Origin of the sequence: Paracoccus sp. SM22M-07, assembly GCF_001887735.1 — a bacterium.
Classification (GTDB): Bacteria; Pseudomonadota; Alphaproteobacteria; order Rhodobacterales; family Rhodobacteraceae; genus Paracoccus.
Genome location: NZ_JPKW01000002.1, coordinates 169,696 through 345,199, shown reverse-complemented (window position 1 = coordinate 345,199; position 175,504 = coordinate 169,696). Strand labels below are relative to the sequence as shown.

The window sequence follows — 175,504 nt, the reverse complement described above, 5'->3', positions numbered from 1 at the left end:
TAGCTGTCGACGGCGGCGATCAGCTCACGGATCGAGTTTTCGCCGATCTCGGGGTCGCGGCCTTCCATGGCAGCAAGGGCCGAACCCTTGATGATCGGAATGTCGTCGCCCGGATAGTCGTAGGAGGACAGCAGCTCGCGCACTTCCATCTCGACCAGTTCCAGCAGCTCTTCGTCATCCACCTGGTCGACCTTGTTCAGGTAGACGACCATGTAGGGGATGCCCACCTGGCGACCCAGCAGGATGTGCTCGCGCGTCTGCGGCATGGGGCCGTCGGCGGCGTTCACGACCAGGATCGCGCCGTCCATCTGGGCGGCACCGGTGATCATGTTCTTCACGTAGTCGGCGTGGCCGGGGCAGTCCACGTGCGCATAGTGGCGCGACTCGGACTCGTATTCCACGTGCGCGGTCGAGATCGTGATCCCGCGGGCCTTCTCTTCGGGCGCGCCGTCGATCTGGTCATAGGCGCGGAAATCGCCGAAATACTTCGTGATCGCAGCGGTCAGCGTCGTCTTGCCGTGGTCAACATGACCGATGGTCCCGATGTTGACGTGCGGTTTGTTCCGTTCAAACTTTGCCTTTGCCATGGAATGGCTCCTTGTTCTTCAATTCAGGTCAGGAGCGGGGCCGTAGCCCCGCTGCAAAATCAGGCGTATTTCTTCTGGATCTCGTCCGAGATGTTCTGCGGCACAGCTTCGTAATGGCTGAACTGCATCGAGAACACCGCACGGCCCGAAGACATCGAACGCAGGTTGTTGATGTAGCCGAACATGTTGGCCAGCGGCACTGCGGCGTCGATGACGTTCGCGTTGCCGCGGCTGTCCTGTCCGCGCACCATGCCACGACGGCTGGTCAGGTCGCCGATGATCGAACCGGTATATTCTTCCGGCGTCACGACTTCGACCTTCATGATCGGTTCCAGCAGCTTCGCACCGGCCTTGCGCAGACCTTCGCGCATCGCGGCACGGGCCGCGATCTCGAACGCCAGGACCGAGGAGTCGACGTCGTGGAACGCACCGTCCGTCAGGGCGACCTTGAAGTCGATGACCGGGAAGCCTGCCAGCGGACCGGAATCCATGACCGACTTGATGCCCTTCTCGACGCCCGGGATGTATTCCTTGGGCACCGCGCCACCGACGATCTTGCTTTCGAACGAATAGCCTTCGCCCGGCTCGGTCGGGGTGATGGTCATCTTGACGCGCGCGAACTGGCCGGTACCACCGGTCTGTTTCTTGTGCGTGTAGTCGATATCGGCCGAGGTCGAGATCGTTTCACGATAGGCCACCTGGGGGGCACCGATATTCGCCTCGACCTTGAACTCGCGCTTCATGCGGTCGACCAGGATGTCGAGGTGAAGTTCGCCCATGCCCTTCATGATCGTCTGACCCGATTCCAGATCGGTTTCGACGCGGAAGGACGGATCTTCGGCTGCCAGGCGCTGAAGGGCGATGCCCATCTTTTCCTGGTCGGCCTTCGACTTGGGCTCGACGGCGATCTCGATGACCGGCTCGGGGAAGGTCATCGTTTCCAGAACCACCGGGCTGGACGGATCACACAGCGTGTCGCCCGTGGTGGTTTCCTTCAGACCTGCCAGCGCGATGATGTCGCCTGCGAAGGCTTCCTCGATTTCCTCGCGGTTGATCGAGTGCATCATCATCATGCGGCCGACGCGTTCGCGCTTGCCCTTGGTGGCGTTCAGCATCTGATCGCCTTTCTTCATCACGCCCGAATAGATGCGCGTGAAGGTCAGCGAGCCGACGAAGGGATCGTTCATGATCTTGAAAGCCAGACCCGAGAAGGGCTGGGAATCATCTGCACGACGTTCGATGTTGCGCGTCTCGGTCTCATCGTCGGGCGAGAAGCCCATATAGGGCGGGACGTCAAGCGGGGTCGGCAGGAAGTCGATGACCGAGTTCAGCAGGGGCTGGACGCCCTTGTTCTTGAACGCGGAACCGGCGGTGACCGGGAAGAAGGACAGCGACAGCGTGCCTTTGCGGATCAGACCGCGCAAGGTCGCCTCGTCGGGCTCCTCGCCTTCCAGATAGGCTTCCATGGCGGCATCGTCCTGCTCGACTGCAAGCTCGATCATGTTGGCGCGCCATTCGTCGGCCAGATCCTTCAGCTCGTCACGGATCGGCTGACGAACCCAGCTTGCGCCGAGATCTTCGCCCATCCAGACCCACTCTTCCATCTTGATCAGGTCGACGATGCCTTCCAGCTTGTCCTCGGCGCCGATCGGCAATGCGATCGGGCACGGGGTGCCGCCGGTGCGGTCCTTGATCATCTTCACGCAGTTGAAGAAGTCGGCGCCGATCTTGTCCATCTTGTTGACGAACACGATCCGCGGAACCTTGTAGCGGTCAGCCTGACGCCAGACGGTTTCCGTCTGGGGCTCGACGCCGGCGTTGGCATCCAGAAGGCAGATCGCGCCGTCCAGAACAGCCAGCGAACGCTCGACTTCGATGGTGAAGTCGACGTGGCCGGGGGTGTCGATGATGTTGAAGCGGTACTTGGTATCGGAAGTCCCTTCGGTGGTCGGGTCTTCCTGACGCTGCCAGAACGTGGTGGTCGCGGCAGACGTGATCGTGATGCCGCGCTCCTGCTCCTGCTCCATCCAGTCCATGGTCGCGGCGCCGTCATGCACTTCGCCGATCTTGTGCGACTTGCCGGTGTAGAACAGAATACGCTCGGTCGTCGTGGTCTTGCCGGCATCGATGTGGGCCATGATGCCGAAGTTGCGGTAACGCTGCAGCGGATAATCGCGTGCCATGGTCGGGATCCTTTCGCCTTACCAGCGGTAGTGGCTGAACGCCTTGTTGGCGTCGGCCATCTTGTGCGTGTCTTCGCGCTTCTTCACGGCGGTGCCGCGGCCGTTGACGGCGTCGGCAAGCTCGCCTGCAAGGCGCTCTTCCATCGTGTTTTCGTTGCGCTTGGCAGCCGCAGTGATCAGCCAGCGGATGGCCAGGGCCTCGCGGCGGATCGGGCGGACTTCGACGGGAACCTGGTAGGTGGCACCACCGACGCGGCGCGAACGCACCTCGACGGACGGCTTCACGTTGTCCAGGGCCTCGTGGAAGACTTCGATCGGTTCGCGCTTGAGACGGGTCTCGACGCGCTCCAGCGCGTTGTAGACGATCCGCTCGGCGACCGACTTCTTGCCGTCAACCATCAGGTTGTTCATGAATTTGGTCAGCACACGATCGCCAAACTTGGCGTCGGGCAGGACATCGCGCTTTACAGCGGCGTGACGACGGGACATTGATGCCTCTCCTTATTTCGGACGCTTGGCGCCGTATTTCGAACGACGCTGACGACGGTCTTTGACGCCTTGGGTATCCAGAACACCGCGCAGGATGTGGTAACGGACACCCGGAAGGTCTTTGACGCGGCCGCCGCGGATCAGCACGACGCTGTGTTCCTGCAGGTTGTGCTTTTCGCCCGGAATATAGGAGATGACCTCGAAGCCATTCGTCAGGCGGACCTTGGCCACCTTACGCATAGCGGAGTTCGGTTTCTTCGGCGTCGTGGTATAGACGCGCGTGCAGACCCCGCGCTTCTGCGGGCAGCCCTGAAGGTGCTGCGACTTGCTGCGCTGCACTTTCGGCTGCCGCGGTTTGCGGATCAGCTGTTGGATCGTAGGCATTCGGTTCCCCGTCTTGCTCTGTCAATACTCGCAACCGCTCGGTTGCGCCTCTTCTCGACGGTAAGTTGCGCGAATCGCAAAATACCAAGCCCGCCGCGCCGGAAACCGGGTGACGGGCATGATTTCAGAGGATCGGGGCGTATTTCGGCCCGGATCGTGACCTCATATGTTCATGTGCCCAAGACGGTTTCCCGCCGGGTAGCGGGGCTATAGGCGGATTCCGCCCTCCTGTCAACATGGCCCCCTGGCCCGTCATCCGGGCGTCATCCCCCAAGGCGGGCCAGTTCGTCCATGACCTTGCGTCCGAAACCGAAACGGCGCGGGATCAGCCGGGCCAGCGGCTCGTCCTGGGGCTGCCAGGCCGTGCCCTGCCCCATCGCCCCTGAATCGCTGTCGCGGTGGATCGAACGGATGAACATCACCGGCGTGTTGACCGACACGCCCGGCATCCATTTGCCCAAGGCGGCATGGTTGAAGCTGAGCGCACTCAGCCCCGCATCGGGCCGCAGGAAGATGGTCAGCGCGACGCCCATGTTGTGGCACAACCAGGGCGTGATCGACACCCGCCCCTGCGCGGCCTTCACCATCAATCCGCGGCCATAATCCAGCGACAGCCGTTCCTCGACGCGCCACAGATCCTGGACGCGGGCGAAATCGGCGCGGCTGCGTTCGACGTAATCCAATGCGACGGCGTCGTCATCGTCGTGGCGGAAATGGCCGACCACATCCGCCGCACCGTCCACATGGGGGGCGACGGCTTGCAGGCATGCTTCGCGGTGCTTGGCCATCGGCGGGACCAGCGCCAGCCGTAACTGGGGCACCCGGTCGCAAAGGGCCGCCAACCGCGACAGATAAGGTTCGGGAAGATCAGGGCCGGTCATGATGACCAGCGTAAAGTCGGGATCGGTCTGCGCCATCCAGCCCGGCATCGCCACCTGGATGAACCACTGCCAGCGCCGCTCCAGCCGGTCGGGATCGTAAAGATAGGCCCGCCGCGATTGGTAATCCTCGTGCTCGACCTGGAAACCCCGAAGCCCGACATAGGAAAACCGGCAGAGCCCCAGCATCTGAACCTTCATTCCCGCCCCCTTGCTGGTGGTCCCCAAGCGATAGCCCGCATGCCGGTCCGTCGCAAGTTCGCGGCGCTGAAACGACAAGGGCCCGGCGTGATGCCGGGCCCCTGCCTTGTCATGATGCCGGGATCAATCCTCGGGATTGGTCGCGGGCGCCTCGGCGCTCGGGCTTGCCTCAGCGGCAGGCTCGGGTGCGGCCAGGGCGGCTGCGGCCTCCGCCTCGGCGCGGCGTGCCTCGATCACTTCCGAGTCACGCTCGGAGGCGATGCGACGCACGCGGGCGGTCGCGCCACCGGTACCGGCCGGGATCAGGCGGCCGACGATGACGTTTTCCTTCAAGCCGACCAGCTTGTCGCGCTTGCCCTGAACGGCAGCCTCGGTCAGCACGCGCGTCGTTTCCTGGAAGGACGCGGCCGAGATGAAGCTGCGGGTCTGCAGCGACGCCTTGGTGATGCCCAACAGGACCGGTTCGCCCGTGGCCGGACGTCCGCCGCGTGCCTCGATCTTCGCGTTCTCCGCGTCGAAATCGTCACGCTCGACATGCTCACCCTTCAGCAGCGTGGTCTCGCCGCTGTCGATGATCTCGATCTTCTGCAGCATCTGGCGAACGATCACCTCGATGTGCTTGTCGTTGATCTTCACGCCCTGCAGTCGATAGACGTCCTGCACCTCGTCGATCAGGTAGTCGGCCAAGGCCTCGATACCCATGATGCGCAGGATGTCATGCGGCGCCGGGTTGCCGTCCATGATGTAGTCACCCTTCTGCACGAAGTCGCCTTCCTGCACCGGGATATGCTTGCCTTTCGGCACCATGTACTCGACGGGGGCCACGCCTTCCTCGGCGGCTTCGATGCTGATGCGACGCTTGTTCTTGTAGTCCTTGCCAAAGCGCACATAGCCGTCGATTTCGGCGATGATCGCGTGATCCTTGGGGCGACGGGCCTCGAACAGTTCCGCCACGCGGGGAAGACCCCCGGTGATGTCCTTGGTCCGTGCACCTTCGCGCGGAATACGCGCCACGACGTCACCGGGGCGGATCTCCTGGCCGTCCTCGATCGACAGGATGGCGTCGACGGACATCGGATAGCTGACCGGGTTGCCCTGGTCGTTGCGCACCGGTTCGCCATCGGCGTCCATGATGATGATCTCGGGCTTCAGGTCGTTGCCTTTCGGCGCCGACCGCCAGTCGGTCACGATCTTCTGGGTCATGCCGGTCGCATCGTCGGTCTCGTCGCGGACCGAGATCCCCGACATCAGGTCGACGAACTTGGCCACGCCGCCCTTTTCCGCGATGATCGGCAGGGTATAGGGGTCCCATTCGAACAGCTTGGCACCGCGGATGACCCGATCGCCTTCCTTCACGAACAGCTTCGAGCCGTAGAACAGCTTGTGGCTGGCGCGTTCCTGCCCCTGCTCGTCCAGGACCAGCAGCTGCATGTTGCGCGACATGACGACCTGTTCGCCATTGGCATTTTCCAGGATGCTCTCGTTGCGGAACTGGATCGTGCCCTCGTGCGAGGCGGCCTGGAAGGACTGCTGACCACCCTGGGCAATACCGCCGATGTGGAAGGTCCGCATCGTCAGCTGGGTGCCCGGTTCGCCGATCGACTGCGCGGCGATGATGCCGACAGCCTCGCCGATGTTGACCAGCGTCCCGCGAGCCAGGTCGCGGCCATAGCAGAGCGCGCAGATCCCGTCCTCGGATTCGCAGGTCAGCGCCGAACGGATGCGGATCTGCTGAACAGCCGCCTTCTCAATGGCATCGGCCTTGCGTTCGTCGACCACTTCACCCGTGCGGATGATGATCTCGTCGGTACCCGGAACCAGCACGTCCTCGGCCACGGTCCGGCCCAGCACGCGCTCGCTCAGCGGCGAGATGACCTCACCATCGTTGACCGCGGCCGAAGCCGTGATCGAATGCTCGGTTCCGCAATCATGCTCGCGGATGATGCAATCCTGGGCGACGTCGACCAGACGACGGGTCAGGTAACCCGAGTTCGCCGTCTTCAACGCGGTGTCCGACAGACCCTTACGGGCGCCGTGGGTCGAGTTGAAGTATTCAAGAACGGTCAGACCTTCCTTGAAGTTCGAGATGATCGGCGTCTCGATGATCTCGCCCGACGGCTTGGCCATCAGGCCGCGCATGCCGCCCAGCTGCTTCATCTGGTTGACCGAACCACGCGCACCCGAGTGGGCCATCATGTAGACCGAGTTCGGCTCCATCTCGGCACCGTTCTCGTCGATCTTCGTCGCCGAGATCGTCGACATCATGGCTTCGGTCACGCGATCGTTGCACTTGGACCAGGCATCGACAACCTTGTTGTACTTTTCGCCCTGGGTGATCAGGCCGTCCAGATACTGCTGTTCGAATTCCTTGACCTGCTCCTGCACTTCCTCGACGATCGTCCACTTGTTGTCGGGAACGACCATGTCATCCTTGCCGAAGCTGATGCCGGCACGGAAGGCCTCGCGGAAGCCCAGACCCATGATCTGGTCACAGAAGATCACCGATTCCTTCTGACCGCAGTAGCGATAGACGGTGTCGATGACGACCTGAACGTCCTTCTTGCGCAGCAGACGGTTCACCAGCTCGAACGGAGCCTTGGCGTTCATCGGCAGCAGCGCGCCAAGGCGCATGCGGCCTGGCGTGGTTTCAAAGCGCTGAAGAACCTCGTTGCCGTTCTGGTCGATCTGACGGATCCGGGCGGTGATCTTCGAGTGCAGATGCACTTCGCCTGCGGCCAGGGCGTGCTCGACCTCCTCGATATTGGCAAAGGACATGCCTTCGCCCTTCATGCCTTCGCGGCTCATCGAGACATAGTAGAGGCCAAGGATCATGTCCTGCGAGGGAACGATGATCGGTGCGCCGTTGGCGGGCGACAGGACGTTGTTCGTCGACATCATCAGGACGCGCGCTTCCAGCTGCGCTTCCAGCGACAAGGGAACGTGCACGGCCATCTGGTCGCCGTCGAAGTCGGCGTTGAAGGCCGAGCAGACCAGCGGGTGCAGCTGGATGGCCTTGCCTTCGATCAGGATCGGCTCGAAGGCCTGGATGCCCAGACGGTGCAGCGTGGGCGCGCGGTTCAGCAGAACCGGGTGCTCGCGGATGACCTCTTCCAGAATGTCCCAGACCTCGGGACGCTCTTTCTCGACCAGCTTCTTGGCCTGCTTGACAGTGCTGGACAGGCCCTTCGCCTCAAGGCGCGAATAGATGAAGGGCTTGAACAGCTCCAGCGCCATCTTCTTGGGCAGACCGCACTGGTGCAGCTTCAGTTCGGGGCCGGTCACGATGACCGAACGACCCGAGAAGTCGACCCGCTTGCCCAGAAGGTTCTGGCGGAAGCGGCCCTGCTTGCCCTTCAGCATGTCCGACAGCGACTTCAGCGGGCGACGGTTGTTCCCGGTGATGACGCGGCCGCGGCGGCCGTTGTCGAACAGCGCATCGACCGATTCCTGCAACATGCGCTTTTCGTTGCGCACGATGATGTCGGGCGCGCGCAGTTCGATCAGGCGCTTCAGACGGTTGTTGCGGTTGATCACGCGACGATAGAGGTCGTTCAGGTCCGAGGTCGCAAAGCGGCCGCCATCCAGCGGAACCAGCGGACGCAGTTCCGGCGGAATGACCGGGATGACCGTCATGATCATCCATTCGGGGCGGTTGCCCGATTCCAGGAAGCTCTCGACGATCTTCAGGCGCTTGATGATCTTCTTGGGCTTCAGCTCGCCGGTGGCGGCCTTCAGGTCCTCGCGCAGCTGCTCGGCAGTCGCGGCCAGATCGATATTGGCCAGCATGGCGCGGATGGCTTCGGCACCGATATCGGCCTGGAAGGCATCCGCACCATAATTGTCCTGCGCGTCGAGGAATTCCTCTTCGCCCAGCAGCTGGCCATAGGTCAGGTCGGTCAGACCCGGCTCGATGACGACATAGTTCTCGAAGTAGAGGATGCGTTCCAGATCGCGCAGCGTCATGTCCAGCATCAGGCCGATGCGGCTCGGCAGCGACTTCAGGAACCAGATATGGGCGACGGGCGCTGCCAGTTCGATATGGCCCATCCGTTCGCGGCGGACCTTCTGCAGCGTGACTTCCACGCCGCATTTCTCGCAGACCAGGCCGCGATACTTCATGCGCTTGTATTTGCCGCAGAGGCATTCGTAGTCCTTGATCGGACCGAAGATGCGCGCGCAGAACAGACCATCGCGTTCCGGCTTGAACGTGCGATAGTTGATCGTCTCGGGCTTCTTCACCTCGCCGAAGGACCAGGCCAGAATTTCTTCCGGCGAGGCCAGCGAGATCTTGATCTCATCGAACTGCCGCGTGGGGGCCAGCGGGTTCAGAGGGTTGGTGGCAAGTTCCTGGTTCATTTCCAATTCCTAATGAAGGGCACGGTGGAAGGGTGAGTGGGGGCTTGCGCCCTCACTCTTCTTCTTCCGCATCCAGGAGTTCCATGTTGAGGCCCAGACCCCGGACCTCCTTGACCAGAACGTTGAACGATTCCGGCACGCCTGCTTCAAAGTTGTCCTCGCCCTTGACGATGGACTCGTAAACCTTGGTGCGGCCTGCGACGTCATCCGACTTCACGGTCAGCATTTCCTGCAAGGTATAGGCGGCGCCATAGGCCTCCAGTGCCCAGACCTCCATCTCACCAAGACGCTGGCCACCGAACTGGGCCTTACCGCCCAGGGGCTGCTGCGTGACAAGGCTGTACGGGCCCGTCGAACGGGCGTGCATCTTGTCATCGACCAGGTGGTGCAGCTTCAGGATGTACTTCATCCCGACGGTGACCTTGCGGGCGAACTGTTCGCCCGTGCGGCCATCAAACACCACCGACTGTCCCGAGGTATCGAACCCGGCACGCGTCAGCGCATCGTTGATGTCGGCTTCCTTGGCACCGTCGAAGACGGGGGTGGCGATCGGAACACCCGTGCGAACCGTCTCGGCGTGTTCGCGCAGCTGCTCATCCTCCATGCCGTCGAAGGTCGAGGCATAGAGATCGTCACCATAGCCGTTCTTCATCGCGTCGCGGACCGGGGTCATGTCGCCATCGCGACGATATGCCTCCAGCGCCTCGTCGATCTTGATGCCAAGACCGCGCGATGCCCAACCCATGTGGGTTTCCAGGATCTGACCCACGTTCATGCGCGACGGCACGCCCAGGGGGTTCATCACCAGGTCGACGGGGGTGCCGTCAGCCAGGAACGGCATGTCTTCCATGGCCACGACCTTGGACACGACGCCCTTGTTGCCGTGACGGCCGGCCATCTTGTCGCCTGCCTGCAGCTTGCGCTTCACGGCGACGAAGACCTTGACCATCTTCATCACGCCGGGGGGCAGGTCGTCGCCCTGACGGACCTTCTCGACCTTGTCCTCGAAGCGGGCTTCCAGCAGCTTCTTCTGGGTGTCGTACTGGCCGTTCAGCGCCTCGACTTCCTTGGCGATGTCTTCCTCGCCCACGGCAAGCTGCCACCACTGACCACGGCTCAGCGTGCCCAGCAGCTCCTCGGTGACCTCGGTATTGGCCTTGACGCCTTTCGGCCCCTTGACGGCAACCTTGCCCAGGATCAGCGACTTCAGGCGCGCATAGATGTTGCGGTCCAGGATGCCCTGTTCGTCGTCGCGGTCGCGCGCCAGACGCTCGACTTCCTCGCGCTCGATCTGCAGGGCACGTTCGTCCTTGTCGACGCCGTGGCGGTTGAAGACGCGAACCTCGACGATCGTGCCATAGGCACCGGGCGGCAGACGCAGCGAGGTATCGCGGACGTCGGACGCCTTTTCACCGAAGATGGCGCGCAGCAGCTTTTCTTCCGGCGTCATCGGGCTTTCGCCCTTGGGGGTGATCTTGCCCACCAGGATGTCGCCCGGACCGCATTCGGCGCCGATATAGACGATGCCGGCTTCATCCAGATTGCGCAGGGCTTCTTCGCCCACGTTCGGGATGTCGCGGGTGATCTCTTCCGGCCCCAGCTTGGTGTCGCGGGCCGCCACTTCGTATTCGTCGATATGGATCGAGGTGAACACGTCGTCGCGGTGGATCCGCTCGGAGATCAGGATCGAGTCCTCATAGTTGTAGCCGTTCCACGGCATGAACGCGACGACCACGTTCCGACCGATTGCCAGTTCGCCCTGGTCGGTCGAGGGACCGTCCGCGATGACCTGGTTGGCCACGACCTTTTCGCCCACCTTGACCAGCGGACGCTGGTTGATGGTCGAGGACTGGTTCGAACGCTTGAACTTGCGCAGACGATAGATGTCCACGCCCGCGTCGCCCGCACCCAGATTCTCGGTCGCGCGCACCACGATACGCTGCGCATCGACCTGGTCGATGACGCCGCCGCGACGCGCCATGATGGCGGCGCCGGAATCGCGGGCCACGGTCGCTTCCATGCCGGTGCCCACGAAGGGTGCCTCGGCGCGCAGAAGCGGCACGGCCTGACGCTGCATGTTCGAACCCATCAGGGCGCGGTTGGCGTCGTCGTTTTCCAGGAACGGGATCAGCGCCGCAGCAACCGAAACCAGCTGCTTGGGCGACACGTCGATCAGGTCGATGGCATCGACCGGGTTCAACATGAAGTCGCCTGACTGGCGGGTGCTGATCAGCTCGTCGACGAAACCGCCTTCGGCATCCAGCGTCGCGTTGGCCTGGGCCACGGTGTGACGCATTTCCTCGGTCGCGGACATGTAGACCACGTCGTCGGTCACCTTGCCCTCGACCACCTTGCGATAGGGGGTCTCGATGAAGCCGTATTTGTTCACCCGCGCGAAGGTCGCGAGGCTGTTGATCAGACCGATGTTCTGACCTTCGGGCGTCTCAATAGGGCACATCCGGCCATAATGGGTTGGGTGAACGTCGCGGACCTCGAAGCCTGCGCGTTCGCGCGTCAGACCGCCCGGCCCAAGGGCCGACAGGCGACGCTTATGCGTCACTTCGGACAGCGGGTTGGTCTGGTCCATGAACTGCGACAGCTGGCTGGAGCCGAAGAATTCACGCACCGCCGCCGCAGCGGGTTTGGCGTTGATCAGGTCCTGCGGCATGACGGTGTCGATCTCGACGCCGGACATGCGCTCGCGGATGGCACGCTCCATGCGCAGCAGGCCGACGCGATACTGGTTTTCCATCAATTCGCCGACGGAACGGACACGACGGTTGCCCAGGTGGTCGATGTCGTCGATCTCGCCCTTGCCGTCGCGCAGCTCCACCAGGCCGTGGACGCAGGCGACGATGTCCTCGTGACGCAGCGTGCGCTGCGTGTCGGGGGCATCCAGGTCAAGACGCATGTTCATCTTGACGCGACCGACGGCGGACAGGTCGTAACGCTCGCTGTCGAAGAACAGGCTGTTGAACAGGTTCGACGCGGCCTCGACGGTGGGGGGCTCGCCCGGGCGCATGACGCGATAGATATCCATCAGCGCCTGGTCGCGGTTCATGTTCTTGTCGGCCGCCATGGTGTTGCGGATATAGGGGCCGACATTGACATGGTCGATGTCCAGAACCGGCACATCGTCGATGCCGTTGTCCAGCAGGACCTTCAGCAGGCCGCCGTTCAGCTCGCCGTCCTTGCTGTATTCCGCGGTGATCTCGTCGCCGGCCTCGGCATAGATGAAGCCGGTGGTGTCGTTGACAATGTCCTTGGCAACGAAGCGGCCGACGATACGTTCGAACGGCACCAGCAGGTTCAGCTGCTCGCCGGTTTCCTGCAGTTTCTTGACCAGACGCGGTGTGACCTTTTCACCGGCCTTGGTGATGATCTCGCCGGTGTCGGCATTGACCAGGTCGAAGGCCGGACGGGTGCCACGCACGCGTTCGGGGAAGAAGCGGGTGACCCAGCCCTGTTCACGACCGTCGCGACGCAGGGTATAGTTCACCGTCTCATAGAAGCTGTCCATGATCGCTTCCTGATCCATGCCCAGGGCATAGAGAAGCGTCGTCACCGGCAGCTTGCGGCGACGGTCGATGCGCGCAAAGACCAGGTCCTTGGCGTCGAATTCGAAATCCAGCCAGCTGCCGCGATAGGGAATGATGCGGCATGCGAACAGCAGCTTGCCCGAGGAATGGGTCTTGCCGCGATCGTGGTCGAAGAACACGCCCGGGCTGCGGTGCATCTGGCTGACGACGACACGCTCGGTGCCGTTGACGACGAAGGTGCCGTTCTGGGTCATCAGGGGCATGTCGCCCATGAAGACGTCCTGTTCCTTGATGTCCTTGACGGATTTCGCCCCCGTGTTCTCGTCGACATCGAACACGATCAGACGCAGGGTGACCTTCAGCGGCGCGGCATAGGTCATGTCGCGCTGCTGGCACTCGTCCACGTCGTATTTGGGGTGCTCAAGCTCGTATTTCACGAATTCCAGCGTTGCGGTCTCGTTGAAGTCCTTGATCGGGAACACAGATTGGAACACGCCCTGAATCCCGTCGCCATCATTGTGGCCGGTGCCTTCGCCCGAATTCAGGAACAGGTCATAGGAGGATTTCTGAACCTCGATCAGGTTCGGCATCTCCAGAACTTCACGGATGTTGCCATAATAGCGCCGGATACGCTTTTGGCCGACATAAGCTTGCGCCATGGGGTCTTGTCACCTTTCGTCTTCGCGCGCGTTCCGGGTCGGGGCCCCCGGAATACGGCCTACGAATGCAGGGGTGAGGTTCCATTCATGCCGCCCGTCCCACCGCGCGGCTCCCGAACCTCGAACATGCCCTGAAGGAATGTCCGCAACCGGACCGCCCTTCAAGACAGGTTCGGCAGGGACCGGGAAAACCCGGACCCTGCCTGTCTCTAACCGATCTTGCGACCGATTACTTGAGTTCGATCTTGGCGCCAGCTGCTTCCAGCTTTGCCTTGATTTCTTCGGCTTCGGCTTTCGAAGCGCCTTCCTTGACCTTGCCGCCAGCTTCCACCAGGTCCTTGGCTTCTTTCAGGCCCAGACCGGTGATGCCGCGAACTTCTTTGATCACGTTGATCTTGCTTGCGCCGGCGTCGGTCAGGACGACGTCGAATTCGGTCTTTTCTTCTGCGGCTTCGCCAGCAGCAGCGGGACCAGCCATCATGACGGCGCCACCGGCAGCCGGCTCGATGCCGTACTCATCCTTCAGGATGGTCTTCAGTTCCTGGGCTTCCAGCAGGGTCAGGCCCACGATTTCTTCGGCGAGTTTCTTCAGATCAGCCATTTTTCCGTTCTTTCCAGTTAGTGTTCCAACGTCGGGTTTCAAACCACCAGTCGGGGATAAGTTGCTTACGCAGCCTCACGCTCTTCCAAGGTCGTGAGGATGCTCGCGATGTTCGAAGCAGGCGCGCCAATGGCACCGGCGATGTTCGAACCAGGCGCACCGATGCACGATGCGATCTGAGCGATGAGCTCTTCACGCGACGGCATCGAGGCGACGGCTTTCACACCGGCCGGATCCAGGGCCGAGTCACCCATTGCACCACCCAGGATGACGAAACGTTCGTTATCCTTGGCGTACTTGTCGGCGATCCGGGCAGCAGCCACGGGATCTTCCGAATAGGTGATCACGGTCATGCCCGTCAGGTAGTCGGCGATGCTTGCGCAAGGCTTACCTTCCAGGGCGATCTTGGCGAGCTTGTTCTTGGCAACGCGAACGGAACCACCGGCTTCGCGCATGCGCGAGCGGAGATCCTGCATATGTGCAACCGTCATCCCCTCGTAGTGGGCAACCACCACGACGCCAGAGCTTTCAAAGATCTGGCCGAGCTCGTCGACCACCTGTTCTTTTTGTGCTCTATCCACGGTTTCACTCCAAGTTGGGGGTTTCCCCCCGGCTCTCACTTTCCTGCGCCCGGAACCGGGCAACAGGTCGGGTCCGCATCGGGGCAAGATCGCCCGAAGGACTGGCCTTCGGAAAAATGCTTCCCCGTCTCAGGAAGGACATTAAGCAGGCGGCTGCCTGCACCCTCCGTCTCGGACAGGACGGGGCAACCTTGGCAGCCCCGCCATTCCCGGCCCAAGGGCCAGGAAACTTGTCGGATGCGCCGAAACGCATCCTGAAAACTCAGTTGGCGGCTGCCGAAGCGACATCCACCGACACGCCCGGGCCCATGGTCGAGCTGATCGAGACTTTCTGCATGTATGTCCCTTTCGCGCCCGTGGGCTTCGCCTTGCTGACGGCGTCAACGAAGGCGCGCAGGTTCTGGGCCAGCTTGTCCTCGTCGAACGAGACCTTGCCGATGCCTGCGTGAACCACGCCGGCCTTTTCAGCCTTGAACTGCACTTCGCCGCCCTTGGCAGCTTCGACGGCCGATTTGACGTCCATCGTCACCGTGCCGACCTTGGGGTTCGGCATCAGGTTGCGCGGGCCCAGGATCTTGCCCAGACGGCCGACCAGCGGCATCATGTCCGGCGTCGCGATGCAACGGTCGAAATCGATCTTGCCGGCCTGGATGGATTCCATCAGGTCCTCGGCACCCACGATCTCAGCGCCGGCTGCCTTGGCTTCGTCGGCCTTGGGGCCACGGGCGAAGACGGCGACGCGGACGTCCTTGCCGGTGCCTGCGGGCAGCGTGACCACACCGCGGACCATCTGGTCTGCGTGGCGGGGATCGACGCCCAGGTTCAGCGCGATCTCGACGGTTTCGTCGAATTTCGCGGAGGCGGCCGACTTGACCAGCTTGACGGCCTCTTCGACGGTCAGGTTGGACTTGCCGTCAAAGGCAGCGCGGGCTGCGACTTTCTTTTTCGAAAACTTTGCCATGACTTAGCCTTTCACCTCGATACCGATCGAACGGGCCGAGCCGACGATGATCTTCATGGCCTGATCGATGTCGTTTGCCGACAGATCAGCCATCTTGGTTTCGGCGATCTCGCGGATCTGCTTGACCGTGACGGAACCCGCATTCATGCGGCCGGGCTTTTCCGAACCGCGTGCGCGGTTGCGCTTGCCGACCGGCTTCAGACCAGCGGCGCGCTTCAGCAGGAAGGATGCCGGGGGCGTCTTGGTTTCGAAGGTGAACGACTTGTCAGCGTAATAGGTGATCACGACCGGAACGGGGGCACCCTGCTCCATCTCCTGCGTCTTGGCGTTGAACGCCTTGCAGAATTCCATGATGTTGATACCGCGCTGGCCCAGTGCGGGACCGACGGGGGGCGACGGGTTCGCTTGGCCCGCCTTGATTTGCAGCTTCAGGCTGCCGACAACTTTCTTGGCCATGTGGCCTCTCCTTCATCATCATGCCCGCATGTGCAGGCCTTGACTTAGCGGTGCGGCTCGCGCCTCCCGCGGCTGATCACGAGGTCTTGGAGACCTGCGTGAATTCCAGTTCGACCGGCGTCGGCCGGCCAAAGATCGACACGGTGACCTTCACCCGCGACGAGATCTCGTCCACTTCCTCGACCATCCCCGAGAAGCCTTCGAAGGGGCCGTCGGTGACGTTGACCTGTTCGCCCACGTCGAAGCGGATCAGGTTGCGCGGCGCGGCTGCCTCGCCGTCGCTGGTGCGGTTCATCATCGCGTTCACTTCGTCGTCCCGCATCGGCATCGGCTTGCCCTGGGCACCCAGGAAGCCGGTGACGCGGTTGATCGAATTGACCAGGTGATAGGTCCGATCCATCATGTCCATGTGGACCAGAACGTAACCCGGCATGAAGCGGCGCTCGGACGTGACCTTCTTGCCGCGCCGGATCTCGATCACTTCCTCGGTCGGGACCAGCACCTCGTCGATCTGTTCTTCCAGACCCTTCTCGGCGACAGCCTGACGAATCGCCTCGGCGACCTTCTTCTCGAAGTTCGAGAGGACACTGACCGAATACCAACGCTTTGCCATGTCTCGATCGACCCCTGCTCATCTCGGGGGAATCACACGGAACCGCGCAACCCCTTGAATTCTAAATGTATCCGAAAAATTGAAATCGGCGCGCACGGAATTCCTATGCACGCCGCCTTCCGGACAGTCGTGGGCAGATACCGCCCCTGGCCGCGAATTGCAAGCCCTGATCAGCCGCTGATCAGTCGCAGCCCTTCGGTCAGACCCGTGCGAACGGCCAGATCGACCAGAAAGAAGAACAGGCTGGTGATCGAGGCGAAGATCATGACCATGATCGTCGTCGTGATGACCTCGCGGCGCGTGGGCCACGTGATCTTGGCGGCCTCGGCACGGACCTGGTTGATGAACTGGACTGGATTGGTGGCCACGACAGGCTCCTTCGCAAGTGCAGGCGCTGATGTAACGAAGCCGTCCGGTCGTGACAACCCTGCATGAAGCCCGTCCGGGCGGCGGCTGTCTTGAGCGGAAGGACCTGGCAGGGGCAGAGGGACTCGAACCCACGACCCTCGGTTTTGGAGACCGATGCTCTACCAACTGAGCTATACCCCTGAGGTCGGGCCTGATTAGAATTTGCCCGAGCCCCCGTCAAGCAGATAACCGGCGGTTTCGTGGCCGATCGCCATCGGACCCGCCCAGATTACAGAAATTCCGGGAATTCGATCTTGGGACAGCGGTCCTGCACGACCATGATCCCTGCTCGACGGGCCTTTCTGGCGGCCGTGTCGTCGCGCACGCCCAACTGGGTCCAGATCACCTTCAGGTCGGGCAACTGCTCCAGCGCCTCGTCCACGATCCCGGCCACCGCCGAAGATTGCCGGAAGATGTCGACCATCTGCACGCCCGCATCTTTTGGTATGTCGGTCAGACTTGCATAGACCTTGCAGCCCAGAATGTCGTGACCTGCGTGGCCGGGATTGACCGGGATGATCAGCTTGCCCTTGGCCTGCAGGTATCGCGCGACACCCCAGCTGGGGCGGGATTCGTTGGGCGACAGACCCACCACCGCGATCACCGAGACATTTTGCGCGACCCATTCGATATCGCGGTCTTCAACCTGCTGAACGTCCATTCCAACCTCCCTGCGCTGCACCCTGAAGTTGAGCGACCCTCTCATAGAAAAGGCGCCCGGACCACAAAGTGGCCGAGCGCAAGTCACGGAACGAGGGACAGTGATCTGAACATGACCGTTCCGGGGTCATGCTCCATGAGGTAAATGGGCATCACCTCCGAATGGTTCCACCCACATCACGACTTCGTGATTCCAACCGCGAATCGTCAGTCGTCGCGCCAAGCGGTCCGGGCATGCTTCAAGACCGTTTCGCTATTCTGCCGAAGCTTGCGTTCTGCCGCCCCTGATCGCAGCAGATAGAGATGACCCTTGATGATGGCAAAATACCGCGGATCACCGCGCTGCGGCTGCCCCTCGGACAGAGAGACCGGGCAGATGCCGTCGAAATCGGGCGCAAAGCTGCGGGGATCGGATTCGAACCGGGCGCGATTTTCCTCGGACGCGAAATGCCACAGCTTGCCCTGCCACATGGTCGCGATATCGCTGCGGCCCGGCACGGCGCGACCCGCATCGGCATAGCCCACGGGATCGAAGCCACCCAAGGCCCAATCCTGAGCCTGGACCGGCAGGGACGACAGCATCGTCAAGGCAAAGCTGAAAACAAGGTGGCGCATGGAAACCCGGGTCCTGTCAGAGGAAGCCTCTATGTGACAGCGCCCGGGCCGATTCTCAACGCGCGTGACATAAACGTCGCAGGGTTGTGATATTCACGCACCGCTTGCGGCGTAAAGGCCGATGGCCGCCGCGTTGGACACGTTCAGCGAACCGAAATCAGCGGCAAAGGGGATGCGGGCGACGTGATCGCAGGTCTTCAGCGTCAGTTCGCGCATGCCCGGACCCTCGGCGCCCATCACCAGGCAGACGGCGCGACCCTTCAGGTCATCCATCAGCTTGGGCAGCGATTCGGTGCCGGTGCCGTCCAGACCCACCAGGATGAAGCCCATCCCCTTCAGCTGGCTCAGCGCTTCGGCCAGGTTCGGCACGCGCAGATAGGGCTGGCGCTCCAGCGCCCCGGACGCGGTTTTCGCCAAGGCGCCCGTTTCAGGGGCCGAATGGCGATGCGGCGCGATGACCGCCCGCGCACCAAAGACCTCGGCCGATCGCAGGATCGCACCGATGTTGTGGGGGTCCGTCACCCGGTCCAGCGCCACCAGCAGCGGCCTGCGTTCGCCCGGCGCCTCACGCAGCGCGACCTCCGACAGGCTGCCCCATTTCAAGGGCTTCACCTCAAGCGCTGCGCCCTGATGCACGCTTTCGGCCGAAAGCGGAACGGCCTTGTCGAAGACGCGCGAATCCGTGACTTCGGGTTCCATCCCGTGCAGGTCGCCGAGCCGCGCCAAGGCGTTCTGTGTGACCACCAGCCGCAGCTTGACCCGGTCGGGATTGGCCAGCGCGTCGCGCACCGCGTGCAGACCGAACAGCCAGACGGTTTCGGCTGCGGCCGCGCGGCGGGCGCGTTCCTTGTCGATGACCCAGGTGGGCTTTTTCGAATTTCCGGTCTTCTCGGCCATTTTCAGTGTCCTTTCATGCCCACCCTCTCTGCGCGGGACGACGCAATCGCGCAAGCCCTGGAAATCTGCTTGACGCCCCCAGACGGGGAAGCTAATCACCCCCCACGCCGAAAGCGATCGGCGGGCGACGTGCTGCAAGGTGCGGCAGCGGACTGTAACTCCGCCGGGGAGACCCACGCCTGGTTCGATTCCAGGGTCGCCCACCACTTTCGATCTTCCACCCCGGAATCGAGAGTCGGTGACCGACAAGCCTGTCCGACAGGCATCCCCCGATCATGAAAATCTTCCATGGGTTCCGCGGGCTTGTGCGATCACCCGGGCTTTTGATTCGCGGCATCTGCGTCTAACATTCGATGCAGTGGAAAAGCGGCCGGGGTCATTGTGTCAGCACGCAGGAAGAAGCAGCCGAATCTGTTGATCATCGCGCAGGCCGGGCGTCTGCAATACGAGGCGATCATCTTCCTTGCCAGCCTGCGCGCCTCGGCCCCCGGATGGACGGGTCGCGTCATTGTCGCCGAACCGCGTGCCGAAGGGGCTTGGGCCGGCCATGACACGGTGATCGCGGATGGCTGCCGCGACCTGATCATCGGTTTCGGCGCCCAGATCGTGTCCTTCACCGCGACGCATTTCGGCGCCTCCTATCCGCAGGGCAACAAGATCGAGGCCCTGCAGGTCCTGCCGACCGGGGAGCCCTTCATCTTCTTCGACACCGACACGCTGGTGACCGGTCCGCTGGATCAGGTCGCCTTTGATACCCGCCGCCCCTCCGCCTCCATGCGGCGCGAAGGGACATGGCCCCTGCCCCCGCTTTACGGTCCGGGTTATGCCGCGATCTGGAAGTCGCTCTATGACCGGTTCGGGCTGGAATTCGACGGCACGCTGGACCTGACCCAGCCCGACGAACATTGGGAACGGTTTCTTTATTTCAACGCCGGCTGGTTCTTCGGGGCCGATCCCGCCGAATTTGGCAGACGCTTTCTGGAATGGGCGCTGGCCCTTCGCGATGATCCCAATGACGAGCTGGCCTGCCAAGCGATGGACCCGTGGCTGGACCAGATCGTGCTGCCGCTGGTCATCCACAGCCTGGGGGGCGGGCGTCCGGGGCCGGAGCTAGATGGCTTGGACGGGGGCATCACCAACCATTACCGCAAGCTGCCGCTGCTTTACGCGCAGTTCGATCATCACGCGATCGACGTCCTCGAGGACGCCGTCGCCCCCAAGCCGGTCAAGCGTGTGCTGCGGGATTGGGAACCGGCCCGCAAGCTGGTCTATCAGCAAAAGGGCCGGACCAAAGTCCAGCCCATCTTTGCCGACCGATCCCAACCGGTGAAGGAAAAGGTGATTCGCAACCAGCTGAAAAGCCGCGGCTGGTGGCTGATCTGATCGCGCGGCCGCCGGGTTGCCCCGGCGGCGGGACGATCACTGCCCCGCACCCTCGGACGATCGCGCCCAGATATTGACGTCGCCCTTGGCCGACAGCGTGTCGATCCGGGCGATCTCATCCTCGGAAAACCGAGTGTTGCCAAGCGCACTCACGCAATCGCGCACCTGTTCTGGCCGCGAGGCGCCGATCAGCGCGCTGGTCACGCGCCCGCCGCGCAGCACCCAGGCCACGGCCATCTGTGCCAGCGACTGACCACGTGCCTGCGCGATGTCGTTCAGCCCGTTCAGCCGGGTGATCATGTCGTCGCTCAGCCAATCCGGCGACAGGGACTTGCCCTGCGCCGCGCGGCTGTTTTGCGGAATGCCGTTCAGGTACTTGCCCGTCAGCATGCCCTGGGCCGGGGGCGTAAAGACGATGCTGCCGATGCCCAGATCGTCCAGCGTGTCCAGCAGCCCGTCGTTTTCAACCCACCGGTTCAGCATGTTGTAGCTGGGCTGGTGGATCACGCAGGGCGTCCCCAGATCCTTCAGGATCGCCGCCGCTTCGCGGGTCCGCGCGCTGTTATAGCTGCTGATGCCGACATAGAGCGCCCTGCCCGACCGGACGATGTGATCCAGCGCACCCATGGTTTCCTCCAAGGGCGTGTCGGGATCGAAGCGGTGCGAATAGAAGATGTCGACGTAATCCAGCCCCATCCGCTTCAGCGACTGATCGCAGCTGGCGACCAGGTATTTTCGGCTGCCCATCTCGCCATAGGGACCGGGCCACATGTCATAGCCGGCCTTGCTGCTGATGATCAGCTGATCGCGATATCCGGCGAAATCCTGGCGCAGGATGTCGCCGAAGGCTTCCTCGGCACTGCCCGGCGGCGGACCGTAATTGTTGGCCAGATCGAAATGGGTGATCCCCAGGTCAAAGGCCGTGCGGCAGATGTCGCGCTTGGTCTGATGGGGCGTGTCATGGCCGAAATTGTGCCACAGCCCCAGGCTGATCGCGGGCAGCTTCAGCCCGGAACGACCGCAGCGGCGATAATCCATCGCCCCATAGCGGTCGGCCGCGGGCTGCCAGCGGTTCTCAGTGACCATGGGACAGCACCTCGTCGCATCGGGCGCAGACGCCGGGATGGGCGTGCTTGCCGACATCGGGCAGGATCTTCCAGCAGCGCTGGCATTTCTTGCCCTCGGCGGTTTCGAAGACGACGCCGATGCCCGGAACCTCGGACAGGCGGAAGGCTTCGGACGGCACCGGGTCGCGGGTCAGCGACAGGTCCGATGTGATGCAGATATCCGCAAACGCCACCGATTGCAGCGCCGCCAGCGTTTCCGCATCCTCGACATGGATGACGGGGGCGGCCTCCAGGCTGGCGCCGATGGTCTTGTCGCTGCGCTTGACCTCCAGGGCCGCGGTGACGACGCGGCGCGCGCGGCGGACCTTGTCCCATTTGGCGGCCAAGGGCTCGTTCAGCCAGTCGGCGGGCGTGACGGCGAAATCATGCAGATGGATGCTGTCATCGTCCGATGGGAAGCGCGACAGCCAGACATCCTCCATGGTGAAGGGCAGGATCGGGGCCAGCCAGGTCACCAGGCGATGATAGAGCAGGTCCAGAACCGTCCGCGCCGCACGACGGCGTGGGCTGTCCGGCGCATCGCAATACAGCGCATCCTTGCGGATGTCGAAATAGAAGGCCGACATTTCCAGCGTGCAGAACTGGAACAGCGTCTGGAAGACGCCCTGGAAGTCGAACTGGTCATAGCCGCTGCGGACCTGATGATCCAGCTGCGCCAGACGGTGCAGGACCCATTGCTCCAGCTCGGGCATCTGCGCGGGTTCGACGCGTTCGGATTCGTCGAATTCCGACAGCGCCCCCAACAGGAAGCGCAGCGTGTTGCGAAGGCGGCGATAGCTGTCGGCCGTGCCCTTCAGGATCTCGGGCCCGATCCGCTGGTCGGCGGTGTAATCGGCCTGCGCCACCCACAGACGCAGGATATCGGCGCCATATTGTTCGATCACCTTGGCAGGGACGATGGTGTTGCCAAGCGACTTGGACATCTTCATGCCCTTCTCGTCCAGCGTGAAACCATGCGTCACCACATTGCGGTAAGGCGCGCGACCCTTGGTGGCCGATGCCTGCAACAGCGAGGACTGGAACCAGCCGCGATGCTGGTCGGTGCCTTCCATATAGACATCCGCAATGCCATCCGGCACGCCATCCTTGCGGTCGCGCAGCACGAAGGCATGGGTCGATCCGCTGTCGAACCACACGTCCAGCACGTCCATGACCTGATCGTAATCGTCGGGGTCGGCGATGCCTTCCAGCATCTGCGCCTTGAAGCCGTCGCGATACCAGACATCGGCACCCTCAGCCTCGAAGGCGGCGATGATGCGGTCGTTCAGGCGGGCGTCGCGCAGCAGGAAATCATCCGCCGTCGGCTGGACGCCCCTTTTCACGAAGCAGGTCAGCGGCACGCCCCAGGCACGCTGGCGCGACAGCACCCAGTCCGGACGGTTCGAGACCATGGAATGGATGCGGTTGCGGCCCGATTGCGGCCACCATTTCACCAGCTTGTCGATGCTGGTCAGGGCGCGGGCGCGGATGCTGTCGCCATGCTGGCCCATGCCGTCGTTCAACGGCTTGTCGATGGCGGCGAACCATTGCGCGGTGTTGCGATAGATCAGCGGCGCCTTGGACCGCCAGCTGTGGGGATAGCTGTGCTTGACCTTGCCCTTGGCCAGCAGCGCGCCGGCCCAGGCCAGCTGCTTGATGACACTGACATTGGCGGGGCCGTCCTTGCCGTCGGGCGCGATGATCGCCTGCCCGCCGAAGATCGGCAGGTCGGCGCGATAGCTGCCATCCGGTTCGACGTTATAGGTCATCGGCAGCTTGAAGCGCAGGCCCAGCTGATAGTCGTCATCGCCATGGCTGGGCGCGGTATGGACAAAGCCCGTGCCCGCATCATCGGTCACGTGATCGCCCGGCAACAGCGGCACGTCGTAATCCCATTCGCCCTGCCCGCCTTCGACGCCGCGGAAAGGATGGGCCAGCATGACGCCCTCAAGTTCGGCGGTGGGAACGTCGGCCACGCGGGTCCAGTCCTGAACCTTGGCCGATGCCATCACGCCCTCGGCCAGCGCATCGGCCAGGACCAGCATCTCACCGGTGGTGGCGGTGGCGTTTTCGGCGACTTCACCGACCTTATACAGGCCATAGGCGATATCAGGATTGAAGGCGACGGCGCGGTTCTGCGGGATGGTCCAAGGGGTGGTGGTCCAGATGACGACCGAGGCACCCTGCAGCGCATCACCCACCGGCTTGAACCGCACCCAGATCGTGTGGCTGGTGTGGTCGTGATACTCGACTTCGGCTTCGGCCAGCGCGGTCTTTTCCACGGGCGACCACATCACGGGCTTGGACCCCTGATAGAGCGAGCCGTTCATCAAAAGCTTCATGAACTCGCCGGCGATGACGGCCTCGGCGTGGTAATCCATCGTCAGATAGGGATCGTCCCACTTGCCGGTGATGCCAAGACGCTTGAATTCGTCGCGCTGGATGGAGACCCAGTCATCGGCGAAACGGCGGCATTCCTGGCGGAACTCGACCACGTCGACGGCGTCCTTGTCACGACCCTCGTTGCGGTATTTTTCCTCGATCTTCCATTCGATGGGCAGACCGTGGCAGTCCCAGCCCGGAACATAGCGCGCATCGCGGCCCATCATCTGGTGGCTGCGCACGATGATGTCCTTGATGGTCTTGTTCAGCGCGTGGCCGATATGCAGGTGGCCGTTGGCATAGGGGGGGCCGTCATGCAGCACGAAGGGCGCACGACCTTCCGCGCGTTCGCGCAGCCGGTCATAGATGCCGATGCGGGCCCAACGGTCCAGCCATTCGGGTTCGCGCTGCGGCAGCCCGGCCCGCATGGGGAAATCGGTCTGGGGCAGAAAGACGGTGTCGCGGTAATCGGGGGTATCGGCGCTGTTTTCGGCGGCCATCGGGGCGTTCCTTTGAAAGAAGTTCGGACAAGGCTGACCCGGCAGCGTGAAGGGTCACGCCACCGGGCTGCTAATTCGAGATCCGAACGCCGGAAATTCCATGGCACCCTCTATAGGAAGCGCGGCAAGGCGCTGCAAGCGGGGAACCTTGGCCGTGGCGGTCGCGCCCCCCGTAGGCTAAGCTGAGCCCGTTCACCCACGAGCGTCCCATGCACCCCGCCCCCCTGCGATCCCGCCTGTCCCGTCGCGACGCACAGCTGCGCCGCTTCGTGGCGCGCCGCTATGGCATCCGCGGCACGCTGGCGCTGCACCGCCACGCCTTCGGTGCCGATCTGCTGCGCGCGCCGGTGAACGTGTTGCTGGCCCCCGTGGCGCTGATCGCGCAGATCGCGGCGGCGATGCTGGGGCGTCTTGGGGCCGCACGGGCGGGCGCGCGGATCGGCGGCTGGCGGATCTTTCTGGCCTCGGACATGTCGCGCCACATCCACCGCGACCTGACCGCCCTGATCGCCGATCTGCAGGGCCAGGGCCTGGGCCCCGATGCCCCGCCCGCGCTGATCGACCGCGCCCTGCGGACCCACGTCGAAACCCGCAATGCCGTGGCCGAGATCACGACATCGCTGATCGTGCTGGTGTCGGGGTTCCTGCTGTTCCAGCGCGCGACACCGGGGCTGATCTCGCTGGCGGGTCCCTTGGCGCAGATGCGGGCGCATGAGGCCGCCCTGCGCGACTTCGCCTTGGGCGAAACGCTTGGCGCCGCGTGGTACTGGGCCTTTCCGGTGGAACTGTCGCCGCTTTACGTCGTGGCGACCGGGGTCGGGCTGGCCCTGATCGGGTCGGTCGTGACCACATTCGCAGGTGTCATCGCCGATCCCGTGCAGACCTGGACCGGCATCCACCGCCGTCGCCTGTCCCGCCTGATGGCCAGGATCGAGGCGCAGGCCGACAGCGCCGCCCCCGCCCCCGAACAGCTGATGGCACGGATGGGCGATCTGGCCGACACGCTGTCGCTGATCTGGCGGTCCTGGCGCGGATAAGGCGCGGGGTCAGCCGCGCCCGCGATAGGTCGGCACGCCCTGGTCGGGCAGCCACAGCCCCTGCGGCACCGCCCCCGTCTGCCAGAAGACGTCGATCGGCATGCCGCCCCGCGGATACCAATATCCCCCGATCCGCAGCCATTGCGGGTCCAGCAGGTCGGCGATGCGCTTGCCGATGCCGACGGTGCAATCCTCGTGGAAGGCGCCGTGGTTGCGGAAGCTGCCCAGGAACAGCTTCAGCGATTTCGATTCGACCAGCCAATCGCCGGGGACGTAATCGATGACCAGATGCGCGAAATCCGGCTGGCCCGTGATCGGGCAGAGGCTGGTGAATTCGGGCTGGGTGAAACGCACCGTGTAAAGCGTGCCGGGCTGCGGGTTCGGGACCCGTTCCAGCACGGCCTCTTCGGGGCTTTGCGGCAGCGTGGTGTTCGCGCCAAGCTGGGTCAGCGCGTCGGTGTAATGGCTCATGTCGATGGCTCCTGTTTTGACCGGGTGGGCTGCGACCGGAGCGGACCCGATACCAGCCCCGCGCCCCCGCGCCAAGAGGGTCCTAGCCGCGCGTCCGCGGGGGACGGGGCTTATAGACCGGCAGCTGCCATCCCCGGTGCAGGCTGCCCGCGCGCAGCACCCAGACCACGACCGAACAGGCGACCAGCGCCTGCCCCTGCGGCAGGCCCGCCCACAGCATCGCGACGGCCGTGACCGCCCCGCCGAATGCCGCGGTCAGGTACAGTTGGCCCTGTTTCAGGACCAGCGGCACCTCGTTTCCGACCACGTCGCGCATCAGACCGCCGAAGGTGCCGGTCACGACGCCCATGATGATGATGATGACGGGCCCGAATCCACCCTCGATGGCCACACCCACGCCCGCGGCCACCGCCACGGCCAGCGCGACGCTGTCCAGCCAGATCAGCCAGGTATAGCGGCTCTCGAACAGATGCGCTGTCCAGAAGACGACCAGCGCCGCCCCCGCCGCGATGATGACATAGGCGGGCTGGGCCACCCAGAAGACCATGTCACGCCCCAGGATCAGGTCGCGCAGCGTGCCACCGCCCACGGCCGTCAGGGCCGCCATGAAGATGAAGCCCACCGGGTCCAGCTGGGCGCGGCTGGCCACCAGCGCGCCGGTGATCGCGAAGATCAGCACCGACCCGTAATCCAGCATGGCGACGAAGGCTTCGGGCGTCATTTGAAGGGGGCCATGCCACCGCGGGCCAGTTCATCGGCGCGTTCGTTTTCCGCGTGGCCTGCGTGACCCTTGATCCAGCGCCATTCGACCTTGTGGGTCTTCTGCGCCTCGTCCAGGCGCTGCCACAGTTCGACATTCTTGACCGGCTTGCGATCGGCGGTCTTCCAGCCGTTGCGCTTCCAGCCGTGAATCCACTGGGTGACGCCGTTCTTCACATAGGCGCTGTCGGTGACGATCACAATCTGGCTGGGGCGCGACAGAGTCTCCAGCGCGCTGATGGCGGCCATCAACTCCATCCGGTTGTTGGTGGTGGCGGCCTCGCCGCCGGCCAGTTCGCGTTCCTTGACGACGGTTTCGCCATCCATGGCCCGCATCAGCACGCCCCAACCACCGGGGCCGGGATTGCCGCTGCAGGCGCCGTCGGTCCATGCGAACAGGTCAGGCATTCAGCACCCCCGGCAGGGCGGCGATGCGGTCCAGCCAGCGACAGACCGCCGGGAAACGTTCCATGTCGAAACCGCCCCGCGATCCGGCAGTGCAGGTGTACCCATAGAGGCAGAGATCGGCCAGGCTGACCCGGTCGCCTGCCAGCCAGTCCTGCGCGGCCAGGCGATCCTCCATGACCTGCAGCAGGGCGTGGCCGCAATCCAGCAGGTCGGCCAGACGTTCGGGCGTCGCATCGGCCGCACGGTGGGGATAGCTGACCAGCGCCTGGCGCACGGCGATGATGGGTTCGTGGTTGTATTGTTCCCAGAACATCCAACCCAGCATCCGCGCGCGGGTGGCCGCGTCGGACGGCACAAGGTCCGTCCCCTCGGCCAGGAACCACAGGATGGCATTCGATTCGCCCAAGGTCGTGCCGTCGTCCAGCACCAGCGCGGGAACCTTGCCATAGGGCAGCGCGCCATCCGCCTTGGCCTGCGCCAGCGCCGCCGAGCCGTATTCGCAATCGACGATACGGACGGGCTTGCCGGTCAGGGCCAGCAGGATCCGGACCTTCAGGCTGTTGCCGGAAGATGGCATGGAATAAAGCTGCATCATCGCCTCGTGCTTGTGCGGTGCCATGATCGGCGGACGGCGGATCAGGCGGGCTCGCGCAGCACGCGCGGCACCTTGAATTCCACGTTCTCGACGGCGGTCTCGACCACTTCCAGCGTCACGTCGAAGCGGGCGCGGAAGGCATCGACGACCTCGTTCACCAGCACCTCGGGGGCACTGGCACCGGCGGTGACGCCCACGGCCCGCGCACCGTCGATGGCCCGCCAATCGATCTGGTCGGCCCGCATCACCAGCTGGGAATAGGCGCATCCCTCGGCGCGTCCGACCTCGACCAGCCGTTTGGAGTTGCTGGAGTTTTCCGCCCCGATCACCAGCAGCGCATCGATCTTGGGCGCGACCGCCTTGACCGCCGCCTGGCGGTTGGTGGTGGCATAGCAGATGTCTTCCTTGGCCGGGCCCACGATGGCGGGAAAGCGCGCCTGCAGCGCCGCGACGATGGCGGCGGTGTCATCGACCGACAGGGTGGTCTGGGTGATGAAGGCCAGCCGGTCGGCATCGCGCGGCGCGATGGTCGCGACATCGGCCTCGGTCTCGACCAGGATCACCTCGCCCTCGGGCAGCTGACCCATGGTGCCCAGCACCTCGGGGTGGCCGGCATGGCCGATCATCACCATCTGCAACCCGGCGGCATGGTGACGCTCGGCCTCGACATGGACCTTGCTGACCAGCGGGCAGGTCGCATCGACATAAACCATCTGGCGGCGCTGCGCCTCGGCGGGGACGGATTTCGGCACGCCATGGGCGGAAAAGATCACCGGCCGGTCAGTGGGACAATCGTCCAGCTCCTCGACGAAGACGGCGCCCTTGGCCTTCAGCGAATCGACCACGAACTTGTTGTGCACGATCTCGTGCCGGACAAAGACCGGGGCGCCCCATTTCTGCAGCGCCATTTCGACGATCTTGATGGCCCGGTCCACGCCGGCGCAGAAACCGCGCGGCGCAGCCAGGTAAAGGGTCAACGGGGGCTTTTGATGTTCCATGCCCATCAGGTAGCGCGCGACAGGCGCTTCGTCCAGCACCCGCGCGGTCACATCTGCCATGCGTCAGCGCGCCACCGCCAGCAGGCCGCCGACATCCATATGGGTTTCCAGGTGGTCGGCCAGATCGTCCAGCGCCTGATCGACGCCCGCCTCGTATCCCGGTGCCGAAGGCGCACCCAACCGCGCCAGAAAGGCCGCCCGGAACCCGTCATCGGAAAACAGCCCGTGCAGATAGCTGCCCATCACCCGCCCATCCGCGCTGATCGCGCCGTCGGGGTCCGGCATCATCCCGAAAGGACGCGCGCAATCGGAACCGGTGGTGCGGCCAATGTGGATCTCGTATCCCCGGACCGGCTGGCCAAGCGCCTGCCCCGCGACCTGCACCACGCGCTTGTCCGGCGCCATCACGGTCCGCACGTCCAGCAGACCCAGGCCCTGCACCTGCCCCGCCGTGCCGTCGGCCCCTGCCGGATCGTCGATCACCTGCCCCAGCATCTGAAAGCCGCCGCAGATGCCCAGCACATGCCCGCCCCGCCGCAGATGCGCGGCCAGGTCGATGTCCCAGCCCTGCGCGCGCAGGAAGGCCAGGTCGCCGATGGTGGATTTCGTGCCCGGAATGACCACCAGGTCGGCATCGCCCGGAATGGCCCGCCCCGGCCCCAGCATGGTCAGCCGCACGCCCGGTTCGGCGGCCAGCGGGTCCAGATCATCGAAATTGGCGATCCGCGACAAGGTCAAACAGACGACATGCAGCCCCTGCCCGCGGCTGGCCCGCAGATCGACCGCATCCTCGGCTGGCAGGCGGTGGGCGCCCGCGAACCACGGGATGACGCCAAAGCCGGGCCAGCCGGTGCGTTCCGCGATCATCGCGTAACCATCGTCGAACAGACGCGGATCGCCGCGGAACTTGTTGATCAGGAACCCCCGCACCATGGCCGCGTCATCCGCATCGATCACCGCCTGCGTGCCGACGATCTGGGCGATGACGCCGCCGCGATCGATATCGCCCGCCAGCACGACGGGCACCCCTGCGGCGCGGGCAAAGCCCATGTTGGCGATGTCGCGGGGGCGCAGGTTCACCTCGGCGGGGCTGCCCGCGCCTTCGACGATGACCAGGTCGTGGGCGGCACTCAGGCGGCGAAAGCTGTCCAGCACGCCCTCCAGCAGACGCGGCTTCAGGGTGGCATAATCCCGCGCCTGCGCCCTTGCGATGGGGCGTCCGTGCAACAGGACCTGCGCCCCGGTATCGGTTTCGGGCTTCAGCAGCACGGGATTCATGTCGGTCACCGGGTCCAGCCCGCAGGCCCGCGCCTGCAGCGCCTGCGCGCGCCCGATCTCGCCCCCATCGGCGGCCACGGCGGCATTGTTGGACATGTTCTGCGGCTTGAAGGGGGCGACGGACAGGCCGCGCCGCCGCGCCGCCCGGCACAACCCCGCGACCAGCAACGACTTTCCGACATTCGAGCCGGTGCCCTGAATCATCACCGCAACCATGGGACACTCTTGCTTGCCATCATCCCCTGAGGTGACTAGATAGGCCCGTCCGCAAATGAAAGGCCGAAAGCCGTGGAAAACGTCATTCTGACCGTCCATCTGATCCTGGCAGTCCTGTTGGCCGGGGTTGTCCTGCTGCAACGTTCCGAAGGGGGCGGGCTGGGCATGGGCGGTGGCGGCGGTGGCGGCGTCATGTCCGGGCGCCAGGCCGCGAACGCGATGACGCGTTTGACCTGGATCTTTGGCGTGGCCCTGTTCTGCACCTCGATCGCGCTGACCATCCTTGCGGCACGCCAGGCCACGAACGGGTCGATCATGGACCAGTTCGGCGGCGCGGAAAGCCAGGAACAGTCCGAGGGCAACCTGCCCACGCTGCCGGCATACACCCCGCCGCCCGCGACCAGCGGCAATCCGCTGACGCCCCCGGCACCCGAAACCGAAGCGCCGGCAACCCAGGCCCCCGCGACGGCAGCCCCCGAAGTGGAAGCGCCCGCCGCAACCGCGCCGACCGAGGCACCGGCAGAACCCGCCGCAGAAACGCCAGCAGAAACGCCTGCCGCAGCGCCCGCCGAGACGCCTGCTGCGGAACCGGCCCCTGTGGCACCGCCGGCGGCCGAAGCGGAAGCCGAGCCCGCGACCCAAGACCAGCCCGCCAACTGAGGCTGTCACGACAATCCAAGGGCGGGTTCATCCGCCCGACACCAACTTGCGGTCCGTTGCGACCACGGGGCGAATCAGTTATTCCTCTGATCCCGTGATGCTGGTCGACGAACGGCCCGCAGCCGATCCGAACTTGCACATCACGGGGGCCATCCATGGCGCGTTACATCTTCATCACCGGCGGCGTGGTTTCGTCCCTTGGCAAGGGTCTGGCCTCGGCGGCGTTGGGCGCCCTGCTGCAGGCCCGCGGCTTCACGGTCCGCCTGCGCAAGCTGGACCCCTATCTGAACGTCGATCCGGGCACGATGAGCCCGTTCGAGCATGGCGAGGTCTTCGTCACCGATGACGGTGCGGAAACCGATCTGGACCTGGGCCATTACGAACGCTTTACCGGCGTCAGCGCGCGCCGCACCGACAGCGTCAGTTCCGGCCGGATCTACTCCAACGTGCTGGAAAAGGAACGCCGCGGCGAATACCTGGGCAAGACCATCCAGGTCATTCCGCACGTCACCAATGAAATAAAGGACTTCCTGGCGGTCGGCGCCGATGAGGTCGATTTCATGCTCTGCGAGATCGGCGGCACCGTCGGCGACATCGAGGGCCTGCCCTTCTTCGAGGCGATCCGCCAGTTCACCCATGAACGCCCCCGCGGCGAATGCATCCTGATGCACTTGACGCTGCTGCCCTATCTGGCCGCATCGGGCGAGTTGAAGACCAAGCCGACCCAGCACAGCGTCAAGGAGCTGCAATCGATCGGCCTGGCCCCCGACGTGCTGGTCTGCCGGTCCGAACACCCGATTCCGGAAAAGGAACGCGCCAAGATCGCGCTGTTCTGCAATGTGCGTCCCGACGCCGTCATCCCGGCCTATGACCTGAAATCCATCTATGAGGCGCCCCTGGCCTATCACCGCGCGGGTCTGGACCGCGCCGTGCTGGACGCCTTCCAGATCAGCCCCGCACCGCGTCCCGACCTGACCCGGTGGGAAGACGTCATGGACCGCCTGGACCATGCCGAGGGCGAGGTCCGCGTCGCGATCGTCGGCAAGTACACGCAGCTGGAAGACGCCTACAAATCCATCGCCGAGGCGCTGACCCATGGCGGCATGGCCAATCGTGTGCGGGTCAAGGCGAACTGGGTGGACAGCGAAAAGCTGGAAGGCGACGGCGCCCATATGCTGGACGGCTATCACGGCATCATCGTGCCGGGCGGCTTTGGCGAACGCGGCACCGAAGGGATGCTGGCCGCGGCCCGCTATGCCCGCGAAAAGAAGGTGCCCTATTTGGGGATCTGCCTTGGCATGCAGATGGCCGTGATCGAGGCCGCGCGCAATCTGGCCGACATGCCCGATGCGGGTTCCGAGGAATTCGACCACGAGGCCGGCAAGACCCGCTTCACGCCCGTCGTCTATCACCTCAAGGAATGGGTGCAGGGCAATTACACCGTCCAGCGCAAGATCGGCGACGACAAGGGCGGCACCATGCGCCTTGGCGCCTATACCGCCATCCTGGACGAAGGCTCGCGCATCTCGTCGATCTATGGCGGCGCCACCCAGATCGAGGATCGCCATCGCCATCGCTATGAGGTCGATGCCACCTATCGCGAACAGCTGGAAAAGGCCGGGCTGGTCTTTTCCGGCATGTCGCCTGACGGCAAGCTGCCCGAGGTCGTGGAATATCCCGACCACCCGTGGTTCATCGGCGTGCAATCCCACCCCGAGCTGAAATCCAAGCCCTTCGAGCCCGCGCCCCTGTTCGCAGGCTTCGTCCGCGCCGCGATGGAGGAAGGGCGGCTGGTCTGAGCACCGCCCCCGACGATCAGGCAGGGCTGGCCACGGCCCTGTCGCTGACGGCGCGTCGCTTCGTCCACGAACGCCAGCGCCCCTATGCGGGCAGCCCCTTTGCCCGCTTCTTTCGCCAGGACGTCGCCCGCATGGGCCGCGATCTGGTCGCCCCGCGCCCTGAACGCCTGATGGTCCGCGCCAGCGTCGGCGCACAGGGCTGGGCAAGCGTCCCTTGGCTGGCCTTCTTTGCGCCCCATGTGACGCGCAGCATGCGTCAGGGGCTTTATGTCGTCTTCCTGATCAACGCCCGTGACGAACGGGTCATCCTGTCGCTGCAACACGGCGCAGGTGCCGCCCTGACTCAGTTGGGGCCCGATCAGGCCGACCGTCATCTGCGCCATATGGCGGCGACCACGCGACGCGCCGTGACGGTCCAGCATGAATTCGACGAAGACCCCATCAAACTGGGCTCCACAGCAGCGCTGCCGCTGGCCTATCAGTCGGGCTGCACCCTGTCGCGCAGCTGGGCGGCGGATGACCTGACCGACGACGCCCTGTCGGCCGACCTGACGCGGATGTTGGACATCTATCGCGGGCTGGTGCCGCCCGCCTGACCGGACCTGCCTGCCCCTGAACGCAAAAAGCCGCCCCGGGGGGCGGCCTTTTCGCTGTCATTCCACTTGGATCAAAGTGGTGCCGGTGAAGGGACTCGAACCCCCGACCCCATCATTACGAATGATGTGCTCTACCAGCTGAGCTACACCGGCATCAGACTGTGAGGCGGCGGATAGCACTTTCCCACGGCAGGGGGAAGAGGCCCCAGGGCTTTTTTTGCATCCACCGCCCGACATCTCACTTGGACGGTTTCGACCAATCCTCCTCGTCTGCAGGCTGGGCGTCGGGGCGGACCATCACCGGCTCTGCCTCGGGCTCGGAGGGGCGTTCCGGCGCGGCCTTCGGCGGGTCCGTCCGGATCTTTTCGGGGTCCGCGGCAGGTGCAGGCTTCGGCTCTGGAACAGGTGCCGGTTCCGGCGTGGTCACCGTTGCCGATGGCTCGGCGTCCAGATAATCGCTCTCGCGCGGCACCATGCCGGGGGCGACATCAGGCTGCCGCTTTTCACGGGGCTTCGGGGCACTGACCTCCGGCTCGGCCGGGCCGGGCGGGTGGGGTTGCACGGGTTCGGACAGATCGGGAACCTCGTCTTCCGGATCGACATCCGCATGCTTGTCGCGCGGCGATCCCACCAGCAGCGGCAGCATCTCGGCGCCCGTGGGCGAGGTGCTGGCCGTGCTGCGCGCGCCTTCCGGTTCGCGCCAGGTCAGCGTGTCGAACCCCCCGCAGCTGTCGCAAACCGGGGCCCAGTCATGCATCACGTTCTGGCAGGTGTCGCAGACCCATTGCGGGCCGCGCGATGCGGTCAGCGCCCGCGTCAGCCAGCCGCGCACGACGCTGTCATCGGCGCCTTCGCCCCGTTCGACAGCGGCCATGATCGACAGCGTGCGGACGGTCGGATGCTTTTCGGCCAGATCGCCAAGCGCGCGGCGGGCACCGGGGAAGTCTTCCGCCGCCAGCAGCAATTCGGCCTTCAGCAGGCGCGTTTCCTCGTGGTCCGGGTTCTTGCGCATCAGCGCGTCGAAGCGGCGCAGACGGGCCGAGGGCGATTCGTCAGGCACGATTTCGGCATAGGTTTTCGCCAGGTCGGGATGCGGGCTCACCGACCATGTCTTTTCCAGAATGCGCGAGGCATTGCGGAAGTCCTTTTGCGCCGTATAGGTCCGCGCCGCCAGAACCGCCGCCGGGATCAGGTCGGGCGATGCCTTGGCCGCCGAGATCGCCGCTTCGCGCGCACTGATCGAATTGCCACCGGCCAGAACATCGCTGGCCTGCTGCAATGCCAGCACGGCATCGCGGCGCAGCGCCACGTCCTTGGGCAGATCACCTTGGTTGCGCTTGTCCTTCAGGGTCTGGCGCGCGCCCTTCCAATCGTGTTCGCGGGTCTGCAGCTCCAGCAGCGTGTCCTGCGTCTCCTTGTGGCGCGGCTTCAGCGAATAGGCCTTTTGTGCCAGCAGCAGCGCCTTGTGGGTGTCGCCTTGGGCCAGTTTCTGCCGCATCAGGCCGCGGATCCCCACGAAGCGGGTCCGGTCATCCTCCAGCAGCTGCTTGTAGACCGATTCAGCGCGGCGCGAATCGCCTGCGGTTTCCGCGGCCTGTGCGGCCAGCAGATTCGTCATGTGGGGCTGGTCCAGGTATTTGGCAGCCCTTGCCGCCTTGTCCTGCGCCAGCTTGCCCTCGCCCGAGGCGACGGCCAGCATGCCTTCGGTGAAGGCGGCATAGCCCTTGCGCTGCCGCGAGCGGGCGAAATAGCGGTTCACCGCCGTCTCGTCACCGGCCAGAAAACGCAACGTGGCCAGCAGCAGGCCCAGCAGCTTGAAGACCACCCAGGCCAGCACCATCAGCACGATCAGCGCCACGACCGCCTTGACCGGCGTCAGGGCGATCTCGGTGCCGCCATATTGGATGCGCAACATCTGACCGATTTCCGACAGGTGCATCGCGCCCAAAGCAAGCGCCAGGACCACGGCAAAGAAGAACAGGATTTTCAGCAGGGACAACAGCATCTTGCGGACCTCAATTCTGGCCGGAGGACAGATCGGTCAGGGCCGTCTGTGCCTGCGTATAGGCGTTTGCTCGGGCCAGCCAGTCGGCCATCGCAGGGGCGTTTCGGCCCGCTTCGGGCAGGGCGTCGATCTGGCTCAGCGCCGGGGCGATGCGACCGGCCTCGATCTCGGCATTGGCGCGCGACAGGACGGCGTCAGGGTCATCGCCCTCGCGCGCCTCGATCGAGCGGGCACCGGTCTGGGCGCGCAGGAAATTCGTCAGCATGTTGCCTTGGCCGCTGGCGCTGCTGTCGCGCAGAGAGGCGCGAAGGGCGGCCCGGGCGGCCTCGTCGAAATCGGCTTGCAGGCTGGTCAGGCTGGGAACCTCGGCGGCCAGCGCCTCGGGGGTTTCCAAACCGGCGCCTTCCAGCGCGCTGCGTGCGTCTTCCGGCGTCACGCCGCGATCAAGCGCGGCCTGCAGCGAGGCGATGGCCGCGACCGCTTCGGCGCGGCGGGTGCTTTCCTCGGCGGCCTGCTGCAGCTCTTCGGCCTCGGCACGGGCTGCTTCCAGACGGGCCTCGGCATCGGCGGCGGCGGATTCGATCTGCTGCTGCAATTCACCGACGGCTTCGGGGTCGAAACTGCCCGAATTGGCCAGCTGTTCCAGCCGCGATTGCTGTTCATCCAAACGCTGCGTCAGGGCCTGCAGCTGATCCGAAAACTCCTGTCCGCCCGACTGGTCGGCGGGCGCGGGGCGGTCTTCCAACTCGGTCAGGCGCGCCTCCAGATCGTCGGGAACGCTGGCCGGCGCGGGCATGGCGGCCAGTTCCTCGGCCACTGCGCTGCGTGCGGCCTGTTGGGCCAAGGCCGCGACGTCACCCTGATCGGCAGGAACCGTCTGTCCCGCAGGCTGCCATTCCGGCGGCAGATGCGGCAGGACATAGATCGTGGCCGCAGCCCCCAGACCGGCAGCCACGACACCGCCAAGGGCCACCGGCCAAAAGCCGGTCTTCTTGACGGGCCGGGCAGAGGCCGCAGCAGTTTGGGACGGGGATGAAGGGGGCGTGCTGGCCGTGGTCTTCGAAGCGGTACGGTCACCGGCCGGTTTGGGATCACCTGATTTGGTCACGGTCGACGTTGCGACACCCGGCATCATCGCACCGGGCGTCGTTGCATCGGCGGCCTTGGCGCCGGTGACGGTTGCACCGGCCTTGGCCGCAGCTGCGGGCAGTCCACCCTTGGCATCACCCACCAGGGTCGATTCCGCCGGGCTGATCGTGCCGGGCTGTCCGGCCTGAGCGGGCTTGCCCGCTTCGATCTGGCTGTTGGCCAGCGTTCCCGATGCGGCGGGCTGCTTTTTCGATGCGGCATCTGCCGGGTTCTGGCTTGCAGTGCTGGTGGCCGGTTGCTTGGTCTTTGTCTTGTCTGGCTGTTTCACGTCTTGTCCCCGTCTGGTGCCATGCCGGCATGGCCGCCTGTAAGCGCATGATACGCAGCCTAAACAGCGATGGCTCCGCGCTCAACCCGCCGTATTCAGCTTTGTTCCGCCCCCTGCGGCCGCAGCCGCAGAATGGCATCCCGCATCGCCTGGGCGTCCGGCCTTTCGGCCACGATCGCATGCCGCGCGGGGCCGGACCAGTTCCGCAATGCCGCATCGCTGATGGCAACGACCGTGATGGCCGCCCGCGCATCCGCAACCTGGGTCGACAGCACGGTGGCGGTTCTTGGCGAAAAGATGGGCAGGATCACGGGCCCCGGGTCCGCCAGCAGCGCCTTGGCCTTGGCGGACAGACCGACCGCCTTCTGGTCATAGACCACCACACCCGGCACGGGCAGCATCTTGGCCAGATGCCGGCCATGCGCGTGGATCAGGGGAACAGGGGCCCGGGCGATCAGCGGCAGCAGGCTGTCGGCGGTGCCCGCGCCCTCGGTCACGTCGAACCCCGCCGCCCGGGCTTCGCGCGCGGTGTGCGCCCCCACGCACAGGGCCGGTCGCCCGCGTCCGGGCCCCGCCCAAGGCACCGCATGGGCTGATGTGAAGACCAGCCCCTGCGCATCCCCAAGGATCGACGCGTCATGGTCGACCGGGACAATCCGTAAAATTGGAGAGATCACGCAGCGCCAGCCCCGCATCAGGGCGGCGAAACGCTTGGCCCCCGGTTGGGGGCGGGTCAGCAGAAGCGTGGGTCGCGGGTCCGCTGGCATTGGCTTATCCTTGCACCGGTGCTAGGGCGTTCAGGGGTAAGCCTCCGCATCCTTCAGGGCAAGAGCATGGATGATCTGATCTTTCTGGGCATCGAGAGCAGCTGCGACGACACGGCCGCCGCCGTCGTCACCGGCGACCGCCGCATCCTGTCCAGTGTCGCCAGCAGCCAGACCGATCTGCATGCCGATTTCGGCGGCGTCGTCCCCGAAATCGCCGCCCGCGCCCATGCCGAGCGTCTGGACCTGGCCGTCGAACAGGCGCTGGACCAGGCGGGGCTGGCCCTTTCGGACCTGTCGGGCATCGCCGTGACGGCGGGGCCGGGGCTGATCGGGGGTGTGATGTCGGGCGTCATGTGCGCCAAGGGGCTGGCCGCCGGATCGGGGCTGCCGCTGGTGGGGGTGAACCATCTGGCGGGACATGCCCTGACGCCGCGCCTGACGGATGGGATCGATTTTCCCTATCTGATGCTGCTGGTGTCGGGCGGACATTGCCAGTTCCTGCGCGTGGACGGGCCCGATGATTTTACCCGCATGGGCGGCACGATCGACGACGCCCCGGGCGAGGCCTTCGACAAGATCGCCAAGCTGCTGGCCCTGTCGCAGCCCGGCGGCCCCGCCGTGCAGGCCGAGGCCGCCTTGGGTGATGCGAAGCGCATCCCCCTGCCCCGCCCGCTGCTGGACCGGCCCGGCTGCGACATGTCGTTTTCCGGGCTGAAGACCGCCGTCCTGCGGCAGCGCGATGCGCTGATCGCGGATCAAGGCGGGCTGCGGCAGGCCGATCGGCGCGATCTCTGCGCCGCCTTCCAATCCGCCGTGTCGGATGTGCTGGCCGAGAAATCGCGCCGCGCCCTGACCGACAGCCCCGTTCCCGTACTGGCCGTCGCGGGCGGCGTGGCCGCCAACACCCAGATCCGCGCCGCGCTGGAACAGGTCGCAGCCGAGGCTGGAGCCCGCTTTCTGGCCCCGCCGCTGGCGCTCTGCACCGATAACGGCGCGATGATCGCCTGGGCGGGGATCGAACGGTTCCGCCAAGGCCATCGCGACGACATGACGCTGGCCGCCCGCCCCCGCTGGCCCCTGGACCGGCACGCGCAACCCATGCTGGGCAGCGGCAAGAAGGGGGCCAAGGCATGAGCGTTTCGGTCCTGGGCGCAGGTGCGTTCGGCACCGCATTGGCCGTGGCGCTGACCGCGAACGGCCCCGTGACCCTCTGGGGGCGCCGCATCGACTGGACGGGCGAAAACCCGCGGCTGCCCGGCGTCGCCATGCCGGACCGCCTGACGGTCACCCAAGATCTGGACGCGGCGCTGCGGGCCGACCTGATCCTGTTGGCCCTGCCCGCGCAGGCGCTTGGCGGGTTCCTGTCGCAGCATGGTGCCAAGCTGCAGGGCAAGCGCCTGGTCAGCACCGCCAAGGGCATCGACCTGGAGCGCCTGACCGGCCCTTCGGTCATGATCACCGAAGCCTGCCCCGATGCGGTGGTCGCCGTGCTGACCGGCCCGTCCTTTGCCGCCGACATCGCGCGGGGCCTGCCCACCGCGCTGACGCTGGCCTGCACCGACGACGATGCGGGCCGCGCCATGCAGCAGGCGCTGTCCACACCCGTCCTGCGGCTTTACAGCAGCACCGACGTGACCGGCGCCGAACTGGGCGGCGCGTTGAAGAACGTCATGGCCATCGCCGCGGGCACGGTCATCGGTGCGGGCCTGGGCGACAGCGCCCGCGCCGCCATCATCACCCGCGGCTTTGCCGAGATGACGCGTCTGGCGATCCATCTGGGCGCCCGCCCCGAAACGTTGACCGGCCTGTCGGGCCTGGGCGACCTGACGCTGACCTGCACCTCGGCGGGGTCGCGCAACTTCCGCTTCGGCGCGGCCTTGGGGGCGGGCGACGCATTCGACCCCGCCACCACGGTCGAAGGTGCGGCCACGGCCCGCGCCCTTGTCCGCCTGGCCGCGCGCGACGATCTGGACCTGCCCATCGCCACCATGGTCGCCCGCCTTGCCGAAGGCGCGGTTTCCGTGGAAAAGGCCATGGACCACCTGCTGAGCCGCCCCCTGAAGGAGGAATGATGCCCCTGTTCGCCGTGATCTGCCGGGACAAGCCCGGTGCCCTTCATATCCGCATGGCCACCCGCGATGCCCATCTGGCCCATATCCGCGACAGCGGCATCGTCACCTATGCCGGCCCCTTCCTGCAGGACGGCCAGATGTGCGGTTCGCTGGTGGTGCTGGACACCACCGACCTGGCCGCAGCCCAGGCCTGGGCCGATGCCGACCCCTACAAGGCGGCGGATCTGTTCGTTTCGGTCGAGGTGATCGAATGGAAGAAGGTGGTCGGCTGATGGCCTATTGGCTTTTCAAATCCGAACCCGACGTCTTTGGCTGGGACGACCTGGTCGCCAAGGGCGAGCAGGGCGAGGAATGGGACGGGGTCCGCAACTATCAGGCGCGCAACATGATGCGGTCGATGGCGGTGGGCGATCTGGGCCTGTTCTATCATTCCAATGTCGGGAAAGAGGCCGTGGGCATCTGCCAGGTCATCGCGCTGGCCCATCCCGACAGCACCGCGGCCGACCCCAAATGGGAATGCGTCGACATCAAGGCGGTGCGCAAGCTGCCCCGCGCCGTCAGCCTGGAGGAGGCCAAGGCCGAACCGCGCCTTGCCGAGATGGTGCTGGTCAACAACACCCGCCTCTCCGTCCAGCCCGTGTCTGACGCCGAATGGTCCGTCATCATGGAACTCTCCGGCGATCAGGGCTGATCCTTCCTGTTCCCCCCCTTCAACCATCAGAGGTCAACATGACACAACGTCTGCATTTCGTCTTTGGCGGCGAGCTGGTCGACCCGCAGGGCACCCAGTTCCGCAACCCCGACCAGATCCACATGGTCGGCATCTTCCCCGACTACAAGACCGCCTTCGCCGCCTGGAAGGCCGAGGCGCAGCGCACCGTCGACAGCGCCCATACCCGCTATTTCATCGCGCATCTTCACCGCCTGCGCGACGAGGAACGCGAAGTCAGCCCGACCGAGGAACTGGGCAACTGATGCCAGGGGCGGGGCTGGGCCGACTTGCGCTGTGGTGGCATCTGCGCACCCGGCACGGGCTTGACCCCGCCCTGCCCGTCATTCCGGCCGGCCAGACGCCGGGGCTGGTGCTGCACGTGTCCCCGGACGCCGTCCGCGCCGAGGCGCAGATCCTGCGCCGCCTGTCCCAGGCCGATCCCGGCCTACGCATCATCCGCATTCCCGACCCCGATGGCGACGATGTGGGCCTTGATGCCCAAGGGGCGGCCCAGGTGCTGGACCGTGCCCATGCGGCGGCGGTGCTGCTGATCGGATCGTCCCTGCCGCCCGCGCTGATCGCCGCCGCCAATGCGCGCGACCTGCCGGTGATCCTGGCCGAATGCCGCCTGCAGCCGCGCGACCTGGCCTGGGCCATGCCCGCCGCCATGCGCCGCCAGCTGCTGTCGCGGATGGACGCGATCATGCTGACAGACAGTGCCAGCCTGCAGATCGCGCATCGCATGTCGCTGGACCGGTCGCGCATCGCCATGACGGGTCCGGTGTCCGAAATCCGCGAACCCTTGTATTGTTCGGAGACCGAACGCGTCTCGATGGCGCAGCAGATGAACGGCCGCCACGCTTGGTTCGCCGCCAGCCTGCCCCGCCCGGAGGAAGCCGCCGTTCTGGCCGCCCATCAGGCGGCCTTGCACCATTCCCATCGTGCGCTGCTGATCCTGGCACCCCGCGACAGCGCCCGCATCGACGACCTGGCCCGTGATATCGAGGCCGCCGGCATGACCGTCGCCCGCCGGTCCGAGGACGAGGACCTGACCGACGAGGTTCAGGTCCTTCTGACCGATGGCCCGACCGAGATGGGCCTGTGGTACCGCCTTGCCCCCGTCAGCTTCATGGGCGGCACCCTGTCGGGCGAAGACACCGCCATGCGTCACCCGTTCGAACCCGCCGCCCTTGGATCGGCCATCGCGCACGGGCCGCAGGCGGGTCCCTTTGCCACCGAATGGCAGCAGCTGGACGGCGCGAACGCCGCCCGTCATGTCCGCACCCCCGAGGATCTGGCCGTCACCATCACCGAACTGACCCAACCCGAGATGATCGCCACCCTGGCCAGCAATGCCTGGACCGTCAGCACCGGCGGCGCGGACGTGGCGGTGACCATCGCCCGCGCCGTCCAGACCGCCCTGTCCCGATCCGAAAGGACCGTCCCGTGAATAAGGCCCCCGCCTTCTGGTTCATCCGCCCCCCCACCGCCAAGGCGCGCCTGCTGGCCCCGCTGGGGGCGGCCTATGCGGCGGCGACGGCGCGACGGCTGGCGCAGGGTTCGCGGGCGCGGGTCGGCGTGCCGGTCATCTGCGTGGGCAACCTGAACGCGGGCGGCACCGGCAAGACGCCGACCGTCATCCACCTGCAGATGCTGCTGGCGGCCCGCGGCATTGCGGCGCATGTCGTCTCGCGCGGTTATGGCGGCAGCGCCAAGGGACCGCTGCGGGTGATCGAATCGACCCATGACGCCGCGCTGACCGGGGATGAGCCGCTGCTGATGGCGGCCTTCGGGCCGGTCTGGGTCAGCGACGACCGGCTGGCAGGGGCGCGGGCGGCAGTCGCGGCGGGCGCGCAGGCGATCATCCTGGATGACGGGCTTCAGGACCCGTCGCTGGCTCATGACCTGGGGCTGGTGGTGGTCGACGCCGCCAAGGGATTCGGCAACGGACTGTGCCTGCCCGCAGGCCCCCTGCGTGAACCCGTGTCCCGCGGCTTGGCGCGCGCCGACCTGCTGCTGTCGATCGGGCCGGATGCCGCGCAGGCGGGCTTTGCCACGCCAAAGGACGCGCCCCCGCATCTGCGCGGGCAACTGGCGCCCCTGCAGACGGGCATCAACTGGCAGGGACATCGCGTCCTGGCCTTTGCGGGGATCGGGCATCCGGAGAAATTCTTCGCCACCCTGCGCGATCTGGGGGCCGTCCTGATCCGGTCCGAACCGCTGGAGGATCATCAGCCCTTCACCCAGGCCCTGCTGACGCGGCTGGAAACGGAATCGCGAATGATGGGCGCGCAACTGGTCACCACGGAAAAGGACGCCGCCCGCCTGCCGCGATCCTTCCGCATGAAGGTCATGGCCCTGCCCGTGCGCCTGTCGCTGGCCGATCCCGCGCCGCTGGACCGCGCGCTGGACGGGTTGTTCCCGCCCCAGGTTTGAAATCCGGCGCCGAATGCCGATATAGGTCCGGTGGATCACGCCCCGAAAGGATACCCATGTCGCGCAATGCCCAAGCCCGGCTCAGCTTCTATCTGCTGGTGATGCTGACGCTCTATGCCTCGGTCGTGGGGGTGGGGTAACGTCATGGCGGAACGTTTCGGCGGGCGCTTTTCGCCCGGGGATCTGCTGCGCAACAACCTGCCCGGCGGACCCGCACTTCCCCCAACCCCGCGCCACCCGCATGAAGGGCGGCCCAAGTGGATCACGCTGGCGGCCACGCCCTTCCTGCTGGGCGCCTTCTTCCAGGGCGCCACAGGGCTGGTCACCGACCTGGCGGCCTTCGGGCTGATCGCCAGCGGCATGTGGATGACCCGCGAAGGCCTGGTGGCCCAGGCCACCTACGAGGCCCGCCGCGTCGCCCGCCGCCCCGCCATCCCGCGCAAGCTGTTCGGCGGCATCCTGGGCGGCGTCGGCCTGGGCATCGGCGCGGTCGAACCGGGCCTGTGGGGCCAAGCGGCACTGGTCGGCGGCGCGGGTCTGGTCCTGCACCAGATCGGTTTCGGCATGGACCCGATGCGCGACAAGGGCCGCGAGGGCATCGACAGCTTTCAGCAGGATCGCGCCCAACGCATGATCGATGAAGGCGAGGGCTATCTGTCCCAGATGACCGATGCCATCGCGCGGGCGGGCGACCGTCGGCTGACGGCGCGGGTGGACATGTTCGCGGCGACCGTGCGGCACCTGTTCGACCGGGTGCGCGACAATCCGGGCGGGCTCGCCTCGGCCCGGCGATACCTGGGCGTCTATCTGATGGGCGCGCGGGATGCGACGATCCGCTTTGCCGATCTTTATGCTCAGACACGGGACGGATCGGCACGGGCGACATATCTGGCGTTTCTCGACGATCTGGAAAAAGATTTCATCGCAAGGTCGGATCGGCTTCTGGATGGCGATCGCGACGCGCTGGACATAGAGATGTCGGTTCTGCGCGACCGTCTGGCCCGCGAGGGGCTGACGGGGGCCGCCACCGCCGCCCCGCCCGAAGCCCCCCCGGCCCTGCAAAGCCAGGAAGCCCGGACCTTGGACGAATTGCTGACGATGCCCCAGAAAGAACCGCGCCGCTGATGCCCCGTTTCGCGCTGAAGATCGAATATGACGGCGCGCCCTTTGCCGGATGGCAGGCGCAGGCCGACCAGCCCACCGTGCAGGGTGCCATCGAACGCGCCCTGGCCAAGCTGGATGCAGGTTTCGCCGCGGGCGACCGCATCGCCGCCGCCGGGCGCACCGATGCCGGGGTGCATGCGACGGGCCAAGTCGCCCATGCCGACCTGCTGCGGGACTGGGACCCGTTCCGCCTGTCCGAGGCGCTGAACTGGCATCTGAAGCCTGCCCCCGTGGTGGTGCTGGCCGCAGCGCGGGTGGATGACGAATTCCACGCGCGGTTCTCGGCCCGCGAAAGGCGCTATACCTTCCGACTGGTCAGCCGCCGCGCGCCGATGACCCATGACCGCGGCAATGTCTGGCAGGTGCTGTCGCCCTTGGACGCCGAGGCGATGCGGCAGGGTGCGGCGCATCTGATCGGGCATCATGATTTCACGACCTTCCGGTCATCCATCTGCCAAGCGAAAAGCCCGGTCAAATCCATCGACCGAATCACTATCGAGGAGATCCCCGTCCCGCATGGCATGGAATACCGCTTTCACCTGCGGGCCCGGTCCTTCCTGCACAATCAGGTCAGGTCCATCGTCGGCACGCTGGAGCGGGTGGGCGCGGGGTCATGGCACCCCGATCGCGTGGCCGAGGCCCTGTCCGCGCGTGATCGCGCGGCCTGCGGGCCGGTCTGCCCCCCGCATGGGCTGTACCTGTCAGGGGTGGGTTACCCGCGTGACCCCTTCGGTGCAGCGCCGGAGATGCGCGGCGACGGCCCGACCGGCAGATAGGACTTGCCGCGCCGGCGGCGGCGCGGGCGTTCATCCTTGCGCAGGATGACGATTTTCAGCGTGCTCCACAGGATCCACAGATCCAGCCGCAGCGAACGGTGGCGCTGATAGATCAGGTCGATCTTCAGCTTGGCTGGCAGGCAACGGCGGTAATAGGCGGCTTCGGTCGCGCGGGCGGATTTGCAGCGGGCCAGAATTCGGTCTTCGTGGCGGTGATAGATCAGCGTGGCAAGACCCGTGACGCCCGGACGGCTGTGCAGCACCTGGGCATAGACGGCGGGGAAGCGTTCCACATATTCGCGCAGCGGCGGGCGGGGGCCGACAAAGCTCATGTCGCCCAGCAGAATGTTGAACAGCTGCGGCAGCTCGTCGATGCGCGACCGGCGCAGGAATCGCCCCATCGGCGTGATGCGCCAGGATTTATGCGCGCCGGTGGCGCCGAAATCGCCCTCCTCGCACAGCATGGTGCGGAATTTCCACTGGGTGAAGGGACGGTCGGGCGTCTTCATGCGATGGGCGGCATAGAAGATCGGGCGCCCCTGCAGGAACAGCAGGATCAGAGCGACGATGCCCATGACCACCGACAACGGCACCAGCAGAAACAGCGCAAAGCAGATGTCGAACATCCGCTTGGAGACAGGCATCGGGTTCACGCCGGGCGCAGACGCCTCGCCGATGAACCAAGCCATCTTGGGGGCAGTCAGCACATTCAGCTGCGCCGCGTCGGCCTTGTCCCAGTCATGGTGGATCGTCACGATACCGTCCGCTTCCAATGTTGCATGCAAAGAACCCTAGTTCGGCTAGCACAGCTTGCATACGATGAAAACGGGGCGGGCGGTTTCCCGCGCAATCACTTGCGCCAGCATGGCAGTTCGGCCACTGTTCGGGGGAAAATGACAGGACACATCCGGGAAGATGCGTAAATTTCTTGTCCTTCTGGACGACAGCAAGGAATGCCTGAACGCCATGCGATTTGCGGCGATGCGGGCATCGAACACCGGCGGCGCGGTCGTCATCATGTCGGTGGTCAACACCGATGACATCCAGCACGGATTCGGCGTGGCCGACCTGATGCGGGCCGAGGCGCGCGAGCGGATCGAGGCGCATTTCGAGGTTTTCGCCAAGTGGATGCGCAGCCGCGCCAAGATCGAGCCGGAACTGGTCATCCGCGAGGGTGACCCGGCCGAGGAGCTGCTGGCCCAGATCGCCGAGGACGGCCAGATCGGCGTCGTCGTCCTGGGCCTGAACAGCGACAAGAGCGGCCAGAACCCCGTTCTGTCGCGAATGCTGCGCGATGCGATGACGCTGCCCTGTGCCATCACGCTGGTGCCCGGCGACCTGTCCAAGGAAAGGCTGGAAGCGATCACCTGATCGCGGACCGCCCCACGCCGCCAACCTGGCCCCCCTGAGTTGCCCCCCGTGACTTGACCCAACGGTCGCCCATCGCCATATCAGCGTCAAAGGAGCTGCCCCATGTTCATCCAGACCGAGACCACCCCGAACCCAGCCACGCTGAAATTCCTGCCCGGCGAAACGGTGCTTGGCAGTGGCACGGCCGATTTCCCCTCGCCCGACACGGGCGCAAGTTCGCCCCTGGCGCGCCGCATCTTTGCGGTGGAAGGTGTCACTGGCGTTTTCCTGGGGCGGGACTTCGTCACCGTCACCAAGGCCGATGACCAGCCGTGGGATCACCTCAAGCCCTCGGTCCTGGGCGCCATCATGGAGCATTTCCAGTCCGGCGCCCCCGCCATCGAGGGCGATGCGCCCCAAAGCGCCGGCCACGCCGCCCATGACGGCCCCGACAATGAAATCGTCGGCCAGATCAAGGAACTGCTGGACACCCGCGTCCGCCCCGCCGTGGCGCAGGATGGCGGCGACATCACCTTCCACGGCTTTGACCGCGGCATTGTCTATCTGCACATGCAGGGGGCCTGTGCGGGTTGCCCGTCATCGACGCTGACGCTGAAGATGGGCATCGAGAACCTGCTGCGCCATTACATCCCCGAGGTGATCGAGGTTCGCCCCGTTGCCTGATCGACTGACCCTTGGGTTCGACACATCGGCCGCGCATTGCGCGGCCGCTTTGTTGCGTGGTGATGACGTCCTGGCAGAGCGGCAGGAGGAGATGATCAAGGGCCAGGCCGAACGCCTGATGCCGCTCCTGGAGGAGATGCTGGCCGAAGCAGGCCTCGGCTGGCGGGACCTGTCGGTCATCGGCGTGGGCATCGGCCCCGGCAATTTTACCGGGATCCGCATCGCGGTGGCGGCGGCACGCGGGCTGGCGCTGGCGCTGAAGATCCCCGCGATCGGCATCAGCGCCACCGAGGCCGCGGCCCATGGCCTGCCCCGCCCCTGCCGCATCCAGATCCCGACGCATGGTGACCAGGTCATCTGGCAGGATTTCATGGCGGAGGATCGGGACGGGGGCCGGCCGCAGCAAGCTGCGACCGGCGCGCTGCCGCCCGGCCCCGCGCCGGCTGCGCCGGCGGTCCCGACCGCCGTGGCCATCGCGCGGCTGGCCGCCGACCGGGCCGATGACGCTTCCCCACGTCCGGCGCCGCTTTACATGCGCCCGGCCGATGCGGCCCCTGCCCGCGATGCGCCGCCGGTGATCCTGCCGTGATGGCCCCCGATGCGCTGGCCGATCTGCATGCCCGGTGCTTTGCAACGCCGCGGCCCTGGTCGGCATCCGAGTTCGCCGCCCTGCTGGACAGTCGCGGATCTTTCCTACTGGCGGAAGACAATGGTTTTCTGCTGGGCCGCGTCATTGCCGACGAGGCCGAACTGCTGACCCTGGCGGTCGATCCCGATGCGCGTCGGGCAGGCACGGGACGCAGGCTGGTTGCCCGTTTCGCCGGCACGGCGCGCGACATGGGCGCGGTCGAGGCGTTTTTGGAGGTGGCATCCGACAACCTTGCGGCACGGGCACTCTATTCCCGCACGGACTGGGTGGAAGCCGGCGTCAGACGCGATTATTACGCCCCCGGAACGGATGCCATCGTGATGCGCCTGACGCTGCGTGCCGCCCAGAAAGGCGGTTGACCGGCACAGACCGATGCGCCCTAATCGCGCAATCAGCCGGGCTGTCTGAATCGCCCGCGAAAACAGGATGAGGTTACGAATGTCTCTGATCAAATCGCTTCTCGCGGGCTCGGCCCTGACGGCATTGACGGCGGGCGTGGCGTTTGCCGAACCGGCCCTGATCTTCGATCTGGGCGGCAAGTTCGACAAATCCTTCAACGAGGCCGCCTTCCAGGGCGCGCAGCGTTGGGTCGAGGAAACCGGCGGCACCTATCGCGAGCTGGAGATGCAGTCCGAGGCACAGCGCGAGCAGGCCCTGCGCCGCCTGGCCGAGGTCGGAGCCAACCCCATCGTCATGACCGGCTTTGCCTTCGGTGACGTGCTGACGCAGATCGCGGGCGATTACCCCGACACCAAATTCGCCATCATCGACATGGTCGTCGATGCCCCGAACGTCCAATCCGTGGTCTTTGCCGAAGAACAGGGCAGCTATCTGGCCGGCGTCATGGCGGGCATGAAGTCGGAAACCGGCACCGTGGGCTTCATCGGCGGCATGGACATCCCGCTGATCCACAAGTTCGAATGCGGCTTTGCCCAGGGCTTCAAGGCGACCCAGCCCGAAGGCAAGGTCGTCATCAACTATACCGGCACCACACCTGCCGCCTGGAACGACCCCGTCAAGGGGGGCGAGCTGGCCCGCGCGCAGAAATCGCAGGGTGCGGACGTGATCTATGCGGCTGCTGGCGGCACCGGCATCGGCGTGCTGCAGGCCGCGGCCGATGAGGGCATCCTCTCGATCGGCGTGGACAGCAACCAGAACCACCTGCATCCCGGCCAGGTGCTGACTTCGATGGTCAAGCGCGTGGACAATGCCGTCTATGACGCCTTCACCGCAGGTACCGACCTGGAGCCGGGCGTCAAGGTCATGGACCTGGCTGCGGGCGGCGTCGATGTCGCCGTGGACGATGCCAACAAGGAACTGGTGGACGCCGAAATGCAGGCTGCCGTCGACGAGGCCAAGGCCGGCATCGCCTCGGGCGAGATCAAGGTCCACGACTACATGACCGACAACACCTGCCCGGCATCCTGATGACCGCCGCAAGCGACATGATGGGGGGGCGGTCGGCCACGACCGCCCCCGCTGCAATCGAGCTGCGCGGCATCTCGAAGGCATTCGGGCCCGTCCAGGCAAACCGCAACATCAATCTCTCCGTGCCCAAAGGCACGATCCACGGCATCATCGGCGAAAACGGTGCCGGAAAATCGACGCTGATGTCGATCCTCTATGGTTTTTACAAGCCCGACAGCGGGCAGGTGCTGGTCAACGGACAACCCATCACCATCGCCGACAGTCAGACCGCGATCCGCGCCGGCATCGGCATGGTCTTCCAGCATTTCAAGCTGGTGCAGAATTTCACGGTGCTGGAAAACATCATCCTTGGCGTCGAGGATGGCGCATTGCTGCGCCCGTCCCTGTCCAAGGCGCGCGGCGTGCTGAAGCAGCTGGCCGCCGAATACCAGCTGAACGTCGACCCCGACGAGACGATCGAGAACCTGTCCGTTGGTCACCAGCAGCGGGTCGAGATCCTGAAGGCGCTGTATCGCCAGGCCGACATCCTGATCCTGGACGAACCCACGGGCGTCCTGACCCCTGCCGAGGCCGACCACCTGTTCCGCATCCTGGAAGGGCTGCGCGACGAGGGCAAGACCATCATCCTGATCACCCACAAGCTGCGTGAGATCATGGAGATCACCGACAATGTCAGCGTGATGCGCCGCGGAGAGATGGTCGCCTCGGTCAGGACGGCCGAAACCAGCCCCGAACATCTGGCCGAGCTGATGGTCGGCCGCAAGGTGCTGTTGAACGTCGAAAAGACCCCCGCCACCCCCAAGGCCCCCATCCTTGAGGTCCGCAACCTGACGATGACCGATATCGAAGGCGTCGAGCGCCTGCGCGGCATCGACCTGAACATCCGCGCCGGTGAGATTTTGGGCATCGCGGGCGTCAGCGGCAACGGCCAGACGACCCTGCTGGAGATCCTGGGCGGCTATCCCCCCAAGGGCAGCAAGCTCGGCGGAGAGATCCGCATGAACGGCGCCCCCCTGCCCATCGGCGGTCGCGGCTGCGACGCCGCGCAGCGCCGCCGCGCGGGCATCGGCCACATCCCCGAGGATCGGCAGGTCGAAGGCCTGATCATGGATTTCGCGGCTTGGGAAAACGTCGCCTTCGGCTGGCAGGACGCGCCCGAATTCACCAAGGGCATGCTGATGGACAATGCCGCCATCCGCGCCGACGCGGCCGCCAAGATGGAGCGTTTCGACGTCCGCCCCCGCAACCCGAACCTGGCGGCGCGCAACTTTTCCGGCGGCAATCAGCAAAAGATCGTCGTGGCCCGGGAAATCGAACGCAACCCCGACCTGCTGCTGATCGGCCAGCCGACGCGCGGCGTCGATATCGGCGCGATCGAGTTCATCCACAAGCAGATCGTGGCGCTGCGCGACGCGGGCAAGGCGATCCTGCTGGTCAGCGTCGAGCTGGACGAGATTCTGGCCCTGTCGGACCGCATCGCCGTCATGTTCGACGGCCGCATCATGGGCGAACGCCTGCCCGGCAACACCACCACGGGCGAACTGGGCCTGCTGATGGCGGGCGTCACCGATACCGATCATACCCCCGAAGACGCGGGCATCCCCCCAGGGGCCGCCCATGTCGACGACCTGCCGCAGGAGCCCGTCTGATGGAAAAGATGCCGAAATGGGCTGACGTGATCCTGACGCCGCTGATCTCGCTGATCCTGGCCATGGCGATATCGGCCCTGGTGATCCTGGCCATCGGGGAAAGCCCCTTCACGGCGATGAAGACCATGGTCGAAGGGGCGCTTGGTTCCAGCTATGGCTGGGGCTTCACGCTCTATTATGCGACGAACTTCATCTTTACCGGACTGGCGGTGATGGTCGCCTATCACGCCAGCCTGTTCAACATCGGCGGCGAAGGTCAGGCCGCGATGGGGGGCCTGGGCGTGGCGCTGGTGCTGCTGTACCTGCCGTTGCCGCATTGGGCCATCGCCCTGCCGGTCGCCATGATCGGGGCTGCGGCCTTCGGCGCGGCCTGGGCCTTCATCCCCGCCTATCTTCAGGCCAAACGCGGCAGCCATATCGTGATCACCACGATCATGTTCAACTTCATCGCCGCCGCGGCGCTGAACTATGTGCTGGTCAACAAGCTGCGCCCGGTGGGCAGCATGGACCCCGCATCGGCGCGCTTCCCCGAATCCACCAACATCCCCGCCCTGACCGACATCGCGGCGGGACTGGGGCTGGAATGGGGCAAGAACACCCCCGTCAACATCACCTTCCTTGTGGCCATCGTCGCCTGCCTGCTGATCTGGCTGCTGATCTGGCGCACAAGGCTGGGATACGAGATCCGGGTGCTGGGCAAATCCGAACCCGGCGCCGTCTATGCGGGTATCAGCCCGGTGCGCATCACGGTCATCGCGATGCTGATCTCGGGCGGTCTGGCGGGTCTGATGGCCATCAACAACGTCATGGGCGAATCCGAACGGCTGGTCCTGAACGCGGTCGAGGGGGCGGGCTTCATCGGCATCGCCGTCGCCCTGATGGGCCGCAACCACCCCTTCGGCATCTTTCTGGCCGCGCTGCTTTTCGGCTTCCTCTATCAGGGCGGGGGCGAACTTGCGCTGTGGACCAGCATTCCGCGTGAGCTGATCGTGGTCATTCAGGCTCTGGTCATCCTGTTCACCGGCGCGCTGGACAACATGGTCCGCATGCCGCTGGAGCGCCTGTTCCTGTCCATGCGGCGCACGACCGGAGGCGCGAAATGAAGTTCAAGGATTCACTGATCGCGCTGATCGTGCTGGGCATCTGCCTGGCCTGGGCCATCATCGACGGGGGCGCGGCATCCCAGGGGATCGGCAGCGCGCTGCGCCTGATGACGCCGCTGCTGCTGGCCTGCCTGGCCGGGCTTTATTCCGAACGCGCCGGGGTCTTCGACATCGGGCTGGAGGGCAAGATGCTGATGGCAGCCTTCACCGCCGCATCCGTCGCCTATCTGACCGGCAGCGCCTGGCTGGGCCTGCTGGCGGGCATCGGCGGGTCGCTGGCCCTGTCGCTGGTCCACGGGCTGGCCTCGATCACCTTCCGGGGCAACCAGCTGATCGCGGGCGTGGCGATTAACTTCCTGGCCTCGGGGCTGACGGTGCTGGTGGGGCAGAACGCCTTTGGGCTGGGCGGACGCACCCCCGCGCTGACAGGGGCGGGACGGTTTCAGCCGATCACCCTGCCCTTTGCCGACGCGCTGCGCGACGTGCCGGTGGTCGGGCCGATCTATTCGGGGCTGATCTCGGGAAACACCATCCTGGTCTATGTGGCGCTGCTGCTGGTGCCGGTCACGTGGTGGGTGCTGTTCCGCACCCGCTTCGGACTGCGCCTGCGCGCGGTGGGGGAAAACCCCGCATCCGTCGATACGGCGGGCGTTTCGGTGACCCGGCTGCGCTATGCCGCCGTGGCCATCTGCGGCATCCTCTGCGGGATCGCGGGGGCCTATCTGGCGACGGGCCTGTCGGCGGGCTTCGTCAAGGAGATGACCGCCGGTCGCGGCTTCATCGCCCTTGCGGCGCTGATCTTTGCCAAGTGGCGTCCGTGGCAGGCGCTGTTCGCGACCTTCCTCTTCGGTCTGCTCGAGGCGATCGCCAACCTCTATCCGAACCTGGACCTGGGATTCATCACGATCCCGTCGATGTTCATGAACGCCCTGCCCTACATCCTGACCGTGATCATCCTGGCGGGCTTTGTCGGCCGTGCCATCCCGCCGCGCGCCGGAGGAGAACCCTATGTCAAAGAGCGCTGAGCTGGCCGACCTGATCCGCGGCCGCGCCGGCCAAGAGGCACCGGAATACGGGCTGATCCTGGGGTCGGGCCTTGGGCATCTGGTCGACATGGTGGATGGCGTGACGATCCCCTATGACGACCTGCCGGGCTTTCCCCATGCGGGCGTGTCGGGCCATGTCCCCCGGCTGGTCATCGGCCAGCTGGAGGGGCGGCGCGTCGCCATTTTCGGCGGCCGGTCGCATTACTACGAATCGGGTCGCGCCGGTGCCATGCGCCTGCCGCTGGAGGTTCTGCGCGAACTGGGCTGCGACAAGCTGATCCTGACCAATGCGGCGGGGTCCCTGCGCGCCGACATCCAGCCTGGTGGGCTGATGATGTTGAACGACCACATCGCCTTTGCCGGCACGAACCCGCTGATCGGCGAAAAGACCGATGCGCGCTTCGTGCCGCTGACCGATGCCCATGACGTCGCCCTGCGTCAGGCGCTGACCGATGCCGCCAAGGCCCAGGGCGTCGACCTGCCCCAGGGCGTGTATTGCTGGTTTTCCGGCCCCAGTTTCGAAACCCCCGCCGAAATCAGGGCCGCGCGCGTGCTGGGGGCCGATGCCGTCGGCATGTCCACCGTCCCCGAGATCATCCTGGGGCGCTTCCTTGGTCTGCGTTGCGCGGCCATTTCGGTCATCACCAACATGGGGGCGGGGCTGTCCGACGAATCGATCAGCCACGACCACACCAAGGCCATGGCGCCGCTTGGGGCGGCCAAGCTGGAAAAGCTGCTGCGGCATTTCCTGCGCCACGCCGAAACCTGACAGGGCGCGCCGCCGGACCCGGTCCGGCGGCACCCCGTCAGCCCGGCATCCGGGCCAAGGCGTCTTCGACCGCCCCGGTTGCTGCCTCCAGATCCGTCAGGTCGGCTAAGCTGACCGCATGCCCCGTGCCGTCGTCGTGACGCGCACGGTGCTTGTCATAGCGGGGGTCGTAATGGTCGCGCAGCAGACCTTCGGACAGGGCCTGCCATTGCCGGGCCTGAAGAAGCCCGCGCCAGGTCTCGATCCGTTCGGCGGGATGCAGCGGCGTCAGCAGATCCAGGATATGGCCCACGCGGTCCGGGTCCTCGACCATGTCGTCATAGCTGTGAGCGGTGAAGGCCGCGCGGGCCCCGACCGGCACATGCATCTGCAGGCGGGGCGCGGCGCAGATGGCCTGCCACATGGCCTTGGGGACTGTGATCGCGCCGATACGGCTGCTTTCGGCCTCGATCAGGACGGGGCGCGCGGGGTCCAGCGATTCCAGCGCGATGGCCAGCCTGCCCTCGAACATCTTCTGGCTGGGCTGGCCGCCGGGCATGGCACCGAACAGGCTGCCCCGATGATTGGCCATGCCTTCCAGGTCGATGACCTGATGGCCGCGGGTCGCCAGGCGGTTCAGGATCTCGGTCTTGGCACTGCCGGTATTGCCGTCCAGCACGATGACGCGCGACGCGATGGGCCCGTTCTGCACGCGGTCGACCACCAGGCGACGCCAGGATTTGTAGCCCCCTTCGACGCGGCTGACCCGCCAGCCGATCTGGGCCAGGATGGTCGCGAAACTGCCCGAACGCTGACCGCCCCGCCAGCAATAGACCAGGGGCCGCCAGCCGCCCGGCTTGTCGGCCAGCGCCCCCGCGATATGGCGCGCGACATTGGCCGACACCAGCGCCGCGCCGATCTTGCGCGCATCAAAGGGCGAAACCTGCTTGTAGATCGTGCCCACGCGTTCGCGTTCGGCATCGTCCAGCACCGGCAGGTTGATGGCGCCGGGCAGGTGATCCTCGGCGAATTCGGCGGGTGCCCGCACGTCGATGATGTCGTCGAACCCCTCGAGCGAGGGGCCCGCGACCCTGTCCAGCGTCAGCGTCAAGTTCAGAAGACGTAGACGGGCGTGCCGACCGGCACCTGGTTGAACAGGCTGATCACGGCCTCGTTGCGCATCCGCAGGCAGCCGTTCGACACGGCCGTGCCGATCGAGCCGGGCTGCGTCGTGCCGTGGATGCGGATGGCCGTATCCTGGCCCTGCGCGTTGTACAGATACAGTGCCCGTGCCCCAAGCGGGTTCTGCGGACCACCGGGCATGCCGTCCTCGTATTGCTTGTAGGCGGCGGGGTTGCGTTCGATCATGTCCTGCGTCGGGCGCCAGCTGGGCCATTCGACCTTGCGGCCGATGGTGGCCTTGCCCTTCCAGACCAGCTCATCCTTGCCGACGGCCACGCCATAGCGGATCGCCCGACCCGGCGCGATGACGTGATAGAGGAAGAAGTCCTTGCTGACGACGACGATGCTGCCGACCTCGAAATCGTCGCGGATGGCGACTTCGGTGGGAATATAGGGGTCGGTCGCAGGCTTGGTCGCGACGGGGGCCTTGGGTGCGGCCTGAGCCATCACCAGCGACGGCGCGGCGATCAGCGGCAGGGCCAGCGAAATCAACTGACGGCGGTTCATGGCGGTATTCCTCGTCCGGTGGTTTTGGTCTGGATACAGGCAAAACGCCTGTTGCCGCAACTGATGACCGCATCACGGGTCAGGGATGGCTTGATCATGCGGCACAAACTTCACACATGAAGATGGTGGGTCACCCCCTGCGCCGCAACCCCGCCGCCCTGATGAACCATCCGAAAGCGACCGCCGACATGACAGCCCTTCTGGACCTGCCCGTTCCGGGCATGAACTGTGCATCCTGCGCGGGCCGCATCGAACGCGCCCTGTCCGCCCTGCCCGGCATCAGCGATCTTTCGGTCAATCCCGCCACCAGGCGCGCCCGGATGCAGACCCATGACCTTCCCTTGGCCCGGATCACCGAGGCACTGGACAAGGCCGGGTATCCCGCCCAGCTGACCACCACCCGCCTGCAGGTTCAGGGTATGAGCTGCGCGTCCTGCCAGGGGCGCGTCCAGCGCGGGCTGGCGCAGGCCCCGCAGGTCGCCTCGGCGCAGGTGAACGTGGCCACCGGGCAGGCGCAGGTGGTCCATGCCCCGAATCTGGAACCCCGGGCCGTGGCGCGGCTGGTCAGCGAACTGGGCTATTCCGCGTCGGTCATCACCGATGGGACGCAAAAAGCCGCCATTCCCGACGAAGCCGCCGTCCTGCGCCGCGATTTCCTGATCGCGCTGGCGCTGACGCTGCCGCTGTTCATCGTCGAAATGGGCGGCCATCTTGTTCCCGCCTTTCACGGCTGGCTGCACGGCATGGTGCCCATGCAGGCGCTGTGGGTCGGGCAGATGCTGCTGGCGCTGGCGGTGCTGGCGGGTCCGGGGCGGCGGTTCTTCAGGACCGGGTTCAGGGCGCTGTCGCGCGCGGCGCCCGAAATGAACAGCCTGGTTGCCCTGGGTTCGGGGGCGGCGTTTCTGTATTCGGCTGTGGTCACGCTGGCGCCCGCGCTGGTGCCGGACCCATCGCGACACGTCTATTTCGAAGCCGCCGCCGTCATCGTCACCCTGATCCTGATGGGCCGTTGGCTGGAGGCCCGCGCCAAGGGCCAGGCCGGTGCCGCCATCCGACAGCTGATGGATCTGGCCCCCGACACCGCCACCCTGCTGCGCGATGGCAGGCAGATCGTCCTGCCCATCGACCAGGTCCAGGTGGGCGACCTGCTGCTGTTGTCGCCGGGCCAGCGCGTTCCCTTGGACGGCATTATCACCGAAGGGGCGGGTCGCATCGACGAATCGATGCTGACGGGCGAACCGGCCCCCGTCGCCAAGATCACGGGCGACACGGTGACCGGCGGCACCGTGAACGGCAGCGCCGCCATGACCCTCCGCGTGACCGCCACGGGGGGCGACACCGTCCTGTCGCGGATCGTCACCCTGGTCGAAGGGGCTCAGAATGCCCGTCTGCCCGTGCAGGCGCTGGTCGACAAGGTGACCCGTGTCTTCGTGCCCTGCATCATCGCGCTGTCGATCCTGACGCTGATCCTGTGGCTGGTCTTCGGTCCGGGACTGGCGCAGGCGGTCGTGGCGGCGGTGGCGGTGCTGATCATCGCCTGCCCCTGCGCGATGGGGCTGGCGGTGCCGATGTCGATCCTGGTGGGGACAGGCCGCGGGGCGCAGCTGGGCGTGCTGTTCCGCCAGGGTGACGCGCTGCAAAAGCTGGCAACGGCTCGGATCGTCGGCTTTGACAAGACCGGCACCCTGACCTTGGGCCATCCGACCCTGACGGGAACCTGGACCGCCGGGATCGAGGCCGTCCAGGCCCTGCGCCTGATCGCCGCCGCCGAGGCCCGGTCCGAACATCCCCTGGCCGCCGCTTTTTTGACTGCCGCCACAGGTCAGGACCTGCCCGCCGCGCAGGCAGTCACTGCCATCGCGGGCCAGGGCCTGCGGGCGCGGGTAGAGGACCAGGACCTGCTGATCGGCAACCTGGCAGCGCTGGACGCGGCCGGGATCGCACCCGATCCGACGCTGATAACCCACGCGACCGGGGCCGCCGATCAGGGGGCAACGCCCGTTCACCTGGCCATCGACGGCACGCATCGCGCCAGCTTCGCGGTCATGGACGCCGCCCGTCCGCAATCGGCCAAGGCCATCGCCGATCTGCACGCCTTGGGCATCACGACCGTGATGCTGTCTGGCGACACGCCCGCGACCGCCCGCGCCATGGGGACCAGCCTGGGCATCGACGACGCCCGCGGCGGCCTGTCGCCCGAAGACAAGCTGACCCTGATCCGCGACATGGGCGATGACAGCGTCTTCGTCGGCGACGGGATCAACGATGCCCCGGCCCTGGCCGCCGCCCGCACGGGCATCGCCATCGGCACGGGCACCGACATCGCCATCGAAACCGCCGACGCCGTGCTGATGTCGGGCGATCCGGGTGGTGTGGCGCGTGCCATCGCGCTGTCGCGGGCCGTGATGCGCAACATCCGCCAGAACCTGTTCTGGGCCTTTGCCTATAATGTCGCGCTGGTGCCGGTTGCAATGGGCGTGCTGGTGCCCTTTGGTGGACCGCAGATGTCGCCGATGCTGGGGGCGGGGGCGATGGCGCTGTCCTCGGTCTTCGTGGTCGGCAACGCCCTGCGCTTGAGGAAGGCCGGATGACGCTGAACAGACGTGAAATGCTGGCCATGGTGGCGGCACTGGCTGCCGCAGGGCCTGCGCGGGCCCAGGGCCTGCCCAGGCTGCTGTGCCTGGGCGACAGCCTGACCGCCGGCTATGGCCTGCCCCGCGACCAGGGGCTGGTGCCACAATTGTCGCAATACCTGCAAGCGGCGGGACAGCCCGCACAGCTGATCAATGCGGGGATTTCGGGGGATACGACCTATGGGGGGCGGGTGCGGATCGGGCTGTCGATCCGGCGCAACGCCCCCGATGCCGTCATTGTCGAGCTGGGCGGCAACGACATGCTGCGCAAGTTCGACCCGCTGAAATCCGAACAGAACCTGGACGCCATCCTGTCCGAAGCCCGCGCCGGGGACCGCCCCGTGCTGCTGGTCGGCATCCATGCCCCAGCGGGCCAGGCCGATTGGCGGCTGGCATGGACTCAGATCTGGGCGCGGCTGGCCAATCGGCATGGGGCGCTGCTGTTGCAGGATCTTTATGCGCCGCTGGCGGATCTGCCGCCAGACCAGCGCGGTCCCTTCCTGCAGGGCGACGGGGTCCACCCGTCTGCCCTAGGGGTGCAGCGGATCGTCCAGCATCTGGGTCCGGCGGCCGCGCAGCTGGTGGCGCAGACCGCCTGAGGCCCGTCAGTGGCCGGCGTGGTCGCCGCCCTGGCCCATCTGGCCCATATCATGGCCCGCATCGGCGCGGGCGTTATCCACGACGGCGGTGGCTTCCTCGCGCCCGCAATCGCCGAAATCCAGCGTCAGCGCGACCTGGTCGCCATCCGACAGCTTGCGCGTCAGGCCCAGCAGCATGACGTGATCGCCGCCGCGCTCCAGCGCGTGGGTTTGCTGGGCGGGGACCTGAATGCCGCCTTCGATGCGGCCCATCTTCATGATGCCATCTTCCTGGGTGTGACTATGCAGTTCCACCCGTTCGGCCACGTCCGATTCGACGCCTTGCAGCGTGCAGGCCACGTCGCGGTGATTCTCCAGCGTCATGAAGATCGCGCCCGTCATGGGATTGGCGCTGCGGGCATAGGCGTCTTCGACATGCATGCCGTCATGGGCCAGGGCGGCAAAGGGCATGGCGACCGCAACGGCGGTCAGGATCAGGGTTTTCATCGGATTCTTCCTTGGAAAATTGTCAGGGTCGGTGAATCACGCGACCCCTGCCGGTGGGTCGCGGACCCGCCACGCCCGCCCCGGAACGGGAATGGCCACCCGCACCTGAACTGCCTGAAAACCCCCGACCTGTGCCACCCGCAGCGGCAGAACCGGCGCCGCGCCGCCGATCGCGGCCATCAGGGACAGCGCCATGTCGGGGCACAGATGCGCCCGGTCCTCTCCGCCCGGCAGGCGGGTCACCACGACGCCATGCCCGGTGCACAGGACGATCTGATCACCCTGACGCACCACGCCACGCGCCGCGCCCAGCCCGATGCCGGTCAGCATCAGGGTCAGAATCAGCGCAAGGCCGGCAAGGCGCGAAGGCAAGGACATGGGCGCGACCCTAGGCGAAGACCGCCGGGAAATCAGCAGGAAATCGGACATGCAAAAGCCCCGCGCAAGGGCGGGGCTGTGCGTTCGGAAACCCCAAGGGGGCTTGCCGGTCGAATCAGGCGGACAGGACTGCCGCGCCGTCCAGCTTGGCGATCTCGCGCTTGATCTTCAGCGCGCGGTCCGACAGCTCGGTGTCCTTGGCTTTTGCCAGGAAGGCGTCCAGACCACCGCGGTGATCGACCGAACGCAGGGCTGCGGCCGAGATGCGCAGCGAATAGCCGCGGCCCAGCACTTCCGACGTCAGCGTGACGTCGTTCAGGTTCGGCAAGAACCGGCGACGGGTGCGGTTCTTGGCATGGCTGACATTGTTACCGGTCATCGGGCCTTTGCCGGTCAGTTCGCAGACGCGCGACATGGTGTGTTCCTTTGTCTCAACTACGCGGGCGTTCCCGGCAAGGGGTCCGTCCCAATATGAAAGGGCGCCGCGAGGCAGCGCCCGGAATTCCGTTTGCGGGTGGTTACAGCGACACGAGGGGGTCCGTCAACCCTTATCGGGCCTTATCGGGCCTTATCGGGCGAAATCCCCGCCAAATCGCGGTATCCGGCCTCCAGCGCGATCAGCTTTTCCTTGCGCCACAGCCCGCCCGCATAGCCGGTCAGGGTGCCGTCGGCGCCGATGACGCGGTGGCAGGGCACGACCAGCGCCAGACGGTTCGCGCCATTGGCCCCCGCCACGGCCCGCACGGCACTGGGCTGGCCGATCGCCGCGGCCAGCTGGGCATAGCTGCGCGTCTGGCCTGCCGGAATCGCCTGCAATTCCTGCCAGACGCGCGTCTGGAACGCCGTGCCCGCCAGCCGCACCGGCACCTGCAACCGACCTGCGCGGCCCGCAAAGTAATCCTGCAGCGCGGCCTCGGTCATGTCGGTGATGCCCGTCCGCCCAAGACCGATGCGTCCGCCCGTCATCACGGACAGGCGGCGCAGCCCCGCGGGCAGCGCCTTGCGGTCCACGAATTCCAGCAGGTGCAGCGCTTGGGTATCGGCGATGGCGATCATGCCCCCCAGGGGCGTGTCCAGCCAATCGGCCCGCAGATCGGCATCCGAGGTCATCCGATGCGGCGGATGGCCGAAAAGCTGAACAAAGGCGCGCCGGAACCCCGAAGCCGAATCAAATCCCGAATCCAGTTGCGCGTCGATCATGCGTCCTCCTTGGTTCAACCGGCCCATGCCCTGGCGCAGCCGCGCGGCCCGCGCCATCTGCAGGAAGCTTTGCCCGAAATGCTGGCGGAACAGCCGCCTGACGGTCGAGGGGTCCAGCCCCATCCGCGTCAGGCACCCCTCGGACCAGCGGTGATCTGGGTCTTGCGCCAGCGCTTGCGTCAACCGGGCGATCACCGGATGCGCATCGGCCTGCGCGCCCTGCGGCCGGCAGCGCAGGCAGGCGCGGAACCCGGCCTGCATCGCCGCCTGCGCGCTGTCGAACCAGCGGCAGTTCCGCGCCAGGGGCTTGCGCGCCGGACAGGTCAGTCGGCAAAAGATCCCGGTGGATGTCACGCCCACCAGCGCCACCCCCTCGTATGCGGGATCGCGCGCCACAAGGGCGGCATAAAGACGGTCATGGTCTGGCAAATCACGCATGGGCTTTCCCTTCGCCTGTCAGTCTAGCCGATTCGCCGGACGGGCGGGGCGCGAAATCGGGCAGTTATTGCGACGGCCCGTCCAGCCAGTCCAGCACCTGCTGCGCGGCAAGTGCGGCGGGCAGCTGGCCTTTGGCGACCTGCCCGCCCAGATCCTCGATGCGGGCCTTGACCTCGGGGCGGTCCAGACGGGCCATCAGCCCGGCGCGCAGTTCGGCCCAGAACCAGTGGCGGGCCTGTTCGGCGCGGTTGCGGTCGAAATGGCCGTGCTGCCTGCGCCAATCGGCCAGTTGCCGCATCTGATCCCAGGCTTCGGGCAGGCCCAGGCCCGTGGCGGCCGATACAGGCATCGCCCTGGGAAAACCCTCGGGGTCCTGGGGGCGCTTGCGCAACAGCCGCAGCGCGCCCGCGTAATCCGCGACGGTCCGGCGCGCCGGCGACATCAGGTCGCCATCGGCCTTGTTGACCAGCACCAGGTCGGCCATTTCCATGATGCCGCGCTTGACGCCCTGCAATTCGTCGCCCCCCGCAGGCGCCAGCAGCAGGATGAACAGATCGGACATATCCGCTACCAGGGTTTCGGATTGGCCGACGCCGACGGTCTCGATCACGATGATGTCATAGCCGGCGGCTTCGCAGAGGCGGACGGCCTCTCGCGTGCGGCGCGCGACGCCGCCCAGCTGGGTGTTCGAGGGCGAGGGCCGGATAAAGGCGCGCGGGTTGCGGGCCAGATGCTCCATCCGGGTCTTGTCGCCCAGGATCGAGCCGCCGGACCGCGCCGAGGACGGGTCCACCGCCAGCACCGCGACGCTGTTCCCCTGATCGGTCAGATTCGTGCCAAACGCCTCGATGAACGTGGATTTTCCGACGCCGGGGGTGCCCGACAGCCCGATGCGCAGCGCCTGGCGGTCCGGCAGCCGGGCGATCAGATCCTGCGCCGCGCGGCGATGATCGGGGCGGGTGGATTCCACCAGCGTGATCGCCCGCGACAGGGCGCGGCGGTCGCCATTGATCAATGGCTGCAGAAGGTCGTCCATCAAGCCCCCGGTCGGATGTCGCAATGCCCCCGGCAATCTGGACCAGCCCTTCCGGGCGGGCAATCCCCCCCGGCCAACCTGCATGCAATCCTTGTCATGCCTTGGTGCAGTCCATAGCTTTGGTCAATGCCCAGAAAAAAGGAGCCGCCAATGTCCACAGTTTCCCGGCGCAAGACACTGGCGATCATGGCGGCCGCGATGATGCCCGGTGCGGTCCAGGCGGGCCAGACCGGCCTGAACTGGAACAGGCAATCGCTGCGCCTGATGATGGTCTCCGAAGCGGGATGCGAATTCTGCCGCGCCTGGCGTGCCCAGATCGCGCCCGGTTTCGACCGGTCGCGTCCCGGTGTCGCCGCTCCCCTGTTCGAGGTCGACATGAACGGCCCCTATCCCGACGGCCTGGCGCTGGCGGGCCGCCCCCGCGTCACGCCCAGCTTCATCCTGCTGGATCGCGGCGTCGAGACGGGCCGCATCGAGGGATATGTGGGTGCGCGCGATTTTTATCCCGTGCTGGAACGGATGATGACTCGCGCGGGTGCAGCCGTCCCCCGCATGGGGGCGTGAGGATGGCCAGACCGTCACAGGCCGAAGCGCCCGACAGGGCGATCGGGGACACCCGCGCCGATGCCGTCGCCCGCGACATGCCCGCCCGCGCGGCCGAGGCCAGTGCGCTGATGAAGGCCCTGGCGCATGAAGGCCGCATGATGATCCTGTGCCACCTGTCCGAAGGCGAAAAGACCGTGAGCCAGCTGGAACAGCTGCTGGGCCAGCGTCAGGCCGCCGTCAGTCAGCAGTTGGCGCGTTTGCGGGCGGAAAACCTGGTCGCCTCGCGCCGTGACGGCAAGGCGCGTCTTTACAGCGTATCCGACCCGCGTGCCGCCGAGGTCGTGGCGTTGCTCTATCGGTTGTTCTGCCCGGATTGATCGGCTTTGCGGTCCGGCCGCACAGGCAGGCTTTTGTCGGCACGCGCCTTGCGCTAGTCAGGCAGCGATCAATTTCCGCGAAGGTGGCCGACATGCATGATATCCGTGCGATCCGAGAAAACCCCGAAGCGTTCGAAGCGGCGCTGAACAAGCGCGGCCTCGAAGGGCTGACCTCGCAGATCCTGTCGCTGGACAGCGAACGCCGCGCGCGCATCAACGCCGCCGAGACCGCCCAGGCCGACCAGAACAAGGCCAGCAAGGAGGTCGGCGCCGCCAAGGCCCGCGGCGACGAGGACGAGTTCCAGCGCCTGCGCGGATTGGTGGCCGAAAAGAAGGCCGACATCGCCCGGATGCAGGCCGAGGCCGATGATCTGGACGGCCAGCTGCGCGACCTGCTGCTGGGCATCCCGAACCTGCCCCTGGACAGCGTGCCGATCGGCCGCGACGAGGACGATAATGTCGAACTGCGCCGTTGGGGCACGCCCCCCGCGCTGGATTTCAAGCCGGTCGAGCATTTCGAGATCGCGGGCGTCGTGCCCGGCATGGATTTCAAGACCGGCGCGAAACTCTCGGGCAGCCGCTTCGTCGTGCTGAAGGGCGCCGTCGCCCGCCTGCATCGCGCGCTGGCGCAGTTCATGCTGGATCTGCACGTGACCCGACACGGGCTGGAGGAAACCTGGACCCCCGTCCTGGTACTGGAAGACATGATGACGGGCACCGGACAGCTGCCGAAATTCGGCGAGGACAGCTACAAGACCCGCGAAGGATACTGGCTGATCCCCACCTCCGAGGTGACGCTGACCAACACGGTCAACGGCGATCTGATGGATCAGTCCGCCCTGCCCCGCCGCATGGTCGCCCACAGCCAGTGCTTCCGTTCCGAGGCGGGCAGCGCGGGCCGCGACACCACCGGCATGCTGCGCCAGCACCAGTTCGAGAAGGTCGAGATGGTGTCGATCACCGATGCCGAAACGGGCCTGGCCGAACATGACCGCATGACCCGCTGCGCCGAAGCCGTGCTGGAGGCGCTGGAGCTGCCCTATCGCACCATGATCCTGTGCACGGGCGACATGGGCGCGGGTGCGCGCATCACCCACGACCTGGAGGTCTGGCTGCCCGGTCAGGACCGCTATCGCGAAATCAGCAGCGTCAGCTATTGCGGGGATTATCAGGGCCGCCGCATGAATGCGCGCTATCGCCCGGAAACCGGGGGCAAGACCGAATTCGTCCATACGCTGAACGGATCGGGCCTGGCCGTCGGTCGCGCCCTGATCGCGGTTCTGGAAAACGGTCAGCGGGCCGATGGATCGGTGGTCCTGCCCGCCGCCCTGCACCCCTATCTGGCGGGCGCCACCACGCTGGATGCCGAAGGCCGGCTGGTCTGATCCAGCCCGAGAATGCTGCCGCGCAGAATAACGTGCGGCAGCCCCCTTCTTTGTCGCAACTGGTCCACGCCCGGCGGCGTTGACGAGGATGCAACGCATTGGCCCCCTCATCCAGCTGGCCTTCTCGATGATCCTCGTGATCTCGGGGCTGGCCTTCACCGACAAGGCGGCGCCGCTGCCCTTGTTGGTTCTGGACAGCCCGCGGTCCTCGGGTCCGCTGTTGCCGCCGCCGCTGCAGATCGACCCGGATGTCGCGCTGATCATCCCGCAGATGTATCTGGACCCGGTCAACATCCTGATGTGGGGCCTGCTGATCGTCGTCTGGGGGGTGCTGCTGCTGGACGGGGTCGGTCAGATCATCGACCCCTCCGACAGCAGCGGCGCACGGCAGGCCCATGGCCCCATCTGGCCGCTGATCAGCGCCGCGATGGCCGTGGCCGCCGCTTGGCCTTGGGTCTTTGGCCATACGCCCGAACTGATGTTGATCGGGACCGGGACGACGACCGTGCTGGCCACTGCCGCCGCGCGCCGGTCGGCAGGCCGCGACCGGCCCGCCATCAGCTTTTTCGCAGGCTGGACCACGGCGGTCTTTTCGGCCGCGCTGGCCGGGTTCGCCTCGGCACGCTTTGGTCTGCCCGTGCAGGCGCTCTCGGCGCTGGCCATCCTGCCCGGAGCGGCCATCGGCATGGCGGCCCAGATGTGGATCGGTCCCAGCATCGGCTATTGCAGCGCGATGATCTGGGCCTTTTGCGCCTTCGCCATCACCACCATGGGCAGCGACCCCGTCGTGGCGCTGGCGGCGGTCCTGGGCATTTCCGCCATGGCGACCGTGCTGGTCCGCGCCGCCAGCTGATCCCCGCATGAAAAGGGGGGCGCGATGCCCCCCTTTTCCTCAACTGCCCTTGGGCTTTTGTCGGACCTTGTGCTTGGACAGGGCACCCGACTGGCTGGTCTTGGCCTTGGCGGCCTTGGCCTTGAAGGGGTTGTCGCCCCCCTGATCGCGGAAGAAGATCCGGATCGGCGTTCCCGGCATGTCGAAATCGGTCCGCAGCCCGTTCACCAGATAGCGTTGATAGCTGGTCGGGATCTTGTCGGTATGCGTCGCCTTGACGACAAAGGCGGGCGGACGGGTCTTGACCTGCGTCATGTAGCGCAGGCGAATGCGACGGCCACCCGGCGCGGGGGGCGGGTGGCTCTCGATCATGGCGCCCAGCCACTGGTTCAGGCGCGCGGTGGATACGCGGCGGTTCCAGACCTCATGCGCCTTGACGACCGCATTGTGCAGCCGGTCCAGTCCCTTGCCGGTACGGGCCGACACCGTGACAAGCGGCGCACCCTTCAGCTGCGGCAGCAGCTTTTCGAAGTTCTGGCGCAGCTCGTTCAGCTTGTGCGGCTTGTCCTCTTCCAGGTCCCACTTGTTCGCGGCGACGACCACGGCACGGCCTTCGGTTTCCGCGAAATCGGCGATGCGTAGGTCCTGCTGTTCGAAGGGGATGTCCACATCCAGCAGCACGACGACCACTTCGGCAAAGCGCACGGCGCGCAGGCCGTCGGCCACCGACAGCTTTTCGACCTTGTCCGTCACCTTGGCGCGCTTGCGCATGCCGGCGGTGTCGAAGATCCGCATGGGCGTGCCCATGAAATTCGTGGTGACGCTGATGGAATCGCGGGTGATCCCGGCTTCGGGGCCGGTCAGAAGGCGGTCTTCACCGATGATCTTGTTGATCAGCGTGGACTTGCCCGCGTTCGGTCGCCCGATGACGGCCATCTGCAGCGGGCGGCTCTCGGACGGGCGCCATTCATCCTCGCCCTCGCCGGATTCGGCATCCTCTTCGGACAGCTCGATATCGACGGTGGCCTCGATGGGGGCCGGACGGGCGGCCTCGATCTGATCGGCCAGGGGCATCAGGACGCCATAGAGATCGTCCATCCCCTCCCCATGCTCGGCCGAGATGCGCAGCGGTTCGCCAAGGCCAAGCGCATAGGCTTCCATCGCGCCCGCCTCGCCCGCCTTGCCCTCGGACTTGTTGGCGGCGACGATGACGTGCTTGGCACGACGGCGCAGGATTTCGGCGAAATATTCGTCCGCGGCGGTGACGCCGATGCGGGCATCGACGACGAACAGGCAGATATCGGCCTCGTCGACGGCGCGTTCGGTCAGGCGGCGCATGCGCCCTTGCAGGCTGTCATCCTCGGCCATTTCCAGACCGGCACTGTCGATGACGATGAAGCGCAGGTCGCCCAGACGCCCCGCGCCTTCGCGCAGGTCGCGGGTCACGCCCGGCTGGTCATCGACCAATGCCAGCTTCTTGCCGACCAAGCGGTTGAACAGGGTGGATTTGCCCACATTGGGCCTGCCGACGATGGCGAGTGTGAATGTCATTTCAACGCATGCAACTGGCCGTTGCGTGCAACGACATAAAGGGTTTGACCGGCGACGACGGGGGCGGAGGCGGCGCCTCCGGGGATCTCTCCCTGACCGACCAGCGCACCGGAGGCGGGATCGAAGGCACGCAACATGCCATCACTGGAGGCGACATACAACCGCCCACCTGCAAGGACCGGCCCGTAATGTGCGTGGATGGCGTTCTGCTTCCTGACGCGCTCGGTGGTGAAATAGGGCATGGCCTGGCGCCAGATGACCCCGCCCGTGGCGGCATCAAGGCGCACCAGCTCGGCCTGTTCGTTCACGGCAAAGACCGATCCGCCCGCCACGACAACGGGGCTGTTGGCCCCTTCGCGCGCCGACCAGATCTGCTGGCCCGTCGCCATTTCGGTCGCCTCGATCCGCCCGGACGACGTGCCTGCATAGACCAGCCCCCCCGAGATCACCGGATCGCCGGTCACGTCGCGGATGACCGCGATGGCGCGCCCGATGCGGGTCCCGGCAATCTGGGCGGCCCAGTTGGTCAGCCCGGTCTGGCGATCCACCGCCAGCATCTGCCCCGAGGAGAACGGAAAGACCACCGTGTCGCCCTGGACGGCGGGCACCGAGACGCCCATCACGCCCGAGCCGGACGGGGTGCCGGATGTCTGCCACATGACCTTGCCGTCGCTGGCGCGCACGGCCCAACCCACGGAATTCTGCGCGGCGACATAGACCATGCCGTCCTGCACGGCCGGTCCGCCGCTGATGGGGGCATCGACGCGCTGGCGCCACTGAACGGCGCCCGTCGCCGCGTCCAGCGCGACAAGTTCGCCGAAACCGGTGGTGACGAAGATCCGCCCGCCCTCATAGGCAAGCCCGCCCCCCGAGGCGCTGTCGGGGTTTTCCAGCGCCGGCGTCACGTCCGTGGACCAGGCCTGACCGCCGTTCAGCGCGGTCGCCGTCACGCGGGCGCGGCTGTCCAGCGTGAAGACGCGACCGGCGGCCACGACCGGATCGGCGGTGATGCGGTGACGGCGGTTGTCGCCCTGTCCGATCGGGGCCGACCAGATGCGGGTCGTGCCCGCGCCCAGCTGCACATGGCCGGGCGCATGGGCGGCATTGCCGCCGCGATGCGTCCATTCGGCATTGGTGACCGGGGCCGCCAGCGACAGCGCGGTGCCGGACACGCCCGGTGCGCCTTCGACCGCGGGGCCATCGGGCGACATGACGGCCAGCGGGTCCAGCCGCTGCCCGGGCAGGACCTCGTCGCGGTCGCCACAAGCGGCAAGTCCAAGTCCAGCGGCAATCGCCAAGGTCAGTCGCAGCGTGGCGGTCATCCTCGCCTCTCCCCTCGTCCAGTCATCCTGCCGTGCCCGGTCACTTCGGGGCGGCCATCGCATCATTCGGTTCGGGCTCGATGCCCAGGGCGATCATCATCTCGGACAGACGGCGACGCAAGCTTTCGCTGAGGCCGTCCTTCTGCTGGATCTGGCGGATCAGGGTGATCGCATCCTCGGACCGCCCGGCGCCGATCAGGGCCACGGCCTTCTGTTCCAGCGCCAGCAGTTCAAAGGGCGCACCGGCGCGCGACAGGCGCGTCAGCATCGCGTCGCGCTCGGACGGGTCCATGTCCTGGCCTTCCAGCATCACCAGCTTCAGCTGGGCCAGATCGCGCAGCGTGGTGCCAACCTCTTCGTCGCCGGCCACGTCGCGCAGCGCGTCGGCAGCCTTGGCGCTGTCATCAGCCTGCAGATAGGCATTCGCGGCCAGCAGGTCGGCCAGCCCCTTGCGACCGGCCGAACCGGCCGGATCGATGGTGCGGATGGCCTCGGGGTCCTGATCCTCGACGGCGGCCAGAACGGCATCACCCCAGCTTTGCGCCGCTGCGCGGTCGCGCGACTGGCTGTATTCCCGCCAGGCGGCCCCCCCCACGATCAGCAGGATCGCAAGGATGCCGATCCAGCCGTAACGCCGAAAGGCACCATAGAGCTTGTCCCGGCGCAGTTCGTCGGTGACCTCGTCGATGAAGCTGTCGTTCTGGTTGGCCATGCCCGCCTTCACCCGATTTGTTCTGTCGTTGCAACGGTCTTATACCGCGACACGGGGAAAAGCCAATGCCGCCGCGCGGCCCCGTCAATCACGCCTGCGCGTCCCATGCAAAAGGGCCCGCCAATGACATGGCGGGCCCCTGCGTCACATGGCGCATCACATGGTGGCGGGGATCAGAGGCGCGAGGCCACGTTGTCCCAGTTCACCAGGTTGTTCAGGAAGTTTTCCAGATATTTCGGACGCGCATTGCGGAAATCGATGTAATAGGAATGCTCCCACACGTCGCAGCCCAGCAGGGCGGTCTGGCCGAAGCACAGCGGGTTCACGCCGTTTTCGGTCTTGGTGATCTCCAGCTTGCCATCGGCATTCTTGACCAGCCAGGCCCAGCCCGAACCGAACTGCGCGCCACCGGCTTCCGCGAATTTCTTCTTGAACTCCTCGACCGAGCCGAAGCTGTCCTTGATCGCGGTTTCCAGTTCGGCAGGCATCGGGCCGGGGTTCGGACCCATCATTTCCCAGAACTGGCTGTGGTTCCAGTGCTGGCTGGCATTGTTGAAGATGCCGTTCTGGGCGACGGCGTCCTTCTGATAGGTGCCCTTGACGATGTCCTCCAGCGACTTGCCTTCCCACTCGGTCCCGGCAACCAGCTCGTTCAGCTTGGTGACATAGGCGTTGTGGTGCTTGTCGTGGTGGTATTCCAGCGTCTCACGCGACATGCCCGCGGATTCCAGGGCGTCGTGGGCATAGGGAAGATCAGGAAGGGTAAAAGCCATTTCGCTGTCCTTTCAAAAGGTTTCGGTCTGCGATCGCGGCGCACGGTCGCGCATTCGCAGGGTCAACGCAAGGGTGCTTTGCCAGTTCCGGCGCCTGTTCAGCGGGGCGCCAGCTGGCTGCCGGGAATGGCGGCGTTCTGCAGGATCAGCCCCAGGTAATCGGCGGTCGATCGAAAGCCGATGACGCGGAATCCGCCGCCCTGACGCCAGATGGCGGCAGCGGTCTGGGCGGCACGGGTGCGGCGCAGATGTCCCTGGGGCATGGCCGCCGCATCGACGGGGGCCAGCTTGGCGATGACATCGGCGGCATGGGGTCCCGATACGTCGAAGACCGCGCGGGCATTCGACATGTCGACGACCAGCGCATGTTCGCCGGTCAGCGCCTGTTCCAGTGCCTGTTTCGCCTCGGCGACCTCTGATGCGGGCAGGATCAGCAGCAACTCGTCGGGGGACATCCATCCCAGGGCGCGACTGCCGTCACCGGTAATGCCGGTGACATCGGGGATCGCCAGGCCCGCGACCTCGGCGATGGCATCGCCCGCGCGGTCCAGGTCGGCCCGGATGGTGATCATGCCAAGCCCGGTCTGGCGGGTGACGGTGGCCATGGGATCAGCCATTCAAGCGGCCTCCTTCCTTGTCAAAGAACACCGGATCGACGATCCGCGCCTGCATCACCTCGCCCGAGGGCATGGGGAAATCCAGCACCTGCCCCATGCGGGCGGGACCGTGCCTGACCAGCCCCATCGCGATGGGCTTGCCCAAGGTCGGCGAATGATAGCTGGAGGTGACGCGCCCCTGCACCCGGCGCTGGCCGTTGGCATTGACGCCTTCGTCCACCGCATAGGCACCGTCGGGCAGCACGTTGTCGTCCAGGCTCTCCAGCCCGACCAGCTTCCAGCGGTTGCCGTCGGTCATGTGGCTGCGGCGTTGGGCGCGCTTGCCGATATAGTCGGCCTTCTTCTTCGAGATCGCCCAGTCCAGCCCCAGATCCTGCGGGATCACCGTGCCGTCGGTTTCGTCGCCGATCATGATGAAGCCCTTTTCGGCCCGCATGATATGCATCGCCTCGGTGCCATAGGGGGTGATGTTCAGGTCGTGGCCGGAATTGTGCAGCTCTTCCCACAGCTCGGGTCCCCGGTTGGCAGGCACCGCGATCTCATAGCTGAGTTCGCCCGAGAAACTGATGCGGAAGACGCGCGCGGGGATGCCCGCGATGTCGCCCTGCACCCAGGTCATGAAGGGCAGCGCGTCCTGGCTGAAATCGATGCTGCCCGGCAGGCGGTCCAGCAATTCGCGTGCCTTGGGACCGGCCACCGCGATCTGGGCATATTCCTCGGTCACGTTGGCGGTATAGACCTTCCAGTCCCACCATTCGCATTGCAGCCAATCCTCCATGTGCCCATGGATGCGGTCGGCCCCGCCGGTGGTGGTGTGGCACAGCCAGGTATCCTCGGACAGGCGTGCCACGACGCCGTCATCCATCAGGAAGCCGTTTTCGCTGCACATCAGCCCGTATCGGCATTTCCCGACCGCCAGCGTTGACATCATGTTGGTATACAGCAGGTCCATGAACCGCCCCGCATCCGGTCCCTTGACGATGATCTTGCCCAGGGTGGATGCATCCAGCGTGCCGACGCCGTTGCGCACGGCCATGATCTCGCGGTGGACGGCGGCGTGGCGATCCTCGGTGCCGCGCAGATAGGCATAGGCGCGGCGCCAGTGACCCACGGGCTCCCAGGATGCGCCGTGGCGTTCGTGCCAGTCATGCATCGGCGTCTTGCGCAGGGGCTGGAAGGCATCGCCCTTGGCCTCGGCGGCGATGGTGGCCAGGGTCAGGGGCGTATAGGGCGGGCGGAAGGTCGTGGTGCCGGTGGCCTGGATGGGCTGGTTCAATGCCCCCGACAGGACGGCCAACCCGTTGATGTTGGACAGCTTGCCCTGATCCGTCGCCATTCCCAGCGTGGTATAGCGCTTGGTATGTTCGACCGATGCATAGCCTTCGCGGGCGGCCAGTTCGACATCGGTGACCTTCACGTCGTTCTGGAAATCCAGCCACATCTTGGCGCGCAGCTTGTAGGGAGCCTTGGCGGGCATCACCCAGACGGGCTGCGTCGCGCCCTCGGTCCGTTCCAGGTCGCCCGCACAGCGCAGATCGCCATTGGCCGATCCCAGGGCGGTCACGTTGCCGGTGCCGTCCGCCCCCAGGGGCGGTCGGTCCGCATCGGGGCGGAACATGGCCTGCGCCTCGTCCCAGATCAGCTTGCCGCCGCAATGGGACCACAGATGCACGACCGGCGACCAGCCGCCGGACATGGCCACCGCGTCGCATTCGATGGTCTGCTTCGGCGCCCCTTCGCCCGACTGGTCGCAGATCGCCACGGCCTCGACATGGCGCGTGCCCTTGACCTTGGCGATGGCGCTGCCGGTCAGGACCGTGATCCCGGCCTGGCGCGCGGCATCGGGCAGATCGCCGGTGGCCTGCGGACGCGCGTCGATGATGGCCGGAACCTCCAACCCCGCAGCCACCGCCGTCAGTGCCGTGCGATAGGCATCGTCGTTGTTGGTCACGACCACGATCCGCCGCCCCGGCGCCACGCCGTAATCGGCGATGAAGTCGCGCATGGCGGATGCCAGCATCACCCCCGGCACGTCGTTGCAGGCAAAGGACAGCGGGCGTTCCAGCGCGCCGGTGGCGGTGATGACGTGACCGGCCCGGATGCGCCACAGCCGCTGGCGCGGCAGGCCCGCATTCGGGTCGTGATCGGCCAGAGCCTCGCGGGCGATCAGATAGCCGTGATCGTAAAGCCCCGTCGCCATGGTGTTGCGGCGCAGGGTGACGTTGTCGCGCCCGCGCAGATCGGCCAGCAGGGCGTCGATCGCGGCCTGACCGCCATCGTGGTCGGTCGGCGTGCGCCCGCCCCAATGGGCCGTCTGTTCCAGGACCAGCACCCGGTCGCCCGCATCGGCGGCGTCCCGCGCCGCCGTCAGCCCCGCAATGCCGCCGCCCACCACGACAGTTTCGGCAAAGCCATAGGCCTGTTCATAGCGGTCGGGATCGGGGTCGGTCGGCGCGCGGCCCAGGCCCGCGCTGCGGCGGATGATGGGCTCGAAGACATGCTTCCAAAAGGGGCGTGGGTGGATGAAGGTCTTGTAATAGAAGCCCGCCGGCAGGAAGGGCGCCAGCCAGTTGTTCACCGACCCGACATCCGCGTCTAGGCTGGGCCAGCAGTTCTGGCTGCGCAGCACCATGCCATTGGCCAGCGCCGTCGTCGTGGCACGCTGGTTCGGTTCGAACCGGCCACCCTGGCCCAGCCCGAACAGGGCGTTGGGCTCCTCGGCCCCCGAGGCAAGCGGGCCGCGCGGGCGGTGATACTTGAAGGACCGGCCCATCAGCATCTGGCCATTGGCCAGCAACGCCGAGGCCAGCGTGTCGCCCGTCAGACCGCGCAGATGGCGGCCGTCAAAGCGGAAGGGGACCTGAAACGCCCGGTCGATCAGGCGGCCGCCCGAAGGCAGGCGGAAGGGGGGCACATGGGTCATTTATCGGGTCGTCCAGTCGGGGTTCCAATCGGGGCGGGCCTGGCGGATCGCCGCCACGATATCGGCCGGCGGATGCGGGGTCTGCGCCTTGTAGGTTCCAAAGACCTGCAGCGTCGCGGTGCAGCGCGCGGCCAGGAACCACTTGCCGCAGCCATAGACATGACGCCAGCGTTCGAAATGAACGCCCTTGGCGTTCTTGCGGGCAAACAGATAGCCCTCGAACTCCTCATCGGTGCCTTGCGGGCCGACGCGGGTCAGATGCGCCTCGCCTCCGGGGTGCAGTTCGGTTTCCTCGGCAGAGATGCCGCAATAGGGGCAGGTCAGCGTCAGCATCGGGTGATCCTTGCAAGGGCCGGGGCCGGATATGCGAACGCGCCGCAACGGATGAACCGTGCGGCGCGCGTCTTGGACGATATAAAGGATGCGCCGGTCAGGCCGCGGGCGGCCTGAGGGGCATCAGTTTGCGGGCGCGGGTTCGGCCGGTTCCGCAGGTGCGGTTTCGACCGGTGCCGTCTCGACGGGCGCAGTTTCCGCGGGGGCATCGGGTTCCGCGTCGATGGTGACATTCGTATCGCCGCCGCCATCGGCAGGCGCGACATCGACGCCGTCTCCGCCCGACATGAAGAAGAACAGGAAGGCCACGACGACGACGATCGCGCCGACGATGAAATACAGTCCGTTGTTGTTGCGGTCAGCCATGGCAATGCCTCTTGGTCAGATCTGTTGTGATCCACCAATTCGCAGCCCGCCCGGTAAGTTCCCGCCCCCCATCGCATCGGCGCAACCATGCCTAATGCGCCACGCCGGCTGCGACGGATTCGTCGATGAACCGCCCCTCGCGGAAGCGGTTCAGCCCGAAGGCGGCGGCCAGCGGACCGGGGCTGCCCTTGGCGACCAGTTCGGCCATGGCCCAACCCGAACCGGGGATCGCCTTGAAGCCCCCGGTGCCCCAGCCGCAATTAACGAAGATGCCGCCCACGGGGGTGGTGGACAGGATGGGTGAACGGTCGCCCGTCATGTCCACGATACCGCCCCACTGGCGCAGCATCTTCAGGCGCGACAGCATCGGGAAAGTCTCGACCAGGGCGCGGACGGTTTCCTCGACATGCTGCCAGCTGCCGCGTTGGGTGAAATTGTTGAACCCGTCGGTGCCGCCACCGATCACCATTTCCCCCTTGTCGGATTGCGACAGGTATCCGTGGACGGTGTTGGCCATCACGACCACATCCATGCAGCGCTTGATCGGCTCGCTGACCAGTGCCTGCAGGGCGACGCTTTCGATGGGCAGGCGGAAGCCCGCCATTTCCGCAAGCTGGCTGGAATGACCGGCCACCACCATCGCCAGCTTGTCGCAGCCGATGCGGCCCTTGCTGGTGTTGACGGCGCGGACCTGCCCGCCCTCGGTCTCGACCCCCGTCACCTCGCAGTTCTGGATGATGTGCATGCCCATGTCCGAACAGGCGCGCGCATAGCCCCAGGCCACGGCATCATGGCGCGCCGTGCCGCCCCGCGCCTGATACAGTCCACCCAGGACCGGGTAACGCGGCCCGTCGATATTGATGATCGGCACCAGCTCCTTCAGGCGCTGCGGATCGACCCATTCGGTCGAAACACCCTGCAGGTTGTTGGCATAGACGGTGCGCTTGTAGCCCCGGATCTCATGTTCGGTCTGGGCCAGCATGATCAGCCCGCGCGGGCTGAACATGACGTTGTAGTTCAGGTCCTGCGACAGGCCTTCGTACAGCTTCAGCGCCTTGTCATAGATCGCCGCAGACGGGTCCTGCAGATAGTTCGACCTGATGATGGTGGTGTTGCGCCCGGTGTTACCGCCGCCCAGCCAGCCTTTTTCGATGATGGCGACATCGGTGATGCCGAAATTCTTGCCAAGGTAGTAGGCGGTGGCAAGGCCATGCCCCCCCGCCCCCACGATCACCACCTTGTAGCGGTCGCGCGGCACGGGGCTGGCCCATGCGCGGGTCCAGCCGGAATGCTGGCGCAAGGCCTGCCTGGCGATGGCAAAGACGGAATAGCGACCGGAACGGGGGGCGTCGGGCATGATGGATTCCACGGGTTGTGCTGGCGCCAGCATGGCCGCGATTTGCCTCCGATCTCAAGGCGTCATGCGGCAGATCACGGCAAAATGCGACATGCGACGTTCTGACGGTCACTTCCGCGCGCGTGCCCCCTTTGCAGTGCTTTCGATTCCCGCCGAACCCCGCTAGGGAAGAAGCCCAACGGAGGATGCCGATGTTCTGGATTCTGGCTGCGGCCCTGACTGCGATTGTTGCCCTTGCCATTCTGGCGCCGATCCGGCGGGGACGGGCGGATGGCAGGGCCGAGCCTGCCGCCGCCTATGACCTGCGCGTCTATCGCGACCAGCTGTCGGAGGTCGAGAACGACCTGGAACGCGGCGTGATCCAGCCCGAGGATGCCCAACGGCTGCGCGCCGAGATCGGCCGCAAGGTGCTGGATGCCGACCGGCGCATGTCGCAGGCGCGTCCCGCGGCCACATCTGCAGGCATGATGGGTGCGGGTCTGGCGGTCGCGGTCATGGCGGCCGGTGCGGTCGCGCTCTATCTGCGCGAAGGGGTGCCGGGGGCCGCCGACATGCCGATGGGCGAACGCCTGGCCGCCGCCGATCAGGCCTATCGCGGCCGCCCCAGCCAGGACCAGGCCGTGGCGCAGGCGCCCGCCATGCCCGTCCCGGACCTCTCGGGCGCCGATCCCGAATTCCTGACCATGATCGAGCAGCTGCGCGAGGCCGTGGCCCGCAATCCCGACGACCAGACGGGACTTGCCCTTCTGGCCACGAACGAGATGCGCCTTGGCAACCTGACCGCCGCGCTGAAGGCCCAGCAGCACCTGGTCGAACTGCGCGGCGATCAGGCCGATGCGGTGCAGCTGATGCAGCTGGCCACGCTGATGATCAATGCCGCAGGCGGCGTCATCACTCCGCAATCCGAAGCCCTGCTGGCCCGCGCCGTGGAACAGGACCCGGACCAGCCGCAGGCCCGTTATCTGCAGGGTGTGCTGCTGATCCAGAACGGACGCCCGGACCGCGCCTTTCCGATCTGGCGCGACCTGCTGCAGGAAAGCCCCGAGGATGCGCCCTGGATGCCCACCATCCGCAACGCGATCGAGGAACTGGCATGGCTGGCGGGGCAGCCCGATTACCAGCCGCCCGCCGCCACCGCCGCCCTGCCCAGCCCCGACGACGATGCCATCGCCGCCGCCGGCGACATGACCGATCAGGAACGCCAGCAGATGGTCGGCTCGATGGTCGAGGGGTTGCAGCAGCGCCTTGCCAGCCAGGGCGGTACGCCCCAGGAATGGGCCCGCCTGATCGGCGCGCTGTCGGTTCTGGGGCGCGACGACCAGGCCGCGTCGATCCTGTCCGAAGCACGCGGCCATTTCGCCGACAGCCCCGAAGCGCTGGCCATCATCGACGAGGCCGCAGCAACCGCAGGAATGACCGAATGATCTTCGAAGACATCACCGACATGGCCGCCGCCCTGCCCGCCATGGGCGCGCTGGCGGGGCTGGACCTGGGGACCAAGACCATCGGCGTGGCGGTCAGCGACGGCATGCGGCAGGTCGCCTCGCCCATCACCACCATCCGGCGCGAAAAGTTCACCCTGGACGCCGCGGCCCTGCTGAAGATCGCCGCCGAACGCGGCCTGACCGGGCTGATCCTGGGCCTGCCGCGCAACATGGATGGCAGCGAAGGCCCCCGCGCCCAATCCACGCGCGCCTTCGCCCGCAACCTGTCGCGCCTGACCGACCTGCCAATCGGCTATTGGGATGAACGCCTGTCCACGGTCGCCGCCGAACGCGCCTTGCTGGAGGGCGACACTTCGCGCAAGCGCCGCGCCGAAGTCATCGACCAGGTCGCGGCCGGCTATATCCTGCAAGGCGCGTTGGACCGGCTGAATTATCTCGCCCGTTAGGGCGCGCAGGGCCAAGCGGCAGCGTCCGGGACGGGCTTGCCCGTCCCGTCCCCCCTTCACCAGACAAGACGGTTCAGATGACACTCAGCCCCTGCATCCAGATCTGCCAGATCGACACCGACCAGGACCTCTGCATCGGATGCTTCCGCACGCTTGGGGAGATCGCAGCTTGGGGTGCCATGTCGGATGCGGCGCGCCGGGCCGTCATGGCCCGGTTGCCGGAACGCGAACGCCGGTACGACCAGCCCTAGCTGCCCATGCCCTTGCGCGGATCATAGGCGTGGCTTTCCCGCCATTTCTGCGCAAAGGCCTCCAGCTCGGGATCGATTTTCGGCGGCATGGCGATGCGCAACTCGACATGCTGGTCGCCCCCCTTCACGCCCCGCCCCCGCAAGCGCAGCTTCTGCCCCGAGGTCGCGCCCTTGGGGATCGTCAGGTTCACCGGCCCGTCGATCGTGGGGGCCGCGACCTTGGCGCCCAGGATCGCCTCGTCCAGGCTGATGGGCAGGGTCAGCAGGATGTCGTCGCCGTCGCGCCGGAAGAACGGATGTTCGGCGATCGAGACCTCCAGATAGGCGTCGCCCGGCCCGCCCCGGCCGATGCCAGGTTCGCCCTTGCCGCGCAGGCGGATGGTCTGGCCCTCGCGGACGCCTTGGGGAACCGCGACCTCCAGCGTGCCGCCCGCCGGCAGGGTGATCCGCGTGCGGCCGCCCTTGGCAGCGGTCAGGAAATCGACCCGCAGCGCCAGACGCAGATCCTGTCCGCGCTGGTCACCACGCCCGCCGAAACCGCCAAAGCCACCGAAACCGCCCCGGGGCTGCTGGCGCTGGCCAAACAGGTCGGCAAAGACATCCGCCAGGTCGGGGTCCTGCGCATGTCCGCCGAAACCGCTGCCGCCAAAGCCTCCACCGAAGGGATTGCCGCCCCCCGGCTGCTGGCGCCATTGCCGCGCCGTCGCCCGTTCCTGACCCGAAGCGTCGATTTCGCCCGCATCGAACCGCTTGCGCTGTTCGGGGTCCTTCAGCAGGTCATAGGCCGCCGAGGCCGCCGAAAAGCGGGCCGCGGCGGCGGGGTCGGCATTCAGGTCCGGGTGGTCGGTCTTGGCGATCCGACGATAGGCTTTCTTGATCTCGTCGGCGGTCGCGCCGCGGGATACGCCAAGTGCTTCGTAGGGATCGCCTGCCATGTCCGGCCTTTCATCTTCCATCGCCTCATCGACAAGATAGAGGCGTCGCGCCCACCATCAATAGGGCAGCCCGTGGCTCCGATGCAAACGGTCGATGCCGCGGATCAGATCCTCGGGCAGGTCGCGGTCCAGCCCTTCGATCAGATGGGCCAGCTGATCGGTGGTGGTGGCCCCGATGATCGGCACGACCTTGAAGGGCCGCGTCAGTTGCCAGGCAATGACCATGTGCACCACGTCCCAGCCATGGTCCGCCGCCAGCGCACCATAGGCGGCCGCCGCCTTCAGCCCGCGCTTGGTCTTGCGCCCGCCCAGGTTGCCCTGACCGCCGGTGGCCTTGTCCACCGCCGCGCGGCTGCCTTCGGGCATCGCGCCATCGGCGTATTTACCGGTCAGCAGCCCCGCCGCCAGCGGCGAATAGGACAAGAGCGTGACGTCCTCGTTCACCGCCGCCTCGGCCAGGTCGGTGTCGTACATGCGATAAAGCGGTGAATATTCGTTCTGGATCGCGGCCATGCGCGGCCCGCCCGTCCGGTCGGCCACGTCGCACCAGCGCGTCAGACCCCAGGCGGATTCGTTCGACAGGCCCACACCGCGCAGCTTGCCGGCGCGCACGCCTTCGGCCAGAGCCTCCAGCACGTCGGCCATGTGGTCCAGCGTCCGCGCCTTGTCCTGACCCGAAGGGTCGAAATTCCAGTTCTGCCGGAACGCATAGGACCCCCGCACTGGCCAGTGCAGCTGATAGAGGTCGATGCGGTCGGTCTGCAGCCGGCGCAGCGACGCGTCGATCGTCTGGCGGATGGTGTCGCCATCGAAAGGCTTGCCGTCGCGCAGGATCTGGCTGGGACCGGTGATCTTGGTCGCGATCTCGACCCGGTCGCGGTTGCCGGTGCGTGCCAGCCAGCGGCCGATCACCTCCTCGGACAGGCCGATGGTTTCGGCGCGCACGGGGTTCACGGGATACATCTCGGCGCAATCCATGAAGGTCATGCCGGCCTCCAGCGCCATGTCCATCTGGCGATGGGCCTGATCCTCGTCCGTCTGGTTGCCGAAAGTCATGGTCCCCAGGCAGATGCGGCTGACCTCGATATCGCTGCCGCCCAATGTCACGCGCTTCATGGCTGTGCTTTCCCTTGGTGATGATTTGCAGGGCAAGCTAACCGACATGGGCAGGGGTGCAAGCGGCAACAGGTGCCAATGCGTGAGAGGGGCGACCTTTCGGCCACCCCACCCGCGCGTCAAATCAAAGCTCTGGCTGAATTACTGGTTAAAAATACGGCAATTGCACGGCTGTGTCTAAGCGATCCCGCAGCCATGGGCTATAGCCCCAAAGGGCTATGTGACCTTGGGGCAACGCAGCCGCCCGGAACCCGTGGCCTGCCTTGCGCCTTACCCCTGCCGAACGCGGTCCTTCGACGGCTTTGCCAAGCAGTTGCCCTGAACGCGCAAGCAGTTATGTTGACCCTTTAAACATTCATATTTTCGCACGGGAACAGGCACATTATGCCACTCCATATGCTGAACCGCATTGATGCCGCGCTGGCAGAGCTGGCGCCGCGCGGGATCATGGTCGGGTATCACGTCCGCTTTTCACGGCCCGTCAGGCGGGTCTGCACCTATCCAAGCAGCTGGATCACCGATTACACGCGGCTGAACATGATCGTCGCGGACCCTTCGGTGATCTGGTGCATCCAGAACGAAGGCTTCATCCGCTGGACCGACCTTGTCACGCAGATCGCCGATCCGCTGCACGTGATGCGACAGGCTGCGGACGCGGGATTAACCTTCGGCGTGTCGATCAGCTGCGGCCTGCCCCAATCCCGGTCGCTTCTGGGGGCCGCGCGGTCGGACCGAGAGTTCACCGACCCCGAGATCGCCCGCATGCAGGACCTGCTGCAGCAAGGCCATGCCCTGCTGGACCGTGCGACGGCGATGCGGCCCATCCTGGTCGAGGCCCTCGAGGCGATCGCCTGCGGCATGACCTATGAACAGGCCTGCGCGCATCTGGGCATTTCGCGGACCGCGCTGCGATACCGCCTGCATGCCGCCCGTGCCGCATTGGGCGTCGAGGACAATCCCGAAGCGATCCGCCGGGCCATCGATCTGGGCCTGCTCAGCAGCAACAGCTATACCGGCATGGTCAAGGGACTGCCCGAGGCGCCGTCACCGACGTGACTTGCGCCGTTTCCGCTGCCGCCTCCATTCACGCAGGTTCCATTTGCGGAACAGACCCCGCTTGCTAAGGGATTCGAAGATCTCCTCGGGGCCTTCGGGGTCTAGGATCTCGTTTTCGGCCAGCCATTCCTCGAAACCGTTCAGGTCCGGCACCTCGTAGGGGATGACCGTGCGGCCCTCGCCGCGGGGCCTCATGCGGCTCTCGATCAGGGCGATCAGGCTGCCATCCTTGGCCAGCGCCTCGGACACTTCATGCGGCTCAAGGTCAAGATGCTCGGCCAGCAGGTCGTCGCGCAGGGCGGTGATGCTGTCGCGCAGGTCGGACTGGCTGTCCAGTTCCGCCGCCACCACGATGTCGCATTCCGTGTCCAGCCGCATCGAGCGGTTGTTGAAATTCGACGATCCGACGCGAAGATAGGTGTCGTCCACCACCGTGACCTTGGCGTGACAGTAAATCTCGGCCCCGCCGGCGGTGACGGGATGATAGATGCGGAACCGGTCGCTGTGATCCAGCTTCTTCAACGCCTCGAACAGCTTGGCGCGGGCAGTGTCCATGGCGATGGGCTCCAGCCAGCCCTGCGCGGTGATCGGGTTGATGATGACGATCTCGGGGGGGTCTTCCTCGACCAGGCGCTTGGCGATGGCCTGGGCCACCCGGCGCGAGGCGAAATACTGGCTCTCGGCATAGATCCGGTGCCGCGCCTTCGCGATCAGGTCCAGATACATCTGCTCGATCTCGAACGAGGATTGCACGTCGGGGATCTCGGGGCGGGTGCGGGCAATGGCCAAGGCCACGTCGCGGAAGGTCGGCTCCAACCCGTCCGGCCAGCATTTTCCAGTATCGGTCACCGGCGCCAGCGTTTCCCCCGACGCGATGCGCCAGCGGTCACGCGCCAGATCGCCCATGGCCCTTGCGGCCGGACCGTCGAAGGCGCTGGTGGCGTCATGCCAGGGGGGCATGATCTTGCCCTTGGGGCTGATCCGGCGGGGGTCGTCGTCGATATGCTGGCGCGTGTCCCAGCGCCCTTCGGTCATGTCGATGCCGCCGCAAAAGGCGATGCAGTCATCGATCACCACGATCTTCTGGTGATGCGAACTGGCAAAGGGATGCTTGGAATCCAGCCGCAGCGTGATGCGCGGATGCGCCTTCCAGCGCAGGATGGTCAGCAGGGTCGATCCCCGAAACATCGCTTTGAAGGCCCCGGTATCCCAGCGCAACAGCCGCACATGCAGGGACGGCGTGCGCCGCGCCAGCCACATGACGAAATCACCCAGCTTGGCGGGGCCGCCATCGTCGCGGGGATCGCCAAGATCGATCCGGGCGTCGAAGTCCCAGCCGATCATGAGGATGCTGCGGCGGGCCTTGAGCATGGCGCGCCGCACGGCGGTGAAATAATCGTCGGCATCGGCAATCATCGCAAAGCGGCCGGTCTGTTCGACCCGCCAGCAATTATGCCCGGGCCGCGCCAGTCGCTTGTTCATTTGATATTCCCCGTCATGATCTCGCATTTCATCGTCACGCGCCGGTCCCGGCTGCCCCCCTCCAACTTGAACGCGCCCGCATCGTTCCACAATCGGTTGCCCATGGCCGGCCGCCGATCCTCTGCACCGGGCGGACAAAGCGATGGAACGTTCCGGCCCCTTGGAACTTGACCTGTCAACAACAGGAATACGAGGGGGCATTTTGATGGATAAACTCGCGCAGAGGTTGGGCCTTCGGGTGGACCCGACCATCTTTTTCGTCTCGGCGGGGCTCAGCCTTGTCTTCGTCGTGCTGCTGGTCGCGCTGCCCGACCAGATTGGCGGGGCCTTTTCCGCGGGCCGCGCCTGGATCGTGACGAACCTCGGCTGGTTCTTCATCTTGGCGGTAAACGTCTGGCTGGGCTTTCTGATCTATGCCGCCATGTCGCGGCATGGCCATATCCGTCTTGGGCCGCGCAACTCGCGTCCCGAATATTCGAACCTGTCCTGGTTCACGATGCTGTTCGCGGGGGGCATCGGCACCGTCCTGATGTTCTGGGGCGTGGCCGAACCGATCAGCCATTACAAGGAACCGCCCCTGCCGGGGGTCGAACCGTTCACGCTGCAGGCGGCGCAGGACGCGATCTCGATCTCGCTCTATCACCTGGCGCTGCACACCTGGACGATCTTCGCGCTGCCGGGTCTGGCCTTCGCCTATTTCATCAACCGCTATGACCTGCCGGTGCGGGTCAGTTCCGTCTTCTATCCGCTGCTGCGCGAAGGCATCCACGGCCCGATCGGCAAGGCCATCGACATCGTGTCGATCCTGGGCACGCTGTTCGGCGTCGCTGTGTCGCTGGGCCTGGGGTCGTCGCAGGTGGCGGCGGGTCTGTCGGCGCTGTTCGGCCTGGAAAACGGGACCTGGCTGCGTCTGGCCATTCTGGCGGCACTGACGGCGGTGGCCACGACCTCGATCGTCGCGGGCTTGGACAAGGGGGTCAAGATCCTCTCGAACGTCAATATCGGCATGGCGGTCGGGCTGATGGTCTTCGTGCTGGTCACCGGTTCCACCCTGTTCCTGCTGCGCGGCATGGTCGAGACGGTCGGCCTCTATCTCTCCAACCTGCCGCGGCTGGCCTTCTGGAACGACATGCTGCACGGCGACGGCATGGGAACCGGCGACTGGGGCTGGCAGGGCAACTGGACGGTCTTCTATTGGGCCTGGACGGTGACTTGGTCGCCCTTCATCGGCCTATTCGTGGCGCGCATTTCGCGCGGGCGGACGATCCGTGAATTCGTCTTCGGCGTGCTGCTGGCGCCGTCGCTGTTCACCGTCATCTGGTTCGCGATCTTCGGCTGGCAGGCCATGCAGATCGACGGTCTGGGCGAAAGCGCGCGTGCCGCGATGGGCGGGGCCGCAGGCAGCATCAGCGCCGCGGTCGAGACGTCGGTGCCGCTGGCCATGTTCGCCTTCTTCGCCGAACTGCCTTGGGCGCCGGTGATGCAGGGGATCGCGGTGCTGGTCGTGGCGATCTTCTTTGCCACGTCGTCGGATTCGGCATCGCTGGTCGTGGACATGCTGTGCAGCGGCACCGCCGAACCCGGTCCCGTCCACCAGCGCGTCTTCTGGGGCGTCGCCGAGGGCATGATCGCGGCGACGCTGATCCTGCTGGCCGGAGAGGCGGGCCTAACCGCCCTGCAAGAGGTCATCACCGTCATCGGCCTGCCGATCTTCCTCTTGGTCTCGATGATGATCCCGGCGCTGATCCGGGGTCTGGGTGCCGAGGATATCGACCATATCACCATCGGCAAACGCCCCGCGCTGAGCGAGTTCGACCCCGACGAACCCGCCGAGGCCAAGACCTGAACAACCCGTCGGGCGGGATAATCCCGCCCGATGGGGGACCCCGATGGCCCTGTGGCGGTTGACCTGTCGGAACGGGGACGTCGATCCCCGCTCCGAACCCCTGAAAGCGACCGAAGCATGCAGGCACATCACAGATGACCGACCCGATCCTCTTTGTCCTTGGCGCCGTGATCGTGCTGATCACCTTCTATGATTTTTTGCGCACGACCGTCAGTCTCAGCGGGTTGGGTTTTATCAGCGCACGCGTGGCGGCGGGATTGTGGCGCATCCTTTCGGCCGTGGCCCGCTGGACCGAACGGTCGACGGGCTGGTCGATCCGCAAGCTGATCGGACCGCTGATCCTGATCAAGATCGCCGCGGTTTGGGTGGCGCTGCACCTGCTGGGCTATGTGCTGATGTATCGCGCGGGGCTGTCGCTGGTCGAATCGCAGACCGGCCAGCCCGCCACGCTGGTCCAGACCGTCGCATTCGCGGGTTCGGCGCTTTCGACCCTGGGGGCGTCCACCGTCACGGTGACCGGGGGCTGGTGGGACATCCTGTCGATGATCGCCGCCGTCAACGGCATGATCGTGCTGACCCTGTCGGTCAGTTTCGTCCTGAACGTCCTGCAGACAACCAACAGCGCGCGGACCTTTGCGATGCGCTTCAACGCCTTGGCGCGCAGTGCGGGCGACAGGCAGGGTCCTGCGCAGGTCGCGGGGCTGGGACCCGACCTGGCCGCCGTGGCCGTCAAGATGGTCGCATCTCCCCTGCCGGGATTCTTCGTGCCCGACGATCCGCGCATGGACTTTCCCCTGGCCATCCGAAACCTGTGCGACATGGTGCGCGATGGCGATGACGAACCCTTTCACGACGCCCGCACCGCCGAACTGATGGCCGCCCTTTCGCTGCTGGGCAGGCAGATCGGGCCCGATCGCGACCATCGCGACATGCAGGCGGCCAGGGCCTGGGCGGACCGCCACAGCATTCCGCGCCAGGATCAAGCCGAAGGAAAGACGACATGAACCGGCTTTGCCAGATTCTGATCCTTGCGATCGCCCTTTTTGCCACGACCCCGCATCCGGCGCAGGCCCAGGATGCCACCTTCGAGACGCCCGCGCTGAACGCGGGCCTAGGGCCCACGCCGGACCGCATCGACCGCCGGACGCCCCGCGCCGCGATGGCCAGCTTCCTGCGCGCCGCAGATGAGGAAGACTGGGCCGCGGCCGCCCATGTGCTGGACCTGTCCGACATTCCCGCCAACCTTCAGGCCGAACGGGGACCCAGGCTGGCCCATCAGCTTTACGACGTGATCGACCGCAAGGCGGTGCTGGACTGGTCGATGCTGAACGACCGCCCCGATGCGCTGCAGACCCAGGGCAACGACACCGAGGCCATGGCGGGCAATCCGCGCCGGTCGCTGTTGCTGCGTGACCTGTCCGTCGGCCTGATCCCCGCCGAAATCCGCCTGAACCGGCTGCAGCCTCCGGGCGGCGGCGATCCGATCTGGCTGTTCCCCGCCCAGACCGTGCGCGACATCCCGGCGTTGCACGCCGTCTATGGCCCGTCGAAATTCGAAACGGCGCTGCCGCAGGAAATGCGCGAAAAGACCCTGGGCGGGCTGATGCTGTGGGAATGGATCGGCATGCCGCTGCTGATCGCGGCCTCGGTGCTGTTGGGCTGGCTGGTCCACCGGACGCTGAAGATGGCGTGGCGCCGCGCGAACGGCAAGATCGCCACGGGCATTCTGCGCGCGGCATCAAAGCCCCTGATCATCATCACCGTCACAAGCCTGATCTGGTGGGTGTCGGGCAATATCTTCGTGTTTTCCGGCAAGATCGACGTCTTCCTGGCCCCTGCCATCGCGGCAGGCTTTGTCACGGCCATCCTTCTGTTCATCGTGAACGGCGTCGAGGTGCTGCTGGACGGTCTGATCGCGCCTGGCGAAGAGGTCGACCTGACCGTCGCCGAACAGGCCGAGGCCCGCGTGCTGGCCACGCGGCTGAATGCCGCGCGCCGGGTGCTGGTCATCGTGGTCTTCCTGATCGGTGTGGGGATCGTCCTGTCCTCGGCCGATCTGGCGGGCAGCCTCGGCCTGTCGCTGCTGGCCTCGGCGGGGGCGCTGACCATCATCCTGGGCTTTGCGGCGCGCAACCTGCTGGGCAACATCATGGCATCGCTGCAGATCGCGCTGAACCAGTCGGCGCGCGTGGGCGACCGGGTGCTCTACAAGAACGAGCTGTGCCATGTCGAACGCATCAACATGACCTATGTCCAGCTGCGCAACTGGGACAGCACCCGCCTGATCGTCCCGGTCGAGGAATTCGTCTCGGAAACCTTTTCCAACTGGACGCTGCAGGACCCCGAAATGCTGCGCGTCATCAAGCTGCGGCTGGATTCGCGCGCCGACATCTCGGCCCTGCGCCGGATCTTCGACCAGATCCTGGTCGACGTGAAGAACGAGGACATGGGCAAGAACCTGACCCAGCTGGACGGGTCCAGCGTCAATGTCGCCGAACATGACGCCTTTGGTCTTGTCGTCTGGTTCAGCGTGCCCTGCGCCGATCCGAACACCTCGTGGGAACTGTCCTGCGCGGTGCGCGAACGTCTGGTGGCCCAGGCCGCCCGCCACGAGGCCGAAACCGGCCAGCCCGTCTTTCCCGTCAACCTGCCCGTCGGGGCAGGCTGATCGTCCCGGAACGTCCCTTTGCGGCGGACGTTGCATTCAGGAATTGATCCACGGGGAGGGCAAGACATGGTCGAGTTTTCGGAATTCATGCTGCGGACCCTTTTTGCGGGGGCCTGCGGCCTTCTGGTCGGGCTGGACCGCGAGGCCAAGAACAAGCCCCTGGGCGCGCATGCCTATATCCTGGTGGCCTTGGGATCGGCGGCCCTGATGTCGGTGACGCTCAACTTCTCGCTCAGCGCCGTGGCCAACGAACAGGACATGATCGTCGACCCCAGCCGCCTGATGCAGGGCATCGTCGGCGGCATCGGCTTTCTGGGTGCCGGCGCCATCATGAACAGCAATGACAGCAAGCGTCTGCGCGGCGTCGGCAGCGGCGCGGCCATCTGGGCCGCGGGGACGATCGGCATCGCCTGCGGTCTGGGCTATCTGGCCGAGGCCGCGTTTCTGGCCGCCGTCATCTTCGCCATCCTGAACCTGCATGACTGGTTCGAACGCAAGGCCGGGGACGCATGACGCCCATGCCCGCCGACCACCACCCCGCCCCAGATTTCATCCACCTGATCGCCGGCATGGATGCCGTGACGCTGGCGCGACGCCTGATCGGCGCAAGGCTGGACCTGCGCGGCTGCGGCGGCATCATCATCGAGACCGAGGCCTATACCGCCGAAGACCCCGCATCCCACAGCCATCGCGGCCCGACACCGCGCAACGCATCGATGTTCGGGCCTGCGGGGCATGCCTATGTCTATCGATCCTATGGCATCCATCTGTGCCTGAACGTCGTCGCCCGCCCCGCCGAGGCCGTGCTGATCCGCGCCTTGGCCCCCGATCGCGGTCTGGCGCTGATGCGGATGCGTCGGAACGACCGAACGCTGTGCAACGGGCCGGGTCGTCTGGCGCAGGCGCTGGATTTGCGGATCACGGATGACGGTGCGCCCTTCGACGGGGGTGACATGGGCATCGGCCTGCCGCAGGCCATGGCGCCGCTTCTGATCGGCCCCCGCATCGGCATCAGCCGCGCGCAGGACCTGCCCTGGCGGTTCGGGCTGGCGGGTGCGACGGGCCTCAGCCGCGGTTTCCCAAGATGAGCGGGGATGTCATGCATACGCCCGACGGGCGCTATATCATCATCAGGGGGCGTCTGTGGCGGGCGACCAATCCCGGTCTTTCGCCCGAACGGCACAAGGAGCTGGTCGGCCAGCTGATGGATGCACGCCGCGCGGTCAAGGCCGCCAAACAGGGCGATGACGATGTCGCCTTGCGCAAGGCCCGCGATCAGGTCGATGCCGCGAAACGGGGTTTGGGTGAACGCGGTCCGGTCTGGTGGGATGACGGTGCCCCCGACATGAACCGCAGGATGGTGCGGAACACGCCCTATGCCGACTGGCATGCGGCGCTGGAAGACGCGATTCCGTTCTGATGTGATGACCTGGTAGCGGAGGAGGGACTTGAACCCCCGACACGCGGATTATGATTCCGCTGCTCTAACCAACTGAGCTACTCCGCCACAGGTGCGGCGGATTTAGAAGCTTCGGCGGGGGGCGTCAAGCGCTTTGGGGAAAGTTTTTCAACCATTCGCGAATTTCCTGCCACCGCCCGCTGCGGCAATGAAAAACGCCGCCCCCGGATGGCACGGGGACGGCGCTGATTTTGATCGGACGCCGCGTCCTTAGCGGGCCTTGACCACTTGGATCAGCGGCATCACATCGGACATGTCGGGGCCATGCGCCTGACCGGTGACGGCCTTGCGCAGCGGCATGAACAGGCCTTTGCCCTTGCGGCCCGTGGCCTCCTTGACGGCGCTGGTCCATTCGCTCCAGGTCTGGTCGGTATAGGGCGGCGGCGGCAGCAGGGTCATGGCCTGGGCGATGAAATCGGCATCTTCGGGGTCGATCTGCGGATCGGCGCCCTGGCTGAAGATCTGCCACCAGGCCTCAAGATCCTCCAGCCGGGTGATGTTCTGCGATGCCACCCGCCAGAACCGTTCAGCCTGATCGGCAGGGACGCCCAGTTCCGCGATGCGGTCCGCGACCTGATCGAAGGGCAGCGACTGGTTGCGTTCGCGGGTCAGCGGCCACAGGTCGTCGGCATCGAATTTCGTGGGCGAGGCCCCGAAATTCGACAGATCGAAACTGTCGGCCAGTTCGTCCAGCGATGCCAGGCCGACGGGCTGGCCCGACCCCAGGCGCGCCATCAGGCCCAGCAGAGCCTCGGGGGCGACGCCGCCTTCGCGCAGATCCTTCAGCGACAGCGCGCCGATCCGCTTGGACAGCTCCTCGCCCTTGGCGCCCGTCAGCAGGCTGTGATGGGCAAAGCGGGGCGGCGTGCCGCCGATCGACTTGATGATCTGGATCTGGGTGGCGGTGTTGGTGACGTGATCGGACCCGCGCACGATGTCGGTGACGGCCATGTCCGTGTCGTCGACGCTGCTGGCGAAGGTATAGAGCACCTGCCCATCCGCACGCAGCAGCACCGGGTCGCTGACCGAGGCCGCATCGATCGAGATGTCGCCCAGGATGCCGTCATGCCATTCGATCCGTTCGTGATCCAGGCGGAAACGCCAGTATCCCTGACGTCCTTCGGCACGCAGGGCATCCTTGTCGGCCTCGCTCAGGTTCAGGCCGGTGCGGTCATAGACCGGCGGCTTGCCCATGTTCAGCTGTTTCTTGCGCTTCAGGTCCAGCTCGGTCGGGGTCTCGAACACCTCGTAGAAGCGACCGTTGGCGCGCAGCTCGGCGGCGACCTCGGAATACCGCTCAAGGCGCAGGGACTGGCGTTCCACCCGGTCCCAATGCAGGCCCAGCCAGTCCAGGTCCCGCTTGATGCCGTCGACATATTCCTGCCTGGACCGTTCCTGGTCGGTGTCGTCCAGGCGCAGGATGAACTGCCCGCCGTTCTTGCGGGCGATCAGATAGTTGAACAAGGCGGTGCGCAGATTGCCGACATGGATGTTGCCGGTGGGCGATGGCGCGAAGCGGGTGATGGTCATGGGGCGTCTCCTGTTACCGGTTGCTCTTTCACAAAGCCCGGTTTTTGTCCATATCATGGGCCAAACGCAGGAGGCACGGATGAGTGATTGGGACGGGCTTGCAGCCCCGGACGCCGCAGAGATCGAGGCGATGGCCCGCGCGGCGATGACGGCGCTGCCCGCCGAATTCGCCCCCGCTGCGGCAGCGGTGGCCATCCGGGTGGCCGAATTCGCCCCCGAGGAGATGCTGGACGAATTGCAGATCGACGATCCGTTCGAACTGACGGGCCTTTATGACGGCATTCCGGTGACCCAGAAATCCATCGCCGACCAGCCCGGCGGGCCGGACATCATCTGGCTGTTCCGCCGCCCCATAATCGACGAATGGGCCGCGCGCGGCGATATCGGGCTGCAAGACCTGGTCATCCACGTGGTCACCCATGAAATGGCCCATCACTTCGGCTGGTCCGACGACGACATCGCCAGCATCGATCGCTGGTGGGAATGAGCGGCCAGTCCCCGATCCTGACCGTCACGCTGAACCCGGCGCTGGACCTGACCACCGCGACCGATCAGGTCGGCCCCGACCGCAAGCTGCGCTGCGACAAGCCCGCGACCTTTCCCGGCGGCGGCGGCATCAATGTCAGCCGCGCGATCAAGATCATCGGCGGCCAGTCGACCGCCATGGTGGCGCTTGGCGGGGCCAACGGCACCCGCATGGCCGAGATGCTGAAGACATCGGGGCTGCAGGTCTTGCGGGTGACGGCGCCGGGTGAAACCCGGCAGTCGCTGGCCGTGACCGACCGTGCCACGGGCGGCCAGTTCCGGTTCGTCATGCCGGGGCCTGAATGGCACATGACCCACGTGTCGGCGGCCATGACCGCCATCGCCGAGGCCGCGCGCGCAGGAGGCTGGGTGGTCGTGTCGGGGTCGAACCCGCCCGGCGTCGCGGCGGGGTTCGAACAGATGCTGACGGTACGCCTGAAGGACGGGCGCGCCCGCCTGATGGTCGACGCCGAGGGAGAGGCCCTGCGCGCGCTGGCCGGATCATCCATCCCCGTGGACGTGCTGCGCATGGACAGCCGCGAGGCCGAGGGCCTTTGCGGGCGCCCCCTGCCCCTGCGCGAGGACAGCGCCGGTTTCGCCGCCGATCTGGTCCGCAATGGCGCTGCCCATGCGGTGGTCGTGGCGCGGGGGGCGGATGGGTCGGTGGTGGCCACCAAGGACGGCGCCTGGCACGCGGCGGCGGCCCCGGTCGAGGTGGTCAGCGCGGTGGGCGCGGGCGACAGCTTCGTGGCGGGCTTCGTTCTGGCCCTGTCGCGCGGCTGGCCCATGCCCGAGGCCCTGGCCCTGGGCACCGCCGCCGCATCCGCCGCCGTCATGACGCCCGCGACCGATCTGTGCCATGCCGATGACGTGCGCCATTTCTATTCGCAGCGCGACGTGACCCTTCTGACGCCCCGATAGGGCGGCGAACAAAAAAGGCCGCCCCGCAGGACGGCCTGAAAATCGTGATGTGGCGGGGTGGTCAGGCGGCTTCTGCCTCTTCGGCTTCGGCGGCCATGCGGCGCTCGCTTTCCTCGCGCGACAGCGCCACCGAGGTGCGCACGCCCTTCGAGACGAATTCCATCAGACCCTTCACGACGCGTTCGTTGGGGTCGATCCCGGCACAGGACAGAACTTCGCGGCCATCGCGCGACCGTGCCCAACGGGCAATCTGTTCGGGGCCGTTTCCATATTTCTTGTCATCGGCGATGGCATCGTCCAGCGCCGCCAGAACCACCGCTGCAAACAGCTTGCGGGCCCGCTGGCCCTGTTCGAAATTGAAGGCCGAGCCGTCAACAAAATCGCGCATCTCGTTTCGTCCATCTCTTGCGGCTCTGATAAGGCAACAGAGCCTTTGGGGAAAACTTGAGCGCTTTCCCAGTTTCTTGAAATCCGTTTCTCCGACGGTGACGCCCGCCTTAGCCTTTCGGAACGCCGATTCGGTATCCCCCGGACCGCATGTCAGCCATGTCCTTAGCGCATGACGCCCAAATTGCGGGAATTTTTACCCCTGCTACGTCACGTCAGCGAATTGGTGCCACAGATCGCGCCTTGACAACGCCGCAGATCCGTTCTGGTTGCCTCATTCGTTCTGCCTCGATATAGGGGCAGCATCATGCCGTTCAACACGCGGACGGCCGGAATTTTCCGCAAACACGCAAGAGCATCCCATGCCCAAAATCAACGGCAATGAAATTCGTCCCGGCAACGTGCTGGAACATGATGGCGGCCTGTGGGGCGCCGTGAAGGTCAGCCACGTCAAGCCCGGTAAGGGCGGCGCCTTTGCCCAGGTCGAGATGAAGAACCTGCGCGACGGCCGCAAGCTGAACGAACGCTTCCGCAGCGAAGACAAGGTCGAACGCGTCCGCCTGGACCAGAAAGACCAGCAATTCCTGTACGAAACCGACGGCAAGCTGGTCTTCATGGATAACGAGACCTTCGAGCAGACGGAACTGGACGCCGATCTTCTGGGCGACCGTCGCCCCTTCCTGCAGGACGGCATGATCGCCACCGTCGAATATTACGGCGAGGAAGCCCTGTCGGTCTCGATCCCGCAGAAGGTCACCTGCACCGTCGCCGAGACCGAGCCGGTCGTCAAAGGCCAGACCGCCGCCAACAGCTACAAGCCCGCGACGCTGGACAATGGCGTGCGCATCATGATCCCGCCCTTCGTCGGCGAGGGTGAGGCGATCATCGTCAACACCGAAGCCTTCGAATACAGCGAACGCGCCTGATCCGGGCCCCGCGCCCAGGCAGAATTTCGACGCCCCGCGGCATGCGCCGGCGGGGCGTTTTGCCATCACGCCTGCGTCGTCACGATGCAGTGATCGGGGGCATTCGACGTGGTTCGGCCCTGCCAGCCGATGCAAGCCTGCGTCAACGAAGGGGGCAAGGATGAACGATCTGCTGAACCTGCTGGGCCGCATCCTGATCGCGCTGCTGTTCCTGGGCGGTGCCGTGCAGAAATTCACCGACCCCTTGCAGGTCGAACAGATGATCGCCAGCCTGGGCCTGCCCGCCGATCTGGTCTGGCCGGTGGCCGTCTTCAACCTGGCGGCGGGGCTGGCGCTGATCTTCGGGCCCTGGGTGCGGGGCTGGGCGCTGGTGCTGGCGGTCTATTGCATCGCGACCAGCTGGTTTCACTGGCAGCTGCGCGCCGATCCCTGGCAGGTCACCATCGTCGTCAAGAACTGGGCCATCGCCGGGGGACTGCTGATCCTGGCCGCCCAAGGCCCCGGCAGACGGGTGCGCTGGCGCTAGTCGAACAGGCTCAGCTGACCGTCATCAGGCTCGGCGTCGAAACCCGACAGCGTGATCCCCAGCAGCCGCACCCCGCGCGGGTCGGGCAGCACCCCTGCCGCCAGATCCCGCGCCACGGCCAGCATCTGGTCGCGCCCGGCGACCGCCGCCCCCATGCTGCGCGCCCGCGTGATCTGCTGGAAATCGCTGAACTTGACCTTCAGCGTCACCGTCCGCCCCTGCAGCCGGTGCTTGCCGACATGGGTCCAGACCTTGTCCGCCAAGGGCGCCAACGCCTCGGATGCGGCCTCCAGCGTCATCAGATCTGCCGAAAAGGTGTTTTCCGCCCCCACGGATTTGCGGACCCGGTCCGGGCTGACCCGCCGATGGTCCACCCCGCGCGCGATGTTCCAGTAATAGCGCCCCGCCTTGCCAAAGCGCCGCGTCAGGAAATCCAGGTCCTGCGTCCGCAGGTCGGCACCGGTCTGGATGCCCATCGCCTGCATCTTGGCCACCGTGGCAGGGCCGATGCCGTGGAACTTGCCCACCGGCAGGTCCAGCACGAAGTCCGGCCCCCGGTCGGGGGTGATGACGCACAGCCCATCGGGCTTGTTCTGGTCCGAGGCCAGCTTGGCCAGGAACTTGTTGTAACTGACGCCGGCGCTGGCGGTCAGGCGGGTTTCGGCACGGATGGCGGCGCGGATGGCCTTGGCGATCTGGGTAGCCGTTTGGCCGGGTTCCAGGTGGTCGGTGACGTCCAGATAGGCCTCGTCCAGCGACAGCGGCTCGATCAGGGGGGTATGACGGGCGAAGATGGCGCGGATCTGCTGGCTGACCTCGCGATAGACCTCGAAGCGGGGGCGCACGAAGACCAGATCGGGGCAAAGCCGCGCGGCAGTGACGGATGGCATGGCCGAACGCACGCCAAAGACCCGCGCCTCATAGCTGGCGGCGGCGACGACCCCGCGCGCCGCCGACCCGCCCACCGCCACCGGCCTGCCGCGCAATTCGGGCAGGTCGCGCTGTTCGACCGAGGCATAGAAGGCATCCATGTCGATATGGATGATCTTGCGCAGCGGCGGGGCTGCGTCGTCACGGGGCGGGGCCGCCCCGGGGGTCATTCAGGATAAAGCCGCGCATCCGCGGCCTGCATGTCCTCGGTCACGCGGTCGTGGCGCACATGGGCGATGGCCCTGCCGCCCGATTGCGTGAACAGCGTGCCGACATCCTTGCCGCCTGCGGTGATGGTCGTGCCGATGGGGGCCTGACCGTCGATGCGCAGGGTCTGGATGCCCTTCCGCAGCTCGGTCTTGTGCTTCATGCGGGCGGTGACTTCCTGGCCGACATAGCAGCCCTTGCGGAAATCGACGCCGTTCAGACGCTCGAACCCGGTTTCCAGGATGAAGGTCTCGTTCGGGATCAGTTCGATCATGGTTTCGGGGATCAGGTTCGCCACGCGGATCGCATCCCAATCCGTGCCGTCATCGGCGGGCAGATCGCCGGGCGCGCCATACAGCCGCCAGCCAAGCGCCGGGTGGCGCGGATCGGGGATGGCGCCGTCGGGGGCGGGACCGGTGCCGCGCGCCACGGCCAGGTCGGTCATCGCCAGATCGACCTTGCTGCGCAGCTTGTACATGCTCAGCCGCCGCAGCAGGTCGTCGGCCAGCTGCGCGTCCACGTCGATCAGCAAGGCATCGCCATCGGGGACGATCAGGAAATCGACCAGATACTTGCCCTGGGGCGTCAGGATCGCCGCCCAGCAGGGGGCACGCCGGACGTCGTTGGTGACAAGCCCCTGCAGAAAGGCGGTGCTGTCGGCGCCGGTCACGCGGATGATCTTGCGGGTCATTCCTGGTCTCCGAATTGAAGGGCAACAAGGCGGGCATAGGCACCGCCCTTGGCCATCAACTGGTCATGGCTGCCCTCTTCGACAACCCTGCCGGCATCCAGAACCACGATCTTGTCGGCATCGCGCACGGTCGACAGGCGGTGGGCGATGACCAGCGTGGTGCGGCCCTTGGACAGGCTGTCCAGGGCCTCCTGGACCATGCGTTCGCTGGCCGTGTCCAAGGCGCTGGTGGCCTCGTCCAGCAGCAGGATGGGCGCGTCGCGCAGCAGGGCCCGGGCGATGGCGATGCGCTGGCGCTGGCCGCCCGACAGCGACGATCCGCGCGGACCGGCCGCGCTGTCCAGGCTGCGCTGGTCGTCCAGGAAATCGCTGACATGGGCGGCATCCAGCGCCTTTTGCAGATCCTCGGCCGAGGCGCCGGGCCGCCCCATCAGCACGTTGTCGCGCAGGCTTTCGTCGAACAGCGCCGATTCCTGGGCGACGGTCGAATACTGGTCGCGCAGCACCCCAAGATCATATTCCGTGACTGGCACGCCCCCCAGCAGGACCTGACCGCTGTCGGCATCGACCATCCGCGTCAGCAGGTTGAAGACGGTGGATTTCCCCGCCCCCGACGGACCGACCAGCGCGGTTGTCTGGCCTTCCTCGGCGGTCAGCGTCAGGCCGCGCAGCACCGGCTGGCCGTCATAGGACAGCCGGACGTCCTTCAACTCGATCCGGGTGTTGGCAGGGGCCTCGCTGCGGGGGCCCGACACGACGGTCGGCTGCGTGTCGAAGACCTGATAGATGCGTTCCAGGCTGGCGGCGGCGGTCTGCCATGTGCCGGCCAACCCGCCAAGGCGGCGCATCGGCTGGAAGGCCAGCGCCAGGGCGGTGAAGAAGGCCATGAAATCGCCGACGCTGCGGTCGCCTTCCATCACCTCGTTGCCACCCAGGGCCAGGACAGCGACGAAGCCGATGCCCGTGACGATGTCGGTCAGCGCCGGGATCACGCTGGAGGTCGCGGCGACCTTGGTTTCGGCCCGGCGGATGCGGCCGACGATGGCGGCAAAGCGGGCGGTCTGGTCGGCCTCGGCCCGGTTCAGGCGGATCGAGGCGATGCCGTGCAGCACCTCGTCCAGGCGGGTCGCACGCAGGCTGGCATTGGCGCGGTTCTGGCGCACCTTGCGGCGGATGTATCGCTGCACCAGCGCGGCGGGCATGATCAGGATCGGCGCCCCCACCAGCGCGCCAAGCGTCCAGACCGGGTCGATGGTCATGGCCACCCCGAACAGCATGACCAGCGCGATCGCGTCACGCGTCGCCCCGGTGATCAGCGTGGCCCAAACACCCTGCACGGCGATGGTATCGCCCTGGATGCGCTCGATCATGGCGCCGGGGGAATTTTCGCGAAAGAAGCGCTGGTCCAGCGTCAGGATATGGGCCAGCAGGTTCGTCTGCATGGCGGTGGAGACCGACAGCGACACCCGCGTCAGCAGGGCACGGCTGGCGATCAGCGTCACCGCGCGCAGCAGGAAGATGCCGAAGATGGCGCTGCCGACCCACCAGATGGCGCCCGGTTCCTTGCCGATGAAGACCAGGTCGAACAGCGGCTTCAGCATCCAGCTGATCAGCGCCAGGGTCGACCCCTCGACCGTCATCAACAGGAAGGCCAGGATCATGCCGGTCTTGTGGGGCCGCAGATAGCCGTCGAACAGCCTGCGCAGAAGGCCCTGCACCTTGCCGGGTGTCGGTGCGGGATCGCCGGTGCGGGCGGCTGCGATCAGGCGGGCGGGGCTGTCTTTGCGCGGATCCACGGGTCTGGTCGGCCTTTCCGTGACGGAGGATGGGGCCCGCCCGGACAGGCGCACCGTAACTTGGCCCCAGCTTTACCCCGTTCCCCCCTGCCCCCACAAGACCATGCCCCCCGCAAGCCTCACGCGGCGGTTGACGGCTGCCGGGCGTGGCCCTACCGATCCTTGCATGATGTGAAGGATACCGCAGATGAGCCTAGCCCACGGTCACGACCTGATTGCCATTCCCGGCCCCTCGCCCGTTCCGGCGCGCGTGCTGAATGCGGCGCACCGCGCCTCGCCCGACATCTATGGCGACGCGCTGGCGCAGGTGAACGTGGCGGTGATGGGTCAGCTGAAGCGGCTGGCGGGCACCACGCAGCATCTGGCGCCCTATATCGGCAATGGCCATGCGGGCTGGCAGGCGGCGGCCGACAACCTGTTCGATCCGGGCGATCACGTGCTGGTCCTGACCTGCGGCCATTTCGGGCGCTCCTGGGCCGAGATGCTGACCCAGTCCGGCATCCGCGCCGAGCGTCTGGATTTCGGCAACCGGCCCGCCGATCCCGACCGGCTGGCCGACAGGCTGGCCCAGGACCGCGCCGGCAGCATCCGCGCCGTGCTGGTCTGCCAGACCGACACGGCCAGCGCCACCATGGCCGACATCCCGGCGCTGAAGGCCGCGATGGGCGACCACCCGGCACTGCTGGTGGTGGATGCCATCGCCTCGCTTGGATGCGCACCGATGAGGATGGACGACTGGGGCGTCGACGTGCTGATCGCGGCCAGCCAGAAGGGCATGATGTGCCTGCCCGGCACCGCCTTCGTCTGGTTTTCCGACCGCGCGGCCAAGGGCGGGCGCAAGGGGGCCGCGTCACCCTATTGGGACTGGCAGCTGCGCGCCGATGCCGAGGCGCTGTGGCGGTTCTGGGGCGGCACGCCCCCGGTCCAGCAGGTCTTTGCCCTGCAGGAGGCGCTGACAATGATCCTGGACGAGGAAGGGCTGGAGGCCGTCTGGACACGCCATGCGCGCCTGGCCCGCGTGGTCTGGGCCGCGGTCGACGCCTGGGGCGTGCAGGACGGCATCGCCTTGCCGGTCGACGACCCGGCAGCGCGGGCGCTGTCGGTCACCGCGGTGCGGATGCCGCGCGCCGACGACCTGCGGGCCTGGGTGACGCGCGAATGCGGCGTGACGCTTGGGGTCGGGCTGGGCGCTCAGGACCCGGCCAATGCGCTGCGCATCGCCCATATGGGCCATTGCAACGCCGCGATGATGATGGGCACGCTCGGCGCGATCGAGGCCGGATTGACCGCGCTGGACATCCCCCATGGGTCGGGGGCGCTGGAGGCGGCCGCCACCAGCATCGCGCGGACGGCCTGACGCCCCTAGGCGCTGTCGTCGGGCCAGCGGGCCAGCGTGACGATGGTGTCGCCATAGCTGCGCCGGTCCAGCAGCCGGACCCGGACCGGCAGCAGGGGCGGGCGCGAGTCCTCCCAGACGATGGTGGCGCCGGGGGCAATCCAGTTGCCATCGGCGGCCGAGGCCAGCGCGGCCTCGCCCTTGCCCTGCGCATAGGGCGGGTCCAGCAGGATCAGCGAATAGGGTGCGCCCTGGTTCGCGCCCAGTTTGGTGGCGTCGCGCCGCCACAGATCGGTGACGCCCGTGGCGCGGGCTCGTTCGACATTCTGGCGGATCAGGTTCCGCGACGTGACGCCGTCATCAACGAACGAGACATGGGCCGCACCGCGCGATAGCGCCTCGAGGCCCAGGGCACCGGTGCCCGCGAAGAGGTCCAGCACCCGCGCGCCGGGCACGGGATTGCCGTGGCTGCCGTTGATCAGCAGGTTGAAGATGGATTCGCGCACCCGGTCGGTGGTCGGGCGCAGATGGGCGGCGGGGTCACCTTCGCCCAGATCGACCAGCTTCAGACCGCGCATCGAGCCGCCGACGATCCTCATGATTGCGTCCCGCGACGGCGGGGGGCTGCCTGCCCCCCGCGCCCCCCGGGGGCGGTTCGTGAACGGCTGTGTCGGGTTGTCGGCATCATGTCATCAGGGCCTTCAGGTCGGGGGCATCGGCGATCAGGTCGGGATCGGGGCTGCGTCCGGCCTCGATCAGGCGCTTGCCGATCATGTAGGCGCGGGCGTCGTTCAGCGCATCCACCGCGATCAGGCGGCCTTGGCGGTAATACCAGATCGAGGCGCAGTGATCGCCCTGCCCGGCACGCAGCACCGTTCGGTCATAGCCGGTGTTCAACCCGGCGATCTGCAGCTTGGCATCGAACTGATCCGACCAGAACCACGGCTTGGCGACATAGTCGCGCGCCTGCCCCAGCATGTTGTCGGCCACGCATTCGGCCATGTCGATGGCGCCGCCGACGCTTTCCAGCCGGATCTGACCGCCCTCATGCGGGAAGCTGGCGCAATCGCCGGCAGCCCAGATGGCGGGGTCGGACGTCCGGCCCGTCGCATCGGTGGCGATGCCATTGTCCAGATGCAGCCCCGCCGTTTCGGCAAGCCGGACGCGGGGCAGCACGCCAATGCCCATGACCACCAGATCCGCGGGCAGGACGCGTCCATCGTTCAGCGCGACGCCGGTCACGCGATCATCGCCCTGCAGGGCGCTGATGCCGGTGTTTTCAAGGATGGTCACCCCATGGGCGTGATGCAGGGCGGCGATGATCTGCGAGGTCTGGGGGGATGCAACGCGGCCCAGAATGCGCGGGGCGGCCTCGACCAGGGTGACGTTCAGGCCCAGCTTGCGGGCGACGGCTGCGGCCTCGAGCCCGATATAGCCGCCGCCGATGACCACAAGATTGCGCCCCGCCGTCAGTGCGGGGGCCAGCGCATCGATATCGGCCAGATCGCGGATGACATGGGTGCCGGGCAGATCGCCCCCCATCGCGGCGGGCAGGCGGCGGGGTTCCGCGCCAAGCGTCAGGGCCAGCGCATCATAGGGATGGTCGCCCGCATCGGTCGTGACGACGCGCGCCTGTGCATCGATGGCGGTCGCCGTTTCGCCACGGCGCAGGTCGATCCCCTGATCGCGCCACCAGTCGGGCGCGCGCAGCGTCAGCCGGTCCAGCGCCATGTCGCCCAGCAGATAGGCCTTGGACAGGGGCGGGCGCTGATAGGGCGCGGCGGGTTCCTGACCGATCACGGTCAGCGGCCCGTCGTGACCCTTGGCCCGCAGGCGTGCCGCCATCGAGGCCGCTGCCTGCCCCGCCCCGACTATCACGATCCGCATCACGTCGCACCCTTCCGCTGTCATCTGGCCTGTCGTCCGGCGGCACCCTATAGTCGCGCCGAATCCGTTGCAATTCAGGAGAGACCGATGACCATCAAGGCTGGAGACAAGCTGCCCGAGGGGCAATTGCTGCGCGTGGGCGAAAACGGCCCCGAGAGCGTCTCGACCACCGATCTGGCGACGGGCCGCGTGGCGCTGTTCGGGCTGCCGGGCGCCTTTACCGGCACCTGCACCAATGCCCACATGCCCAGCTTCGTGCGCACCGCGGACCAGTTCCGCGACAAGGGCGTGACGCGGATCGTCTGCATCACCGTGAACGATCCCTTCGTGGCGGATGCATGGGCCGAACAGACCGGCGCCAAGGATGCCGGCATCGAGGTCCTGGCCGATGCCGATGGCAGCCTGACCAAGGCGCTTGGACTGGATTTCGACGCGCCGCCGGTCGGCTTTCAGGGGCGCTGCAAGCGCTTTGCCTCGCTGCTGAGCGACGGCACCTTCGAGACGGTCGATGTCGAGGATTCGCCGGGCACCTGCAGCGTCAGCGCGGGCGAGGCCCTGCTGGAAAAGGTCTGACCGGGCTTTGCGTCCCGCGACGGCCGGGGGCTTCGCGCCCCCGGACCCCCGCGGGGCGTGACCGACTGCGGACCCCGGATCAGCCCTTGCGGAACGGGGTCCAGTCGGTCAGCGCCTGGATTTCCTGGCCCATCGCATCGCGTTCCTGGTCCAGATAATTTTCCAGCGCCTTCAGGAACCCCGGATCGGCCACCCAATGCAGCGAGTGGATCGGAACGGGTTCGTAGCCGCGCGCCAGCTTGTGGTCGCCCTGAGCGCCCGCCTCGACCCGAGAAAGACCGTGGGCGATCGCGTGATCGATGGCCTGGTGGTAGCACAGTTCGAAATGCAGGAAGGCATGGTCTTCGGTGCAGCCCCAATAGCGGCCATAGATGGCATCCGGTCCCAGGAAATTCAGTGCCCCCGCGATCGGGATACCGTCCTGTTTGGCCAGGACCAGCAGGATGTCGTCGCGCATGGTGTCCTGGATCAGGTCGAAGAACTTGCGCGTCAGGTAGGGTTGGCCCCATTTCCGCGCGCCGGTATCCTGATAGAATTCCCAGAAGGCGTCCCAGTGATGCGGCTGCAGATCATCGCCGGTCAGGTGGCGGATCGTGCCGCCAAAGCCCTGGGCGCGGGCCCGTTCCTTGCGCAGGTCCTTGCGCTTGCGCGATGACAGGGCGGCCAGGAAATCGTCGTAGCTGGCATAGCCGCGGTTCAGCCAGTGGAACTGCTGGGTGATGCGGGGCAGGAAACCCGCCTGTTCGCCCAGAGCGGCCTCGGATTGGGTGCAGAAGGTGACATGGGCGCCCGATGCCTGCACATGGTCGGTGACCTGCATCATGCCCTGCAGCAACGCCATCCGGGCGGTGTCATCCTGCGCCAGCAGGCGTTGGCCGGTTGCGGGGGTGAAAGGAACCGCCGCCTGCAGCTTGGGGTAGTACCGACCGCCCGCGCGGGTATAGGCCTGCGCCCAGGCATGGTCGAAGATGTATTCACCCTGGCTGTGGCCCTTGGCGTAAAGCGGCGCCGCCCCGACGATGCGCCCGTTGCGTTCCACCGTCAGGTGCAGCGGCTGCCAGCCCGTTCCCGTCCCGACCGATCCCGATTGTTCCAGGGCCAGCAGGAAGCGATGCGTGGTGAAGGGATTTCCGTCGCCCAGACCATCCCACAGGTGCGGATCGATCTGGGCGATGGAGGGATGGGTGGTCAGGGTCAGCGTTTCGCTCATCCCCGCAAGATAGGGCGGGCGGCGATGAATGTCAGGGGGGCGGGTGCGGTCAGGACGTCGCAATCGCGTGACGTCCTGAGGCAGGGGTGGTGGCATCAGGCGGCGGGGGTGTAGCCCTCGAAGGTGATGTTTCCGGCGATGCGGCGCGCGGCCTGTTCCTGTTCGGCGCTGCGCACCGTCCAGCACAGGATCGGCACGCCCTGCGCGGCCAACGCATCCACGCGTGCATCCCCCAGATCGCCGATCGCATGAGAGATGAAGCTGGCGCCGCAGCGGTCGAAATCGGTGATGCCGGCCAGTTCGGCGCGGCGTTCGGGGAAGATGGCGGGCCAGTGCTCCTCGGAGAAGTCGCAGGTGGTCAGGCCGACCGGGATATCGGGGGCCGCGTCGTGGAATGCCGCGACCTGATGGGGGTTGAAGGACATCATGGCGACGGGGCCGTCATACCCCTCCAGCGCATCCGCGACCCTCAGATGCAGATCGCCGATATCGGGGCCAAGCGTGCCGTCCTGATCCTTGATCTCGATCAGCAGGGGGACCTGGCCCGCGACCAGCTCCAGGAACTGGGCCAGGGTCGGCACCTGTTCGGCGCTGCCCAGCAGGCGATGGCCCTGCAGCGTGTCGACCGGTGTCTGGGACACCAGCCCCTTCTGCCCCGTCAGGCGCGTCAGGTCATGGTCGTGAAAGACCATGGGCGTCCCGTCGGCGGCGGGCTGGATGTCCAGCTCGATCCCGTAACCCGCCTCTATGGCGGCACGCGCCGCCGCAAGGCTGTTTTCCGGCACGCCGTCCCCGTGCAACCCGCGATGGGCGATGGGGGCGGTCAGAAAGGCTTGCGGCAGCGCGGTCATCACTTCACCTCGAAAATGGCTTCGATTTCGACAGCCACGCCGAAGGGCAGCGACGGCGCGGACACGGCGGCGCGCGAATGGCGGCCCGCATCGCCGAAGACCTCGACCATCAGGTCGGAACAGCCGTTGATGACCTTGGGCTGGTCGGTGAAATCAGGGGTGGAATTGACGAAACCGGTCAGCTTGACGACGCGGGCCACACGGTCCAGATCGCCCACGGCCGATTTCAGCTGCGCGATCAGGGCCAGACCGCAGCGGCGGGCGGCGGCGGCGCCGTCCTCGACGCTGGTGCCGTCGCCCAGCTTGCCGGTGATCAACCCGTTCTCATCCGCGCTGATCTGCCCCGAGATAAAGACCAGATTGCCGGTCTGGACAAAGGGGACGTAATTGGCGGCGGGCATGGGGGCTTCGGGAAGGGTGATGCCCTTGTCGGCCAGGGTCTGTTCGACGCTCATGATATCCTCGCTTGGGTTGGCGTTGGCCGGACCCTAGCAAGGCATTCCTCAGGCGACCAGAGCCTCGGCGCGTTTCAGATCGACGCTGACCAGCTGGCTGACACCCTGTTCGACCATGGTGACGCCGAACAGGCGGTCCATCCGCGCCATGGTCACGGCATGGTGGGTGATGATCAGGAACCGCGTGTCGGTGCGATGGGTCATTTCATCCAACAGGTCGCAGAAGCGGCTGACATTGGCATCGTCCAGCGGCGCGTCGACCTCGTCCAGCACGCAGATGGGCGCGGGATTGGCCAGGAAGACGGCAAAGATCAGCGCCATCGCCGTCAGCGTCTGTTCGCCCCCCGACAACAGCGACAGCGTCGACAGCCGCTTGCCCGGCGGCTGGCACATGATTTCCAGTCCCGCATCCAGCGGGTCGTCGGATTCGACCATCACCAGCCGCGCCTCGCCGCCCCCGAACAGCGCGGTGAACAGGGTGGCGAAATTGGCGTTCACGGTTTCAAAGGCGGCCAGCAGGCGTTCGCGCCCCTCGCGGTTCAGGCTGCCGATGCCGGCGCGCAGCTTGCGGATGGCTTCCTCCAGATCGGCCTTCTGGGCGGCCAGCTGATCGCGTTCGGCCTCCAGCTCGCGCTTGTCCTCCTCGGCGCGCAGGTTGACGGCGCCAAGCGCGTCGCGCTGCGTGCGCAGGCGGGTGATCTGATGTTCCAGCGCGTCGGCGGGGGCCTTGGGGTCGACATCGCCCAGTCCGGCCAGCAGCGCGGCGGGGGTCTGGTCGGTTTCCTCCAGGATGCGGTCGCGGGCGGCTGCCTCGGCGGCGGTGGCGGCCTCGGCGCGGGCATCCATGGCGGCGCGGGCCTCGCGGGCCTCGGATGCCAGGCGGGCGGTGTCGCGTTCGGCATGGGCGGCGATGCGGGCGGCGTCATCGGCCGCAGCCAGCGCGTCGCGCGCGCGGGTCAGGCGGGTCTGGGCCTGCGCCTCGCGTTCGGCCAGGGCCTCGCGGCGTTCGGCCAGCAGGGCGGGCTGGGCCTTGGCGCCGGCCAGTTCATCGCCTGCCCCGTCGCGGCGGCTGGCCAGTTCGGCGGCACGGGTCCCCGCCTGTTCCAACCGCTGGCGCCAGCCCGCGACCTCGCGGTCGATGGCCGTGATGCGCTTCTGGCGTGCATCACCGTCGCGGCGCAATTCGTCCAATCCTGCACGGCGGGTCATGGTGGCGATGCGCGCGGCCTCGACGCTGGTGCGGGCATGGTCGACGGCAGTGGCGGCATCGGCCCGATCGGGCAGCGCGTCCAGCTGCGCCTGCGCTTCATCCAGACGGGTGCGGGCGTCAGTCGCATCGGCCTGATGGCGGGCCAGTTCGGCGCGCGCGGCCTCGGCGCGGCTGCCCGCCATGGCCAGATCGGATTCGGCCCGCGTCGCCGCCCGCGCGGCATCCGAGAGCAGCCTTTCAGCCTCGCGCCGGGCATCGCGGGCCGATTTTTCGGTGGTGGCGGCATCGGCAAGAGCGGCCTTGGCATCCTCATGCGCCTCGATGGCGGCATCGGCGCGGGTGCGGGTCTGATCTGCCTGTTCGGTGATTTCGGCCAGTTCATTGACCTTCTGCAGATGCAGCGCCGCCTGGGACGAGGCTTCGCCCGCCATCACGCACAGCCCGTCCCACCGGAACAGATCGCCCTGCGGCGTGACCAGCCGCTGGCCAGGGTGCAGATCGGCCTGCAGCGCCGCGCCGGTCCCGGCATCCACCACAAGGCCGGTCTGCGACAGGCGTCGCGACAGCAGGTCAGGTCCGGACACATGCGGTGCCAGCGGCTGCGCCCGCGCGGGCAAGGGCTGCGGCGTGTCCCATAGGGGCAGCACATGCCAGCCCGACCCGCCCTGGACCTGACCCGCGCGCAGATCGTCCCCCAAGGCCGCGCCAAAGGCGGTTTCATATCCACGCGCCACCTGCACCTGGTCCAGCAGCGCCAGCCCCCCCGACTGCCCGCGTTCGACAAGGCGGCGCAGGGCGGCCATTTCGGCGGCCAGGGCATTCGCCTCGCCTTCGGCCTGGGCACGGGCGGCACGGGCGGCGGCTTCGCGGGTTTCCAGATCGCCGCGGGCGGCTTCGGCCTGCGCCAGCGCGTCTTCGGCGGCGTCCACCCGGGCGCGGGCCTGATCCTGCGCGGCATCGGCCTGTTCCAGCGCGACCTGCGCCGCGGCCCCCGTCACGGCGGCGGTTTCGGCAGCCTCCGCGGCCTCGGTCGCGGCCCGGTCGGCGCGGTCGAACATGGCGCGCAGATCCGCGGCCAGCCGTTCCGCCGATTGGTGGCGGGCGGCCAGGCGGGCCGATTCGTCGGTTAATTCGGCCAGTCGGCCTTCCAGATCGCGCAGGGTCTCGGTGGCCTCTTCGGCCATGGCGGCGGCGGCGTCCAGGCGATCGTCGTGACCCTGCCCCGCGGCCTCCAGCTGGGCCCGTTCGGCGGACAGCTTTGCCACGACCTCGCCCGCGTCGCGGTTCAAGCCTTCCTCGCGCTCGATGTCGCGGTCCAGCTGGGCGATGCGGGCGGTCAGCGCGGCAATGGCGGCCTCGGCGCGGGCCTCGGCCTCGTCCAGCGCCTCACGCTCGACCAGGATGCGCGACAGGATGGCGGCGGCGACCTGCTCCTCCTCGCGCAGGGGCGGCAGCGCGTCATCGGCGTCCAGGCGGCGCGCTTCGGCATCCGCAGCGGCGGCTTCCGCCTGGGCCGCCCGCTGGACGGCATGGGACAGGGCTTCGGCGGCGGCGGTGCGGGCCGCCTCGGCCTCGGCCCAACGCCGATACAGCAGCACGCCCTCGGCCAGCCGCAGCGCTGCGCCGATCTCTCGGTATTTCGCGGCGGCGCGGGCCTGACGCGCCAGCGATGCGGCCTGCGTGGACAGGCTCTCCAGCGTGTCATCGACCCGCGACAGGTTCAGTTCGGCCCCGTTCAGCTTCAGCTCGGCCTCGTGGCGCCGCTGGTACAGCCCCGAGATCCCGGCAGCCTCCTCAAGGATGCGGCGACGGCTTTTGGGCTTGGCGTTGATCAATTCGCTGATCTGCCCCTGCCGCACCAGCGCCGGGCTGTGCGCCCCCGTCGAGGCATCCGCGAACAGCATCTGCACGTCGCGCGCCCTGACATCCTTGCCCGCGATCTTGTAGGCGCTGCCCGCGTCGCGGGTGATGCGGCGGGTGATGTCGAACTGGTCGTCGTCGTTGAAGCCGGCGGGCGCCACCCGGTCGCGGTTGTCGATGGTCAGCGACACCTCGGCATGGGCGCGGGCGCTGCGGCGCGTGGTGCCCGCAAAGATCACGTCCTCCATCCCGCCGCCCCGCATGGCCGAGGGACGGTTTTCCCCCATGACCCAGCGCAGCGCCTCCAGCAGGTTGGACTTGCCGCAGCCATTGGGACCGACGACACCCGTCAGGCCTTCGCGGATGACCAGGTCGGTCGGGTCCACGAAGCTCTTGAAGCCGTTCAATCGCAGGCGGTCAAAGCGCAAGGGGCGGGTCCCTTTGGGGATTGGCGATGGACGATTGTTCCTGCATGCCGCCGCCAAGTCAACAGCACCGCAAGATATCGCGGAAAGCCAGCGGATATCCACAAGATGCATCGCACGCAACCCCGCCATGCCCGCTGCCCGCTGGCGCGGTCGCGCGGGGCGCGATACGCTGGCTGTCATGATACAGACGCTTGCCATCATCCTGGGTTTTCAACTGGCCGGAGAGGTCATCTCGCGCATCGCCGACCTCCCCTTGCCGGGGCCGGTGGCGGGAATGCTGCTGCTGGTGGCGGCCTGCATCCTGCGCCCGTCCCTGGCCGACCGCATCCGGCCCACGACGACGGGACTGCTGTCGCATCTGTCGCTGTTCTTCGTGCCCGCAGGCGTCGGCATCATCGCGCATTGGCAGTCCCTGCGCAGCGACGGGCTGGGCATCGCGGTGGCGGTGATGGCATCGACCCTGCTGGCCATCGCGGCGGGTGCGCTGGCCTTCACCTGGGTCGCCCGCCTGACCGGCTCCGAAGAACCCGACGCGCTGAGGGATCAGGGCCATGAATGACCCGCTGCTGATCTGGTCCTATCTGGCCCAAGGCCCTCTGGTTTGGCTGACGGCCACGCTGGTCGCCTATCTGATCGGCGACGCCTGCTTCCGCGCGGCGGGCCGCAAAAGCTGGGCCAATCCGGTGCTGGTCGCGGTGATCCTGCTGGCGCTGCTGCTGATCGGCACGGGCACCGATTACGCGACCTATTTCGAAGGTGCGCAATTCGTCCATTTCATGCTGGGGCCGGCCACGGTAGCCCTGGGGCTGCCGCTCTACGACAACTTGCCCCGGGTGCGAAAGGCGGCATTGCCGATGCTGGCGGGCCTGCTGGCGGGTTCGGTGACGGCGGTCGCCTCGGCGCTGCTGATCGCGCGGGCCTTCGGCGTTGGCGGGTCGGTCCTGGCGTCGCTGGCACCGAAATCAACGACCGCGCCGGTGGCCATCGGCATCGCCGAACGCATCGGCGGCCAGCCCACCCTGACCGCGGCCCTGGTCCTGCTGACCGGTATCTTCGGGGCGATCATCGTCACGCCCCTGCTGAACGCCCTGCGCATCCGCGACTGGCGGGCCCGCGGCTTTGCCATCGGGGTCGCGGCCCATGGCATCGGCACGGCGCGCGCCTTTCAGGTCAACCAGACGGCCGGGGCGTTCTCGGGCATCGGCATGGGGCTGAACGCGGTCCTGACGGCCATTATCGCACCGCTTGCCCTGCACCTGTTCGGGGGCTGACCCGTCGCGCCATCGGCAGACGGATGATGCAGATTTCTCTTTTGTCCAAATACCCGGATCCGACGATCCGCCCCCCGCGATCAGCCCGATTTGGGACGGAACGCCTTGATGCGGGCGGGGTCGGTTTCGATCCGTGCGGCGCCCATCAGGTCCAGGCAATAGGGCACGGCCGCAAAGACCGCATTCAGGCAGGTCGCGATGGCCGAAGGCTTGCCGGGAATGGTGATGATCAGCGTCGCGCCACGGATGGCGGCCGTCTGGCGCGACAGGATGGCGGTGGGAACCTCGGCCAGGCTGGCGCGGCGCATTTCCTCGCCGAAACCGGGCAGTTCCTTGTCCATGACATCGGCGACGGCCTCGGGTGTCAGGTCGCGCGGCGCGGGGCCGGTGCCGCCGGTCACTAGGATCAGGTCGGCCCCGCCATCGGCCAGTTCGCGCAGCCTGGCCGCGACACCGTCGCGACCGTCGGGGATGATATGGCGCGCGATCTCCATCGGGGATGTGATGGTCCCGCGCAGCCAGTCTTCGGCGCCGGGGCCGCCCTTGTCCTCGTAGATGCCGGCGGCCGCGCGGTCGCTGACGGTGACGATGGCAATGCGGGCGGCCCGGGCGGTCATTTCGCGACGCGGGCGTTGCGGTTGGCGATCAGCTTCAGGCGCAGGGCGTTCAGCTTGATGAAGCCCGCCGCGTCCTTCTGATCATAGGCACCGGCGTCATCCTCGAAGGTCACATGCGCTTCGGAATAGAGCGAGTGGTCCGACCAGCGGCCCACGCAGGTCGCCATGCCCTTGTACAGCTTCAGCCGCACCGTGCCGCTGACATGCTCCTGGCTCTTGTCGATGGCCGCCTGCAGCATCTCGCGCTCGGGGCTGAACCAGAAGCCGTTATAGATCAGCTCGGCATAGCGGGGCATCAGGCTGTCCTTCAGGTGGCCCGCGCCGCTGTCCAGGGTGATCTGCTCGATGCCGCGATGCGCCTCCAGCAGCACGGTGCCGCCGGGGGTCTCATAGATGCCGCGCGACTTCATGCCGACAAAGCGGTTCTCGACGAAATCCAGGCGACCGATGCCATGCGCGCCGCCCAACTCGTTCAGCTTGGTCAGGATCGTGGCAGGCGACATCGCCTCGCCGTTGATCGCCACCGCGTCGCCCTTTTCAAAGGTGACTTCGATGAATTCCGGCGTGTCGGGGGCGTCTTCCGGGTTCACGGTGCGCTGATAGACGTATTCGGGCGCGGCTTCGGCGGGGTTTTCCAGCGCCTTGCCCTCGGATGAGGTGTGCAGCAGGTTCGCGTCCACGCTGAAGGGCGCCTCGCCGCGCTTGTCCTTGGCGATCGGGATCTGGTTCTTCTCGGCGAACTCGATCAGCCTGGTGCGGCTGGTCAGGTCCCATTCACGCCAGGGCGCGATCACCTTGATCGACGGGTCCAGCGCATAGGCGCTCAGCTCGAACCGGACCTGGTCGTTGCCCTTGCCGGTCGCGCCATGCGCCACCGCATCCGCGCCGTGCTGCTTGGCCAGTTCGACCAGCCGCTTCGAGATCAGCGGCCGCGCGATCGACGTGCCCAGCAGGTACAAGCCTTCGTACAGCGCATTGGCGCGGAACATCGGGAAGACGAAATCGCGGACGAATTCCTCGCGCAGGTCCTCGATATGGATGTTCTCGGCGGGGATGCCCAGCAGCTCGGCCTTGGCGCGGGCAGGCTCCAGCTCTTCGCCCTGGCCCAGATCGGCGGTGAAGGTCACGACCTCGCAGCCATATTCGGTCTGAAGCCATTTCAGGATGATCGAGGTATCCAGCCCACCGGAATAGGCAAGGACGACTTTTTTCGGCGCGTCGGTCATGCGGTTAACCCTTCATCGAATTTTGGCAGGGAATACGGCGTTCCGTCCGTTGTCACAAGGGTTTGACACCGATTAGGGGCCAACGGCATTCAATAAGGGCATTTCCATGCTGGCATCTCGCCTTCTTCGCCATTCGGCACCGAATACGATGTCGTGACCCGCGCCCTTGCCAATGCCGCCGGTCGCCCCCTCTCTTCACGGGGCCATTTCGTCGAAGGGCGTGCGCTGCGCTGAACCCTTGCCAATCGGGCGCATTCGCGGCATTGGCGATGCTATGGAAAACTTTGTCGCCTCCGTCCGTCTGGCCGAGGCCGCGCTTCGCGACCTGTTCGAGCCTACACCGTTGCAGCGCAACGACCACCTGTCCGCCAAATACGGCGCCGACATCTGGCTGAAGCGCGAGGATCTGACCCCGGTGCGCAGCTACAAGCTGCGCGGCGCCTTCAATGCCATGCGCAAGCTGATCGGCGACGGCCCCGGCCATTTCGTCTGCGCCAGCGCAGGCAATCACGCGCAGGGCGTGGCCTTTGCCTGCCGCCATTTCGGCGTGCGCGGCACGATCTTCATGCCCGTGACCACCCCCCAGCAAAAGATCGACAAGACCAAGATCTTCGGCGGCGAGGCGATCCGCATCGTGCTGACGGGCGATTATTTCGACCAGACGCTGGCCGCGGCCCAGGCCTTCTGCGCCGCTGAGGGCGCGCAGTTCCTGTCGCCCTTCGACGCCCCCGACGTGATCGAAGGCCAGGCGACGGTCGGCCTGGAAATGCTGGCCCAGCTGGGGCGCGCACCCGATCTGGTGGTCCTGCCGGTGGGTGGTGGCGGCCTGTCGGCGGGTGTCACCAGCTATTTCCGGACCGAGGCCCCTGCGACTCGCTTTGCCTTTGCCGAACCGCTTGGCGGGGCCAGCCTTCAAGCCGCGCTGCGTCAGGGCGCACCGGTGGCCCTGCCTGCCGTGGACAGTTTCGTCGACGGCGCGGCCGTGGCCCGCATCGGCGCCCTGCCCTTCGAGGCCCTGTCGCGCTTTTCCCCCGACGACGTCTATCTGGCCCCCGAAGACCGCATCTGCCGCACCATGCTGGAGATGCTGAACACCGAGGGCGTGGTTCTGGAACCTGCGGGTGCGCTGGCCCTGGATGTGCTGGACGATCTGGGCGATCTGACCGGCAAGACCGTCGTCTGCGTCTGTTCGGGCGGCAATTTCGACTTCGAACGCCTGCCCGAGGTCAAGGAACGTGCCCAGCGCTATCAGGGCGTCAAGAAATACTTCATCCTGCGGATGCCGCAGCGCCCCGGCGCCCTGCGCGACTTTCTGGAGATGCTGGGCCCGGACGACGATATCGCACGTTTCGAATATCTCAAGAAATCGGCCCGCAACTTCGGTTCGGTGCTGATCGGGATCGAGACCACCCAGCCCGCCAACCTGTCATCGCTGATGCAGCGCCTGGAACAGGGTGGCTTTGCCTATCGCGACATCACCAACGACCAGATCCTGTCGGAATTCCTGGTCTGAACCGGCTGTCCCCGCGATGCCTGGACGGGCATCGCGGGAAAAACTTTCCAGCCCCGACCAACAAATCTTTAGCGTGGAAAGCAGTGGCAATTTACCGGCTGTTTACGACAGCAGCGCTAGACATGGCGCATGAAACCCGCGAATCTTCCCCTTCCCACCCTTGATGCCGACCAGCCCACCATCGATCGGTTGGCGCTGCTGGTGGATGACAACACCGATCACCGCCTGCGCGTGGCCGCGGTGCTGGAGGGGCGCGGCTATACCGTCATTCAAACCGACACGGGCGAAAACGCGCTGCGGCTGTGCGCGGACCTGACGCCCGACCTGATCCTGTCGGATTGGGAACTGCCCGGCATGTCGGGGTTGGAATTCTGCCAGGCGTTCCGCAAGCTGGAACGATCCTCCTATGGGTATTTCGTGCTTCTGACCACGACGGGCGACCTGCAGGCGCTGGATACCGGTCTGCAGGCGGGGGTGGACGATTTCCTCTCGATGCCGGTCGTGGCACAGGAATTGCTGGCCCGGATCGCGGCCGCCGAACGCATCCTGCGCGTGGAAAACGAACTGCGCGCCAGCAACACCCAGCTTCAGCAGGCCCTGGATCAATTGAATGCGACCCAGGCCGCGATCGAACGCGACCTGCGCGAGGCCCGCAAGCTGCAGCAGGGGCTGGTGCGCGAACGGTCGGGCAGCTTCGGCAGGGCCGAGATCAGCCTGCTGCTGCGTCCCGCCGGTCATATCGGCGGCGACCTGGTGGGCTTCTTTCCCATCAATGACGACCGCATCGGCATCTATGCGCTGGACGTGTCGGGGCATGGTGTCACGGCGGCCCTGCTGACCGCGCAGCTGTCGGTTCACCTGTCGGGATCGGCCGATCAGAACGTCGCGCTGCGCGGCGCGCAGACCGGGGGCGAGGCTGTCGGCCCGACCGCCCTGGCGCGCTTCTTCAACAACATGATGCTGGAGGAGATGAACACCGACAGCTATTTCACCATGATCTTCGCCGAACTGAACCACAGCACCGGTGACCTGACCATGGTGCAGGCGGGCCATCCCCACCCGGTGCTGCAACGCGCCGATGGCAGCATCATCCATCTGGGCCAAGGGGGCATGCCGATCGGTGTCTTCGACAACCCCGTCTTCGACGAGATCCGGGTCCAGCTGGCCCCGGGCGACCGGCTGCTGATCGCCTCGGACGGGCTGACCGAGGCCACGACACCCAATGGCCAGCAGCTGGGCAATGAGGGGCTGGAGGCGATCCTGCGCACCAATGCCTTCCTGAAGGGGCATCCCTTCCTGGAATCCATGGCCTGGTCGGTGTCGGAATATTGCCGCGGGGAACGCCAGGACGACATCTCTGCCGTCCTTCTGGAAATCCGCGAGGATGCTCAGCTGGTCCGCCTGCCCCGCAAGCCCGCGCGCTAGCAGCGGCCCCCGGTGGCCAGCCACAGCCGGACCGCATGGCGCGATCCGGGATCGGCCAGCAGGTCCAGCGCGCGGGCAGGCGAAACCCAATGCGCGCTGTGGCCCGGTTCGGAGGGGTCGCCCCGCTGCAGGGTCGGGCGTGCCTGCCAGATCATGCACAGCTTCTCGGCATGGAAATCGTAATCCGGCATCCAGCAGAAGCGGCGGTAATCGCACAGGTGACGGGGCGTCGCGATCCCCCAGCCGGTTTCCTCGAAAACCTCGCGGTGCAGGGCCGCGATGGCCGATTCGCCCCCATCCACGCCCCCGCCCGGCAGCTGGTATTCCGGCACCGGCGCCTGCTGGAAGGTCAGCAGCATCAGCCCGTCGCGGACCAGGACGCCATAGGCGCCCTGGCGGCGGCGATAGCGTGTGCCGGGGATGGGCGGCTTGCCGAAACGCGGAATCATCGATCACCTGTCTGTTGCGTCCCGCTGATATCGTGCCACGGATGCGGGCGAAACCCGCCCCCTTGGGATCGGCGCAAAAACCCCTATATTGGGCGCAACCGGGCCCGCCATGGGCGGTGCCGCTGCCACTTCAAGGATCAATGATGAACGACATCAACCAGATAGCCTGGGACGACACGATTTTGCCATTCCAGTTGGACCGCTCGGACATCCGGGGGCGCGTCGCGCGTCTTGACGGGGTTCTGGACCATATCCTGACGCGCCACGACTATCCGCCCGTGGTCAGCGCCCTGGTGGCCGAGGTCGCCCTGCTGGCCGCGCTGATCGGCCCGACCGTCAAGCTGCGCTGGAAGCTGAGCCTGCAGGTCCGCGGCAACGGCGCCGTGCGGACCATCGCCGCCGACTACTTTGCCCCCGAGGCCGACGGCCAGCCCGCCCGCATCCGGGCCTGGGCCAGCTTCGATGCCGACCGCCTGGACAATCGCCCCGCCTTCGACCAGATCGGCGAGGGGTATTTCGCCATCCTGATCGACCAGGGGTCGGGCAGCACCCCCTATCAGGGCATCACGCCCTTGGCGGGCGGATCGCTGTCGGCCTGCGCGCAGACCTATTTCGCCCAGTCCGAGCAGCTGCCGACGCGGTTCCAGCTGGCATCGGGGCTGTCGCGGTCCAGCGGTCAGACGGCGGGATGGCGGGCCGGCGGCGTGATGCTGCAGACCCTGCCCGCACAGCAGATGAATGCCGCCGATGGCGGCAGCGGCGAAGGTGGCCTGATCGAGGCGGCCGACATCCTGCAGGGTGCCGAATCGGAAAACTGGAACCGCGCCAACATCCTGCTGGACACGGTCGAGACGCTGGAACTGATAGGCCCGACCGTCGGCCCGACCGACCTGCTGCTGCGCCTGTTCCACGAGGAAACGCCCCGCGTGCATGAACCCCACCCCGTCAAATTCGGCTGTTCCTGCACCGCCGACCGCGTGCGCGATACCCTGGCAATCTATTCCGCCAAGGACATTACCCACATGACGACCGAGGAAGGGACCGTCACCGCCGATTGCCAGTTCTGCGGCGCGCATTATGTCTTCGACCCGCGCAGCCTTGGCTTCGAGGCCGAGGTCGACGCCGAGGGCAATCCCCTGCCGCCCAAGGACAAGGCCGCCGAGTGAGCGGGGCCTGGTCGGAAACACGCCTGTCCCTGGCGCTGCAAAACGCGGCGGGGGCAAGCTCGGATTTCGACCTCAATCCCGGGGTGGCTCTGCCCGACACGCCCTTGCGCCCCGCAGGCGTGCTGGCGGCCTTTCACGCCGATGACGGGCGGCTGGTGCTGACCAAGCGCGCGTCCGGCTTGCGCCACCATCCGGGCCAGATCGCCCTGCCCGGCGGCAAGGTCGATCCGGGCGATGCGGACGCCGTGGCCGCCGCCCTGCGCGAGGCGCATGAAGAGGTCGGCCTGGCCCCCGCACAGGTGCGGGTGCTGGGCTGCCTGCCGCCCCATCGCACCGTCACCGGTTTCCAGATCACCCCTGTCATCGCCATCATCGACGGCCCCTTCACCCCCGTCGCCGAAGAGGGCGAGGTGCAGGAGGTCTTTACCCTGCCCTTCCGTCACATCGCGAACCCCGCCAGCTATCGCATCGAAAAGCGGCGGTGGCGCGGCGGCTGGCGCAGCTTTCACGCCGCGCCGTTCGGGCCTTATTACCTGTGGGGGGCCACCGCCCGCATCCTGCTGAACCTGGCGCAGGGCATGAGGCCGTGATGCGGATGCCCGCGCAGATCATGGCCGATGCCGCGCTGGTCCATGTGCTGGACGCGCTGCATGCGCAGGGCGATCACGCCTATCTGGTGGGCGGCGTCGTGCGCAACGCGCTGTTGGGTCAGCCGGTCGACGATATCGACATCGCGACCGATGCCGTGCCCGAACGCGTCATCGCGCTGGCCCAGGCCGCCAACCTGCGGGCCGTTCCCACCGGCATCGACCATGGCACCGTCACGCTGGTCCATGACGGGCGCGGCTTCGAGGTGACGACCTTTCGCCGCGACGTCGAGACGGACGGCCGCCATGCCGTCGTGTCCTTCACCGATGACATCGCCCAGGATGCCGCGCGCCGCGATTTCACCATGAACGCGCTTTATGTCGACCGGACGGGCCGGGTGCTGGACCCGGTGGGCGGCCTGCCCGACCTGCAGGCCCGCCGCCTGCGTTTCGTCGGTGATCCGGGCCAGCGCATCCGCGAGGATTACCTGCGCATCCTTCGCTTCTTCCGCTTCTTTGCCCGCTATGGCCAGCAGGCCGATCCGGATGCCGTGACCGCCTGCGCCGCGCATAAGGACGGCCTGTCCGGCATCGCCCGCGAACGCATCGGCGCCGAGATGCGCAAGCTGCTGGCGGCGGACGATCCGGCGCCCTCGGTCGCGCTGATGGCGGGGACGGGCGTTCTGGACATGCTGCTGCCGGGTGCAGATCCGGCGGCGCTGGACGCCCTTCTTGCGCTGGAAGGCGAGACGCCCCCGGCCTGGCCGCGCCGACTGTCGGCCCTGCACCACGATCCCGCCGCCGCGCTGCGCCTGTCCAAATCCGAAGCAAAGACCCAGGCGGCCCTGCGAACGGCGCTGGATCAGGATTGGTCGCTGGACCAGGCCGCCTATCGGCTTGGCGCCGGGATCGGTCTGGACCATGCCCTGTTGATGGCCGCGCGCGGACAGGACCTGCCCCCCGACTGGCGCGATCAGGTCGTTCAGGCGGCGCAGGCACGCTTTCCCATCAAGGCCGCCGATCTGCCCGACCTGCAAGGTCCCGCCCTGGGTCATGCCCTGAAAACCGCCGAGGCCGCCTGGATCGCCTCGGGCTTTGCGCTGCCCGCCCCTGCCCTGATCGACATGGCCAACCTGGCCGGAAAAGAGCCCGTATGAGCCTGCACGCCCGTTTCGGCCGCATGGTCGATGCCTTCCGCCCCGCCGATGGCGCGCCCCCGCGCAGCCTGATGGCCTTTTTCCGCTGGTGCCTGTCGGGCGCCTGGAAGGGGCTTGGCTTCGCAGCCCTGACATCGGCGATGGGGGGTGCGGCGGATGTGGTCTCGGCGATGCTGCTGGGCATGGTCGTCGATGCGGTGACGGGCAGCAGCCCCGGCACCTTCTGGGCCCAGAACTGGGGGTTGGTCGCGATCTTTGCGGGCTTCTTCCTGCTGCTGCGTCCCGCGATCTTCGGCCTGTCGACGGCCAGTTCCAACGTCATCATCGGGCCGAACGTCCTGCCCCTGGTGCTGTCGCGCCTGCATCGCTGGACCATGGGCCACGCGATCGACTTCTTTGACAACGATTTTGCGGGCCGGCTGGCGCAGAAGCAGATGCAGACCGCCCGCGCCGTCACCGATGTCGCCAGCGAAGTGGTGAACGTGGTGGCCTTCGCGCTGGCCTCGGTCATCGGGTCGGCGGCATTCCTGTTGGCCGTGGATGGCTGGGGGGCGGTGGCGCTGCTGGTCTGGCTGGTGGCCTATTTCGCGCTGATCCGCTTCTTCCTGCCGCGCATCCGGGCGAAATCGGGGGCGCGGGCCTCGGCGCGGGCCAATGTGACGGGGCAGGTCGTCGATACCATCACCAACATCAAGACCGTCAAGCTGTTCGCCCATGACCGCCATGAAGATCAGGTGGCCTTGGGCGCCATGGCGGGCTTTCGCGAACGGGCGCTGGATTTCGGCGTCGTCAGCACCTGGTTCCGCCTGTCGCTGATGATCGTGGCGGGGGTCCTGCCGGTGATCCTGGTGGGCGGCACCATCATCCTGTGGCGTCAGGGCGCGGCCACGGTGGGCGATGTCGCGGCATCGGGCGCCATCGCCATGCGGCTGTCGCAGATGACCGGATGGGTCAGCATGTCGCTGATGGGCATGTGGGGCAATATCGGCGAGGTCGAGGACGGCATGCGCACCCTGTCGCCCCCCCACGGGCTGACCGATGCCCCCGACGCCATCACGCTGGACCGGGTGCAGGGCCAGATCCGGTTCGACCATGTCAGCTTTGCCTATGGCCGGGACGAGGGCGGGATCGAGGATCTGGACCTGACCATCGCCGCCGGTGAAAAGGTCGGCATCGTCGGTGCGTCGGGTGCGGGCAAGTCGACGCTGGTGGCGCTGCTGCTGCGGCTTTACGACGTCGAACGCGGGGCGGTGCTGCTGGACGGGCATGACCTGCGCCACGTCACCCAGGAAAGTCTGCGCCGCCAGATCGCCATGGTCACCCAGGAAACGGCCATGTTCAACCGGTCGGCCCGCGACAACATCCTCTATGGGCGTCCCGACGCCACGCAGGACCAGATCGTCGCCGCCGCCCGCGCCGCCGAGGCGCATGATTTCATCCTGACCCTGCGCGATCATGCCGGACGCACAGGTTACGACGCGCATCTGGGCGAACGCGGCGTCAAGCTGTCGGGGGGCCAGCGACAGCGCATCGCCCTGGCGCGCGCCTTCCTGAAGGACGCCCCGATCCTGGTCCTGGACGAGGCGACCAGCGCGCTCGACAGCGAGATCGAGGCTCAGGTCCAGGACGCCCTGGGCCGCGCCATGCAGGGCAAGACGGTGCTGGCCATCGCCCACCGCCTCTCGACCATCGTGGAACTTGACCGCATTCTTGTGATCGAGGATGGACGCATCGTCGAACAGGGCACGCATGACGCTTTGCTGGCCCGGAACGGCACCTATGCAAGATACTGGATGCGCCAGTCGGGCGGCTTCCTGGGAACGGACGAGGCCGCCGAATGACCACCTGGACGATCGAACGGCTTGGCCGCAAGGGCGACGGCGTCGCCATCCGTGGCGATGAACGCGCGCTGGCCGCCCTGACCCTGCCCGGAGAGGAGATCGACGGCACCCCCGAGGATGGCCGCATCGCCGCGCCGCGCATCGTCACGCCTTCGGATCAGCGGGTGCGCCCGATCTGCACGCATTTTCGCGCCTGCGGGGGCTGTTCGCTGATGCATGCCAGCGACGGCTTCACGACCTCCTGGAAAAGGCAGGTGGTGGAAACGGCACTGGCCGCGCAGGGCATCCAGGCGCCCGAGCCCGAGATGCATGTCTCGCCCCTGAAATCGCGGCGGCGGGCGGTGCTGTCGGGCAAGCGCACCAAGAAGGGCGCGCTGGTGGGCTTTCATGCCCGCGCCTCGGCGGTGATCGTGGATCTGGCCGAATGCCACGTCATGCGTCCCCAGATCACCGCCGCCCTGCCGCTGCTGCGCCGGATCACCGTTGCGGGGGCCTCGCGCCAGGGCGAACTGACCTTCACCGTCATCCACGGGCCTGCCGGGCTGGATGTGGCCGTGCGGGGCGGCAAGCCGATGGACCCCGACCTGTTGCAGACCATGGCCGCCCTGGCGCGCGAGGGCGATCTGGCGCGGCTGGATTGGGACGGCCAGACGATCACCCGCCGACCCGCCCCCCTGCCGATGGGCCGCGCGCAGGTCGTCCCGCCGCCCGGCGCCTTTCTGCAGGCCACCGCCGAGGGCGAGGCCGCGCTGCTGTCCGCCGTGCGCGACACGGTGGGCGATGCCGCCCGCGTTCTGGACCTGTTCGCCGGCTGCGGCACCTTCAGCTTGCCCCTGGCCGAAACCGCGCGCGTGCATGCGGTCGAAGGTCTGGCCGCGCCCCTGCAGGCGCTTGATTCGGCCTGGCGCCAGACTGCCGGGCTGAACCGCGTCACGACGCAGGTGCGCGACATCGCCCGACGCCCGCTGCTGCCCGACGAGCTGGCCGAATTTGACGCAATCGTGATAGATCCGCCACGCAGCGGGGCCGAACCGCAGATGCGCCAGATCGTCGCCGCTCGCGTTCCGGTGGTGGCCCAAGTTGCCTGCGACCCGGTGAATTTCGCCAAGGATTTGCGTGTTCTGGTCCAGGCGGGTTACCGCGTCGACAGGCTGTGGGTGGTGGACCAGTTCCGCTTTTCGCCGCATGTCGAAATGGTCGCTGCATTAAGGCTTTGCTAGTCAGCGTCGCGATAGATGTGATATTCCGGTCCCATAAAACAAAAAACCGTCAGAGGCAGTGATGAGCAAAACGACCCGTCGGGCGTTCACGATTTCGATGTTGGCCGTTCTGGCCGCCTGTGGCCGCCCGCAGGAGGAAAAACCGAAATTCGTCCGCTATTTCGGCCCTCCGGTGACGCAGGTCCAGATCAACAAGGGCCAGCGCCGGATGCACCTGTTCAGCGGCAGCACCGTGGTCAAGTCCTATGACATCAGCCTGGGCAACGTCCCCGTCGGTCACAAGCAGTTCGAAGGCGACGGCAAGACCCCCGAGGGCGTCTATTTCGTCGACCGCTTCAACCCGCGCAGCGCCTATCACCTGTCGGTCGGGGTGTCCTATCCCAACGCCCAGGACCGCGCCTTTGCCGAAGCCCATGGCCGCAAGCCCGGCGGCGACATCTTCATCCACGGCCGCGGCCCCGACGGCAACAACCTGTTCCCCCGCCAGCGCGACTGGACGGCCGGCTGCATCGCCGTCTCGGATGAGGAGATCGAGGAGATCTATGCCATCCTGCGCCCCGGCACCCAGGTGGTGATCTATCCCTGAGGCCGCGCCGCATTCCTGACATGACACGGCCCCGATCGCAGGATCGGGGCCGTGTCATGTTCGGGGCGGGGCCTGCTTACTGGGACCCGGTCAGCAGGGTCCACCACAGCTTGCCCGAGGGTTCCTTGTACCAGGAAAAGCCCAGCAGCGTCGCCGACGGGTCCATGATGACATCGCGGGTGTCGCGCGTGCTCATCCAAGCGGCCAGGGTCTGGATCTCGTCCTCATAGCTCTCCGAGATGTTCTCGCCGATCAGGGTGCCATTGAAACCCTGACGCCGCGCGCGGTCCAGGGGGGACGATCCGTCCGACCCCCAATGCCAGGCCCGATTCTGGGCCGACATGTCGCGCGAATGGGCCAGGGCCGCGGCATCCAGCTGGGTGCTGGGCACCAGCGCGGCCTGCCCAAGATTTCCCCGCAAAGTGTTGATCTGCTGCAACACCCGCGCGGCGATGGCGGCATTGTCATCGACGGGCGCGACGGCCTGCGCGGGCATGTCCTGGGGCATGGGCATGGGCTGCTGTTGCAGGTAGCGCGGCGCGCATGCTGTCAGCGCAAGAACGGCAAGAACCCCGATCGACCTGATATTCCTCAACGTGCCGGCTCCCTCAAATGCGATGTGGTCTTGGTCTAACGAAGCGGGCGCCGCTGTTCAAACGCAACTCTGCGTGAGACCGCCCGCGCGGCGTCATGTCCCCGTCAAACGCCGGTTTGATTTGCCGCGTCGTGGTGCAGGCGGTATGATTCCCCATCGAAGCCCGCCTCTCAAGAGCGGTGATCCGAACCCCGAGGACATGATCAGATGAGCACGCGTTTCAACTTCAACCGGCGGGCCTTTCTGGGCACGGCCGCCGCAGGTCTGGCGATGCCCGCATTGGCGCAGGAAGCGCCGACCGGCAATACCGGCCCCCAGCACAACATCTCCAGCTTCCGGATGCAGGACTGGCGCCCGCATTTCCAGAACCTGACCAATGGCGCGATCCTGTGCGACCTGACATCGCGCGCCGTCCATTACTGGTCCGAGGACGGCACCACCTATCACGTCTATCCCTCCTCGATCCCGGTCAGCGCCGAACTGACCCGCACGGGCCGGACCGAGATCATCAAGAAGGTCGATGGACCCACCTGGGCGCCCACGCCCTCGATGAAGGCCAGCAACCCCGAATGGCCCGATTTCGTGCCCGCCGGTCCGGACAATCCGCTTGGCACCCACGCCTTGTGGCTGTCCTGGCAGTATTACCGCATCCACGGCACCCATGACACGCGCAAGATCGGGCGCAAGTCGTCGAACGGCTGCATCGGTCTTTACAACGAACACATCGCCCAGCTGTTCGGGCTGGCCAAGATCGGGACGCAGGTTCTGATCCTGTAAGGAAAGGGGGCCGCGCGGCCCCCTTTTCGCATCAGGCGACCGGTTCGACCCAGCCGCCGATATTGTCGCGGATGACGTTCAGCATCACCTGGATATGGGCCGGATCGTCGTTCAGGCAGGGGATGTACTGGAATTCGTGGCCGCCGGCCTCCTCGAAGGCCTCGCGGATCTCGCCGTTGATCTCCTCCAGCGTCTCGATGCAATCGGACGAGAAGGCGGGCGAGATGACGGCGATGTCGGTATGGCCCTGTTTCGCCAGTTCGGCCACATGTTCGACGGTATAGGGCTTCAGCCATTCCTCGCGGCCGAAAACCGACTGGAAGGTGGTGTCGATGATGCCCTCGGGCCAGCCCAGCTCCTCGCGCAGCAGGCGGGACGTCTTCTGGCACTGGCAGTGATAGGGATCGCCCTGCATCAGATAGCGCTTGGGCATGCCGTGATAGGACGCGACCAGCTTCTTGGGCACCTTGCCGTCCAGCGCCCGGCGCACGCTGTCGGCCAGCGCCTTGATATAGTCGGGGCGGTTCACATAGGGCTCGCAGGTGCGGACGGCGGGCTGCCAGGTCTGTTCCATCAGCGCGCGGAACAGCTGGTCGTTGGCCGTGGCCGAGGTCGGCCCCGCATATTGCGGGTAAAGCGGCAGGAACACGATGCGGCGGCACCCGGCATCCACCATCTTCTGCAGCACGTCATGGGTCGAGGGGTTGCCATAGCGCATGCAGAATTCGACCATCACCTGATCGCCCCATTCGGCATGTGCGGCATCGCGCAGCGCGTTGGTCTGCGCCTTGGTGATCGTCATCAGCGGGCTTTCGTTGGCCTCGTTGTTCCAGATCAGCTTGTAGTTCTTGCCCGAACTGGTCGGCCGGAAGGTCAGGATGATGCCCTGCAGCAGCGGCTGCCATTTCCAGCTGGGCAGATCCACCACGCGCTTGTCGGACAGGAATTCGTTCAGATAGCGGCGCATCGACCAGTAGTCATAGCCGTCGGGCGTCCCCAGATTGGCGATCAGGATGCCGGTCTTGGCAGGCTTGATGCGGGGGTGGTCGGCAGGCGCATGGGCTGGCGTCATGGGTTCGTTTTCCTGATTGCGTTCAACGCGTCGGCAAGCGCGGTCTTGGCGCTTCCCGGACGCAAGGGCTTGGGCTGGCTGTCTGATGGCGCCCATCCGGTCAGAAAGACCAGATCGAAGCCGACGTTGACACGGGACGGATCGTCGCGGTCGGGATGGTGCGTTGCAAGGATGGCGCTGGCGCGACCCATGACCGCGCGGCGCGTGGGGCGGCGCAGCCGGGCGGCCATGGCGTTGCCTTCGCCCATGGCGCGCAGGTCGCGGCCCAGATGGGCCAGGTCGCGATAGCTGACGCGCTGCGGCATCAGGTCGGCCACCGGCAGCGCCAGCCCCGCCCGTTGCAGCAGCCCGCCCATGTCGCGGATCTCTCCCATCGGCAGGACGCGGGGCGACAGGCCGCCGGTGATCTCGGCCTCAGCCTGGGCCAGGGCGGCGCGCAGTTCGGCCAGCGTCTGGTTGCCGAAACAGACGCCGATGAACAGCCCGTCCTCGCGCAGGGCGCGGCGGCATTGGGCGATCTGGCCGATCGGGTCCTCGGCCCAGTGCAGCGACATGGCGTGGATCACCAGGTCATGCGCGCCGGGTTCCAGATCGATCACCGGATCGTCGGCCACAACGTGGGCCTGCGGAAAGCGCGGGCTCCAGATTTCGGGAAAGCCGGTCACGACGGCGGGCGCCGTAAAGGTTCTGTTAACCTCGATCAGCCTATCGTCGATCTCGTCGGCGGCGATCTGGTGGAACAGGTCGACAAACCCCGTCCGGCGCGCGCGGTCGCGCTGGCGCTGCAGGGCGGCCGTGTCGGTCAGGGCGGGGCGCGTGGTATCTTGGGGGATCTTCATGGGACTGGAACATAGGGTGCTTTCGGGGGCGATGAAAGTCGCGCTGCACGTGCTTTATCCGCCGCAATGCCTGTCCTGCGGCGCAGGCGTCGCGGATGGCGGCGTGGGCGCGGTCCATCTCTGCGCCACCTGCTGGACGGATGCCCGGTTCATCACCGGCGCGCTGTGCGATTGCTGCGGCGTGCCGCTGCCCGATGACGGGTCGGGCGACGACCAGGTGCTGGTCTGCGACGATTGCCTGACCAGCGTGCGGCCCTGGTCGCGTGGACGGGCGGCGATGGTCTATGACGGCACGGCGCGCAAGCTGATCCTGGCGCTGAAGCATGGCGACCGGCTGGACCTGGCGCCCGCGATGGCGGGCTGGCTGGCGCGGGCGGCGCGGCCCCTGGTGATGGCCGACCAGATCGTCTGCCCCATCCCGCTGCACCTGCGCCGCCTGATCAAGCGGAAATACAACCAGTCGGCCCATGTCGCGGCCCGTCTGGCGCGAGACCTGGGGCTGGATCATCAACCCGACCTGCTGGTCCGCACCCGCCACACCCCCGCCCAGGATCATCGCGGCGCGGCCGAGCGCTTTGCCAACCTGCAGGACGCGCTGGCCGTGAACCCCCGCCGGCTGGACGCCCTGCAGGGCCGGCCCGTGCTGCTGGTCGATGACGTCATGGCCTCGGGGGCCACCATCACCACGGCGGCCATGGCCCTGTTGCAGGCCGGATCGGGACCAGTTTCGGTCGCGGTGCTGGCACGGGCGGTCAAGGATCACTAAATAAGGTCCGAACCACCCGAAAGGACCGACATGTCACAGCCCAAGATCCAGATCTATACCACCCGCACCTGCCCCTTCTGCATCCGCGCCAAGGCGTTGCTGGAGCAGAAAGGCGCCAAGTTCGACGAAACCGACGTGGGGGCCGACGCCTCCAAGCGCGCGGCGATGACGCAGCGTGCCAATGGCAAGCGCACCGTCCCGCAGATCTTCATCGGCGACACCCATGTCGGCGGCTGCGACGAGCTGTTCGCGCTGGACCGCGCAGGCAAGCTGGACCCGATGCTGAAGGGCGCCGCCTGATGTCCCCCGCGTCGCTGACCGTGGGGCTGATCCAGCTGACGGTCGGCGACGCACCGCTGACCAACCTGCAGGCGACCATCCCGCTGATAAGGCAGGCCGCGGCCCAGGGCGCGCAGCTGGTCCTGACCCCCGAGGCCACGAACCTGCTGTCACCCGACCGCGACTGGCAGCGCCGCACCCTGCGGACCGAGGCCCAGGACCCGACCCTTGCCGCCCTGCGCTCCGAGGCGCGTGCCTTGGGCATCTGGCTGCTGATCGGGTCGCTGGCGCTGGCGACGGATGATGCGGATGGGCGCTTTGCCAATCGCAGCCTGCTGATCGACCCGCAGGGCGACATCGTCGCACGATACGACAAGCTGCACATGTTCGACGTGACGATCAGCGCCACCGAATCCTATCGCGAAAGCGCCGCCTATCGCCCCGGCGACCGGGCCGTGCTGGCCCGTGCGGCGGATGTGCCCATCGGCATGACCATCTGCTATGACCTGCGCTTTCCGCATCTTTATCGGCAGCTGGCACAGGCGGGCGCGCGCATTCTGACCGTGCCCTCGGCCTTCAACCCGGTCACCGGCGAGGCGCATTGGGAAACCCTGCTGCGTGCCCGCGCGATCGAGACGGGCTGTTTCGTGCTGGCCCCGGCCCAATGCGGCACCCATCCGGCACCCCACAGCCCTGACAGGCCCGCCCGGCGCAGCCATGGTCACGCGCTGGTCGTCGACCCGTGGGGCAAGGTGCTGGTCGATGCGGGCGTGACGCCGGGTATATCCGTTGTTTCCCTTGACCTTACGGCCGTCGACAGGGCACGGTCCTCCATCCCGTCCCTGACCCATGACCGGCCCTTTGCGGCCCCGGAAATCCCATGACCCTGCGCGCGACCGATATCGACCCCAGCACCGACCGACTGGCCGCCAGCCTGTTCGCCGAGGTGTTGATCGCCGAACAGCTGTCGCGCAACCTGATCAGCAAGGCGCTGCCCGGCGGCATGCAGATCTCGCATTTCTCGGTGCTGAACCTGCTGGCCCATGTGAACGAGGAACGCACCCCCGCCCAGCTGGCCCGCGCCTTTCACGTCACGCGCGGCGCCATGACGAACACGCTGTCGCGGCTGGAATGGGCGGGGCATGTGCATATCCGCCCCGATTGGGACGATGCGCGGCGCAAGTTCGTCTCGCTCAGCCCGGCGGGTCGGGCGGCGCGCGACAATGCGCTGGCCGCCTTCATGCCGCTGATCGCTGGCGTTGTGCGCAAGATCGGGGCCGAGCGCGTGCGCAGCGCCCTGCCCGTCCTGCGCGAGATGCGCGTCCAGCTGGAAGGCAGCGACTAGGCCAGCGTGTCAGGCACGCCGCGCCGTCAGGATGTAGTTCACCGACATGTCGCGATCCGACAGGCGCCAGCCATGCGTGATCGGGTTGAAGACCATGCCGCGCCGGTCGACCGTGTCCAGATCGGCGGCCCCGGCCATGGCGGTCAGCTCGTCCGGGGTGATGAAGCGTTGCCAGTCATGCGTGCCGCGCGGCAGCCAGCGCAGGATCCATTCCGCCCCCAGGATCGCCGCGCCGAAACTGCGCACCGTGCGGTTCAGCGTGGACACGATCACCAGCCCGCCGGGACGCACCAGTCGCTGGCAGGTCGCGACGAAGGCCTTGGGGTCGGCGACATGTTCCACGATCTCCAGCGCCAGGACGACGTCGAAGACCTCGCCGGCATCGGCCATCGCCTCGGCGGTGGTGGCGCGATAGTCGATGGCAAGCCCCTGCTGGTCGGCATGGGTCTGGGCCACGTCGATATTCACCTGGGTCGCGTCGGCGCCGGTGACATCGGCCCCCAGACGCGCCATCGGTTCGGCCACCAGGCCGCCGCCGCAGCCGATATCCAGAATGCGCAACCCTTCGAAGGGCGCGGGACCGGTCCGGTCGCGGCCGAATTCGATGCCGATCTGTTCGGCGATGTAATCCAGCCGCAGCGGATTCATCAGGTGCAGCGGGCGGAACTTGCCGTTCGGGTCCCACCATTCGGCGGCCATCGCCTCGAACTTGGCGATTTCGGCGGGGTCGATGCTGGTCATTTTCGGTGGTCCTTCTGGCAGGCGGGCTCGACAGGCCTTATAGTATCAGCATGGACCGATTGGCAGGACAAATCTCCGCGTCACATGGCCGCCTTCATCCGGCGGTCGAACCCTTTGCGCGCCACATGCTGGAGGTGGGCGACGGCCATACCCTCTATGTCGAGGAATGCGGCAACCCCCAGGGGCGGCCGGTCATCGTGCTGCATGGCGGCCCCGGCGGCGGATGCAGCCCCTTCATGCGGCGCTTTTTCGACCCCGATCATTTCCGCGTCATCCTGTTCGATCAGCGTGGCTGCGGCCGGTCGCGGCCCACCGCCTCGGTCACGGCGAACACCACGCCGCATCTGGTGGGCGATCTGGCGCTGATCCGCGACCATCTGGGCATCGATCAATGGCTGCTGTTCGGCGGCAGCTGGGGGGCGACGCTGGCCCTGGCCTATGCGCAGGCCCATCCCGACCACTGCACCGGGCTGATCCTGCGCGGCGTGTTTCTGGGGATGCAGTCCGAACTGGACTGGTTCTATGGCGGCGGGGCGGCGCGGTTCTTCCCCGACCTCTGGGCGCAGTTCCAGGAACCGATCCCCGAGGCCGAGCGGGGCGACATGATCGCCGCCTATCACCGCCGCCTGTTCGACGACGATACCGGGCGGCAGACGCGCTTTGCCCAGCCTTGGCTCATGTGGGAAAATGCGCTGGCAGGGCTGCAATCATCGGCCTCGGGCTTTGCGCCGCCGGAATATGCCCGCGCCTTTGCCCGGCTGGAAAACCACTATTTCCACAACAACTGCTTTCTGGACGAAGGCCAGCTGCTGCGCGACCGCGCCCGGATCGAGCATCTGCCCGCCGTGATCGTGCAGGGCCGTTACGACATGGTCTGCCCGCCCGCGGGCGCCCATGCGCTGGCGCAGGGATGGGCGGGATGCCAGCTGCGCCTTGTCCCCGCATCGGGACATGCGCTGTCGGAACCCCGCATCACCGCCGAACTGGTCACCGTCATGGACACCATCCGCGACGAAGACCGCATCAAGACCCGGACCCCCCGAACATGAGCCTGAACCTGTTCCTGATCTTCATGGTGGCCAGCGCCGCCGCCGCCGCCACGGGCATCATCTTCCGCCCCGGCAGCTGGTATGACGGGCTGCGCAAGCCCGGCTTCACGCCGCCGAAATGGGCCTTCCCCGTCGCCTGGAGCGTCATCTATCTGCTGTCGGCCATCGCCGCGGCACGGGTGGCGCTGTTGCCCGGCGCGGGCACGGCCCTGGCGCTGTGGGCCGCGCAGATCGCGCTGAACACGCTGTGGACGCCGACATTCTTCGGGGCGCGGCGGATGGGCATGGCGATGGGTGTCATGGCCGTGCTGTGGGCCGTGGTCGCGGGAATGGTCGTGCAATTCTGGATGCTTGACTGGCGGTCGGGGCTGATGCTGCTGCCCTATCTGGCCTGGCTTTGCGTGGCGGCGGGGCTGAACTGGCGCGTCTGGCGCGACAATCCCGGTGCAGGGGCACGCTGAGACAGCTTGCATTCGGCGGGGGGCGGCGCTATATGGCCTTACAACAGCGGTGCAGGGGTCCAAACCCTGCCCACCGGAACTTCCGCATGGGGCCCGCTGACGGCCCCTTTTTCATGTCCGAAAGGATCCCATGTCGAACGATCTGATCGCCAAGACGGCCATTGACCGTCGCCTGGCCGAAATCATCACGCCCGTGATCGAGGATCTGGGCTTCGAGCTGGTCCGCGTGCGCCTGCAGGGCGGCAAGACCGCCACGCTGCAGATCATGGCCGACCGCCCCGAGGGCGGCATCAACGTCGATGACTGTGCCGAGATATCGACCGCGGTCAGCGCCACGCTGGACGTCCAGGACCCCATCGAGGACAACTATCATCTGGAAGTGTCCTCTCCGGGGATCGACCGCCCCCTGACCCGGATGAAGGATTTCGAATCCTTCGAGGGCTATGAGGCGCGTCTGGACCTGAACCAGCCCATCGACGGCCGCAAGCGCTTCAAGGGCACGCTGGCCGGCACCGAGGGCACCGAGGTGCTGATCAACATCGAGGATCAGGGCGCGACCCACACGATCGGTCTGGATTTCGACCTGTTGGCCGATGCCAAGCTGGTCCTGACGGACGAGCTGATCAAGGAAATGCTGCGTCAGAAGAAGGAAGCCGGGGTCGAGATCGACAACCTGGACGAAACCGCCTTCGACGAGATCGAAACCGACGACAACGAAGGTGCCGACGGCGCCGCTATCAAGGAGTGAGTTGATGGCGATCACATCTGCCAACCAGCTTGAACTGTTGCAGACGGCCGAAGCCGTCGCCCGCGAGAAGATGATCGAGCCCGAGCTGGTCATCGAAGCGATGGAAGACAGCCTGGCGCGTGCCGCCAAGTCGCGTTACGGTGCCGAGATGGACATCCGCGTGTCCATCGACCGCAAGACCGGCAACGCCACCTTCACCCGTGTCCGCACGGTCGTCGAGGATGACGCGGTCGAGAATTACCAAGCCGAGGTCACCGTCGAGCAGGCGCGTCCCTATCTGGACGACCCCAAGGTCGGCGACGAGATCATCGACCAGGTTCCCCCCGTGGAACTGGGCCGCATCGCCGCGCAATCCGCCAAGCAGGTGATCCTGCAGCGCGTGCGCGAAGCCGAGCGCGACCGCCAGTACGAGGAATTCAAGGATCGCGCCGGCACCATCATCAACGGTGTCGTCAAGCGCGAGGAATACGGCAACATCATCGTCGATGTGGGCCGTGGCGAGGCGATCCTGCGCCGCAACGAGAAGATCGGCCGCGAAAGCTATCGCCCGAACGACCGCATCCGCGCCTATGTCAAGGACGTGCGCCGCGAGACGCGCGGCCCGCAGATCTTCCTGTCGCGCACCGACCCGCAGTTCATGGCCGAGCTGTTCAAGATGGAAGTGCCGGAAATCTATGACGGCGTCATCGAGATCAAGGCCGTGGCCCGCGACCCCGGTTCGCGCGCCAAGATCGCGGTCATCAGCTATGACGGCTCGATCGACCCGGTCGGCGCCTGCGTCGGCATGCGCGGCAGCCGCGTTCAAGCCGTCGTCGGCGAATTGCAGGGCGAGAAGATCGACATCATCCCGTGGAACGAGGACCAGGCCACCTTCCTGGTCAACGCCCTGCAGCCCGCCGAGGTCAGCAAGGTCGTCTTCGACGAGGAAGCCAACAAGATCGAGGTCGTGGTTCCCGACGAACAGCTGTCGCTGGCCATCGGCCGCCGCGGTCAGAACGTGCGTCTGGCCAGCCAGCTGACGGGTCTGGACATCGACATCCTGACGGATGAGGAAGAATCCAAGCGTCGTCAGGCCGAGTTCAACACCCGCACCGCCCTGTTCATGGAGGCGCTGGACCTGGACGAGTTCTTTGCCCAGCTGCTGGTCGCCGAAGGTTTCACCAACCTCGAGGAGGTCGCCTTCGTCGATACCGACGAACTGCTGACGATCGACGGCGTGGACGAAGGCACGGCATCCGAATTGCAGGCCCGTGCCCGCGACGTGCTGGAGGCCAAGAACAAGGCCGCGCTGGACCGCGCCCGCGAACTGGGCGTCGAGGACAGCCTTGTTGAATTCGACGGCCTGACCCCCCAGATGATAGAAGCGCTGGCAAAGGACGGCATCAAGACGCTGGAAGACTTTGCCACCTGCGCCGATTGGGAACTGGCCGGTGGCTGGACCACCGTGAACGGCCAGCGCGTCAAGGACGAAGGCCTGCTGGAACCCTTCGACATCTCGCTGGAGGAAGCGCAGGGCATGGTGATGACCGCGCGGGTGCTTCTGGGCTGGGTCGACCCGACCGAGCTGGAAGGCGATGCCGATGATGTCGACACCGACGAAGATGACAACGACGACGAGGAGGCCGGGGCCTGATCGCCCCGGTACTGTGCACAGCTTGAGCCGTGGTGGACGTGACAAGGACCGGACCGATCCGGAACGCAAATGCATCGTCACTGGCGATGCGCAACCCAAACGTGGGCTGATCCGTTTCGTGATCGGTCCCGAAGGCCAGGTCGTCCCCGACCTGGCCGAAAAGCTGCCCGGACGGGGCATCTGGGTCACGGCCGATCGCGCGGCGATCGACAAGGCGGCGGCGAAGGGATTGTTTTCCCGCGCCGCCCGTGCCCCCGTTTCCGCGCCCGACGATCTGGGCGCCATGACCGAGGCGGGCGTCGCCCGTCGTCTGGTCGAACTGGTATCGCTGGCCCGCAAGACGGGTCGTGCGGTTGCCGGGTTCGAAAAGGTTAAGGGCTGGTTGGCCGAGGGGCGCGCGAAAGTGCTTCTGCAGGCCAGCGACGGGTCGGAACGCGGCAAGGGAAAGCTGTGGACGCCCACCGGCGGACGCTGGTTCGGTTGCCTGACGGCCTCAGAATTGGGTTTGTCCTTTGGGCGTGATCATGTCATACACGGCGCGCTTGCGGCGGGTGGCCTGACGGACAAGGTGATCTTGGAAGCCGGCAGACTGACGGGTCTGCGCGGGCATGACGACGGCAATACGGCTGTCGGGAAGGAATAAGACGCAGATGAGCGATAAAGACGATAAAAAGCCCTTGGGACTTGGCGGCGCAGGCCGTTCGGGCCAGGTCAAGCAAAGCTTCAGCCATGGCCGCACCAAAAGCGTGGTCGTGGAAACCAAACGCAAGCGCGTCGTGGTCCCGAAATCCAGCCCGGCGCAGACTGCCGCCGACAAGGCCAAGAATCCGCTGACCGCGCGCATGGCAGGCGACCCCTCCAAGCGCCCGGCAGGCATCTCGGATGTCGAGATGGAACGCCGCCTGAAGGCCCTTGCCGCCGCCAAGGCGCGCGAGGCCAGCGATGCTGCCGAACGTGCCGCATTGGACAAACAGCGCGAAGATGACCGCGCCCGCCGCCGCGCCGAGATCGAGGCGAAGGCCGAGGAGGAGCGTCAGCGCGAAGAGGCCATCAAGGCCAAGGCCGAAGAAGAGGCTCGCGTTGCACGCGAAGCCGCGGAAGAGGCCAAGCGCAAGGATGCCCCCAAGCAGGACCGCGCCAAGCCGGCAGCGGCAGCCAAGCCGGCCGCGCCCGACCAGGCCGCGATCGAGGCTGCGGCATCGCGCGCCGAGACCAAGGGCGTGTCGACCAGCGCCCCGCGCAAGACCGACCGCGAGAAGGTCGATCGCGACAAGAACAACAAGACCGCCCGCGACGACAACCGCCGCGCCGGCAAGCTGTCGCTGAACCAGGCGCTGAACGGCGAAGGTGGCCGCCAGCGCAGCATGGCCGCGATGAAGCGCAAGCAGGAAAAGACCCGTCAGAAGGCGATGGGTGGACACCAGCGTGCCGAAAAGCAGTTCCGTGAAGTCAAGCTGCCCGAGACGATCGTCGTGCAGGAACTGGCCAACCGGATGACCGAGCGTGCCGCCGACGTCGTCAAGACGCTGATGAAGATGGGCATGATGGTCACCATGAACCAGGCCATCGACGCCGAGACCGCCGAACTGGTGATCGAGGAATTCGGCCACAAGGCCGTGCGCGTCAGCGATGCCGATGTCGAACAGGTGATCAACACCATCGACGACAACGAAGCCGATCTGCGCCCGCGTCCCCCGATCATCACGATCATGGGCCATGTCGACCACGGCAAGACCTCGCTGCTGGACGTCATCCGCAAGGCGAACGTGGTGTCCGGCGAAGCCGGTGGCATCACCCAGCATATCGGTGCCTATCAGGTGACGACCGAAAGCGGTGCCGTGCTGTCCTTCCTGGACACGCCGGGCCACGCCGCCTTCACCTCGATGCGTGCCCGTGGTGCGCATGTGACGGATATCGTCGTCCTGGTGGTCGCGGCCGATGACGCCGTGATGCCGCAGACGGTCGAGGCGATCAATCACGCCAAGGCTGCCGGTGTTCCGATGATCGTGGCGATCAACAAGATCGACAAGCCCGCCGCCGACCCCAACAAGGTCCGCACGGACCTGCTGCAGCACGAGGTTGTCGTCGAGGCCATGTCCGGCGACGTGCAGGATGTCGAGGTTTCGGCCAAGTCTGGCCAGGGCATCGACACCCTTCTGGAAGCCATCGCCCTGCAGGCCGAGATCCTGGAACTGAAGGCGAACCCGAACCGGGCCGCCCAAGGTGCCGTGATCGAAGCCCAGCTGGACGTGGGCCGCGGCCCCGTCGCGACCGTTCTGGTCCAGCACGGCACGCTGAAGCGCGGCGACATCTTCGTCGTCGGCGAACAGTGGGGCAAGGTGCGCGCCCTGATCAACGACAAGGGCGAGCGCGTCGAAGAGGCCGCTCCTTCGGTTCCGGTCGAGGTTCTGGGGCTGAACGGCACGCCCGAGGCCGGTGACGTCCTCAACGTGGTCGACACCGAAGCTCAGGCCCGCGAGATCGCCGAATTCCGCATGCAGCAGGCCAAGGACAAGCGCGCCGCAGCCGGTGCCGCGACCACGCTGGAACAGCTGATGGCCAAGGCCAAGGCCGATGTGAACGTCGCGGAACTGCCGGTGGTCGTGAAGGCCGACGTGCAGGGTTCGGCCGAAGCCATCGTGCAGGCCCTGGAAAAGGTCGGCAACGACGAGGTTCGCGTCCGCGTGCTGCATTACGGCGTCGGTGCCATCACCGAATCCGATATCGGCCTGGCCGAGGCGTCGGGTGCTCCGGTCATCGGCTTCAACGTCCGTGCCAACTCTCCGGCGCGCAATGCGGCCAACCAGAAGGGTGTCGAGATCCGCTACTACTCGATCATCTACGATCTGGTGGACGACATCAAAGCTGCCGCTTCGGGTCTTCTGTCGGCCGAAGTTCGCGAAAACTTCATCGGCTATGCGTCGATCAAGGAAGTCTTCAAGGTCACGGGCATCGGCAAGGTCGCCGGTTGCCTGGTCACCGAAGGCATCGCCCGCCGTTCGGCCGGCGTCCGCCTGCTGCGCGACAACGTGGTGATCCACGAGGGCACGCTGAAGACGCTGAAGCGCTTCAAGGACGAGGTCAAGGAAGTCCAGTCCGGTCAGGAATGCGGCATGGCCTTTGAAAACTACGAGGATATCCGCCCCGGCGATGTCATCGAGATCTTCGAACGCGAAGAGGTCGAGCGTACCCTCTGAGGGTGTCGCAACAGGACCAGGCAAAGGGCGGCCCCGCGAAGGGCCGCCCTTTTTCATTGCCGGACCACGCGTCACTGGCCGTTCGGGGCAGCAAAAAAGGGGCGACCTTTCGGTCACCCCTTGTTTCTGGTCTTCGACGGCGCAGAGCTCCTCCTGCGCCGGAGACGATCAGTTGCCGACGGGCTTGCCTTCATAGGTGCGGTTTCCCACCCGAACCCGAATGTTGCCGTCTGCGGTCGAACCTTCGAAAAGGCCCTGGATCGAGATGTAGCTTCCAACCGAAATTGTGCGAATCATGTCAATACCTCTTGTGCTCCCAGTCCTCAGAGTAGTCATGAAATGGTTAAAAAAGCGTACACAACATGGTCATCTAAGACTTATTCGGGCAGTTTGACAACTGAAACGTGCGAACAATTGTCATCAAAGCCACATTTGCAACATGGGGATCAGGGGAATGTCGGCTGCGGGCATGGGATAGTCGCGCAGCTTGCCCGCCCGGACCCAGGCCAGCGACTGGCCTTCGCGGGGCTGGACGATGCCCTGCCATCTGCGGCAGGCAAAGACCGGCATCAGCAGATGGAAATCGTCATAGCTGTGGCTGGCGAAGGTCAGGGGCGCCAGGCAGCTGTTCCAGGTCTGGATGCCCAGTTCCTCGTCCAATTCGCGGATCAGGGCGGCTTCGGGGGTTTCACCCGGTTCGACCTTGCCGCCCGGAAATTCCCACAGGCCCGCCATGGGTTTGCCCGGCGGGCGCTGTGCCAGAAGCACGCGCCCGTCGGGGTCGATCAGGGCCACGGCCGAGACCAGGACAGTCTTCACGACCGGTAATCCGCGTTGATGTCGATATAGCCGTGGGTCAGATCGCAGGTCCAGACGGTCCGCGCACCCTGCCCCAGCCCCATGTCGACACCGATCCGCAATTCGGCGTTCCGCATATAGGCGCTGGCCTTGGCCTCGTCGTAATCGGGCGCCCGCCAGCCGTTCTCGGCCAACACCATATCGCCGAAACTGATCCGCAGCCGGTCGCGATCGGCCTGTCCACCCGATTTGCCGATGGCGGCGACGATGCGCCCCCAATTGGCGTCCTGACCGGCGATGGCTGTCTTGACCAGGGGCGAGTTCGCGATGGCCATGCCGATCCTGTGGGCATCGGCATCGTCCACGGCGCCGGTCACGGCGATCTCGACGAATTTTGTGGCACCTTCACCGTCGCGCACGACCAGATGGGCCAGTTCCCGCATCACGTTATGCAAGGCCTTCGTGAAGGCGCGCCCCACATCGCTGTCCAGATCGGTGATGGGTTCGGCCGCGCTGCGCCCCGTCGCGGCCAGGATCAGCGCATCCGAGGTCGATGTGTCGCTGTCCACCGTGATCGCGTTGAAGGTCGCGTCCAGACCGCCGCTCAGCGCCTGCTGCAAGAGAGGCGCAGAGATGGAGGCGTCGGTGAAAAGATAGACCAGCATCGTGGCCATGTCGGGCGCGATCATCCCCGAGCCCTTGGCGATGCCGGCGATCTTGATGTCGCCCCCCTGCCCCGCGACGGTGGCGGATGCACCTTTGGGGAAAGTGTCGGTCGTCATGATGGCGCGGGCGGCATCGGCCACCCCGCCCTTGTCCAGGCCTGCGGCCAGATCGCCGATGACCCCGACGATCCGGTCATGCGGCAGAGGTTCGCCGATCACCCCGGTCGAGGATGAAAACACCCGCCCGATCGGCAGGTCCAGCGCCTGCGCGACGGCGCCGGTGACGGCATCGACCGATTCCTGGCCGCGCGCGCCGGTGAAGGCGTTGGCATTGCCGGAATTGACGATGATGGCCGCACCCGCGCCCATGTCATCGGTCGCGGCCAGCTTGGACTGGCAGTCCAGCACGCAGGCCGCACGGGTCGAGGACCGCGTGAAGGCCCCCGCGACCGAGGCCCCCGGCGCGACGCGGATCAGCGTCACGTCGGTGCGGCCCTGGTATTTCACCCCGGCGGCGGCGCTGGCGAATTCGACGCCCTCGATCACCGGCAGGTCGGGAAAGGCGGCAGGAGCCAGAGGCGAGACCGGAAGACCGGCCTTGCCCATTATTCGGCCTCCAGCAGATCGGTGTTGTTCAGCAGCGCGGGATCGACGCCTTCGGTCTTCTTGATCTCGGCCTCGCCGACCAGACGCTCGATCTCGGCCTCGACCTTTTCACGGCGGATCATCTGCGACAGCTGTTCGCGCACGTCCTCCATCTTGGGGGCCTCGCGCATGCGGGTGTCGTTCAGCTTGATCAGGTGCCAGCCGAACTCGGTCTTGACCGGGTCCGAAACGGCGCCCTTTTCCATGCCCGCGACGGCCTCGCTGAAGGGGGCGACCATCTGGTCGGCGGCGAACCAGCCCAGGTCGCCCTTGTTGGGGCCCGAGGGTCCGGTCGAATGCTGTTCGGCCATCGCGCCGAATTCGGCACCGCCATCCAGTTCGGCCTTGATTTCCTTGGCCTCTTCCTCGGTCTCGACCAGGATATGGGCGGCGTTGAATTCCTTGGTCTCGCCGGTATCGGCGAACATCCTGTCATAGGCCGCCTGCAGTTCCTCGTCGGTCAGCTCGGCCTCGGCGATGTCGGTGACGGCGGCGGTGGCCAGCGCGTTGCGGCGCTGCAATTCGACCTGCGCGCGCACCAGCGCGGTTTCAGTCCCCGAAGCGGCCACGGCGGTCTGGCGGATCAGCTGGTCCAGCATCATGTCCCACAGCGCCTGATCGGGCAGGTTCGCCATGTTGGGGTCCTGCACGGACTGCTTCATGACGATCATCTGGCCCAGGGTGATGTCCTGGCCGCTGACGGTCGCCACGACCGTGTCGGCATCCTGGTCCTGTGCCCATGCGGCAGGGGCGGACAGCATCGGCGCCGCGACAAGGGCGACGGCCAGCAGGTTCGGTCTGAACATGGAAGATCCTTTGCACATCATGGCACGCATCCCCTGTCGGGACCGGGCCAACATTGACAGTCAGGCGGACGGGGCCTACATCCCGAAGCAACTCCGTGGAAGGCACCGCCGCCGCGTTCGTTCCAAACCCTGATACGGCAATGGGGTCGGTGCGGGCAAGTGGGCCGCGGTCACTCGTCTTTCCCAACAACGTGATTGCGAAGGTAACATGCTCGGCATCGGAAATCTGGCAAAGATGGTTTTTGGGACTCCCAACGACCGCATGGTCAAAGGGACGCGCCCGCTGGTGGCGCGCATCAACGCCCTTGAGGACAACTTCAAGGCCCTGAACGATCAGCAGCTGATCGACAAGACCCGCGAATTCCAGGAACGCGTGGCGAAGGGCGAAAGCCTGGACGCCATCCTGCCCGAGGCCTTCGCCAACTGTCGCGAAGGCGCGCGGCGCGCCCTGGGCCTGCGGGCCTTCGACGTGCAGCTGATGGGCGGGATCTTCCTGCATCAGGGCAACATCGCCGAAATGAAGACCGGCGAGGGCAAGACCCTGGTCGCCACCTTCCCGGCCTATCTGAACGCGCTGTCGGGCAAGGGCGTCCATGTCGTCACCGTCAACGACTATCTGGCGCGGCGTGACGCGGAATGGATGTCCAAGGTCTATGCCCAGCTGGGGCTGAGCTGCGGCGTCGTCGTTCCCTTCCAGCCCGAGGATGAAAAGCGCCAGGCCTATGCCGCCGACGTCACCTATGCGACGAACAACGAGCTGGGCTTCGACTATCTGCGCGACAACATGAAGGGCAGCGTGGCCGAGATGGTCCAGCGCGGCCACAATTTCGCCATCGTCGACGAGGTCGACAGCATCCTGATCGACGAGGCGCGCACGCCGCTGATCATCAGCGGCCCGTCGCAGGACCGGTCGGAACTGTACAAGGTCCTGGACGGCTATGTCCCCCTGCTGACCGAGGAACATTTCAAGCTGGACGAAAAGTCCCGCAACGCCACCTTCACCGAGGAAGGCAACGAGTTCCTGGAACAGCGCCTGCAGGCCGATGGCGTCCTGCCCGAGGGGCAGTCGCTTTACGACCCGGAATCGACCACGATCGTCCATCACGTCAACCAGGCCCTGCGCGCGCACAAGCTGTTCCTGAAGGACCAGCACTACATGATCCGCGAAGGCGAGGTCGCGCTGATCGACGAATTCACCGGCCGCATGATGAAGGGCCGCCGCCTGTCGGACGGCCTGCACCAGGCGATCGAGGCCAAGGAAGGCGTCGAGATCCAGCCCGAGAACGTGACCCTGGCGTCGGTCACCTTCCAGAACTACTTCCGCCTTTACGACCGCCTGTCGGGCATGACCGGCACGGCCTCGACCGAGGCCGAGGAATTCGCCGAGATCTACAAGCTGGGCGTCGTCGAGGTTCCAACCAACCGCGGCATCGCGCGTCTGGACGAACATGACCGCGTCTATCGCACGGCGCAGGAAAAATACGCCGCCGTGATCGAGGCGATCAAGGAGGCCCATGCCAAGGGCCAGCCCACCCTGGTCGGCACCACCAGCATCGAGAAATCCGAGATGCTGTCCGAGCTGTTGAAGAAGGACGGCGTGCCCCACAACGTCCTGAACGCCCGCCAGCACGAGGCCGAGGCGCAGATCGTCGCCGACGCCGGCAAGCCCGGCGCGGTGACCATCGCCACGAACATGGCCGGCCGCGGCACCGACATCCAGCTGGGCGGCAATGTCGAGATGAAGGTGATGGAGGCCCTGAAGGCCGATCCCGAAGCCCATCCCGACGAGATGCGCGCCCGTATCGAATCCGAACATGCCGCCGAGAAGGAGGCCGTTCTGGCCGCCGGCGGCTTGTTCGTGCTGGGCACGGAACGTCACGAAAGCCGCCGGATCGACAACCAGCTGCGCGGCCGTTCGGGCCGTCAGGGCGATCCAGGGCGGTCGCTGTTCTTCCTGTCGCTGGACGACGACCTGATGCGGATCTTCGGGTCCGAGCGTCTGGACAAGGTGCTGTCCTCGTTGGGGATGAAGGAAGGCGAGGCGATCGTGCACCCTTGGGTGAACAAGTCGCTGGAACGCGCCCAGGCCAAGGTCGAGGGTCGCAACTTTGACATCCGCAAGCAATTGCTGAAGTTCGACGACGTGATGAACGACCAGCGCAAGGCGATCTTCAGCCAGCGCCGCGAGATCATGGACAGCGAGGAAGTGGGCGAGATCACCGCCGACATGCGCCACCAGGTCATCGACGACCTGGTCGAGGATTTCATGCCCGCCCGCAGCTATGCCGACCAGTGGGACGCCGAAGGCCTGAAGACCGCCGTGCGCGAGCGGTTGAACATGAACCTGCCCGTCATCGAATGGGCAGCCGAGGAAGGCGTCGACCAGGAGACGATGCGCGAGCGCATCGTCGAGGCGACCGACACCTACATGGCCGAGAAGACCGCCGGTTTCGGCCCCGAGAACATGGCCCAGATCGAAAAGCAGGTCCTGTTGCAGATGATCGACCAGAAATGGCGCGAGCACCTGATGACGCTGGATCACCTGCGTTCGGTCGTGGGCTTCCGCGGTTATGCGCAGCGCGATCCGCTGTCGGAATACAAGACCGAGGCCTTCCAGCTGTTCGAAGCCCTGCTGGACGGGCTGCGGTTCGACGTCACGCAGCGGTTGGCGCAGATCCGTCCGCTGACCGATGCCGAGCGCCAGGAGATGCTGAACCAGATGACGGCCCAGCAGAAGGCCGCGCAGGATGACATGACGATGGAGCATGGCGACGAGGATGGCAGCAATGCCAGCCCCGAAACGCCGCTGCCCGCCGCCGAAGGCTTTGACGAGAACGATCCGTCGACTTGGGGGAACCCGGCGCGGAACGACCTGTGCCCCTGTGGTTCGGGCAACAAGTTCAAGCATTGCCACGGCGCCATCTGAGGTGATCGCGGGGCGCGGTTTGCGTCCCGCGACCACGTTCACCCCCTGCGGGCGGGGGCCTTGCCCCCACCGCGCCAGGCGGCGAAGGACCGCGTTGCGGTCCTAGTCGATCCGCGCGGGCAGTTGCCAGCCCCGCAGCAGGTCATCCGCCGCCATCGGCTTTTTCCCCGATCTTTGCGCCGTCAGCACCTGGATGGCACCGTCACCGCAGGCGATGGTGAAACCGGGCAGGACCTGTCCGGGTTCGCCTGACCCCGACGCCAGACGGCTGCGCAGCAGCTTGACCCTTTCGCCGTCGATCTGGCACCAGGCCCCAGGAAAGGGCGAAAGGCCGCGGATCTGGCGATCGACCTGAGATGCGGGCTGCGACCAGTCGATCCGCGCCTCGGACTTGTCGATCTTGGCGGCATAGGTGACGCCGTCTTCGGGCTGGGGTGTGGCCGCCAGGGGCAGCCGGTCCAGCACGTCGAGGATCAGGGTCGCGCCCAGGTCCGACAGGCGGTCATGCAGGTCGGCCGTCGTGTCCTTCGGGCCGATGGGGGTGCGCGTTTCCGCAAGAACCGGACCGGTATCCAGCCCTGCCTCCATCTGCATGATCGCCACGCCCGAGGCCGCGTCGCCTGCCAGGATCGCACGATGGATCGGCGCGGCCCCCCGCCAGCGTGGCAGCAGGGATGCGTGGATGTTCACGCAGCCAAGCCGCGGCGCGTCCAGAACCGCCTGGGGCAGGATCAGCCCATAGGCGACCACGACCGCGACATCGGCCTGATGGGCCGCAAAGCGGTCCTGATCGGCAGGGTCGCGCAGCTTTTCGGGGTGGAACACGGGCAACCCCAGTTCCAGCGCCGTCGCATGGACCGGCGAGGGACGGGGTTTCTGCCCACGTCCGGCTGCCCGCGGGGGCTGGGTATAGACGGCGACGACATCGTGGCGGTCGGCGAGCGCCCGCAAGGCGGGCACCGAGAAATCGGGCGTTCCCATGAAGATCACGCGCATGGCGACGGCCTTTCTGTTGTTGGATCAGCGGCGGGCCAGCTTGGCCGATTTCTGCACCAGCATCTTGCGGCGCAGGGGCGACAGGTGATCGACATACATCCGGCCGTTCAGGTGGTCGATCTGATGCTGGACGCTGGTGGCCCAGAGATTGACGAAATCGCGATCCTCGATCTGGCCCTCCGCGTTCAGGAAACGCACCGTCAGCGCACGGGGGCGGCTGATCGTGGCATGGACGCCGGGCAGGTTCGGGCTGGCCTCGTCATGGTCGCGAAACTTGCCGCTTTGATGCAGAATTTCGGGATTGGCCATGCGGATGGCCTGACCGCGCGCCTCGGATGCATCCACCACGGCCAGGCGCAGCATGACGCCGATCTGCGGCGCGGCCAGACCCACCCCCGGCATCGCGTTCATGGTGTCGATCATGTCGTCCCAGATGGCGCGGACATCGTCGGTGATCGCCTCGACGGGATCGGCCGCGCGGTGCAGGCGGGGGTCGGCATAGGGCAGGAAGGGTCGAACGGTCATGCGGTGTCGGGGTCCTTGAGGATCAGGCGGCCGTCCAGATGGTCGGCCTCGTGCTGGGCGATCCGGGCGGCCTCGCCCGACATCTGGCGCATCCGGTGGCGGCCCTGCAGGTCGTACCACCCAAGGGTGATGGACAGGGACCGGGTCACGGACAGGGGCCTGTCGGGAATGGACAGGCAGGTTTCGACCGCGCTGTCGGTTTCATCGCTGCGCCACAGGATTTCCGGGTCCAGCATGACCAGCGGGTCGGGTTGGCCCGTCTTCCACCCGGCATCCATCACGAAGATGCGCCGCGACACGCCGATCTGGGGGGCGGCCAGGCCGCGCCCCCGGGCCGCGTACATGGTGGCCAGCATGTCGGCGGCCAGCGTCAGGATGTCGGGCTGGGCCAGATAGCCGGCGTCGTCGCAGCAGGTGAACAGGACCGGATCGGGGTAGAGCAGGATGGGACGCACCTTCCCCGCTGCCAGATCGCCTGCCAAGGCAGGTGGGATCGGCGATGCGGGGATGGGTTTATCAGCCACGGGCCTGCTCTCTTTTGAACTTGACCATCTTGCGGGTGATCATCTGGCGCTTGATGGCCGACAGGTGGTCGATGAACAGGATGCCATCCAGATGGTCCAGCTCGTGTTGCGCGCAGGTGGCCCAAAGCCCGTCGAATTCCTGGTCATGCGTCTTGCCGTCCAGGCCCAGCCATTCCATCCGCAATTCGGCCGGGCGGGTGACGTCGGCATATTGGTCGGGGATGGAAAGGCAGCCCTCGTCATAGGTGTTCAGCGCCTCGGACGTCCAGGTGATCTGCGGATTGACCATGACGATGGGCGCGCGTTCGGCCTCGGGGTCGCGGGTGGCGTCCATCACGAAGATGCGGGCGCCCACGCCGATCTGCGGCGCGGCCAGGCCGATGCCGGGCGCGTCATACATGGTGGCCAGCATGTCGGCGGCGAGGGTCTCGATCTCGGGCGTGATGCGCGCGATCGGTTCGGCCACCTTCTTCAGGCGGGGATCGGGATGGATCAGGATGGTTCTCAGGCTCATGCTTCGCGATTTAGGGCATGACTTCACCATAAGCAACAACAGGCGTATGCAGTGTGAAACGCGAAAATCACGAGGATCCCATGAGCCAGCCCGATTTCGACCAGATCATCGACCGCAAGGGGACGCATTGCAGCAAGTGGGACGACATGCAGGCGGCCTATGGCGTGGACCCCGATGACGGGTTGGCGATGTGGGTGGCGGACATGGATTTTCGCCCGCCCCAGGCGGTGCAGGACGCGGTCGAGACGGTCGCGGCGCATGGCATCTATGGCTATCCGGGCGCGCATCGGCCCTATCTGGAGGCGATCTGCTGGTGGATGGAACACCGCCACGGCTGGCAGATCCGGTCCGAATGGGTGCTGACCTGCGCGGGTCTGGTCAATGCGGTGGGCATGGCGCTGAACGCCTTCACAGCCAAGGGCGACGGGGTGATCGTGATGTCGCCCGTCTATCACGCCTTCGCCCGCATCATCCGCGCCCAGGGCCGCGATCTGGTGGAACTGCCGCTGGCCCTGCAGGACGGCCAGTACCGCATGGACTGGGACGCGTGGGAACCGATGCTGAAGGGCCATGAAAAGCTGCTGATCCTCTGTTCGCCCCATAATCCCGGCGGCCGCGTCTGGTCCGAGGACGAGTTGCGCCAGGTCGCCGATTTCTGCAGGCGCCACGACCTGATCCTGGTGTCCGATGACATCCATTGCGACCTTGTCATGCCGGGCAGCCCCCGCCACCGGATGATGGCCACCGTCGCCCCCGACATCGCGGACCGGCTGATCACGCTGACGGCGGCCACCAAGACCTTCAACATCGCGGGCGCCCATATCGGCAATGCGATCATCGCCGACCCGGACCTGCGCGCGCGGTTCAAGGGCGCGCTGATGGCGGCGGGGATTTCGCCGGGGATCTTCGGGATGGATATGGTGGCGGCGGCCTATTCGCCGCAGGGCGCGGCCTGGGTCGACGCGCTGGTCGAATATCTGGACGGCAACCGCCGGATCTTCGACGCGGGCGTGAATGCCATTCCGGGGCTGAAATCCATGCCGCTGCAGGCCACCTATCTGTCCTGGGTCGATTGTTCGGGCACCGGCATGACGCCAGACGAATTCACCGCCCGCGTCCAGGACGGCGCCAGGATCGCCGCCAATCACGGCGCGACCTTCGGGACCGGTGGGCAGGATTATCTGCGCTTCAACATCGCCACGCCGCGCGCCCTGGTCGAACAAGCGGTCCGGCGCCTGCAGGATGCCTTTGCCGATCTGCAATAGGGCCGCGTTGCAACCGCCCGCGACCCCGCATATACAGCCCGAAACCGAACGCCCGGAGCATCACCCATGGTCTATCTGGATTTCGAAAAGCCGCTTGCCGACATCGAGGGCAAGGCCGAGGAACTTCGCGCGATGGCCCGCAAGGGCGATGGCGTCGACGTTGAAAAGGAGGCCGCCGCCCTGGACAAGAAGGCCGGCGATCTTCTGAAAGAGATGTATCGCAACCTGACGCCGTGGCGGAAGACCCAGGTCGCGCGCCATCCCGACCGTCCCCATTGCAGCCAGTATATCGAGGCGCTGTTCACCGACTACACCCCGCTGGCGGGCGACAGGGCCTTTGGCGACGACCATGCGGTGATGGGCGGCCTTGCGCGGTTCAACGACGCGCCTTGCGTGGTGATCGGCCATGAAAAGGGCAACGACACCAAGTCGCGCATCCACCACAATTTCGGCATGGCCCGCCCCGAAGGCTATCGCAAGGCGATCCGCCTGATGGACATGGCGCACCGCTTCGGCCTGCCGGTCATCACGCTGGTCGACACGCCCGGCGCCTATCCCGGCAAGGGCGCCGAGGAGCGCGGCCAAAGCGAGGCGATCGCGCGCTGCACCATGAAATGCCTGGAAATCGGCGTGCCGCTGGTCAGCGTCGTCATCGGCGAAGGCGGATCGGGCGGGGCCGTGGCCTTTGCCACCGCGAACCGGATCGCCATGCTGGAACACTCGATCTATTCGGTGATCTCGCCAGAAGGCTGTGCCTCGATCCTGTGGAAGGACAGCGACAAGATGCGTGATGCGGCCGAGGCGCTGCGCCTGACCGCGCAGGACCTGAAGAAGCTGGACGTCATCGACCGCATCATCGCCGAGCCGATGGGCGGCGCGCAGCGTCAGCCCGCCGAGGCCATCGCCAAGGTCGGCGCGGAAATCGCCGCGATGCTGGAGGATCTGTCCGGCAAATCCCCGGCCGAACTGATCGCCGACCGCCGGCAGAAATTCCTGACCATGGGCGCGCATTCCCTGGCCGCCTGATCCACACGACATTGTGACCCAAACGCCACAGCCGCCCCCTTTGGGCGGCTGCCGGCATTTGCGCACTTGCGCGCCGTGCAGGGAATCGGGCAGCCTCCGCCTTGCCCGTATCATGAATCAACGAAGGAGGGGCCGCACATATGACCGATGTCACCAAAGCCGCCCAGCCCATGCATGATGGCCGCCAGTCGCGACGAAATCCGCTGCTGACCGCCTGAACAGGCATTTTCCGACCGATGCCCTGACCTGACCGACCGCCTTCGCGCGGCCTGTCCGCACGGCATCATTCCATCCTCAACCAACCCGTTTTCCGGTCGTGGCACAGCCATGTCCGGCTTGCAAAGGACTGCAATGATGATTGCCCAGATGACGCCGCAGGCCCCTGCCCTGCGTCCCGCCCTGCATCGCCTGATCGCACGTCACGGTGCGGCGGCGGTGACATTCGCCCTGTTCCGGGCGCTGCTGATCAGACGGCGGAAAAGACCGCGGCCGCCCGACGCCTATCGCCTCAGCCCGCATATGCGGCGCGACATAGGGCTCCCTCCGGCAGGGCCCCATGTCCCGAAATATTACGAATTGCGCTGATCAGGGGCGGGCGGCATCACTGTCGCCCGCCGCCGGCGCCAGGATCAGCCCCGCTTCGGCCATCAACCGGTCCGAGGCGGTTTCGACCTGGCGTTCCAGCCGCGGCATGAAATCGGCCTGCGGCTGGTCGGGATCGATGACGGGCAGGAACTCGACCACGGCACGACCGCCGCGGATGCCCCAACCGCTGCGCGGCCAGAACAGGCCCGCATTCACCGCGACCGGCACCACCGGCAGCCCGGTCCCCGCCCGCAATGTCGCCACCCCGTGCTTGTAGGGTTTGCGCTGCCCCGGCAGTGTGCGCGTGCCTTCGGGATAGATGATCAGCTGTCCGACGCCGCCATCCTGCATGCGCGCCTTGACCTCGGTCGACATGATGCCCATCGCGTCGCGCCCGCGGCCACGGTCGATGGGGATGCAGCCGACCTTCCACGCATACCAGCCCATGACGGGAACGCGCATCACCTCGCGCTTCATGATGAAGGCGCGGCGGGGCACGGCATGGGCGATGACCAGGATGTCCCAGAAGCTTTGATGCTTGGCGGCGATGATGCAATCGCCCGTGGGCGGCGTGCCGCGGATTTCGCAGGTCAGGCCCAGATGCAGGCGCGCGGCCCAGATCATATAGCCGATCCAGCGCGTCGCCACCCGGTTCGCGCCCGCCCGCCCGTGCCGCATCTGCGGCAGGCCGAACAGCCCGATCACCACCGTCGCCAGCGCGACATGCAGATAGAACAAAACGTTCTGGACATATTGCCAAGGCCCGAGGGGCGCGGGGGTGGCGCGGGTCGTCAACGGACAGCCTCCAGCATGTTCAGCGCGGCCCAACGGGTGGCCAGAAAGCCCACCGCCGCCGCGACCAGCGGAATGGAGAGCGGCATCAGCCAGTCCCACCCCTGAAACCCTAGCCCGGTCAGAAAGCCGCCCGCCGCGCTGGCATCGGGCAGGATCGAGACCGCCCCCACGCCCAGCACCGTGCCGATGGCCGATCCGATCGCGGCCCGCCGGGTAAAGCGGCGCACGAAGGCCGTGGCGATGGTCAGGTCGCGCGCGCCGATCAGGCGCAGGACGCGGATGACCTGCCCATTGGCCGCCAGCGCCGCCTTGGCCGCCAGCGTGATCATGGCCGCCGAGGCCGCCGTGATCAGCAGCAGCGACACGATCCCCAGCATCCGCAGGCGATTGGCCGCAGAGACCAGCGGCCTGCGCCATTCGGTGTGATCGTCCAGGATCGCGCCCGGCACCTCGGCCTCCAGCCGCAGGCGCAGGCCCTCGGCGTCGAAATCATCGCCCCGGATCGGCAGGTCGATCAGCGCGGGCACCGGCAGGGCGTCGACCGGCATGTCGGGCCCGAACCAGGGTTCCAGCAGCGTGGCCAGTTCATCTTGCGGCAGCTGGCGCGGCTCTCCGGTGCCGGGGGTGGTGCGCAGCAGCTGGAGGGCGGTCTGGACCTGACCCTCCTGCTGGTCGGCGGGGGCGCTGATGCGCACCGTGACCGAACCCGCAAGCTGGGTGGACCAGTGATCGGCCAGCCGCCCCGTCGCCAGCGCCAGGGCCAGCGCGAAGACCGCCAGAAAGGCCATCGCCCCTGCGGAAAACAGCGTCAGTTGGGCGGTAAAGCCGGTCGGCGGCACGATGCGGTCGCCCTTGCCGCCTTCGTCGCGCAACAATCCCCTGCCAAGGGTCATCAGGTTCAGTGCCAAGCTTTTGCCCCGTTTCACAGATCCGCCCCCGCCAGCTGAAGGTTCCCGCCCGAGATCCGCAGGACCCGCGCCGTCACCTGCGCCTTGGTGGCACGGATCAGGTTCAGGTCATGGGTCGCCACCAGCACGGTCTTGCCGGATTTGTTCAGTTCGATCAGCAGCTGCATCAGGCGCATGGACATGTCCCAATCCAGGTTGCCGGTCGGTTCATCGGCCAGGATCAGGTCCGGCGACAGGATCACCGCCCGCGCCAGGGCCGCGCGCTGGCGTTCGCCGCCCGACAGTGACGGCGGCAGGGCCCGCGCGTGCTGCGACAGCTGCACCCAACCCAAGAGGTCGCGCAGGGCGTCCATATCCACGGGTTCATGCGCCACGCTCAGCGGCAGGGCGACGTTTTCCGCGACGGGCAGATGGTCCAGGAACTGGGGTTCCTGATGCACCACGCCCACCCGCCGGCGCAGGTCCGCGATATCGTCGCGCGACAGGTCGCGCATCTCGTGGCCGAAGGCCGTCATCTGGCCCGCCGTCGGCAGCAGGTCGGCATAGCACAGACGCAGCAGCGTCGTCTTGCCCGATCCCGACGGCCCCGTCAGGAAATGGAACATCCCCGGCTGCAGACTGAGCGTCATCCCCGACAGCAGCTCGGCCCTGCCGTGATAGCCGAACCCGACATCCCGCATCTCGATCAAGCGCCACCTCTTTTCCGTTTCAGCCCGTCTTGCGCGGGGCATTTGCATCCGGCGCGTCTTGGAAGCCGGACCTGCGCTTGATAGAACAGCCACAAGACGAATGCGAGGGTGGCATGGCTGAATTTAGGTTGAACTGTCCGGGCTGCGGCGCGGAATATGTCGTGCCGCAGGACGCGATCCCCGCCGCCGGTCGCGAGGTCGAGTGCAGCCGCTGCGAACGCGTCTGGCAGGCGCAGCGGCCCAAGGACCCTTCGCGCCCGCTGGACCTGGCCCATTTCACCGCCCCCTCGGCCCGGGATGACGATGATGCTGCAGCGCCCCCGCCCCTGCGCCCGGCCAGCAAGCGGCTGTCGCCCGACATCCTGGACATCCTGCGCGACGAGGTCGAACACGAACGCCGCCTGCGCGAGGCCGAAGGCGACCCCGACGCCCCCCGCCCGGCCATGCCCGCCGGTGGCATGACCGACAACGACTGGCCCGCGACCACGGTGACGATGCCGGCGCAGGACGCCACGCCGTCCGGGGGTCGCCCGACCACGCAGACGGTCATCCGACACTTGCCGCCGCGTCCCCCGGCGGCCCAGCCCAAGCCCGCCCCGCAGCGTCCTCGTCCCGCCGCGCAGCCAGCGGTGCCGGAACCTGTGGCGGTGGCCCCCGTCGATGATGCTGCGCCGCAACCGGGCACGCGGCGGGGATACGGAACGGGCTTCGGCATCTCGATGCTAGTGACGGCGGCGCTGCTGGCGCTGTACATGGCGACGCCGATGATGGCCGCCAAGGGCCTGCCGATGGCCGATCAGCTGACCGGATTGCGGGCCGAGGTCGATCAGGCCCGCCAATGGCTGTCGGCCACGCTGATCGACCGCTGAACGGCCCGCCCCGGAGAAAGGGCCGGTTTCAGAACTGGTCGCCAAGCCGGTCCAGATAATCCAGCTCGGATGCCGAGCGGCCGGGATCGCCCATGCGGCGCCGGATCTCGTCCAGCAGATCGCGGGCCCGGGCGGCAGGGTTGGTGCCAAGCCCGCCTTCGCTGTCACCGGTGATCTGGTTGGTGCCGGTGGGCTGCTGACGCCCTAGGGGATCGGTGCCGGGATTGCCGCTGGCCTGGCCGCTGCCATCGGCGCCGCCGGTCTGCCCTTCCTGGCCATCCTGACCGCGCTGACCCTGCTGCCCCTGTTCGGCCAGCATGTCGCCCATGGATTGCATCCCTTCGCGCATGGATTGGATCGCGTCGGCCTGGCGCTGCATGGCGCGCCCGGTATCGCCCTCGCGCAGGGCCTGTTCCGCATCTTCCATCGCACGGCCGGCATCGTCCAACCGGTCGCGGGCCTGATCCCCGCGTTCTGACCCCTGCCCCGGCAGCAGGCCGCGCTGCTGGTCCAGATCCTCGCGCAGCGCCTGCTGGCGGTCGGCCAGATCGCCGGTGTCGCCCTGCTGGCCGTCGCGGAACTGGCGCTGCGCCTCGCGGAAGGCTTCGTCCGACAGCTGCTGCTGGTCGCGCAGCGTGTCGGCCAGCCGGTTCATCGGCTGGCTGCCCTGCGATCCTTCGCCCTGCTGACCCTGCTGACCCTGGGATTGGCGCACCTGCAGGTTTTCCATCATGCGGTTGAACTGTTCCAGCAGCTGCTCGGCTTCGGCCATGCGGCCTTCGTTCATCAGGCGCTGGATCTCCTCCATCATCTGCTGGATCTGGTCGCCGGTGATCTCTTGGCCCTGTTCCTGGCCCTGGTCGGGGCTGTCGGCCTGGGGCGCTTCGCTCTGTTCGGCCAGCATGCGGGTGTAATCGTCGGTGGCTTCGCGCAGCTGGTCCATCAGCTGCTGGATCTCGTCGGGGCTGGCACCGTTGCGGATGGCCTCGGACAGCTTTTCCCGCGCGTCGCGCATCGCCTGCAGCGCATCCGACAGCCCGCCATCCTCCAGCTGGACGGCTGCGTCCCACAGGGCCTCGGCCAGACGGTCGCGGGCGTCGGTCCCGAAATCGGGCCCCTCCAGCAGCGCGACCGAGGCCCGGAGTTCCCGGTAAAGCTCACCCTCGACAAAGCCCTCGGGCTGCCAGGTCAGGGCGCGCAGGATCTCGGCGCTGCGGGGGGCGTTGGCCTTGGCCCACAACAGGTCGCGCCGCATCTCGATCAAGGCGGCGGCCAGCGGATTGAAAAAGCGCCGCCCCGGCAGGACGGTGGCGCGCGGATCGGATTGGCCGACCTGCTGGATGCCGTCGGTGGCGCGCAGCGTCAGGCTGACCGGCAGGTTCGCCCAAGGGTGACGCGACAGATCCTCGACCAGCTGGCCCTGCACATCCTTGCGGTCGCGGGACGGCAAAGGCAGGTCCAGCCGGATCGGGTCGCGCGGGTCGGGATCGGCGGCCAGGCCAAAGCGGCGGTCCAGCTGGGCCATGTCCAACGCGATCACGGCTTCGGCGTCCGCCAGGCCATGATCGTCGCTGGCGGTGAAATCCTGCATCATCCGGCCATCGGCCCGCCGTGCGGCGGCCTCTCCGGGGGTGATCCGGGGCGCAAGGTCAGGCAGCACGGTGATGGCAAAGCGCCGGTCCAGGATCTGGACATGGCCCGACTGTTCGGCCCGGATGACCATTTCCTGCGGATCATCGCCCTGCAGCGCGCCGATATCCTGTTCGACGGCCTTGTCGTCCCCGTACAGCCGGACCTGTACCAGGCTGCCCTTGGGCAGTTCCAACGCATCGCCCTGCAGGGCATTCAGATAGATGGTCGGGCGTCGGGTATAGGCGGGCGGTTCGGCCCATCCTTCCCATGCCGGACCGGTATCGGCGGCCGATTGCGGCATCATGCGGGGGGCGACGGTCGCGGCGATGGCGCCGATCCCCTGCCCCACCTGCCCGATGCCGCCAAAGATCAGCGCCATGACCAGGGCCACCAGCGCAGCAAGGCGCAACGCCAACGGGTCGCGCCGCGCCAGGCCCGCATCGGGGCGCACCGGCCGCGCGGCCTGCGCCGCCTGCCGCATCTGTCGGATATGGGCATCCCACAGCGCGCCCTCGCCGCCGATGGCGGCCCGGTCGGCCAGGGCGCTCAGCGGGCGGCCCGGCAGGGTGCGGTCCAGCCGCAGCAACGCCTCGGCGGGGCGGACCCGGCGCAACCGGACGCCGCCAAGGATCGCGGCACCGATGACGGCCAGCAGCCACAGCCCCGCGACCCAAGGCAGCAGGATGGCAGGCATGACCTGCGCCACCCCGAAGGCCAGCGCCGCAAACCCCACGGCCAGCAGCACCGCCAGCGGCCAGAAGGCCGCAATGACCCGTTCCCAGATCATCCCCCACCGCGTCAACGCCAAGGCGCGTGCGACGGGCCTGCTGAGCCCTGCCGACATATCGTCGGTGGCCCGGGGGCAGCTGGCCCCCGGCGTTTCGGTTTCGTGCTGTCGCCCGGTCAAAGCCATTCCGGGATGCTATCCCGGGCCAGCATTTCCTCAAACGTCGGACGTGCGCGGATGACGGCGAAGTGATCCCCGCTGACCAGAACCTCGGGGACCAGGGGCCGGGAATTGTATTCCGAGGCCATCACGGCCCCATAGGCCCCCGCCGACCGGAAGGCGACCAGATCGCCTGCCGCCATGTCGGGCAGCTGCGCGCCCTTCTGGAAGGTGTCGCCCGATTCGCAGACCGGTCCCACAACGTCGAAGGATTGCACGGCTGCCGCCACGGCTGGTTCGACCACCGGTACGATGTCGTGATGCGCGCCATACATCGCCGGACGCAGCAGGTCGTTCATGGCGGCGTCCACGATCAGGAAATCGCGATCCTCGCCATTCTTGACATAGATGACCTGGCTCAGCAGCACGCCCGCATTGCCGACGATGTTGCGGCCCGGCTCGATCTCGATCTCGCAGCCCAGATCGCCGACGGTGTCGCGGATCACCTGCCCGTATTCCAGCGGCAAGGGCGGCGCGTTGTTGTCGCGGCGATAGGGGATGCCCAGGCCGCCGCCCAGATCCAGGCGCGTGATCACATGCCCGTCCTCGCGCAGCGCACGGGTCAGTTCGGCCACCTTCAGATAGGCGGCGCGGAACGGCTCCAGATCGGTCAGCTGGCTGCCGATATGCACATCGACGCCTACCACCTGAAGACCCGGCAGGGTGGCCGCCTCGGCATAGACGTCGCGGGCGCGGGCGATGGGGATGCCGAACTTGTTTTCCGACTTGCCGGTGGCGATCTTTTCATGGGTCTTGGCATCGACATCGGGATTGACCCGGATGGCGATGGGCACGGTCGCGCCCAGACCATAGGCCACGCGCGACAACACGCGCATCTCGGGTTCGGATTCGACGTTGAACTGGCGGATGCCGCCGCGGATGGCCAAGGCCATCTCGGCCTCGGTCTTGCCGACGCCGGAAAAGACGATGCGGTCACCCGGCACCCCCGCCGCCTTGGCGCGCAGGTATTCCCCGCCCGACACCACGTCCATGCCCGCGCCCAGATCGCCCATCAGCTTCAGCACGGCCAGATTGCTGTTCGACTTGACCGCAAAGCAGACCAGGTGATCGGTCCAGTCCAGGGCCTGCCGGAACAGGGTGAAATGCCGTGTCAGGGTGGCCGCGGAATAGACATAGACGGGCGATCCGACCTGATCGGCGATGCGCGACAGGGGGACGTCCTCGGCGTGCAATTCGCCGTGCTGATACTTGAAATGGTCCATTACATCTGCGCCAGCACACCGACACGGGCATCGCCGCTGATGGTGACATTGCCTTGGGCAGGCTTTTGCACGGGACGCTCGGGCGCGCCGTCGACGCCGCAGGCGGCCAGCGCCAGAACGGCCAACAGGGACAGGCGGATCATCATGCCAGTTTCTCCTTCCAGCGGGCGATCTGCGCGCGGACCTGGTCGGGCGCCGTCCCGCCATAGCTTTGCCGCGAGGCGACCGAGTTGTGAACCCCCAGCACGCCGAACACGTCCTTGGTGATGTCGGCATGGACCGATTGCATGTCGGCCAGCGTCAGGTCGGGCAGGTCGATCCCCTTGCCCTCGGCCATGGCGACCAGCGATCCGGTGACGTGATGGGCATCGCGGAAGGGCAGGCCCAGTTCGCGCACCAGCCAGTCGGCCAGATCGGTCGCGGTGGAAAAGCCCGTTGCCGCGGCCGCTTCCAGATTGGCGGTGTTCGCGGTCAGGTCGGCCAGCATTCCCGACATGGCGGCCAGGGCCAGCATCAGGTGGTCGGCGGCGTCGAAGACCTGTTCCTTGTCCTCCTGCATGTCCTTGGAATAGGCCAAGGGCAGGCCCTTCATCACCGTGAACAGCGCCACCGTCGCCCCCAGGATGCGCCCGATCTTGGCGCGGATCAGTTCGGCCGCGTCGGGGTTGCGCTTTTGCGGCATGATCGAGGATCCGGTCGACCACTTGTCCGACATCGACACGAAGCGGAACTGGGCGGATGACCAGATCACCAGCTCCTCGGCCAGGCGCGACAGGTGGACGGCGCAGATGCTGGCCGCCGACAGGAACTCCAGCGCGAAATCGCGGTCGCTGACGGCGTCCAGGCTGTTGGCCATGGGGCGGTCGAAGCCCAAGGCCTGCGCGGTGGCATGGCGGTCGATCGGATATCCGGTCCCGGCCAGCGCGGCGGCCCCCAGGGGCGATTCGTTCATGCGGGCGCGCGCGTCCTGGAACCGCGACAGGTCGCGGCCGAACATCTCGACATAGGCCATCATGTGATGGCCCCAGGTCACCGGCTGCGCGGTCTGCAGATGGGTAAAGCCCGGCATGACCCAATCGGCACCGGCCTCGGCCTGGCTCATGGCGGACCCGATCAGGGCGCGCAGGCCGCTGATGGCGGCGTCGCACTGGTCGCGGACCCACAGACGGAAATCGGTGGCGACCTGGTCGTTGCGGGACCGGCCCGTGTGCAGGCGCCCCGCCGGTTCGCCGATGATTTCCTTCAGCCGTGCCTCGACATTCATGTGGATGTCTTCCAGCGCGGTCTTGAAGGGGAAATCTCCGGCCTCGATCTCTGACAAGACGGTGAGCAGGCCTTCCCTGATGGCGCCCGCATCGTTATCGCTGATGATGCCTTGGGCTGCCAGCATGGCAGCATGGGCCCGGCTGCCCGCGATATCCTGGGCGTAGAGCCGTCGGTCGAAACCGATCGAGGCGTTGATCGCCTCCATGATCGCATCGGGACCGGCGGCAAAGCGCCCGCCCCACATGCTGTTGGCGGCATCAGTGCTGTCGGGCCGGTCGGTCATATGTCAGTCCTTCGGAGGTCACATGCTGCGTTCCGCCCTGCTTTATACGGCACTTGTTTTCGGTGCAAACACCGCCTTTGCCCAAAGCCCCACACCGACCCCCGACTGGCAGGCCGCCAAGGAGGCCGGGTTGGAAAAGCTGGTCGTCGCCGACGACCCCGCGCCGATCAGCGACACCGAATTCACGGATGTCGACGGCGGCACCCATACCCTGGCCGATTACCGGGGCAAGGTCGTGCTGGTGAATTTCTGGGCCACCTGGTGCGCCCCCTGCCGCGAGGAAATGCCCGCGCTGGACCGCCTGCAGGCCGAACTGGGGGGTGACGACTTTCAGGTCGTGACCATCGCCACGGGTCGCAACGCGCCCGCCCGCATCCAGTCCTTCTTCGACGAGGTCGGGGTGGAAAACCTGCCCATCCTGCTGGACCCGCGCCAGATGGTCGCCCGCGACATGGGCGTCGTCGGCCTGCCGGTCAGCGTGCTGATCGACCGCGAGGGGACCGAGGTCGCGCGTTACCTGGGCGATGCCGAATGGGATTCGCAGGCCGCCAAGACCCTGATCACCCAGCTGACAGCGCCCTGACCGCGTCATGGCGGTGGCAGGAGGTGATGTGATCGTTCACCATCCCCGTCGCCTGCATGAAGGCATAGGTGATGACCGGCCCGCAGTAATTGAACCCGCGCGCCTTCAGCGCCTTGGACATGGCCGTCGATTCGGGGGTGGCGGTCGGCACGCTGGCCATGTCGGGCCAGGCATTCTGGATCGGCGCGCCCCCCACGAAGGACCACAGCCAGGGGGCGAATCCCTCAGTCGCCTCGATCTCCTGGAACAGGTTGGCGCTGCGGACGGTGGCGGTGATCTTGCCGCGATGGCGCACGATGCCGGGATTGGTCAGGGCGCGGTCGATGCGGTCTTCGTCCCACAGCGCGACGCGGGCCGGATCGAAGCCGTCGAATTCCTGCCGGAATGCCGGGCGCTTGCGCAGGATGGTGATCCAGCTGAGCCCCGCCTGGAACCCGTCCAGCACCAGCTTTTCCCACAATGCGCGCGGGTCGTGTTCGGGCACGCCCCAGTCGGTGTCGTGATAGGCGACGTAAAGCGGGTCACTGCCGCACCAGCTGCAACGTGCAAGCATTCATTAACCCTGAGTTGAGAAAACACTGACGATTCACTCAAGATTAAGCCATCATACTCAGACTGCAAGCAGAGCTGACAAGATGGGGCCCACCGTGAGCGACCTATACCAGAACAACAGTTCGCCGCTGGAAGATGCTATCCGCCTTCAGGATCGCGTCACCTTGTCGGCGGTGGCCGCAGCGGTCGAAAAGGCCAGCGCCGTGCTGGCCTTTCAGCCCATCGTGCAATCCCAAAGCACCAAGTCGCCCGCCTTCTGGGAAGGGCTGATCCGCATCATCGACGACAGCGGCCGCCTGGTTCCCCTGCGCGATTTCATGCCGCAGGCGGAAACCACCGAACTGGGTCGCAAGATCGACTGCCTGTCGCTGTCGCTTGGGCTGAAGACCCTGGTCGAGGACCCGTCGCTGCGCCTGTCGATCAACATGTCGGCGCGCTCGATCCAGTACCCGGACTGGATCAATACGCTGCGGCGGGGCATTTCGGACGATCCGATGGTGGGCGAAAGGCTGATCCTGGAAATCACCGAAAGTTCGGCCATGGGCATGCCGAACGAGGTCCAGCATTTCATGGCCGAAGTTCAGGGTTACGGCATCAGCCTGGCGCTGGACGATTTCGGCGCGGGCTATACCTCGTTCCGCTACCTGCGCGACTTCTGCTTCGACATGATCAAGATCGACGGGCAGTTCATCCGCTCCATCGCCGCCAATCCCGACAACCAGATCCTGACCCGCGCGCTGCAATCCATCGCGCATCATTTCGACATGTTCACCGTCGCCGAATCGGTGGAAACCGCCGATGACGCCAGCTTCCTGATCGACCTGGGAATCGACTGCCTGCAGGGCTACTACTTCGGTGCACCCACCATCGCGCCCCCCTGGAAAAAACCACCTTCGCGTGCGGCGCGCTGACAGGGCTCGCGGCATCGGAGCTTGACGTTACGTCCCGAAACAGCATCCTGACCCCAGAAGGTCGGCCCGTCCGACCGCCCAGGGAAGGAGCCTACCATGTCCAAAGCCGTCATCGTCTCTGCCGCACGCACGCCCGTCGGCAGCTTTATGGGCGCATTCGCGAATGTCCCGGCCCATGATCTTGGTGCCGCCGTCCTGAAGGAGGTCGTCGCCCGCGCCGGTGTCGATCCCGCCGAAATCAGCGAAACGATCCTGGGCCAGGTGCTGACCGCCGCCCAAGGCCAGAACCCCGCGCGCCAGGCCCATATCAATGCCGGGCTGCCGCAGGAATCCGCCGCCTGGCTGATCAACCAGGTCTGCGGTTCGGGCCTGCGCGCCGTCGCGCTGGCCGCCCAGCAGGTCATTCTGGGCGACGCGAACATCGTGCTGGCCGGGGGGCAGGAAAGCATGTCGCTGGCACAGCACGCCGCCTATCTGCGCGCCGGTCAGAAGATGGGCGACATGCAGATGGTCGACACCATGATCCGCGACGGGCTGTGGGACGCCTTCAACAACTATCACATGGGGCAGACGGCCGAAAACGTCGCCGATCGCTGGTCGATCAGCCGCGACCAGCAGGACGAATTCGCCGTGGCATCCCAGAACAAGGCCGAGGCCGCTCAGAAGGCCGGCCGCTTCGCCGATGAGATCGCCGCCTATACCGTCAAGACCCGCAAGGGCGACACCGTCGTCGACCAGGACGAATACATCCGCCACGGCGCCACGATCGAGGCGATGCAGAAGCTGCGCCCCGCCTTTACCCGCGACGGCACGGTGACGGCGGCCAATGCCTCGGGGCTGAACGACGGCGCCGCCGCGGTGATGGTGATGACCGAGGACGAGGCCGCCCGCCGTGGCCTGACCCCGCTGGCCCGCATCGCATCCTATGCCACCGCCGGCCTGGACCCCGCCATCATGGGCACCGGCCCGATCCCGGCCAGCCGCAAGGCGCTGGAAAAGGCCGGCTGGTCGGTGGGCGACCTGGACCTGGTCGAGGCGAACGAGGCTTTCGCCGCCCAGGCCTGCGCCGTCAACAAGGACATGGGCTGGGACCCGTCCATCGTGAACGTGAACGGCGGCGCCATCGCCATCGGCCACCCGATCGGTGCCTCGGGGTGCCGCGTCCTGAACACCCTGCTGTTCGAGATGAAGCGCCGCGACGCCAAGAAGGGCCTTGCCACGCTGTGCATCGGTGGCGGCATGGGCGTGGCCATGTGCCTGGAACGGTAATGCAATCGGTAGCGCAATTATCTTGCGCGCCCAAAACTGCTTATGTAGCAATATTTCAATGGTTCTGAATTAATACGGGGGAGCATCCATGTCGAAAGTCGCTTTGGTCACGGGGGGGTCGCGGGGAATCGGCGCCGCCATCAGCAAGGCCCTTCAGCAGGCCGGCTATGTCGTCGCCGCGAACTATGCGGGCAATGACGACGCCGCGAAGGCCTTCACGGATGAAACGGGCATCAAGACCTTCAAGTGGTCGGTCGCCGATTACGACGCCTGCGCCGCAGGCATCGCCCAGATCGAAAGCGATCTGGGCCCGGTCGAGGTGCTGGTCAACAACGCGGGCATCACCCGCGACGCGATGTTCCACAAGATGACGCCGCAGCAGTGGAAAGAGGTCATCGACACCAACCTGACCGGCGTCTTCAACATGACCCATGTGGTCTGGACCGGCATGCGCGACCGCAAGTTCGGCCGGGTCATCAACATCAGCTCGATCAACGGGCAGAAGGGCCAGGCGGGTCAGGCCAACTACAGCGCGGCCAAGGCGGGCGATCTGGGTTTCACCAAGGCGCTGGCCCAAGAAGGTGCGCGCGCGGGCATCACCGTCAACGCCATCTGCCCCGGCTATATCGGGACCGAAATGGTCCGTGCGATTCCGGAAAAGGTGCTGAACGAACGCATCATCCCACAGATCCCTGTCGGTCGCCTGGGCGAGCCCGAGGAAATCGCCCGTGCGGTGGTTTTCCTTGCGGCCGAAGATGCGGGCTTCATCACCGGTTCGACCATCAGTGCGAATGGCGGCCAGTTCTTCGTGTGATCGACCCTGAAACGAAATCGGCCCGCGCATCGTGCGCGGGCCTTTTCATGAAAAACTCACTGTTCAACGGGATCAGTTGGCAAGCCGGGTAATCTCTTCCTTGATGCGCAGCTTCTGACGTTTCATCTGGGCGATTTCCAGATCCTTGGTGCCGGGACTTTTCTGTGCCCTTTCAACGGCATCAGAGAGGTGTTGGTGTTTCCTGCGAAGTTCCTCGACATGAGAAGCAACCGTCATTACGTCCTCCTTGGCTATGTTCGTCGAACCCTTTGATTGCAGCACAGCCCGACGATTCTGTCACGGGACTTTTGCAATCCCCAGCCGGATCGGCGACCCGTCGCGCAGCACCTGCATGGCCTGCAACGTCAGGTCCTCGGCGTCGGTTTCATGACGGGGCGCCTGGTGAAGCACGAAGGGCGCCATCAGGCGCATCGGCGCCCGCGCGCCCTTGCGGGCCAGCACGATCACCCGGCCGGCATCGCGACCCTGCCGGGCGGCGATGGGCAGGACGGTGATCGCCCCCGCACGCCCCGCCAGCGCGCAGATCAGCCCGTCCAGGCGGTCGGCACGCTGGATCATCGTCAGCCATCCGCCGGGCCGCAGACGCCGCAGCCCCGCATCGACCCACAGATCCAGCGGCGTCGCCTCGGTCCGCGATATGGCGCGACCGCGATCGGGGGCCAGCGTGCCGCCCAGGAAATAGGGCGGGTTCATCATCACATGGTCGAAACTGGTCGCCCGCAATGCGGCCGGCAGGGCCTGAAGGTCGCTGGTGACGATCTGCATGGCCACCAGGTTGCGTTCGGCATTCTGCCGCGCCAGGTCGGCATAGGCTCCCTGCTGTTCCACGCCCGTGATCGACAGGCCACGGACCCGCCAGCCCAGGCACAGCACCGCGACCCCGGCCCCGCAGCCCAGTTCCAGCACCGATTGCCCGGTCTGCGCCGGACAGGCCGCCGCCAGCATCACCGCATCGGTGCCCGACCGATAGCCCCGCACCGGCTGCGTGATCTGCAGCCGGCCGTCCAGAAAATCATCGGTCCGCAGGTCAGTCATCAAGCCCTGTATCGCGCAGGATGGCACGGGCCGCGAATTCGTCGCGATCGGCCACCATCAGCCGGGCCGGCAGGACCCCGATCGAGCCTTCAAGCACGCTCATGTGCTGGTCCATCTGGAAGGTCACGATGCCTTCGGCCTCCAGCAGGCTGGTGGCGGCGGACATGCGCACGGGATCGTTGCTGCGAAAAAGCTCTTTCATGGACGCGACGTTAAGGCGCGGTTGCGAAATTGTCGATGGCGTGGCAATGCAGGGCCGCAGATACGGGATTATGCCATGACTTTGCAGGAAAACGTCCGCAAACCGCTGGATCGGCTGTCGGAAGCGCTGAGCAACGAAATGCAGGCGGTGAACGCCCTGATCCGCGAACGCATGGCCAGCCGCCACGCGCCGCGCATCCCCGAGGTGACCGCCCATCTGATCGACGCCGGGGGCAAGCGCCTGCGCCCGATGCTGACATTGGCCGCCGCCCGGATGGTCGGTTACGACGGCCCCTATCACGTCCATCTGGCCGCGACGGTGGAATTCATCCACACCGCGACCCTGCTGCATGACGATGTGGTCGACGAAAGCAGCCAGCGGCGCGGGCGTCCGACGGCAAACCTGCTGTGGGACAACAAGTCCAGCGTGCTGGTCGGCGATTACCTGTTCGCCCGCAGCTTTCAGTTGATGGTCGAACCGGGCAACATGCGGACGTTGGAGATCCTGGCCAATGCCAGCGCCACCATCGCCGAGGGCGAGGTGCTGCAGCTGACCGCCGCCCAGGACCTGGCCACGACCGAGGCGATCTATCTGCAGGTCGTGCGCGGCAAGACCGCAGCCCTGTTTTCCGCCGCGACCGAGGTGGGGGGCGTCATCGCCGGCGCGCCGGCCGATCAGGTGCAGGCGCTGTTCGATTACGGAGACGCGCTTGGCATCGCCTTCCAGATCGTCGACGACCTTCTGGATTACGGCGGGGCGACGGAAACCATCGGCAAGAATGTCGGCGACGATTTCCGCGAACGCAAGCTGACCCTGCCGGTGATCAAGGCGGTGGCCAAGGCCGACGACCAGGAACGCGCCTTCTGGGCACGGACCATCGAAAAGGGCGATCAGCGCGAAGGCGACCTGGACCATGCGCTGTCGCTGCTGGCGCGTCATGGGGCCATGGATGCGGCCCGTGCGGATGCGCTGGCCTGGGCGGACAAGGCCAAGGCGTCGCTGACGGCGCTGCCCGAACATCCCATTCGCGACATGCTGACCGATTTGGCCGATTTCGTGGTCAGCCGCGTCACCTGAAGACACCGAATCCCTGCATGTAAAGCGCCCGGACCTGCAAAGGTTCGGGCGTTTTTCATGGCCGTCCCGAAATGCGGAAGGGGCGGATCGCCTGCGCGACCCGCCCCCTCTCCGGGAAGAGACCTTGGATTACTTGGCCTGGACGAAGTCGGGATAGGCCTCCATGCCCATTTCCGAAATATCCAGCCCGCTGATTTCGGCTTCCTTGCTGACGCGAATGCCCATCGTCGCCTTCAGCACCGTCCAGACGATGAAGCTGATGACGAAGACGAAGCCGCCGACCGCGGCCACGCCGATGGCCTGCGTCACGAAGCTGGTGCCCTCATTGGTGGCCGGGACGATCATCGTGCCCCAGATGCCGGCGACCAGGTGGACCGGAATGGCGCCCACGACGTCATCGATCTTCAGCTTGTCCAGCATCGGCACCACGAAGACGGCCAGCGCGCCACCGACACCCCCGATCAGGATGGCGGCAAAGACGGTCGGGGTCAGCGGTTCGGCGGTGATGGCGACCAGACCCGCCAGCGCGCCGTTCAGCACCATGGTCAGGTCGATCTTGCCGTAAAGCAGCTGCGTCACGATGATCGCGGCGACCGCGCCACCCGAGGCGGCCATGTTGGTGTTCACGAAGATGCGGCTGACATCGGCCGCGTCATTCACCGACCCGATGGCCAGCTGCGATGCGCCGTTGAAGCCGAACCAACCCAGCCACAGGATGAAGGTGCCAAGCGTGGCCAGGGCCAGGTTCGAACCGGGCATCGGCTGCATGCGCCCGTCGGGACGATACTTGCCGGTGCGTGCACCCAGCACGATCGCGCCGGCCAGGGCCGCGAAACCGCCCGCCGCATGGACCAGGGTCGAGCCTGCGAAATCCGAGAAGCCCATTTCCGACAGGAAGCCGCCGCCCCACTGCCAGCTGGCTTCGATGGGATAGATCAGGCCGGTCAGGATGACGGTGAAGATCAGGAAGGGCCACAGCTTGACCCGCTCGGCCAGGGTGCCCGACACGATGGATGCGGTCGTGGCGCAGAACATCAGTTGGAAGAAGAAGTCCGAACCGGCCGAATAGCCGTCCTCGGCATTCCCCGCGCCCACGGCGTCCAGGCCCTTGGGGCTGAAGATCTGGCCGATGACGCCCTGCACGGTCCAGCCATCGCCCGGATACATCAGGTTATAGCCGATCAGCCAGTACATGATGCCCGCGATGGCGAACAAGGAGATGTTCTTGAACAGCTGCGTGGTGACGTTCTTGGACCGCACCAGGCCCGCCTCCAGCATGGCAAAGCCTGCGGCCATCCACATGACCAGGAAACCGCCCATCAGGAACAGCAGCGTGTTGAAGATATAGACGACATCCGCGCTGACTGCGGCAGCCGCCTCCGCGGGCGCCGCGGCATCCTGCGCGGCAGCAGGATAGGCTGCCAGCGTCGCAAGTGTCGCGATGAGCGGAAGGGTCTTGTTCATGGGATTAAACCTCGCTTCGTGCCGCAGCCACCGGACCGGCTGCCATCGCCCCTTTCATGTGCAATTCCGGCACGTCGGCAAAGATTGGCGCAGGGTCGGATCGCCCAGAAATCGCCGCTGCCCGTTCGGCAGGCTGAAATCGGAGCAATCGCCCATTAAAAGGGCAGCATCTGTCCGCAGGGCCGCCACGCCTGCCTTTGCCCTGTGCATCTTGTCTCGCAAGGCCCGCAGGCCCATCCGGCACGGTTCCGCCCTTCGACATCACGGATTGGTCACCCCAATTCCCCTGCTGGCAAACATGCTGTAGGCTGGGCGCAATCTTGGCCGGATCAACCGGCATGGCAAAGACGCAGGCATTCAAGGCATGAAAAGACCCACCGGAACCCCGACCCGCACGGGCAAGAGCCCTGTTGCCGACAAGCGCACTCTGTCGGACGACGCGGCCGACACCAAGCGGCGCAAGGTGACCCGCCACAAGAACCCCAAGCCCCGTCGCGGCGGGATCTTCGGCTGGATCGCGGCCCTGGTGACGCTGATCTGGCGGGTGGTCTGGGGGTCGGTCTGGCGCCTGGCCATGGTGGTCGCGCTGATCATCGGCGCTGCCACCGGCTATTTCTATGTCACCCTGCCCGAGGCCTCGGCGCTGTTTGACGGTCGCGCGCGCGGCAGCGTCACCATGCTGGACCGCGACAAGCGCGTCTTTGCGTGGCGGGGGGAAACCTTTGGCGCGGTCAACAGCGAAAAGATCGCGCCGGTGCTGAAGCAGGCCGTGATCTCGACCGAGGACCGCCGCTTCTTCCGCCATTTCGGCGTCAGCCCCCGCGGCATCGCCAGCGCCATCAAGATCAACCTGGCCGCAGGACGCGGGCCGCTGGAGGGCAATGGCGGGTCCACCATCACCCAGCAGGTCGCGAAGCTGCTGTGCCTGGGCGACACTTTCGACCCGACCCGCTTCAAGAACGAGGCCGAGTTCGAGGCCGACTGCCGGTCGGGCGGCGTCTGGCGCAAGATCAAGGAAGTCCCCTATGCCTTCGCCATGGAGGCGAAATACAGCAAGGACGACATCCTCAACATCTATATGAACCGGTCCTATCTGGGTGCCGGCGCGCGCGGCTTCGAGGCCGCCAGCCAGCGCTATTTCAACGTCCCCGCCAGCGAGGTGAACGCCCAGCAATCCGCGATGCTGGCGGGCCTGCTGCGCGCGCCCAGCTATTACGCGCCCACCGCCAACCTGTCGCGCAGCCAGGAACGTGCCGACACGGTCCTGGGCCTGATGCACGAGGAAGGCTATCTGACCGATGCGGAACTGACCCAGGCCCGCGCCAACCCCGCCGAGTTGTCGCAGGCCGCCAAGGCCCGCGCGGGCGGATACTTCGCCGATTGGCTGATGGAATCGGGCCCGGGCTTCCTGACCAGCGAAACGACCGAGGACGTGACCATCACCACCACCTTCGACCAGCGCATCCAGCGTGCGGCCGAACGGGCGCTGAAGCGGGTCTTTGACGAAAAGGTCAAGGACGGCTCGACCGCCGAGGCCGCGGTCGTGGTGATGTCCGCCGATGGTGCCGTGCGCGCCATGATCGGCGGGCGCGACACCACGGTGAACGGCGCCTTCAACCGCGCCAGCCAGGCCAAGCGCCAGACCGGGTCCAGCTTCAAGCCCTTCGTCTATGCCGCGGCCTTGGAGGCGGGCTATGGGCCCGGCGACCGGATCGAGGACGGCCCCCTGACCATCCGGATTCCGGGCGGCAAGAACTGGTCGCCTAAAAACTATACCCGCCGCTATTACGGCCAGGTGACGCTGACCGACGCGCTCAAGCGGTCGCTGAACACCGCCACCATCCGCCTGCAGGAGGTCGTGGGCCGCGACGAGGTCATCCGCGTCGCCCATGATTTCGGCATCGTCAGCAACCTGACCCGCAGCCCGTCTTTGGGCCTGGGCGCATCCGAGGCGACGCTGCTGGAACTGACCGGCGCCTATGCGGGCATCCGCAACGGCGGCACCTCGGTCGCGCCTTATGGCCTGGTGGAACTGAACGTCCAGGGCGACGACCAGCCGCTGATGGGCCAGACGGGTGGCTTTGGCGAACGCGTCATCAGCCAGCGCGCGGCAGGCCAGCTGATCTACATGATGCAGAAGGTCATCCAGGAAGGCACCGGCGGCCGCGCCCAGCTGGGATCGCGCCCCGTGGCCGGCAAGACCGGCACGACCAGCAGCTATCGCGACGCGTGGTTCGTGGGCTTTTCGGAACAATACGTCACCGGCGTCTGGATGGGCAATGATGACAACAAGCCCCTGACCGGCGTGACCGGCGGTGGTCTGCCCGCCGAGATCTGGCAGGCGGTGATGGAGGAGATCCATGACGGCCTGCCCGAACTGCCCCTGTCGACCGTGTCCCCCGATGGCAGCGGCATCATCATGTCCAGCGGCGGCAGCACGCCGCAGGTCGTGACCAGCGGATCGGCGGATGATCCCCTGGCCGCCGCGCTGGCAGGCGTCATGAACGGCGTGAACGGCCAGGACCAGGGCGGGCGTGTCATCACCGCGCCGGGCGAAGGAGGCGGCAACCCCGCCGCCACGCCGGGCGACAGCAGCGAGGCCAGCTCGGACGACGCCCTCAGCCGGGCGCTGAACGGCATCCTGTCGGGCAACTGACGAAACACCTCCCGCGACAACGGCAAAAGGGCACCCTGCGGGGTGCCCTTTATCGATGCGGTGCGGATGGTGTGGCTGGTCAGCCGGCTTGGCGCAGATCGGCGGTCAGCGCGGCGACGTCGCCCCTGCGCCGCGACAGCATGGCCGCGACCTCGGCCCGTTCGCTGGCCAGCATGTTCACGCCCTCGATGATGATGTTGAAATACAGATCCTGGCCCGAGCGGTCCGAGACATGCCACTCGACCTCCATCGGCGCGCGACCGTTCAGATAGGCGACCGACGTGACCGCATAGAAGCTTTTCAGCTGCCGCGCGCCCGTCACCTCGATCCGCGATCCGACGAATTCATGAAAGCGCTTGCCGTATTTGCGCCCGATATACCCCTGGAAGGCCTGCTTGTAGGCCGCGAAGGTCGCCCCATCGGTCTGGCGCGCCGCGGGCCCCAGTGCGGATCGCGCGATCACGTCCACATCGGCATAGCGGGCAAAGATCGCCTCGAACTGCTGATACATCGTTGCGGGGGCCTGCCCGGAATTGATGACCTGATAGACCTCGCCCAGGGACCGGTCGATCAGGGCGCGGGCACTGCCCGCATCCAGCGCATGGGCGGGGCGAAAGGGCAGCACGGCCGCGACGCCTGCACAGGCCAGCAGCCCCAGAAAGCCGCGGCGGTCACTCCGCATAGGGGTCGATGACATCGGCGTCGTCATAGGGGTCGTAATCTGCACGTTCTTCTCCCAAATCGTGGCGGCGGTTCATCAGCCAGATCAGCCGCGTCTGCGCATAGCTATCCGCACTTCCCTGCAGGATGCCATCCACGCTGTCCCCGAACCGCGCCCGATCACCGGCTTTTGAGGCGACGCGCAGGCCAAAGACCACCGCGCGATCCTGGCCGTCCAACAGGTGATACATCGGGTCGATCAGCAGATCGACCACCTGCCCCACCGCGTCGCGCCGGGTCGATGGCCCCAAGACCGGCAGTTCGAAATAGGGACCTTCGGGGACGCCCCAGACGGCCAGGGTTTCCCCGAAATCGGTATCGCGTTCGGATATGCCGAAATTGTCCATGGCCGGATCGAAGACACCCCCCAACCCCAGGGTCGAGTTGATCGCAAAGCGCGACAGGTTGCGCCCCGCATTGCCCGGTCGCCCCTGCAGCAGGCCGTTCACCGATTTCACCGGCAGCGACAGGTTGCGCCCGGCATTGATGACCATCTGCAGCAGCCCGATGGGTGCATCGGGATCGACCGGCGCGGTCTTGGCATCGTCCTGGCCCCCCGCAAGATCGGCGATCGGGCCGATCACATGCGAATCCAAGCCCTTGTTGAAGGCGTGGACGCGACGGTTCTGCGCCTCGTAGGGGTCGTTGATGGTGATTCCATCCTGCTGGACCGGCGCGCTGGCGCAGCCCGTCAGCAGGGGCAGCGCGACAAGCGCCGTCAAGATCAATGGGCGCAAAGGAATTCCTAATCGTTGCAAGGCACGATGGGCCTTCGGGACAGGCTGGTATAAGCTTGGGGCGGTGATATGGTTGTCATGTTGATGTGGCAAGCCCCGGGTTCCAATCCGGGGGGCATGAAGGCGTAAAGATGGCAACAGTATCAGGCAATCACGACGGGATGCGCGAATTGCGGCAGGCCCGCGCAACGGGTTGGCAATTATTCGCGGCGGTCGCGGTGTTTTCGGCGGTTGTGAACCTGCTGATGCTGACCGGACCGCTGTTCATGCTGCAGGTCTATGACAGGGTGCTGGCCTCGCGCTCGGTCGAGACGCTGACGGCGCTGTTCGTGCTGGTGACGTTCCTGTTCCTGTTGATGGGTGCGGTCGACATGATCCGCAGCCGGGTGATGCAACGCGTCGCCGCCCGTTTCCAGGACCGGATCGAACCGCGCGTCTTCAACGCCGCCCTGCGCGAGGGGGCCGTCAGGGGTGACGAATCCGCCGCGACCGCCAGCGGCATGCGCGACCTGGACGCCGTCCAGCGCCTGATCGCATCGCCGGTCACGCTGGCTTTCTTCGACCTGCCCTGGGCACCGCTGTTTCTGGCGGCCATCTATATGTTCCACCCGCTTCTGGGGATCGTGGCGACGGCGGGCGGTTTCATCCTGGTCATCGCCACCATCGCGAATCGCGGCCTGACCAAGGTGCCGCTGCAACAATCGGCGCGCTCGGCCGCCCAGGCACAGCGCATGGCCGACCTTTACCGGGACGAGGGCGAGGTCATCTGCGCCCTGGGGATGCGCGGCGCGACCCATGCCCGCTGGCAGAAATTCCGCCGCGAAGCCCAGGAAAGCACGGTCCGTGCCGGCGATCTGTCCGGCGGGTTCGGCGTCTTTTCCCGCAGCTTCCGGCTGTTCCTGCAAAGCGCGATGCTGGCGGTGGGCGCCTTGCTGGTCCTGCGTCAGGAACTGACGCCGGGGGCGATGATCGCCAGTTCGATCATGATGGGCCGGGCGTTGGCGCCGGTCGATCAGCTGGTCGGCGGCTGGCCTGCCGTGCAGGCGGCGCAGGACGGCTGGAAACGGCTGGCGAACCTGCTGGGACGGCGTCCGCCCGAATCCGCCCGCACCCCTCTGCCCCGCCCCGAGGCCGCCTTGGACGTGCGCAACCTGGTCGTCGCGCCTCCGGGCGAACAATCGGCCACGCTGCGCGGCATCACCTTCAAGGTTGCCCCCGGCACGGCGCTTGGCGTGATCGGCCCTTCGGGGGCGGGAAAATCGACGCTGGCCCGTGCGCTGATCGGCGCATGGCCCGTCGGCGGCGGCTTTATCAGGCTGGGCGGGGCGACGCTGGACCAATACGACCCTGACGTGCTGGGCGGCCTGATCGGCTATCTGCCGCAGCAGGTGACGCTGTTCGACGGCACCATCGCGGAAAACATCGCCCGCCTTGCCCCCGAGCCGGATCCTGCCCGCGTGGTTCAGGCCGCGCGCGCCGCGGCGGCCCACCAGATGATCCTGGATCTGCCGAACGGGTATGACACCCGCATCAGCCAGACCGCAGGACGCCTGTCCGGCGGCCAGATCCAGCGCATCGGGCTGGCCCGCGCGCTCTATCCCGATCCGGTCCTGCTGGTTCTGGACGAGCCGAACTCGAACCTGGACAACCAGGGTTCCGAGGCGCTGAACCAGGCGATCCGGCGACTGAAGGCGCAGAACGGCGCGGTGATCATCATGGCCCACCGTCCTGCCGCCATCAACGAATGCGAAAACCTGCTGGTGATGGAGGCCGGAATCATCCGCGCCTTTGGCCCGCGCGACAAGGTGCTGCAACAGATGGTCAAGAATTCGGCACAGATCATGCAATCGCAGACGGGCGGCCTTGCCGGAGGTGTCGCATGACGCCCGGTCTGGACACCCGCTGGTCGGTGCGCACGCCCATCATCGCCGGTCTTCTGGCCGTCATCATCCTGGTGGGCGGTTTCATCGCCTGGGCGATGATGTCGCAGATTTCGGGCGCGGTGGTCGCCTCGGGCCAGGTCGAGGTCGAACAGCAGCGCCAGATCGTGCAGCATCCCGATGGCGGCGTGGTGGAAAGCATCGCCGTCAAGGACGGCTCCGACGTCAAGGCGGGCGACCTGCTGCTGGGCTTGGACGGCACGCTGCTGCGGACCGAACATACCATCGTCGAGGGCCAGTATTTCGAGGTTCTGGCCCGTCGCGGGCGTCTTGAGGCTGAACGCGGCGAAACCGAAGAGGTCACCTTCCCCGACGAATTGACGACCGCTGCCAAGGACGATCCCGACCTTGCCGGCCTGGTCGAGGGCCAAGCCAGCCTGTTCCGCACCCGTCTGGACACGCTGCGCCAATCGCTGGACCAACTGGCCAAGCAAAGCGACCAGATCACCTCGGAAATCGAGGGGATCGATGCCCAGATCGACGCGCTTGGCACGCAGCGCGACCTGATCGGAGAGGAACTGGTCGATCAGCAAAGCCTACTGGATCGCGGACTTGCGCAGGCATCGCGCGTGCTGGCCCTGCAACGCGAAGCCGCGCGGATGGATGGCGAACTCGGATCGCTGCAGGCCAACCGCGCCTCGGCCCTGATCCGTCAGACCGAGCTGGAAATCCAGCGCCTGCAGCTGGGCGCCGAACGCCGCGAACAGGCCGAAACCGAGCTGCGCGACCTGGGCTATCGCGAACTGGAACTGGCCGAACGCCGCCGCAGCCTGGTCGAACAGATCAGCCGGTTGGAGATCCGCGCCCCGGTTTCGGGCCTGGTCTACAACATGCAGGTGACGACGCCGCGTTCGGTGATCCGTCCGGCCGATCCGCTGCTCTATATCATCCCGCAGGATCGCCCGCTGGTCATCGGCGCACGCCTGCAGACCATCAATATCGACGAGGTGATGGTGGGCCAGCCGGTCGTGCTGCGCTTTTCCGCCTTCTCATCCCGCACCACCCCCGAGATCGACGGCAGGCTGGACCGCGTGTCGGCCGACGCGCTGCTGGATGAGGCGACGCGAGCCCCCTATTACCGCGCCGAGGTCTCCATCCCCCCCGAGGAGATGGAGAAGCTGGGCTCACTGGCCCTTGTCCCCGGCATGCCGGTCGAGGTCTATATCCAGACCGGCGAACGCACCCCCATGGCCTATCTGCTGAAACCGCTGGCCGATTACTTCAACCGCGCCTTCCGCGAAAGCTGACCCGGGGCGGTTGCCAAGACCCCTTCCTTGACGCAGCGTGCGCCGCATCAAGAGGAGGAATACCATGCTGAGAATACTGTCCCGGCCAGCCAGCCGCCTGATGGAGCGCTGGCTGCCCGACGCCTTCATCTTCGTCATCGTCCTGACGCTGGTGGCGGCGGCGGCGGCCATGCTGACCCAAGGCACCGGCCCTACCGAACTGGTGCGGATGTGGGGGGACGGGTTCTGGGAACTGCTGTCCTTTGCCATGCAGATGCTGCTGGTGCTGGTTACCGGCTTCATCCTGGCATCCTCGCCCCCGGTGCGCCGGGTGCTGGCGCGGATCGCCGGTCTGGCCCGCAGCCGCGGCACGGCCATCGTGCTGGTCACGCTGGTATCGCTGGTTTCGGCCTGGGTGAATTGGGGCTTTGGCCTGGTCGTCGGCGCCATCTTCGCCAAGGAGGTCGCGCGTCAGGTGCGGGTCGATTACCGCCTGCTGGTCGCCTCGGCCTATTCTGGCTTCATCATCTGGCATGGCGGCTTGTCGGGGTCGATCCCGCTGACCATCGCCACTCCGGGGCATTTCACCGAAACCCAGATCGGCGTCATTCCGACCGGCGACACGATCTTTGCCAGCTGGAACCTGCTGATCGTGCTGGCGCTGTTCATCGCCGTGCCGCTGGTCAACCGCATGATGCTGCCTTTGGAGGATGAGCAGGTGCTGATCGACCCCGATCAGCTGCGCGACCCCGAACCCGCACCCCTTGCCGCCCGCCCCACCCCCGCCGAGCGGTTAGAGACCAGCCCCCTGCTGATGTACCTGATCGGCATTCCGGGTCTGGCCTGGCTGCTGATGCATTTCCTGTCCGGGGGCGCGCTGAACCTGAACGTCGTGAACTTCCTGTTCCTGTTCCTGGGCGTCATCTGTCACGGTTCCGCCCGCAGCCTGCTGCTGGCGCTGGACGGGGGCGTGCGCGGCGGTGCGGGGATCGTGATCCAGTTCCCCTTCTATGCCGGGATCATGGCGATCATGGTGCAAAGCGGGCTGGCGACCAGCCTGTCGGAATGGTTCGTCTCGATCTCGACCGCGACCACCCTGCCCTTCTGGAGCTTCATCTCGGCCGGGATCGTGAACATCTTCGTGCCCTCGGGCGGCGGCCAATGGGCGGTTCAGGCCCCCGTCATGCTGCCCGCAGCCGAAGCCTTGGGTGCGGATGTGGCCAAGGTGGTGATGGGCGTGGCCTGGGGCGATGCCTGGACCAACATGCTGCAACCCTTCTGGGCCTTGCCGATGCTGGGCATCGCCGGGTTGAAGCCGCGCGACATCATGGGCTTCTGCGTGGTGCAGCTGCTGATCGCCGGCGCGGTGATCGGGGCGATCCTGTACTATATCTGACAATCCGGGGGCGTGGCGACACGCCCCCGATATCCTGTGCCTCAGTCGCGCAGCTCAGGTCTTCTTGCGCCGCCGCTTGGTGGCGCGCTTGACCTCGGCCAGCCGCGCCTTGGTCGACACGCGACCCGGCGTGGCGCCGCGACGGCCCTTGCTGCGCCCGCGCGGCATCGCCTTGCCGTCCAGCTCCAACAGCTCCAGCATCAGACCGCCGGTGACGGGGACGGCTTCGGCCAGACGCACGGTCACCCGCTGGCCGACGCCGATTTCCAACCCCGTATCGCTGCCGACAAGGGTATGGGCATCGGGGTCGAAATGGAAATATTCCTGACCGATCGACCGGATCGGCAGCAACCCGTCCGCCCCGGTTTCGTCCAGCCTCACGAAGGCGCCGAATTTCTGCACCCCATTGATGCGGCCCGTCATTTCCGTGCCGACCCGTTCGGACAGATAGGCCGCCAGATAGCGGTCGGTCGTGTCGCGTTCGGCGGCCATGCTGCGGCGTTCGGTTTCGCTGATATGGGTGGCGGTTTCGGACAGACGCTCGATCTCGTCTGCATTCAGCCCGTCCTTGCCCCAGCCATGGCCCGCGATCAGCGCGCGATGGACGATCAGGTCGGCATAGCGGCGGATGGGCGAGGTGAAATGCGCATAGCTTTTCAACGACAGGCCGAAATGGCCGTAATTCTCAGGGTGGTAATAGGCCTGCGTCATCGACCGCAGGGTCGAGATGTTGATCAATTCGTCGAAATCGGTGTCCTGCGATTGCGCCAGCAGGCGGTTCAGGTGGCTGGTATGCAGCACCTGCCCCTTGGCCAGCGTGAACCCCGATGCCTGTGCGACCTCGCGCAGCGCGTCGATCTTGGCAAGGCTGGGTTCCTCGTGGACGCGGAACAGCAGAGGGCGGGACCGCTTGGACAGTTCCTCGGCGGCGGCGACATTCGCCAGCACCATGAATTCCTCGATCAGCTTGTGGGCGTCGAAGCGTTCGCGGAACTTGACGTCTTTGACGCGGCCATCGGGCGTCAGTTCGATCCGGCGTTCGGGCAGGTCCAGTTCCAGCGGCTGACGCCGTTCACGCGCCGATTTCAGCAGGCCATAGGCGTGCCACAGGGGCGTGATGACCTCCTCCATCAGGGGGGCGGTCTGGTCGTCGGGATTGCCATCGGCCCCCGCCTGCGCCTGTTCATAGGACAGGCTGGCGCGGCTGTTCATCATGGCGCGGTGGAAGGTATGGCTGGCCTTGTTGCCCTGCGCGTCCAGTCGCATCCGGACGGCGATGACGGGGCGGTCGACACCCTCGTGCAGCGAACACAGGTCCGCCGACAGCGCCTCGGGCAGCATCGGCACCACGCGGTCGGGGAAATAGCTGGAATTGCCGCGGTTCCACGCCTCGCGGTCCAGCGCGCTGCCGGTGCGGACGTAATGGGCGACATCGGCGATGGCGACCCAGATGGTCGCGCCGCCATCCTCCTCGACCTGGGCTGCGACCGCGTCATCGTGGTCGCGCGCGTCGGACGGGTCGATGGTGACCAGCGGCAGATCGCGCAGGTCGTCGCGGCCCTTCATGGTGGCGGGCTTGGCCGATTCCGCCTCCGAAATGACGGCATCGGGAAATTCGTCGGGGATGCCGTGCTGATGGATGGCGATCAGGCTGACCGCACGCGGGGCCGACGGGTCACCCAGGCGGTCGATGATCCGCGCCCAAGGCACGCCCATGCGGTTCTTGGGGCCCACCTGTTCGCCCTGCACCAGTTCGCCGTTTTCCGCGCCAAGCGTCGCATCGCTGCGGACGCGCCATTCGCGGTCTTGGCCCTTGTCGATGGGCATGATGCGGCCGCCTTCGGTATCCTTGCGGAAGATGCCGGTGATGCGGTTGGGGCTGGCGGTGACGCGGCGGATCAACCGTGCCTCGTATTGGTATTCCTCGCCCACGACCGGGGCCAGGCGGCCCAGGAAGCGGTCGCCGCGTCCAAGGGCCGGGTCGCTTTCGCGGGGGACGTAAAGGATGCGGGGCATCGGGCCTTCGTTGCGCCACTCCATCGGTCGCGCGAACAGGTCGCCCGACCCGTCGGGGGCCAGCAGCTCCAGCACCGTCACGGGGGGCAGCTTTTCGGCGTCCAGGTAATGGCGGCGGCGGCGTTCCAGCTGGCCTGCGGCCTCAAGCTCCTTCAGCAGGCGCTTGAGGTCGATGCGGGCCGCGCCCTTGATGTCGAAGGCCTTGGCGATGTCGCGTTTGGAATTGGCCTCGGGATGTGCGGCGACCCATTCCAGAATCTGTTCTTTGCTTGGGATCTGGGTCATGTCCTACCTGTCATTTCGGCCCCAACGCTGCCAGGCAGGTCAGAGTTCGCGTGTCATGTCCCGATGCGGGATTCCCGCGTCGTCGTAAACCGGTCCCTGCGCCAGAAATCCAAGTTTTTCGTAAAAACCGATGGCATGGGTCTGTGCGCCCAGCTTGGCGGTGGTGACGCCGGGATGCGTGCGCAGCACATCCATCGAGGCGCGGATCAGTTGCGCCCCCAACCCCGTGCCCCGGGCCTGCGGCAACACGCAGACGCGACCGATCTTGCCGATGTCGCCGCGGATCAGGATGCGGGCGGTGCCGACGGGGATATCGTCCTGCCATGCCAGCAGGTGGATGGCCTGGTCGTCCAGATCGTCCATCTCATCGGCCTCGGGGACGTTCTGTTCCTGGATGAACACGGTGCGGCGCAGCGCGTGGCAGGCGGCCAGGTCGTCGGTCTGTTCGATCCTCATGCGAAATAGCTTTCCAGAATGCGCTGATAGATGGTCTTCAGCTGGTGGATCTGCGCGACGGGCACGCGTTCGTCGACCTGGTGCATATGGTGACCGACCAGGCCGAATTCCACAACCGGGCAGTGATCCTTGACAAAGCGCGCATCCGACGTCCCCCCCGATGTGGACAGGACCGGCTGGCGGTTGGTTTCCTGGGTGACGATGCCGCGCACCAGATCGACGAAGGGACCGGGTTCGGTGATGAAGGCCTCGCCCGAGATGGCGCTGGTGACGGTCAGGGTGACGCCGGTTTCGGCGCTGATGCGGGCGGCGCGTTCGCCGAGGTCGGCCTGCAGCGATGCACCCGTGTGCAGGTCGTTGAAGCGGATGTTGACGACCGCGCTGGCGCGTTCCGGGATCACGTTCGAGGCCGGATTGCCGCAATCGATCGTCGTGATCTGCAGGCCCGAGGGGTCGAAATGATCCGTCCCCTGATCCAGCGGCGTCGCCGTCAGGTCCGACAGATAGGCCGTCAGCGCATGCAGCGGGTTCCTGGCGCGATGCGGATAGGCGGCGTGCCCCTGCTGGCCCTTGGCGCTGATGGTGAAGGTGGCCGATCCGCGCCGGCCGATCTTCATCATCTCGCCCATGACATCCGGGTTCGACGGTTCGCCCACGATGCAGGCATCCATGCGTTCGCCATTGGCCGCCATCCAGTCCAGGATGGCGATGGTGCCGTCACGGGACGGGCCTTCCTCATCCCCGGTGATGGTCAGGATCACCGCCCCGTCGGGGGGCGTGTCGCGGGTGAAATCGATGGCGGCGGCGACGAAGGCCGCGACGCCCGATTTCATGTCGGTCGCGCCCCGTCCCCAGATGACGCCATCCTCGACATGGCCGCTGAAGGGCGGATGCGTCCAGGACCTCAGATCGCCCGGCGGCACGACATCGGTATGCCCGTTGAAGCCGAAGCTGCGCGCGCCCTTGGCCCCCCACCGCGCAAACAGGTTCGAGGTGCCGTTGCGATCGACCCGCGTCACTTCGAACCCGGCAGCCGTCAGCATATCGCCCAGCAGGACCAGTGCGCCGCCTTCTTCCGGCGTGACGGAGGGGCAGCGGATCAGGCGGGCGGTCAGGTCGGCGGGATCGGTCATCACAGGCTCCAGATTTCGAAGGCGCGGCGGATCAGGTTCAGGCCGGTCAGGATCAGCAGGACCAGCGTCCAGCGGCGGAATTGCGCGACATCAAGCCGGTCCTGCATCGCGAAACCCAGCTTCATGCCGATGATGGCCGGAATGCACAGCACCGCCGACAGCGGCAGCGTCTGTGCGTTCAGCACGCCCGAAAACAGATGCGCCACCGTCAGCACCACCGCGCCGATCAGGAAGACGACGCCCTGGACGCGGACCTGTTCGCGCTTTTCAGTGCCGATGGACAGCAGATAGACGATCAGCGGCGGCCCCCAGATGCCGGAAACGCCGCCGTAAAGCCCGCCGATGATGCCCGACACGGCCTCGGCCCGCTTGCGGTGATGCAGGTTCAGGACCAGCGGCCGGCCGGACAGCTGCCACAGGGCGAATGCGGTGATCGGCACGCCCAGCAACGCATACATCACGTCCTGCGGGATCGATGCGGCAAAGCCCGCCGAAACGCAGATGAACAGCGCCACCATCGCGATATGCAGCCGGAACTTGCGGGTCGAGGCGAGGGCGGGGCCTGCCCCTTCGCGGAAGGCCTGCTGGATGTTGGTGATCAGCGTCGGCAGGATCATCGCCGCCAGCGCCACGGGCGCCGTCATGATCGACCCGAAGACCGAGATCATGATCATCGGCATCGCGAACCCCACGGCGCCCTTCACGAACCCCGCAAAGCCCGTGACCGCCACGGCCGCCAAGAATTGCCACATTTCCAAACCGAACATGGCGGCACGCTAACTGCCGCATCGGCAAAGGAAAAGCCGCTTCTGCATCCCGTGCAACGTCAATTTCCGCTGCGACATATTCGAACGCTGACACGCCGTTATCGGCAAAATTGTTGCGCGGTGGTTCGCAAGCGTCTATCCATGCTGCAGTGCCGCAAGAGGGTGAAGCGATGAAAGACATGCAGCAACAGACCGCAACCGTCCTGACCGAGATCCAGGACCTGCTGACCCGCGCCACCGCCGCCCTGCAGGACCGGGTGGCCCCTTCGGGCCGGGTCGATGCCCCGCTGCTGGAAACCCATCAGCATGCGGCACATGCCCTGTCCTGGCTGGCCACCTATGTCGAATCGCTGAAGCAGCTGCAGGCCTGGTCGGAACGTGTCACCGGGCCGATCGAAGGGCTGATCGCGCAGATCGGCTTTGGCGAATACCTGACCCAGATCGCCCATGGCATCCCCATGAGCCAGACCGAATTCGCCCGCCTGTCCGACCTTGGGATCGACTGGACCCCCTCGGATGCCGCCGCTGCGCTGATGTCGGGCAACACGCCCCAGGCCCGCGCCGAACTGGCCGCCCTGATGGCGCAGAACCCTGGTGCGGCGACCTTTGGCGCAACCGGTCTGGACGAGGATCTGGACATGATCCGCGACCAGTTCCGGCGCTGGACCGATGACAAGGTCGTCCCCCATGCCCATGGCTGGCACCTGAAGGACCAGCTGATCCCGATGGAGATCATCGAGGAACTGGCCGAACTGGGTGTCTTTGGCCTGACCATTCCCGAAGATCAGGGCGGCTTGGGCATGTCCAAGGCCGCCATGGTCGTCGTGTCCGAGGAGTTGTCGCGCGGCTATATCGGCGTGGGGTCGCTTGGCACCCGCAGCGAAATCGCGGCCGAGCTGATCATCGGCGGCGGCACGGAAGCCCAGAAGGCCCATTGGCTGCCCAAACTGGCCAGCGGAGAGATCCTGCCCACCGCCGTCTTCACCGAACCCAATACCGGCAGCGACCTGGGGTCCCTGCGCACCCGCGCGGTCAGGGATGGCGATGACTGGCTGGTGACCGGCAACAAGACCTGGATCACCCATGCCGCGCGCACCCACATCATGACGCTGCTGGCCCGCACCGACCCCGACACCACCGATTACCGCGGTCTGTCGATGTTCATCGCCGAAAAGACGCCGGGCGACGATGCCGACCCCTTCCCCACCCCCGGCATGACCGGCGGCGAGATCGAGGTCCTGGGCTATCGCGGGATGAAGGAATACGAGCTGGGCTTCGACGGCTTCCGCGTGGCGGGCGACAACCTGCTGGGGGGCGAAACCGGCCAGGGCTTCAAGCAGCTGATGCAGACCTTCGAATCGGCCCGCATCCAGACCGCCGCCCGCGCGATCGGTGTTGCCCAAAACGCACTGGAACTGGGGCTGAAATACGCGCTGGACCGCCAGCAGTTCGGCAAGCCCCTGGTCGAATTCCCCCGCGTTGCCGACAAATTGGCCATGATGGCTGTCGAAATCATGATCGCGCGACAGCTGACTTATTTCAGTGCGTGGGAAAAAGATCACGGTCACCGTTGCGACGTCGAAGCTGGCATGGCCAAGCTGCTGGGTGCGCGCGTCGCATGGTCCAGCGCCGACAATGCCCTGCAAATCCATGGTGGTAACGGTTTTGCGCTGGAATATCAGATCAGCCGGGTGCTGTGCGATGCGCGGATCCTGAACATCTTCGAGGGTGCGGCGGAAATCCAGGCCCAGGTGATCGCGCGCCGTCTTCTGGGATAACGCGCAGAAGGGTGGAACGGCATCTGGATTAGGGTTATTTCAGGTCAGTTTCGAATTCCCTCCCAAGGAGCCCGCCATGTCGTTCACCCTTCGCCCCACCGTCTTCGCTGCTGCCGCCGCGACACTGACCCTTGCCGCCTGTGCCCAGCAGCCCGCGGGCGATCCGATGGGCGGTATCCCGGCCAATGACTACGTGCTGGTCGGCATCGCCAACGGCACGGTGCCGCTGCGCAACATCACCATCACCGTGCG

General features: G+C 66.4%; 172 protein-coding genes and 4 tRNA genes (1 of these 176 cut by a window edge). 83 read left to right on the top strand and 93 right to left on the bottom strand.

All coding sequences use genetic code 11. The features are described 5' to 3' along the window. From IE00_RS04995 to rlmB, 17 genes are all read right to left on the bottom strand, one after another. Nucleotides 1-587: GTP-binding protein (locus IE00_RS04995; RefSeq protein WP_170864083.1), on the bottom strand; the 587-nt coding region annotated here is incomplete at its 3' end. A 59-nt stretch (nucleotides 588-646) separates the two neighbouring features. After that, nucleotides 647-2,770, bottom strand: coding sequence for an elongation factor G (gene fusA, locus IE00_RS04990; RefSeq protein WP_072295954.1), 2,124 nt, complete (start codon nucleotides 2,768-2,770; stop codon nucleotides 647-649). Between the two features lie 18 nt (nucleotides 2,771-2,788). Further along, nucleotides 2,789-3,259 (bottom strand): 30S ribosomal protein S7, encoded by a 471-nt coding sequence (gene rpsG, locus IE00_RS04985; protein WP_072295953.1) that lies wholly within the window; start codon nucleotides 3,257-3,259, stop codon nucleotides 2,789-2,791. Nucleotides 3,260-3,271: 12 nt separating this feature from the next. Continuing rightward, nucleotides 3,272-3,643, bottom strand: a complete 372-nt coding sequence (gene rpsL / locus IE00_RS04980) for a 30S ribosomal protein S12 (protein ID WP_022705687.1) — start codon at nucleotides 3,641-3,643, stop codon at nucleotides 3,272-3,274. 263 nt (nucleotides 3,644-3,906) lie between these two features. After that, entirely contained in the window at nucleotides 3,907-4,722 is an 816-nt protein-coding gene (locus IE00_RS04975) for a glycosyltransferase (RefSeq protein WP_072296001.1), read from the bottom strand. A 123-nt stretch (nucleotides 4,723-4,845) separates the two neighbouring features. Continuing rightward, nucleotides 4,846-9,078: a DNA-directed RNA polymerase subunit beta' gene (gene rpoC, locus IE00_RS04970; RefSeq protein WP_072295952.1), complete on the bottom strand. Its 4,233-nt coding sequence runs from the start codon at nucleotides 9,076-9,078 to the stop codon at nucleotides 4,846-4,848. A gap of 52 nt (nucleotides 9,079-9,130) precedes the next feature. Then, the gene (gene rpoB / locus IE00_RS04965) at nucleotides 9,131-13,276 is read right to left on the bottom strand and encodes a DNA-directed RNA polymerase subunit beta (RefSeq protein WP_072295951.1); all 4,146 of its coding nucleotides are present in this window, start codon (nucleotides 13,274-13,276) and stop codon (nucleotides 9,131-9,133) included. Between the two features lie 229 nt (nucleotides 13,277-13,505). Then, on the bottom strand, nucleotides 13,506-13,877 hold the full coding sequence (rplL, locus tag IE00_RS04960) for a 50S ribosomal protein L7/L12 (RefSeq protein ID WP_072295950.1): 372 nt from the start codon (nucleotides 13,875-13,877) through the stop codon (nucleotides 13,506-13,508). Between the two features lie 65 nt (nucleotides 13,878-13,942). After that, nucleotides 13,943-14,458, bottom strand: a complete 516-nt coding sequence (rplJ, locus tag IE00_RS04955; RefSeq protein WP_072296000.1) for a 50S ribosomal protein L10 — start codon at nucleotides 14,456-14,458, stop codon at nucleotides 13,943-13,945. A 262-nt stretch (nucleotides 14,459-14,720) separates the two neighbouring features. After that, entirely contained in the window at nucleotides 14,721-15,419 is a 699-nt protein-coding gene (gene rplA, locus IE00_RS04950; RefSeq protein ID WP_072295949.1) for a 50S ribosomal protein L1, read from the bottom strand. A 3-nt stretch (nucleotides 15,420-15,422) separates the two neighbouring features. After that, on the bottom strand, nucleotides 15,423-15,875 hold the full coding sequence (gene rplK, locus IE00_RS04945; protein WP_072295948.1) for a 50S ribosomal protein L11: 453 nt from the start codon (nucleotides 15,873-15,875) through the stop codon (nucleotides 15,423-15,425). A gap of 76 nt (nucleotides 15,876-15,951) precedes the next feature. Then, nucleotides 15,952-16,488 carry a transcription termination/antitermination protein NusG gene (nusG, locus tag IE00_RS04940; protein ID WP_072295947.1) on the bottom strand — a complete coding sequence of 179 codons (537 nt, stop codon included), beginning with the start codon at nucleotides 16,486-16,488 and terminating at the stop codon, nucleotides 15,952-15,954. Between the two features lie 170 nt (nucleotides 16,489-16,658). Then, nucleotides 16,659-16,856 carry a preprotein translocase subunit SecE gene (secE, locus tag IE00_RS04935; protein WP_072295946.1) on the bottom strand — a complete coding sequence of 66 codons (198 nt, stop codon included), beginning with the start codon at nucleotides 16,854-16,856 and terminating at the stop codon, nucleotides 16,659-16,661. A 105-nt stretch (nucleotides 16,857-16,961) separates the two neighbouring features. Further along, nucleotides 16,962-17,037, bottom strand: a tRNA-Trp gene (locus IE00_RS04930). Nucleotides 17,038-17,125: 88 nt separating this feature from the next. Then, on the bottom strand, nucleotides 17,126-17,557 hold the full coding sequence (locus IE00_RS04925) for a CoA-binding protein (RefSeq protein ID WP_072295945.1): 432 nt from the start codon (nucleotides 17,555-17,557) through the stop codon (nucleotides 17,126-17,128). 206 nt (nucleotides 17,558-17,763) lie between these two features. Beyond that, entirely contained in the window at nucleotides 17,764-18,171 is a 408-nt protein-coding gene (locus IE00_RS04920; protein ID WP_083554057.1) for a YHS domain-containing (seleno)protein, read from the bottom strand. A 93-nt stretch (nucleotides 18,172-18,264) separates the two neighbouring features. Beyond that, nucleotides 18,265-19,068 carry a 23S rRNA (guanosine(2251)-2'-O)-methyltransferase RlmB gene (rlmB, locus tag IE00_RS04915; RefSeq protein WP_072295944.1) on the bottom strand — a complete coding sequence of 268 codons (804 nt, stop codon included), beginning with the start codon at nucleotides 19,066-19,068 and terminating at the stop codon, nucleotides 18,265-18,267. A gap of 122 nt (nucleotides 19,069-19,190) precedes the next feature. Here rlmB and IE00_RS04910 point away from each other — a divergent pair. Both IE00_RS04910 and IE00_RS04905 read left to right on the top strand, forming a co-directional pair. Next, nucleotides 19,191-19,274 (top strand) — tRNA-Tyr (locus tag IE00_RS04910). A gap of 208 nt (nucleotides 19,275-19,482) precedes the next feature. Continuing rightward, nucleotides 19,483-20,451 carry a hypothetical protein gene (locus IE00_RS04905; RefSeq protein ID WP_371328426.1) on the top strand — a complete coding sequence of 323 codons (969 nt, stop codon included), beginning with the start codon at nucleotides 19,483-19,485 and terminating at the stop codon, nucleotides 20,449-20,451. Nucleotides 20,452-20,487: 36 nt separating this feature from the next. Here the strand turns inward: IE00_RS04905 and mgrA are convergent, their stop codons facing one another. Both mgrA and ileS read right to left on the bottom strand, forming a co-directional pair. Continuing rightward, nucleotides 20,488-21,537, bottom strand: a complete 1,050-nt coding sequence (mgrA, locus tag IE00_RS04900) for an L-glyceraldehyde 3-phosphate reductase (RefSeq protein WP_072295942.1) — start codon at nucleotides 21,535-21,537, stop codon at nucleotides 20,488-20,490. Continuing rightward, nucleotides 21,527-24,439, bottom strand: a complete 2,913-nt coding sequence (gene ileS, locus IE00_RS04895; protein ID WP_072295941.1) for an isoleucine--tRNA ligase — start codon at nucleotides 24,437-24,439, stop codon at nucleotides 21,527-21,529. Before ileS ends, mgrA begins: the two co-directional genes overlap by 11 nt. Before the next feature lie 209 nt (nucleotides 24,440-24,648). Here ileS and IE00_RS04890 point away from each other — a divergent pair, with 209 nt between their 5' ends. After that, nucleotides 24,649-25,476, top strand: a complete 828-nt coding sequence (locus IE00_RS04890; RefSeq protein WP_072295940.1) for a DUF6635 family protein — start codon at nucleotides 24,649-24,651, stop codon at nucleotides 25,474-25,476. A gap of 9 nt (nucleotides 25,477-25,485) precedes the next feature. Here IE00_RS04890 and queF read toward each other — a convergent pair whose 3' ends face one another. The 6 genes from queF to IE00_RS04860 form a co-directional block, all read right to left on the bottom strand. Continuing rightward, a complete protein-coding gene (gene queF / locus IE00_RS04885) occupies nucleotides 25,486-25,947 on the bottom strand; it encodes a preQ(1) synthase (RefSeq protein WP_072295939.1) in 462 nt (153 codons plus the stop codon). 82 nt (nucleotides 25,948-26,029) lie between these two features. Beyond that, entirely contained in the window at nucleotides 26,030-26,668 is a 639-nt protein-coding gene (locus tag IE00_RS04880) for a trimeric intracellular cation channel family protein (protein WP_072295938.1), read from the bottom strand. Next, on the bottom strand, nucleotides 26,665-27,114 hold the full coding sequence (gene rnhA, locus IE00_RS04875) for a ribonuclease HI (protein ID WP_072295937.1): 450 nt from the start codon (nucleotides 27,112-27,114) through the stop codon (nucleotides 26,665-26,667). The genes IE00_RS04880 and rnhA overlap by 4 nt, the downstream gene beginning before the upstream one ends. Then, nucleotides 27,107-27,733 (bottom strand): glutathione S-transferase family protein, encoded by a 627-nt coding sequence (locus IE00_RS04870; protein WP_240493793.1) that lies wholly within the window; start codon nucleotides 27,731-27,733, stop codon nucleotides 27,107-27,109. Before IE00_RS04870 ends, rnhA begins: the two co-directional genes overlap by 8 nt. 17 nt (nucleotides 27,734-27,750) lie before the next feature. Further along, nucleotides 27,751-28,707, bottom strand: coding sequence for a 4-hydroxy-3-methylbut-2-enyl diphosphate reductase (gene ispH / locus IE00_RS04865; protein WP_072295998.1), 957 nt, complete (start codon nucleotides 28,705-28,707; stop codon nucleotides 27,751-27,753). A 63-nt stretch (nucleotides 28,708-28,770) separates the two neighbouring features. Beyond that, nucleotides 28,771-30,201, bottom strand: a complete 1,431-nt coding sequence (locus tag IE00_RS04860) for a cobyric acid synthase (RefSeq protein ID WP_072295935.1) — start codon at nucleotides 30,199-30,201, stop codon at nucleotides 28,771-28,773. A gap of 72 nt (nucleotides 30,202-30,273) precedes the next feature. On the opposite strand from IE00_RS04860, the gene secG reads away from it, so the two are divergent. The 3 genes from secG to IE00_RS04845 all read left to right on the top strand — a co-directional run bounded on the left by secG (nucleotide 30,274) and on the right by IE00_RS04845 (nucleotide 33,256). Beyond that, a complete protein-coding gene (secG, locus tag IE00_RS04855) occupies nucleotides 30,274-30,861 on the top strand; it encodes a preprotein translocase subunit SecG (protein ID WP_072295934.1) in 588 nt (195 codons plus the stop codon). A gap of 155 nt (nucleotides 30,862-31,016) precedes the next feature. After that, nucleotides 31,017-32,660, top strand: a complete 1,644-nt coding sequence (locus tag IE00_RS04850) for a CTP synthase (RefSeq protein ID WP_072295933.1) — start codon at nucleotides 31,017-31,019, stop codon at nucleotides 32,658-32,660. After that, nucleotides 32,549-33,256 (top strand): MrcB family domain-containing protein, encoded by a 708-nt coding sequence (locus IE00_RS04845; RefSeq protein WP_072295932.1) that lies wholly within the window; start codon nucleotides 32,549-32,551, stop codon nucleotides 33,254-33,256. The genes IE00_RS04850 and IE00_RS04845 overlap by 112 nt, the downstream gene beginning before the upstream one ends. 77 nt (nucleotides 33,257-33,333) lie before the next feature. Here the strand turns inward: IE00_RS04845 and IE00_RS04840 are convergent. The 4 genes from IE00_RS04840 to IE00_RS04825 form a co-directional block, all read right to left on the bottom strand. Beyond that, nucleotides 33,334-33,409, bottom strand: a tRNA-Thr gene (locus IE00_RS04840). An 85-nt stretch (nucleotides 33,410-33,494) separates the two neighbouring features. Beyond that, on the bottom strand, nucleotides 33,495-35,261 hold the full coding sequence (locus IE00_RS04835) for a heme biosynthesis HemY N-terminal domain-containing protein (RefSeq protein WP_072295931.1): 1,767 nt from the start codon (nucleotides 35,259-35,261) through the stop codon (nucleotides 33,495-33,497). A 10-nt stretch (nucleotides 35,262-35,271) separates the two neighbouring features. Then, complete coding sequence (locus tag IE00_RS04830; protein WP_072295930.1) at nucleotides 35,272-36,678, bottom strand: hypothetical protein; 1,407 nt, start codon at nucleotides 36,676-36,678, stop codon at nucleotides 35,272-35,274. Nucleotides 36,679-36,773: 95 nt separating this feature from the next. Then, nucleotides 36,774-37,445 (bottom strand): uroporphyrinogen-III synthase, encoded by a 672-nt coding sequence (locus IE00_RS04825; RefSeq protein WP_072295929.1) that lies wholly within the window; start codon nucleotides 37,443-37,445, stop codon nucleotides 36,774-36,776. A gap of 66 nt (nucleotides 37,446-37,511) precedes the next feature. On the opposite strand from IE00_RS04825, the gene tsaD reads away from it, so the two are divergent. From tsaD to truA, 9 genes are all read left to right on the top strand, one after another. Next, a complete protein-coding gene (gene tsaD, locus IE00_RS04820) occupies nucleotides 37,512-38,579 on the top strand; it encodes a tRNA (adenosine(37)-N6)-threonylcarbamoyltransferase complex transferase subunit TsaD (RefSeq protein ID WP_072295928.1) in 1,068 nt (355 codons plus the stop codon). After that, nucleotides 38,576-39,517, top strand: a complete 942-nt coding sequence (locus tag IE00_RS04815; RefSeq protein ID WP_072295927.1) for an NAD(P)H-dependent glycerol-3-phosphate dehydrogenase — start codon at nucleotides 38,576-38,578, stop codon at nucleotides 39,515-39,517. The genes tsaD and IE00_RS04815 overlap by 4 nt, the downstream gene beginning before the upstream one ends. Further along, nucleotides 39,514-39,789, top strand: a complete 276-nt coding sequence (locus IE00_RS04810; RefSeq protein ID WP_371328425.1) for a YciI family protein — start codon at nucleotides 39,514-39,516, stop codon at nucleotides 39,787-39,789. The genes IE00_RS04815 and IE00_RS04810 overlap by 4 nt, the downstream gene beginning before the upstream one ends. After that, nucleotides 39,789-40,208 (top strand): EVE domain-containing protein, encoded by a 420-nt coding sequence (locus tag IE00_RS04805; RefSeq protein WP_072295925.1) that lies wholly within the window; start codon nucleotides 39,789-39,791, stop codon nucleotides 40,206-40,208. Before IE00_RS04810 ends, IE00_RS04805 begins: the two co-directional genes overlap by 1 nt. Before the next feature lie 38 nt (nucleotides 40,209-40,246). After that, nucleotides 40,247-40,492: a DUF4170 domain-containing protein gene (locus IE00_RS04800; RefSeq protein WP_072295924.1), complete on the top strand. Its 246-nt coding sequence runs from the start codon at nucleotides 40,247-40,249 to the stop codon at nucleotides 40,490-40,492. After that, a complete protein-coding gene (locus tag IE00_RS20505; RefSeq protein WP_072295923.1) occupies nucleotides 40,492-41,679 on the top strand; it encodes a 3-deoxy-D-manno-octulosonic acid transferase in 1,188 nt (395 codons plus the stop codon). Before IE00_RS04800 ends, IE00_RS20505 begins: the two co-directional genes overlap by 1 nt. Continuing rightward, nucleotides 41,676-42,665 carry a tetraacyldisaccharide 4'-kinase gene (gene lpxK, locus IE00_RS04790; RefSeq protein WP_072295922.1) on the top strand — a complete coding sequence of 330 codons (990 nt, stop codon included), beginning with the start codon at nucleotides 41,676-41,678 and terminating at the stop codon, nucleotides 42,663-42,665. Before IE00_RS20505 ends, lpxK begins: the two co-directional genes overlap by 4 nt. A gap of 144 nt (nucleotides 42,666-42,809) precedes the next feature. Beyond that, a complete protein-coding gene (locus tag IE00_RS04785; RefSeq protein ID WP_072295921.1) occupies nucleotides 42,810-43,790 on the top strand; it encodes a 5-bromo-4-chloroindolyl phosphate hydrolysis family protein in 981 nt (326 codons plus the stop codon). Continuing rightward, nucleotides 43,790-44,605: a tRNA pseudouridine(38-40) synthase TruA gene (gene truA, locus IE00_RS04780; protein ID WP_072295920.1), complete on the top strand. Its 816-nt coding sequence runs from the start codon at nucleotides 43,790-43,792 to the stop codon at nucleotides 44,603-44,605. Before IE00_RS04785 ends, truA begins: the two co-directional genes overlap by 1 nt. Here the strand turns inward: truA and IE00_RS04775 are convergent. Beyond that, nucleotides 44,542-45,360 carry a sugar transferase gene (locus tag IE00_RS04775; RefSeq protein ID WP_139291320.1) on the bottom strand — a complete coding sequence of 273 codons (819 nt, stop codon included), beginning with the start codon at nucleotides 45,358-45,360 and terminating at the stop codon, nucleotides 44,542-44,544. The genes truA and IE00_RS04775 overlap by 64 nt on opposite strands. Nucleotides 45,361-45,520: 160 nt before the next feature. On the opposite strand from IE00_RS04775, the gene IE00_RS04770 reads away from it, so the two are divergent. The 9 genes from IE00_RS04770 to IE00_RS04730 all read left to right on the top strand — a co-directional run bounded on the left by IE00_RS04770 (nucleotide 45,521) and on the right by IE00_RS04730 (nucleotide 53,283). Then, nucleotides 45,521-45,976 (top strand): universal stress protein, encoded by a 456-nt coding sequence (locus tag IE00_RS04770; RefSeq protein WP_072295919.1) that lies wholly within the window; start codon nucleotides 45,521-45,523, stop codon nucleotides 45,974-45,976. 102 nt (nucleotides 45,977-46,078) lie between these two features. Then, a complete protein-coding gene (locus IE00_RS04765) occupies nucleotides 46,079-46,639 on the top strand; it encodes a NifU family protein (RefSeq protein ID WP_072295918.1) in 561 nt (186 codons plus the stop codon). After that, a complete protein-coding gene (gene tsaB, locus IE00_RS04760; RefSeq protein WP_072295917.1) occupies nucleotides 46,632-47,228 on the top strand; it encodes a tRNA (adenosine(37)-N6)-threonylcarbamoyltransferase complex dimerization subunit type 1 TsaB in 597 nt (198 codons plus the stop codon). The genes IE00_RS04765 and tsaB overlap by 8 nt, the downstream gene beginning before the upstream one ends. Next, complete coding sequence (locus IE00_RS04755; protein WP_072295916.1) at nucleotides 47,228-47,647, top strand: GNAT family N-acetyltransferase; 420 nt, start codon at nucleotides 47,228-47,230, stop codon at nucleotides 47,645-47,647. The genes tsaB and IE00_RS04755 overlap by 1 nt, the downstream gene beginning before the upstream one ends. A gap of 79 nt (nucleotides 47,648-47,726) precedes the next feature. After that, a complete protein-coding gene (locus IE00_RS04750) occupies nucleotides 47,727-48,716 on the top strand; it encodes a BMP family protein (RefSeq protein WP_072295915.1) in 990 nt (329 codons plus the stop codon). After that, a complete protein-coding gene (locus IE00_RS04745) occupies nucleotides 48,716-50,365 on the top strand; it encodes an ABC transporter ATP-binding protein (protein WP_083554055.1) in 1,650 nt (549 codons plus the stop codon). Before IE00_RS04750 ends, IE00_RS04745 begins: the two co-directional genes overlap by 1 nt. Continuing rightward, entirely contained in the window at nucleotides 50,365-51,468 is a 1,104-nt protein-coding gene (locus tag IE00_RS04740) for an ABC transporter permease (protein WP_072295914.1), read from the top strand. Before IE00_RS04745 ends, IE00_RS04740 begins: the two co-directional genes overlap by 1 nt. Further along, nucleotides 51,465-52,493, top strand: coding sequence for an ABC transporter permease (locus tag IE00_RS04735; protein ID WP_083554053.1), 1,029 nt, complete (start codon nucleotides 51,465-51,467; stop codon nucleotides 52,491-52,493). Before IE00_RS04740 ends, IE00_RS04735 begins: the two co-directional genes overlap by 4 nt. Continuing rightward, entirely contained in the window at nucleotides 52,477-53,283 is an 807-nt protein-coding gene (locus tag IE00_RS04730) for a purine-nucleoside phosphorylase (protein ID WP_072295913.1), read from the top strand. The genes IE00_RS04735 and IE00_RS04730 overlap by 17 nt, the downstream gene beginning before the upstream one ends. A 37-nt stretch (nucleotides 53,284-53,320) precedes the next feature. Here the strand turns inward: IE00_RS04730 and mnmH are convergent, their stop codons facing one another. Next, nucleotides 53,321-54,373 (bottom strand): tRNA 2-selenouridine(34) synthase MnmH, encoded by a 1,053-nt coding sequence (mnmH, locus tag IE00_RS04725; RefSeq protein WP_072295912.1) that lies wholly within the window; start codon nucleotides 54,371-54,373, stop codon nucleotides 53,321-53,323. 2 nt (nucleotides 54,374-54,375) lie between these two features. Further along, entirely contained in the window at nucleotides 54,376-54,951 is a 576-nt protein-coding gene (locus tag IE00_RS04720; protein WP_072295911.1) for a L,D-transpeptidase, read from the bottom strand. A gap of 116 nt (nucleotides 54,952-55,067) precedes the next feature. Between IE00_RS04720 and IE00_RS04715 the strand changes: the two genes are divergently transcribed. Further along, on the top strand, nucleotides 55,068-57,542 hold the full coding sequence (locus IE00_RS04715; protein WP_371328424.1) for a heavy metal translocating P-type ATPase: 2,475 nt from the start codon (nucleotides 55,068-55,070) through the stop codon (nucleotides 57,540-57,542). Next, entirely contained in the window at nucleotides 57,539-58,183 is a 645-nt protein-coding gene (locus tag IE00_RS04710) for an arylesterase (protein WP_240493792.1), read from the top strand. Before IE00_RS04715 ends, IE00_RS04710 begins: the two co-directional genes overlap by 4 nt. Nucleotides 58,184-58,189: 6 nt before the next feature. Here the strand turns inward: IE00_RS04710 and IE00_RS04705 are convergent, their stop codons facing one another. From IE00_RS04705 to meaB, 5 genes are all read right to left on the bottom strand, one after another. Next, nucleotides 58,190-58,669 carry a copper chaperone PCu(A)C gene (locus IE00_RS04705; protein ID WP_072295910.1) on the bottom strand — a complete coding sequence of 160 codons (480 nt, stop codon included), beginning with the start codon at nucleotides 58,667-58,669 and terminating at the stop codon, nucleotides 58,190-58,192. A 36-nt stretch (nucleotides 58,670-58,705) separates the two neighbouring features. Beyond that, a complete protein-coding gene (locus IE00_RS20040; RefSeq protein WP_072295909.1) occupies nucleotides 58,706-59,047 on the bottom strand; it encodes a hypothetical protein in 342 nt (113 codons plus the stop codon). Between the two features lie 115 nt (nucleotides 59,048-59,162). Then, on the bottom strand, nucleotides 59,163-59,462 hold the full coding sequence (gene rpmB / locus IE00_RS04695) for a 50S ribosomal protein L28 (RefSeq protein WP_072295908.1): 300 nt from the start codon (nucleotides 59,460-59,462) through the stop codon (nucleotides 59,163-59,165). Between the two features lie 143 nt (nucleotides 59,463-59,605). Further along, complete coding sequence (locus tag IE00_RS04690) at nucleotides 59,606-60,685, bottom strand: bifunctional transcriptional activator/DNA repair enzyme AdaA (RefSeq protein ID WP_072295907.1); 1,080 nt, start codon at nucleotides 60,683-60,685, stop codon at nucleotides 59,606-59,608. A 64-nt stretch (nucleotides 60,686-60,749) separates the two neighbouring features. Beyond that, nucleotides 60,750-61,721, bottom strand: coding sequence for a methylmalonyl Co-A mutase-associated GTPase MeaB (meaB, locus tag IE00_RS04685; protein WP_072295906.1), 972 nt, complete (start codon nucleotides 61,719-61,721; stop codon nucleotides 60,750-60,752). A 150-nt stretch (nucleotides 61,722-61,871) separates the two neighbouring features. Between meaB and IE00_RS04680 the strand changes: the two genes are divergently transcribed. From IE00_RS04680 to IE00_RS04665, 4 genes are all read left to right on the top strand, one after another. Beyond that, nucleotides 61,872-62,285: a SoxS protein gene (locus tag IE00_RS04680; protein WP_240493791.1), complete on the top strand. Its 414-nt coding sequence runs from the start codon at nucleotides 61,872-61,874 to the stop codon at nucleotides 62,283-62,285. A gap of 2 nt (nucleotides 62,286-62,287) precedes the next feature. Then, complete coding sequence (locus IE00_RS04675) at nucleotides 62,288-62,644, top strand: helix-turn-helix transcriptional regulator (protein WP_240493790.1); 357 nt, start codon at nucleotides 62,288-62,290, stop codon at nucleotides 62,642-62,644. Between the two features lie 92 nt (nucleotides 62,645-62,736). Continuing rightward, the gene (gene serS / locus IE00_RS04670) at nucleotides 62,737-64,029 is read left to right on the top strand and encodes a serine--tRNA ligase (RefSeq protein WP_072295905.1); all 1,293 of its coding nucleotides are present in this window, start codon (nucleotides 62,737-62,739) and stop codon (nucleotides 64,027-64,029) included. Between the two features lie 88 nt (nucleotides 64,030-64,117). After that, entirely contained in the window at nucleotides 64,118-64,882 is a 765-nt protein-coding gene (locus IE00_RS04665; protein WP_072295904.1) for a hypothetical protein, read from the top strand. Between the two features lie 39 nt (nucleotides 64,883-64,921). Here IE00_RS04665 and der read toward each other — a convergent pair whose 3' ends face one another. The 9 genes from der to IE00_RS04620 all read right to left on the bottom strand — a co-directional run bounded on the left by der (nucleotide 64,922) and on the right by IE00_RS04620 (nucleotide 74,815). Next, on the bottom strand, nucleotides 64,922-66,412 hold the full coding sequence (der, locus tag IE00_RS04660) for a ribosome biogenesis GTPase Der (RefSeq protein ID WP_072295903.1): 1,491 nt from the start codon (nucleotides 66,410-66,412) through the stop codon (nucleotides 64,922-64,924). Then, nucleotides 66,409-67,734 (bottom strand): PQQ-binding-like beta-propeller repeat protein, encoded by a 1,326-nt coding sequence (locus IE00_RS04655; protein ID WP_072295902.1) that lies wholly within the window; start codon nucleotides 67,732-67,734, stop codon nucleotides 66,409-66,411. The genes der and IE00_RS04655 overlap by 4 nt, the downstream gene beginning before the upstream one ends. 40 nt (nucleotides 67,735-67,774) lie before the next feature. Beyond that, a complete protein-coding gene (locus tag IE00_RS04650; protein ID WP_072295901.1) occupies nucleotides 67,775-68,446 on the bottom strand; it encodes a tetratricopeptide repeat protein in 672 nt (223 codons plus the stop codon). Between the two features lie 173 nt (nucleotides 68,447-68,619). Then, a complete protein-coding gene (locus tag IE00_RS04645) occupies nucleotides 68,620-69,219 on the bottom strand; it encodes a superoxide dismutase (protein WP_072295900.1) in 600 nt (199 codons plus the stop codon). Nucleotides 69,220-69,317: 98 nt separating this feature from the next. Beyond that, the gene (locus tag IE00_RS04640; protein WP_072295899.1) at nucleotides 69,318-69,836 is read right to left on the bottom strand and encodes a sarcosine oxidase subunit gamma; all 519 of its coding nucleotides are present in this window, start codon (nucleotides 69,834-69,836) and stop codon (nucleotides 69,318-69,320) included. Further along, nucleotides 69,829-72,759, bottom strand: coding sequence for a sarcosine oxidase subunit alpha family protein (locus tag IE00_RS04635; protein ID WP_072295898.1), 2,931 nt, complete (start codon nucleotides 72,757-72,759; stop codon nucleotides 69,829-69,831). The genes IE00_RS04640 and IE00_RS04635 overlap by 8 nt, the downstream gene beginning before the upstream one ends. Continuing rightward, complete coding sequence (locus IE00_RS04630; RefSeq protein WP_072295897.1) at nucleotides 72,760-73,092, bottom strand: sarcosine oxidase subunit delta; 333 nt, start codon at nucleotides 73,090-73,092, stop codon at nucleotides 72,760-72,762. A gap of 123 nt (nucleotides 73,093-73,215) precedes the next feature. After that, complete coding sequence (locus IE00_RS04625; RefSeq protein ID WP_072295896.1) at nucleotides 73,216-73,458, bottom strand: hypothetical protein; 243 nt, start codon at nucleotides 73,456-73,458, stop codon at nucleotides 73,216-73,218. A gap of 91 nt (nucleotides 73,459-73,549) precedes the next feature. Next, nucleotides 73,550-74,815 (bottom strand): sarcosine oxidase subunit beta family protein, encoded by a 1,266-nt coding sequence (locus IE00_RS04620; protein WP_083554074.1) that lies wholly within the window; start codon nucleotides 74,813-74,815, stop codon nucleotides 73,550-73,552. Between the two features lie 191 nt (nucleotides 74,816-75,006). Here IE00_RS04620 and ccmI point away from each other — a divergent pair, with 191 nt between their 5' ends. The 3 genes from ccmI (at nucleotide 75,007) to IE00_RS04605 (ending at nucleotide 76,957) form a co-directional block, all read left to right on the top strand. Continuing rightward, complete coding sequence (gene ccmI / locus IE00_RS04615; protein WP_083554051.1) at nucleotides 75,007-76,239, top strand: c-type cytochrome biogenesis protein CcmI; 1,233 nt, start codon at nucleotides 75,007-75,009, stop codon at nucleotides 76,237-76,239. Next, nucleotides 76,236-76,706, top strand: coding sequence for a Holliday junction resolvase RuvX (gene ruvX, locus IE00_RS04610; RefSeq protein WP_072295893.1), 471 nt, complete (start codon nucleotides 76,236-76,238; stop codon nucleotides 76,704-76,706). Before ccmI ends, ruvX begins: the two co-directional genes overlap by 4 nt. Nucleotides 76,707-76,783: 77 nt before the next feature. Then, nucleotides 76,784-76,957, top strand: a complete 174-nt coding sequence (locus IE00_RS04605; protein ID WP_072295892.1) for a DUF1289 domain-containing protein — start codon at nucleotides 76,784-76,786, stop codon at nucleotides 76,955-76,957. On the opposite strand, the gene IE00_RS04600 is transcribed toward IE00_RS04605, so the two are convergent. Continuing rightward, nucleotides 76,954-77,892, bottom strand: coding sequence for a DnaJ C-terminal domain-containing protein (locus tag IE00_RS04600; RefSeq protein ID WP_072295991.1), 939 nt, complete (start codon nucleotides 77,890-77,892; stop codon nucleotides 76,954-76,956). The two genes, IE00_RS04605 and IE00_RS04600, sit on opposite strands and share 4 nt — an antisense overlap. Before the next feature lie 57 nt (nucleotides 77,893-77,949). Beyond that, nucleotides 77,950-79,008, bottom strand: a complete 1,059-nt coding sequence (locus IE00_RS04595; RefSeq protein ID WP_072295891.1) for an aldo/keto reductase — start codon at nucleotides 79,006-79,008, stop codon at nucleotides 77,950-77,952. Between the two features lie 396 nt (nucleotides 79,009-79,404). On the opposite strand from IE00_RS04595, the gene IE00_RS04590 reads away from it, so the two are divergent. After that, the gene (locus IE00_RS04590) at nucleotides 79,405-80,064 is read left to right on the top strand and encodes an autoinducer binding domain-containing protein (protein WP_170864079.1); all 660 of its coding nucleotides are present in this window, start codon (nucleotides 79,405-79,407) and stop codon (nucleotides 80,062-80,064) included. Here the strand turns inward: IE00_RS04590 and IE00_RS04585 are convergent. Then, on the bottom strand, nucleotides 80,053-81,546 hold the full coding sequence (locus IE00_RS04585; protein ID WP_072295890.1) for a phospholipase D-like domain-containing protein: 1,494 nt from the start codon (nucleotides 81,544-81,546) through the stop codon (nucleotides 80,053-80,055). The genes IE00_RS04590 and IE00_RS04585 overlap by 12 nt on opposite strands. 205 nt (nucleotides 81,547-81,751) lie before the next feature. On the opposite strand from IE00_RS04585, the gene IE00_RS04580 reads away from it, so the two are divergent. The 6 genes from IE00_RS04580 to IE00_RS04555 all read left to right on the top strand — a co-directional run bounded on the left by IE00_RS04580 (nucleotide 81,752) and on the right by IE00_RS04555 (nucleotide 87,480). Then, on the top strand, nucleotides 81,752-83,392 hold the full coding sequence (locus IE00_RS04580) for a BCCT family transporter (protein ID WP_072295889.1): 1,641 nt from the start codon (nucleotides 81,752-81,754) through the stop codon (nucleotides 83,390-83,392). Nucleotides 83,393-83,526: 134 nt separating this feature from the next. After that, nucleotides 83,527-84,396, top strand: a complete 870-nt coding sequence (locus tag IE00_RS04575) for a hypothetical protein (protein WP_072295888.1) — start codon at nucleotides 83,527-83,529, stop codon at nucleotides 84,394-84,396. Further along, on the top strand, nucleotides 84,393-86,060 hold the full coding sequence (locus IE00_RS04570; protein ID WP_072295887.1) for a mechanosensitive ion channel family protein: 1,668 nt from the start codon (nucleotides 84,393-84,395) through the stop codon (nucleotides 86,058-86,060). The genes IE00_RS04575 and IE00_RS04570 overlap by 4 nt, the downstream gene beginning before the upstream one ends. A gap of 66 nt (nucleotides 86,061-86,126) precedes the next feature. Beyond that, nucleotides 86,127-86,573, top strand: a complete 447-nt coding sequence (locus tag IE00_RS04565) for an MgtC/SapB family protein (RefSeq protein ID WP_072295886.1) — start codon at nucleotides 86,127-86,129, stop codon at nucleotides 86,571-86,573. Between the two features lie 5 nt (nucleotides 86,574-86,578). Further along, nucleotides 86,579-87,148 carry a DNA-3-methyladenine glycosylase gene (locus IE00_RS04560; RefSeq protein ID WP_083554072.1) on the top strand — a complete coding sequence of 190 codons (570 nt, stop codon included), beginning with the start codon at nucleotides 86,579-86,581 and terminating at the stop codon, nucleotides 87,146-87,148. Beyond that, a complete protein-coding gene (locus IE00_RS04555; RefSeq protein ID WP_072295885.1) occupies nucleotides 87,145-87,480 on the top strand; it encodes a hypothetical protein in 336 nt (111 codons plus the stop codon). The genes IE00_RS04560 and IE00_RS04555 overlap by 4 nt, the downstream gene beginning before the upstream one ends. Before the next feature lie 10 nt (nucleotides 87,481-87,490). On the opposite strand, the gene IE00_RS04550 is transcribed toward IE00_RS04555, so the two are convergent. Continuing rightward, nucleotides 87,491-87,567, bottom strand: a tRNA-Met gene (locus tag IE00_RS04550). A 162-nt stretch (nucleotides 87,568-87,729) separates the two neighbouring features. Further along, nucleotides 87,730-89,049 carry a glutamate--tRNA ligase gene (gltX, locus tag IE00_RS04545; protein ID WP_072295884.1) on the bottom strand — a complete coding sequence of 440 codons (1,320 nt, stop codon included), beginning with the start codon at nucleotides 89,047-89,049 and terminating at the stop codon, nucleotides 87,730-87,732. 79 nt (nucleotides 89,050-89,128) lie between these two features. On the opposite strand from gltX, the gene IE00_RS04540 reads away from it, so the two are divergent. After that, nucleotides 89,129-89,536: a metallopeptidase family protein gene (locus tag IE00_RS04540; protein WP_072295883.1), complete on the top strand. Its 408-nt coding sequence runs from the start codon at nucleotides 89,129-89,131 to the stop codon at nucleotides 89,534-89,536. Further along, entirely contained in the window at nucleotides 89,533-90,495 is a 963-nt protein-coding gene (locus IE00_RS04535; protein WP_072295882.1) for a 1-phosphofructokinase family hexose kinase, read from the top strand. The genes IE00_RS04540 and IE00_RS04535 overlap by 4 nt, the downstream gene beginning before the upstream one ends. Nucleotides 90,496-90,556: 61 nt before the next feature. On the opposite strand, the gene IE00_RS04530 is transcribed toward IE00_RS04535, so the two are convergent. After that, nucleotides 90,557-90,883: a DUF6280 family protein gene (locus IE00_RS04530; protein ID WP_042251710.1), complete on the bottom strand. Its 327-nt coding sequence runs from the start codon at nucleotides 90,881-90,883 to the stop codon at nucleotides 90,557-90,559. Nucleotides 90,884-91,244: 361 nt separating this feature from the next. Here IE00_RS04530 and efp point away from each other — a divergent pair, with 361 nt between their 5' ends. Beyond that, nucleotides 91,245-91,808 (top strand): elongation factor P, encoded by a 564-nt coding sequence (gene efp / locus IE00_RS04525; RefSeq protein ID WP_072295881.1) that lies wholly within the window; start codon nucleotides 91,245-91,247, stop codon nucleotides 91,806-91,808. Nucleotides 91,809-91,968: 160 nt separating this feature from the next. Further along, complete coding sequence (locus IE00_RS04520) at nucleotides 91,969-92,334, top strand: DoxX family protein (protein ID WP_072295880.1); 366 nt, start codon at nucleotides 91,969-91,971, stop codon at nucleotides 92,332-92,334. Here the strand turns inward: IE00_RS04520 and dinB are convergent. The 3 genes from dinB to IE00_RS04505 are packed head-to-tail and all read right to left on the bottom strand — an operon-like array spanning nucleotide 92,331 to nucleotide 95,823. Continuing rightward, nucleotides 92,331-93,434, bottom strand: a complete 1,104-nt coding sequence (dinB, locus tag IE00_RS04515) for a DNA polymerase IV (protein ID WP_072295879.1) — start codon at nucleotides 93,432-93,434, stop codon at nucleotides 92,331-92,333. The two genes, IE00_RS04520 and dinB, sit on opposite strands and share 4 nt — an antisense overlap. Next, nucleotides 93,431-94,162, bottom strand: a complete 732-nt coding sequence (locus IE00_RS04510; protein WP_072295878.1) for a folate-binding protein YgfZ — start codon at nucleotides 94,160-94,162, stop codon at nucleotides 93,431-93,433. The genes dinB and IE00_RS04510 overlap by 4 nt, the downstream gene beginning before the upstream one ends. After that, nucleotides 94,159-95,823, bottom strand: a complete 1,665-nt coding sequence (locus IE00_RS04505) for an ABC transporter ATP-binding protein (protein WP_083554070.1) — start codon at nucleotides 95,821-95,823, stop codon at nucleotides 94,159-94,161. Before IE00_RS04505 ends, IE00_RS04510 begins: the two co-directional genes overlap by 4 nt. Nucleotides 95,824-96,145: 322 nt before the next feature. On the opposite strand from IE00_RS04505, the gene IE00_RS04500 reads away from it, so the two are divergent. After that, nucleotides 96,146-97,315: an alanine--glyoxylate aminotransferase family protein gene (locus tag IE00_RS04500; RefSeq protein ID WP_072295877.1), complete on the top strand. Its 1,170-nt coding sequence runs from the start codon at nucleotides 96,146-96,148 to the stop codon at nucleotides 97,313-97,315. A gap of 5 nt (nucleotides 97,316-97,320) precedes the next feature. Here IE00_RS04500 and rsmD read toward each other — a convergent pair whose 3' ends face one another. Together rsmD and IE00_RS04490 are read right to left on the bottom strand one after the other, a co-directional pair. Beyond that, complete coding sequence (gene rsmD, locus IE00_RS04495) at nucleotides 97,321-97,893, bottom strand: 16S rRNA (guanine(966)-N(2))-methyltransferase RsmD (RefSeq protein ID WP_072295876.1); 573 nt, start codon at nucleotides 97,891-97,893, stop codon at nucleotides 97,321-97,323. A gap of 85 nt (nucleotides 97,894-97,978) precedes the next feature. After that, nucleotides 97,979-99,181: an NAD(P)/FAD-dependent oxidoreductase gene (locus IE00_RS04490; RefSeq protein WP_072295875.1), complete on the bottom strand. Its 1,203-nt coding sequence runs from the start codon at nucleotides 99,179-99,181 to the stop codon at nucleotides 97,979-97,981. Nucleotides 99,182-99,268: 87 nt separating this feature from the next. Between IE00_RS04490 and IE00_RS04485 the strand changes: the two genes are divergently transcribed. Then, entirely contained in the window at nucleotides 99,269-99,754 is a 486-nt protein-coding gene (locus IE00_RS04485) for a peroxiredoxin (protein WP_072295874.1), read from the top strand. A 79-nt stretch (nucleotides 99,755-99,833) separates the two neighbouring features. On the opposite strand, the gene IE00_RS04480 is transcribed toward IE00_RS04485, so the two are convergent. The 4 genes from IE00_RS04480 to IE00_RS04465 form a co-directional block, all read right to left on the bottom strand. Continuing rightward, nucleotides 99,834-100,964 (bottom strand): GNAT family N-acetyltransferase, encoded by a 1,131-nt coding sequence (locus tag IE00_RS04480; RefSeq protein ID WP_072295873.1) that lies wholly within the window; start codon nucleotides 100,962-100,964, stop codon nucleotides 99,834-99,836. A 95-nt stretch (nucleotides 100,965-101,059) separates the two neighbouring features. Continuing rightward, nucleotides 101,060-101,815: a glycerophosphodiester phosphodiesterase family protein gene (locus tag IE00_RS04475; RefSeq protein WP_072295872.1), complete on the bottom strand. Its 756-nt coding sequence runs from the start codon at nucleotides 101,813-101,815 to the stop codon at nucleotides 101,060-101,062. Continuing rightward, nucleotides 101,815-102,270: a RidA family protein gene (locus IE00_RS04470; protein ID WP_072295871.1), complete on the bottom strand. Its 456-nt coding sequence runs from the start codon at nucleotides 102,268-102,270 to the stop codon at nucleotides 101,815-101,817. Before IE00_RS04470 ends, IE00_RS04475 begins: the two co-directional genes overlap by 1 nt. Nucleotides 102,271-102,318: 48 nt before the next feature. After that, nucleotides 102,319-105,768, bottom strand: coding sequence for an AAA family ATPase (locus tag IE00_RS04465; RefSeq protein WP_072295870.1), 3,450 nt, complete (start codon nucleotides 105,766-105,768; stop codon nucleotides 102,319-102,321). Nucleotides 105,769-105,895: 127 nt separating this feature from the next. Between IE00_RS04465 and IE00_RS04460 the strand changes: the two genes are divergently transcribed. Together IE00_RS04460 and IE00_RS04455 are read left to right on the top strand one after the other, a co-directional pair. Beyond that, nucleotides 105,896-106,327, top strand: a complete 432-nt coding sequence (locus tag IE00_RS04460; RefSeq protein WP_371328423.1) for a CidA/LrgA family protein — start codon at nucleotides 105,896-105,898, stop codon at nucleotides 106,325-106,327. Beyond that, nucleotides 106,320-107,039: an LrgB family protein gene (locus IE00_RS04455; protein WP_072295869.1), complete on the top strand. Its 720-nt coding sequence runs from the start codon at nucleotides 106,320-106,322 to the stop codon at nucleotides 107,037-107,039. The genes IE00_RS04460 and IE00_RS04455 overlap by 8 nt, the downstream gene beginning before the upstream one ends. An 80-nt stretch (nucleotides 107,040-107,119) precedes the next feature. Here the strand turns inward: IE00_RS04455 and mog are convergent, their stop codons facing one another. Then, nucleotides 107,120-107,656, bottom strand: coding sequence for a molybdopterin adenylyltransferase (mog, locus tag IE00_RS04450; protein ID WP_072295868.1), 537 nt, complete (start codon nucleotides 107,654-107,656; stop codon nucleotides 107,120-107,122). Next, a complete protein-coding gene (locus tag IE00_RS04445; RefSeq protein WP_072295867.1) occupies nucleotides 107,653-108,882 on the bottom strand; it encodes an argininosuccinate synthase in 1,230 nt (409 codons plus the stop codon). The genes mog and IE00_RS04445 overlap by 4 nt, the downstream gene beginning before the upstream one ends. Nucleotides 108,883-109,156: 274 nt before the next feature. On the opposite strand from IE00_RS04445, the gene ilvA reads away from it, so the two are divergent. Beyond that, entirely contained in the window at nucleotides 109,157-110,395 is a 1,239-nt protein-coding gene (gene ilvA, locus IE00_RS04440; RefSeq protein WP_072295866.1) for a threonine ammonia-lyase IlvA, read from the top strand. Nucleotides 110,396-110,524: 129 nt separating this feature from the next. Beyond that, nucleotides 110,525-111,820, top strand: coding sequence for a PP2C family protein-serine/threonine phosphatase (locus tag IE00_RS04435; protein ID WP_072295865.1), 1,296 nt, complete (start codon nucleotides 110,525-110,527; stop codon nucleotides 111,818-111,820). On the opposite strand, the gene IE00_RS04430 is transcribed toward IE00_RS04435, so the two are convergent. Next, nucleotides 111,817-112,269, bottom strand: coding sequence for an NUDIX domain-containing protein (locus tag IE00_RS04430; RefSeq protein ID WP_072295864.1), 453 nt, complete (start codon nucleotides 112,267-112,269; stop codon nucleotides 111,817-111,819). The two genes, IE00_RS04435 and IE00_RS04430, sit on opposite strands and share 4 nt — an antisense overlap. 143 nt (nucleotides 112,270-112,412) lie before the next feature. Here IE00_RS04430 and IE00_RS04425 point away from each other — a divergent pair, with 143 nt between their 5' ends. The 6 genes from IE00_RS04425 (at nucleotide 112,413) to IE00_RS04400 (ending at nucleotide 118,826) form a co-directional block, all read left to right on the top strand. After that, on the top strand, nucleotides 112,413-113,435 hold the full coding sequence (locus IE00_RS04425; RefSeq protein WP_072295863.1) for an Hsp33 family molecular chaperone HslO: 1,023 nt from the start codon (nucleotides 112,413-112,415) through the stop codon (nucleotides 113,433-113,435). Continuing rightward, nucleotides 113,432-114,025 (top strand): CoA pyrophosphatase, encoded by a 594-nt coding sequence (locus IE00_RS04420; protein WP_072295862.1) that lies wholly within the window; start codon nucleotides 113,432-113,434, stop codon nucleotides 114,023-114,025. Before IE00_RS04425 ends, IE00_RS04420 begins: the two co-directional genes overlap by 4 nt. Beyond that, the gene (locus tag IE00_RS04415; protein ID WP_072295861.1) at nucleotides 114,025-115,179 is read left to right on the top strand and encodes a CCA tRNA nucleotidyltransferase; all 1,155 of its coding nucleotides are present in this window, start codon (nucleotides 114,025-114,027) and stop codon (nucleotides 115,177-115,179) included. Before IE00_RS04420 ends, IE00_RS04415 begins: the two co-directional genes overlap by 1 nt. After that, entirely contained in the window at nucleotides 115,176-117,020 is a 1,845-nt protein-coding gene (locus IE00_RS04410; protein ID WP_072295860.1) for an ABC transporter ATP-binding protein, read from the top strand. The genes IE00_RS04415 and IE00_RS04410 overlap by 4 nt, the downstream gene beginning before the upstream one ends. After that, on the top strand, nucleotides 117,017-118,240 hold the full coding sequence (locus tag IE00_RS04405; protein ID WP_072295859.1) for a class I SAM-dependent RNA methyltransferase: 1,224 nt from the start codon (nucleotides 117,017-117,019) through the stop codon (nucleotides 118,238-118,240). Before IE00_RS04410 ends, IE00_RS04405 begins: the two co-directional genes overlap by 4 nt. A 61-nt stretch (nucleotides 118,241-118,301) precedes the next feature. Then, entirely contained in the window at nucleotides 118,302-118,826 is a 525-nt protein-coding gene (locus tag IE00_RS04400; protein WP_072295858.1) for a murein L,D-transpeptidase family protein, read from the top strand. 76 nt (nucleotides 118,827-118,902) lie between these two features. Here IE00_RS04400 and IE00_RS04395 read toward each other — a convergent pair whose 3' ends face one another. After that, nucleotides 118,903-119,340 (bottom strand): CAP domain-containing protein, encoded by a 438-nt coding sequence (locus IE00_RS04395; RefSeq protein ID WP_083554045.1) that lies wholly within the window; start codon nucleotides 119,338-119,340, stop codon nucleotides 118,903-118,905. Nucleotides 119,341-119,628: 288 nt separating this feature from the next. Between IE00_RS04395 and IE00_RS04390 the strand changes: the two genes are divergently transcribed. Next, complete coding sequence (locus tag IE00_RS04390) at nucleotides 119,629-120,198, top strand: L,D-transpeptidase (protein WP_072295856.1); 570 nt, start codon at nucleotides 119,629-119,631, stop codon at nucleotides 120,196-120,198. 31 nt (nucleotides 120,199-120,229) lie between these two features. Here IE00_RS04390 and hemH read toward each other — a convergent pair whose 3' ends face one another. Together hemH and IE00_RS04380 are read right to left on the bottom strand one after the other, a co-directional pair. After that, nucleotides 120,230-121,270, bottom strand: coding sequence for a ferrochelatase (gene hemH / locus IE00_RS04385; protein WP_072295855.1), 1,041 nt, complete (start codon nucleotides 121,268-121,270; stop codon nucleotides 120,230-120,232). Then, the gene (locus IE00_RS04380; protein ID WP_072295854.1) at nucleotides 121,267-122,109 is read right to left on the bottom strand and encodes an SAM-dependent methyltransferase; all 843 of its coding nucleotides are present in this window, start codon (nucleotides 122,107-122,109) and stop codon (nucleotides 121,267-121,269) included. The genes hemH and IE00_RS04380 overlap by 4 nt, the downstream gene beginning before the upstream one ends. Between IE00_RS04380 and IE00_RS04375 the strand changes: the two genes are divergently transcribed. Genes IE00_RS04375 through IE00_RS04360 form a run of 4 tightly spaced genes read left to right on the top strand, consistent with a single transcriptional unit; the run spans nucleotide 122,108 to nucleotide 124,499 of the window. Beyond that, nucleotides 122,108-122,875: a ComF family protein gene (locus tag IE00_RS04375; RefSeq protein WP_240493787.1), complete on the top strand. Its 768-nt coding sequence runs from the start codon at nucleotides 122,108-122,110 to the stop codon at nucleotides 122,873-122,875. The genes IE00_RS04380 and IE00_RS04375 overlap by 2 nt on opposite strands. A 30-nt stretch (nucleotides 122,876-122,905) precedes the next feature. Continuing rightward, nucleotides 122,906-123,175 (top strand): glutaredoxin 3, encoded by a 270-nt coding sequence (gene grxC / locus IE00_RS04370; RefSeq protein WP_072295852.1) that lies wholly within the window; start codon nucleotides 122,906-122,908, stop codon nucleotides 123,173-123,175. Beyond that, nucleotides 123,175-124,038 carry a carbon-nitrogen hydrolase family protein gene (locus IE00_RS04365; RefSeq protein WP_072295851.1) on the top strand — a complete coding sequence of 288 codons (864 nt, stop codon included), beginning with the start codon at nucleotides 123,175-123,177 and terminating at the stop codon, nucleotides 124,036-124,038. The genes grxC and IE00_RS04365 overlap by 1 nt, the downstream gene beginning before the upstream one ends. Then, on the top strand, nucleotides 124,035-124,499 hold the full coding sequence (locus tag IE00_RS04360) for a MarR family winged helix-turn-helix transcriptional regulator (protein ID WP_072295850.1): 465 nt from the start codon (nucleotides 124,035-124,037) through the stop codon (nucleotides 124,497-124,499). The genes IE00_RS04365 and IE00_RS04360 overlap by 4 nt, the downstream gene beginning before the upstream one ends. Nucleotides 124,500-124,508: 9 nt before the next feature. On the opposite strand, the gene ubiG is transcribed toward IE00_RS04360, so the two are convergent. Further along, entirely contained in the window at nucleotides 124,509-125,240 is a 732-nt protein-coding gene (gene ubiG, locus IE00_RS04355; protein WP_072295849.1) for a bifunctional 2-polyprenyl-6-hydroxyphenol methylase/3-demethylubiquinol 3-O-methyltransferase UbiG, read from the bottom strand. A 50-nt stretch (nucleotides 125,241-125,290) separates the two neighbouring features. Between ubiG and pip the strand changes: the two genes are divergently transcribed. From pip to infB, 6 genes are all read left to right on the top strand, one after another. Beyond that, nucleotides 125,291-126,289: a prolyl aminopeptidase gene (gene pip, locus IE00_RS04350; RefSeq protein ID WP_072295848.1), complete on the top strand. Its 999-nt coding sequence runs from the start codon at nucleotides 125,291-125,293 to the stop codon at nucleotides 126,287-126,289. Then, nucleotides 126,286-126,750, top strand: a complete 465-nt coding sequence (locus tag IE00_RS04345; RefSeq protein WP_072295847.1) for a TspO/MBR family protein — start codon at nucleotides 126,286-126,288, stop codon at nucleotides 126,748-126,750. Before pip ends, IE00_RS04345 begins: the two co-directional genes overlap by 4 nt. A gap of 130 nt (nucleotides 126,751-126,880) precedes the next feature. Further along, complete coding sequence (gene rimP, locus IE00_RS04340) at nucleotides 126,881-127,498, top strand: ribosome maturation factor RimP (protein WP_072295846.1); 618 nt, start codon at nucleotides 126,881-126,883, stop codon at nucleotides 127,496-127,498. Between the two features lie 4 nt (nucleotides 127,499-127,502). Further along, nucleotides 127,503-129,131 (top strand): transcription termination factor NusA, encoded by a 1,629-nt coding sequence (gene nusA / locus IE00_RS04335; RefSeq protein WP_072295845.1) that lies wholly within the window; start codon nucleotides 127,503-127,505, stop codon nucleotides 129,129-129,131. Between the two features lie 22 nt (nucleotides 129,132-129,153). Beyond that, on the top strand, nucleotides 129,154-129,774 hold the full coding sequence (locus IE00_RS04330; protein WP_072295844.1) for an RNA-binding protein: 621 nt from the start codon (nucleotides 129,154-129,156) through the stop codon (nucleotides 129,772-129,774). Nucleotides 129,775-129,781: 7 nt separating this feature from the next. Continuing rightward, on the top strand, nucleotides 129,782-132,328 hold the full coding sequence (infB, locus tag IE00_RS04325; protein ID WP_072295843.1) for a translation initiation factor IF-2: 2,547 nt from the start codon (nucleotides 129,782-129,784) through the stop codon (nucleotides 132,326-132,328). 420 nt (nucleotides 132,329-132,748) lie between these two features. On the opposite strand, the gene IE00_RS04320 is transcribed toward infB, so the two are convergent. Genes IE00_RS04320 through IE00_RS04310 form a run of 3 tightly spaced genes read right to left on the bottom strand, consistent with a single transcriptional unit; the run spans nucleotide 132,749 to nucleotide 135,242 of the window. Then, on the bottom strand, nucleotides 132,749-133,147 hold the full coding sequence (locus tag IE00_RS04320) for a (deoxy)nucleoside triphosphate pyrophosphohydrolase (protein ID WP_072295842.1): 399 nt from the start codon (nucleotides 133,145-133,147) through the stop codon (nucleotides 132,749-132,751). Then, nucleotides 133,144-134,397, bottom strand: a complete 1,254-nt coding sequence (gene argJ, locus IE00_RS04315) for a bifunctional glutamate N-acetyltransferase/amino-acid acetyltransferase ArgJ (RefSeq protein WP_072295841.1) — start codon at nucleotides 134,395-134,397, stop codon at nucleotides 133,144-133,146. Before argJ ends, IE00_RS04320 begins: the two co-directional genes overlap by 4 nt. Next, nucleotides 134,397-135,242 carry a peptidylprolyl isomerase gene (locus IE00_RS04310; protein WP_072295840.1) on the bottom strand — a complete coding sequence of 282 codons (846 nt, stop codon included), beginning with the start codon at nucleotides 135,240-135,242 and terminating at the stop codon, nucleotides 134,397-134,399. Before IE00_RS04310 ends, argJ begins: the two co-directional genes overlap by 1 nt. Nucleotides 135,243-135,450: 208 nt before the next feature. On the opposite strand from IE00_RS04310, the gene secA reads away from it, so the two are divergent. Next, on the top strand, nucleotides 135,451-138,168 hold the full coding sequence (secA, locus tag IE00_RS04305; protein ID WP_072295839.1) for a preprotein translocase subunit SecA: 2,718 nt from the start codon (nucleotides 135,451-135,453) through the stop codon (nucleotides 138,166-138,168). A 102-nt stretch (nucleotides 138,169-138,270) separates the two neighbouring features. Here secA and fmt read toward each other — a convergent pair whose 3' ends face one another. Genes fmt through def (IE00_RS04285) form a run of 4 tightly spaced genes read right to left on the bottom strand, consistent with a single transcriptional unit; the run spans nucleotide 138,271 to nucleotide 140,727 of the window. Beyond that, complete coding sequence (fmt, locus tag IE00_RS04300; protein ID WP_072295838.1) at nucleotides 138,271-139,164, bottom strand: methionyl-tRNA formyltransferase; 894 nt, start codon at nucleotides 139,162-139,164, stop codon at nucleotides 138,271-138,273. Nucleotides 139,165-139,188: 24 nt separating this feature from the next. Next, nucleotides 139,189-139,689: a peptide deformylase gene (gene def, locus IE00_RS04295; protein ID WP_072295837.1), complete on the bottom strand. Its 501-nt coding sequence runs from the start codon at nucleotides 139,687-139,689 to the stop codon at nucleotides 139,189-139,191. After that, nucleotides 139,686-140,213 carry a peptide deformylase gene (locus IE00_RS04290; RefSeq protein WP_139291319.1) on the bottom strand — a complete coding sequence of 176 codons (528 nt, stop codon included), beginning with the start codon at nucleotides 140,211-140,213 and terminating at the stop codon, nucleotides 139,686-139,688. Before IE00_RS04290 ends, def (IE00_RS04295) begins: the two co-directional genes overlap by 4 nt. Continuing rightward, the gene (def, locus tag IE00_RS04285) at nucleotides 140,206-140,727 is read right to left on the bottom strand and encodes a peptide deformylase (RefSeq protein WP_240493786.1); all 522 of its coding nucleotides are present in this window, start codon (nucleotides 140,725-140,727) and stop codon (nucleotides 140,206-140,208) included. Before def (IE00_RS04285) ends, IE00_RS04290 begins: the two co-directional genes overlap by 8 nt. 80 nt (nucleotides 140,728-140,807) lie before the next feature. Here def (IE00_RS04285) and IE00_RS04280 point away from each other — a divergent pair, with 80 nt between their 5' ends. The 3 genes from IE00_RS04280 (at nucleotide 140,808) to IE00_RS04270 (ending at nucleotide 143,603) form a co-directional block, all read left to right on the top strand. Further along, on the top strand, nucleotides 140,808-141,992 hold the full coding sequence (locus IE00_RS04280; protein ID WP_072295835.1) for a MalY/PatB family protein: 1,185 nt from the start codon (nucleotides 140,808-140,810) through the stop codon (nucleotides 141,990-141,992). A 66-nt stretch (nucleotides 141,993-142,058) separates the two neighbouring features. After that, a complete protein-coding gene (locus tag IE00_RS04275) occupies nucleotides 142,059-143,018 on the top strand; it encodes an acetyl-CoA carboxylase carboxyltransferase subunit alpha (protein ID WP_072295834.1) in 960 nt (319 codons plus the stop codon). A 354-nt stretch (nucleotides 143,019-143,372) separates the two neighbouring features. Continuing rightward, the gene (locus IE00_RS04270) at nucleotides 143,373-143,603 is read left to right on the top strand and encodes a hypothetical protein (RefSeq protein WP_139291318.1); all 231 of its coding nucleotides are present in this window, start codon (nucleotides 143,373-143,375) and stop codon (nucleotides 143,601-143,603) included. On the opposite strand, the gene IE00_RS04265 is transcribed toward IE00_RS04270, so the two are convergent. From IE00_RS04265 to IE00_RS04255, 3 genes are read right to left on the bottom strand one after another with little or no spacing between them, the layout of a single operon-like run. Continuing rightward, entirely contained in the window at nucleotides 143,604-144,398 is a 795-nt protein-coding gene (locus IE00_RS04265; protein WP_072295832.1) for a 1-acyl-sn-glycerol-3-phosphate acyltransferase, read from the bottom strand. Further along, nucleotides 144,395-145,291 (bottom strand): ABC transporter permease, encoded by an 897-nt coding sequence (locus IE00_RS04260; RefSeq protein WP_072295985.1) that lies wholly within the window; start codon nucleotides 145,289-145,291, stop codon nucleotides 144,395-144,397. Before IE00_RS04260 ends, IE00_RS04265 begins: the two co-directional genes overlap by 4 nt. 29 nt (nucleotides 145,292-145,320) lie before the next feature. Further along, a complete protein-coding gene (locus IE00_RS04255; RefSeq protein ID WP_072295831.1) occupies nucleotides 145,321-145,995 on the bottom strand; it encodes a cell division ATP-binding protein FtsE in 675 nt (224 codons plus the stop codon). A gap of 113 nt (nucleotides 145,996-146,108) precedes the next feature. Here IE00_RS04255 and IE00_RS04250 point away from each other — a divergent pair, with 113 nt between their 5' ends. Next, nucleotides 146,109-146,864 (top strand): MJ0042-type zinc finger domain-containing protein, encoded by a 756-nt coding sequence (locus IE00_RS04250; protein ID WP_083554042.1) that lies wholly within the window; start codon nucleotides 146,109-146,111, stop codon nucleotides 146,862-146,864. 28 nt (nucleotides 146,865-146,892) lie between these two features. Here IE00_RS04250 and IE00_RS04245 read toward each other — a convergent pair whose 3' ends face one another. Genes IE00_RS04245 through argH form a run of 4 tightly spaced genes read right to left on the bottom strand, consistent with a single transcriptional unit; the run spans nucleotide 146,893 to nucleotide 152,214 of the window. Continuing rightward, a complete protein-coding gene (locus tag IE00_RS04245) occupies nucleotides 146,893-149,409 on the bottom strand; it encodes a DUF4175 domain-containing protein (protein WP_371328422.1) in 2,517 nt (838 codons plus the stop codon). After that, nucleotides 149,400-150,665 (bottom strand): diaminopimelate decarboxylase, encoded by a 1,266-nt coding sequence (lysA, locus tag IE00_RS04240; protein WP_072295829.1) that lies wholly within the window; start codon nucleotides 150,663-150,665, stop codon nucleotides 149,400-149,402. The genes IE00_RS04245 and lysA overlap by 10 nt, the downstream gene beginning before the upstream one ends. After that, nucleotides 150,665-150,811 carry a hypothetical protein gene (locus IE00_RS20035; RefSeq protein ID WP_205949647.1) on the bottom strand — a complete coding sequence of 49 codons (147 nt, stop codon included), beginning with the start codon at nucleotides 150,809-150,811 and terminating at the stop codon, nucleotides 150,665-150,667. Before IE00_RS20035 ends, lysA begins: the two co-directional genes overlap by 1 nt. Further along, nucleotides 150,808-152,214 (bottom strand): argininosuccinate lyase, encoded by a 1,407-nt coding sequence (gene argH, locus IE00_RS04235; protein WP_072295828.1) that lies wholly within the window; start codon nucleotides 152,212-152,214, stop codon nucleotides 150,808-150,810. Before argH ends, IE00_RS20035 begins: the two co-directional genes overlap by 4 nt. Nucleotides 152,215-152,236: 22 nt before the next feature. On the opposite strand from argH, the gene IE00_RS04230 reads away from it, so the two are divergent. Beyond that, a complete protein-coding gene (locus IE00_RS04230) occupies nucleotides 152,237-152,797 on the top strand; it encodes a TlpA disulfide reductase family protein (protein WP_072295827.1) in 561 nt (186 codons plus the stop codon). Here the strand turns inward: IE00_RS04230 and IE00_RS04225 are convergent. After that, nucleotides 152,775-153,350: a DNA-3-methyladenine glycosylase I gene (locus IE00_RS04225; protein WP_072295826.1), complete on the bottom strand. Its 576-nt coding sequence runs from the start codon at nucleotides 153,348-153,350 to the stop codon at nucleotides 152,775-152,777. The two genes, IE00_RS04230 and IE00_RS04225, sit on opposite strands and share 23 nt — an antisense overlap. A 94-nt stretch (nucleotides 153,351-153,444) precedes the next feature. On the opposite strand from IE00_RS04225, the gene IE00_RS04220 reads away from it, so the two are divergent. The 3 genes from IE00_RS04220 (at nucleotide 153,445) to phbB (ending at nucleotide 156,343) form a co-directional block, all read left to right on the top strand. Continuing rightward, nucleotides 153,445-154,260, top strand: coding sequence for an EAL domain-containing protein (locus tag IE00_RS04220; protein WP_233490449.1), 816 nt, complete (start codon nucleotides 153,445-153,447; stop codon nucleotides 154,258-154,260). A gap of 96 nt (nucleotides 154,261-154,356) precedes the next feature. Further along, on the top strand, nucleotides 154,357-155,529 hold the full coding sequence (locus IE00_RS04215) for an acetyl-CoA C-acetyltransferase (RefSeq protein ID WP_072295824.1): 1,173 nt from the start codon (nucleotides 154,357-154,359) through the stop codon (nucleotides 155,527-155,529). An 88-nt stretch (nucleotides 155,530-155,617) separates the two neighbouring features. Beyond that, the gene (gene phbB / locus IE00_RS04210; protein WP_072295823.1) at nucleotides 155,618-156,343 is read left to right on the top strand and encodes an acetoacetyl-CoA reductase; all 726 of its coding nucleotides are present in this window, start codon (nucleotides 155,618-155,620) and stop codon (nucleotides 156,341-156,343) included. A 72-nt stretch (nucleotides 156,344-156,415) separates the two neighbouring features. Here the strand turns inward: phbB and IE00_RS04205 are convergent, their stop codons facing one another. From IE00_RS04205 to IE00_RS04195, 3 genes are read right to left on the bottom strand one after another with little or no spacing between them, the layout of a single operon-like run. Next, complete coding sequence (locus IE00_RS04205) at nucleotides 156,416-156,580, bottom strand: YdcH family protein (protein ID WP_072295822.1); 165 nt, start codon at nucleotides 156,578-156,580, stop codon at nucleotides 156,416-156,418. Between the two features lie 60 nt (nucleotides 156,581-156,640). Next, entirely contained in the window at nucleotides 156,641-157,399 is a 759-nt protein-coding gene (locus tag IE00_RS04200; RefSeq protein ID WP_072295821.1) for a tRNA1(Val) (adenine(37)-N6)-methyltransferase, read from the bottom strand. Beyond that, nucleotides 157,392-157,601, bottom strand: coding sequence for a DUF2007 domain-containing protein (locus tag IE00_RS04195; protein WP_072295820.1), 210 nt, complete (start codon nucleotides 157,599-157,601; stop codon nucleotides 157,392-157,394). Before IE00_RS04195 ends, IE00_RS04200 begins: the two co-directional genes overlap by 8 nt. Before the next feature lie 75 nt (nucleotides 157,602-157,676). Here IE00_RS04195 and IE00_RS04190 point away from each other — a divergent pair, with 75 nt between their 5' ends. Continuing rightward, a complete protein-coding gene (locus IE00_RS04190; protein WP_072295819.1) occupies nucleotides 157,677-158,678 on the top strand; it encodes a polyprenyl synthetase family protein in 1,002 nt (333 codons plus the stop codon). A gap of 129 nt (nucleotides 158,679-158,807) precedes the next feature. On the opposite strand, the gene IE00_RS04185 is transcribed toward IE00_RS04190, so the two are convergent. Further along, nucleotides 158,808-160,142, bottom strand: a complete 1,335-nt coding sequence (locus tag IE00_RS04185) for an ammonium transporter (RefSeq protein ID WP_083554040.1) — start codon at nucleotides 160,140-160,142, stop codon at nucleotides 158,808-158,810. Nucleotides 160,143-160,506: 364 nt separating this feature from the next. Here IE00_RS04185 and IE00_RS04180 point away from each other — a divergent pair, with 364 nt between their 5' ends. Further along, complete coding sequence (locus IE00_RS04180) at nucleotides 160,507-162,798, top strand: transglycosylase domain-containing protein (RefSeq protein WP_072295818.1); 2,292 nt, start codon at nucleotides 160,507-160,509, stop codon at nucleotides 162,796-162,798. A gap of 79 nt (nucleotides 162,799-162,877) precedes the next feature. Here the strand turns inward: IE00_RS04180 and IE00_RS04175 are convergent, their stop codons facing one another. Both IE00_RS04175 and IE00_RS04170 read right to left on the bottom strand, forming a co-directional pair. Further along, nucleotides 162,878-163,480 (bottom strand): phospholipid-binding protein MlaC, encoded by a 603-nt coding sequence (locus IE00_RS04175; RefSeq protein WP_170864078.1) that lies wholly within the window; start codon nucleotides 163,478-163,480, stop codon nucleotides 162,878-162,880. Beyond that, nucleotides 163,470-164,240: a VacJ family lipoprotein gene (locus IE00_RS04170; RefSeq protein ID WP_240493785.1), complete on the bottom strand. Its 771-nt coding sequence runs from the start codon at nucleotides 164,238-164,240 to the stop codon at nucleotides 163,470-163,472. Before IE00_RS04170 ends, IE00_RS04175 begins: the two co-directional genes overlap by 11 nt. Before the next feature lie 146 nt (nucleotides 164,241-164,386). Here IE00_RS04170 and IE00_RS04165 point away from each other — a divergent pair, with 146 nt between their 5' ends. The 3 genes from IE00_RS04165 (at nucleotide 164,387) to IE00_RS04155 (ending at nucleotide 168,817) form a co-directional block, all read left to right on the top strand. Continuing rightward, a complete protein-coding gene (locus tag IE00_RS04165) occupies nucleotides 164,387-166,138 on the top strand; it encodes a type I secretion system permease/ATPase (RefSeq protein WP_072295817.1) in 1,752 nt (583 codons plus the stop codon). Then, complete coding sequence (locus IE00_RS04160) at nucleotides 166,135-167,442, top strand: HlyD family type I secretion periplasmic adaptor subunit (RefSeq protein ID WP_072295816.1); 1,308 nt, start codon at nucleotides 166,135-166,137, stop codon at nucleotides 167,440-167,442. Before IE00_RS04165 ends, IE00_RS04160 begins: the two co-directional genes overlap by 4 nt. Before the next feature lie 64 nt (nucleotides 167,443-167,506). Beyond that, nucleotides 167,507-168,817, top strand: a complete 1,311-nt coding sequence (locus IE00_RS04155; RefSeq protein ID WP_072295815.1) for a short-chain fatty acid transporter — start codon at nucleotides 167,507-167,509, stop codon at nucleotides 168,815-168,817. Between the two features lie 54 nt (nucleotides 168,818-168,871). Here IE00_RS04155 and rnr read toward each other — a convergent pair whose 3' ends face one another. From rnr to IE00_RS04135, 4 genes are read right to left on the bottom strand one after another with little or no spacing between them, the layout of a single operon-like run. Beyond that, complete coding sequence (gene rnr / locus IE00_RS04150) at nucleotides 168,872-171,118, bottom strand: ribonuclease R (protein ID WP_072295814.1); 2,247 nt, start codon at nucleotides 171,116-171,118, stop codon at nucleotides 168,872-168,874. Between the two features lie 39 nt (nucleotides 171,119-171,157). Then, nucleotides 171,158-171,574 (bottom strand): GNAT family N-acetyltransferase, encoded by a 417-nt coding sequence (locus IE00_RS04145; RefSeq protein WP_072295813.1) that lies wholly within the window; start codon nucleotides 171,572-171,574, stop codon nucleotides 171,158-171,160. Next, nucleotides 171,571-172,710 carry a succinyl-diaminopimelate desuccinylase gene (gene dapE, locus IE00_RS04140; protein ID WP_170864077.1) on the bottom strand — a complete coding sequence of 380 codons (1,140 nt, stop codon included), beginning with the start codon at nucleotides 172,708-172,710 and terminating at the stop codon, nucleotides 171,571-171,573. Before dapE ends, IE00_RS04145 begins: the two co-directional genes overlap by 4 nt. Beyond that, nucleotides 172,707-173,474, bottom strand: a complete 768-nt coding sequence (locus IE00_RS04135; RefSeq protein WP_072295811.1) for a sulfite exporter TauE/SafE family protein — start codon at nucleotides 173,472-173,474, stop codon at nucleotides 172,707-172,709. The genes dapE and IE00_RS04135 overlap by 4 nt, the downstream gene beginning before the upstream one ends. Nucleotides 173,475-173,653: 179 nt before the next feature. Here IE00_RS04135 and IE00_RS04130 point away from each other — a divergent pair, with 179 nt between their 5' ends. Together IE00_RS04130 and IE00_RS04125 are read left to right on the top strand one after the other, a co-directional pair. Continuing rightward, nucleotides 173,654-175,252, top strand: coding sequence for an acyl-CoA dehydrogenase family protein (locus IE00_RS04130; protein WP_240493784.1), 1,599 nt, complete (start codon nucleotides 173,654-173,656; stop codon nucleotides 175,250-175,252). Nucleotides 175,253-175,328: 76 nt separating this feature from the next. Beyond that, nucleotides 175,329-175,504, top strand: partial view of an META domain-containing protein gene (locus tag IE00_RS04125; RefSeq protein ID WP_072295809.1) — the 5' end (the start) only. The gene runs 283 nt beyond the window's last position; 176 of the gene's 459 nt are visible here — the first part of the coding sequence; it begins with the start codon at nucleotides 175,329-175,331; the stop codon falls past the right edge of the window.

Excerpts from the sequence above, each read along its gene's own strand:
- fusA (WP_072295954.1), bottom strand. The coding sequence starts at position 2,770 with ATGGCACGCGATTATCCGCTGCAGCGTTACCGCAACTTCGGCATCATG.
- rpsG (WP_072295953.1), bottom strand. The coding sequence starts at position 3,259 with ATGTCCCGTCGTCACGCCGCTGTAAAGCGCGATGTCCTGCCCGACGCC.
- rpsL (WP_022705687.1), bottom strand. The coding sequence starts at position 3,643 with ATGCCTACGATCCAACAGCTGATCCGCAAACCGCGGCAGCCGAAAGTG.
- IE00_RS04975 (WP_072296001.1), bottom strand. The coding sequence starts at position 4,722 with ATGAAGGTTCAGATGCTGGGGCTCTGCCGGTTTTCCTATGTCGGGCTT.
- rpoC (WP_072295952.1), bottom strand. The coding sequence starts at position 9,078 with ATGAACCAGGAACTTGCCACCAACCCTCTGAACCCGCTGGCCCCCACG.
- rpoB (WP_072295951.1), bottom strand. The coding sequence starts at position 13,276 with ATGGCGCAAGCTTATGTCGGCCAAAAGCGTATCCGGCGCTATTATGGC.
- rplL (WP_072295950.1), bottom strand. The coding sequence starts at position 13,877 with ATGGCTGATCTGAAGAAACTCGCCGAAGAAATCGTGGGCCTGACCCTG.
- rplA (WP_072295949.1), bottom strand. The coding sequence starts at position 15,419 with ATGGCAAAGTTTTCGAAAAAGAAAGTCGCAGCCCGCGCTGCCTTTGAC.
- rplK (WP_072295948.1), bottom strand. The coding sequence starts at position 15,875 with ATGGCCAAGAAAGTTGTCGGCAGCCTGAAGCTGCAAATCAAGGCGGGC.
- nusG (WP_072295947.1), bottom strand. The coding sequence starts at position 16,488 with ATGGCAAAGCGTTGGTATTCGGTCAGTGTCCTCTCGAACTTCGAGAAG.
- IE00_RS04925 (WP_072295945.1), bottom strand. The coding sequence starts at position 17,557 with ATGGACGTTCAGCAGGTTGAAGACCGCGATATCGAATGGGTCGCGCAA.
- IE00_RS04920 (WP_083554057.1), bottom strand. The coding sequence starts at position 18,171 with ATGCGCCACCTTGTTTTCAGCTTTGCCTTGACGATGCTGTCGTCCCTG.
- rlmB (WP_072295944.1), bottom strand. The coding sequence starts at position 19,068 with ATGGCCGAGAAGACCGGAAATTCGAAAAAGCCCACCTGGGTCATCGAC.
- mgrA (WP_072295942.1), bottom strand. The coding sequence starts at position 21,537 with ATGGTCACTGAGAACCGCTGGCAGCCCGCGGCCGACCGCTATGGGGCG.
- ileS (WP_072295941.1), bottom strand. The coding sequence starts at position 24,439 with ATGGCCGCCGAAAACAGCGCCGATACCCCCGATTACCGCGACACCGTC.
- IE00_RS04890 (WP_072295940.1), top strand. The coding sequence starts at position 24,649 with ATGCACCCCGCCCCCCTGCGATCCCGCCTGTCCCGTCGCGACGCACAG.
- queF (WP_072295939.1), bottom strand. The coding sequence starts at position 25,947 with ATGAGCCATTACACCGACGCGCTGACCCAGCTTGGCGCGAACACCACG.
- IE00_RS04880 (WP_072295938.1), bottom strand. The coding sequence starts at position 26,668 with ATGACGCCCGAAGCCTTCGTCGCCATGCTGGATTACGGGTCGGTGCTG.
- rnhA (WP_072295937.1), bottom strand. The coding sequence starts at position 27,114 with ATGCCTGACCTGTTCGCATGGACCGACGGCGCCTGCAGCGGCAATCCC.
- IE00_RS04870 (WP_240493793.1), bottom strand. The coding sequence starts at position 27,733 with ATGGCACCGCACAAGCACGAGGCGATGATGCAGCTTTATTCCATGCCA.
- ispH (WP_072295998.1), bottom strand. The coding sequence starts at position 28,707 with ATGGAACATCAAAAGCCCCCGTTGACCCTTTACCTGGCTGCGCCGCGC.
- IE00_RS04860 (WP_072295935.1), bottom strand. The coding sequence starts at position 30,201 with ATGGTTGCGGTGATGATTCAGGGCACCGGCTCGAATGTCGGAAAGTCG.
- IE00_RS04850 (WP_072295933.1), top strand. The coding sequence starts at position 31,017 with ATGGCGCGTTACATCTTCATCACCGGCGGCGTGGTTTCGTCCCTTGGC.
- IE00_RS04835 (WP_072295931.1), bottom strand. The coding sequence starts at position 35,261 with ATGCTGTTGTCCCTGCTGAAAATCCTGTTCTTCTTTGCCGTGGTCCTG.
- IE00_RS04825 (WP_072295929.1), bottom strand. The coding sequence starts at position 37,445 with ATGCCAGCGGACCCGCGACCCACGCTTCTGCTGACCCGCCCCCAACCG.
- tsaD (WP_072295928.1), top strand. The coding sequence starts at position 37,512 with ATGGATGATCTGATCTTTCTGGGCATCGAGAGCAGCTGCGACGACACG.
- IE00_RS04815 (WP_072295927.1), top strand. The coding sequence starts at position 38,576 with ATGAGCGTTTCGGTCCTGGGCGCAGGTGCGTTCGGCACCGCATTGGCC.
- IE00_RS04810 (WP_371328425.1), top strand. The coding sequence starts at position 39,514 with ATGATGCCCCTGTTCGCCGTGATCTGCCGGGACAAGCCCGGTGCCCTT.
- IE00_RS04805 (WP_072295925.1), top strand. The coding sequence starts at position 39,789 with ATGGCCTATTGGCTTTTCAAATCCGAACCCGACGTCTTTGGCTGGGAC.
- IE00_RS04800 (WP_072295924.1), top strand. The coding sequence starts at position 40,247 with ATGACACAACGTCTGCATTTCGTCTTTGGCGGCGAGCTGGTCGACCCG.
- IE00_RS20505 (WP_072295923.1), top strand. The coding sequence starts at position 40,492 with ATGCCAGGGGCGGGGCTGGGCCGACTTGCGCTGTGGTGGCATCTGCGC.
- IE00_RS04785 (WP_072295921.1), top strand. The coding sequence starts at position 42,810 with ATGGCGGAACGTTTCGGCGGGCGCTTTTCGCCCGGGGATCTGCTGCGC.
- truA (WP_072295920.1), top strand. The coding sequence starts at position 43,790 with ATGCCCCGTTTCGCGCTGAAGATCGAATATGACGGCGCGCCCTTTGCC.
- IE00_RS04770 (WP_072295919.1), top strand. The coding sequence starts at position 45,521 with ATGCGTAAATTTCTTGTCCTTCTGGACGACAGCAAGGAATGCCTGAAC.
- IE00_RS04765 (WP_072295918.1), top strand. The coding sequence starts at position 46,079 with ATGTTCATCCAGACCGAGACCACCCCGAACCCAGCCACGCTGAAATTC.
- IE00_RS04755 (WP_072295916.1), top strand. The coding sequence starts at position 47,228 with ATGGCCCCCGATGCGCTGGCCGATCTGCATGCCCGGTGCTTTGCAACG.
- IE00_RS04750 (WP_072295915.1), top strand. The coding sequence starts at position 47,727 with ATGTCTCTGATCAAATCGCTTCTCGCGGGCTCGGCCCTGACGGCATTG.
- IE00_RS04745 (WP_083554055.1), top strand. The coding sequence starts at position 48,716 with ATGACCGCCGCAAGCGACATGATGGGGGGGCGGTCGGCCACGACCGCC.
- IE00_RS04740 (WP_072295914.1), top strand. The coding sequence starts at position 50,365 with ATGGAAAAGATGCCGAAATGGGCTGACGTGATCCTGACGCCGCTGATC.
- IE00_RS04735 (WP_083554053.1), top strand. The coding sequence starts at position 51,465 with ATGAAGTTCAAGGATTCACTGATCGCGCTGATCGTGCTGGGCATCTGC.
- IE00_RS04730 (WP_072295913.1), top strand. The coding sequence starts at position 52,477 with ATGTCAAAGAGCGCTGAGCTGGCCGACCTGATCCGCGGCCGCGCCGGC.
- IE00_RS04720 (WP_072295911.1), bottom strand. The coding sequence starts at position 54,951 with ATGAACCGCCGTCAGTTGATTTCGCTGGCCCTGCCGCTGATCGCCGCG.
- IE00_RS04715 (WP_371328424.1), top strand. The coding sequence starts at position 55,068 with ATGAAGATGGTGGGTCACCCCCTGCGCCGCAACCCCGCCGCCCTGATG.
- IE00_RS04710 (WP_240493792.1), top strand. The coding sequence starts at position 57,539 with ATGACGCTGAACAGACGTGAAATGCTGGCCATGGTGGCGGCACTGGCT.
- IE00_RS04705 (WP_072295910.1), bottom strand. The coding sequence starts at position 58,669 with ATGAAAACCCTGATCCTGACCGCCGTTGCGGTCGCCATGCCCTTTGCC.
- IE00_RS20040 (WP_072295909.1), bottom strand. The coding sequence starts at position 59,047 with ATGTCCTTGCCTTCGCGCCTTGCCGGCCTTGCGCTGATTCTGACCCTG.
- rpmB (WP_072295908.1), bottom strand. The coding sequence starts at position 59,462 with ATGTCGCGCGTCTGCGAACTGACCGGCAAAGGCCCGATGACCGGTAAC.
- IE00_RS04690 (WP_072295907.1), bottom strand. The coding sequence starts at position 60,685 with ATGCGTGATTTGCCAGACCATGACCGTCTTTATGCCGCCCTTGTGGCG.
- meaB (WP_072295906.1), bottom strand. The coding sequence starts at position 61,721 with ATGGACGACCTTCTGCAGCCATTGATCAATGGCGACCGCCGCGCCCTG.
- IE00_RS04680 (WP_240493791.1), top strand. The coding sequence starts at position 61,872 with ATGTCCACAGTTTCCCGGCGCAAGACACTGGCGATCATGGCGGCCGCG.
- IE00_RS04675 (WP_240493790.1), top strand. The coding sequence starts at position 62,288 with ATGGCCAGACCGTCACAGGCCGAAGCGCCCGACAGGGCGATCGGGGAC.
- serS (WP_072295905.1), top strand. The coding sequence starts at position 62,737 with ATGCATGATATCCGTGCGATCCGAGAAAACCCCGAAGCGTTCGAAGCG.
- IE00_RS04665 (WP_072295904.1), top strand. The coding sequence starts at position 64,118 with ATGCAACGCATTGGCCCCCTCATCCAGCTGGCCTTCTCGATGATCCTC.
- der (WP_072295903.1), bottom strand. The coding sequence starts at position 66,412 with ATGACATTCACACTCGCCATCGTCGGCAGGCCCAATGTGGGCAAATCC.
- IE00_RS04655 (WP_072295902.1), bottom strand. The coding sequence starts at position 67,734 with ATGACCGCCACGCTGCGACTGACCTTGGCGATTGCCGCTGGACTTGGA.
- IE00_RS04650 (WP_072295901.1), bottom strand. The coding sequence starts at position 68,446 with ATGGCCAACCAGAACGACAGCTTCATCGACGAGGTCACCGACGAACTG.
- IE00_RS04645 (WP_072295900.1), bottom strand. The coding sequence starts at position 69,219 with ATGGCTTTTACCCTTCCTGATCTTCCCTATGCCCACGACGCCCTGGAA.
- IE00_RS04640 (WP_072295899.1), bottom strand. The coding sequence starts at position 69,836 with ATGGCTGATCCCATGGCCACCGTCACCCGCCAGACCGGGCTTGGCATG.
- IE00_RS04635 (WP_072295898.1), bottom strand. The coding sequence starts at position 72,759 with ATGACCCATGTGCCCCCCTTCCGCCTGCCTTCGGGCGGCCGCCTGATC.
- IE00_RS04630 (WP_072295897.1), bottom strand. The coding sequence starts at position 73,092 with ATGCTGACGCTGACCTGCCCCTATTGCGGCATCTCTGCCGAGGAAACC.
- IE00_RS04625 (WP_072295896.1), bottom strand. The coding sequence starts at position 73,458 with ATGGCTGACCGCAACAACAACGGACTGTATTTCATCGTCGGCGCGATC.
- IE00_RS04620 (WP_083554074.1), bottom strand. The coding sequence starts at position 74,815 with ATGCCCGACGCCCCCCGTTCCGGTCGCTATTCCGTCTTTGCCATCGCC.
- ccmI (WP_083554051.1), top strand. The coding sequence starts at position 75,007 with ATGTTCTGGATTCTGGCTGCGGCCCTGACTGCGATTGTTGCCCTTGCC.
- ruvX (WP_072295893.1), top strand. The coding sequence starts at position 76,236 with ATGATCTTCGAAGACATCACCGACATGGCCGCCGCCCTGCCCGCCATG.
- IE00_RS04605 (WP_072295892.1), top strand. The coding sequence starts at position 76,784 with ATGACACTCAGCCCCTGCATCCAGATCTGCCAGATCGACACCGACCAG.
- IE00_RS04600 (WP_072295991.1), bottom strand. The coding sequence starts at position 77,892 with ATGGCAGGCGATCCCTACGAAGCACTTGGCGTATCCCGCGGCGCGACC.
- IE00_RS04595 (WP_072295891.1), bottom strand. The coding sequence starts at position 79,008 with ATGAAGCGCGTGACATTGGGCGGCAGCGATATCGAGGTCAGCCGCATC.
- IE00_RS04590 (WP_170864079.1), top strand. The coding sequence starts at position 79,405 with ATGCTGAACCGCATTGATGCCGCGCTGGCAGAGCTGGCGCCGCGCGGG.
- IE00_RS04585 (WP_072295890.1), bottom strand. The coding sequence starts at position 81,546 with ATGAACAAGCGACTGGCGCGGCCCGGGCATAATTGCTGGCGGGTCGAA.
- IE00_RS04580 (WP_072295889.1), top strand. The coding sequence starts at position 81,752 with ATGGATAAACTCGCGCAGAGGTTGGGCCTTCGGGTGGACCCGACCATC.
- IE00_RS04575 (WP_072295888.1), top strand. The coding sequence starts at position 83,527 with ATGACCGACCCGATCCTCTTTGTCCTTGGCGCCGTGATCGTGCTGATC.
- IE00_RS04570 (WP_072295887.1), top strand. The coding sequence starts at position 84,393 with ATGAACCGGCTTTGCCAGATTCTGATCCTTGCGATCGCCCTTTTTGCC.
- IE00_RS04565 (WP_072295886.1), top strand. The coding sequence starts at position 86,127 with ATGGTCGAGTTTTCGGAATTCATGCTGCGGACCCTTTTTGCGGGGGCC.
- IE00_RS04560 (WP_083554072.1), top strand. The coding sequence starts at position 86,579 with ATGCCCGCCGACCACCACCCCGCCCCAGATTTCATCCACCTGATCGCC.
- IE00_RS04555 (WP_072295885.1), top strand. The coding sequence starts at position 87,145 with ATGAGCGGGGATGTCATGCATACGCCCGACGGGCGCTATATCATCATC.
- gltX (WP_072295884.1), bottom strand. The coding sequence starts at position 89,049 with ATGACCATCACCCGCTTCGCGCCATCGCCCACCGGCAACATCCATGTC.
- IE00_RS04540 (WP_072295883.1), top strand. The coding sequence starts at position 89,129 with ATGAGTGATTGGGACGGGCTTGCAGCCCCGGACGCCGCAGAGATCGAG.
- IE00_RS04535 (WP_072295882.1), top strand. The coding sequence starts at position 89,533 with ATGAGCGGCCAGTCCCCGATCCTGACCGTCACGCTGAACCCGGCGCTG.
- IE00_RS04530 (WP_042251710.1), bottom strand. The coding sequence starts at position 90,883 with ATGCGCGATTTTGTTGACGGCTCGGCCTTCAATTTCGAACAGGGCCAG.
- efp (WP_072295881.1), top strand. The coding sequence starts at position 91,245 with ATGCCCAAAATCAACGGCAATGAAATTCGTCCCGGCAACGTGCTGGAA.
- IE00_RS04520 (WP_072295880.1), top strand. The coding sequence starts at position 91,969 with ATGAACGATCTGCTGAACCTGCTGGGCCGCATCCTGATCGCGCTGCTG.
- dinB (WP_072295879.1), bottom strand. The coding sequence starts at position 93,434 with ATGACCCCCGGGGCGGCCCCGCCCCGTGACGACGCAGCCCCGCCGCTG.
- IE00_RS04510 (WP_072295878.1), bottom strand. The coding sequence starts at position 94,162 with ATGACCCGCAAGATCATCCGCGTGACCGGCGCCGACAGCACCGCCTTT.
- IE00_RS04505 (WP_083554070.1), bottom strand. The coding sequence starts at position 95,823 with ATGATCCTGGCCTTCCTGTTGATGACGGTCGAGGGGTCGACCCTGGCG.
- IE00_RS04500 (WP_072295877.1), top strand. The coding sequence starts at position 96,146 with ATGAGCCTAGCCCACGGTCACGACCTGATTGCCATTCCCGGCCCCTCG.
- rsmD (WP_072295876.1), bottom strand. The coding sequence starts at position 97,893 with ATGAGGATCGTCGGCGGCTCGATGCGCGGTCTGAAGCTGGTCGATCTG.
- IE00_RS04490 (WP_072295875.1), bottom strand. The coding sequence starts at position 99,181 with ATGCGGATCGTGATAGTCGGGGCGGGGCAGGCAGCGGCCTCGATGGCG.
- IE00_RS04485 (WP_072295874.1), top strand. The coding sequence starts at position 99,269 with ATGACCATCAAGGCTGGAGACAAGCTGCCCGAGGGGCAATTGCTGCGC.
- IE00_RS04480 (WP_072295873.1), bottom strand. The coding sequence starts at position 100,964 with ATGAGCGAAACGCTGACCCTGACCACCCATCCCTCCATCGCCCAGATC.
- IE00_RS04475 (WP_072295872.1), bottom strand. The coding sequence starts at position 101,815 with ATGACCGCGCTGCCGCAAGCCTTTCTGACCGCCCCCATCGCCCATCGC.
- IE00_RS04470 (WP_072295871.1), bottom strand. The coding sequence starts at position 102,270 with ATGAGCGTCGAACAGACCCTGGCCGACAAGGGCATCACCCTTCCCGAA.
- IE00_RS04460 (WP_371328423.1), top strand. The coding sequence starts at position 105,896 with ATGCCCGCTGCCCGCTGGCGCGGTCGCGCGGGGCGCGATACGCTGGCT.
- IE00_RS04455 (WP_072295869.1), top strand. The coding sequence starts at position 106,320 with ATGAATGACCCGCTGCTGATCTGGTCCTATCTGGCCCAAGGCCCTCTG.
- mog (WP_072295868.1), bottom strand. The coding sequence starts at position 107,656 with ATGACCGCCCGGGCCGCCCGCATTGCCATCGTCACCGTCAGCGACCGC.
- IE00_RS04445 (WP_072295867.1), bottom strand. The coding sequence starts at position 108,882 with ATGACCGACGCGCCGAAAAAAGTCGTCCTTGCCTATTCCGGTGGGCTG.
- ilvA (WP_072295866.1), top strand. The coding sequence starts at position 109,157 with ATGGAAAACTTTGTCGCCTCCGTCCGTCTGGCCGAGGCCGCGCTTCGC.
- IE00_RS04435 (WP_072295865.1), top strand. The coding sequence starts at position 110,525 with ATGAAACCCGCGAATCTTCCCCTTCCCACCCTTGATGCCGACCAGCCC.
- IE00_RS04430 (WP_072295864.1), bottom strand. The coding sequence starts at position 112,269 with ATGATTCCGCGTTTCGGCAAGCCGCCCATCCCCGGCACACGCTATCGC.
- IE00_RS04425 (WP_072295863.1), top strand. The coding sequence starts at position 112,413 with ATGAACGACATCAACCAGATAGCCTGGGACGACACGATTTTGCCATTC.
- IE00_RS04415 (WP_072295861.1), top strand. The coding sequence starts at position 114,025 with ATGCGGATGCCCGCGCAGATCATGGCCGATGCCGCGCTGGTCCATGTG.
- IE00_RS04410 (WP_072295860.1), top strand. The coding sequence starts at position 115,176 with ATGAGCCTGCACGCCCGTTTCGGCCGCATGGTCGATGCCTTCCGCCCC.
- IE00_RS04405 (WP_072295859.1), top strand. The coding sequence starts at position 117,017 with ATGACCACCTGGACGATCGAACGGCTTGGCCGCAAGGGCGACGGCGTC.
- IE00_RS04400 (WP_072295858.1), top strand. The coding sequence starts at position 118,302 with ATGAGCAAAACGACCCGTCGGGCGTTCACGATTTCGATGTTGGCCGTT.
- IE00_RS04395 (WP_083554045.1), bottom strand. The coding sequence starts at position 119,340 with ATGCCCATGCCCCAGGACATGCCCGCGCAGGCCGTCGCGCCCGTCGAT.
- IE00_RS04390 (WP_072295856.1), top strand. The coding sequence starts at position 119,629 with ATGAGCACGCGTTTCAACTTCAACCGGCGGGCCTTTCTGGGCACGGCC.
- hemH (WP_072295855.1), bottom strand. The coding sequence starts at position 121,270 with ATGACGCCAGCCCATGCGCCTGCCGACCACCCCCGCATCAAGCCTGCC.
- IE00_RS04375 (WP_240493787.1), top strand. The coding sequence starts at position 122,108 with ATGGGACTGGAACATAGGGTGCTTTCGGGGGCGATGAAAGTCGCGCTG.
- IE00_RS04380 (WP_072295854.1), bottom strand. The coding sequence starts at position 122,109 with ATGAAGATCCCCCAAGATACCACGCGCCCCGCCCTGACCGACACGGCC.
- grxC (WP_072295852.1), top strand. The coding sequence starts at position 122,906 with ATGTCACAGCCCAAGATCCAGATCTATACCACCCGCACCTGCCCCTTC.
- IE00_RS04365 (WP_072295851.1), top strand. The coding sequence starts at position 123,175 with ATGTCCCCCGCGTCGCTGACCGTGGGGCTGATCCAGCTGACGGTCGGC.
- IE00_RS04360 (WP_072295850.1), top strand. The coding sequence starts at position 124,035 with ATGACCCTGCGCGCGACCGATATCGACCCCAGCACCGACCGACTGGCC.
- ubiG (WP_072295849.1), bottom strand. The coding sequence starts at position 125,240 with ATGACCAGCATCGACCCCGCCGAAATCGCCAAGTTCGAGGCGATGGCC.
- pip (WP_072295848.1), top strand. The coding sequence starts at position 125,291 with ATGGACCGATTGGCAGGACAAATCTCCGCGTCACATGGCCGCCTTCAT.
- IE00_RS04345 (WP_072295847.1), top strand. The coding sequence starts at position 126,286 with ATGAGCCTGAACCTGTTCCTGATCTTCATGGTGGCCAGCGCCGCCGCC.
- rimP (WP_072295846.1), top strand. The coding sequence starts at position 126,881 with ATGTCGAACGATCTGATCGCCAAGACGGCCATTGACCGTCGCCTGGCC.
- nusA (WP_072295845.1), top strand. The coding sequence starts at position 127,503 with ATGGCGATCACATCTGCCAACCAGCTTGAACTGTTGCAGACGGCCGAA.
- infB (WP_072295843.1), top strand. The coding sequence starts at position 129,782 with ATGAGCGATAAAGACGATAAAAAGCCCTTGGGACTTGGCGGCGCAGGC.
- argJ (WP_072295841.1), bottom strand. The coding sequence starts at position 134,397 with ATGGGCAAGGCCGGTCTTCCGGTCTCGCCTCTGGCTCCTGCCGCCTTT.
- IE00_RS04310 (WP_072295840.1), bottom strand. The coding sequence starts at position 135,242 with ATGTTCAGACCGAACCTGCTGGCCGTCGCCCTTGTCGCGGCGCCGATG.
- secA (WP_072295839.1), top strand. The coding sequence starts at position 135,451 with ATGCTCGGCATCGGAAATCTGGCAAAGATGGTTTTTGGGACTCCCAAC.
- fmt (WP_072295838.1), bottom strand. The coding sequence starts at position 139,164 with ATGCGCGTGATCTTCATGGGAACGCCCGATTTCTCGGTGCCCGCCTTG.
- def (WP_072295837.1), bottom strand. The coding sequence starts at position 139,689 with ATGACCGTTCGACCCTTCCTGCCCTATGCCGACCCCCGCCTGCACCGC.
- def (WP_240493786.1), bottom strand. The coding sequence starts at position 140,727 with ATGAGCCTGAGAACCATCCTGATCCATCCCGATCCCCGCCTGAAGAAG.
- IE00_RS04280 (WP_072295835.1), top strand. The coding sequence starts at position 140,808 with ATGAGCCAGCCCGATTTCGACCAGATCATCGACCGCAAGGGGACGCAT.
- IE00_RS04275 (WP_072295834.1), top strand. The coding sequence starts at position 142,059 with ATGGTCTATCTGGATTTCGAAAAGCCGCTTGCCGACATCGAGGGCAAG.
- IE00_RS04270 (WP_139291318.1), top strand. The coding sequence starts at position 143,373 with ATGATTGCCCAGATGACGCCGCAGGCCCCTGCCCTGCGTCCCGCCCTG.
- IE00_RS04260 (WP_072295985.1), bottom strand. The coding sequence starts at position 145,291 with ATGACCCTTGGCAGGGGATTGTTGCGCGACGAAGGCGGCAAGGGCGAC.
- IE00_RS04250 (WP_083554042.1), top strand. The coding sequence starts at position 146,109 with ATGGCTGAATTTAGGTTGAACTGTCCGGGCTGCGGCGCGGAATATGTC.
- IE00_RS04245 (WP_371328422.1), bottom strand. The coding sequence starts at position 149,409 with ATGGCTTTGACCGGGCGACAGCACGAAACCGAAACGCCGGGGGCCAGC.
- lysA (WP_072295829.1), bottom strand. The coding sequence starts at position 150,665 with ATGGACCATTTCAAGTATCAGCACGGCGAATTGCACGCCGAGGACGTC.
- IE00_RS20035 (WP_205949647.1), bottom strand. The coding sequence starts at position 150,811 with ATGATGATCCGCCTGTCCCTGTTGGCCGTTCTGGCGCTGGCCGCCTGC.
- argH (WP_072295828.1), bottom strand. The coding sequence starts at position 152,214 with ATGACCGACCGGCCCGACAGCACTGATGCCGCCAACAGCATGTGGGGC.
- IE00_RS04230 (WP_072295827.1), top strand. The coding sequence starts at position 152,237 with ATGCTGCGTTCCGCCCTGCTTTATACGGCACTTGTTTTCGGTGCAAAC.
- IE00_RS04225 (WP_072295826.1), bottom strand. The coding sequence starts at position 153,350 with ATGCTTGCACGTTGCAGCTGGTGCGGCAGTGACCCGCTTTACGTCGCC.
- IE00_RS04215 (WP_072295824.1), top strand. The coding sequence starts at position 154,357 with ATGTCCAAAGCCGTCATCGTCTCTGCCGCACGCACGCCCGTCGGCAGC.
- phbB (WP_072295823.1), top strand. The coding sequence starts at position 155,618 with ATGTCGAAAGTCGCTTTGGTCACGGGGGGGTCGCGGGGAATCGGCGCC.
- IE00_RS04205 (WP_072295822.1), bottom strand. The coding sequence starts at position 156,580 with ATGACGGTTGCTTCTCATGTCGAGGAACTTCGCAGGAAACACCAACAC.
- IE00_RS04200 (WP_072295821.1), bottom strand. The coding sequence starts at position 157,399 with ATGACTGACCTGCGGACCGATGATTTTCTGGACGGCCGGCTGCAGATC.
- IE00_RS04195 (WP_072295820.1), bottom strand. The coding sequence starts at position 157,601 with ATGAAAGAGCTTTTTCGCAGCAACGATCCCGTGCGCATGTCCGCCGCC.
- IE00_RS04190 (WP_072295819.1), top strand. The coding sequence starts at position 157,677 with ATGACTTTGCAGGAAAACGTCCGCAAACCGCTGGATCGGCTGTCGGAA.
- IE00_RS04185 (WP_083554040.1), bottom strand. The coding sequence starts at position 160,142 with ATGAACAAGACCCTTCCGCTCATCGCGACACTTGCGACGCTGGCAGCC.
- IE00_RS04180 (WP_072295818.1), top strand. The coding sequence starts at position 160,507 with ATGAAAAGACCCACCGGAACCCCGACCCGCACGGGCAAGAGCCCTGTT.
- IE00_RS04175 (WP_170864078.1), bottom strand. The coding sequence starts at position 163,480 with ATGCGGAGTGACCGCCGCGGCTTTCTGGGGCTGCTGGCCTGTGCAGGC.
- IE00_RS04165 (WP_072295817.1), top strand. The coding sequence starts at position 164,387 with ATGGCAACAGTATCAGGCAATCACGACGGGATGCGCGAATTGCGGCAG.
- IE00_RS04160 (WP_072295816.1), top strand. The coding sequence starts at position 166,135 with ATGACGCCCGGTCTGGACACCCGCTGGTCGGTGCGCACGCCCATCATC.
- IE00_RS04155 (WP_072295815.1), top strand. The coding sequence starts at position 167,507 with ATGCTGAGAATACTGTCCCGGCCAGCCAGCCGCCTGATGGAGCGCTGG.
- rnr (WP_072295814.1), bottom strand. The coding sequence starts at position 171,118 with ATGACCCAGATCCCAAGCAAAGAACAGATTCTGGAATGGGTCGCCGCA.
- IE00_RS04145 (WP_072295813.1), bottom strand. The coding sequence starts at position 171,574 with ATGAGGATCGAACAGACCGACGACCTGGCCGCCTGCCACGCGCTGCGC.
- IE00_RS04135 (WP_072295811.1), bottom strand. The coding sequence starts at position 173,474 with ATGTTCGGTTTGGAAATGTGGCAATTCTTGGCGGCCGTGGCGGTCACG.
- IE00_RS04130 (WP_240493784.1), top strand. The coding sequence starts at position 173,654 with ATGCAGCAACAGACCGCAACCGTCCTGACCGAGATCCAGGACCTGCTG.